The sequence below is a fragment of the Streptoalloteichus hindustanus genome (assembly GCF_900129375.1).
Lineage (GTDB): Bacteria > Actinomycetota > Actinomycetes > Mycobacteriales > Pseudonocardiaceae > Streptoalloteichus > Streptoalloteichus hindustanus.
The window spans coordinates 574364-805049 of the sequence record NZ_FQVN01000003.1; the positions used below are offsets into that span (position 1 = coordinate 574364).

Here is a 230686-nt window from a genome sequence, read left to right on the forward strand (position 1 = left end):
CCACCACCCGCGTGAAGCCGAAGGTGCGGCCGGCGTCGGCCCGCAACATCTCCACCTCACGCCCGGTGAGGTCCGGCCGCACGCCCGCGTTGGTCTCCACGCACACCTCGGCCCACCGGAGCCAGTGCCGCCAGCCGTCCGGGAGCATGTCCGCCCGCCGCACGTCCACCTGCCCGCCGCGCGTCCAGTGCCGCCGCCACCACTCCGGGGAGTGGAAGCACCAGAAGTCGGGCTCGAAGTGCGGTTCGAGCCACTCGGGCACCGTCTCCAGCTCCTCGGTCAGCCCGGGGACGACGATGCCCAGCTGCCCGCCCGGCCGCAGGAACTGGAGCAGGTACCCCAGGTACAGGTCGTCGGTCCCGAAGTACTGGTAGGCGTCCAGGCTGACGATCGCGTCGAAGAACCCGTGCGGGAAGGGCAGATCGTGGGCCTCGACGTGGACCGGGTAGACGCTGTCGGCCAGCCCGGCCTCGCGCACGCGCTCCCAGTTCTCCGTCGGCCGGACCCACAGGTCCGCCGCCCACACCCGCGCGCCGAACTCCCTGGCCAGGAAGACCGAGGACATCGCCCGCCCGCAACCGAGGTCGAGCACCCGCATCCCGGGCGTCCACGTCAGGACCTCGCCCAGCGCCTCGGTGAGCCAGAGGGCGTTCGGCCCCATCATGTTGTCGAGCTGCCACTGCGGGTCGTAGCCCGCCGAGCGCGGATAGGCGGTCAGGCGCAGCCGGTCCGCGATGTCCGGTTCCGTCACGGACGCGACGATTCCAAGCGCCGGACGGGTTTCGCCAACTGATTTCGCCGCGGTGCGGCGGCCTCGGGGAAGTCGTGCCCCGAGGCCGCCGCGCGCGGGGTCAGCAGCGGACGAGCTCCGCCTCGGTCAGGTGGAACTTGGCCCGGGCGTCGAGCAGCAGCGGCACCAGTCGACGGGCCGGCTGGTGCATCGGCACGAACCGCCTGCCGCCGCCGGCCGGGACGCTGCGCACGCCGTGCAGCTCCAGCTCGTCGCCGACCTCGGCGACCTGCTCCCCGGTGAGCCGGTAGCCGCACGGCGGGTTCGTCTCGACCTGGTCCGGGGCGGGCTGCTCGTTGTCCGCGCCGGCGAACGAGATCGGCCCGCGGTTGGTCGCCGCCGACGCGCGGCTCAGCCCGGTCGCCAGCGCGATGCTGGTCCGGCGCTCGTCCACCATCCGCAGGGTGCTGCGCAGGGTGATGAGCTGGGAGTCCACCCGGCGCCGGGCGTTGAGCGCGGGGTCGGCCTCCTCGGCGGCGTCCCTCGGGTCGACCTTGCTCTCCAGCAGCATGCCGACCGCGTGCTTGAGGCCCACGGTGTTGCGCAGGATGCGCTCCTGGCCGTCCCCGGCAACCTGCTTGGTCGGCTCGCCGGTCTCGGGGTCCGTCCAGATCCCGTAGTCACCGACGGTGTAGCCGGCGCGCTCCACGTCGGGCTTGACGAACTCCCGCGACAGCCGGACCGACTCGTCGTGCACGCCGTCCGCCACGTTGCGGTTCCTCGGCCAGAGCGCGGTGACGTCCTTCTCGTAGTAGTGCGGCGTGGCGCTGTACTCGTGCAGGTCGTGGATGACGTCCGGCCGGTGGTCGCGCATGACCGCGGCGAGCGCCCGGGTCTCGGGCGTGGCCAGGGCGAGGTGGTCGCGGTTGAGGTCGACGCCCGAGCCGTTCTCGCGGGTGTTGGCCTCGCGGCCGTCGGGGTTGGCCGTCGGCACGAACAGCACGGTCGTGCGCCGCAGCAGCTGGGTGGTCCGCTGGTCGCGGGCGAAGGCGAGGTCGCGCAGGGTGGACAGGCAGCCCTCGCGGCCGGCGGGCTCGTCGCCGTGCTGGGAGCAGACGAACAGCACCGTGGTCCCCGAGCCGGCCGGGCGGGGCGCGGGAGCGCCGATCCGCACCAGGCGCAGCGGCCGACCCCGGGTCGTGGTCCCGATCCGCTCGACCGCGACCCGGTCGCTGGCGGCGTCGACGCGCCGGAGGAACTCGTCCTCCTCGGCGGCGCTGGTCCAGCGGGTGCCCCGGGACAGCTCGAACCCCGTGCGGAGCGCGGGCGCCGCGGCGGCGGGCTCGGCCGGCTCGGCCGCGGCCGCCGCGGGCGTCACCGCGCCGAGGAGGCCGGCCCCGACCGAGGTGAGCAGGGCGAGCGTGACGAGACGACGTGACGATGTCACTGGTGATCTCCTTTCGGTGATCACCCCGTCGTGCGGATGATCACCAGGTGAACTCACCAGTAGGTCGTTGCACAGTCAACCGCTAACCGGACTAGTGGTCACTCCCGTCCCGCCGCCCGTGCGGCGAGAAAGCCCAGCGAGAACACGACGACGGCCCGCCGAATCCTTCGGCGGGCCGTCGCGATCACGAGGCGGCGGGGAAGCGGGCCTGGCGTCAGCCGCTCACCGGGTCGATCACCGGCCGGCTCGACCGGGCGAGCGCGGCGGTGCGCGTCCAGTGGCTCCAGCCTCGCAGCACCAGGACGGCGAAGACGACGTAGATGGCGGCGCTGAACCACAGGCCCGACGCGAGCTGCAAGGGAACGCCCACCGCGTCGACCGCCAGCCACACCAGCCAGAACTCGACCAGCCCCATGCCCTGCGCGGCGAACGCCACCAGCGTGCCGACGAAGATCCACGCGTCCGGCCACGGCGCCCACGAGGCGTCCAGCGCCGTCAACAGCCACGCCACGGCGGCTGTGCCCAGCACCATGGCCCCGACCAGCACCCCGCGTTCCACCCCGCTGGCCCGGCGCACGACGACGCCGTAGACCGGATCACGCCGCCGGGTCCACGCCCACCAGCCGTAGACGGAGATCACCAGGATGACGACCTGCCTGGTCGCCAGCCCGCCGAGGTGCGCGGAGGAGTAGACCGCGAACAACAGGACGGTCGCCCCCACCTGGACCGGCCAGGTCCACAGCGTGCGCCGGTCGGCGAGGAAGACCACCGCCAGGGCGCAGAGCTGGCCGATCAGCTCGGCCCACGCCACCCGCTGCCCGAACACCACCACCCCGTGCTGGAGCAGAGCCTCCACCGCGTCCTCCCTTCCCGACGACCGGGGCGGGGTAGGACGCGGCCGGCGGAAGGCGCGCAGCACCGACCGCCGGCACGCGTGCGCCACCTACCATCCGGACTTTCACCGTCGGCCCCGGAGTTCCACCGGGTCAGCCGCCAACTGGACGTTGACGGGTCGCGGGCTGTCACCGCCGGTTCGGACTTCCACCGAGCCCCGGAGCGCACGATCACCTGGTTCGCACAACATCCTCCGCCCGGCGCGCATTCCGCTCCCAGCGTCCAGCCCGGTGAACTGCACCACAGCTGACCAGCGGCGTTGCCGACCAGCACCGCGTCCAGCGCGGTCGAGCGAGACGTCAGTCACGAGCCGGCCGCCGTCGAGGGGCAGTCGAGTCAACCGCGACCACGTCTCCAGCCGCCCGCGCGTGATGACCACGCGCGCCCGCAAGATCATTTCCGCTGTGAGCGAGAGCTGGGGGGACCCCCGATTTCATCGTCTCGTTCGGGTCTGACAGAAACGGGCCCTCGCGGCCAACCCGGACGGGTGGTGATCGGAACCCGCCGAGTGGGTGATGGCGCCCGGCGCACAACGCCCGCGCGGTGACAGGAGGCGGCGACAGGAAAGGGCCCGGCGGTTGGAGGTCCGCCGGGCCCGGGGTGATGGTGGCCTGGATGCGTCAGCGTCAGCAGGAGGTCAGTAGTAGCCCTGGGGTGGCGGCCCGCCCAGGGGGCCGGCGCCCGGGGGCGGTGGCCCCGGCGGGCCGGACGGCGGCGGGGGCGGCGCCTGCGGCGGAGCGTGGGGCGGCGCCGGGGGCTGGGCCTGCGGGTACCCCTGCTGCGCCTGGGGGTGCCCCTGGGACGGAGGCGGTGGCGGCGCCGCCCGGTGCGCGCCGCTGCTCTGGGCCTGCTGCCGGGCGTCGCGCGCCTGCTCCTGGATGTTCTCCAGCCAGCGCCCCCACCGCTGCTGCATCGGCTGGATCAGCCCACCGCCGACGCCCACGACGAGGATCCCGCCGACGGTCGCCAGCACGGTGATCAGCACCGGCAGGGTGACCGAGGTGGCGATGCCGAGCTGGTTGAGCGCCGCGATCACGCCGAGCGCGACCAGGAAGACGTAGGTCAGGGTGCCGACCCACCGGCCGAACGGCCGCCCGCCCAGGGCCTGGGTCACCAGGTCGCGCACGGCGCCGGCCACCGCGGCGGCGATCAGCACCAGGATGATCGCGACGACGATCCTCGGCAGGTAGCCGACGATGTCGTTGAGCAGGTCGCTCACCGGGTTGGGCCCGAAGGCGCCGAAGGCGACCTGCAGCGCGATCAGCAGGATGAAGTAGTAGACCAGCTTGACGATCAGCGTCGTGACGTCGAGCCGGGAGCGCGCCAGCACCGTGCCCAGGCCGGACCGCTCGACGAGCCGGGGGAACCCGGTCCTGGTCAGCAGCACGTGGACCGCCTTGGACAGCCCCTTGGCGACCAGCCAGCCGATGAGCAGGACCAGCAGGAAGCCGATCAGCTTCGGGACGAACGTGATCACGGCGGACCACGCGTCGCCGAAGCCCCGGCGCAGTTCCTCGCCCACGGTGCGCTCCTCACCAGGCAGATGTGTCCGTCCTCACGTTTGATCGTTTCTCAGGCCCGGTGAGCCGGCAATTCGAAGTGGGTGCCACAAACGGGCGAAACCTCCGGTGAGTGTCCACAGTGGACCCGCTCCCGGCCCGGAACGGCACAGCTCCCCGTCGCCTGCCCGGTGGGCGGCGACGGGGAGCGGGCCACTCGCTCCGGCGGGCGGTCAGAAGGCGCGTTCGACGATGCGGCCGGCGTCCAGGTAGTTCCGCACCGACTCCTCGATCGACCCCTCCGGCGTCAGCTCGGTGGCGGGCTTGGGCGGCTGCCCGCCCTGCGGCGGGTCCTCCGGCACCTCCGGCCGCGCCCGCCCCGGGCACTCCGACCTCGTCGGCGGGAGCATGCCATCCACCAGGTAGGCGTTGACCTGCTGGTCGACACAGGCGTTGCCGAACCCGTACATGCCGTGCTCGCCCTCGTCGGACACCGTGATCAGGTGGTGGGCCAGGCGCGCGGCCATCGCCGGGCCGCCGGCGTACTGGGTCTGCGTGTCCCCCGCCGCCTGCACGACCAGGCCGACCGGGTAGCCGGCGCGCCGCAGCGGCACCGGGCGCTCCGGCGGGGCGAAGCTGCGGAACGTGCACGGCCACGGCACGGCCCGCATCACGCCGTAGCCGTAGGGGTAGCGCTCGCGGAAGACCCGCATGTCCTCCAGGTAGGCGGCGGTGTCCTGCGGCCAGTCCGCCTCGCAGGTCACGGTGTCGAACACCCCGGCGCGCAGCTCGGCCAGCGCCACGTCGGTCATCAGCTGGCCGGCCCGCACGGCGTCCTGGGTGGCCGCCAGCGAGTTGCCGTCCCGCAGCGACCGGACCACCTTGGCCAGGTCCGCCCACAGCGGGCGGTACCGGGCGCCGACGCCGACGGCGCCGTCCAGCGACGAGCGGTCGTAGCCGGCCACCGGCTGGCCGGACAGCTTCCTGGCGAGCTGCTCCACCGTGCCCAGCACCGCGTCCCTGGAGTCGCCGAGGCCGAGGGTGGCGTTCCGCTTCGCGGCCCACTCGGCCCACAGGTCGACGTTGTCCCGGTAGGCCGTGCCCTGGCGCTTGAACTGCTCGCGCCAGATCCAGTCCGGGTGCACCGAGGAGTCGAGCACGCTGCGGTCCAGCCGCTCCGGGAACAGGCTGCCGTACACCGCCCCCAGGTAGGTGCCGTACGAGTACCCGACGTAGTTGATCTTCTCCTCGCCGAGCACCGACCGGATGAGGTCCATGTCCCTGGCGGTGTTCGGGGTGTTCACGTGCGGGCGCAGGGCGCCGCCCGCCCGCGCGCACGCCTCCTCGGACTCCCTGGCCGAGGCCACCCACCACGGGAAGACGTCGTCGGTGGGCCGGGACTCCGGCTTGTACAGCATCGGCGTCTGCTCGCACGCCAGCGCCGTGGAGCGCCCCACCCCGCGCGGGTCGAACCCGACCAGGTCGTAGACCTGCGCGGTGGGTTGGTCGAGGAGCAGCTTGGGCATCTGCAGCCCGCTGCCGCCGGGGCCGCCCGGGTTGAGCAGCAGCACGCCCCGCCGTCGGGCGGGGTCGGCGGCCCGGCGTCGGCTGACCGCCAGCGTGATCCGCTCCGCCTCCGGGTGCCGGTAGTCCATCGGCGCCATGACCGTCGCGCACTCCAGCGCCCCGTTGAACGAGCACGGCGCCCAGGTCGGCTGCTGCCGGCGGAACTGCGCGAGCGGGTCGTGGGCGGCGTCGCCGTCGGCGGGCGGACGGGCCGGCGGCGGGCTCGTCGTCTCCGACGGGCTCCCGAGGTCGGGGTCGGTGGCGGACGCCCGGGATACGCCGGCGAGCACCGCGTTCGCGCCGGTCGACGAGGGTGAGCCGGCCGGAACCGCCCCGGGCACGAGTGAGAACGTCGCCGCGAACACGGCCAGGCCGGCGGCGCCGAGGGTCAGGGAGCGACGTGGCCTCCGGGACGAGGGGTGGGAACGCACAGCGGACCTCCTTGCCGCCCACGGGGAGGGTGCTCTGCGAACGTATGCCGTGGTGACGGCCGTGGTCAGTCCCGCGATGGCATGGTTGGCGACCACTCGCCGTGATCGGTTCAGCCAGGGGTTCCCGATCGGGGCGGGCGATCGGGGAACTGATCATGCGGACGAGTGGCGAGGCCCGTGACCGGCGCCCCGGCCGGAGCCCCGGAACCCCGCACGGCGTCGCCGCCGCGCCCCGGGGAACGGGAACGCGGCGGCGACGGGGAGGACAGCCTCCCTGAGCGGGTGTCAGGTCAGCCCGCGACCTTCTCCATCAGCCGGTTGGCGGCGATGTACTGCCGGACCGAGTCGGCGAGGGAGCCGCGCTCCGCGCCGACCGCCAGGCCCTGCGTGGTGGCCGCGGTGGCGTCGACGGCCTCCAGCCCGGCCGGCACGTTCGGCCGCGCCTCGCCCGCGCAGGTGACGCGGGTCGGCGGCAGCACACCGTCGATCAGGTACCGCTCGACGTGCCGGTTCACGCAGGCGTTGCCGAAGCCGTAGAAGCCGTGGGTGCCCTCGTCCGCCACGGAGATCAGGTGGCCGCGCAGGCGCTCCGCCATCGCCGGGCCACCGTCGTACTGGGTCTGCGTGTCGCCATCGGCCTGGATCACCAGGCCCGTCTGGTAGCCGTCACGCTTGAGGTCCACCGGGCGCTCCGGCGGCGTGAACGAGCGGAAGGTGCACGTCGTCGGAGCGGCACGCAGCACACCGAAGCCGTACGGGTACTTCTCGCGGAACAGCTTCATGTCGCTGTAGTAGCCGTTCAGGTCGCGCTGCCAGTCGGCCTCGCAGGTGACGGTGTCGAAGACGCCGCTGCGCGTCTCGGCGATGCCCAGCTCGCGGATCAGCCCGGCGGCGGTCAGCGCGTCGGACGGCGTCGGGACCGGCTTGTCGGTCGTCGCGCTGTTCTTGACGTCGAGCAGGATGTACCCGAGGTCGTCCCAGAGCTGCCGGTACCGGGCGCCCGTGCCGACGACCAGGTCCAGCGAGTTGCGGTCGAAGCCCCCGACCGGCTTCTTGGCGAGCTTCGCCGCCAGGTCCTCGACCGTGGCCAGCACCTCGGCCTGGGTCTTGCCGAGGCGGAAGGTGGCGTTGCGCTGGCCGACCCAGCCGGCCCACAGGTCCACGTTCTGGCGCAGGGCGACCGCCTGCTGCTTGAACTGCTCGTGCCAGATCCACTCGGGGTGCACCGCGGAGTCGAGGACGCTGCGGTGCAGGTTCTTCGGGAAGAGGCTGCCGTAGACCGCGCCCAGGTAGGTGCCGTACGAGTAGCCCAGGTAGTTGATCTTCTTCTCGCCCAGGACGCCCCGGATGACGTCCATGTCCCGCGCGGTGTTCGGGGTGTTGACGTGCGGCCGCAGCCCGCCGGCCGACCGCTCGCAGCCGGCCTCGCTGGCCCGCGCGTCGGCCGCCCAGCCCGCCAGCTCCGCGTCGCCGGGGCGGGTGTTGAGCCGGACCAGCGCCGGCGCCACCTCGCACAGCAGCGCGGTCGACTTGCCGACGCCGCGCGGGTCGAAGCCGATCAGGTCGTAGACCTTGCCGACCGGGGTCTTGCCCAGGATGTCCGGCCACTGCAGGCCGGAGCCGCCGGGCCCGCCGGGGTTGAGCAGCAGGACGCCGCGCCGGTTGGCCTGGTCCGCCGCCTTCTTCCTGCTGATCGTGACCGCGATCCGCTCCCCGTCGGGGGCGCGGTAGTCCAGCGGGACCGAGATCGTCGCGCACTCCAGCGTGGCGTAGGGCCGGTCACACGCCGCCCACGACACCTTCTGGCCGTAGAACTCCTCCAACCCGGCCGGCGTCGACGACGGCTCCGCCGCCGCGGTCCCGACCGAGAGCTGTGTCCCCACTAACGCCGCGAGACCCGCGACCACCGCCGCGCCGCGCCTGAACCCGGATGATCCGAAGCCAGTCCGCAAAACGGACCTCCCTCTCTGGCAGGGAATGCACGGGATCCGTGCGGACGCAATCTATGTGCTATTTCGGGGTGCGGTCACTCGGAAAATCAAGCAAATCTGTCGACACCCTCCGCCACGAAACAGAGGCAATTCGACAGGTTTCCGACCATCGGGCTGGGACATGCGGGTAGCGGGGTGACGGCGCGGCTCGCGCGTCGAGCACTACCCGTGTCCAGGGCGCTCGCCGCGGCGGTCGAGCCGCTCCCCCGCCCCGGAACCGAGCCGCCGACCCCGCCACGACCACCGCCGGATCGCCGGAGCACGCGTCGTAGTCCGTTCGGAGCGCGTCCGCGTTGTCCACAATGGCGGACAAATAGCTCGTCCACGCGCGGAACGCCTCGGTGACGCAACCGCGACCCCAACAGGTCCCGTCGAAGACCACGACGGGGAGTCGGCGCCAATCGGTTGCACGACATTCCCAATACCCACTGATCTCCCCCGCGAGCGAGTCCGGTGGGCCCCAGCCATCGCGGGCGGCGGGCGCGTGCGGGCAGGTGGAGCGCGGCGGCCGGCGAGGGGGGCGGATTCTTCCCGAGCCGGCATGTGGCGACAAGTGGAGACAAGCTACAGACAACACCGGACGACTCGGGACGACGCCGACTACCGGCCGGCACCTGCGCGGGACCGCCCCCGCGACGTGCGATGCTGGCCGTCATGAGCAGCGCGGCTGCCCACGAACGGAGCAGCGACCACCCCGACCTGTCCGCCACGACTCTGCGCAAGCTGGAGCGGGCCTCGGGTGGCATGGCCGCGGCCAGCATCACGGCGATGGAGCGGCAGCTCCCGTGGTTCCGCCGGCTGTCGGCCGACCAGCGTTCCGGCGTCCTGCTGGTGACGCAGAACGGCGTCGCCGGCTTCGTGGCGTGGCTGCGCGACCCGCAGCAGGCGCTCCGGCTCACCGCCGAGGCGTTCCGGGGCGCGCCCAGGGACCTGGCCCGGTGGGTGAGCCTGCGGCAGACCGTCGAGCTGGTGCGGATCGCGATCGAGGTGTTCGAGCAGCAGTTGCCGACCCTGGCCGCCGACGACGCCGAGCGCGCGGTGCTCACCGAGGCCGTGCTCCGCTACGGGCGCGAGATCGCCTTCGCCGCCGCGACCTCCTACGCGGCCGCCGCCGAGGCGCGCGGCGCGTGGGACGCGCGGCTGGAGGCGCTGGTCGTGGACGGCATCGTCCGCGGCGACGCCGAGGAGTCCCTGTTGTCCCGCGCGGCGGCGCTCGGCTGGGACCCGGCCGCGGAGGCCACCGTGCTGGTCGGCAACCCGACGTCGGACGACCCGCCGGCGGTCCTCTACGAGGTGCGCAGCCGCGCGGCCAGGGCCGGGCGCCCGGTGCTGATCGGCGTGCAGGGCTCCCGGCTGGTGGTCGTGCTGGCCGGACCGGTCGACGGGCCGGCCGGCGCCGACGTGCTGACCAGGATGGCCGCCGCGTTCGGCGCCGGCCCGGTGGTGGCGGGGCCCACGTTGTCCAGCCTGGCCGAGGCGCACCGCAGCGCCCAGGACGCGTTGTCCGGGCTGCGGGCGGTGGTCGCCTGGCCGGCGGCGCCGCGCCCGGTGCGCTCCACCGACCTGCTGCCGGAGCGCGCGTTGGCCGGCGACCCGGAGGCCGAGCGTCAGCTCGTGGACAACGTGGTGCGGCCGCTGGTGGACGCCGGCGGCTCGCTGCTGGAGACGGTGGACGCCTACCTGGAGGTGGGCGGCGTGCTGGAGAGCTGCGCCCGGCAGCTCTTCGTCCACCCCAACACCGTGCGGTACCGGCTCCGCAGGGTCACCGAGCTGACCGGCCGCAACGCGTCCGACCCCCGGGACGCCCTCGTCCTGCGGGTGGCCCTCGCCGTCGGCCGGCTCGCCCGCTCGCGCGGCTTCTGGTGACCCGTCGGCCGCGCTGGTCCGCCGCGCCGCGCCGCCCGGGAGCCGATCGCGGCGGCTGGTGACAGCCCGCGTCCCGGGGCGGCCGTGGTCGCCCGGGGGTGGGGCTCCTGATCGCCCGCGCGAGTGGGAATCGTCGGCACGGCGCGTGGCGGGGCGGTGGCGTGGTCACGATCGCTGGGTGAGCGTGCACGCCTTCGTCGACGAGTCCCACCGGGGCGCCTACCTGCTGGTGGTGACGCTGCTGAAGCCCACCGAGCTGGAACGCACCCGCAGGTTGCTGCGCAGCATGCGGGTCGGCGGCGAGCGGCGGCTCCACTTCAAGCACGAGAGCGACGCGGTGAAGCGGATGATCGCCGCGCGGCTCGCCCAGAGCGGCGTCCGCACCCGCGTCTACACCGGCCGCGGCGGGACCGAGGGCGTCCGCCGCTCGTGCCTGGCCCACCTGGTGGACGACCTGATCAAGCTGGACGCGCGGCGGCTGGTGCTGGAGGCGCGCGGGCGCGAGGAGGACCGCCGCGACCGCAGGACGATCGGACCGCTGCTGCGCCGCGCCGGCGGGGACGGCCGGCTGGTCTACGAGCACCTGCGCCCGCACGAGGAGCCGTCGCTGTGGATCAGCGACGCGGTGGCGTGGTGCCACGGCGCCGGCGGCGGCTGGCGGCGGCGCGTCGCGCCGATCATCGAGCAGGTGCTCGACGTCGGCGGTTCCGGGCACGACTCCCGGGGTCGGCCGTGGTGGGGCGACCTGCGGCTGTGGGGCGCGCGGCGCGGTTCCCGGTGACCGCGCGGGCCGGGGACGGGACCACCGGACGATCACCCGAGCCGACGGGAGCTGGTCGGAGCCGGGGTCCGGCCAGCGCCACTCGTGGCCCGGTCCGAGATCCCCGGGACCGGCGAGCGCCGGAACCGTGATCAGGTGGAGTCCCGGCGCCTTCCCCGAACGAGCACGGACAACGCCGACCACAGGGAACTACCCGGACAACGCGAAGCCCGGGCGGCCGCCGTCCGACGGCCCCTTCCCGGGCTCACTTCCCCGACCCGAGCGGCCGGAGCACTGTCCAGGTTAACCGCCCCAAGTGACGTGGACCACGGCACAACCGGGTGATCGTCGCGCTCGGAACCCGCCGATGTGACCGGAGCAACAGGACGGAACGGGCGACGGCGCCACAACGATTTCCCCGCCCTGGCCCGGGATTCGGGGCGCGGCTTGTAGACACTCCACAACGTCGCCCGCCGGACTTCGTCCGTGTCGGCATCCCGACCACCACGGGCGACCGTGTTCAGTGAACGGGTGATCGCCCTACTCGCGCCGGGGCAGGGTTCGCAGACCCCCGGCATGCTCGCCCCCTGGCTGGAGTTGGACGGCGCCGCCGAACGGCTCGCCGCCTGGTCCGAGGCGACCGGCCTGGACCTCGTCCGCCTGGGCACCACCGCCGACGCCGAGGAGATCAAGGACACCGCGGTCACCCAGCCCCTCGTGGTGGCCTCGGCGCTGCTGGCGTTCGAGGAGCTGACCCGCCGGGCCGAGCTGCCGGCCGACCTGCCGGTCGCCGGGCACTCCGTCGGCGAGCTCGCCGCCGCCGCCATGGCCGGCGTGCTGACCACCGACGACGCCGTCGCGCTCGCCGCGGTGCGGGGCCGGGAGATGGCCGCCGCCTGCGCGCTGGAGCCGACCGGCATGGCCGCGGTGATGGTGCTGCGCGGCGACGAGGAGCCGGTGCTGACCCGGCTCGCCGAGCTCGACCTGGTCCCGGCCAACCGCAACGGCGCCGGGCAGATCGTGGCCGCCGGCCCGGTCGCCGCGCTGGAGAAGCTGGCCGCCGAGCCGCCGGCGAGCACCAAGGTCATCGCCCTCAAGGTCGCCGGCGCGTTCCACACCCACTTCATGGCCCCGGCCGAGACGGCGATGCGGGAGCGCGCGGCCTCGGTGCGGGTCGCCGACGCGACCCGCCCGCTGCTGTCCAACGCCGACGGCGCCGTGGTCGCCGACGGCGCGGAGGTGCTGCGCCGCCTGGTCGGCCAGGTGACCCGCCCGGTCCGCTGGGACCTGTGCATGGCCGCCATGGCCGAGCGCGGCGTCACCGCGACCGTCGAGCTCACCCCGGCCAAGGCGCTGACCGGCCTGGTCAAGCGCGCGATCAAGGGCACCGCCACGGTGACCGTGAACAGCCCCGCCGACCTGGACCGGGTGGTCGAGCTGGTGGCCGAGGAGGGCGCCGCGTGAGCCGGCCGCGTCTGCGACAGAACAGCGGCCCCGCCGCCACCCGCCTGCTGGGCTTCGGCAGCGCCCAGGGCAACCGGGTCGTCACCAACGACGACCTCGCCCAGCGCGTCGACACCTCCGACGAGTGGATCCGGCAGCGGGTCGGCATCGTCGAGCGCCGGCTGGCCGACCCCGACCAGTCCCTGGTGGACATGGCGGTGGAGGCCGGCTCCAAGGCGCTGGCCAACGCCGGGCTCACCCCGGCCGACGTCGACACCGTGATCGTGGCCACCTGCACGATGCCGGGCCAGATCCCCAACGCCGCGGCCCAGACCGCGGACCGGATCGGCGTCAAGGCCGCCGCGGCCTTCGACCTCAACGCCGCCTGCGCCGGCTTCTCCTACGCGCTGACCGTGGCCTCGGAGCTGATCCGCGGCGGGTCGGCCGGCCGGGTGCTGGTGATCGGCGCGGAGCGGTTCACCGACTGGATCGACTGGGACGACCGGGCCAACTGCATCATCTTCGCGGACGGCGCCGGCGCGGCCGTGGTCGGTCCCGCCGACGAGCCGGGCATCGGCCCGGTGGCCTGGGGCAGCGCCGGCGACCAGGTGGACCTGATCTACCTGCGCGACGGCCGCTACGTCTACCAGGAGGGGCGCACGGTCTTCCGGTGGGCCACCACCCAGATCGCGCCGGTCGCCGAGCAGGCCGTGGAGCTGGCCGGCCTTGAGCTGTCCGACATCGACGTGCTCGTGCCGCACCAGGCGAACCTGCGGATCGTGGAGGCGATCGCCAAGCGGCTGCGCGCCAGGGGCGCCCGCGAGGACCTCGTCGTGGCCAACGACATCGTCCACTCGGGCAACACGTCCTCCGGCTCCATCCCGTTGGCGCTGGACCACATGATCGCCGAGGGGCGCGTCTCCAGCGGCGACGTGATGTTGCTGGTCGGCTTCGGCGCCGGGTTGTCGTACTCGGCCCAGGTCGTGATCTGTCCCTAGGTGAGGACTCGCCGGGCGGGCAGGGGGCCGGTCCGGTCGGAAGCGAAACGAGAAAGGAATCACCGTGCCGAACGAGGACATCCTCAAGGAGCTCAAGGCGATCGTCGAGGAGGTCGCCGGCGTGGACCCCGAGGAGGTCACGGAGGAGAAGTCCTTCGTGGACGACCTGGACGTCGACTCGCTGTCCATGGTCGAGATCGCGGTGCAGGCCGAGGACAAGTTCGGGGTCAAGATCCCGGACGACCAGCTCGCCAACCTCAAGACCGTGGGCGATGCGGTGAGCTACATCGCCACCAACAAGTGAGCACTGCGAACGACGTCGTCGTCACCGGGTTGGGCGCCACCACGCCGCTCGGTGGCGACGTCACCACGACCTGGCAGGCGCTGCTCGACGGCCGCAGCGGCGTGGGGCGGCTCGAAGCCGACTGGCTCGACCGGTTCGACCTCCCGGTGCGGATCGCGGCGCAGCTCGCCGTGGAGCCCACCGAGGTGCTCGCCCGGGTCGAGGCCCGGCGGATGGACCGCTGCGAACAGGTCGCGATGGTCGCCGCGCGGCAGGCCTGGGCCGACGCCGGCCTGGCCGGCGAGGAGCCGCAGGTCGAGCCGGAGCGGCTGGCCGTGGTCGTCGGCACCGGCATCGGCGGCGCGATGACCATGCTCCAGCAGGACGACCTGCTGGAGACCGCCGGCCTGCGCAAGGTCTCGCCGCTGACCGTGCCGATGCTGATGCCCAACGGCCCCGCCGCGTGGGTGGGCCTGGACCTGGGTTCGCGGGGCGGCGTGCACGCCCCCGTCTCGGCGTGCGCCTCCGGCGCCGAGGCCCTGGCCTGGGCGTGGCGGATGCTGCGGGCGGGCGAGGTGGACGTCGTCGTCGCCGGTGGCGCCGAGGCCTGCATCACGGCGTTGCCGCTGGCCGGCTTCGCCCAGGCCCGCACGATGAGCACGCGCAACGACGAGCCGGAGCGCGCGTCGCGGCCGTTCGACGCGGCGCGGGACGGCTTCGTGCTCGGTGAGGGCGCCGGGCTGATGGTGCTGGAACGGGCCGAGTTCGCCAGGGCGCGCGGCGCGCGCGTCCACGGCCGGCTGGCCGGTGTCGGCACCAGCGCCGACGCCTACCACATCACCGGGCCCGAGCCGGAGGGCAAGGGGGCGGCGCGCGCGATCGCGGCGGCCCTGCGCACCGGCGGCATCGACCCGAAGGACGTGGGGCACGTCAACGCCCACGCCACCTCCACCCCGGTCGGCGACGTCGCCGAGGCCGCGGCGATCCGCTCGGCCGTCGGCGATCACCCGGTCGTGACCGCGCCCAAGTCGGCCCTCGGCCACCTGCTGGGCGCGGCCGGCGCGGTGGAGGCCATCGCCACGCTGCTCGCGGTGCGCGACGGCGTGGTGCCGCCCACGCTGAACCTGGAGAACCTCGACCCGGCGGTTCGACTGGACGTCGTGGCCGGCGAGGCACGTCGCGTCGAGCTGACCGCCGCCGTGAACGACTCGTTCGGCTTCGGTGGGCACAACGTGGCGCTCGCCTTCACCTCGGCGTGAGCGGGACGTGCCCGGTGGTCCACCGGGCACGTCCCCTCCCCCACCAGCGCGCCGCCGAGGCCCTGACACCGTCTCGGGAGGAGCCACGATGACCGCCCTTGCCACCCGGCCCGGCACCCAGAACGCCGACGGCGAGCCCGATCCCCGTGATCCCGAGGTGCGGCTGGCCCACCTGCTGGACCCGGACTCGGTGGCGCCGCTGCGGCCCGCGGACTCCAGCGGCGTGTACGCGGTGCGGGGGCGGATCGGCGGCGCGAAGGTGCTCGCCTACTGCACAGACGCCACCAGGATGGGTGGCGCGATGGGCACCGAGGGGTGCCAGCGCATCGTCGAGGCCATCGACACCGCGGTGCGCGAGCGGGTGCCGGTGATCGGTCTGTGGCACTCCGGCGGCGCGCGGCTGGCCGAGGGCGTCGAGGCGCTCGACGCGGTCGGCCAGGTGTTCGCGGCCATGACCAGGGCCTCCGGCCGGGTCCCGCAGATCTCGGTCGTGCTCGGCCCGGCGGCCGGCGGCGCGGCCTACGGCCCGGCGCTGACCGACGTGGTGGTCATGGCTCCGGCCGGCCGGGTGTTCGTGACCGGACCCGACGTGGTGCGCTCGGTCACCGGCGAGCAGATCGACATGGAGGGCCTCGGCGGGCCGGAGGCCCACGGCAGGCGCTCCGGCGTGGTGCACGTCGTGGCCGACGACGAGGCCGACGCCTACGCCCGCGCCCGCCGGCTGACCTCCCTGTTCGCCCGGCCGGGCGTGTTCGACCTGCACGCGGTGCGCGAGGACGTCGAGGACCTCAGGGCGATGCTGCCGGAGTCCCCGCGCCGCGCCTACGACGTGCGCCCGCTGGTCCGGCGCATCGTGGACCACGACGGGGCCGGCTCCAGCTTCGAGGAGCTGCAGCCCCGGTGGGCGGCCAACATCGTGGTCGGCCTGGGCCGGCTGGCCGGCCGGACGGTCGGCGTGATCGCCAACAACCCGCTGCGCATGGGCGGCTGCCTGGACTCGGCGAGCGCGGAGAAGGCGTCCCGGTTCGTGCGGATGTGCGACGCCTTCGGCGTGCCGATGCTGGTCCTCACCGACGTGCCCGGCTACCTGCCCGGCGTGGGCCAGGAGTGGGACGGCGTGGTGCGGCGCGGCGCGAAGCTGCTGCACGCGTTCGCCGAGGCCATCGTGCCGAGGGTGACGCTGGTGACCAGGAAGGCCTACGGCGGCGCCTACATCGCGATGAACGGCCGCTGCCTCGGGGCCACCGCGGTCTTCGCCTGGCCCGACGCGGAGGTGGCGGTCATGGGCGCCAGGGCCGCGGTGGGGATCCTGCACCGCAAGAAGCTGGCCGCCGCGCCGGAGGACGAGCGCGCGGCCCTGCACGACCAGCTCGCCGAGGAGCACGAGCGGATCGCCGGCGGGGTGAACCGCGCGCTGGCGATCGGCGTGGTGGACGAGGTCATCGACCCCGCGCACACCCGCTACCGCCTGGCCGAGGCCCTGGCGGCCGCGCCGGCCGGGCGGGGCGCGCACGGCAACATCCCGCTCTGAGCCCGTCGTTCAGGCGGTCGAACTCACGGGAGCCCGGCGCGACGACTCGCGCCGGGCTCCCGCGTCCCCAGGTCCGAAGTCTCGTCGACCACAGCGGTGATCTCGCCCGGGAGGCTTCGCACTTCCGGGATCAGCAGGGCTCGCGCTGGGTGCTGCCGTTGATCGGGAGGTCCACCCTGGCCCGGCCGTCGTCGAAGGCGACCGGGTAGACGACCCGCCACCGCAGGCAGGACAGCTGGGTGCCGGCCGGGGCGTCGGCGGGGTCCTGGTTGCTGGTGAAGGTCAGCAGCACCCGCACGCCGTCCGCTGGCCCGGTCTCGATGCGCCGGACCACCACCGCGCTGTCGCGGGTGCTGCGGTAGGCCGCCCGCCACTGGTGCTCCGGCTCGGCCCACGCCCGCCGGTCCACGACCGTGTCCCGCCACGCCGGGTAGTTCCGGTCGTTGATCGCCCGGAAGTGGCGGTCGAGGAGATCCCGCACGGCCTGGCCGTCCGGGTGCTGGTACGCGTCCGGGCTGAGCTGGACCAGGGCGTCGCCGGGCCGCCCCGCGGCGTCGCTGTCCGCGACCCGGTGCGGATCGTCGGCGTTCTGGTAGGCGTTCCTGGCGAGCAGGCCCGCGTTGACCGCGAGCACCGCGGCGATGGCGAGCACCGGCACCAACCAGCGCGCGGTCGGTCGAGGGAATCTGCGTGCCCGCACTCCTGGGAGGGTGCCACAACCGACCGTCCGAACCGGACGGAACGCGCCGAGGCCGCGACGACGGCGGCCCGGCGCGGGAGGCGTCCGGCGGGCGAGGCGGGTGCCCCGGCCCATCCCAGCCCAGCCCGGCCGGCCCAACCCGCCCCACTCAGCCCACGCGGTGCAGCCAGGTCACCGGAACTCCGTCGCCGGCCCGGCGGAACGGCTCCAACGCGTCGTCCCACGCCGCGCCGAGCAACTCCTCGACCCGGTGGGCGAACGTCTCACCGCCCCGGCTGCTCGCGGCCAGGGCCCGCAACTGGTCCTCGGTCACCACGATGTCGCCGTTCGCGCTGGTGCGGGCCCGCCACAACCCCATGCCGGGGACGTAGCAGAACCGCTCGCCGTCCACGCCGGGACTCGGGTCCTCGGTGACCTCGAACCGGATCATCGGCCACGCGCGCAGCGCCGCGACCAGCTTGCCGGCGGTGCCGGCGTCACCGGTCCACGCGCACTCCGTGCGCAACTGCCCCGGAGCCGCCGGTTGCGCGGTCCAGCGCAACTCGGCGCGCGTCCCGAGGGTTCCCGAGATCGCCCACTCGACGTGCGGACAGACCGCAGACGGCGACGAGTGGACGTAAACCACGCCACTGGTGCTGCCACGGGTGCTCACTGCTGACCTCCGCTACTCGACGAGGGACGTCTTCCCCTACGCCTCGCCGCCGCGGCCGTCGTGATCGGCGATCACCCGCGGGGCAATTCTGCCCGGCTGCCTGGCGTTGCGCCACAAGAACGAACATCACACGACCGTGGCGGTGACCGCGCGTGATCACCGCGCCGACCGGCGGAGCCGATCACGAGCCGTGATCCCCCACTGCTCTGCCCGGGTGGTCGCGCGCCGTGACCGGCACGCCCCGCGCCTCCGTCGGACCGGTGAGCGGGACGCGCACCGGACGGCCCCGGTCGGGGGAAACCCGGGGTGGGCCGGGGGCTCGCGGACCTCGCGCCCCGCGCCCCGACGCCGCCGGCCGGCTGGTCGACGAACACCGCGCATGCCCTCGTCCCCCCACCTCGCCGCCGGTCGCCCGCTCCGGCGCCCGCACCCCGTCGGCGCGCCCGTGCGGGCCGGACGGACGCCGCTGAACGGCTCTGTCCCCTCCCCCAACGAGCCAGCCGACGTTCGGTGACGTGGGTCACATCGGGTGAGAGGCGCCGACAGCCGCGCACGATCGGGGGACGCGCGCTACCGTTGCCCGCCGACAAGGGCGAACGGCGAGCCGGGAGGTAGGACGGGTGCGGTTGGTCCGGCTGGGTGCCGAGACGTCCGACGTCGGCGCGGACCTCCGCGCGACGCTGGCGGCCTGCGGCCCCGGGAGCGGGGTGCTCGGCGGGGTGGCCCTCCTGGGCGTCACGCCGCCGGACTGCCCCCGGCCGTTGGACGCCGTGCTCGTGCTGCCCCGGGGCGTGCTGGTGGTCTGCGGGGCCGACCTGCCCAACCCCGCGCTGCGCCTGGAGGCGCCGCTGCAGGGCTCGTGGCGGGTGGACGGCTGGGAGCTGGTGCGACCCGACGGCGCGGTGAACCCGGCCAGCGAGGCGCTGACCGCCGCCGCCGCGGTCTCCCAGCGGTTGCAGAAGCTGCGCGCCGAGCCCCTGCCGGTCAGCACGATCGTCGCGGTGGGCCCGTACGTCGAGCGGGTCGTCCAGCCCAGCGCCGACCTCCACCGGGGCGTGCGCGTGCTGTACCCGTCGGCGTCGGCACTGCTGGCCGCCGCCAGGGAGCTGTCCACCGCGGACCGGCCGTGCGGCGTCGACCAGGTCCAGCGGCTGCTGACCGCGCTGGGGATGCCCTTCGACGAGCTGGGCGTGGCCGCGCTCACCGGGGAGGGCTTCGCGGACGCGGTCAGCCCGGACCTGGCCACCAGCAGCACGGTGCTGATCCCGCGGGTCCTCGACACCGCCGACGCTCCCCCGCCGTCCACGACGCCCGCGACGCCGGCGAAGGCCGGGCAGCGCCGGATTCCCCGGTGGCTGCCGATCGCGTCGATCGCCCTGGCCGGCCTGTTGCTGGTGGCGCTGGTGGTGACGGTCGCGACCGGCGACGACGAGCCGGCCCCGAGGGCGACGCCAACCACGAGCGCTCCCGCGTCCACTGTGGACGGTGTCCGGTTCGCGCGGCGGGCCACCGCCGCCGACGCGGACTGCGCCGCCAGGTCCTTCGGCGACGTCCAGGTCTGGCTGACCCAGAACCGCTGCTCCGGACTGCGCAGGGCGCTGTTCGAGGTGGACGGGCCCGGCGGCCGGGCCGCCGTGTCGGTCGCCGTGCTCACCTTCCCGCAGGCGGCGACGGCCGAGCAGTTCCGGGGCGTGGCCGGAGCGCCGGGCACCGGCGGCGTGTCCGACCTGGTCCGGGAGGGCCGGGGATGGGACGGCGGGCCGAAGTCCTTCTCCGGAGCGGCGTTGGCCACCGCCCGCGACGGCGAGCGCGTGCGGCTGGCGCAGGCCGTCTGGCTGGACGAGCGGTCCCGCCCGGACGACGCCCGGCTGCGCGCGCTGGCCGAGCGGGCCCTGCGGGTTCCCCTGCCCGACTGAGCGGCGGCGGGGGCTCAGCCGCGCCGGAACGCGAGGAAGCGGTCGCGGCCGCTGGGGTCGGCGACCGGAACCAGGGTGACGCCGGAGCGCACCGCGGCCACCGGGAGCCGCCACCGTCCCCCGCCCCTGATCTCGCCCGTCCGCTCGTCGACGGCCACCGTGCGCGCGCCCACCGTCCCGTAGGCCACGCCGCCCGCGGCGAAGGTGAAGCGGACCGGCTCCTGCCCGGCCGGGCGCCGCCACAACGTCCGGCGGCTCTCCCCGTCCACCGCCGTGACCAGGGTGTCGGCGGTCGGGCCGAAGAGCAGCGTCACGCCCGTCGTCCGGTCCACCATCGCCCTGGCGGCGGCGCCGCCGTGCGGGACGTCGCCGACCAGGGCGCCCGTGCGCACGTCGTGCGCGCTGTAGCCGAGGGCCCTCGGCGCGCCCGGGGTCCCCACGGTCCACTCCACGAAGAGCACCGCGTCGTCGCCCGGCTCGGCGCGGTAGCGCGGTTCCGCCCCGGTGCCGCCGAGCCGGTCCGGGGCGACCAACGCGGCCGGGCTCCAGCGCTCGACCCCGGTCGCCGCGTCGACCGCGAGCAGCCGGCCGTCCCGTTCCAGCACCACGGTGCCGTCGTGCTCCTGGAGCACGCGTGCGCCCGGCTCCTCGCGGACCGCGACCCGGCCGCTGCCCGCGTCGAGGGCGACCCGGCCGGACGGGCCGGCCAGGACCAGCCCCGGCCCGACCCACGCGCCGGGCACGTCCGTCGGCCCCCAGAGGCGGTCGCCGGACGCGGCCTCGTAGGCGGACGCGCTGGTGCGGTCGGCGGCGGTGTCCAGGACGACGACCACGTCGCGGTCGCCCACCCTGGTCACCGCGAACCGGCTGGGCTCCCGCTGGAGGGGGACGGACCAGCGGCTGTGGCCGGTGTCGTCGACGGCGGCTACCGCCCGCGACCCGTCGGGCGCGGCGACCACGCCGACGAAGACCTGGCCGGCGACCTCCGGCGCGGCGACGAACGGCGCGGTCCACAGCGGCTCGGCGCGCAGCGTCGGGGGCACCACCGGCCCGACGGCGGGCGCCGAGCTCTGCGGGGTGGGCGCGACCAGCGACCCGCCGCGGCGGTCGACGTGGGCGCAGGCGGACACGGCGACGGCGGCGAGGACGCAGGCCAGGACCGTGCGGAACCGGGGCGACATCGTTCTCCAGAGCGGGGTCGTGTCCAGGACGGGGAGTGGGGCGGGGTCAGTCGCGGGGCGCTGACCCGTCCGCCGGCCGGTCTCCCGCCGGTCCGGGCTCGTCGTCGCCGCCGCGCCCCGGGGCCGGCCCGCGCCGCAACCGCCACACCAGCACGATCGCGGCCACCGCGGCGACACCGAGCAGCACGGCCGTCTGCGGCACCGCGTCGGCGACGCGACGGACCCAGACCTGCGCGGCGTACTGCTGGTCGACGTCGAACAGCCCGCCGAGGCCGCCGGTGCCGTCGGTGAGCAGGAACACCAGGCCGATGCCGACGAACAGCAGACCCGAGACCAGGGAGGTGCTGTGCGCCCGGAGCGGGCCGAGGCGCAGCTCGGTCCCGCGCAGCCAGCGCCGCCGGCCGAGCTGGAACCGGTCCCACAGCGCGGCCAGCAGGAACAGCGGGACCGCCATGCCCAGCGCGTAGACGGCCAGCAGCACCGCGCCGTAGAGCGGGTCGCCGCCGGTCGCGGAGAGGGTGAGCACGCTGCCGAGCACGGGGCCGGAGCAGAACCCGGCGAGCCCGTAGACGGCGCCGAGCGCGTACACGGAGGCCGCCGAGGCGACGCGGAACCGGCCGGCCACGCGTTGCGCCAGGCCACCGCCCACGCCGAAACCCCGGCCGAGGATCGTCATCAGTCCGAACAGGACCAGCGCGACGCCGCCGACGAGGACCACGACGTCGCGGTTCCTGGCGAGCAGCCCGCCCACGGCCGAGGCCGCGGCGCCGAGCGGGACGAGGGTGGTCGCCAGGCCCAGGTAGAACATGCCGGTGCGGGCGGCGAGCCGGACCGGGTGGTCGAAGGCGTAGGCGAAGAAGGCCGGCAGGAGCAGCGCCGAGCACGGGCTGACCAGGGCCAGCACGCCCCCGAGGAACGCGCCGAGGTAGCCGATCCCGGTCAACGCCCGCCCCGGGACCGCTCGATGAGCGCGACGAACTCGTCGAGGGGCTGGGCGCCGAGCAGCGGGAAGCCGTTGATCACGAAGGTCGGGGTGCTGCTCGCGCCGATGTCCTGGGCCTCGGCCGCGTCGGCGCGCACGCCGGCCAGCAGGGCCCGGTCGGCGAGGTCGGCCTCGAACCGGGCGAGGTCGGGCACGCCGGAGCGGCGCGCGAGGTCGAGCAGCCGCTCCTTCGGGAAGTCGCCGTGCCCGCTGCGGGGCGCCTCGGCGAAGGCCAGGTTGTGGTAGTCCCAGAACCGGCCCTGCCGGCCGGCCGCCCTCGCGGCGACGGCGGCGGCCTCAGACTCCTCGCCGAAGATCGGCATGTCCCGCCACTCGATGCGCAGCACGCCGCTGTCGACGTAGCGGCGGACCAGCTCCGGCTTGGTGTCGGTGCTGAACTTGGCGCAGAAGGGGCAGCGGTAGTCGGCGTACTCGACGAGGACCACCGGCGCGTCGACCCGGCCCACGGCGTACGGGTCGTCGGCCTTGCGGCGGGCGAGCCCCCTGGCCGGCCCCTCGGTGGCGGAGGCCGACGCGCGCGGCGTCGCGGTGGCCGCGCCCCCGCCGTCGGCGTTCCGGTCGCCGCGGCCCGCGCCCAGGTAGGCCAGCGTCACCGCGACCACCACCACGACGGCCGGCACCAGCCAGCGCAGGGTCTCCTTCCGCCCGCCCCGTGCAGCCATCGCGTCCCATCGTCGTGATCTCGAAGGTCGCCGACCACCGTACCGACGGGTGCGCAGGGCGCAACGGCTGATCGGGTCTCCGGTGATCCCGACCACGCCTACCGGCGAGTAGGCCATCCGGGGCGGAACTACCCGAACGCGCTTCACGTTTTCCGCCGGCCCCGGTTACCGTCGGCGGGGAGGTGGACGCGATGCCCGAACCCGTGGACCGTCCGCCCGCCACCCCGGTCAGACCCCCGCTCCCGGTCGGGCGCGGGTCGCTGACCAGGCGCGACGTTCTGGACGGGCACGGCTTCCTGGTCGGACGCGGCATCGCCGACATCACCGGCGAGCCCGCCGAGGTCGGCATGATGGGGTACGCGAGCCCCGGCCAGCGCACGAGCGGGATCCACCTGCGTCAGCGCTCCCGCGCCTTCGTCTTCGTCGACCGGGAGAGCGGCCAGCGGGTCGCGCTGGTGACGGTCGACCTGGCGATGGTCTTCGCCGGCGTCCGCCACGCGGTCCTCGAAGCGCTCGCGCGGCGCTTCGGCGACCGCTACGACGACGACAGCCTGCTGATCGCCGCCACCCACACGCACGCGGGCCCCGGCGGCTTCGCGCACCACACCCTCTACAACATCACGTCGCTGGGGTTCCGCCCGAGAACCTTCGACGCGATCGTCGCCGGCGTCGTCGAGTCGGTCGCGCTGGCCGACCGGGACCTCGCGCCGGCCACGGTGTCGATCGCCAGGGGCGAGCTGACCGACGCCAGCGTCAACCGCTCGCGGCGGGCCTTCGAGCGCAACCCCGCCGCGGACCGGGCGGCCTTCCCGACCGGGATCGACCCGACCACCACCGTGCTCAGGGTGGACCGGGCAGGGCGGCCGGTCGGGATGATCAACTGGTTCGCCACCCACAACACCAGCATGACGGTGCGCAACACCCTGATCAGCGGGGACAACAAGGGGTACGCGGCCTACCACTGGGAGCGCGAGGTGGCGGGGGTGGACTACCGCGCCGACGCGCCCGGCTTCGTCGCGGCCTTCGCCCAGACCAACGCGGGCGACGCCTCCCCCAACCTCCACCTCCGGCCGGGCAGCGGGCCGACCGAGGACGAGGTCGAGAACACCCGGATCATCGGGCTGCGGCAGTTCGAGGCGGCCCGCCGGCTGTGGGCGGGCCCCCGACGGCCGCTCGCCGGCGGCGTCGCGACCCGGCGGGCGAACGTGGACATGAGCGCGCTCGCGGTGCGCCCCGAGTTCACCGGCTCCGGCCGGGTCGAGCACACCGGCGCCGCCACGCTGGGCGCCAGCTTCGCGGCCGGCAGCACCGAGGACGGCGGCGGCGGGCTGCCGGTCTTCGGCGAGGGGGTGGACGCCAACCCGGCCGTCCGGGCGGTCAGCCGGCTGCTCTACCGGGCCTGCCCGGACCTGCGCCGACGGCAGGCCCCCAAGGACGTGCTGCTCACCCCCGGTCTGCTCGGCTGGACGCCGAAGGTGCTCCCGCTGCACCTGGTCCGGCTCGGGTCGCTGCACCTGGTGGGCGTCCCGCACGAGGTGACGGCCGTCGCCGGGCTCCGGCTGCGCCGGACGGTCGCCGACGCGCTCGGCGTGTCGCCGGAGGACGTGCTGGTCGCCGGCTACGCCAACTCCTACGCCGGGTACCTGACCACGCCCGAGGAGTACGACCAGCAGGACTACGAGGGCGGGCACACGATGTACGGCCGCTGGCAGCTCCCCGCCTACCAGCAGGAGTTCGCGCGGCTCGCGGCCGACCTGCTGGCCGGCCGGCCCAGCGACCGGGGGCCGGCGCTGCCGGACCGCTCCGGCGAGCAGGTCCGGCTGCGGCCGGACGTGGTGCTCGACGCCCCGCCTCCCGGCCGCCGGTTCGGCGAGGTGGTCCGGGAGCCGGCGGCGCGGTACCGCCCAGGGCAACGGGTCCGCGTCGAGTTCGTCGGCGCGCACCCCAACAACGACCTGCACCGGGGCGGCACCTACCTGGAGGTCCAGCGCAGGGAGGGCGACGGCTGGCGCACGGTGGCCGACGACGGCGACTGGTCGACCCGGTTCCGCTGGTCCCGGTGGGGCCTCGCCGCGTCGCGGATCGAGGTGAGCTGGGACGTTCCGCCGCGCGCCCGGCCGGGCGAGTACCGCGTGACCTACCACGGCGACGCGCGGGGCGTGAGCGGTCGGATCACCGCGTTCCACGGCGCCAGCCGGGTGTTCACGGTGGCCTGAGCGGCCTCGCGGCGATCGACCCCCGGACGTGGCGCGAGGGACCCCGGTTCTCGCCGAAGCCCCTCGTTGATCCACAAGGATCCGGATACGCGGGGTGAACGTCTACCGACGAAAGTAGGACATCGAACCGACGCACGTAGGTATTGCCGAGCCCAGATCGTTACTTACCGTCCTCACACCCGGTCCGAGGCCACCGGAACGGCGTATGGGGAACGAGTGAGGGCACGTTCCCGTCCGCCCGTTCCGCTCCGGCGGCGACCGCCCTGCCCGTGGCGACGCGCCGCGTCGTCCACGCCGCCGCCGGACTCGGCCCACCGGCCGCCGCGCCCACCTCTCCCGCCGGGAGCGGCGGGCAGGCGCCGGGGCGCGCCCTAACCGGGCTCGCCCCGGCGCTTGCGGTGCACCACCCAAGCGAAGTCCACGACCCCGATGACCGCCAGCGCCACCAGGACCCACCCCAGCCAGGCCAGGCCGGCGGCGAAGGCCAGCACGGCCGCGCCGACGCAGAACAGGACCCCGAAGGCGGCCAGCCACAACCGCAACGTCAGGGCGCTCAGCGCCGGGGACGCGCCGCCGACCCGGGCCGTCGGGTCGTGGTAGTCGTACAACCCGCGCCGGTAGTCCTCCCGCGTGAGCCTGCGCCTGCCCCTCGCCATGCCAGCGGGATACCCGCTCCGGCCGCGCCGCGCACGCCGAACCGGGCACGCCGAACCGCGAGGTCAGGACCGGGTCGACCACACGGACCACGATCCGCCGACGAACGGGTGACAGCCCGTCGGGGGGCCGGGGCGCGACCCCGTGGCGCCGGAGCGCCCGTCGCTCACGCAGTGGCGAGGGTGGCCGCCATCGCGATCAGGGCGGCGCCGCAGCCCCGCTCGAACAGCCGACGCGGCCGCGGCCGCGACAGCCACCCGGTGAGCAGCCGCACCGACGGCACGACCAGCACCCAGAACAACCCGAACAGGCCGATCACGGTGGCGCTCAGCACCATCGCCTGCGGCACCGGGTCGGCCGCCGGGTCCATGGCCTGCGGCACGACCGTGAGGAACAGCAGCATGACCTTGGGGTTCAGCACGTTGTTGGCCACGCCCCTGACGAAGGCCGCCCAGGGGGAGCGGACCGTCACCGGCGCGGCGGCGGACTCCTCCGGCGCGGCGCCCCTGCCGGCCTTCACGATCGAGCTGATCCCGAGGTAGACCAGGTAGGCCGCGCCCAGAACCTTGACCACGACGAACGCCGCCGGCATCGCCACGAGCACCGCCGACAGCCCGGCGGTCGCCGCGACCGCGTGCACGAGCAGACCGCTGGTGCACCCCGCCGCCGTCCACCACCCGGCGCGGCGGTCCACCACCGCGTTGCTCGTGACCAGCACGAAGTCGGGTCCCGGCACCACCAGGATCACCACGATCGCCACCAGGAACGAGCCCCAGTGGATGTCCCCCCACATCGCTTCCCACGCCTCCGCTCGTGTCGCACGCCGCGCGGGAAGGATGCGAGGGAGAACCGGCGGAACGCCGCTTCCGCCGTATCGTGAACGGATATGAGCGAGTTCGTCGAACTGGATTCGGTCGACTGGCGAATCCTGGAGGAGTTGCAGAACGACGCGTCGGTCCCGAACAAGGAGCTGGCCGCGCGGGTCGGGCTCGCGCCGTCGACCTGCCTGGACCGGGTGCGCCGGCTGCGGGCGACCGGGGTGATCACCGCCTACCGCGCCGAGATCGACCCCAGGGTGGTCGGCCTCGGCCTGGAGGCGATCGTGGCGGTGAACGTCCGCCCGCACTCGCGGGAGGTGGTCGACCCGTTCCGCACCTTCGTGCTGTCGCTGCCGGAGACCCGGGCCCTGTTCCACGTCAGCGGGCAGGCCGACTTCCTCATCCACATCGCGGTGGAGGACAGCCGGCACCTCCAGCGGTTCCTGGTGGACAAGGTCTCCAGCCGGCCCGAGGTGCGGAACCTGACCAGCTCGATCGTGCTGGAACGGGTGCGCACCAGCGCCCTCACCGTCCCGTCGGCCCGCCAGGGCGCCGCCCGCCGGCGCCGCGCCCCCCGCTGATCCCACCCCGGTCGGCAGCAGCCAGCACTGTCCGATGTGGACAGTTGGCCTGAGTCGTGTTCCCAGGAGGCGCCGGGCGGTCCGGGCGGTCAGCGGCCGACAGCGGCGGCCGGGGCCGTCCTGGCGACGACCTCGACGGCGCGGTCGATCTCGGCGGGCGTGAGGTCGGCGCGCGCGGTGAGGCGCAGGCGGGAGAACCGGTCGGGCACCGACGGCGGGCGGAAGCAGCCGACGGCGACCTCCTCGGCCCGGCAGGCCGCCGCCCAGTCCACGGCCTCCCCCGGCGAGGGCGCGCGCACCGAGACGACGGCCGCCGCCGGCTCGCTCGCCGTCAGGCCGGCCGCGCGCAGCCGGGCGGCCAGCTCGCGCGCCACGGCGCGGGCGCGGCCCGGCAGCTCGGGGCGCTCCCGCACCAGCCGGAGCGCGGCCAGCGCCCCGGCCGCGGCGGCGGGGGCCAGGCCGGTGTCGAAGATGAAGCTGCGGGCGGTGTCCACCAGGTGGTCGATCACCCGGCGGGGGCCGAGCACCGCGCCGCCCTGCGCGCCCAGGGACTTCGACAGGGTCGTGGTCACCACCACGTCCGGCGCGCCCGCGAGGCCGGCGGCCGCGACCGAGCCCCGACCGCCCTCCCCCACGACGCCCAGCCCGTGCGCGTCGTCCACCACCAGGCCGGCCCCGTGCTCCCTGGCGGCCCCGGCCAGCTCGGCCAGCGGCGCGAGGTCGCCGTCGACGGAGAACACCGCGTCGGTGACCACGAGGGCGCGGCGCCGGGTGCGGTCGGCCAGCGCCGCCCGCACCGCGGTCGGGTCGGCGTGCGGGACGACCTCGGTCTCCCCCCTGGCGAGCCGGCAGCCGTCGATCAGGGAGGCGTGGTTGGACTCGTCGGCGACCACGAGGGTGCCGGGGCCGCTCAACGCCGCCAGCGCGCCGAGGTTGGCCGCCCAGCCCGAGGAGAAGACCAGCGCGGCCTCCACCCCGCAGAACGCGGCCAGCTCGTCCTCCAGCTCGGCGTGCAGCTCGGTGGAGCCGGTGACGAGCCGGGACCCGGTGGCCCCCGCGCCCCAGCGGTGGGCGGCGTCGGCGGCGGCCGCGCGGACCAGCGGGTGCCGGGCGAGGCCGAGGTAGTCGTTGCTGGCCAGGTCCAGCGCGCCGGTGGTCGCGGCGCGGGGGCGCAGCCGCCGGGTGAGGCCGGCGCGGGCCCTGGCCGCCGACCGCACGTCGAGCCAGTCGAAGACGCCGGCCGGGTCGGCGGGGGGCCTGGTCGCGGTCACGCCCGGCAGTCTCGCACCCCACGAAGTCGCCGTGGCGTGTCGGGTGTCACGGCCGGAGCCGCCGGGGACCGGGTTACCGTCCCTGCCGTGCGGACCACGGAGCTGGCTGTCGATCTCTTCGGCGACGACTACGTCCGCGACCCGCACCCGACCCTGCGCGCGCTGCGGGAGCGGTCTGCGGCGCACCACGACCCGACCACGGGGCTGTGGCTGGTCAGCCGGCACGCGGACGTCCGCGAGGTCCTGCTCGACGCCGAGACCTACCACCCGGACAACGCGCTGACCGCGGTCACGCCGCTGCCGATCCGGGCGCTGCGGGTGCTCGCCCGCGCCGGCTTCGCCCTGCCGCCCACGCTCGCCAACAACGGCACCCCCACCCACCCCGGACTGCGCCGCCTGGTCACGCGGTTCTTCACCGCGCGCCGCGTCGCCGAGGCGGTGCCGCTGGTCGAGCGGCTCGCCGACGAGCACGTCGCGGTCGCCGAGGCCGAGCTCGCCGCGACCGGCCGGACCGACCTCGTCGCCGCCGTCGCCCGCGACCTGCCGTGCCGGCTGCTGCTGGCGATGCTCGGCCTGCCCGACGTGGACGTGCCGACGCTCAAGGGGTGGAGCACCGCCTCGCTGGAGCTGTTCTGGGGCAACCCCGGGCCCGACCGGCAGGAGGAGCTGGCGCGGTCGGCCGGCGAGTTCCACCGCTGGCTCGCCGACCAGGTGCGCGCCGCCCGCCCGGACGGCGAGGACCTGTTCTCCGCGCTGGTGGCGCACCGCCGGCCCGACGGCGAGCCGCTCGACGTCGACGAGGCCGTCGGCGTCTGCTACTTCCTGCTGATCGCCGGGCAGGAGACCACGACCCAACTGCTGTCCACCGCGCTGCGCCGGCTGGTCGCCCGCCCCGAGCTGTGGCGGCGGCTGGCCGACGACGCCGAGCTGACCGCCGCCTGCGTGGAGGAGATCCTGCGGCACGAGCCGCCGCTGCCGACCTGGCGGCGGGTCGCGGCGCGGCCCGCCCGGCTGGGCGGGGTGGACCTGCCGGGCGGCGCGCACCTGCTGCTGATGCTCAACAGCGCCAACACCGACCCGGACGCGTACGCGGAGCCGGAGCGGTTCTGCCCCGGCCGCGCGGAGGGCCGCCGGCACCTGGCCTTCGGCCTCGGCCGGCACCTGTGCCTGGGCGCCGAGCTGGCCAGGACCGAGGCGGCGGTCGTCCTGCGGACCGCCGCCGCCCGGCTGCCCGACGTCCGGCTGGTCGAGGCCGACCCGCCCATGCTCGACCTGCTGTCGTTCCGCGCTCCGCTGCGGGTGCTCGTCGCCAGGGACTGACCGCGCCGGCGGCGAACGGCCGTTGACCACGCCCGACGTGGTCCACACTGGAGCCCGTGGTTGCGCTGCGGCGAGTGCTGGAGTCGGTGGGGCCGCCGCTGGCCACGGTGCTGGTCGAGCCGGCGGACCTGGACGCCCCGGTCGGCGATCTGGTGATCGCCGAACCGGGGGTCGCCCCCGAGGCGCACCCCGGCGACCTCGTGCTCGGCGTCGCGGTCACCGCGGTCGAGCAGGCCACCCGCCTGGTGGAGCAGTGCGCCACCGCCGGCGCGCTCGTGCTCAAGGAGCCGGTCTGCGCCGACGAGTCGGTGCGCAGGGCCGCCGCCGACGCCGGCCTCGGCCTGCTGTCGGTCACCCGGCGGGCGGCGTGGACCCAGGTGCTGTGGCTGCTGCGCTCGGTGCTGGACCTGGAGTCCACGGCCGCGCCCGACCTGTCCGGCGGCGGCGAGTTCAGCGACCTGTTCACGCTGGCCGACGCGATCGCCGCGGTGATCGACGCGCCGGTGACGATCGAGGACGCGGGCTCCCGCGTGCTGGCCTACTCCTCCCGGCAGGACCGGGCCGACCCGGCGCGGGTGGCCACGATCATCGGCCGCCGGGTGCCGGACGCCACGCTCCAGCAGTTCCGGCGGCGGGGCGTGCTGCGCGAGGTGGGCAAGGGGGCCGAGCCGGTGTTCGTGCCCAGCCTGGAGGACGGCACCCTGCCCCGGCTGATCATGCCGGTGAAGGTCGGCGCCGAGCTGCTGGGCTCGATCTGGGCGGTGGTGCCGGGCCCGGTGTCCGCCGAGCGCGCCGCCGCGTTCGCCGACACCGCCGCCGTGGTCGCGCTGCACCTGCTGCGGTTGCGGGCCGGCACCGACGTGGAGCGGCGGCTCCTGCGCGACCTCGTCGCCACCGTCCTGCACGGCTCCGGCGACGTGGCCTCGGCCGCGGCCCGGCTCGGGCTGCGCGCCGTCCCGCACCGCGTCGTCGCGTTCGGCCTGCGCAGGACCGTCGACGGCGAGTCCGCGCCGGAGCGGGCCGAGGCGCTGCGGCTGGCCCTGTGGGAACGGCTGCGCTCGGCCAGCGGCCTGCCGGCGCGGACCCCGCTGGCCGAGGTCGGCGGCGCCGTCTACGCGGTGGTCGAGTGCGACCAGCCCACCGACGTCGTCCCCCGGTGGGAGTGGCTCTCGCGGGCGCTGGCCGAGCTCGCCCCCGGGGTCCAGGTGATCGCCGGGATCAGCGCGCCGGCCGCCGGGTTCGGCGACCTGGCCAGGGCCAGGACCCAGGCCGACGAGGTGCACGCCCTGCTGCACTCGTCGCCGGGGCTGGGGCGGTGGGCCCGGTTCGAGGAGGTCTGGGCCCGGCTCGTGGTGCGCCGCGTCGCCGGCTCGGACGCCCTGGCCGAGCTGCTGGAGTCCGGGCCGGTGCGGCTGCTGCGGGACCACGACGCCGCGCACGGCACCCGGTACGTGGAGACGCTGGCCGTCTGGCTGACCCACGCCGGCGACCAGGCCGCCGTGGCGCGCCGGCTGCACGTGCACCGCAACACCCTGCGCTACCGGATGCGGCGGATCGCCGAGATCGCCCCGGCCCGGCTGGACGACCCGGACGTGCGGCTGGCGCTCCAGCTCCAGCTCGTCGCGCTGGGCGCGGGGCGCTGAACCCGCCGACCCGGCCCGCCCCGGTCCAGGCCGCTGACCGGCGCACCTGTGCACGCTGCACCAACGCCTCCGGGCAGCTTGGTGCGGTCACGCCGATGACACCTGTTCGGAGCAGGACCGACCATCGGCTGCCAACAGCGTTGTCCCCCGAGGAGTCCGTGATGAAGGTCGGCGTCCCCCGCGAAGTCAAGAACCACGAGTACCGGGTGGCCATCACCCCGGCCGGCGTGCTCGAGTTCGTGCGCAACGGCCACGAGGTGTACGTCGAGCAGGGCGCCGGCCTGGGCTCGTCGATCACCGACGCCGAGTACGTCGCCGCCGGCGCGCGGATCCTGCCCACCGCCGACGAGGTGTGGGCGACCGCGGACCTGATCCTCAAGGTCAAGGAGCCGATCGCCGAGGAGTACGGCCGGATGCGCGCCGGCCAGACCCTGTTCACCTACCTCCACCTCGCCGCGTCCCGCGAGTGCACCGACGCGCTGCTGGAGCGCAAGGTCACCGGCATCGCCTACGAGACGGTGCAGCTGCCCAACCGCGCGCTGCCGCTGCTCGCCCCGATGAGCGAGGTCGCCGGCCGGCTGGCGACCCAGGTCGGCGGCGAGACCCTGATGAAGTCCCGCGGCGGCCGGGGCGTGCTGCTCGGCGGCGTGCCCGGCGTGCACCCCGCCAAGGTCACCATCCTCGGCGCCGGCGTCTCCGGCATGAACGCCGCGATGATCGCCGTCGGCATGGGCGCCGACGTGACCGTGCTGGACCTGTCGGTGGACAAGCTGCGCGCCGCCGACGCCCAGTACCAGGGCCGGCTGCGCACCGTCGCGTCCAACTCGTTCGAGGTCGAGCAGGCCGTGCTGGAGGCCGACCTGGTGATCGGCGCCGTGCTGGTGCCGGGCGCCAAGGCGCCGAAGCTGGTGAGCAACGACCTGGTCAAGCGGATGAAGCCGGGCAGCGTGCTCGTCGACATCGCCATCGACCAGGGCGGCTGCTTCGAGGACTCGCGGCCCACCACGCACGCCGAGCCGACCTTCGCCGTGCACGACACCGTGTTCTACTGCGTGGCCAACATGCCGGGCGCGGTGCCCCGCACCTCGACCTTCGCGCTGACCAACGTCACGCTGCCCTACGCCATCGCCCTGGCGAACAAGGGCTGGCGCGACGCCCTGCGCGACGACCAGGCGCTGGCCCTGGGCCTCAACACCCACGACGGCGTGCTCACCAACGCCCCCGTCGCCGAGGCGCACGGCCTGCCGCTGACCACCGTCGAGGACGTCCTCGCCGGCTGAGTCCGCGCCGCCGCACCACCCGAACGGGGCCAGCGCCACGGCGTTGGCCCCGTTCGGCGTTCTGCCCTCCGTCAGCGGCGCTTCACGTCCCGCCGGAGCGGCGCGTCCGCGTCCGCCCTCGGGGCGGGCAGCCGCACCGGGAGACGCCGGGGCGGCCTGGTGAGGTACGGGTGGCACACGGCGGCCACCACGAGTAGCGGGGCCGACAACGGCACCAGCACGGTGAGGGCCGCCGCACGCGCACCGGCGACGAAGACGTCCCTGGGCAACAACCTGGCCCTGCGCACCACCGGCCGCCGGCGCAGCGGCACCGAGAGCGCCAGCAGCACGCCGACCACCACCGCGAAGCCGAGCCCCGCACTGCGCGCGGCGGCCTGGTAGCCGAGGGCGTCGGCCACCGTCAGCAGCAGCACCCAGCCAACGACGGCCGGAAGCACCCGCCGGCGGGCCGTGGCGGCCCACAGGACGCCCGCAGCCCACGCGGCCACTCCCACGACGGTCCGGCGGTGGGGCGCCGCCAACCAGGCCCTGGTCCCGTCGAGCCACGCGCCCGGCAGATCGGCCCAGGTCAGCCCGGCCCGCAGGACACCGAGCGGGCTGCGCGCGTCGCCGGCCTGGTCCACCAGCCAGCACAGCCAGAGCACCGAGAGCAGGCCGGCCACGGCGAGCTGCCACCGGGGCGCGGAGCGGGCGTCGCGGGCGAGCTCGATCCACTCCGCCCAACCCAGTTCAACCCGGCCCGGTTCGACCCGGCCCCGCCGCCCGGACCACCCCACGCGCCACCCCCGACCGCATCGCCGCCGGAACCCCGGCGACCACTCGTCGCAGTCTGCCGGTCACCCAGGGGATCGGCACGGCGGCGACAGAGTGACGAAGGAGCGCCGCGCGACACCAGGTGCCCCGAGGAACCAGAGGAGCCCGAGGAACCACCCTCACGGCGCCGGGGTAGGTGCGGGGTTGCCGCGCCGGTCAGCTCCGGCGGCGCAGCGCCGCGCGAATTCTCGGCGAGGCCAGCAGCGCGCCGCCGCCAAGCAGCAACACCCCGCCGACCGCGACCAGCCAGCCGCCGTCGAACCCGGTCGACGCCAGGTCGCCGGGCTCCTTCGGCGCGGGGTCCTTCGCGGCCGGGGCCGCCTGGGCCGGGGAGGACGGCGGGCCGGGGTCGATCCGGCCCTGGGCGGAGCCGCCGGCGGCGCCGGGGGTGACCGCGGGGGGCGGCGACGTGGTCCGCGCCGGCGCGGGGGTGACCACCCGGCTCCTCGGCGCCGGCGCGACGGGTGTCGGGACGACGGCGCCGGAGGTCGGGGGGACGCCGGTGGGCGGGGCGGTCCGCTGCGCGCAGGCGAACCAGTGGCTGATCTGGGCCGGCTTGCCGCTCGGGTTGACCGGGGCGTGCAGGCCCCGCCACGGCAGCGGGCCCAGCGCCGACGGCAGGTAGCTGTTGTAGGCCGGGCCGCCCTTGACCACGACCCCGGTCACCGTGAGGCCCTCGGGGAGGCTGGTGACGTCGAGGGAGGCGCGGGACTCGTCCACGGTGTGGCCCAGGTCCACCAGCTCGCCGGCGAGGCTCACGTCGGAGCACTTGACGGCGTTGCCGGACGAGGCGACCGCGCGCGGGTCGCCGGAGGCGGGGGGTTCCTCCCGGCCGGCGGCCGCGGCCGTGCCGGCGGGGACCAGCGCGGCGAGCACGAGACCGGCCGCGCCCAGCGCGCGGCCGAGGACGGACAGCACGGGGCGGTGCTGCATGCGACGAACTCCAGGGGTCGGGGGAGGAGATCCGGCGGGATCCCGGGGAAGCTTTCCAACCCGCTAATGAGCGACGTCGCGGAAGGGTGCGGGCGGTGATCTCTTCGTTGCCGCTTCGTTAGTTCGGATGGCGCACTCGCCCGGCCACCGCGGGGTGGCCGGGCGAGGTCGGGCCGGCGGCGGTGGCCCGGGGGGAGGCGCTCCCCCTGGCCACCAACCCGCGTCAGGCGCTCGGCTGCTCCGTCCGCTGCCCCTCCTGCGGTGGGGCCCCGGCCCCGTCCTGCTCCTGCGCGGGGGCGGGCTTGCGGCCCAGGCGCTCGGCGAGCTTGTTCACGATCTCGTCAGCCTGCTTGGCGTTGTCGTCGCCCAGCACCTCCCGGATCACCGCCGCGAGGTCCGGCTTGAGCGCCTCCGCCACGGCCTTCGGGTCCACCGCCCGCAGCTCGGCGACCAGCCGGCCGATGCTCTTGCCGCCGGAGATGGCGTAGGCGTCGCCGAGCACGGCGTTGCTCTCCAGCGTCTTCGCCCTGGTCTCCGCGCTGATCTTCTCGGTCTCCCGCAGGTAGTCCACGATGTTGCGGTTCTGACCGTCCACAAGGGACTCGAAGCGGTTGTTGAAAACGAAGTCGCGGATCGCGTTGTAGGCGTCCTCGTAGCTCACGTCGTCCTCCGAACCCGTGATGTCCTGCAGTGCCCGCATCGCGCGGTTCATGTCCACGTCGCCGGCGACCCCGGCCACCCGCCCGTGCCGCGTGTACTGGTGCATGACCACCCGGGGCGACTTGTAGCCCGGGTCACCGGGGGAGCGGTCGTAGTGCGCCACCCACCACCGGATGTCGGTGGCGTTGGCCCACCCCTCGCCGAGGTGGCCGTTGATGTAGGAGGTCGAGGCGTAGACCAGCACCGGGTGCCGGCCCAACCGCTCCCGGACCCGCGCCACGAACGCCGTGCACCAGTCGGCGACGCGCGGCGCGGCCTCCTCGATGTCCAGGCAGGGCGGCAGCAGCCCGGGACCGCTGGCGCCCAGCCGGAGCACCTCCCTGACGTAGTAGTCGGCCTCGGCCTGCGGCGAGTTGCCGTAGTCCGGACGGCCGTAGTGGTAGACGCCGACCACCAGTCCCGCGTCCCGCGCGCCTCGGAACTGCGCGTCACGGACGGGGTTCAGGTAACCGGTGCCCTCCGTTGTCTTGACGTAGGCGAACTCGACGCCGGCTCTGCGGACCGCACCCCAGTCCGGTTCGCCCTGCCACGAGGACACATCGACGCCCGTGGTCACGGGCCCCACCTCCCCCTGTAAGTCGGGTTGCCCGGCCGCGTGCCGCGAGTCTGCACCCGTATTCGGCGACGCTCGCAACGAATACCGAGAATTCCGTCAGACGGCCCATCGGTGTAGCACGGACAGCCGACCACACCGAGGCGACAGAAAGGTGGCGGCCGAACGAAGAACGGGAGACCGACCGGCGACGGCCCCTTTGTCCACTCAGGACTTCTCGGCCGTTCGGCGGTCACCGGAACGGCCGATCGGCGCACTCAGTTGTTCGCGACGAACTTCCGCGCCAGCTCCCTGCCCAACCGGTCGGCGGCGCCCGAGTCCTCGACAGGTTCGGCCTTCCCGCCGCCGTTGAAGACGATGTAGGTCACCCCGGAGCCGACTCCCCCGGTCCTCGGGTCCGGATTGACGCCCAACTTCTTCGCCAGCGCGTAGGACGCCTCGCCGATGATGCTCTTCGGGCCGACGTCCCCGATGACGCCGTAGACCACCTTGTCCTTGTGGACCACCGCGCCGACGGTGCCGCAACCGATCCCGCTTTCCTTGTAGCTCCACCGACTGCTCACGCCGGGCACGACGATGTAGGGCAGCCTGCTGGCGACCAGCGGTCGGCCGTCGGACCGCACGCAGGCGGTCTGGGGCTGGAACGACGGGTCGGTCCTCCCGTTGCACTCGGCGGTGGCCTGCCCGTCGCAGTCGATGTCCATGTCGGCCTTCCAGAACACCGCGCCCTTCTTGCCGCACACCGGGATGTCGGCCGTGCCGCCGGCATCCTTGGCGTACTTGCCTTGGGAGATCTGCTCGCAGCCGTTCACCTTGGCCAGCAACTCCCGCGCGGTCGGGCCGTTGGCCACCGCACCGCCGGATTCCGTCACCGGACCCACGGCCGCGGCCGGCGTCATCGACAGGACCAGAGCGGACATCGCCACCAGTCCGGACACGAGCACGGAACGCACGCGCATTCGCCACCTCCGTGAAGCCGGAAGGATCTGTTCCGAGCGGGAACGGTGCCGGGCCACCCCGGTGTGGTCAACAACACCGGAGGAAATTCGATGCGAGCACGTCGGCCGCCCGGTTTCCCCGCTCCACGACGAAATCCCGCGCCGAGTTATACGCCCGCGCTCGACCGCCAATACTCCGATTGCCTGCCAGGGGGGCGGCGGAACGCGATCACGGACGCGCGCGGCGGCGAACACGAGCAGTGAAGCCGAAGAAAGCAGCCAACCGGCGGGGCCAGCACATCCGGAAGAACGGAAACCAACCCTCGGACACGGGGCGGCCACCGGGAGAGGTGAGGAGCGAAGGGGCCCACGATCTCGCGAACCCGCGCCCGCCCGACGAGTGGGGCAGGTGGGACTTGAACCCACGACCTGACGGATTATGAGTCCGCTGCTCTGACCGGCTGAGCTACTGCCCCGAAAAACGCGGTGGGGCCGGTCCTCCGGACCGGCCCCACCGCCTCACGCGCTCCTCCGGTTGGACTCGAACCAACAACCCTTCGGTTAACAGCCGAATGCTCTGCCAATTGAGCTACGGAGGACCGTTCTTCGGTTTTCGCCGAGCGCCGCCCGACAGGAAGTAACTCTAGCGCATGCCGAAGGGTGCTCGCGCACACCCCCCTGCGGGGCGGGTCCGCCTGCGGGAGGATGGGCCGGGGAGCACGCAGTCCACCCGAGACCCGAGATCGCCCGAGGAGTGTCGTCATGAAGGGGTTCCTGCTCGGCGTTGCCGCAGGTTACGTGCTTGGCGCGCGGGCCGGACGGGAGCGTTACGAGCAGATCGCCAGCACGTACCGCCGGTTCGTCGACCACCCGACGGTCCAGGGACTGGCCGGCGTCGTCCGAGCGAAGGTGAGTGAGATCACAGGTTCGAGGTGGTCCGCGGCGGGTACGCGGCGTCAGCCGCCACCGCCCCGGTCCGCCCAGCGGCCGCCGGTGCAGCACCTGAGCGGTGTGGACCGGCCGTAGCAGAACGAGCCGGAACGCCGGTGGCCCGCCCCGAGATCGACTGGGGCGGGCCACCGGCGTTTCGCACGTGCCGCAATCGGTCTAGCGGCGCCCAACGGCGTCCAGCGGCGTTCAGCGCTTGTGGGCGACCGCGAAGACCCGTCGGAACGGCACCCAGGTGATCCCGTCGGCCTGACGCGGGTACGCCGCGCGCAACCGGGGCGCCAGTTCGGCGCGGAACCGCTCCCAACGCTCTCCGCCGCCCAGACGGGCGCGCACCGGACGCAGGGCGGTGCCGCTCACCCACTCCAGCACCGGGTCCTCGCCGGCGAGCTGGTGCGCGTAGGTCGTCTCCCACGCGTCGACCTCGCAGCCGGACTCGGCGAACACCTGGGCGTAGCCGGTCGGGTCGAGCACGCAGCCGGGCCGCAGCAGGTGGACCCCGTCCAGCTCACCGCGCCAGTGCTCGGCGTCGGCGAGCTCGACGAGCGCGTGGTGCGAGGGAGCCCGGAAGTTGCCGGGGACCTGCATGGCGAACCAGGCGCCGCTGGGCAGGGCGGCCAGCCACCGCCGGATCAGCTCGACGTGCTCGGGCACCCACTGGAGCACCGCGCTGGTGACCACCACGTCGGTGTCCGGCTCGGGCGTCCAGTCCCGCACGTCCGCGACCCGCGCGTCCACCCCGTGCGCCCTGGCCTTCGCCACCATCTCCGGGGAGGAGTCGAACGCCTCGACGACCGCGGTGGGGAATCGTTCGATCAGCAGTCTGGTCAGGTTCCCCGCGCCGCAGCCAAGGTCCACCACCCGCCGGGGGTCCTTGGCCGCGACCCGCGCGACCAGGTCGTGGAACGGCCGGCCCCGGTAGTCGGCGAAGGTGAGGTAGACGTCGGGATCCCACATGGAGTTGCCTCCCCAGGCTCCTCTAAAACAGTACGACCGTACGGTATGGGAAGCGGGCTTGTCGATCAAGCCACATCACACCAGGGGGCGAGGCCCCTCGACAGTCCCCTGATGCCATACGTAGGCGTGCGGTAGGTCCTCAGGGCCGGATTTCACGCAGTTGGCGGAGCCGCTGCGCCACTTCGGCCGCCGTGTCGACGAGGACCACCCGATCGGCTCCCGGGTCCGGCCGCACCTGGAGCACGACCCCGTCCCGGCCCGGCACGCGCCGCTGCACGAACCACGCGCCCCCGCCGGGGAACTCCTGCCGGTGCCGCGACCTGATCGACCCCGTCACCCTGGTGTGCACGACCTCGGGCAGCCGACCGGGCTCGGGCAGCGCGAACCGCCGCGCCGGCCGGTCGGCCAGCACCACCGCCTCGCCGGCCGGCTCGACCTCGTCCGCCTCGACCAGGGTGAGCGCCCCCTCGCCCCAGGTCGCCTTGCTGACCAGGTGCCAGCCGACCCGCCGCGTCGTCTCCCCCTCCGGCAGCCACAGCCCGAGCGAGGTCGCCACGAGGTGACCGCCGTCGCGGACCCCGGCCACGGCGAGCACGTTCTCCTCCGCGGCCAGCGCGCCGGCGAAGCCCTCGGGCAGCTGTCCCGCGCCGGACAGCCGGGCCCACAACCGACGCAGCCGCCCCATCAGTCCATCCCGCCCATCGCCTGCTCTCGCAGGACCTTGTGGTACTGCTCCAACGCCACCAGGTCGCCGAACTGCGCGTGGTACTCGTCAGCGTGCTCCAGCGGCGACAGGCGCTGCAACCGCGACTTGATCTCCGCGACCTGCCGGGCCACCATCCCGGCCTGCAGGCCGGCGAGCACCCCCGAGACGTAGCGGGTGTCCTCCTCCGACTTGACCTGCAGCGGCTCGACGGCCAGTTCGGTCAGCAGCGAGCGCACCACCGCGGCGTCGCAGTGCTGACCCACGGCGTCGACGAACGAGGAACCGGCGAGCCCCGCGGACGTGCCGCCCGCCGCGAGCACCGCGCGGTGCAGCGCCTGGTAGGCGGGCTGGGTGAACGCCTCCTCCGGGATCGCGTCGTACATCGGCCCGGTCAGCCCCGGGAGCTGCAACGCGACCTTGAGCGCCTCCCGCTCCACCCGCAGCCTCGGCTCCCGGGGGTCCGGCCGCGGCGGACCCCCCACCTCGACCGCCAACGCGCCCTGGTTCGGGTCGGCCGGGGCCGGGCGCCGGGTCCGCCGCGCGGGCGTCCCGGTCGGCGCGCCGGCCTCCTCGCGCACCCGGCGCACCACCGTCGACTCGTCCGGCCACCCGACCCAGTAGGCGAGCTTGGTGGCGTAGCCGTCCCGGCGGGCGCGGTCCTTGATCTGGGCGACCAGCGGGACCGTGCGCTTGAGCGCCGCCACCTGGCCGTCGACCGAGTCCAGGTCGTACTCCTCCAGCAGGCTGCGGATGGCGAACTCGAACAGCGGCTGCCGGCGGGCCACCAGGTCCTGCACGGCCGCGTCGCCCTTGTTCTGCCGCAGCTCGCAGGGGTCCATCCCGTCCGGCGCGACCGCGACGTAGGTCTGCGCGGCGAACTCCTGCTCCCCCTCGAACGCCTTCATGGCCGCCTTCTGCCCGGCCGCGTCCCCGTCGAAGGTGAAGATCACCTCGCCGCGCAGGGCGTCGTCGTCCATGAGCAGCCGGCGCAGCAGCACGACGTGCTCCTCGCCGAAGGCCGTGCCGCAGGAGGCGACCGCGGTGGGCACCCCGGCCAGGTGCATGGCCATGACGTCGGTGTAGCCCTCGACGACGACCGCCTGCCGCCGCTTCGAGATCTCCCGCTTGGCGCGGTCGAGGCCGAACAGCACCTGCGACTTCTTGTAGACCGGGGTCTCCGGCGTGTTGACGTACTTGGCCTCGATCGGGTCGTCCGGGAAGATCCGCCGGGCGCCGAAGCCCACCACGTCGCCGCCCAGGTCCCTGATCGGCCACAGCAGCCGGCGGTGGAACCGGTCGATCGGTCCCTGGCGGCCCGACCGGGACAGCCCGGCCCGCTCCAGCTCCGCGAACTCGAAGCCGCGGCCCTGCAGGTACCTGGTCAGCCGGTCCCACCCGGAGGGGGCGAAGCCGCAGCCGAAGCTGGCCGCGGCCGCCTCGTCGAAGCCGCGCTGGGCCAGGAACTCCCGCGCCGGCAGCGCCTCGGGCGAGCGCAGCTGCTCGGCGTAGAACTCCGCGGCGGCGCGCAGCGCCTCCACCAGGCGGGAGCGGGTGCCCCGGTCCCGCTGCACGCTGGGACCGCCGCCCTCATAGGTCAGCTGGAGCCCGGCCTGCTCGGCGAGCCGCTCGACCGCCTCCCGGAACTCCAGGTGCTCCATCTTCATGACGAAGGCGATGACGTCGCCGCCCTCGCCGCAGCCGAAGCAGTGGAAGGTGCCGTGGCTGGGCCGCACGTTGAACGACGGGGTCTTCTCGTCGTGGAACGGGCACAGGCCCTTGAGCGCGCCGCCGCCGGCCCGCCGCAGGGCGACGTACTCCCCCACCACCTCGTCGATCCGGTTCCGCTCCCGTACCGCGGCGATGTCGCTCTCCCGGATCCTCCCTGCCACGGACCCGAGTCTAGTGACCCGCCGGAGGTGACCTCGCGCTCACCGGCAGGCGGCCGGCCGGGATGTGCTTTGCTGATCGCCATGCCCGTCCCCGACGACCTCCTCGCCACCCGCTTCACCGAGCACCGGTCCCACCTGCTCGGGGTGGCCTACCGGCTCACCGGGCTGCTGGCCGACGCCGAGGACGCGGTGCAGGAGGCGTGGCTGCGGCTGTCCCGGCTGGACGGGGCCAGCCGGGAGGGCATCGAGGACCTGCGCGCGTGGCTGACCACCGTGGTCGGCCGGATCTGCCTGGACCGGCTGCGCTCGGCGGCGTCGCGGCGGGAGCGCTACGTCGGCCCGTGGCTGCCCGAGCCCGTGGTGACGCCGATCGGCGGAGCGCCGGGCGAGGACCCGCTGGACGTGGTCGTCCGCGACGACGGCGTGCGGATGGCGGCGCTGGCCGTGCTGCACCGGCTCACCCCGGAGCAACGGGTGGCGTTCGTGCTGCACGACGGCCTGGGGCTGCCGTTCGCGGAGATCGCCGAGGTGCTGGGCTGCTCGGTGGCGGCCGCCCGGCAGCACGCCTCGCGCGGGCGCAGGGCCGTCGCCGACGGCGACCCGCCGCCCAGGACCGCCCTGGCCGAGCAGCAGCAGGTCGTCGAGACGTTCCTCACCGCGCTGTCCACCGGCGACGTGCCGCTCATGGTGCGGCTGCTGCACCCGGACGTGGTGGTCACCGGCGACGGCGGCGGGCGGATCCGCACGACGCTGCGCACGGTCGCCGGGGCGGAGAAGGTCGCGCGCTTCGCGCTCGGGCTGTGGCGGCGCTACTACAGCGAGGCCGCCTTCGCCGAGGCGCGCCCGGTGCTGGTCAACGGCGACTTCGGGCTGGTCGTCCCGCCCAGCCTCGACGCGGAGGGCCGGGAGACCGCGGCCCGCCGGGTCCTCACCTTCGCGGTGCGGGACGGCCGGTTGGCCGCGGTCTTCGACGTGGCGAACCCGGACAAGCTCACCCGCGTGCCGTGGTAGCCGGCGCGTCGGCCGGCACCGCCGCCGCTCCGGCTCCGCGACCCGCTCGTCGGTGCCGAGGCCGCGCCGGGGTCAACCGGTAGACGAGCCGGGTCGCTCAGTCGGCCTGGCGGGTGGGCACTCCGGGGACGCGCTGCACCACGTCCTCCTCGCGGCGGGCCCGCCGGGCGCGGAGCCTTCACCGGGAGGACAACACGATCCCCGGAGGACGCGGCAGAGCGCGGTGATCAGCCGCCGGCCGGGTCGGTCACCCTGGCCAGGAACAGCACGACGCCGGTGTCCCGGTGCCGGACGAGCAGCAGGAACGGGCGGTCGACCCGCACCACGACCGGCTCCTCCGGCTCCGCCAGCGACAGCGGGGCGAAGGTCACGGCGGTGGCCGCCGCCCCCTCCAGGCCCCGCTCGTCGAGCCGGAGCACGGCCTCGTGCGCCGCCGACCCCACGCGCAACGGCGGCTCGACGCTGATCCCCGACAGGTCGGCCGCCGCACCGAAGGCGGCGCGCACGCCGAGCGCCGCCAGGGCCTGCTCCAGCCGGAACGCCGCGCGCACCCGCGTGACGGGGAGGTGGAGTTCGACCTCGCGTCCCGCGACCGCGGCGAGGAGCGCGCCGAGGTGGCGCGCGTCGAGCCCGCGCTCGGCCTCGGCGAGATCACCGTCCGGGAGCAGGACGTCGACGTCCACTCCGCCGTCGGCCGGCAGGCGCACGACGGTCCAGCCCCGGGTCGCCGTGTGCCCCATCCGGTGGGTCTGGCGCATCGTCGGGACCTCGTGCGTGCCGCGCGGTGTGTGGAACAGCGCAGGCGTGGTGTCGCCCCGGCTGAAGGCGTGCCGCCATCCCGCGCGGAGGTACAGCGCGTTGACCAGCGCCGCGAGGGTGTTGGCGTGGACGGCTCCGGGGCGCAGCAGCTCGGGGACCAGCCCCCGGGTCGTCTCCGCGACGGCACTGTTGATCTTCTGGCGGGCGGGCTCGGGATCGGGGCGGAACGCGGCCGTCCGGACCGCGCCGGCGGGCCAGCGCCGCAGTTCCTCGACGAAGGCCGGCTCGACGTGGACGCTTTCGTCGGTCCAGAGGGTGTTGGCCACCGCGAGCACCGGCCGCTCGTCCGCGAAGCTCTCGGCGAGCGTCGTGGCCGAAGCGAGAAGACGGGCGTGGGCCGCCAGCTCGCCGTCCGGGGCGCCGGTGAGCGCCGTCGCCAGTTCGGCCCTGGTCTGCGCACGGGCGCCGGACGCGAGGAGGCCGAGCGCGCTGGCCAGTGAGAGCGGGGAGAGGCAGCTCTCCCGCGTGGCGTCGGGGTTCAGCGCCCGGTGCGCCGCGAGGGCGAACGCCAGGTGCTCGCCGAGAGCTCGGGAGGTCACCGTGTCGTCGCCGGTGTCAGCGGCGCGCGTCCGGCAACGTGGCGACCCGGGGCGGAGAGGGCGGAGTCGCCGCTCCCGCGCCGCTGACGGGACCGTGCGGTCGGGGGCGTCGGGGTTCCCGCACGCCCGAGCCGCCCTCGCCCAGGCCACCTCGCCGACCGTCGCCGTAGCCCCGCTCGCGTGCGCCGACCCCGGCAGGGACGCGCTTGCGGCCTAACCGTCGTATCCACGCTCGAATGCCCATGGCCCGAGTGTGCCACCGATCACGCGTGGCCCGGTCCGGCATTCACCGTCAGCGGACGCTCGTCGGCGGCCACCCGTCAGCGGACGCCCGTCAGCCGCGCGTGCCATTCCAGCGCCTGCGCGTCCGTCAGGAGGGCGGCCTGGTCGATGACGACGCGCAGCCGGTCGGCGTCCGAGGTCGCCGCGTGCCAGGCGGGGTGGAAGAGCGGGTCCAGCGCGTCCGGCGCGCGGTCGGCCAGCGCCGCGACGAGCTCGGCGAGCTGCTCGCGCTGGGTCCGCTGCATCGCCAACCGGCGCGGGTCGCTCATCACGTACCGCAGGGCCATCGCCTTGAGCACCGCCACCTCGGCGGCGACGCGCGGCAGCACGACGAGGTCGGCGGTGTACCGGCGCAACGGACCGTCGCCGTGGCTGCGCCGGGTCCCGGTCACGGCGGCCGCCGCGAACCGGCCGACCAGCTCGCTGGTGAGGCGCTTCAACGCGACCTGGGCGGCGAACGAGCCGTCGTGGTCGCGCGCGACGAGCTCGGCGACGGCCGGCAGCGCCACCAGCTCGGCCGCGGCCTCGGCCAGCGCGGCCACGGGTTCGGGGCTGAAGTGCGCGGCGGCCAGCTCCGCGATCGCCGCGCGCTCGTCCCGGTCGGTCAGCGAGCGCAGCGAGATCCGGCCGGACAGCACCCCGTCCTCGACGTCGTGCACCGAGTAGGCGACGTCGTCGGCCCAGTCCATGATCTGCGCCTCCAGGCAGCGGCGGTCGCCGGGCGCGCCGGCCCGCAGCCAGGTGAAGGTCGGCAGGTCGTCCGCGTAGACGCCGTACTTGGGCTGGCCGTCCCGGCGCGGCCACGGGTACTTGGTGGCGGCGTCCAGCGAGGCGCGGGTCAGGTTGAGCCCGAGGCTGCCGCCGTCCGGGCCGAGCACCTTGGGCTCCAGGCGGGTCAGGATGCGCAGCGTCTGGGCGTTGCCCTCGAACCCGCCGCAGGGCTGGGCGATCTCGTCCAGGGCCCGTTCGCCGTTGTGCCCGAACGGCGGGTGGCCGATGTCGTGGGCCAGACCGGCGGTGTCGACGACGTCCGGGTCGCAGCCCAGCTCCTCGCCGATGCCCCTGCCGATCTGGGCGACCTCCAACGAGTGGGTGAGCCGGGTGCGCGGCACGTCGCCCTCGCCGGGACCGACGACCTGGGTCTTGCCGGCCAGCCGGCGGAGCGCCGCGCAGTGCAGCACGCGGGCCCGGTCCCTGGCGAACGGGCTGCGCCGCTCGGTGCGCGCGTCCGGCGGAGCGCCGCGCTTGGGCGGTTCGGGCAGCAACCTCGCCGCGTCGTGGTCGGAGTAGCCGGGCCTCACCCTGACGAGGGTATGTGTCCGGCCCATCGGCGGGGGCGGCCGGCGTGTCCGTGTCGTGACCTCCGGCTCGTACCCCGGGGCGGGCTCGCGGCCGACCGGTTTTGCGGCGGCGCGGCGGAGTTGTCCACATCACTCCGGTGAGCCACCGGGTGGGCGATGTGTTTTGCCGGGGTTATCCACAGGGGCGCGCCTGTGGGGTGCGGCGGGGTTGGGGTGGCCGATAGGCTGGAGCAGGGCTCGCCCCCCCCCCAGGGCGGGTGGGGGCTGACCTGGGAGAAGGGGCGCGGGAGCTCAGTCGAGGCTGGTGCTGTTGTCGCCGGCCGGGGCGTGGGTCAGCCGGTAGTAGAGCAGCGCGCCGGTTTCCCGAATGATGTAGCGGCCCTGCGTCTCCCTGGTCTGCACGATCGGGCCGTGGCGGGTCGGCGAGGTCCACGAGTCCAGGCCCGCGTCCCGCGCCATGGTGCGCGCCCGCAGCGAGTGCCACGGATCGCTGACGATCACCGCGGTCCGCCAGCCCCGGTCCCGCGCCACCGCCGCGACCGCCTTCATGCTGCCCAGGGTGTCACCGCCCTCGCCGACGGCGGTGACGTTGGCCGCCGGGACGTCGTGGTCGATCAGCCAGCGCCGGCCGGCCTCGCCCTCGGTGAAGTTGTCGCCGGGCAGCCCGCCGCCCACGGTCACGATCTGCTGGGCCACCCCCCGCCGGTAGAGCGCCCTGGCGTGCTCCAGGCGGGCCTCCAGCACCGGCGTGGGCCGGCCGTTGTACTGCGCGGCGCCGAGCACGACCACGATGTCCGCCTTGCTCCGGTCCTCGGTCCTGGCCACCTGCCACACCCGGAAGGCGGTGCCCCCGACGACGAGCGCCGCCACCAACGCGGCGCCGAAGAGCACGCGCAGCAGCATCCGACGCAAGATCAACGGACGAGAAGGGCCGGTACCGGTCACAGCGCGCATCGTTCCAGACCCGATCCGCGTTCCCCGTCCCCGCCCCGGTGCGTCACCGCCCCGAGGGGGGCCGCCGCCCTCCGGACAGGCGGGGAGGCGAGCCGGGCGCGGACCAGAAGGCCGACACACGGGGGCTTTTCGGGGGTGGGGGGAGGATGGTGGGGTGGCGAACGTGGAGGACACAGCTGTGACCGAGCGCGAGGACGTGACGGACGACGGGGTGACGCCGGCGCCGAGCCGGATCGTGCCGTGGGTGCTGGCCGTGGGCGGGCTCGTCGGGTGGGTCGCCTCGTTCGTGCTCACCCTGGAGCGGCTGGAGCTGCTGCGGAACCCGAACTACATCCCGACCTGCACGATCAACACCGTGCTCAGCTGCGGGTCGGTGATGCAGAGCCCGCAGGCGGCCGCCTTCGGGTTCCCCAACCCGCTCATCGGCATCGCCGCGTTCGCGGTGGTCACGACGATCGGCGTCGCCGCGCTCGGCGGGGTGCGGTTCCCCCGCTGGTTCTGGGCGGGCCTGCTCGCCGGCTCCGCTGCCGGCACGGTGTTCGTGCACTGGCTGATGGTGCAGAGCGTCTACGACATCGGGGCGTTGTGCCCGTACTGCATGGTCGTCTGGGTCGTGACCATCCCGATCTTCTGGTATACCCTGCTGCACGTCGTGGGCACCAGCCGGTCGCGCACCGTGCGGGAGGTCGGGACGGTCCCCGTGCGGCTGCACTGGGCCGTGCTCGGCCTCTGGTACCTGCTGATCGCCTTCGTGGTGCTGGAGCGGTTCTGGCTCAACGCGCCGAGCTAGGGCCGAGCTAGGCGCCGCGCACCCGGCCGGTGGCCAGCAGGTGGTCCAGGATGACCTGGTTCACCGGCGACACGCGATCGCGGTCGGTGTGGTCGAGCCAGGCCAGCTCCGCGATCTCGCCGCTCGGCGTCAGGTCGCCGCGGTAGTCGGCGGTGTAGCAGGTCATCCGCACCACCACGCCGGACCGCTGGCCGTGGGCCTGCGCCTCGAAGGTGCCGAAGGGGGCCGCGGTGGTCGGGTCGATCTCCACCGCCAGCTCCTCGCGGACCTCCCGCACCAGCGTGTCCAGATCGCTCTCCCCCGGCTCGCGCTTGCCGCCGGGGAAGTAGAAGACGTCCTTGCCGTGGGAGCGCGCGGCCAGGACCCGGCCGCCCTCCAGCCGCACCCACGCCACCTTGTCGATCAGCCTGGTCGGGTCCACCCCGCCCGCTCCTTCCCCGTCGGCGCTCCGTCGGGACGACGACGGAGGGGACCCGGTGCCGGGCCCCCTCCGCGGTCGACGGTCGTCAGCAGCCCAGCAGGCGCTCGCCGAGGTAGCGCTCGATCTGGTCCATGGCCACCCGCTCCTGGGTCATCGTGTCGCGCTCCCGCACCGTGACGGCGTGGTCGGTGAGCGAGTCGAAGTCCACGGTGACGCAGAACGGCGTGCCGATCTCGTCCTGGCGGCGGTAGCGGCGGCCGATCGCACCGGCGTCGTCGAACTCGACGTTCCAGTTCCGCCGCAGCCGCTGCGCCAGGTCCCTGGCCTTCGGCGACAGCTCCGCGTTGCGGGACAGCGGCAGCACCGCCGCCTTCACCGGGGCGAGCCGCCGGTCCAGGCGCAGCACGACGCGCTTGTCCACGCCGCCCTTGGCGTTGGGCGCCTCGTCCTCGGCGTAGGCGTCGAGGAGGAACGCCATCATGGCGCGGCCGACGCCGGCCGCCGGCTCGATGACGAAGGGGCGGTAGCGCGAGTTGGTGGCCTGGTCGAAGAACGACAGGTCGACGCCCGAGTGGTTCGAGTGCGTCGTCAGGTCGTAATCGGTGCGGTTGGCGACACCCTCCAGCTCACCCCACTCCTGGCCGCCGAACTGGAAGCGGTACTCCAGGTCGACGGTCCGCTTGGAGTAGTGCGACAGCTTCTCCTTGGGGTGCTCGTAGTGCCGCAGGTTGTCCTTGTTCATGCCCAGGTCCAGGTACCAACGAGTGCGCTCGTCGATCCAGTACTGGTGCCACTCCTCGTCCGTGCCCGGCTCGACGAAGAACTCCATCTCCATCTGCTCGAACTCCCGGGTGCGGAAGATGAAGTTGCCCGGGGTGATCTCGTTGCGGAAGGACTTGCCGACCTGGCCGATGCCGAACGGCGGCTTGCGGCGCGCGGTGGTGAGCACGTTGAGGAAGTTGACGAAGATGCCCTGGGCGGTCTCCGGCCGCAGGTAGTGCAGGCCCTCCTCGGACTCCACCGGGCCGAGGAAGGTCTTCAGCATGCCGTTGAACATCTTCGGCTCGGTGTACTGGCCGCGGTTGCCGCAGTTGGGGCACGGCACGTCGGACAGGTCGCCCTCGGCGATCTCCTTGCCGGTGCGCTCCGCGTACTCCTCGCCCAGGTGGTCGGCGCGGAAGCGCCGGTGGCAGGAGGTGCACTCCACCAGCGGGTCGACGAACGCCTCGACGTGGCCGGAGGCGACCCACACGTCACGGGGCAGGATCACCGAGGAGTCCAGGCCGACGACGTCGTCGCGGCCCTGCACCACGGTCTTCCACCACTGCCGCTTGATGTTGTCCTTCAGCTCGACGCCCAGCGGGCCGTAGTCCCAGGCCGACCTGGTACCGCCGTAGATCTCCCCGCACGGGTAGACGAAGCCACGGCGCTTGCAGAGGCTGACGACTGTCTCGATCCGATCGGCGGGCACGGACGCTCCTGTGGTGATGACTCGACTCGGCGGTGCGGTCAGGTCGCGCGGACGCAGGTCCAGGGGTTGACATACGAGGAGGACAGCCTACCGGGTACGGTCCGGCCCCGACGCGGGCCCGCCCGTCGCCGACACACCGGACGGGCGCGCGCCCACCGGCTCCCCGCTACCACCCGAACGGGTCAGGACGTGGGCGCGGCGACGACCACGCGGTTGTCCCGGTAGCCGTCGGTGCCGCCGACGTAGTCGCCACCGCACGTGACGAGCACCAGCCGGTGCCCGCCGTCCTGGCCGAACAACGCCTCGGCCCGGCCGGGCAGGTCGTTCTTGTGCACGGTCACGATCTCGGTCACCCGGTAGGACCACCGCCCGCCCGCCTGGTCGACCACCTCGACGACCTGCCCCTTCGCGGCGCGCCACAGCTCGTCGAACGGCCCCTTCACGCCCTTCCAGTTGACGTGCCCGGCCAGCACCGAGGCCCCGGCGGGCGCGCCGAGGCCGGCTCCCCACCAGGTGGCCTCGTCCAGTCCCTCGGGGATCGGCAGCGTGCCGTCGGCGGTGAGCTCCCGCCGCACCAGTCGGGCGGTGCCGCCCCCGGGCAGGCGGATGGTGCCCGGGGGCTGCCCCTGCGGGGTGGCGCTCATGGTCGCGGGAGCCGGAACGGCGGTGTCCGCCGGGGGCGCGGGCGCGACCAGCGGCTCGTCCGTCCGACTCACCAGCGCGAACGTCACCGCGCTGCCCACCACCAGCACCGCCACCACGGCGACGCCGATCCAGATCCCACGACGCCTCGGGCGCGCCGGACGGCCACTGCCTAACGAGTCGTCCCCGTTCACACTGCTCACTGCGCTCGTTCCGCCTTTCCCTGGTGGCGCCGCGCGGGGCCGTCCGCCACGTCCCGCTCACCTCTCGCCGTCACATTCAGTGACAGCAGCACGACAGAGCGAACGGTAGTCCGGGCGGGGATCACCCGGGAGTGGTTGCGGGAAGCGCACGGCAACGTAATCCGTTCGGGGCAGTCCGCGAGCAGGCCCGATCCCGGTCCGGCCCCACGGGGCGACACTGCTGTCGACGGCCTCCGACAGCAGGGCCGCTCCGAGACCGTCACCCGACCGGACGCGGCGGCGACGCGCCCGGCGCCATCCCCGCGGTCCCCAGCACAGGAGGGGCCATGCCCAGCATGCTCGACCACCGGCCCGCCGAGAGCCACCACCACACGCACGGACCCGGCTGCGGCCACGACTCCGTGATCCACGGCGACCACGTCGACTACCTGCACGCCGGCCACGTCCACCGCGAGCACCGCACCGACGAGGGCGTGCACTACGACGAGTGCACCGACTGCCAGTGCGAGCACTGCGCCGACGCGTGCGCGGTGTGCAACTGCGCGGACTGCACGTGTCCGACCTGCAACCACGCCAGGTGCCAGTGCGAGTCGTGCTCGGACTCGTGCGCGCACTGCTCCTGCGCCGAGTGCACCTGCGCGACCTGCCAGCACGCCGCCTGACGAGTCGTTCAGCCACCCGTCAGTGTCGGCTTCGGTGTCGGCTTCGGTGTCGGCGCCGACGGGCTCCGGCCGCCGACGCCGTCAGCGCGGCGGCACCTCCGGGCCGGCGGCCTCCCCGACCCGCACCGAGCCGGAGTCGGCGGCCAGCAGGCTGACCCGCTGCTCGACGACGCCGCCGGACGCGCTCGCCAGCACCTCCAGGACGGACGTCTCGTCGGTCAGCGCCTCGGCGAGGAACGGGACGACGTGCTCGCGCACCGGGAAGGGCGACAACGCGCGGCGGTAGGCGACCACCGACTCGAACTCCACCACCAGCACCCAGCGGTCCGGGTCCTCGGCGGCCCGGCCCAGCCGCCCGCCGAGGCAGCCCGGCTGGGCGGTGAGCAGTTCCAGCGCGGTGCGGGCTCGGGCGGCGAACCGCTCGGTCCCCGCCGGGGGCACGGCGAACCGGCAGACCAACAGCACCCTGGCATCCTGCCCGCATGGATCGACGTCGTCCCACGAGGGCCCCGCTGCTGCCGGGCGACGGCCCGCTCTCCCGCGTTCCCCCGGTGGTCGCCTTCCTCGTCGTGTTCGGGCTCTTCGCGCTCGGGGTGTGGCTGCGCGGGGCGGTGGGGGCGGCGCTGCTCGGGCTGCTGACCCTGCTCGTGGTCGTCCTGCTGGTCGCCACCTGGTCGCGACTCCGCCCTGTCGAGCGGGTGGGGCGGATCGTGGTCATCGCGGTGCTGGCGGCCGTGGCCGTGTCAGTCCTCTTCTAGCCCCTCCGGGCCGGTCCGAACGCCGTCTCGACGCTTTGGCCGGGCGACCGCCGAGCCCCCTTACCCCATGTGCCCACCTTGTCAAGTGGCTGTCCACAGGGTCGGGCAGCTGTCCACAGCAACACCATCGTCGGGTGAACAACGGACGGTGGCGGCGGCAGTTGTCCACAGGTCGCGGATTCGCTCTGGTCCGGGCCGGACCTGCGCGGATAGGCTGGAGCGGGGCTCGCCCCCCAGGGCGGGTGGGGGCTGTCCTGAGGGGTTGGGGCCGACGGCGCGGCGCGGTTCGGCGCTCCTTCGTCGGAAGCAGCCGTCGGACGTCCGCGAGCGGTTCGAGATCGCGGTTCGAGGTCCGCGACGCGCCCCACGTCAGTTCAGGCCAGGCAGGCACGGTCCCCGCGCGGTCGGCGCGGTGGGGCGGAGAAGCGTGTTGATCTCGGCTGGTCGGGTGGGTTGACGTCGGCCGGAGCCACCGATCGCCGTGGCGGTGGCGTCCGCGCGCGGCCGGTCCTTGGTCAGGTGGCCCGTAGGATGGCGGGAGAGCCTGGTCGCCCCGGCGGGCGGCCACCACGCCGGAGCGTTGGAGACGAAATGCCGACCGCAAGCCCCGATGCCGCGCGGCAGCGCGCGGACGCGGGCGCCGACGAGCAGGTCCCATCCCACGACCACGCCCGCGGCGCGGCGCGTCCGGTCCCCCCTCGGGACCCGAGGACCCTGGCCGCCGCCGGCGACCTGCTGCGCGCCCTGGCCGCGCCGGTGCGGATCGCGATCGTGCTCCAGCTCCGCGCCTCCGAGCGGTGCGTGCACGAGCTCGTGGACGCGCTCGGCGTCGCCCAACCGCTGATCAGCCAGCACCTGCGGGTGCTGAAGTCGGCCGGAGTGGTGCACGGCGAGCGGCACGGGCGCGAGGTGGTCTACCGCCTGGTCGACGAGCACCTGGCGCACATCGTGGTGGACGCCGTCGCGCACGTGGAGGAGGCGGAGTGAGCACGGAGCACCCGACGACCGGCCAGCGGAGCACGACGGCCGTTCCCGGCCTGCGGGCCACCCGGCAGCGGGCCGCCGTCTCCCGGCTGCTCGACCAGCTCGACGACTTCCGCTCCGCGCAGGAGATCCACGAGGAGCTGCGGCGGCGGGGCGAGGGCATCGGCCTCACCACGGTCTACCGCACGCTGCAGACGCTGGCCGACGCCGGCGAGGTGGACGTGCTGCGCACCGGCACCGGCGAGGCGATCTATCGCCGGTGCTCGGCCCACCACCACCATCACCTGGTGTGCCGCGGCTGTGGGCGCACCGTCGAGGTGGAGGGCCCCGCGGTGGAGAAGTGGGCCGACCGCGTGGCGGCCGAGAACGGGTTCACCCACGTCAGCCACACCGTCGAGATCTTCGGCACCTGCGCGGACTGCGGCAGCGCTCCGGAGCCCAGCGCCTCCTGACCCCAGCGCCATCTGAACACAGCGCCATCTGAACACAGCGCCATCCGAACAAGGTGTCACCTGAGCTCACCGCCACCTGAACGCGGTGCCATGAGCCCAGCCGCGACTGAACGCGGCGCGTCCTGAGCTGCGGGGCGGGCGCGGCCGGTCCTACTCGTAGGGGTCGGCCGGGGCGGCGACCGGGCGGGCCGACTCGACCGTGAGGGTCGGGGTGTGGTCGGCGGAGGTCCGGCCGCTGCCCGGCACGACGCGGCCGACCACCTCCAGCCAGGTGTCCGGCGAGTACGCGGCGAGCTCGGCGTCCCTGCCCGCGAGGACGATGGTGCGGGGCGAGGCGTCGGCCGCGCAGCAGCGGATCACCATCCGGGCCAGCACCCGCCGGCCGTCGTCGCGCCGCACCAGGAAGCCGGTGATCTTGATCGTGCGGTTGTCCAGCGTGCCCGAGTCGTCCCACACGGTGCGCGTGACGACCTCGCCGATCGGCATCGGGATCGCCTCGCCCTCGGGCAGGGGCGGGAACACCGCGCTGCCCCTGGCCTCCTGCCGCGTGCCGGGGTCGTTGCCGGCGCCCGCGCGGTTGACCGCGTCGGCGCCGAGCGCCGGCGGCGCGACGAGGAAGATCGCCAGCACCGGGAGGAGCAGGAGCCACGGGCTGCGCGGCTCCCGGTGCCCGTGGTCATGACCGTGCCCCTGCCCGTGGCCGTCCGCGGTCGGGTGGGGCTCCCCAGCCGTCGCGCGCTCCTCGTGCGCCGCCCCGGCCTCCTGCCCGTGCTCCCCGCCGTCGGCGCAGGCCGGGGCGGGCACGGCGCCGCCGGTCCTGGCCGCGCGCAGGTCCCGCACGATCGCCACGACCGCCAGCGCCACCATGACGACGCCGGTCGCCACCAGCCACGGCAGCAGGCCGGGCTTGACGTAACGCAGGTAGGTGCCGTTCCACGCGATCTTCAGCAGGGCGCCGCCGAGCAGCGCCAGCACCAGGTTCTGCGTCTCCCGCCTCATCGGGCGCCTCCCAGGACGAGCAGGCCGGTGACGACCGCGCACACCACGGCCACCAGGAAGGTCAGGGGGGCGAAGCGCACGGCGAAGGCGCGGCCGAACGTGCCGGCCTGCAACGCCACCAGCTTCACGTCGACGGCCGGCCCGACGACCAGGAACACCAGTCGGGGCAGCAGCGGCAGGGCCGACAGCGAGGCGGCGACGAACGCGTCGGCCTCGCTGCACAGCGCGAGCACGACCGCGAGCAGCGCCATCACGATCACGCCGAGCACGAGCTGCCCGCCCAGCGAGGTCAGCCAGGCCGCCGGCACGGCGACGTTGAGCACGGCGGCGGTGAGGCCGCCCAGGACCAGGAAGCCGCCGGCCTCCACCAGGTCGTGCCGCGCCGTCTCGGCGAAGACCGCCCACCGGGAGGCGCCGGGGCGGGGGGTGATCCGGCGCAACGCCCGCTCGGCGATCCACTCGGCCCGGCCGAGCCTGGCCCACAGCCAGCCGGTCACCACGGCCGTGGCGAGCGAGGCGAGGAACCGGGCGAGCACCATCATCGGCTCGCCGGGGAAGGCGACCGCCGTGGCCACCAGCACGATCGGGTTCACCGCGGGGGCGGCGAGCAGGAACGCCAGCGCCACGGCCGGGGGCACGCCCTGCTGCATCAGCCGGCGGGCCACGGGCACGGAGGCGCACTCGCACCCCGGCAGCGCGAGTCCGGCCACGCCGGCCACGCCGACCGCAGCCGCCGTGTTGCGGGGCAACACCCGCCGCAGCAGGCTGGCCGGCACGAACGCGGCGATCAGCCCGCTGATCAGCACGCCGAGCACGAGGAACGGCATCGCCTGCACGCAGACCGCGACGAACACGGTCGAGCCGGTCCGGACGGCCGGCGCGTCGAACGCGCTGACCAACTGGTCCTGCGCGAGCATCGCGACGAGCAGGAGCACGCAGAGCACGACCAGGGAGTCGATCCGGCCGCGCCGCGCGGGCGCGCTCGTCGGCTCACCGTCCGTCGTCGGGGTGGTCGTCACCCGGACCATGCTGCCAGTTCGCTACCGATAACCGTTACGGGTATCCATCACAGCGACGAACCCGCTGCTCAGCGTGCCGATCGCGCGCGAGCCGGCCTCGGCGGTGGGACCGGCCGCGCCGCGTCGAGCCGGCGCGGCACAGCGCGGCGTGGCCGGTCCCACCGGGGGTCACCGCTACTGGCCGGCCGCCTCGCTCAGCAGCTCCGAGCGGAGCTGGGAGGCGGTCGAGACGACGAGCATCAGCAGCGTGCTCAACGCCGCCGGGCTCAGGCCCTCCGCGGGGAACGCGTACCGCAGCAGCACGTCCATGCCGCGCTCCTCGCGGACCACGCCGAGCGTGCCGAACAGGCCCTGCCCCGCCCGCTCGGCGGCGGACTGCGCCAGCCGGTCGTCGGAGGGCAGGTCCCAGGCCACCACGCAGGTCAGGCTGAGCACGACCAGGCCCTCGGCGAGCTGCATCGCCTGCACGGCGCACGGCACCTCGCCGTGCCGGAAGCTGAGCGCCCCGTCGTCGTCGACGCGCACGTCGTGGTAGAGCTCCAGCGCCTCCCGCGCCGCCGCGAGCAGGCGGGCTGTGGTGCTGGCCTCCTGGCTGGTCGCCGCGCCGCGGGTCGCCCCGCCGTGAGCCGCCTCGCCGCGGGCCGTCTCGCCGCGGGCCGTCTCGTCGTGGGTCATCGCGTTCCTCCCCCGGTCCGTCCGGCGTCCTCGGCCCCGGCGACCGCGTCGACCGCGCCGCCGAACCGGCGGTCCCGCCGGGCGTAGGTCTCACAGGCCTCCCAGAACCTGACCCGGTCGAAGTCCGGGAAGAGCACGTCCTGGAACACCATCTCCGCGTAGGCGGACTGCCAGATCAGGAAGTTCGAGGTGCGCTGCTCGCCGGAGGGCCGGATGAACAGGTCCACGTCCGGCATGTCCGGCTCGTCCAGGTACCTGGCCAGCATCTTCTCGTCGACCCGCTCGGGGTTGATCTTCCCGGCGGCGGCCAGCCTGGCGATCTCCTTGGCCGCGTCCGCGATCTCCGCGCGCCCGCCGTAGTTGACGCACATGGTGAGGGTCAGCACGTCGTTGTTCTTCGTGCGCTCCTCGGCGACCTCGAGCTCCTTCACGACGCTGCGCCACAGCCTGGGGTGCCGGCCGGCCCAGCGCACCCGCACGCCGAGCTCGTCGAACTGGTCGACGCGGCGGTGGATCACGTCCCGGTTGAAGCCCATCAGGAAGCGCACCTCGTCCGGGCTGCGCTTCCAGTTCTCGGTGGAGAACGCGTACAGGGACAGCCACTTCACGCCCAGCTCGATCGCGCCCTGCAGCACGTCGAGGACCACGGCCTCGCCGCGGCGGTGCCCCTCGGTGCGCGGCAGCCCCCGCTGGTTGGCCCACCGCCCGTTGCCGTCCATCACCAGGGCGACGTGCCGGGGTACCAGCTCCGGGGGGATGGCCGGGGGCCTGGCCCCCGAGGGGTGCGGGTCGGGTGGCCGGACGCTCGGATCTCCGCGCCCGCGCAGCCGACGTCGCAACATCTGGTCCTCCTGGCGTCGCTCTCGTGCCGTGGCGGACCTATCAGACCATGTCGGCCGACGGCGTCCGATCACCGGTGGCGACGTGGTCGACGGGCCGTCGCCCGCCCGTCGCGACGGCGCGCCGCTCCACCAGCGGCAACGACCGGAGCTGCCGCTCCATGTGCCACTGGAGGTGCGCGGCCACCAGGCCGCTGCCCTCCCGGCGGGCGGGCTGGCCGGCGGCCTCGGCGGTCTCCCAGTCGCCGTGCAGCAGCGCGTCGAGCAGGCGCAGGGTCTCGTGCGTGGGCTTGGCCGAACCGGCGGGGCGGCACCCCGGGCACACGGACCCGCCGGCCGGCACGCTGAACGACCGGTGCGGTCCGGGCAGGCCGCAGCGGGCGCACTCCGCCAACGCGGGCGCCCACCCGGCGAAGGCCATCGCCCGCAGCAGGAAGGCGTCCAGCACCAGCGAGGGGTCGCGCTCCCGGTCGGCCAACGCCCGCAACGCGCCGACGACGAGCAGGTAGAGCCGCAGCACCGGCTCGCCCTCGTCGAGCGTGAGGCGGTCGGCGGTCTCCAGGACGGCGCAGGCCGCGGTGTAGTGGGAGTAGTCGGCGACCAACCCCGCGCCGAAGGCGTCCAGCGTCTGCACCTGCGTCACGACGTCGAGGGTGCGGCCGGTGTAGAACTGCGCGTCGACGTGCCCGAAGGGCTCCAGGCGCGCCCCGAAGCGCGAGGTGGTGCGCCGCACCCCCTTGGCGACGGCGCGCACCTTCCCGTGCCGGCGGGTCAGCAGGGTGATGATCCGGTCGGCCTCACCGAGCTTCTGCACGCGCAGCACGACGCCGGTGTCCCGGTACAGGCTCACCCGTCCATCCTGTCACCCGTCCCCGCTGGTCAGACGCGCAGGGCCAGGAACGGCGACACCGGGATGTTCCGGATCACCCACCAGACGAGCAGCACGCCGAGCACCGCCATCGGCGCCCACCGGTGGTGCTGCCAGGAGCGCCGGGGCCGCCGGTCCAGCCGGGCCCGCAGCCAGGCGACCCACGTCCAGGCGAGCAGCGGCAGGGCGGCCAGGGCGACCGCGTTGTAGTGCGCGGCGGCCAGGAGGTCGCCGTGCAGCAGGCTGTAGGTCATGCGCAGCGCCCCGCAGCCGGGGCAGACCAGGCCGAGCCACGCCTTGGTGGGGCAGGTGGGCAGGGGGTTGCCGGGGGCGGTCGGGTCGGCCCACAGCACCACCCCGCAGCCGACGGCCGCCAGCGCGGCCACGCCCAGCGGCGGGGCCAGGGCGGTGAGCCGGGAGAGCGGGCCGCCGCGCCGGTCGGCGCGGCGGCCCGCCCCACACCCGGGAGCCGGGCTCGGGGCGCCCGGCGGGGGAATCCCGGTCACGCTCGGTTCCCGCTCAGTAGCGGCTGGAGGAGACCGCGGTCGCGATCACGACGACGTAGAAGATGATGATCGCGACGATCAGGATGCCCTGCACGATCGCCGACCACATGGCGAACTTCTTGGCGTCGTCGGCGGCCTTGCGGGCCTCGTCGTACTGGCCCTGCGCCCACAGGTTGTTGACCTGGTTGGCCTTGACGATCGAGACCACGCCCAGCGGGAGGCAGCACAGGATCGTGGTCAGGATGCCCCACATCAGGTTGTTGTCGGGCGGGGTGGCCGGCGGGTAGCCCGGCTGGGCGCCGTAGGGGGCCTGGCCGTACCCGGGCTGCTGCTGGTAGCCACCGGGCGGCGTGCCGGGGCCGGGCTGGCCGTACTGGCCGGGCTGCTGGCCGTAGGGGCCCGGCTGCTGGCCATAGGGGTTAGTCACACAAACTCCCGGATGACGTGCGGTCGAGGGAATGCCGCCGCCGGCGACGCCGTCGACAAGCGGCGGACAATGTACCGAACGGGTGAACACGCGCGGGTGGAAACCGGGAAATCCCACCGGAACGCACGCCGGGAACCGCCGACGAGCCTCAGAAACCCAGCCGGCGGAGCTGTTTCGGGTCCCGCTGCCAGTCCTTGGCCACCTTCACGTGCAGGTCGAGGTAGATGCGGCAGCCGAGCAGCTTCTCGATGTGCCGGCGCGCGGTGCCCCCGACCTGGCGCAGGCGTTCCCCGCCCCGACCGATGATGATCGGTTTCTGGCTGGGCCGCTCGATGTAGATGTTGGCGTGCACGTCGAGGAGGTCCGCGCGGTCCTCTCTGGGCAGCATCTCCTCGACCACCACCGCGATCGAGTGCGGCAGCTCGTCGCGGACGCCCTCCAGCGCCGCCTCGCGGATCAGCTCGGCCACCAGGGTGGCCTCCGGCTCGTCGGTCAGCTCGCCGTCCGGGTAGAGCGGCTGGCCGTGCGGCAGGCGGTCGACCAGCAGGTCGGCAAGCACGTTGACCTGGAACCCGTCCACGGCGGACACCGGGACCAGGTCGGCGAACGCCATCACCTGCTGCAGCGCCAGGAGCTGCTCGGCGACCCGCTCCCTGGGCACCAGGTCAGTCTTGGTCACGATCCCCACCACCGGGGTGCGCTGGGCGACCTTCTCCAGCTCGGCGGCGATGAACTTGTCGCCGGGGCCGACCTTCTGGTCGGCCGGCACGCAGAACCCGACCACGTCCACCTCGGACCAGGTCTCCCGGACCAGGTCGTTGAGCCGCTGGCCGAGCAGGGTGCGCGGTCGGTGCAGGCCCGGCGTGTCGACGATCACGAGCTGGGCGTCCGGGCGGTGCACGATGCCCCGGATGGTGTGCCGAGTGGTCTGCGGCTTGCTGGAGGTGATCGCCACCTTGGTGCCGACCAGGGCGTTGGTCAGCGTCGACTTGCCGGCGTTGGGCCGGCCGACGAAGCAGGCGAACCCGGACCGGTACCCCTCAGGCGTGCTGGTCATCCGTCCATTGTCGCCGCTGCCGTCACGACCGCTGCGCCGGTGGGGTGACGCGGTGCAGTTCGAGCGCGTCGGGGAGGGGCGCGCGGGCGGGCCCGCCGGCGGCCAGCCACCGCTCCAGGTCGTCCAGCACGGCGTCGTCGAGCACGAACCCGAGCCACACCGGTTTCGCCCCGGCGGCGTGCACGACGAGGAGGTTCGAGTGCTCGCACGCGTCGAGGCAGTCCGAGGTCCGCACCTCGACCCGGGTCCGGACGGACGCGGCCAGCGCCCGCAGCCGCTGGAGCTGCCACTCGTGGTCGACCTCGGGGTGTTTCCGTCGCGTACCGCAACAACAACCACGGCAGACCGTCACCCGAACCGGTTTTTCCGACACGACGCGCCAGCCTAACGACGAGAAACGCCCCCGCACGACACCGCACGTTCCGACAAGAACCCGTCAATCGCGCTGGGTCAGCCCGCCCCGAGAGCACCCCGTGCCTCTGTTTTCGTCCAAAACAGTGTTACTGGGGGGAACCCCTGATTCCAGGGTGGCGCGAAAAAAGTGCGGCGCGCAAGACACCGTCCTGGTGGTTTCCCCGACCTGATCAGGTCGTGACCGGGAAATCCTGCGGCCGCAGCGGACGAGCACGCCGCATCGACCGATCCCGCGAGAACCGGCCGGCCAGGGAGCACGCTCCCCGCGACAGCGACGAACCCGCCGCCACGGGGAGCGCGGAACCAGGTCAGCTGACGACGTCCAGCACCTTGCCGGCGGTGTCGGCCCGCAGCACCGGCGCGTCGCCGGTCAGGTCGCGCACGGCCGCCAGGGACGCGCCGTCCACCTCGTCGGCCTCGGTCACCACCGCCGCGGCCTCCAGGCCCTCCGCGCCGCTGGCCACCGCGGCGGCGACCGCCGCCTGCAACGCGGTCAGCCGCAGCGACGGCAGCGCCACGGTGCACGCGGCGTAGGTGCGGCCGTCGGTGTCCCGCACGGCGGCGCCCTCCGCGGCGCCGGTGCGGGCGCGGGCCGATCGGGCCAGCGTGACGATCTTGGCGTCCTCCGGGTCCACAGCGGTCGGCTCAGCCACGGCTGTCGCCCCCCTCCTCCTGGTCGGTGCGGTCGGGTCGGGTCCCGCCGTCCTGGCGTGCGGCCGGCGCCCCGGCGCGGCGCACCAACACCGTGGTGATCCGCATCCGGCCCCGGCTGTCCTTGCCGCCCTCGGCGCGCAGCCTCAGGCCGGCGATCTCGGCCTCCGCGCCGGGCAGCGGCACCCGCCCGAGGCGCTGGGCGAGCAGGCCGCCCACGGTCTCCACGTCCTGGTGGTCGAGCTCGAGGTCGAACACCGCGCCGAGGTCCTCCACGGCCAGCCGGGCGCTGACCCGCACCGAGCCGTCGTCCAGCCGCTCCACCGGGGGGCGCTCGGCGAGGTCGTACTCGTCGGTGATCTCCCCGACGATCTCCTCCAGGATGTCCTCGATGGTGAGCAGGCCGGCCGTGCCGCCGTACTCGTCGACGACGATGGCCAGGTGGTTGCGGGAGAGCTGCATCTCCCTGAGCAGCTCGTCCAGCCGCTTGGAGTCGGGGACGAAGCTCGCGGGGCGCATCAGCTCGCCCACCGTCGGCCCGCGCTCCCGGAGCTGGTCGAACCCGCCGAACTCGACGGCCACCCGCACGAGGTCCTTGAGGTTGACCACGCCGACGACGTCGTCGACGGTCTCGCCGATCACCGGGATGCGGGAGAACCCGGTGCGCAGGCACAGCGCGAGCGCCTGCCGCACCGACTTGCCCTGCTCGATCCACACCAGCTCGGTCCGCGGGACCATCACCTCGCGGGCGATGGTGTCCCCCAGCTCGAACACCGAGTGGATCATCTCGCGCTCGCCGGCGGCGACCACGCCCCGCTCCTGCGCCATGTCGACCAGCTCGCGCAGCTCGACCTCGGAGGAGAACGGGCCCTCGCGGAAACCGCGGCCCGGGGTGATGGCGTTGCCGACGAGGATCAGCAGCCGGGTGAGCGGACCGAGCAGCCCGGCGAGCACCCGCACCGGCCCGGCCGCGATGAGCCCCACGCCGTAGGGGTGCTGCCGGCCGACCGTGCGCGGGCCGACGCCCACCAGCACGTAGGACACGACGAGCATGGTCAGCCCGGCCACGAGCAGCGCCAGCCAGTCCGGGTCGATCCACCGCAGCGCGACCACGGTGACCAGCACGGTGGCCGCCAGCTCGCAGCCCAGCCGCAGCAGCAGGAGCAGGTTGACGTGCCGGGGCCGGTCGGCCACCACGAGCTGGAGCTGACCGGCGCCGGTGCGGCCCTGCCGGACCAGCTCGTCGACCCGGGCCCGGGAGGTGGCGCCCAGCGCCGCGTCGGCCGCCGCGAAGGCGCCCGCCGCCAGCACGAGCAGCACCGCGAGCACCAGCAACGACGTCGACCCGGTGATCACGGCCCCCGTCCTCAGCCGGTCTGGCCGCCGGGTCGGCCGGCTCCGCCCCCGGCCTCGTCCGCCCCGCCCGGCTCCGCCTCGGCCGGAGCCCCAGTGGCCGGAGCATCAGCGGCAGGGGCCTCGCCAGTCGGTGCCTCGCCGGTCGGTGCCTCGCCGGTCACGGCCTCCGGGGCCGCCGGCTCGGGGGTGAGCCCGACCGCGCCGAGCACCCGGTCGTCGGCGTCGCGCTGCGCGGCCAGGCGCTCGGCCTCGGACCGCGCGGTGCGGAAGTCGGCCAGGATGCGGTTCTGCAGGGAGAACATCTCCCGCTCCTCGGCCGGCTCCGCGTGGTCGTAGCCGAGCAGGTGCAGCACGCCGTGCACGGTGAGCAGGTGCAGCTCGTCCAGCAGCCCGTGGCCGGCCTTGCGGGCCTGCTCCCTGGCGAAGGCCGGGCACAGCACGATGTCGCCCAACAGCGCCGGCCCGAGCCCGGCGGCATCCGGCCGCCGGGCCGAGTCCAGCTCGTCCATGGGGAAGGCCATCACGTCGGTGGGGCCGGGCAGGTCCATCCACCGCTCGTGCAGGTCGGCCATCACGTCCAGGTCGACCAGCAGCACGCTCAGCTCGGCCAGCGGGCTGACGCCCATCCGGTCCAGCGCGTAGCGGGCCGCGGCCACGATCGACGCCTCGTCGACCGACACCCCGGACTCGTTGGCGATCTCGATGCTCACGTTGTCCCGTCGTTCTCGTCGCTTGCTGTGGTGCTCGCGCCCGGCCGGGTCAGCGGCCGGGCGCCGGTGGCGGCGTCCGCCGACGCCTCACGCCTGCCGGCCCCGTCGGCCGGGCGGGTGGGGCCGCCGGGACTGGCCGGCCGCGGCCGGCGTCGGCCGGTCCTGCCGACTGGCGTCCCAGCGGGCGTACGCGTCCACGATGTCCCCGACCAGCCGGTGCCGCACGACGTCCTGGCTGGTGAGCTCGGCGAAGTGGACGTCATCCACCCCGTCGAGGATCTGCTGGACCACCCGCAGCCCGGAGACCTGGCCGCTGGGCAGGTCGATCTGGGTGACGTCGCCGGTGACCACGATCTTGGAGCCGAACCCGAGCCGGGTCAGGAACATCTTCATCTGCTCGGGCGTGGTGTTCTGCGCCTCGTCGAGGATGATGAAGGCGTCGTTGAGGGTGCGCCCGCGCATGTAGGCCAGCGGGGCCACCTCGATCGTGCCGGCCTGCGTCAGCCGGGGGATCGACTCCGGGTCGACCATGTCGTGCAGCGCGTCGTAGAGCGGCCGCAGGTACGGGTCGATCTTCTCGTAGAGGGTGCCCGGCAGGTAGCCCAGCCGCTCCCCCGCCTCGACCGCCGGTCGGGTGAGGATGATCCGGGTCACCTGCTTGGCCTGCAGCGCCTGCACCGCCTTGGCCATGGCCAGGTAGGTCTTGCCGGTGCCGGCGGGTCCGATGCCGAAGACGACGGTGTGCTCGTCGATGGCGTCGACGTAGTGCTTCTGGTTGAGCGTCTTGGGGCGGATGGTGCGCCCGCGCCGGGACAGGATGTCCAGGCTGAGCACCTCCGCCGGCGACTCCTCGGCGCCGGCCGACAGCATCGACACCGTGCGGCGCACGGCGTCCGGGCCGACGTCCTGCCCGCGGTTGGCCAGCGTGACCAGCTCGGCGAACACGCGTTCGGCGAAGGCCACGTCGGCCGGCTGCCCGGTCAGCGTGATCTCGTTCCCCCGCACGTGCACGTCGGCCGCCAGCAGCTCCTCGGCCGTTCGCAGGTTCTCGTCCCGCGAGCCGAGCAGCGCCAGCACCGCGCTGTCGGGAACGGCGATCCTCGACTGCGTCGCCTCCCCCGGGGTCACGCCCCCGGGGCCTGCGTTCTGCGTTCCGTTGCGGCCTGCTCCAGATCGGGCGGCTCCACCCGGCGCGGTCCCCGCCACCAGCTCTCGGGCCTGCTTTCTGCGCGTTCGCGCTGCGATCGGTACTCGGTGCCCCTTGATGCTAGACCGCGACGGGGCGCCCGCCCCAGCGACATTGGCGCGGGCGGGCGCGAGGCCGACCGGGACGGCTCAGCCGACCTGGGCCAGTCCGCCCAGCGGCTCGCCGCCGAGGACGTGCAGGTGGGCGTGGAAGACGGTCTGCCCGGCGTCCCGCCCGGTGTTGAACAGCAGCCGGTAGCCGCTGGCGGCCACGCCCTCGCGCTCGGCCACCGCCGCGCCCGCGCGCATCACCTCGACCAGCAGGTCGGGGTCGGCGGCGGCCAGCGCGGCGGCGTTGGGGTGGTGCGCCCTGGGCACGACGAGGACGTGCGTCGGGGCCTGCGGGTGGATGTCGCGGAAGGAGACCGTGAGCTCGTTGGAGTGCACGATCGTCGCGGGGATCTCACCGGCGACGATCCGGCAGAACAGGCAGTCGGACGCGCTCGCGCTCATGAGCGCAGGCTAGTGCGTCCCGGTGGCGGCCGGGGCTGCGGGATCTTGCTCGGTGAACACCCGGTCGAGGTAGTCGTCGAGGACGGCGACCAGGACGTCGTTGTCGTACTGGTCGGGCCGCAGCAAGGCGTGCACGGCGAGCCCGTCGACCAGCCCCTGCAGGGCCCTGGACTCCCGCTTCGGGTCCAGGCCCGGCCGCAGCACCCCGACCTTCCCGGCCCAGTCGAAGATCCGCTCGTACCCCTCGACCGCCTCGCCGTTGATCCTGCGCTCGACCTCGCGCAGCGAGGCGTCGACCCGGGACCTGTCGACGAACGACAGCCAGACGGCGATCTCGGCCCTGCGCTGCTCGTCCAGCGGGAGCAGCTCCAGTGCGATGGCCCGCATCACCCTCCTGGGACCGTGCTTGACGTCGACCCGCTGCTGGATGCGGGCGACGACCTTGTCGGCCGCCAGCTCCGCCGCGAAGGTGACCAGGGCGTCCTGGGTGGGGAAGTAGTGCCGCAACGACCCGGTGGACCAGCCCGCCTCGGTCGCGACCGTGCGCACGGACGCGTGCTCGACGCCGTCGCGCAGGACGATGCGCCACACGGCCTCCGCGAGTTCCTTGCGGCGTTCATCGTGGTCCACGACCTTCGGCATGGTTTCTTTCTAACACATTCGTGTTGCCAACCACCGGGGCCGCGTGCTATCCAGGACCCGTAAATAACACGACCGTGTTGAAACAGGGGGGGCGTCGTGTTCCTGGCCGTCGTCATCGGCTGCGAGGTCGGCTTCTGGGTGCTGCTGCTCGCCGGACTGCTCACCCGCTACCTGCTCAGGGCGCCGCGGGTCGGCGCGGCCCTGCTGCTGCTCGCCGCCGGCACCCAGGTCGTCCTGCTCGTCACCGGGGCCGTCGACCTGGCCGGCGGCAGCACCGCGTCGATCGCCCACGTCATCGCGGCCGTGGCGGTCGCCATCGCCGCGGTCTCGGGCCGCCACCACCTGCACACCGCCGACCGCTGGGTCCGCCGCAGGCTGGGCCGCGACCAGGAGGCCCCGGCGCCCCCGCTCCCGCCGCGCGCCCACGCCCGCCAGAAGCGCCGCGACTTCGCCCTCCGCGCCGCGGAGTGGGCGGTCGCCATGGCCCTGCTCACCGGCGGCGCGGCCCTCGCCGACTTCGACCAGGCCCGCTCGGCCGCCCTCTTCGGCGGCATGGCCATCTGGACCGTCGTCCTGGTGGTCGACCTCGTCGAGGCCCTCATCCCCACCATCAAGCTCGCCCTCACCCGCTGACCCACGGACCCGTCTCCACCCCGGGAAGCCGCCCCACCCCCTCCGGCCATCGAGGGCAGTCGCCCTCAACTCCAGCGAGAATCACAACGGTCCAGAGGACTCGGAGATCACCGCTACCCCAGCAAAGCGGTCTGTCCGAGCCCAGAACTGTCCGAGCCCAGAGAAGACCGCAACAAACCCCGCCACACCCGCAAGTCAGGACGGCCGTGCAGCACCGCCGATCCCGAAACCGAGTGAAGATCGCTCGCCGCCCGACGAACAGCGACGTACGCGGTAATGGCGACGACACACTGCCCGACACGAAGCGCAACACACCCACGTGCCGGTCCAACTTCTTGTTGTCTCGCAACCTTCTTGACGTCTGGCACCACTGACATCCCAGGATGAGCAAGGATCACGGCACCAACTCGCGTCCACAGTGGACGGAGCCGAGCAACGAGCCCCTCTCAGCTCAGGGTCGCGTACCAGCACGGACACCTCGATGCGCCACGAATCTCCACCAGCAGTCCGACTCTCCTGACGCGTCGAGAAAAGCAGGGACGGCGAGTCGTATCCGCATCGAGCCGCGCGAAGCGCCGGCCCCGCGAGCCATCGGAAATCCCAAAGGGACTGGCGCAGCCGCGAGGGCCGCAGGCCCGAAGCGACCAGAAGAACGAAGAGGCTGGTGAAAACGAGAAGAAGCCCGGTGCCAGGGCGAGGAGCTCGCACCGTGGGGGGTTGGGGGGCTCGGCCCCAAAAAGGAAATGAGGAACACCGGGAAGGCGTGCCCGCCGACATGCCGAGGCGCCGCGACGGGGCCTGGGGGTCACCCCGCCGCGGCGCGGATCCGCCGGACCGAGGGGGGAGGTGTCCAGCGGTCCTTCGGGTGCCCGTCACCCGAGGCTCTGCGCCGGTGGGACCGGGCCGGCGGCCGGGTCACCGGCCGGGTCGACGAGGCGCCGTCGACCGGGTTGGCCGGGAACGCGGGCCGCGCGGGTGATCGGACCTGGTTCCACCGTTGGCAACAGAGCGTAGCCCCTGTTCCGTGACGCGCGCCACGCCGTCCGCCCTGATCAGAGCATCATCAGGCCATCGAGGACCGCGAGGACGCCGCCGGGCGACCGGCCCCGGCGCGGGGGTGGACCGTGGGTCGCCGGACGCCACCCTGCCGCTGCCTCAAGGCCCCCACCTGGGGGTGAGCACACCGAGCGCGCCCAACGCGACGGCGGCCGCGGTGGAGGCGCGGAGCACGGTCGGGCCGAGTCGGACCGGCTGGGCGCCGGCCTCGGCGAGGACGGCGAGCTCGTCGTCGGTGATGCCGCCCTCGGGCCCGACAACGAGAACGAGGTCACCCTGCGTAGGCAGGTCGGCGGTGGTGATGGGCGCGGTGGCGGACTCGTGGAGCACGAGCGCGCCGGCGGCCTCCCGCACCAGGGCGGCGAGCTGCTTCGTGCTCACCGGCTCGGTGACCTCGGGCAGGCGGGCGCGCCGGGCCTGTTTGCCGGCCTCCCTGGCGGTGCTGCGCCAGCGGGCGAGCGCCTTCGCGCCTCGGGGTCCCTCGTCCCAGCGCGCCACGCAGCGCGCGGCCCGCCACGGTCGGACGACGTCCACGCCGGCCTCGGTGGCGAGTTCGACGGCGAGTTCGCCGCGGTCGCCCTTGACCAGGGCCTGGGCGAGCACGACCCGCGGCTGGGGCGCGGGCTCGGTCCAGCTCTCCCGCACGTCCAGCCGCAGCGAGTCGCGGTCGGCCTCGCTCACCACGCAGCGGGTGAGCCCGCCCCGCCCGTCGGAGAGCAGGAGCTCCTCCCCGGGGCGGAGGCGGCGCACCGTGGCCGCGTGCCGGCCCTCCGGGCCGTCCAGCACGGCGTGCGCGCCGGCCGGCAGCGCGTCGACCAGGAAGACCGGCAATGTCGACATATCGACCGGTCCGGGTCAGCGGCCGCGCAGCCGGGAGAACAGCCCGCCGCCCCGCGACTTCCCGTTCGCGGTCACCTCGGGCTGCTCCTCGCCGCGCAGCGCCGCCAGCTCGCGCAGCAGCTCGGTCTGCCGCGCGTCGAGCTTCGTCGGCACCACGACCTCCACGTGGACGTGCAGGTCGCCCCGGCCGTCGACCCGGCCGGAGGAGCGCAGCCGCGGCATGCCCCTGCCGGTCAGCAGCAGCTCGGCGCCGGGCTGCGTGCCCGGGTCGAGCTGGAGCTCCTCGGCGCCGTCCAGCGTCTCCAGCGGCAGCGTCGCGCCCAGGGCGGCCGAGGTCATCGGGACCCGCAGCCGGCAGTGCAGGTCGGCGCCCTCCCTGGTGAACATCTCGTGTGGCAGCTCCTCGACCTCGACGTAGAGGTCGCCGGCCGGGCCGCCGCCCGGGCCGACCTCGCCCTGGCTGGCCAGCCGGACCCGCATCCCGTCGCCGACCCCGGCCGGGATCTTGACGTTGATGGTGCGCCGGGACCGCACCCGGCCGTCGCCCTGGCACTGCCGGCACGGCTCGGGGATGACCTCGCCGTAGCCGCGGCAGACGGGGCAGGGCCGGGCGGTGACCACCTGGCCGAGGAAGGACCGCTGCACCGACTGCACCTCGCCGCGGCCGCCGCAGGTGTCGCAGGAGACCGGGCTGGAGCCCTCCGAGCAGCCGGAGCCGGAGCAGGTGTCGCACAGCACCGCCGTGTCGACGGTGATCTCCTTGCTGACGCCGAAGGCGCACTCCTCCAGGGTCAGCTCCAGCCGGATCAACGCGTCCGCGCCCGGCTGCACCCGGCTGCGCGGGCCGCGCCCGGCGGTGCCGCCGAAGAAGGCGTCCATGATGTCGCCGAGGCCGAAGCCGGAGAACGGGTCGCGCATGCCCGCGCCGCCGCCCATGCCGCCGCCCGGCTCCAGCGGGTCGCCGCCCAGGTCGACGATCTGCCGCTTCTTCGGGTCCGACAGGACCTCGTAGGCGGCCGACACCTCCTTGAACCGGTCCTGGGCGTCCGGCGACGGGTTCACGTCGGGGTGCAGCTCGCGCGCCAGCTTCCGGTAGGCGCGCTTGATCTCCTCGGGCGTGGCGTCGCGCCCCACCCCGAGCGTGCCGTAGTAGTCCCTCGCCACGTTCCAGTCCTCCTGCCGCACCCGACCGCGTGGTGCGGCGCGTCCGAATCCGTCAACCCGCCGGGCGCTACCGCCCGGCGAGGATCTCCCCCACGTACGCGGCGACCGCGTGCACGGCCGCCATGGTTCCCGGATAGTCCATCCGGGTCGGTCCGACGACCCCCATCCCGCCCAGGACGTCGCCGGAACGCCCGTAGCCGATGGAGACCACCGAGGTGCTGCGCAGGTCCTCGGCCTCGTTCTCCCCGCCGATGCGGACGACCACGTGGGCGGCGTCGCGCGCGGCGGCGAGCAGCTTGAGCACCACGACCTGCTCCTCCAACGCCTCCAGCACCTGCCGCAGCGAGTGCGGGAAGTCGGCGGCGTTGCGGGTCAGGTTGGCGGTGCCGCCCAGCACCAGGCGCTCCTCCGGGTGCTCGACGAGCGACTCGATGAGCACGGTGCACACCCTGGTCATGGCGTCCCGCAGCTCGGCCGGCGCCTGGTCGGGTAGCTCGGAGACGCGCGCGGAGGCCTCGGCCAGCCGCTGCCCGACCATGGCGGCGTTGAGCGAGGTGCGCAGCCGGGCCACGTCCTCCTCGCTCACCACGTCCCCGAGGTCGGCGATCTTCTGGTCCACCCGGCCGGTGTCGGTGATCAGCACCAGCATCAGCCGGGCCGGCGTGATCATCACCACCTCCAGGTGGCGGACCGTCGAGCGGGTCAGCGTCGGGTACTGCACGACGGCGACCTGCCGGGTGAGCTGGGCCAGCAGCCGCACGCTGCGCCGCAGCACGTCGTCGAGGTCCAGCGCGCCGTCCAGGAAGGACTGGATCGCGCGGCGCTCCGCCGACGACAGCGGCTTGAGCTGGCTGAGCCGGTCGACGAAGACCCGGTAGCCCTTGTCGGTGGGCACCCGGCCGGCACTGGTGTGCGGCTGGGTGATGTAGCCCTCCTCCTCCAGCGCGGCCATGTCGTTGCGGACGGTGGCGCTGGACACGCCGAGGTTGTGCCGCTCGACGATGGCCTTCGAGCCCACGGGCTCGTGTGAGGAGACGTAGTCGGCGACGATGGCTCGCAGCACCTCGAAGCGCCGCTCCTCGGCGTTCACCCGCGTCACCTCCCCGCGCACCGTAGCCGTTCGGACCTACCGGCCAGTCTAGTGAGCCGCGCGGACCCCGGACCGCGTTCGCGTGGCCGCCGCCACCTGAGCCGCCCGGGGGAACCCCGGGACGGTGGTGACGGTGGGTGTCGGACCCGGACCGCGTCGTGGCCGCCGCGCTGCCTCTACGCTTCACCGGCGACGGGGTCGTTCGGCGGCCCGCCGACGGGGAGGGGTCGCCAGCCAGTGATCTTCAAGGACGTGCGGGACGGCCGCCCCTACCCCGAGCACGGGCTCTCCGCGCGGGACTGGACGCGCATCCCGCCCCGCCAGGTCCGGCTGGACCAGCTGGTCACCACCAAGAAGGTGCTGGAGCTGGACCGGCTGCTCAGCTCCGACTCCACGTTCTTCGGCGACCTGTTCCCGCACGCGGTGGCCTGGCGCGGCGAGCTGTTCCTGGAGGACGGGCTGCACCGGGCGGTCCGCGCCGCGCTCCAGCAACGCCTGGTCATCCACGTGCGCGTCCTGGAGCTCGACGCCCTCCAACCGGGCGGGGCGCCCGCCGCGCCGGTCGAGTGACCGGCCGGCTCCGCCGACGTCCCGCCGCCGCGCGGCAGAACCGGCGCGGCGGCGGGGACGTCATCCCGCTCAGCCCTCCTCGTCGAAGAAGGCGTCGCCCACCTCGTCGATGACCTCGCCGGCGATCATGCCGCCGACGAAGCCCGCCGCCGCACCGGCCACGACGGCCCCGGCGCCCATCCCGCCCCGCCGGTGGCGGTGCTGCTCCGGGTGCCCGTGGTGGCTCCCGTGGCCGTACGGGTCGTGGCCCGGGTGCCCGTGGCCCGCGAACCCGTGGTGGGCCGCCCCGTGCCGGGACGCGACCTGCTCCAGCCAGGCGTGCAGGTGGGCGGACCAGTCCACGGTCAGCGCCTCCTCGTGCGAGGCGTGGAACCGGCCGAAGGCGTCGCCGCCGGAGTGGAACATCCCACCCCGCTTGTCGGCCTCCAGCACGACGTCGAGGCCGCCGGCACCGGTGACGAGGGTGAGCTCCACCTCGTTGATCCGCCCCGCGTACTGGCCGGGCGGGAAGAACTCGATCTCCTGGTAGAACGGCAGCTGCTGGGCGACGCCGTGCAGGTGCCCCATCTCCAGGTCGGCGCGGCGGAACTGGAAGCCGAGCTGCCCGAAGGCGTCCAGCACCCGGTCCTGCGCGGGCAGCGGGTGGACGAACACCGGGTCCATGTCGCCCTTGTCGACGGCCTTGGCCACCGCCAGCTCCGTGCGCAGGCCCACCGTCATCCCGTGCAGGTGGTGGCCGGAGACCGTGGTGATCGGGGTCTCCCACGGCAGCGGGATCTGGAACGGGATCGCCCGCGCCTCGCGCGCGGCCAGCTGGAAGCGGCCGGAGACGACGGCGCGGTGGAACTCGACCACGCCCTCCCGCTCCCGGTCGCCGTGCTCCCGCTCGACGCGGGTGACCAGGCCGAGCGCGATGTGCTCGATGTCGACCTCGTGGTCGCCGCCCTGGACGCGCACCTCCCCGGTGAGCAGCTCGCCGGGCCGGACGTTCGGGTTGGGCAGCACGGTGTCGACGGTCGGCCCGCCCACACCGAACGCGCGCAACATCCGTTTGAAGACCACCGATGTACTCCTCACTCCACTGCGCATCACGCCACGGGGGCCGGCGCCAGCGCCGGAGGGGCTGGCGCGTCGCGCCCTGACCTGTCGGCCCCGGAACGCCGCGACGGGCGCGCCGTTCCGCCAGATCAACTGACGTCGGCGGCGAGGAGTTCCCGGCATCCCGTCAACATCACGACAATCCGCCCACCGGCCGCCGGCCGTCCGGCCCTCCCTGCCCCGCCGGGGGGAGGGCGCGGACCGCCGGCGTCGGGGTCAGGGCAGCAGCCGGCGGACGAGCGCGTCGGCGAGGAGCCGGCCGGGGCGGGTCAGGACGCACCGACCGGCGGCGAGGGCGTCCGGGTCGAGCAGGCCGTCGCGGGCGGCCTGGCCGGCCTCGGCGACGCCCTCCTCGGCCAGGGCCGCGAGCGGCAGGCCCTCGGCCAGCCGCAGCTCCAGCAGGACCCGCTCCTCGTACCGCTCGACGTCACCGAGCACCTCGCGCCCGGCCGCGGGCGAGGTCCCCTCGGCGAGCAGCGCCGCGTAGCGCGCGGGGTGCTTGACGTTCCACCACCGGACGCCGCCCACGTGGCTGTGCGCGCCGGGGCCGGCGCCCCACCAGTCGCCGCCCAGCCAGTAGCCGAGGTTGTGCCGGCAGCGGGCGGCGGTGGAGGCGGCCCAGTTGGACACCTCGTACCACCCCAGTCCGGCGGCGGTCAGGGTGTCGTCGACCAGCTCGTACCGGTCGGCCAGCACGTCGTCGTCCGGGGCGGGCAGCTCGCCGCGGTGGACCCGGCGGGCCAGGGCCGTGCCCTCCTCCAAGATCAGCGAGTACGCCGAGACGTGGTCGACGCCGGCGGCCAGCACCGCGTCGAGCGAGGCCCGCAGGTCGTCCTCGGTCTCCCCGGGCGTCCCGTAGATCAGGTCCAGGTTGAGGTGCTCGAAGCCGGCCGCGGCCGCCTCCCTGGCCGCGGCGGCCGCCCGGCCGGGGGTGTGCTTCCGGTCGAGCACGGCCAGCACGTGCCGCGCGGCCGACTGCATGCCGAGCGAGACCCGGGTGTAGCCGGCGTCGCGGATGCCGGCGAAGAACTCGGGCGAGGTGGACTCGGGGTTGGCCTCGGTGGTCACCTCGGCGTCCGGCGCCAGGCCGAACGCGGACCGGACGGCGTCGAGCACGGCGGCCAGCCCGTCCGCGCCGAGCAGCGACGGGGTGCCGCCGCCGACGAACACGGTGTCGGCGGCCGGCGGGGCGCCGAGCACGCGCGCGGCCAGGTCGAGCTCGCGCCGCAGCCCCTCCATCCAGGACTGCGGTGAGGCCGACGAGCCGAGCTCACCGGGCGTGTACGTGTTGAAGTCGCAATACCCGCATCGGGTAGCGCAGAAGGGTACGTGGACATACACCCCGAACGGCCTGTTTCCGAGGCCGGCGAGGGCGGGGGTCGGCAGTGCGCCGTTCGGCGGAGCCGGGTCGCCCGGCGGGAGTGTAGAGGGCACACGACCAGTGTCCCAGCATCCGAACGGTGCTAGACGACCCCTGGACCCGGTGGCACTCTGACCCCCGTGAACGCTCTCGACACTCGCCTCGTGGCCCGCCGCCACATCGACTACCGGCGGGTGTCCAGCGCAATGTGCCGGCGGACGGGTTAACCCGCCGCCGCGCGTCCACATCACCACCAGCCGGCGCCGGGAGCGTCGGCTGGAGCAAGTCCCATGAGCCATGCGCCCAGGGGAACCACGCCGCCGCCCGGTGCCAGGAGTCTCCGGAGGTCGCCAGATGGTTCCCCCTACGACGGCAGCGCCGGCCCGCGTGAGGCGCCGTCGCGGCGAGGGCCAGTGGGCGCTCGGCTACCGCGAACCGCTCAACCCGAACGAGCGCACGAAGAAGGACGACGACGGGCTCAACGTCCGCGCCCGGATCGAGACGATCTACGCCCAGCAGGGCTTCGACTCGATCGACCCCGCCGACCTGCGGGGACGTTTCCGCTGGTGGGGGCTGTACACGCAGCGCCGCCCCGGGATCGACGGCGGGCGGACCGCCGTGCTGGCCCCCGAGGAGCTGGACGACCGCTACTTCATGCTGCGCGTCCGGGTCGACGGCGGGCAGCTCACCACCGAGCAGCTGCGCGTGGTCGGGGAGCTCTCCCAGACCTACGCGCGGGACACCGCCGACATCACCGACCGGCAGAACATCCAGTACCACTGGATCCGGATCGAGGACGTGCCGGCGATCTGGGAGCGCCTGGAGGCGGTGGGCCTGTCCACCACCGAGGCGTGCGGCGACACCCCCCGCGTGGTGCTGGGCTCCCCGGTGGCCGGCATCGCCGAGGACGAGGTCCTCGACGGCACCCCGGCCATCAGGGAGATCACCCGCCGCTACATCGGTGACCCGGCGTTCTCCAACCTGCCGCGCAAGTTCAAGACCGCGATCTCCGGGCTGCAGGACGTCGCGCACGAGGTGAACGACGTGTCGTTCGTCGGCGTGCGCCACCCCGAGCACGGGCCGGGCTTCGACGTGTGGGTGGGCGGTGGCCTGTCCACCAACCCGATGATCGCCCAGCGGCTGGGCGCGTGGGTGCCGCTGGCCGAGGTGCCCGAGGTGTGGGCCGGGATCATCGGGATCTTCCGGGACTACGGCTACCGCCGGCTGCGGCACCGGGCGCGGATCAAGTTCCTGGTCGGCGACTGGGGCGTCGCGCGGTTCCGCGAGGTGCTGGAGACCGAGTACCTGGGCCGGCCGCTGCTGGACGGGCCGGCGCCGGAGGTCCCGGCCTCGCCGCCGGACCACGTGGGCGTGCACCGGCAGAAGGACGGGCGCTACTTCGTCGGCGTGGCCCCGGTCGCCGGGCGGGTCTCCGGCTCGACCCTGGTCGCGGTGGCCAAGGCGGTGGAGCGGGTCGGCTCCCGCCGGGTCCGGTTCACCGCGCAGCAGAAGCTGGTGGTGCTCGACGTCAACAAGTCCGATGTGGACGGTCTGACCGAGGAGCTGGCGACCCTGGGCCTGGTCGCCGAGCCCTCGCCGTGGCGGCGCGCGACCATGGCCTGCACCGGCATCGAGTTCTGCAAGCTCGCGATCGTCGAGACCAAGGCGCGCGCGGCCACCCTCGTCGAGGAGCTGGAGCGCCGGCTGGCCGACGTCAACGCCACCCTGGACCCGCCGGTGAGCGTGCACCTCAACGGCTGCCCGAACTCCTGCGCCCGGGTGCAGGTCGCCGACATCGGGCTGAAGGGCCAGATCGTCACCGACGCCGGGGGCGACCAGGTGGAGGGCTTCCAGGTGCACCTGGGCGGCGGGCTCGGCCTGGACGCCGGGTTCGGCCGCAAGCTGCGCGGCCTGAAGGTCACCGCCGACGAGCTGCCCGACTACGTGGAGCGGGTCGTGCGCCGGTTCGCGGCGCAGCGCGCCGAGGACGAGCGGTTCGCCCAGTGGGTCGCCAGGGCCGAGGAGGACGACCTGCGATGAGCGAGCGCGCCACCCCCTACTACTGCCCCTACTGCGGCGACGAGGACCTGCGGCCGGAACCGGAACCCCACGGCGCGTGGCGGTGCGCCGCCTGCCGCCGCGTGTTCGCCGTGAAGCTGGTCGGCCTGGTCACGACGGAGGTGTCCGGATGATCACCCCACCCGAGAGCGACCTGCGGCGGCTGGCCGAGCGCGCCGGCCACGAGCTGGCCGACGCCTCCGCCGAGGAGGTGCTGGCCTGGACCGCGGCCACGTTCGGCGACCGCTGGATCGTGGCCTCCAACTTCCAGGACGCGGTGCTGGTCGACCTGGCCGTGCGCGCGCGGCCCGGCGTCCCGGTGCTGTTCCTGGAGACCGGCTACCACTTCGCCGAGACCGTCGGCACCCGGGACGCGGTGGCCACCGTGTACGACGTGCCGATCGTCAACGCGCTGCCGGACCGGACGGTGGCCGAGCAGGACGCGGCCGAGGGGCCGCGCCTGTACGAGCGCGACCCGGACCGCTGTTGCTTCCTGCGCAAGGTGATCCCGTTGCGGCGGACGCTGGCCGGCTACGACGCCTGGGTCACCGGCGTGCGCAGGGTCGACGCGCCGACCAGGGCGAACACCCCGGTCGTCACGTGGGACGAGCGCAACGGGCTGGTGAAGGTCAACCCGTTGGCCGCGTGGAGCGACGAGGACCTGGACGCCTACGTCGAGCGGCACAACGTGCTGGTCAACCCGCTGGTGTCCGCCGGATACCCGTCGATCGGCTGCGCCCCGTGCACCGCGAAGCCGGCGCCGGGCGCCGACCCGCGCAGCGGGCGCTGGGCGGGCCGGGCCAAGACCGAGTGCGGCCTGCACGGCTGAGAGTGAGAGGGGCACCCATGAGCACAGAGACGTTGCCGGACACTCCACCGGACCTGCCGGGGGGCGGTCGCCCGGCGGAGGCCGCCCTCGACGCGCTGGAGTCCGAGGCCGTCCACATCTTCCGCGAGGTGGCCGGCGAGTTCGACCGACCGGTGATCCTGTTCTCCGGCGGCAAGGACTCCACCGTGCTGGTCCACCTGGCGCGCAAGGCGTTCTGGCCGGCGCCCGTCCCGTTCCCCCTGCTGCACGTGGACACCGGGCACAACTTCCCCGAGGTGCTGGAGTTCCGCGACGCCCTGGTCGCCGAGCTCGGCGTCCGGCTGGTGGTGGCCAGGGTGCAGGACTGGATCGACGACGGCCGGCTGACCGAGCGGCCCGACGGCACCCGCAACCCGCTGCAGACCGTGCCGCTGCTGGACAGCATCACCGAGCACCGGTTCGACGCGGTGTTCGGCGGCGGCCGCCGCGACGAGGAGCGGGCGCGCGCCAAGGAGCGCGTCTTCAGCCTGCGCAACGCCTTCGGCCAGTGGGACCCGCGCCGGCAGCGGCCGGAGCTGTGGAACCTCTACAACGGCCGGCACCGGCCCGGCGAGCACGTGCGGGTGTTCCCGCTGTCGAACTGGACCGAGCTGGACGTGTGGCGCTACATCGCGCGCGAGAACATCCAGCTCCCGTCGATCTACTACGCGCACCGGCGCGAGGTGTACCGCCGCGACGGCATGTTGCTGACCTCCGGCCCGTGGGGCGGGCCGCGCGAGGGCGAGGCGGTCGCGGAGCGGACGGTCCGCTACCGCACGGTGGGCGACGGCTCCTGCACCGGGGCCGTGGAGTCCGAGGCGCGGACCATCGCCGACGTGATCGCCGAGGTGCAGGCCAGCCGGCTCACCGAGCGGGGCGCGACGCGCGCCGACGACCGGCTGTCCGAGGCCGCCATGGAGGACCGGAAGCGAGAGGGCTACTTCTGATGACGCGGGAGCGATCACACAGCACCGTCGACCTGCTGCGGCTGGCGACGGCCGGCAGCGTGGACGACGGGAAGTCGACCCTGGTCGGCCGGCTGCTGTACGACACCAAGTCGGTGCTCGCCGACCAGCTCGACGCGGTCCACCGGGCCAGCGTGGACAGGGGCCTGGCGACCCCGGACCTGTCGCTGCTGGTCGACGGCCTGCGCTCGGAGCGCGAGCAGGGCATCACCATCGATGTCGCCTACCGCTACTTCGCCACGCCCCGCAGGTCCTTCGTGCTCGCGGACACGCCGGGGCACGTGCAGTACACCCGCAACACCGTCACCGGCGCCTCGACGGCGCAGCTCGCGATCCTGCTCGTGGACGCGCGCAAGGGCGTGGTGGAGCAGACCCGGCGGCACGCCGCGGTGCTCGCGCTGCTCGGCGTGCCCCGGCTGGTGCTCGCCGTCAACAAGATCGACCTCACCGGCTACGACGAGACCACGTTCGCGTTGATCGCCAAGGAGTTCACCGCGCACGTCACGGCGCTGGGCTACGAGGAGAGCGCGGTGCTGGCGGTGCCGGTGTCGGCCCTGCTCGGCGACAACGTGGTGGAGCGCTCCGGGCACACGCCCTGGTACGACGGCCCGACCCTGTTGGAGCACCTGGAGACCGTGCCGGTGCGGGAGGACCCGGACGACGCGCCGTTCCGGTTCCCCGTGCAGTACGTGATCCGGCCCCGCACCGCCGAGCACCCGGACTACCGCGGCTACGCGGGCCAGGTCGCCTCCGGCGTCGTGCGACCGGGACAGGAGATCACCCTCTACCCGTCCGGCCTGCGCAGCCGGGTCACGCGGATCGACACCCCGGACGGCCCGCTCGCCGAGGCACGCGCCGGCCAGTCGGTCACCCTGCTGCTTGCGGACGACCTGGACATCGCGCGCGGGGACCTGGTCGGCGCCGGGGAGGCGCCCCAGGTGACCGACGAGCTCGACGCGACGCTGTGCTGGCTCAGCGAGAAGCCGTTGCGCGCCGGCGCGCGGGTGCTCGTCAAGCACGGCACCCGCACGGTCCCGGCGATCGTCACCGAGCTGTCCGCGCTGTTCGACGAGCAGAGCCTGTCGGTGTCGGAGACCCCGCAGGCGTTGTCCCTCAACGAGATCGGCCGCGTCCAGCTCCGGACCGCCGAGCCGCTGCCCGTGGACCCCTACACCGCGTTGCCCCGCACCGGAGCGTTCCTGGTGGTCGACCAGGCCGACGGCGGCACGGTCGCCGCCGGCCTCGTCGGCGCGCCGCTGCCGGTGCTGGAGACCCGTCGCGCCCTCGTCTCCCCTGGCCCGTAACCCCGCGAAGGAGATCGCAGTGCGTCTCGCCGCCGCTGCCCGTCACCCCCGTCACGGTCGCGTCCTGACCCTGCTCGTCGTCGTTCCCCTGCTCGTGGCGCTCGGCGCGTGCACCCGCGCCGACCGGGGGGCCGACGCCGACGCCGCCACGGACAAGGGCCCCGCCGCCGAACTGCGGCTGGGCTACTTCCCGAACGTCACGCACGCGTCCGCGCTCATCGGCGTGGACAAGGGGTTCCTGGCCAAGGAACTGGGCTCGACCAAGCTGACCACGCAGTCCTTCAACGCGGGTCCGGACGAGGTCAGCGCGCTGCTCGGCGGCTCGCTGGACGCCGGCTTCATCGGCTCCGGCCCGGCCATCAACGCCTTCGCGAAGTCGCAGGGCGAGACGGTGCGGCTGGTCGCCGGGGCCACCTCCGGCGGCGCCCAGCTCGTGGTGCGGCCGGGCATCACCGCGCCGGACGGGCTCCGGGGCCGGGTGATCGCCACGCCGCAGCTCGGCAACACGCAGGACGTCGCGTTGAAGAAGTGGTTGGCGGAGAAGGGGTTGGCCATCGGCGACGGGTCGGACAAGGTCCGGGTCACCAACGCCGACAACCCCCGCACGCTGGAGGCGTTCCGGGGCGGCGAGGTCGACGCCGCCTGGCTGCCCGAGCCGTGGGCGTCCCGGCTGGTGCTGGAGGCCGGCGCCCAGGTGCTGGTGGACGAGCGCCACCTGTGGGAGGGCGGCCAGTTCCCGTCCACCGTGCTGATCGTCCGCACGCGGTTCCTGCGCGAGCACCCGAGGACGGTCGAGGCGTTGCTGCGCGGGCAGCTCGCCGCGACCGACTGGGCCGCCGCGAACGGGGCCGAGGCGCGGGCCGTGGTCAACCGGCAGCTGGAGAAGCTCACCGGCAAGGCGCTGAGCCAGCCCGTGCTCGACCGCGCGTTCGCCGGGATCCAGCTCACCACCGACCCGCTGGCCCGCACCTTCCCCCGGCTGGCGAAGGACGCGGTGACCGCGGGCGTGGTCAGGAGCGCGCCCGACCTGGCCGGGTTCGTCGACCTCCGGCCGCTCAACACGGTGTTGGCCGCGGGTGGGAGGCCGCTCGCCGACGCCGCCGGACTCCAGAAGTAGCCGCAGGGACCAGCAACACTGCAGGAAGGCAGGCCGAGATGACCGCCACACTGGAGATAGCACCACCGCAGTCCCCCGCGAGCGTGGCCGTGCGGCTGACCGACGTCCACAAGTCCTTCGGGCACGGCCCGCAGGCCGTCACCGCCCTGGAGGGAGTCGACCTGCGGGTCGGTCTGGGGGAGTTCGTCTGCCTGCTCGGGGCGTCGGGCTGCGGCAAGACCACCCTGCTCAACCTGGTCGCCGGGCTCGACGAGCCCAGCGCGGGCGACGTCGTGACGCACACGGCGCGTCCGGCCGTGATGTTCCAGGAGGCCGCGCTGCTGCCCTGGCTCACCGCGGCCCGCAACGTGGAGCTGCCGCTGCGGCTCGCCGGCGTCAGGAGGGACCGCCGGCGCGCCAAGGCGAGCGAGCTGCTGGAGCTCGTGCGGCTGCGCGAGGTCGGCGACAAGCGGCCGCACGAGCTGTCCGGCGGCATGCGGCAGCGGGTGGCGCTGGCCCGCGCGCTGGCCTCGACGCTCGGCGCGGCGGACGAGGACGCGCCGGGTCTGCTGCTGATGGACGAGCCGTTCGCGGCCCTCGACGCGATCACCCGCGACGTGCTCCAGGCGGAGCTGCTGCGGATCTGGCGCGCCACCGGCACCGCCGTGCTGTTCGTGACGCACGACGTGCGGGAGGCGGTCCGGCTGGGGCAGCGGGTGGTGCTGCTGTCCTCGCGGCCGGGCCGCGTGGTGCAGGAGTGGCCCGTCGACGGGCTGCGCGGCGCGGAGGAGCTGGCGGCGGTCGAGGAGATCAACGCCCGGCTCCGGGAGGTGATCAGCACCCATGCCGCGGCCTGACCTGGTGAACGAGCCCGGCGCCCCGACGGGCGGCGGGCGGGACCCCGGACTGGCCGCCGTCGAGGCCGGGCTGGACGCGCTGGACGCGCCGGCACCCGCCTCGCAGGGGCGGCGGGGGTGGCGCCGGACGCTCTCGGCGGCGCTACCCCCGCTGCTGGCCCTGGTCGCCTTCGTCGCCGTGTGGCAGGCGCTGTGGGCCTCGGCGCTGTGGCCGGAGTACAAGCTGCCGGCGCCGCTGGCGGTGTGGAACGTCGTGTGGGAGGCCTTCCGCGAGGGCGAGGCCCTGGGCATCCTGTGGACATCGGTGCACCGCGCGGTGATCGGCTTCCTGGTGGCGGTGGTCGTGGCCACGCCGTTCGGGTTGCTGGTGGCCAGGGTCCGGCCGGTGCGCTCGGCGATCGGCCCGCTGGTCACCGGGCTGCAGAGCCTGCCGTCGGTGGCCTGGGTCCCGGCTGCCGTGCTGTGGTTCGGCCTGAACGACGCGGCGATCTACTTCGTGGTGCTGCTCGGCGCGGTGCCCTCGATCACCAACGGGCTGGTCGCCGGGATCGAGCAGATCCCGCCGATCCTGCCGAGGGTGGGCGCCGCGCTGGGCGCGAACCGGTGGGAGTCCGCCCGGCACATCCTGCTGCCGGCGGCGCTGCCGGGCTACCTCGCGGGGCTCAAGCAGGGGTGGGCGTTCTCCTGGCGGTCGCTGATGGCCGCCGAGCTGATCGCCGTCTCCCCCCAGCTCGGCCTCGGCCTGGGCGCGTTCCTGCAGCACGGGCAGGCGCTCAGCGACATGACGCAGGTGATCGCGGCGATCCTGCTCATCCTGCTGGTGGGGATCGGGGTCGAGCTGCTGGCCTTCCGGCCGGTGGAGCGGCGGGTCCTGCGGGCCCGCGGCCTGGTGGGGGTGCTGTGACGACGGTGTCAGCTCCGGGGACGTCCCCGGGGTCGTTCGGGGAGTCGCTCGCGGGGGCGTCCCCGCCGCCGTGCGCGGCTCCCCTCGTCGCGGTGGCCCACGGCAGCCGCGACCCGCGCTCGGCGGCCAGCGTCGCGGCGCTGCTGGAGGTGGTCCGGGCGCTGCGGCCGGGGCTGGACGTGCGGCTGTCGTTCCTCGACCTGTCCGCGCCCCGGCTGACCGACGTGCTCGCGGGCGTCGCCGGCGAGGGGCACCGGCGGGCCGTCGTCGTGCCTCTGCTGCTGGGCGACGCCTACCACGCCCGGGTCGACGTGCCCGGCGCGGTGGCCGAGGCGACCGGCCGCCACCCCCGGCTGGAGGTGCTGGTCTCCGACGTGCTCGGGCCGGACCCCCGGCTGGAGTCGGCGGCGCTGCGCCGGCTGGCCGCGGCCGGCGCCCACCCCGGAGACCCGGGGATCGGCGTCGTGCTCGCCGCGGCGGGCTCGTCGCACCCGCCGGCCAACGCCGCCGTCGCCGACGTGGCGCGGCGGTGGGCGGCGGGCGCGGGCTGGGCGGGCGTCGAGGTCGCCTTCGCGGCGGCCGAGCCGGACGTCGCCAGCGCGGTCGCCCGGCTGCGGGCCCGCGGCGCCCGGCGCGTCGCGCTCGGCTCGTGGTTCCTGGCGCCGGGGCTGCTCCCGGACCGGGTCCGCGCGCAGGCGCGGGCCGTGGCGCCGGGGGCGCTGCTCGCGGACCCGCTCGGTCCTGACCCGGAGGTCGCCGAACTGGTGGTGCAGCGCTACCTGACGGCCGAGCCGGCCTCGACCGCGCGCTACGCCTGACCACCGGTCCGACCGCTGATCCGCTGATCCGCTGATCCGCTAGTTCGCCGTACGCGGGCGCGGGCTCACCCCAGCCCGAATCCCGCGCCCGCGTACGGCATCTCCCTCCGTCGACACGCGGTTCGCTCCCCGCTGTGGTTCGCTCCCGCTGTGGTTCCGTCGACGCCGCGGTTCTTCGACACTGCCCCGCTTGGCGGACCCGGGGTTGGGCCGACCGCGCACCCCGCACTGTCCGCTTTGCGGACAACGGACGATTGTTCAGGGGTTACCTGCTGGTAACACTCGGGGTCGCCGCCGCGCTCGTTGGGGACACCACGGAGCGGAACCATGAACCGAACCACCACGGCCGCCCTGCGCGGCCTTCTCACCACCGCGCTCACCCTCGTCCCGGTCGCCGCGCTGGCCGTGCCGGCCACCGCGGCCGCGCCCGGGACGACCGTGACCTACCAGTGCCGGGGCAGCGCCGCCGGCCAGACCGCCGACTTCGAGCTCAACCAGCCGCTGGAGACCAGCGCGCCGGCCACCGTCGCCCCGGGCGGCGCGCTGACCGTCGTGCTGGACCCCGCGCCCATCAGGATCCCGGGCGTCGTCGGCGGCCACAAGGTCAAGGAGGTCAGGAACGTCAAGCTCCAGGTCGCCGTGCCGGCGAACGCGAGCTACGCCTCGGCCAGCCTCTCCGGCGGCTCCGGGCTGAACAGCACGCCGTCGGTCGACCACGAGGACGGCGACGTCGTGGTCACCATTCCCGGGCCGATCAAGGGCGGGGCGGACATCGAGCTGCCCACCCTGAGCCTCGACCTCACCGCCGGCGACCGGGGCGTCATCGAGACCCGGCTCACCGGCAGCGACCACGACAACCCCGGGCTGACCTTCACCGCGACCATCCAGGTCGGGGTCTTCCCGGTCAACGCCCCGACGACGTGCTACCCCAACCCCAGCCCCACCCTCACGTCGACGACCATCGGCTGAGCCGCACCGGCGCGGGCCACCACCCCTGTGTGGCCCGCGCCGCCCGCCCACGGCGCCCTCGCCGCCGGCGCGGGCCACGGCTCACCGGAACTCCTTCTGCCCCACGCGAAACAGCTCGACCGCCGCCTGATCACGGCGCCGTCGCACCCCTTCCGCCATATCTGTCCACTATGGACACTCTTTCTCGCGCTCCGCGTGTGGTCGAGCAGCCGACGAGGAAGCACCCGGGGCACGCGGATCAGCCCGACGGAAACGAGGAGGCGGCGTCGATCCCGCTCCGCACTGTCCTACCCGGACAGCACTCGGGGGGCGGGTCGTCACCCCGGCGACCGCCACCCCGAGGTCTCCGGACCCCGCCGGGAACGCCGTCGACCAGTCCGCGCGGAACCGCAACGTCACAAGCAGAAGACGATCATCGACAGTGGACTGTCCCGAGCCCGATCATGGGGTTTCCCGACGTGCCACCGGAACCCGCCGACCGGCGGGCCGGCGCGTCGGGCGGAGCGGCCCCGGGGCTGGGCACCACACGTCGACCGCCGGGTCGGCAGTGCCTAGTGTTTGGTGGCCAGGCCGGTCGGCGCAGGGGAAGTGGAGATGCGGCAGCACGGAAAGCCGGAGATCACTCCGGAGATGCGACGGCGCGCCCGCGCCGTGCCCAACAACTGGCTGCTCGTCACCGACCCCGGCTACGACACCACGCGCGGCGTCCCGGCGGAGGCGGTGATCGGCCGCTACCGGGTCGACGCGCGCGGCGAGATCACCGGCGAGTACGTCGCCAACCCCCGCTACCAGCCGCTCCCGGACACCCGGGCCGAACGCCCGTCGTCGACCCCGCCGCCCAGGATGTCGCCGACCAACGACCTGGAGCGGGTCATCCAGGCGGTCGCCACCGGGGCGAGCCCGGAGTCGGCGTTGGTCGAGGCGCTGCTCGACCACGAGATCCTGGTGCTCATCAGGGGGCAGAGCCAGCGGGGCGGCCTGGTCGCGGCGGTGGTGACGGAGAACCCGGCCGAACCGCCGGTGGTCCAGGCGTACACGTCGTACCTCCGCCCACCCGCCGGCGCCGGGGTCTACCGGTGCCAGGTCACCGAGTTCGTCGACCTGTTCCGCCGCGCCGACCTCCGGCTCAACCCCGGCTACGAGCCCTCGGTCGTGGTCCGCGGCGCCCAGGTCGTCGCGGCGGTGGAGGCGCGGTCGTCGGCCGCCGGGCCCGAGCTCAGCGACGAGGCCAGGGAGCAGGCCCGCCAGGCGCCGAACGGCTGGCTGTACGTCGCCGACCCGTTCTTCGACGGCTACACCGAGGAGATCCCCACCTGGGGCTACGTCGGCGGCTACCGGGTCGACGAGCACGGCGAGGTCACGAGGGACTTCCACCCCAACCCGGACTACCGCCCCTCGCCGCGGAGCCTGGGCTGGCCGCCGGCCGAGAACGAGCTGGAGGAGGCGCTCCAGCTCGTCGCCACCGCCTACCTCCACCCGTCGGCGCTCGTCAACGCCCTGCTGCGGCACCGTTTCCTCCTGCTGGCGGAGCGCACGTCCGAGACCACGCGCCGGTTCTTCGCCGGGCAGGAGGAGGGCACCGACCTGCCCGTCATGTCCGCGTTCACCTCGGCGGGCCTCCTGCCCCCTGACGCGCCCGGTTCCCAGGAGGTCTCGGTCGGCGAGATCCGCGACCTGCTCCAGGGCGTGGACCTGCGGCTCAACCCGGACCACCCGGCGACGTACCGGGTGTCCGGCCCGGAGCTCGTCGCCGCCCACGACCAGGCGGTGGCCGAGCACCGGCCGCAACCACCCGCCCGCCCCGACCACCCCGGGCAGGCCGACCACCCCGGGCAGCCCGGGCCCGCCCCGACTCCGGCCGGCGACGCCACCGAACGCGTTCCGCACCCCGCCGCGCGGTCGTCGGAGTCGTCGGAGTCGTCAGAGCCGTCGGGGTCGTCGGAGCCGGCCGGCGACGGCCCCCCACCCCGGGACGCGCCGACGGAGATCATCGAGAAGCTGCCCCCCGAAGCCGCGCCCCCGCCCCCGGACTCCCCCGCGCCCCGCCCCGCCCTCGACCGGGACGAGCGGTTCCTCGGGAGCGTCCTGGCCGGGGCGGTCGGCGACGCGCTGGGTTTCGGCGTGGAGTTCCTCGACATCGGCCAGATCCGGCAGCGCTACGGCGACGCGGGCATCACGGCGTTCGACCTGTCGCACGGCCGGGGCGGGGAGATCTCCGACGACACCCAGATGACGTTGTTCACGCTGGAGGGCCTGATCCGGGCACACGTCCGGCGACGCCGGGGGGAACCCGCCGACGACGTCCGCGTGCTCCAGCACGCCTACCAGCGGTGGCTGCACACCCAGGGCGCCGACTGGCCCACCGCCGGCGGGTCCTTCGCCCGGCACGCCGAGCAGCCGGACGGCTGGCTCGTCCACCAGCGGGGGCTGTTCGCGGTCCGCGCGCCGGGCAGCACCTGCCTCGCCGCGTTGAACCTGTTCACCCGCACCGACGAGCCGGGCACCTTCGAGCACCGGCTCAACGACTCCAAGGGCTGCGGCGGCGTCATGCGCGTCGCCCCGGTCGCGCTGTGGTCGGAGGACCCCGCCGAGGTGTTCGACCTCGCCGCGCGGGCGGCGGCGCTGACCCACAGCCACCCGAGCGGCTACCTGTCCGCCGGGGTCCTCGCCGCGATCGTGCACCAGCTCGTGCGCGGCGCGGAGCTGCCCCCGGCGGTCGAGCTGGCCCGCTCGCTGCTCGTGACCAGGGAGGGGCACGACGAGCAGCTCCAGCTGCTGGACCGGGCGGTGGAGCTCGCCGGCCGGGGCCGGCCGACCCCCGAGCTGCTCGCCGAGCGGCTCGGCGGCGGCTGGGTCGGGGAGGAGGCGCTGGCGATCGGCCTGTGCGCGGCGCTGGCCACCGACTCCGCCGCCGACGCCCTCGTGGTCGCGGTGAACCACTCCGGCGACAGCGACTCCACCGGCGCGATCTGCGGCAACATCGTCGGGGCCGTGCACGGGACGGCGGGAGTTCCGCCCGCCATGCTGGAGAACCTGGAGCTGCGGGACGTGATCGAGACCCTGGCCCAGGACGCCCTGCGCGAGTTCGGCCCGCAGCCCCCCACGACCGACGACTGGTTCCACCGCTACCCGGGTTGGTGATGACGACGAACTGGGCGGACAGGGTTCTCGGCTGCCTGTTGGGCGGCGCGCTCGGCGACGCCCTCGGCGCGCCGGTCGAGTTCGCCGCGCTCGACGAGATCCGGGCGCGGTTCGGCCCGCACGGCCCCGACGCGCCCGCCGAGGCGTTCGGCCGGCGGGGCGCGATCACCGACGACACCCAGATGACACTGTTCACAGTGGACGGTCTCGTCCGCGCGGGCGTCGCCCGCCGGTTCCGCGGCGAGCGCGACCCCCTGCTCCCGGTCCAGCACGCCTACCAGCGGTGGCTGCACACCCAGGGTGTGCCGTGGGAGGAGGCGGCGGGGCCGTTCCTCGCCGACTGCCCCGAGCCCGACGGCTGGCTGGTGCGCGTCCCCGAGCTGTTCGACCGCCGCGCGCCGGGCAAGACCTGCCTGCGGTCCCTGGACACCTTCGCCCGCACCGGAACGCCGGCCACCTTCGCCCACCGGATCAACGACTCCAAGGGCTGCGGCGGGGTCATGCGGGCCGCGCCGGCCGCGCTGTGGAGCACCGACCTCAGCGAGGTCTTCCGCGTCGGCGCGACCATCGCCGCCCTGACCCACAGCCACCCCAGCGGTTTCCTGCCGGCGGGCGCGCTCGCCGTCATCGTCCGCCAGTTGCTGTGGGACCAACCGCTGGAGCGCGCGCTGTGGTCGGCCATGGCCGAGCTGCGCCGCTGGCCCCGGCACGAGGAGACCGAGACCGCCCTCCACCGCGCCTTCCAGCTCGCCCAACGCGGTGCGCCCGCGCCGGAGGAGGTCGAGCGGCACCTCGGCGGGGGCTGGGTCGGCGAGGAGGCGCTCGCCATCGCGCTGTGCGCCGCGCTGGTCGCCGACGACGACGTCGAACTGGCCCTGCGGATCGCGGTCAACCACAGCGGCGACAGCGACTCCACCGGCGCGATCTGCGGCAACATCGTCGGGGCGACGCTCGGCGCGAGCCGGTTGCCGGCCCGTTGGCTCGCCGGGTTGGAGCTGCGGTCGGTCATCGAGGAGCTGGCCGGGGACGCCGCCGCCGAGTTCGGCAGCACCCCGCCCCGCGACGAGGAGTGGCTGCGCCGCTATCCCGCCTGGTACGACGGGTTCACGCCGGCTCCCGACACCGAGGCGCCCACGCACATTCTGTCCACTGTGGACGGATCGGGCGCCGGAGACGCGCCGGGGCGGGCAGAGCGCGTGCTCGGCTGCGTCCTCGGCGGCGCGGTCGGGGACGCCCTCGGCTACGCGGTCGAGTTCGACCCCCTGCCCAAGATCCGGCAGAAGCACGGCGACCAGGGCCTGACGGACTTCGTGGACGCCTACCGCCCGGCGGGGTCGATCAGCGACGACACCCAGATGTCGTTGTTCACGCTGGAAGGTCTGATCCGGGCGCACCTGCGGAAGCGACTGACCGGCGAGGACCGCACGACGCACGAGATCCAGCACGCCTACCAGCGGTGGTTGCACACCCAGGGACAGGAGTGGGCCGAGGTCGCCGGACCGTTCCTGGCCACACATCCGGAACCGGACGGGTGGCTTGTCGCCACCAGGGCGTTGTTCCAGCGGCGCGCGCCCGGCCACACCTGCGTCAACGCGTTGCAGCGCTTCGCCGCGGGCAACGAACCGGGCTCGGTCACGAACAAAATCAACGACTCCAAGGGTTGCGGCGGTGTCATGCGCGCGGCGCCGGCCGCGTTCGTGGCCACCGACCGGAGCTCCGCGTTCCGCCTCGGGGCCGACCTCGCGGCGCTCACCCACACCCATCCCAGCGGCTACCTGTCCGCCGGCGCGCTCGCGGTCATCGTGTGGGAGCTGCTCCGGGGCGTCCCCCTGACCGACTCCGTCCACAGTGCACTGTCCGAACTGGAGGATTGGGACGGTCACGAGGAAACGACGCGCGCGCTGGGGAACGCGCTGCGCGTGGCGGCCGGCGGAGTGCCGACGCCGGAGGAGGTGGAGGCCCGCCTCGGTCTGGGCTGGGTGGGCGAGGAGACCCTGGCGATGGCGGTGTGCGCCGCGCTGGTCGCCGGCGACGACGTCGAACTGGCCCTGCGGATCGCGGTCAACCACAGCGGCGACAGCGACTCCGTCGGGGCCGTCTGCGGCAACATCCTGGGCGCGGCGCTCGGCGTGCGCCGGCTCCCCCGCCGCTGGCTCGACCGCCTGGAGCTGCGCGAGGTCATCGAGCGCCTGACCCTGGACGCCCTGGCCGAGTTCGGCCCCACCCCGCCCACCGACGAGGAGCACCTGCGCCGCTACCCCGTCGGCGTCAGCCACGTGCCCCAGCCCGCCCAGGAGCCGCACGCCGCGCCGCACCCCGCGCCGGACCCGGCCAGCTCGGCACCAGAGCTCGCCAACGACTCGTCAGGCGAGGACACACCAGCCGAGGAGGAACGGCTGCTCGCGCTGTGGCGAACCTTCCGACAAGGTTCCGGCGATCTGCCGAAGACCGTCGAGCTGGCCCTCCACGTCCTCGCCGACGCGATCGACACCAATGCCGAACTCCGCGCAGCGGCCAGGAAAACCCCGTCGGACCAGCCCTGACGTCGAGGCCGGCGCCGGGAGCCGGCCGCTCACGACCAACGACCGGGTGCCGGTGGGGCGGGAGAACCGTTAGGGTCCCGGCACATGGCCGAGGAGCTGGTGCACTACGCCGTGGAGCGCGGCGTCGCGACGATCACGTTGGACTCGCCGCACAACCGCAACGCCCTGTCGAGCGCCCTGCGCGGGCAGCTGCGGGACCACCTGACCCACGCGGTCGACGACCCCGCGGTGCGCGTCGTCGTGCTGACCCACACCGGCCCGGTCTTCTGCTCCGGCATGGACCTCAAGGAGTCGCGCGGCGCCAACGCGCAGCAGCAGGGGGTCAACGAGTTCCCGGCGATCCTGGAGCAGATCTGGACCAGCCCGAAGCCGGTGGTGGCCCGGCTGGCCGGCCCGGCCCGCGCCGGCGGCGTCGGCATCGTCGCCGCCTGCGACATCGCGGTGGCCGTCGCCGACGCCACGTTCGCCTTCACCGAGGTCCGCCTGGGCGTGGTCCCGGCGGTGATCTCGGTGACGGTGCTGCCCCGCCTGCTGCCGCGCGCGGCGCACGAGCTGTTCCTCACCGGCGAGAAGTTCGACGCGCGCCGGGCCGTGGAGATCGGCCTGGTCAACGCGGCCGTGGCCGCCGACGCGCTGGACGCCGAGGTGCGCCGGTACACCGACATGCTCGCGCTGGGCGGCCCGCGGGCGCTGGCCGCGACCAAGGCGATGCTGCGCCGCGAGCGGGCCACCGGCCTGGCCGAGGACTTCGCCGACATGCTGGAGCTGTCCGCCCGGCACTTCGCCAGCGAGGAGGGACAGGAGGGCATCCGCGCGTTCGCGGAGAAGCGCTCCCCGTCCTGGGTGCCGAAGGGCTGACCGGACGGCGCGCCCGCCGGCGACCCGGCGGGCGCGCCCCCGCAGCCGAACCGGACGGTCTCAGGCGTCGGTGAGCACGACCGAGAGCCGGGGGTTGGTCTCCACGGCGTCGGACAGCACCGTCCGGATCCCGTCGTAGGCGGTCCGGTCCTTCGCGGCCAGCGCGCGGTGCCCCGGCCAGACCAGGACGTGGTCCCCGGCCGGCAGCCAGGACAGGTCGGTCAGGCAGTCGAAGAGGGCGTCGAGGTTCCGGCCGTACCAGGACGGGAAGGACAACGCGCTGCCGAACGCGCCGAGCGCGCCCGCCTTGCTCTCCGCCGCCGCCGCGTCGACCACGTGGGGAACGGCGCCGCGCTGCCGCGCCTCGCGCTCCACCTCGCGCGCGGTCGTCCCTCGCGGCGCCTCCACGAAAGCACCGTCAGCACTCACCGCAAGCCCCCCTAGTGCTTGGTGTCGACCACGACGAAGGAGCCGTAGTGGTCACCCGTGTAGTAGACCTCGCCGCCACCACCGGCCACCAGCCGACGCGCGCCCCGGTCGCGTTCCCCGGGCGTGGGCACCGTGTACTCCTTGTAGTACCCGGAGTTCCTGCTCGGCAGGCGCCGCTCGAAGTTGCCGAAGACGCTGCCGTCCTTCTCCGGGTACGGGAAGGGGCCACCGCGCTCGATCAGGTGCCAGGTCTGCCCGGCCTCCTTCGGCAGCTGCGTCAGCGGCTTGACCGGCAGCCCGGAGTCCGCGCCGGGCACCCGCCCGCCGGCGGCCGATGTGCCCGTGCCGACGACGGCGCCGCTGGTGGGGGCCGGCTTCGGGTCGCCGCCCTGGCCCCGCACCAGCCACACCACGAGGACCAGCGCGATCAGCCCGAGCAGGCCGGCCAGGATCCGTTTGTGGGGTGTCACGAGCCGAGCCTACGGACGCGCCTCGGGCGCGACCGCCCCGCCCCGGGGGGTCGTCGCCGGCGGCTCGTCGTACCGCCCGCCCAGCGGCGGCTCCACGTCCCGCACCGGGGTCAGGCGCGCCGACGCCCGGTCGACCACGCGGTCGATCAGCCAGGCCACCGCCCAGCAGGCCGGCAGCAACACCGCCAGGACCACGGTGATCTGGAACGGGTACCAGAGCTGGGCGAGCCACAGCTCGACGTCGTCCCACCACTCGGTCAACCAGGCCAGCACGACGGAGAGGGTACGCGCCACCGCGCCGCGTGACCGGCGTCACGCGCCACCCCGGAGGTCGGCCGGTAGGTTGCCGGCATGTTCGCCGTCTACGCCGCTGAGCCCAAGCCCGACGACCCGTTGGCCGCGCTGGTGGTCGGCGAGCGCCCCGAGCCGAGCGCCCCGGAGGGCTGGGTGCCGGTCCGGGTCCGCGCCGCCAGCCTCAACATGCACGACCTGTGGACGCTGCGCGGCGTGGGCATCAAGCCCGAGCGCTTCCCGATGACCCTCGGCTGCGACGGCGCGGGCACGCTGCCGGACGGCACCGAGGTGGTGATCCACTCGGTGGTGGGCGACCCGGACTGGACCGGTGAGGAGACCCTCGACCCGAAGCGCACGCTGCTCACCGAGCTGCACCAGGGCACGTTCGCGGACGTGGTCGTGGTGCCGCGCCGCAACGCGCTGCCCAAGCCCGCGTCGCTGTCGTTCGCCGAGGCCGCGTGCACCGGCACCGCCTGGCTGACCGCCTACCGGATGCTGTTCGTGAACTCGGGCCTCCGGCCGGGGCAGACCATGCTGGTGCAGGGCGCCTCCGGCGGGGTGGCGACCGCGCTGGTCCAGCTCGGCCGGTCCGCCGGGTTCCGGGTGTGGGCCACCGGACGCAGCGAGGCCAAGCGGGCGCTGGCCGAGGAGTTGGGCGCGCACCGGACGTTCGAGCCGGGCGCGCGGCTGCCCGAGCGGGTGGACGCGGTGTTCGAGACGGTCGGCCGGGCCACCTGGTCGCACTCGGTGAAGTGCCTCCGCCCCGGCGGCACCATCGTGGTGTCCGGGGCCACCACGGGGGACGCCACCGCGGCGGAGCTGCAGCGCGTCTTCTTCCTCCAGCTCCGCGTGGTCGGCTCGACGATGGGCACCCGGCAGGAGCTCGCCGACCTGCTGTCCTTCCTGGACCTGACGGGGCTGCGGCCGCGGATCGGCAGCGAACTGCCGATGGAGCGGGCGGCCGAGGGCGTGCGGGCGATGCTCGACGGCGAGACCGCCGGCAAGATCGTCTTCACCCGGGACTGATCCGGGACTGCTCCAGGACTGACCTGGGGCTCCCGGGGGCTCCGGCCTCCCCTCTCCCGCGACCCGCGGAGGATCTCCCCGTCCGTGAAGGGTCGTCTTTCGTATACGAAGGACCATGTCGGTCGTATACGAAAGACGATGACGTTCGTATACGAAGGACCACGGTGTTCGTATACGAAAGTCGACGTCCGCTCCTCACGGGGAAGGCCGAAGATCGCGGGACCTCGGGCAGGCATCAGACCCCCGTGACGGCGCAGGAGCGGAAGACCGCGCCGAACACCTCCTCCGACACACCGCCGCCGATCGCCGTGAACCGCGCTGCCCCGCGCGTTGCCCCTGTTCCCCCGTCGAGTTCGACAACACCTCGGTGACGGTTCACGTGACGCGCCTCACGCGCTGGTCTACTACGAGGCGCACCGGATCGACGGCGAGCGCGGTCGGAGGGAGTGCCATGCACCGACGGCTGGGAGGCGGCTCCGGGATCTTCCGGCGCAAGCCCGTGGAGCAGATCGCGAGCGAACACGAGGGCGAGCTGACCCGGACGCTGGGGTTGTGGCAGCTCACCGCGATCGGCGTCGGCGGCATCATCGGCGCCGGCATCTTCTCCCTGGCCGGGGCCGTGGCCAACAGGACCGCCGGTCCGGCCGTGCTGATCTCGTTCCTGGTCGCCGGCGTGGCCAGCGCCGCCGCCGCGTTCGCCTACGCGGAGTTCGCCGGCCTGATCCCCAAGGCCGGCTCCGCCTACACCTACGGCTACGCGGTCCTCGGCGAGATCGTCGGCTGGTTCATCGGCTGGGACCTGCTCCTGGAGTACATCGCCATCGTCGCCGTGGTCGCGATCGGCATCTCCGGGTACTTCGCCTTCTTCGTGAACAAGATCGGCGTGACGTTGCCGGCGTGGATGCTGGGCGCGCCCGGCACTGGCGAGGGCCACAAGGTCGACCTGTTCGCCGCGCTGCTGTGCCTGCTGATCGCCTACCTGCTCAACCTCGGCATCAGGAACGCGGCGCGGTTCGAGACCTTCCTGGTGTGGCTCAAGGTCGGCCTGGTGCTGCTGGTGATCGTCGTCGGCGCGGCGCACATCAACGCGGACAACTACACGCCGTTCTTCCCGTTCGGCTTCGGCGGGGCGATCACCGGCGCGGCCACCGTGTTCTTCGCCGTCTTCGGCTACGACGCGATGAGCACCGCGGCCGAGGAGTCCAAGGACGCCCAGAAGCACATGCCGAAGGCCATCCTGTACTCGCTGGCCATCTCGATGGTGCTCTACGTGCTCGCCTGCCTGGTCCTCACCGGCATGCAGGACTACCGCGCCATCGACAGCGAGAGCGCGTTCGCCAACGCCTTCGCCGACGTGGGCCTGCCGGCGTTGGCCACGGTGATCGCGGTGGGCGCCATCGTCGGCATCGTCACCGTGCTGTTCACGTTCATGCTCGGCGTGACCCGCGTGTGGTTCTCCATGAGCCGCGACGGCCTGCTGCCCAAATGGTTCGCCAGGACCCACCCCGTGCGCAAGGTGCCCAGCCGGGTCACCTGGATCGCCGGCGCCGCCTCCGCCCTGATCGCCGGCTTCCTGCCCATCCGGGAGGCGGCGGAGCTGACCAACATCGGCATCCTGCTGGCGTTCGTCGTGGTGTCCGTCGCCGTCGTCGTGCTGCGCTAACGGCGGCCGGACCTGCCCCGCACCTTCCGCTGCCCGGGCGTGCCCGTGGTGCCGCTCGTCGGCATCGTCTTCTCGTTGTGGCTGATCACCGAGCTGACCGCGACGACCTGGCTCCGGTTCGGCGTCTGGTTCCTCCTGGGCCTGGTCGTCTACTTCGCCTACTCCTACCGGCACTCCGAGCTGGCCTGGACCGGACGGTCCAAACGGCGGTGAGGGGCCGCCGGACGCCACGGTGGTGTCCGGCCGGACCCGCGCCCAGACCCCGTGCTCAGTCCCTGCCAAGACGGTCGGCGGCAGCGGCCAGCGCCCGCCGCGCGTCCTGGTGCAGCCGGGCCACCAGCTCCCCGGCCGGCAACGCCTCGGTCAGCGAGTAGGTCTGCCCCGCCCACAGCGACATCGCCTCGGGGTCGTCGGCCCGGCCCGCCGCCGCGCGCAACGGCTTGGTCATGTGGTGCACCTGCGGGTAGGCCGCCGGAGCGCGGCCGCTGTGCTCCAACAACACCCGGTTCACCAGGCCACGCGCGGGACGCCCGGTGAACGCCCTGGTCAGGGCGGTTCCCCTGGCGGCGTCGCCGAGGGCGGCGCGGTGCGTGGGCTGGGTGCCCGCCTCCGGGCAGCGCAGGAACGCCGTGCCGAGCTGGGCGGCGGTGGCGCCGGCGGCCAGCACCGCCGCCACGTCCGCGCCGGTGGCCAGCCCGCCGGCCGCGATCACGGGCACGTCCACGGCGGCGAGCACCAGGCGCAGCGCCGCGACCGTGCCGAGCAGCTCGCCACCGCCGGGCGAGACGCCGTCGTCCCGGAACACCGCCCGGTGCCCACCGGCCTCCGAGCCCTGCACGCAGACCACGTTTGCCCCGGCCCGCACGGCCGTCCTGGCCTCGGCCGGCGTGGTCACCGTGACCACGACCTGGCCGCCCGCCCCGCGCACCCGCCGAACCACGTCGGCGTCCGGACAGCCGAAGGTGAACGACACCACCGGGATCCGCTCGGCCACGACCAGCTCCAGCTTCGCCGGGTAGTCGTCGTCCTCCCACCGGGGCTCGCCCAGCTCCACCCCGTACCTGCGGGCCTCGGCGCCGAGCCGCTCCCGGTACCCGTCGAGCCTGGGGTGGGTGTCGGCCCCCGGCACGAAAAGGTTCACCCCGAACGGCGCCGGCCGGCCGCTCCCGCCGGCGCCCAGCAGCGCGCGGGTGCGGGCGATCTGGTCGGCGAGCGCGTCGGCGCCGAGGTAGCCCGCGGCGAGGAAGCCGAACGCGCCGGCCTCGGTCACCGCGGCCACCAGTTCGGGGGTGGACACGCCGCCCGCCATGGGGGCGGCGATGACCGGGATGCGCAGGTCACTGATCACATCCGGACCCTAGTGAGCGCCGTCGGGGGCCGCCGGGGCAATGCAGCCAAGGCCACAGCGGCGCCCGCACCCTCGTCCAGATCACCCCGTTCGGGTGATCTCCCAACGCCCACCCCCGGAGCGTCCGACCGTCGGACGTCCCACTGCTCAGATCGGGTGACCACCCTTGGCGATCCGGGCCTCCCGATCGAGACTGGCCGAATGCGCTCCGTGTTGTTGGCCTCACTGGTGAGCCTGGTCCTGCCCCTCGCCGCCGTGGCACCGGCCGCGGCGGGCGCCGGGGAGGACACCTCGTTGCCGCCCTACTTCGCGGTCGCCCGTCCGGTCACGGCCGAGCAGCTCGGCACCACCTGGCGGCCGGAGTGCCCGGTGCGCCCGGACGAGCTGCGGCTGGTCACGCTCCGGCACGTCGGCATGGACGGCCGGGCGCACACCGGCCGCCTGGTGGTCAACCAGGACCGGGTGACCGAGACGATCACGCTCTTCGGCGAGCTGTACCGGATGCGGTTCCCCATCGAGAAGATGCGGACTCCCGACAACTACCCGAACGCCGACGACGAGCTGTCCATGCGGGACAACAACACCTCGGCCTACAACTGCCGGGGCATCGGGGGCAGCGGTCGCTGGTCCTACCACGCCTACGGCCGGGCGATCGACATCAACCCGAAGATCAACCCGTACCTGGACGACAAGGGCGTGCAGCCGGCCAACGGCGGCCCGTGGCTGGACCGCACCCGCCGGGACCCGGGCATGCTGCACGACGGCGACCCGGCGGTGCTGGCCTTCACCCAGCGCGGCTGGACCTGGGGCGGTCACTGGACCACGCCGCTGGACTACCAGCACTTCGAGAAGCCCTGAGCCGGACGTGCGGTGGGGAGGGCCCGCGACGCCGGTCCTCCCCACCCCCGTCACACGGCCACCGGCTCCGGCGCCCGCCGCGCTCCCGCCCACCACACGAGGCCACCGGCCGCGAAGCAGCACGCCGCCACGGCGCAGGACGCGCTCCATCCGGCGGCGGAGTAGGCCGCGGAACCACCGGCGGCGCCCACCGCGCCGCCCAGGAACGTCCCCACCATGTACACCGCGTTGCGCCGGCTCCGCGTCTCCGCCGCGCCCGCCATGACCCGCGCCTGGTGGGCCACCTGGCTCACCTGCATGCCGACCGCGAGCAGCAGCACGCCGGGCACCAGCGCGGGCAACCAGCTCCCGCCGAGGAACAGCAGCGGTGACGCGACGAGCAGCGCCAGCAGGCCGCTGCCCGCCACGACCCGAGCGCCCACGCGGTCGACCGCCCGGCCCGCGGCCGGCGCGGCCACCGCTCCGGCCAGACCGAGCAGGCCGACCAGACCGGCCGTGGACGCGCTCAGGCCGTGCGGCGCGCTGGTGAGCGCCAGGGCGAGCGTCGTCCAGACGGCGTTGAAGCCGGCGAACACCGCCGCCTGCGCGAGGCTCGGCCCCCGCACGTCGGGCCGTCGCGCCAGTCCGGGCAGCACCGCGAGGAGGTCGCGGTAGTGCTGACTCGGCCGCGGCCCGTCGACGGGCAGGACCCGCACGGTGAGGGCGCACACGATCGCGGTCAGCGCCGCCGCGACGAGGTAGACCACGCGCCAGCCGAGGGCGTCCCCGAGAGCGCCGCTCAGGACGCGCGAGCCCATCATCCCGGTGACCAGGCCGGCCTGGACCCAGGCCAGCGCGACCCCGCGCCGCTCCGGCGCGCTCACCTCGCTCACGAGCGGGACGAGCACCTGCGGGATGACCGTCGTCGCGGCGGCCAGCCCGACGAACGCCGACAGCACCGGCAGGGACGGCGCGGCGGCCGCCCCCGCCAGCAGCGCCACGGTCGCCGCGCCGAGCCAGGTGACGAGCCGACGCCGGGAGACCAGGTCGCCCAGCGGCACGAGCGACAGGATGCCGACGGCGTAGCCGAACAGCGCCGTGGTGGCCACCCCGCCGGCCGCGCCGGCCGGCACGCCGAGGTCGGCGGCGACGACGCCGAGCACCGGCTGGGCCAGGTAGACGTTGCCGACCGTGACACCGGCGCACAGCGCCGACGCGACGACCAGCCCGCGACCGCCGCGCGGGACGGGTGGCGTCGCGCCCGTCACGCCGTCTCCCCGGCGAGCTGCCGGCCCAGGCTGTCCAGGTCCCCGTAGACCACCGCCTCGCCGACCAGGCCCTCGGCGTCGAGGGTGAAGACCGTGATGCCGGACCAGCGGACCTCGGCGCCGGCGGGGTTGGCCCCGTTGCCCCGCCACACGACCGCGATCCGCTTCCCGGTCCGGTGCGCCTCGACCGGGGTGAGGCCGTCGAACCGCCCGAAGCCGGCGAGGGCCCCGCTGATCAGCGCGTGGATCGCGGCGCGCCCCCTGACCGGCGGGGTGTCGACGGGGTGGTGGAACGCCGCGTCCGGCGCGAAGGCGGCCGCCCAGGCGTCGACGTCCGCGACGCGGGAGGCGGTGAAGAAGCGCTCGACGGCGGAGGGGAGCAGCATGACGTATCCCTTCTTCTAACCAACCGGTTGGTTAGAAGCTAGATCGCGAGCGCGCCCAATGTCAACCAGACGGTTGGTTACTTCTCGGCTAGCATCGCCGGCGTGCCCAGGGACGCCGAAGCCACCAAGGCGCGGATCTTCGCCGCGGCCTCAGCCGAGTTCGCCGCGCACGGCGTCGCCGGCGCCCGCGTCGAGCGGATCGCCCGCGCCGCGAACGCCAACAAGCAGCTCATCTACGCCTACTTCGGCGACAAGGAGGGGCTGTTCAACGCGGTCCTGCAGCACGCGCTGCGGGAGCTCGCCGACGCGGTGCCCGCCAGCGGCGGCGACGTCGAGGACTACGTGGACCGGCTGTTCGACTACCACGCCGAGCACCCCGAGGTGTGCCGCCTGCTGCTGTGGGAGGCGCTGGAGTACGGCGACCGCCCGGTCCCCTCCGAGCCCGAGCGCACCGCCCACTACCAGGACAAGGTCGACGCGATGGCCACGGCCGACCGAACCGGCGACGCGCTCGCGCCCGACGTGCTCACCCTGCTCCTGCTCGGCCTGGTCGGCTGGCCGAACGCGGTCCCCCAGGTCCGCCGCATGCTGCTCGGCCCGGACGGCCCCGACCAGCGGGACCGCCTCCGCGCCGCCGTCCGCGTCGCCGCCCGTCGTCTCACCACCCGCCCCTGACTTCCCCGGGGCACAAGGGAACCCAACCCGTCGGCCACCTCAAAGCGTCCACAATGGACAGTCAGGGAAAGCCCACGGCGCGGGGGCGCCGTCATCCAGGCGCCCCCGCGGTCAGCGAGATCGGCGTAGCGAGAACGCGGGCAACGACGCTCCGCGTGCTCGTCAGCGGACATTTCCTTTGCCAGCTCGGCGTATCCCCGTTCCCAGGCCCGCTCGTAGCGCGCACGTGCACCAGCCCGCAGGAGGGTACGGTTCACGCTCGCCCCGGAGTTCGGCTCGCGGCCCCCCTGCCCAGCGGCCCATGCCACCAAGGCGACGTGCTCCGCCCGCCCGGGATCAGCGAACGACGCCAGGAGCGCTTCGTCCACGTCCTTGAACGTCGTCCGCCTGCTCGTGCCGCTCAAGGTACTGCGCACGGCGCATCCCGTTGTCGTGCTCATACCGATGCGGCCGAAGCCCGCCGAACCGCCCGGAAACGCCGGCGGCGGGCCGCTCCTGGGAGGGAGCGACCCGCCGCCGGGGTGGTCTCGGGCCTACTTCTTGCCGCCCTTGGCCTTGTCACCGGCCTCGTCGGTGGACAGGGCGGCGACGAACGCCTCCTGCGGCACCTCGACGCGGCCGATGGTCTTCATCCGCTTCTTGCCTTCCTTCTGCTTCTCCAGCAGCTTGCGCTTCCGCGAGATGTCACCGCCGTAGCACTTGGCGAGGACGTCCTTGCGCAGCGCGCGGATGGTCTCCCTGGCGATGACCCGGGAGCCGATGGCGGCCTGGATCGGCACCTCGAACTGCTGCCTCGGGATCAGCTCGCGCAGCTTGCTGGCCATCCGGGTGCCGTAGGCGTAGGCGCTGTCCCGGTGCACGATCGCGCTGAACGCGTCCACCGCCTCGCCCTGGAGCAGGATGTCGACCTTGACCAGGTTCGCGGTCTGGGTGCCGGCCTCCTCGTAGTCCAGCGAGGCGTAGCCGCGGGTCCGCGACTTCAACGCGTCGAAGAAGTCGAAGATGATCTCGGCGAGCGGCATGGTGTACCGCAGCTCGACCCGGTCCTCGGACAGGTAGTCCATGCCGCCGAGCTGGCCGCGCCGGCTCTGGCACAGCTCCATGATCGCGCCGACGAAGTCCGACGGGGCGATGATCGTGCACTTGACGATCGGCTCGTGCACCTCGCCGATCTTGCCCTCCGGCCAGTCCGAGGGGTTGGTGACGACCAGCTCGGCGCCGTCGTCCATCACCACCCGGTAGACCACGTTGGGGGCGGTGGAGATCAGGTCCAGGCCGAACTCGCGCTCCAGCCGGTCCCGGGTGATCTCCAGGTGCAGCAGGCCGAGGAAGCCGCAGCGGAAGCCGAAGCCCAGCGCCGCCGAGGTCTCCGGCTCGTAGGTCAGCGCCGCGTCGTTGAGCCGCAGCTTGTCCAGCGCCTCGCGCAGCTCGGGGTACTCCGAGCCGTCGACCGGGTAGAGACCGGCGTAGACCATCGGCTTGGGGTCGCGGTAGCCGCCGAGCGCCTCGGTGGCGCCCTTGCGCTCCGCGGTGACGGTGTCGCCCACCCGGGACTGGCGGACGTCCTTCACCCCGGTGATCAGGTAGCCCACCTCGCCGACCCCGAGGCCGACGCACGGCTTCGGCTCCGGCGAGATGATGCCCACCTCCAGCAGCTCGTGCGTGGCGCCGGTGGACATCATCTTGATCCGCTCCCGCGGCGTGATCTTCCCGTCGACCACCCGGATGTAGGTGATGACGCCGCGGTAGGTGTCGTACACCGAGTCGAAGATCATCGCCCGCGCCGGCGCGTCGGCCTGGCCGGTCGGCGGCGGCACCTGGCGCACGACCTCGTCGAGCAGCTCCCGCACGCCCACGCCGGTCTTGGCCGAGACGCGCAGCACGTCACCGGGGTCGCAGCCGATGATGTGCGCGAGCTCGGCGGCGTACTTGTCCGGGTCGGCGGCCGGCAGGTCGATCTTGTTCAGCACCGGGACGATGGTCAGGTCGTTCTCCATCGCCAGGTACAGGTTGGCCAGGGTCTGCGCCTCGATGCCCTGCGCGGCGTCGACCAGCAGGATCGCGCCCTCGCACGCGGCCAGCGAGCGGGACACCTCGTAGGTGAAGTCGACGTGACCGGGCGTGTCGATCAGGTGCAGCACGTACTCGACGTCACTGCCCGTGTCGTCCTTGGCCACCCACGGCAGCCGGACGTTCTGGGCCTTGATCGTGATCCCGCGCTCCCGCTCGATGTCCATCCGGTCGAGGTACTGGGCGCGCATGGCGCGCTCATCCACCACGCCGGTGAGCTGCAGCATCCGGTCGGCCAACGTCGACTTGCCGTGGTCGATGTGCGCGATGATGCAGAAGTTCCGGATGCGCTCCGGCGGCGTGAACGTGGTGTCGGCGAACGTGCTCACTCAGGGTCCCTCGCAAGCGAATGGGTGACGTCTCATCGTCCCACGAGACCGGGGGTGCCACGCACACGTATCCGGGCAGTCCCCGATGCGCCCGTCCCCGGGGGCCGCTGGAATGGGCGTATGCGTGATGTGCTGCTGCGGATCCTCGACCCCTTCTTCGGCCGCCCGACGGGGTTGCGCGGGCGGTTGGGCGGGGCGGTGATGGCCCGGTCCAACGCGGCGAGCGAACGGCACCTGGTCGCGCTGGCCGCCCCGCGCCCGACCGACTCCGTGCTGGTCGTGGGCCCGGGACCGGGCGTGGGACTGGCCGAGGTCGCCCGCGTGACCAACCGCGGCCACGTGGTCGGCGTGGACCCCTCGCCGGAGATGCTGCGGCGCTGCCGGGAGCTGTGCGCCGACCTGGTCCGGGCCGGCCGGGTGGAGCTGCGCCAGGGGACGGCGCAGGACACCGGGGCGCCGGCCGCCTCGTTCGACGTCGTGCTCAGCGTGAACAACGTCGTGTTCTGGCCGGACCGGCCCGCCGGGTTCGCCGAGCTGCGCCGGGTGCTGCGACCGGGCGGCCTGCTGGTGCTGTCCATGCACCGGACCGCGATGGACGCCGAGGGCTACTCGGCGGAGGACCTGCGGGCCGACGCCGAGGGCGCCGGGCTGACCGAGGTCGTGGTCCGCGAGCGGGCCGGGGCCAGCGCGTGGGGCGCGGCGGTCGACATGACCGCCCGCCACCCCTGACCGCCCCTCACGCGACGGCCAGGGCGGCGACGCCGAGCAGCACCACCAGCGCGCCGCCCAGCCGCCGACCGGGTCGCGGCTCGCCCAGCACCCGCCAGGCGACGACCGCGCTCACCACGATGCTCAGCTCCCGCGCGGGGGCGACCAGGCTCACCGGGGCGAGCCGCATCGCGAACAGCACCAGGCCGTAGGCCAGCGAGGACAGCGCCGCGACGGCGACGACCGCGGTCCGGTGCTGTCGCCACACGTCGATCACCACGGCCCGGTCCCCGGCCACCCACGGCGCGAGCAACAGCACCCGCACCACGTTGTTGCCCCAGTTGAACAGCAACGGGGAGATCGCGAGCGCGGTGACGGCGTGCGCGTCCCAGAGGGTGTAGCCGGCGATCATGACCCCGGTCAGCACGCCATAGCCGACGCCCAGCGGGCGGCGCGGACCGGCGGCGCGCGCGACAGCGCTGTCACCGGCACTGCCGCCGGAACCGCTGTCGCCACCGGCGACCGCCGGCGCGCGACCCGAGCCGATGACGAGGACGCCGAGGACCACCGCCCCCGCGCCGAGCAGCCCCAGGAGACCGGGCCGTTCGTCGAACACGAGCACGCTGGCCGTCACCGCGACGAGCGGCCCGATGCCCCGCGCGAGCGGGTAGACCACCGACAGGTCCCCCACCGCGTAGCCGCGTTGCAACAGCAGCGAGTAGCCGGTGTGGAGGGCGCCGCTCGCCGCGGTCGCGAGCAGCCCCGCCCAGCCGAACCGGACGGCGTCCTGCCCACCCACCACGACGCCGACCACCGCGAACGGGAGCAACAGGACCGCGCTGACCGCGGAGTTGAGCCAGGTGAAAGGCAGCCCGGCCGCGGTGGCGGCGCGTTTGGCGAAGAAGTTCCAGCCGGCGTGCGCCACGGCGGCGGCCAGCACCAGCAGGACGGTCACGGGACCCATCGCGAAACCCCTCTGGCCCGCGCGTGGGCGCGCGGGAGCCGGGTTCCTCCAGGCTTTTCGTCCCGTCAGATGGCCGGCCGCCGTCCGGGCGGGCCGGTGGCGCCGCTCGGTCCAGTCCTCCCGGCCCTGGTTGTGGGGTGGTCGTGGCGGGTGGGAGCGGAACCCTAGGCGCTGTCGATCTCGACCCTAACGCCAGCGGCGGGTGCGACGACCGTGGAGTTCGTCGCACCCGCCGCGCCCCCGGGGTTGGCCAAGAGCCCGACTTCGGGTTCGTTCAGCGGGGGCGCACTGCCGCCAGCAGCTCGGGCCCCCGCTCCTCAAGGCGTCGGACCGCGATCCGGCCGAACGCCCACGCGCTCAGCAGGCCGACCCCGACTCCCACCGGCGTCGCCAGCCAGCGCAGCGCGGCGGAGTCGACGACCGACCCGGCGGCCACGAGCGCGACCTCCGGCAACGCCACGACGAGCATCAGCAGGCTGATCGCGACCTGGAGCAACGCCTTGGAGCAGCCCGGCATGCCGCCGGCGGCGAACGGGTTGGACCGCTGGACGGGCACCGGGTAGGCGGCGAAGACCGACATCACCGCGAGCACGCCGGAACCGCCGCCGAGCAGCGCCGGGACCAGGGACAGCAACCAGGGGTAGGCCCCGGTCTGCCCGGACAGCGCCGGCAGCGCGAACGCGGCCACCACCGCCACCGGCGCGACGTAGACCAGCCAGGCGAGTTGGCGGCCCCGCACGTCCGCCCCCGCGGCCGCGGGCTGCACGAGCGTGTGCCACAGGGCGGTGCCGTCGAAGCCGTAGAGGTTGCCGGTGTTCATGGTGGAGATGAAGATCACGAACAGCGGGGCGTAGGCGAGCACCCCGACGCCGAGGTGGCCCCGGTCGTCCTCCAGCACCGCCGGCAGGGCCGGCAGCGCCAGGCCGAGCACCAGCCCCGGCACCAGGACCGACCGGCGACGGGCGTCCCGCCACCACGTCCGCACCTCCTTGGCGGCGACCGCGCCGACCGGGGTGGCCGGCACGAGCGCCCACAGGCCGCCGCCGGCGGCGGCGCCCTTCCGGCCCGCCCGCGTCGGCCCGGTCGCCGACGGCGGCGTGGTCATCCGGCGCACCAGCAGCGCCGACCAGGCCCAGGCCAACACCGCGACGAGCGCGGCCAGCCCGCCCACCGCGCCGACGACCCGCCACCAGTCGGCCCGCGCCGCCGCCTCCACCGCGACCGGGGCCCAGCCCGAGGGCAGCGCCCGCAGGACCGCCACGAAACCCGGTGAGCGCCGCTCGACCAGGATCGGCGCGATCGCCTTGACCGCGTACTGGGCGGGCACGATCAGCAGGGCGGTGCCCGCGGCCAGCAGCACGCCGAGATCACGGCCCCGGCGCGAGCGCAGGACCGCGCCCAGGGCGCCGACGACCACCCGGGACAACGCCAGCACCAGCGCGAGCTGCAACGGCACGACCACCAGGGCGACGACCAGCGGGCCGACGCCCAGGGTCGCCCCGCGGACCACCAGCCCGGCGAAGGCGACCAGGCTCACCAGCGGCGGCACGCCGACGACGGCGGAGACCAGCAGCCCGCCGGCGAGGCGGCGGGGGCCGATCGGCAGCAGGCGGAAGTGCTCGGGCTGCAGGGTCTCGTCGCTGCCGGAGAGCAGCACCGGGCCCACGACCCAGCCGAGCGTCCACGCGGCCAGCAGGGCGGCGGCGACGTCGGTGCCGATCGCCAGCGACTCCCCCGCCGCGCCGCCGGGCCCGCCCACCGCCAGCACGACCGCCGTGAACAGCCCGCCGACCAGGCCGAACACCGACCCGACCAGGAACGGCGCCGCCCTGGCCGACCCGCGCAGCCCGTGCCGCAGCACCCGCAGGCGCATCCGGATCAGGACGCCAACCACGACAACCCCTCCGCCCCACCGGTGCGGCCGCCGACGAGGTGCACGAACGCCGCCTCCAGGCTCTGCCCGCCCCGCACCAGCTCCACCGGCCCGCTGGCCACCACGCGCCCGCCCGCGATCACCGCCACGTGGTCGCAGAGCTGCTCGACCAGCGTCATGACGTGGCTGGACAGCACGACCGCCCCGCCGGAGTCCACGAACCGGCGCAGGATCGTGCGGATCGTGGCGGCGGAAACCGGGTCGACCGCCTCGAAGGGCTCGTCGAGCACCAGCAGCTTCGGCGCGTGCAGCAGCGCCGTGGCCAGCCCGATCTTCTTGCGCATGCCGGCCGAGTAGTCGACCACCAGGGTGCGGTCGGCCTCGGCCAGCTCCAGCACCGCGAGCAGCTCCTCGGTCCGGCGCGCCACCGTGTCGGGCGGCAGGCCCCGCAACAGGCCGGTGTAGGTGAGCAGCTCACGCCCGGTCAACCGTTCGGGCAACGTCAGGCCGTCCGGGAGGACGCCGACGAGCTCCTTGGCGCGGGCCGGGTCGGCCCAGACGTCGGCCCCGAGGATGTGCGCCCGCCCCGCGTCGGGGCGCAGCAGGCCGACCGCCATGGACAACGTCGTGGTCTTGCCGGCCCCGTTCGGGCCGACCAGGCCGAAGAACGACCCCCGGGGCACGGCGAGCGACACCCGGTCCACCGCCGTCCTGCCGTCGAACGCCTTGACCAGGCCGGACAGCCGCAGGGCCGGGACGCCCCCCGCGTCCTCGGCCCCCTCGGCGCGGACGCCCTCCTGCGCTCCGGCCGCTTCCCGCGTCACGTCCACGCGTCCTCCCCTCGCCGTCGGCCGGCGCCCTCGCCGCCCGACGAAAAAAGTGATATCACTTTGCTAGATGGGCGGCAACGGGCCCGCCCGGGACGGGGAGGTCGAGGGGCGATGCCGAAAACGCCGTCAGCGCCGATGCCGGAGGTCGCGCGCGGTCACGGTTCGGTGCGGGAGCAACGGGCGTTCGCGCCGAACGGCCTGGCGGGAGGCGGCGTCGGGCTCGCCCTGCTCCTGGGCGGCGTGGCCATGGGCGTGGCGCTGGGAGAGCGGAACGCCGCGGTCGGGGTGCCGATCGCGGTGGTCCTCGGCCTCGCCGGCCTCCTCACCCTCGCCGGCCTGGTGACCGTGTCACCCGGCGAGGCCAAGGTGCTCCAGTTCCTCGGCCGCTACGTCGGCACTCTGCGCGACTCCGGCCTCTACTGGGTGAACCCGCTGACCACCAAGAAGATGGTCTCCACTCGCATCCGCAACCACGAGAGCGCGGTGCTGAAGGTCAACGACGGCGACGGCAACCCGATCGAGATCGCCGCGGTGGTGGTCTGGCAGGTGGCCGACACCGCCCAGGCGGTCTTCGACGTGGACGACTTCGTCACCTTCGTCGAGGTGCAGACCGAGACGGCCGTGCGGCACATCGCCAACAGCTACCCGTACGACGCGCACGGGGAGACCGGCCTGTCGCTGCGGGAGAACGCCGAGGAGATCACCGAGCGGCTCTCCGCCGAGATCGCGGACCGGGTCGCCGCCGCCGGCGTCCGGGTGATCGAGTCCCGGTTCACGCACCTGGCCTACGCTCCCGAGATCGCGCACGCGATGTTGCAGCGCCAGCAGGCCAGCGCGGTCGTCTCGGCCAGGGCGCGGATCGTCGAGGGCGCGGTGGGCATGGTCGAGATGGCGCTCGACCGGCTGGCCGAGCACGACGTCGTGGAGCTGGACGAGGAGCGGAAGGCGGCGATGGTGAGCAACCTGCTCGTGGTCCTGTGCGGCGACCGGTCGACGCAACCGGTGGTCAACACGGGGTCCCTCTACCACTGACGCCCCGTGGTCGAGCGCAAGAGCTTCCTGCTCCGTCTGGACCCGGTGGTCCACGACGCGCTGGCGCGGTGGGCGGCCGACGAGCTGCGGAGCACGAACGCGCAGGTCGAGTTCGTGCTCCGCAAGGCGCTGGCCGAGGCGGGCCGCCTGCCGGCCGACGCCGGCCGCCCCGCCCGCCGGGGACGCCCCCGCAAGCGCCCCGAGAGCCCGGACCCGCCGGCGGCCGACCGGAAGAACGGGTCCCCCGAATGACCCCGGCGACCAGACGGGTGGGTGGCACGTCCGCTGTCGGACGTGCCACCCACCCGTTTCTCTTATGGCGATGCCGATGCCAGCGCCGCCGCAGGTCAGCGGGCGAGGCGACCACCGCGGCCGGGCAGTGGCCGGTCAGCGGCCGGTCAGTTCGGGGGCGAAGCGGCCTCGGCCGAAGCCCCGGCGACGGACAACGCGCGCGCCACCCGGCGCACCACCCGGATCGCACCGAGCGTGACCAACGCGAAGAGGACGAGGCCAGCAGCGGCCACCAGCGGCGCTCCGTAGGCGACATCCCAGTCGCCCAGGCGCAGGCTCAGCCGTCGAAGGTCGGCGTGCCCCAGCGCCGCAGCGAGCCGGCCGACGAGAGCGTGCCTGATCAGCATCTCCAGCAGCCCCGCGACCAGGGCTCCCAGGGACGCGCCCACCAACAGCTCGCCCACACCGCGCCCCGTCGCCCGCCCGGACCCGTCCGCCGCACCCGTCACCACGTCTCCCACAGCTCATCACGAGAAGTAATCGATGGTCACTGTGAGTATGTGATCATCGGGCGGCGCGCCGACAGCCCGCGCGGCGTCGTTCCCGCCACCGACCCCCGCAATCCGCCGTCCGGATGACACCGGAGACCACCAGCGCTGGGTGACGAGGGCGCGGTCGTGACACACCCGGCGTCGCCGGGTCCCCGCCGCCGCTGGCCGCTGGCCCCGTCGGCGTCCCCACGCCGGGCGCGCCGGACCCCCGGGGTCAGGCCCCGACCGCGAACTTCCAGCCGATGGTGACCACCAGCGCGGCCACCACCCCGAGGAACACCCGGCGGACGAACGCCGAACCGCGGTTCACCGCCACCGAGGCGCCGATCACCGCGCCCGCGACGTTGCAGACGGCCATGGTCAACCCCAGCCCCCACAGCACCTTGCCGGCGGGCACGAAGTAGACCAGCGCGCCCAGGTTCGTGGCGATGTTGACGAGCTTGGCCGTGGCCGAGGCGCGCAGGAACGCGAACCCGAGCAGACCCACCATCAGGAACACCAGGAACGACCCGGTGCCGGGACCGGTCATGCCGTCGTAGAAGCCGAGGACGGCGCCGCCCACCGCCATCAGGGCGGTCTCCTGGACCCGGCCGAACCGGCCGTTCTCGCTCGCGCCCAGTTCCCGGCGGCGCCAGGTGTAGTACCCGACGCCGACCATGGCGACCAGCACGATCCCGTTGAGCGCGCCCGGCGAGAGCCGGTCGGCCACCTTCGCGCCCCCGAGGGCGCCGGCGAACGCGGCCCCGGCCATCAGCAGGGCGGGCCGCCACTCGACGCGGGTGCGGCGGGCGTAGGTGCGCATGGCCGCCGTCGTGCCGACCACCGACGAGACCTTGTTCGTCGCCAGCGAGTAGATCGGGTGACCACCCGGCGCGAGCAGCATCAACGCCGGGAGCTGGATGAGACCGCCGCCACCGACGACGGCGTCGACCGCGCCGGCCGCGAAGGCCGCGGCGCAGAGGAACAACAACCCCACCAGCGAGACGTCGGCGAACCCAGGCCAGCCCAGTGAGGTCAACACGCCGATCACCCTATGGGGCGTGCGTCACTCCCCAGGCGCGCACATGACCCAGGTCACGCCGCCGGGCCTGCGGCGCGGCCCGACTGGTCCGGGCGGCGGCGAGTTGGGTGCCCCGATCGGCGCTGCTACGATGGTCAGCCGTGCCGTGCGGCATTCCGCCGTGGAGGAAACCCCCCGGGGCGCAGCCGCCGACTCCCGTCGACGTCAGTTCTCCCGAGGGCGCCGAACCAGCGCGGCACGACCACTGTCGACCGAGACCGAGGGGCTTCGCGTGGCCAACATCAAGTCGCAGATGAAGCGCAACCGCCAGAACGAGGAGCGGCGTCTGCGCAACAAGTCCGTCAAGTCGGCGGTGAAGACCGCCATCCGCAAGTTCCGCGAGGCCGCCGAGGCCGGGGACAAGGACAAGGCCCTGGAGCTGCTGCGCGACGCGGGCAAGAAGCTGGACAAGGCCGCCAGCAAGGGTGTCATCCACCCGAACCAGGCCGCCAACAAGAAGTCGGCGCTGGCCCAGCGCGCGAACAAGCTCTGAGCGTTCGCACCCGAACGCCGCGAAGGCGCCGCCCCCGGGTCGGGGGCGGCGCCTTCGTCGTCTGGCGCAGGGGAGGGAACTGGGCGTCCTCGCGCGGGGCCCGTCCGCGCGCGGCCGCCGGGGTCGTCAGCCGGTGTGTCGGACGCGTCGTCGGGCACGGCAGCGGGCCCGGCTCGCCGCCGACTCGCTGGCCCTGGTGGTGATCCCCAGTTCCCTGGCGATCTCCCGGTGACCGCGCCCGCTGGCCAGGGAGAGCAGGATCCGCCGCTCCCTGCTGCTCATCGGACCGCAGCGGTGCAGCAGCCACCGGGCCTCGGCCCGGTCGCTGACCAGCTCCGCGGGGTCCTCGACCGCGCACGGCAGCAGCCGCGGGTGCTCGCCCAACTGGCGGGCGACGCTGCGCCGCCGGAAGCGGTCCACGCACAACCGGCGCACCACGGCCACGAGGAACTGCCGCATCCGGGTCCGGTCCAGTCTCGGAAATTCCGCCGCCCGCACCAACGCGTCGTGGACGACGTCCTCAGCCTCATACCCACTCCCGCAGTAGTGCGTCGCCATTTGGACCAAGAGCGGACGCAGTTCCACACATGCCTGCCAAAAACTGGCTTCCGCACTCCGTGCCGAAGCACCCTCACGCATGTCCATCCCCTGTTTCAGTGAAGTTAAACGCGACGCAACCCGCTGGCCCGGGTCCCGCGCGCGCCCATGGCCTACCCGGCCACGAACAGCCCACATTGCCCCTTCATTGCACAGAGTGCAACTCGCGGACGGCAAGTGTTGGTTGCGACCGAAAGCAATTTTCACAATCAGGTGATTGAGATCCGAACTGGTTGACCGAGACCGGAACGGCTCCGTAGACCTCGCTATGAGAATGCTCACCGCGAGTGGGGCGCCGACTGGCCCGTATTACGGGTGGAGGCGCTCACGAGGCGCCTCGGCTCCCGGTAGGTCAAACCGTTTCCGGAAAGGAACCATGATGGTGAGAAACCGGCTTGTCGGATTCGCGCTCGTCGCCGGTGGCGCCCTGCTGTTCGGCCTGGCGTCCCCCGCCAGCGCCGCGGCGCCGGACCCCACCGCCCAACCCGGAGTGGCGGCCTCCACCCTGGTGCTCAGCGCGAACCCCGGCGAGCGGCCCTCGCCCTCCGCCCGGCACGTGGTGCTCACCTGCGAGCCGACCGGAGGCAGCCACCCGGACCCCGAGCAGGCCTGCACCCAGCTCGCCCAGGTCAACGGTGACTTCCGCGACCTGAACACGCGGCAGGACCAGGCGTGCACGTTGATCTACGCGCCGGTCACGGTGACCGCGCACGGCTTCTGGCGGGGTCGCCCGGTCTCCTACCAGGAGACCTTCCCGAACGAGTGCGTGCTCAACGTCATGACCGGATCGGTCTTCCGCTTCTGATCGGACCCGGTCACGACCACTATCCGGTGGCGCTGCCCCGATTCGCCGCCCGGGGCAGCGCCACCTCCCGGTGGCCACGCCTTTCTCCCCGCTTTCACACATCGCGCGCACACCTCCCGGCAACGCTCTGTCACTGTTCCGCCGCCGTGCCACCCAAGGCGGCCATTCGGGCTATCACCCGAACGGCGGTGGACATACTTCCCGTGGCACCGGCTTTCCCAGGCTTCCCCCGGCACGACGTCGAAACACCCGCGAGTCAACACCTCGACAGGTGGTTATCCGAGGGAAAACACGCGCGCCATCCCTGATTCGGCCGCGCCCGCACCCCCGACCCGAAGATCCACCGGGTCGGGGCCTTGCCCGCCCGACTTCCCCCAGCGCACCATGAAATTTGGGGGTTCCCCCGACATAACACCGTTTTGGACGAATCCGACGTCGACCCACGCCCAATTTGCGACCACACCTCGCGAATTCGGCGCCTTCCGGTCCCGCGCGGACCGAAGTTCCCCCGAACGGCGGGTACGAGGCTGTCAGCGAACCACGGACCCGGAGCCCTTCCAGCCGGCCCACCCGGGTGTGACGGAGTGAAAGCCGTCGATCCGACGCGTCAGGACCGCTGGCGGGCGTCGATGACGCGCATCACAGCCCGCTCCAGCGCGTAGTCGGCGTCGGCGGCCGCGCCCTTGACGTCGGCGTTGAGGTCGGCCACCAACCCCATCGCGATCGCCAGGCCCTCCGGCGTCCAGCCCCGGGACTGCGCCTGCGCCTTCTTCACCTTCCACGGCGGCATGCCCAGCTCCCCCGCCAACCGGACCGGGTCCGCCCGGCCCACCGCCGCCACCCTGGCGACGGTGCGGACCGCGTCGGCCAACGCGTCAGCGACCAGGACGTGCGCGACCCCGAGGTGCATCGCCCAGCGCAGCGCCTCCAACGCGCCCGCGCGGTCGCCCGTGACGGCCTTCTCCGCGACCGCGAACCCGGTCACCTCGGCGCGCCCCCGGTGGTAGCGCCGCACCGCCGCCTCGTCGATCCGGCCGTCGGTGTCGGCCACGAGCTGGCTGGCCGCCGCCGCCAACTCCCGCAGGTCCGAGCCGACCGCCTCCACCAGGGCGGCCACGCCGGCGGCGTCGATCCGACCACCCGCCCGGCGCACCTCCTCCTTGACGAAGGCGTCCCGCTCCGCCGGCCTGGTGATCTTCGAGCACTGGGTGACCCGCGCCCCCGCCCTGCGCAGCGCCTCGACGAGGTCCTTGCCCGGCTTGCGGCCACCCCCGTTGTGCAGCACCACCAGGCTCACGCCCTCGGCGGGCTGCTTCGCGTAGGCCGCGACCGCCTCGGCGATGTCCTTGCCCGCCTCCTGCACGGCCTCCAGCACGATCACCCGGCCCTCGGCGAACAGCGACGGGCTGAGCATCTCGACGAGCTCGGGCGGAGCCAGCTCGGTGATCCGCACCCGGCGCAGCTCCGCCGAGGGGTCGGCCAGGCGGGCCGCCTCCAACGCGGCGCGCACCGCGCGTTCGGCGAGGAGCTCCTCCTCGCCGAGCACCAGGTGCAGCGGGTCGGGCGTGACGGAGGGCGAACTCACCCCCGCATCCTGCCACGCGACCCCGACCACGCTGGGTGCTCCCGCCATGTGGACGAGTCCCTGGCCGGTGATCGGGAGCTGTCGTAGCGTGAGCGCCACAACCGAACATGGCAGCTCATCCAGAGGGGCAGAGGGATCGGCCCGAAGAAGCCCCGGCAACCAGCGCCGGCCAGTCGCGACCACCGCGAGGCCGACCGGCGCCCACGGTGCCAATTCCGGCCCGCCACCGCGCGGGGAAGATGAGGGAGAGACCTCGCGATGACGACCTCCGTCGGTACGCCCACCACCCTGGACCTCGGCCCGGCCACCGGCCTGTCCTGTCGTGAGTGCGGCCACCGCGTCCCGCTCGCCGCCGAGTTCGCGTGTGGCGAGTGCTTCGGCCCGCTCGAGGTGTCCTACGACTTCGGCGCCGTGCGGCGCGAGGACATCGAGGCCGGCCCCCGCTCGATCTGGCGCTACCGCCGCCTCCTGCCCGTTCCGTCCGACGTGGACAGCCACCCGAACACCGACCCGGGCTGCACCCGGCTGGTGCGCGCCGACCGGCTGGCCGCCGAGCTCGGCGTGCGGCGCCTGTGGGTCAAGGACGACACCGGCAACCCCACCCACTCCTTCAAGGACCGCGTGGTCGCCGTGGCCCTCGCCGCGGCCCGCACGCTCGGCTTCACCGTGCTGGCCTGCCCGTCCACCGGGAACCTGGCCAACGCCGTGGCCGCCGCCGCCGCGCGCGCCGGGTGGGAGTCGGTCGTGCTCATCCCGTCCAGCCTGGAGCGGGCCAAGGTGCTCACCACCGCCGTCTACGAGGGCGCGTTGATCGCCGTCGACGGCAACTACGACGACGTCAACCGGCTCGCGACCGAGCTGGCCGCCGAGCACGAGGACTGGGCGTTCGTCAACGTCAACGTGCGCCCGTACTACGCCGAGGGCTCCAAGACGCTCGGCTACGAGATCGCCGAGCAGCTGGGCTGGCGGCTGCCGAGCCAGGTCGTGGTGCCGGTCGCGTCCGGCTCCCAGCTCACCAAGGTCGACAAGGCGTTCCGCGAACTCGGCGAGCTGGGCCTGGTCGAGCCCACCCCCTACCGCGTGTTCGGCGCCCAGGCCACCGGCTGCGCGCCGGTCTCGGCCGCCTTCAAGGCGGGCCAGGACGTCGTGGCGCCGGTGCGGCCGAGCACGATCGCCCGCTCGCTCGCGATCGGCGCGCCGGCGGACGGGCCGTACGTGCTCGACGCGGTGCGCCGCACCAACGGCGCCGTCGAGGACGTGACCGACGAGGAGGTCGTCGAGGGCATCCGGCTGCTGGCCCGCACCGAGGGCATCTTCGCCGAGACCGCCGGCGGGGTCACCGTCGCGACCGCGAAGAAGCTGATCGAGACCGGCCAGCTCGACCCGGACGCCGAGACCGTCCTGCTCATCACCGGCGACGGCCTCAAGACCCTGGACGCGGTCGCCGACCGGGTCGGCCCCCGCGCCACCGTCGCGCCGTCCGCGGCGGCCGTGCGCGCCGCCCTCGGCTTCTGAGCTTCTCCAGCCCTCCCGGGCCCGCGCCGGCCGTCGACGTGGTCGACGGCCGGCGCGGGTGTTCTCCGCCCGACGTCCCTCCCGCGGCGGAAACCTCCGTCACACCACGCGCGCCGGCCGGTCCAGACCACCGGCACTAGGATCTTCGAGCGCTTCCCCTCACTCGGATCCGGGAGTTCGTCATGGTCTGCGCCCTCTGCGGAAGACCCCTGTCTCCGCAGTCCACCACCTGCGAGGGCTGCGGCACCGCCAGCGCGGGCACACCGCCGACGCCCGCTCCCACACCGGCCCCGGTCTCGCCCGCGCCGATCTCCCCCGCTCCCGCCATCTACCCGACCATCACGGGAATGGCGCCCCCGCTCCGCGCCGTGGAGAGCGCCCCGTCGGTGCGAATGCTCCCGCTCCGCGGCCTCACCGTCGCCGTGATCTCCCTGCTCGGCGTCTGGGCTTTCGTCGCCCTGGCCCGCATGGTCGTCAACATCCAGCGGATCTCCCTCGTCGGCAAGGTGTTCGACGAGAACGCCGCGGTCGACTCCCTCGCGGTCGACCGCAACGACACGCTGCACGCCCTGACCTCGCTACTGCAGTTCGCCACGTTGATCGCCACCGGGGTGGTGCTCGTCGTGTGGTTGTTCCGGGCGCGGGCCAACGCGGAGGCCATGGTCCCCGCACCGCACCACCTGGGACGGACCTGGCTCGTGATCGGCTGGCTGGTGCCGGTGGTGAGCCTCTGGTTCCCCAAGCGGATCATGGACGACATCTGGCGCGCCAGCCACCCGAACACCCCGTCGACCTGCTACGACCTCAACCTCACCAACCGCCCCGGCCTGGGCTACGCCTGGTGGGCCGCCTGGCTCCTCCACCTGGCCCTGGACCGCGTGGTCAGCCGGCTCCTCCGCTCGGAGTCGCTGGAGTCCCTCCGCCTCGCGGCGATCATCGAAGCCAACGCCACCCCCATCGGCCTCGTCGCCGCCACCTCGCTCGCGCTCCTCGTCTGGCGCGTCAAGGGCTTCCAGGAACAACGCCAAATCCACGCCCTGAACCTCTGACCCCGCCCCTCTCGGCTTGCGGAGCGCCCGAAGCCCAGGCCCCAGAGAGCGGGTGTGGGCGCAGTGAACAACACCAGGACACCCACCCCGGCCCGCGGCGCAAGTCATCCCCCACACCAATCCCCTTTCCCCACAGATCTCCCCACTCCGCCACCCGCCCAGCACCATCGTGAGCACAGCCTGGGGGCTCCCCCCCCCCCCCCCCCCCCCCCCCCCCCCCCCCCCCCCCCCCCCCCCCCCCCCCGGGGGGCCCCCCCCCCCCCCCGCCCACCCCGCCCCTCCCCGCCGCCTCGTGGATGTTGGTTTGTGGGCGCGTGGCCGCCGCCGCTGCGCGACGGCGGCCACGCGTCGCGTGGGTGCTCAGCGCGGCGGAGCGCGTGGGTCGCCACGCCAGGCTGTGGCCGGGCCTTCCTGGCCGGCCAGCACCGCGATGTCGCCGTCCTGATCCGTGCGGAGCACGCGGGTTCCTGATGAAGTCAACGCGTCGACGACCAGGCGACTGGGGTGGCCGTAGCGGTTGCCGGCTCCGACGCTGATCAGCGCCACGCGTGGGCGGACCGCGGCCAGGAACACCGGCAGTGTCGACCGGGACCCGTGGTGTGGGACCTTGAGCACCTCCGCTGCGAGATCGGATCCGTTCGAGAGCAACGCGCTCTGACCGGCCAGTTCGACGTCTCCGGTCAACAGGACGCGCCCGGCCGGGGTGCTGGCCCGCAGCACCAGGGACGCGTCGTTGACCGGCGTGCCCGCGTCCGCGTCCGGTGGCGGCCCGGTGGGTGCTCGCGGCGGACCGAGTACTTCCAGCCGCAGGCCCGGCCACTCCAGTCGGTCGCCGGCGGTGAGCGCCAGGAGCGGGACGTTGGCGCGTGCCGCCGTCTGCCGAACCTCGCGCGCCGCCCACTCCGGGTAGTGGAGCGGGCCGAGCGCGATCGCGCCCACCTCCCGGCCGTCGAGCACCGCGGACAGACCACCCACGTGGTCCGCGTGCAGGTGGGAGAGCACGACGAGCGGGATGCGCCGCACTCCGAGACGACGGAGACACCCGTCGACCGCGCCTGGCTCGGGGCCGCTGTCCACGACGACCGCGCGACCCGCGTCGGCCGTCGCCAACACGAGCGCGTCGCCCTGACCCACGTCACACGCCACCACCACCCACCCCGACACGGGCCAACCCCGCCGGATCACGCCGGTCGGCACCACAGCGAGCACGACACCAACCAGCAACACACCCAACAGCGCGCGAGTGCGCGGGAACCGCAGCGCGACCAGGACCGCGACCGCGACCACTGCCAGTGCCAGCCCGCCGAGCGCTCCGGACGGCCAGTCGAACTCCGCTCCCGGCACCGCCGCCGCCCGCCGACCAACCAGGACCAACCAGTCGGCTGGTGGGCCGGCGACCATCACGATCAACTCCGCCGTGGGCCGGTGCGCCGGTGCCACCACCGCCGCCAACACCCCGAGGAGCGTCACCGGTGGCACCGCCGGAGCCGCCAGCAGATTGGCCACGACGGCGACCAGGCTGACCTTCCCGGACAGCGCGACCACCAGTGGCGCAGTGACCAGGTGCGCCGCGGCCGGAACCGCGAGCGCCTCCGCCAGTCCGGCTGGCACGCCCCGCCGGTGGAGCGCTGCCACCCACCACGGAGCGACCAGGACGAGCGCCCCGGTCGCGAGCACCGACAGGGCGAACCCCGGAGCCGCCGCCAGACCCGAGTCGACCAACAGCAGGACCAGCACCGACCCGGCCAGGGCCGGCAACGCGGACCTGGGCCGCCCGACAGTCAGAGCCAGCAGGGCGACGCCCGCCATGACCGCCGCACGCAGCACGCTCGGCTCCGGGCGGGCGAGCACGACGAACCCGACCACTGCCAGTCCCGCCAGCACGCCGCGGGCGCGCGGGCCGAGGTGGAGCAGCCGACACACCAGGAGCACCGCGCCGCAGACGATCGCGAGGTTCGCCCCGCTCACCGCCAACAGGTGGGTGAGCCCGGCCGCGCGGAACTCTCCGACCACCCGCTCCGGCAGTCCCGTGGTGTCCCCGACCACCAGGGCCGGCACCAGTCCCGCCGGCTCCGGATCGAGGCGCCGCGCCGCGTGTCGCAGGCCGTCCCGCAACGTCCCCGCCGCGTTCTGCCACCAGGGTGGCGAGGTCACTTCCAGAGGTGGTCCCCGGACCCGCAGGACCGTGACGGTCAGGTCCCCGTGTGTCGCCGGCGCCAACTGCCCCTGTGCCACCGCTTGTTGGCCGGGCAGCAGCCCTCCCCAGTCACCTGGGGCCAGGAGCAGAACTCGCTCTCCATTGCCGGCGATGGACGCTGTTCGCCCGCTTCGGCTGGTGATCTCGGCCGCGCGTAACCCCACCGCCACCGCCACCCGGTCAGTTCCTGCCGGCCGCTCGCCGTACCCCGGCACGCGCAGCGCGGTCGGATCGTCGTCGAGTTCGACTCTCAGCACCGCCGTGAGGCCCTCGTGCGCGGCCGAGCGCAACGGGTGTTCGGCCACATGCCTGACCCGGACGGACACCACCGCCGCGAAGGCGGCCGACACCCCACACACCACCAACACTCCCCTCACTCCCCGGCGACCTCGTCGGCGTGCCCACAGCCCCATCGCGACCATCAGGGCGACGACGCCACACCACGCCGCAGCACGCCAGTCGACGCGGAGTCCCACCAGGGTCACCGCCCACGCGGCCGCGGCGGCAGGTACCAGGCGCAGGTCGAGAACCTGCGGTGTCTCGTCGTTCTCCTTCGCCCAGAACAGGATTGGCCCGACGCGAGGCGGATCGCGCGGTGTCGCTCCGGTCATCACAACGTCACCAGTTCCCTGAGCCGCGTGAACCGGGTCTCGCCGATTCCCTCGACCTGTCGCAACTGCTCGACTGTCCGAAAAGGACCGTGCTTCGCACGCCAGTCCACGATGCGTTGGGCGGTCACGAGACCGACTCCGGGCAGCGCGTCGAGTTGTTGTGCGCCGGCGGTGTTGAGATTGACCTTGCCACCGCCGCCGAGACCACCGGAGGCTCCCGTCCCGGGTCCGATCACCCCACCGTCCGCCATCGGTACCGGGGGCGGTGGTACGCCGACGTGGACCTGTTCGCCGTCGGCAAGACGGCGGGCGAGGTTCAACCCACTGACGTCGGTCTCCGGCAACACCCCGCCCGCCGCTGCCACGGCGTCGGCCACCCGCGCGCCCTCCCGCAACGTGAGCAACCCGGGGTGGTTCACCTCCCCCACCACGCTCACGACGATGGATTGGTCCGAAGTGGACGGTGGAGGTGATGACGACCGCGGAGGGGTGCTCGCGGCCGACGGCAACGCGGGAGCGGCCTCGACGACCGGGCGGCGCGTCCACAGGGCCACGCCGACCACGATCGCGACCACTCCCAGGGCGGCGCAGAGCACCAGCGCGGAGCGCCGCCCCGGCGCCCATCGGGCCGTGCGCAGCCCGACCGGGATCCAGTGCTCGATCCAGCGGCCAACCCGGTCCCGTCGCACGCGTGGTGGCTCGGTGGGGGCGGTCGTCGCGGGCGGGTCGGGTCCTCGGCTTGGTTCGTCGTCCGCGACGGGCATCCGTCGCGCGTCCAGTCCTGTGCGACCGGTCAGGGTGGCCAGCCGGGCGCGGGTGGTGTCCGCGTCGTCGCCGCGGGAGCGGAGCGTGTCCAACATGGCGCCGACGTTAGGGAGGGGCGGCGGCGCTGGCACTCAGTGAAGATCAAGATGTGGATGCCGGGGGCACCTGTGGACAACTCGCGTCTCGGACGGGTGATGGCGCCGGGAAGTGTCAGTCCGGTTCGCGAGTATGGAGGGTTCGGGGAGGGGGCCGCTCACGGGAGGGCGCGGCACGCGTGGTGGTCACAGCCCGCCGGGCAGGACGACGACGCCCAACGCGCCCGGGCCGGTGTGCGCGCCGACGACCGCGCCCACCTCCGAGACGTAGCAGTCCCGCAACCCCGGCAGTCGGCCCCGCAGCTGGCTCGCGATCCGCTCGGCCCGCTCCGGCGCGCCGAGGTGGTGCACGGCCACCGTCACCGGTCCGTCCCCCGCGGCCGCCGCCGCGCGGTCGACCAGCCGGGCCTCCGCCCTGCTGGACGTGCGGACCTTCTCCAGCGGCACGATCCGGCCGTCCTGCACGTGCAGCAACGGCTTGATCGACAGGGCGGTGCCGAGCAACGCCTGGGCCGCCCCGATCCGGCCGCCCCGCCGCAGCCACTCCAGGGTCTCCAGGCAGAACAGCGTGCGGGTCCTGGCCGCGACGTCGGCCGCCACCCCGGCCGCCCGCCGGGGGTCGGCGCCCGCGCCGGCCGCGATCGCGGCGGCCACGACGGCGAACCCGAGCCCCATCGCGGTGGACCGGGAGTCAACGACGCGCACCCGGTCCGGGGACACCTGTTCGGCGGCGGCCCGGGCGGACTCGCAGGTGCCGGAGAGCGCGCCGGAGAGGTGGACCGAGACGACGCCGTCCGCGCCCTCCGCCAGCACCCGGCGGTAGGTCGCGGCGAACTCGGCGGGGGTGGCCATGGACGTGCTCACGGGACGGCGGCGGGCCATCGCCTCCGCCAGCTCGACGGGCCCGAGGTCCACCCCCTCCAACCGGGCCCGGTCGTCCACGGTCACGTGCAGGGGCACCACCCGGACGTGGTAGCGCTGGGCCAGGCCCTCGGGCAGGTACGCGGTCGAGTCGGTGACGACGGCTACAGGCATGGTCACCGAGCCTACGACCGGGTACCAACCCTCCGGGCTAACGGCCCGGCGGCACCCGGGTGATCGTCTCGGCCAACGCGCGCCCGACGACGCGGTGTGCCGGCCATCCCCAGTGCAACCCGTCCGGGTTGGCCTCCGTTCCCCCGAGGTGGGGACGGACCAGGGTCGGCAGGTCGAGCAGGGGGACGGCGCGGCGGGCGGACCAGGCGCGAACAGCGGCGACGGCGGCCGCGTGCCCGGTGTGGACGTAGGCGTAGGCGGCGGAGCGGTGCACCGAGGGAACGATGCCGACAACTGGCAGGTCGGGTCGGAGGGCGCGCACCGCGCGCCAACAACGGTCCAGGTAACGCACAGTCAGGGCGGGCGGCAACGCGACCGGCCTCCCGCGCAGCACGCGCGCCAGGTGCGGTTGGGCGGTGACGTAGGCACGCCGCACCCACCGGCGGAGCCGGTCGGGCCGCAGGTAGCGGATGCCCTCGCGCAACGCGGTGGGCAACGGCGAGGGCAGGGTGTCCATGCTGCCGACCGCCAGGACGAACACGTCGATCGACGGCAGCAGCGCCCACACCCGGGGGTCCCTGGTGAGGGACCACCAGGCGTCCCTGGCGGTCCAACCGATCCCGGCGACCAGTTCGGCCCGGCCGTCCAGGGCCGCCGCCGCGACGTTCGGCCACAGCCGGGTGTCGTCGGCGGGCAGCGGCCCGCCGGGGCCGTGGAAGGCCAACGAGTCGCCCATGACCAACAGGCGGGGACCCGTCGGCCGCCCAGCTCCGGTCAACCGCCCACCCTCAACCGCCCAGCCCTCAACCGCCCAACCCCGCGTTGTACGCGGTCAGTCGCCACCGGGCATCGCCATCACCCCGACGGCTGAGCACGGTCCAGTGACAGTTGGTGATGCCACCGAGCAGCGGCCACGCCTCCAGCGGAAGGCCCAGCAGCCGCCCGGTCACCGCGCTGATCAGACCGCCGTGCGCGCACAGCAACGCGGTGCCGTCCACCTCGGTGTCCAGCTCGGCCACGACCTCCGCGCCGCGGGTGGCCACCTCGACCCTGGCCTCGCCGCCCGGCGGCGCCCAGCGCGGGTCGTTCCGCCAGGTCCGCAGCGCGCCCGGCCAGCCGGCCTCCACCTGCGCCTGGGTCAGCCCCTGCCACTCACCGAGGTGGGTCTCCCGCAGGCGCTTGTCCAGCCGGACCCGGACACCCGCCTCCTCGGCGTACACCCCGGCCGTGTCCACCGCGCGGGTCAGGTCGGAGCTCACCACGATGCTCGGGGCGAAGCCGACGAGCACCGGGACGGCCCGCCTCGCCTGGGCCAGGCCCACGTCGGTCAGGTGCGAGTCGAAGTGCCCCTGGAGCCGGCCGGTCGCGTTGTAGTCGGTCTCCCCGTGGCGCCAGAGCACCAACCGCGTGAGCGTCACGCCGTCGTGTCCTCGTCCGCCGGCTCGTCCGACCGCGCGGCCAGCGCCGCGTCGGTGAACTCCACCCGCGGGCAGTCCTTCCACAGCCGCTCAAGGCCGTAGAAGGTGCGTTCCTCGGCGTGCTGCACGTGCACGACGACGTCGACGAAGTCGAGCAGCACCCAGCGCCCCTCCTGGGCGCCCTCGCGCCGCACCGGCTTGGTGCCGGCGCCGCGCATCTTCTCCTCGACGTTGTCCACGATCGCCTGGACCTGCCGCTCGTTCGGCGCCGAGGCGATCACGAAGCAGTCGGTGATCACGAGCTGGTCGGACACGTCGAGCACGACGATGTCGCTGGCCTTCTTGTCCGCTGCCGCCTGCGCGGCGACCAGCGCGAGCCGACGCGCCTCCTCGGTCGCTGCCACGTCTCTCCTCCCCGTCCGGACCTCGGCGCGGGTGCCCGCGGGGTTGACTGGTCCGGACGAGTTACCCAGGGTACCCGCTCACCTGGACTCGCCGGTTAGCACGACCGGTAGAGGCGCCGCTTCGAGATGTACTGCACCACCCCGTCGGGGACCAGGTACCACACGGGCAGGCCGGCGGCGACCCGCGCCCGGCAGTCGGTGGAGGAGATCGCCATCGCGGGGACCTCGATCAGGCTCACGGCGCCGCGCGGCAGGTGGTGGTCGTTCAGGTCGTAGCCGGGTCGGGTGACCCCGATGAAGTGCGCGAGGTCGAACAGCTCGTCCGCCCGGCGCCAGGACAGGATCTGCTCCAGGGCGTCCGCGCCGGTGATGAAGAACAGCTCGTCGTTCGGGTGCTGGGCGCGGAGGTCAGCCAGGGTGTCGACCGTGTAGGTGTCACCCTTCCGGTCGATGTCCACCCGACTGACGGAGAAGCGCGGGTTGGAGGCGGTCGCGATGACCGTCATGAGGTAGCGGTCCTCGGGGGCGCTGACCACGAGCTCGGCCTTCTGCCACGGCTGCCCGGACGGCACGAAGATCACTTCGTCGAGGTGGAAACGCGCCTGCACCTCGCTGGCCGCCACCAGGTGCCCGTGGTGGACCGGGTCGAAGGTGCCGCCCATCACACCGAGCCGCCGCGGGGCGTCGCCGCAGGGGCGGACCGACTCGGTCGTTGGCTCCGACATGACCGGTCAGCCTACGAGACGCCCGCGCGCGCACCCGACATCCGGACCCGCGCCCGCCCGGCCCGACCCGGCGTCCGCCCCCGGCACGTGGTCCAGACCTCACTCTTTCGGATGTGATGCCGCAGTGTGACCACGACCATACTCACCGCCATGAGGACCTGGACGCCGATGCACGGTCAGCCCTACCAGCCCGTCCCCTACCGACCCTCCCGCATGTCGGCCGACGAGTCGTTGGTTCGGGCGCGCGAGCTGCGCGAGCGCATGGACGAACGCCGCACGGTCCGCATGTTCGCGCCCGACCCCGTGCCCGAGCAGGTGGTGCTCGACGCGATCGCCGTGGCCAACACCGCCCCCTCCGGCGCGCACCAGCAGCCCTGGACGTTCGTGCTCGTGCAGGACCCCGAGGTGCGCCGGCGCATCCGCGAGGCCGCCGAGGAGGAGGAACGCCTGTCCTACTCCGGCCGGCTGGGCGAGGAGTGGCTGTCGGCGCTGAGGCCACTGGGCACCGACGAGAACAAGCCACACATCACCGACGCGCCCCACCTCGTCGTGGTGTTCCAGCAGCGGTTCGCGCTCCGCCCGGACGGCAGCAGCTACAAGCACTACTACGTCGACGAGTCGGTGGGCATCGCCGTCGGCATGCTGATCACCGCGCTGCACCTGTCCGGACTGGCCGCGCTGGTGCACACGCCCAGCCCCATGCGGTTCCTGTCCGAGGTGCTCGGCCGGCCGCGCAACGAGAAGGCCTTCGCGGTCATCCCCGTCGGCTACCCGGCGCCCGACGCCGTCGTCCCCGACCTCGTGCGCAAGACCCTCGACCAGGTCGTCGTCCGGGTGTGAGAGCGGCACGGCGCCTTCGCCGGGCCGTCGCCCGCGGCGAAGGCGCCGCCCCGCTCACGCCCCCGCGCGGCTCACTCCTCCGGAGCGAGCTGGGCGCCGGTCGCCACGTCGCGCACCAGGATGGCCTCCACCGGGCAGGACTCGGCAACGCCCAGCACCTCGTCGTCCGCGTCGACCTCGGCCCGCAGCGGCCGCGACCGCCCGTCGACCAGCTCGAAGAACGCCGGGGCCGAGCCCGCGCACATCCCGCTGCCGATGCAGGCCTCCCGGTCCACCTCGACCGACCACCGCTGTCCGCTCATGGGCGGCCCTCCTCACCACGTCACCGGCAGCTCGCGGAACCCCCGCACGAACATGCCGCTCTTCCAGTCCAGCTCGTCGTCGGCCACCGCGACCCGCAGGTCCGGCAACCGGGTGACCAACGCGCGGAGCCCCTCCTGCAGCTCCATCCGCGCCAACTGCGCGCCGAGGCAGTGGTGCGGGCCGTGGCCGAACCCGATGTGCGGGTTGCTCTCGCGGAGGACGTCGACCCGGTCGGCGTCCGGGAAGACGCGTTCGTCCCGGTTGGCCGACCCGATGGCCGCGAGCACCGGCTCCCCCGCGCGCACCAGCACGCCGCCGACCTCCACGTCCTCCTTCGCGTAGCGCGGGAACGCGGAGGACACGCCGAGCGGAACCCACCGCACGAGCTCCTCCACCGCGCGCGGCACCAGGTCGGGCCGCTCGCGGAGCAGGTCCCACTGGTCGCGCTCGCGGTCGAGGACGTAGACGAAGTTCGGCAGCTGGGTCGCGGTGGTCTCGTGACCGGCGACGAGGATCCCGATCGCGAGGGTCACCAGCTCGTCCCGCGTGATCCGGCCCTGCTCGTCGCTGGCGCGCAGCATGGCGCTGATCAGGTCGTCGGCGGGCTCCGCGCGCCGCTGCTCCACCAGCTCGGACATGTAGTCGCGCAGCGCGCCGCCGTACTCGACGACCGTCTCCGGCGGCAGCAGGGTGGTGGACAGGAACGCGCTCGACCAGCGCTGGAAGTCGTCCCGGTCGGCGAAGGGCACGCCGAGCATCTCGCAGATCACCAACACCGGCAGCGGCAGCGCGACGTGCGCGACGAGGTCGGCGGGCGCGCCGTGCCCGACCATCTCGTCCACCAGCCGCTCGACGAGGGCCCTGGTGCGCTCCCGCATCTCCTCCACGCGCCGCGCGGTGAAGGCCCGGCTGGCCACGCCCCGGATGCGGGTGTGCTCGGGCGGGTCGAGCATGAGGATGCCGCCGTCGCCGGGCTGCTCCGGGTTGGGGCGGGGGACGTCCGGGCCGACGGCGGCGGCCCGGCTGAACCGCGGATCGCCGAGCACCGTCCTGGCGTCCTCGTAGCGCGTGGCCAGCCAGCAGTCCCTGCCGTACGGGAGCTGCACCTTCACCAGCCCGGGGGTGTCCCGGAGCTCGGCGTACCGCTGCTCCAGGTCGATCTGCCGCCCGTCCCCGAAGGGATAGGGCAGGGGTTGTCCGTCGGTGGTGGCCTCGGTCATCGCCAGTCCCCCTCGTCGGCCGCACAGGATGTAAGCAAGCGCTTACTAACGGGCAACGTAGGGCGGCGCACGATGGCCTTCAATCGCCCGAACCGGTGGCGGGCCGCTCCTCCAGGAGGTGGCGAGCCGTCCGCAGCACGAGCGCGCTCACCTCGGCGGGATCGGCTCCGGCGAGGGGCTGCTTGCCCACCACCGACCGGAGCAGACCGATGCCCAGCAGCCAGGCGACCAGCAGGTCGGCCCGCAGCTCGGCGTCCGGCGCGTCGCTGAGGGTGGCCAGCCGGCGCACGTACGCGGTCCCCAGCCGGTCCCGCAACAGCTCCGCGGCCCCGGCGTGCCCCACGGACCGCAACAACGCCCGCAGCGACTGCCGCACCCGATCCGCGTCGGCGTCCCACAACAGGTCAGCGAGCACCCGCTCCAACAGCGTCTCGACCGGGCCGGCCAGCAGCTCGTCGCTCTGGACCGCCAGCACCTCGGCGAACAGCTCCTCCTTGGAGCCGAAGTAGCGGAACAGCAGCGCCTGGTTCACGCCGGCCCGCGCCGCCACCTCCCGCACGGTCGTGCGCTCGTAGCCCTGCTCGGCGAACAGGCCGGCCGCCGCCTCCAGCAGGGCCGCCCTGGTCGCTCCGGCGTCCCTGCGCCGTGTCGGCCCGCTCACCGCCGGCCCCCGTCCGCCCGCGGTCTCACGAGCCGGGGCGGACGTGCCCCTCCCCCCACACCAACCACTTCGTGGAGGTCAGCTCCTGGAGCCCCATCGGCCCCCTGGCGTGCAGCTTCTGGGTGGAGATGCCGATCTCGGCGCCCATGCCGAACTCGAACCCGTCGGTGAAGGCGGTGGAGGCGTTGACCATCACGGCGGCGGCGTCCACCCGGGTCGTGAACTCCCGCGCGGCCCGGACGTCGCCGGTCACGATCGCCTCGGTGTGGCCGGTGCCGTGCGCCGCGATGTGCCGGACCGCCTCGTCGAGCGAGTCGACCACGCGGGCGGCGATGTCCAGCGACAGGTACTCCGCGTCCCAGTCGCCCGCCTCGGCCGGCACCACCGCGCCGGCGTCGCCCGCGAGGGCCGCGAACCGCTCGTCGGCGTGCACGGTGACGCCCGCCCCGGCGAGCGCCCGCACGATCCGCGGCACGAACTCCGGGGCCAGGTCGGCGTGCACGAGCAACGTCTCGGCGGCGTTGCAGACACTCGGCCGGCGGGCCTTGGCGTTGACCACGACGCGCTCGGCGATCTCGGGGTCGGCGCCGGCGTCCACGTAGACGTGGCAGTTGCCCACGCCGGTCTCCACTGTGGGGACGGTCGCGCCGCGCACCACCGCGTCGATCAGCCCGGCGCCGCCGCGCGGGATGACCAGGTCCACCAGCCCCCTGGCGGTGATCAGGTGCCGCACGCTCGCCCGGTCGTGGCATGGCAGCAGCTGCACGGCGTCGGCCGGCAGCCCCACCTGGGACAACGCGTCGCGCAGCACCCGAACCAACGCGGTGTTGGACCGCTCCGCCGACGACGAGCCGCGCAGCAGCACCGCGTTGCCCGCCTTCAGCGCGAGCCCGGCGGCGTCCACGGTGACGTTGGGCCGCGCCTCGTAGACGATGCCGATGACCCCCATCGGCACCCGCACCTGGCGCAGCTCCAGCCCGTTGGGCAGCACGCCGCCGCGCACGACGTCGCCGACCGGGTCCGGCAGCCCGGCGACCAGCCGCAACCCCTCGGCGATTCCTGCGACCCGGCCCTCGTCCAGCGCGAGCCGGTCCAGCAGCGCGTCGGTCAGCCCCGCAGCGCGACCGAGGTCGAGGTCCTCGGCGTTGGCCGCCAGCACCTCGGCCGCGCGCGCGTCCAACGCGTCGGCCATCGCCCGCAGGGCCTCGTCCTTACGCTGCCGGGTGAGCGGGGCCAGCCCCGCGGCTGCGGCCCTGGCCCTGCCGGCCGCGGCGTGCACCTGTTCCCGCAGGTCGTCGTGGTCCACGGTGGAGTCGGCGGTGGTGAGCGTGGTCACGCCGGCCAGCCTAGTCCGACGGACCGCCCGGTTTGCGGAGGTGTCGGGGGGATGCGGTAGGCAGTGCGCGTGGACGAGCACGCTCTGCGGGAACTCGCCGAGGAACGGCTGCGCGCGCTGGCCGGCGAGACGGCCCGGCTGCGCGAGGACCAGTGGACGGCGATCCGGGCGCTGGTGGTCGAGCGCCGGCGGGCGCTGGTCGTGCAGCGGACCGGCTGGGGCAAGTCCGCGGTCTACTTCGTGGCGACCGCGCTGCTGCGCGAGCTGGGCGAGGGGCCGACGGTCATCGTGTCGCCGCTGCTCGCGCTGATGCGCAACCAGGTCGACGCCGCCGCCAGGGCCGGCGTGCGCGCCGCCACGATCAACTCGGCGAACCAGGAGGAGTGGGACGAGGTCGAGGCCCAGGTCGCGGCCGGCGAGGTCGACGTCCTGCTGGTCAGCCCCGAACGGCTGAACAACCCCGACTTCCGCGACGCGGTGCTCCCCCAGCTCAGCGCGGCGGCCGGGCTGCTGGTCGTCGACGAGGCGCACTGCATCTCCGACTGGGGCCACGACTTCCGCCCCGACTACCGTCGGCTGCGCACGCTCATCGCGGAGCTGCCCGCCGACGTCCCAGTGCTGGCCACCACCGCGACCGCCAACGACCGCGTGGTGCGCGACGTCGCCGAGCAGCTCGACCTGGGCGACCAGGCCGCGCTGGTGCTGCGGGGCGCGCTGGACCGGGAGAGCCTGCACCTGGGCGTGGTGCGCCGCGACGACGGCACGCCGATGCCGGCCGAACAGCGACTCGCGTGGCTGGCCGAGAAGCTGCCAGAGCTGCCCGGCTCGGGGATCATCTACACCCTCACCGTGGCCTCGGCCGACGACGTGTCCTCCTACCTGCGGGAACGCGGCCACGCGGTGGTCCCCTACTCCGGGCGCAGCGACCCGGCGGAGCGCCAGCAGGCCGAGGCGGACCTGCTCGCGAACCGGGTCAAGGCCCTGGTGGCGACCTCGGCGCTCGGCATGGGCTTCGACAAGCCCGACCTGGGGTTCGTGGTGCACCTGGGCGCTCCGGCCTCCCCGATCGCCTACTACCAGCAGATCGGCCGCGCCGGGCGCGGTGTGCGGCGCGCCGAGGTGCTGCTGCTCCCCGGCCGCGAGGACCGGGACATCTGGAACTACTTCGCGTCGCTGGCCTTCCCGCCGGAGCCGGTCGTGCGCCACCTGCTCGCGGCGCTGGCCGAGGCCCCGGGGCCGCTGTCGACGGCGGCGCTCGAACCCCGGGTGGAGCTCAGCCGCACCCGGCTGGAGGTCGTGCTCAAGGTCCTCGACGTCGACGGGGCGGTGCGCCGCGTGCGCGGGGGCTGGGAGGCCACCGGCCAGCCGTGGGAATACGACGCGGACCGGTACGCGCGGGTGGCGGAGGCCCGGAGCCGGGAGCAGCGGGCCATGCTCGACTACCAGGCCACCGAGGGATGCCGCATGGAGTTCCTGCTGCGGCAGCTGGACGACCCGCACGCCGGCCCCTGCGGGCGGTGTGACAACTGCACGGGTCAGCACCGCTCGGCACGGGTGGGCGACGCGGAGGTCGGGGCCGCGCGGGAACGGCTGCGCCGGCCGGGCGTGGAGCTGGCGCCCCGCAAGCAGTGGCCGACGGGCATGGCCGCGCTGGGTGTCAGCCTGTCGGGACGCATCGCCGCGGCGGAGTCGGCGGCGGTCGGGCGCGCGTTGGGTCGGCTGACCGACATCGGCTGGGGCAACCGCCTCCGGGAGCTGCTGGGAACCCACAGCGACGACCAGCCGGTGCCGGACGACGTCTTCCAGGCGTGCGTGCAGGTGTTGGCGGCGTGGAACTGGGACCAGCGTCCGGCCGGTGTGGTCGTGATCGAGTCGCACCGCCGGCCGCGGTTGGTGGGCAGCCTCGCCCAACGCCTGGCCAGCATCGGGCGCCTGCCGTTCCTGGGGCGGATCGCCAGCCAGGGTGGCGCCCGGTCGAACGCCAACAGCGCGCAGCGGCTCGCGTCCCTGCACGCGACCCTGTCGTTGCCGGAGGACGTCGCCGAGGCCGTGCGGGAGGTGGGCGGGCCGGTGTTGCTGGTGGACGACCGCGTGGACACCGGGTGGACGATGACCGTGGCCGCCCGTCTGCTGCGGGGTGCGGGCGCACCCGCCGTGCTGCCCTTCGCCCTCGCCACCACGAGCTGATTCCCACTTCTGGGTGATTCAGGCTGGCCCAGGGTCGCCGTCCCTGAGGCGCCCGGGTCGGCCGGTGGCCTCGCGGTCACGCGCCCAGGTCCGACTCCCACGAAAGTGGTTAGAAATCACCCGTTAGGGGATGACGGTCTCCCTTATCCCCAGGATTGGCCTTGTTTTCGCCGTGTTTATCCGTGTTTATCCACAGTCACCCGTTTTCCTCCACAGGCAAACGGTGACGGTGTGACTCGCGTCATGATCGGCGATAGGCTGGAGCGGGGCTCGCCCCCCGGGACGGGTGGGGGCTGTCCTCCAGGGTGGTCAGGGGTTGGCTGTGCCGCGACGGCCCTGGGAAGAGCCGGGCAGGTCACGCTCAGGGATCCCCAGGGCGCCGGCAGGCGAGACGACCACGGATGACCTGCGGAGACTCTGGCCCGGTCGAGGACTAGCGAGCCATGAGGGGCACCAGGTCGTCGGCGTGGACCACCTCACGCCGCTGCTCGGCCGGGAGCTGGTGGCTGGAGCGGCCGATCAGGTCGGGCAGCTCGGCCGCGTCGAAGGCGACGACCCCCCGCCCCACGACCCGGCCCGCCGGGTCCAGCAGCTCCACGACGTCGCCGGCGTCGAAGTCGCCCGCGACCCCGGTGATGCCGGCGGCCAGCAGCGAGCGCCGACGGCCGACCACCGCGGCCACCGCCCCGGCGTCCAGGTGCAGCCGCCCGGACGCGCCGGCGGCGTGCCCGAGCCAGAACTTGCGGGCCGACAGCCGGGAGCCGGTCGCGGCGAAGGCGGTGCCCACGTCAGCCGGGCCGAGCGCCCGCGCCGCGTCGGCGGCCGAGGCCAGCAGGACGGGGATGCCGGCGGAGGCGGCGAGCCGGGCCGCGGCGAGCTTGGAGGCCATCCCCCCGGTGCCCACCCCCGAGGCGCCGGCGGCGCCCGCGTCGACGCCGTCCACGTCGGCCTCGCCGTTGACCTCGCTGATCCGCCGCGCGCCGCCCCGTCTCGGGTCCCCGTCGTAGAGGGCGTCCACGTCGGACAGCAGCACGAGCGCGTCGGCGCCGACCAGGTGCGCCACCAGCGCGGCGAGCCGGTCGTTGTCGCCGAACCGGATCTCCTCGGTGGCGACCGTGTCGTTCTCGTTCACCACGGGCACCGCGCCGAGCGCGAGCAGCCGTGAGAACGTGCGTTGCGCGTTGCGGTAGTGCGCCCGGCGCCAGACGTCGTCGGCGGTCAGCAACACCTGACCGACTGTGAGCTGGTGCCGGGCGAACGAGGCGGCGTAGGCGTGGGCGAGCTGGAGCTGGCCGACGCTGGCGGCGGCCTGCTGGGTGGCGAGGTCGCGTGGTCGACGCCGCACGCCCAGCGGGGCCAGGCCGGCGGCGATGGCGCCCGAGGACACCAACACCACCTGGCTGCCCGCCGACCGCCGACCGGCGACGGCGTCGACCAGCGCGGCCAGCCGGGCCGGGTCGAGGCCGCCGGCCGCGGTCGTCAGCGAGGAGGACCCGACCTTGACCACGACCCGGCCGGCCGAGGCCACCGCGCGCCTGGTCGCCGAGGGCGCTGCCAGCGTCGCCACGCCGCCGATCACTACTCCTCGTCGTCGAACTCGTCCGAGTCCGCCAGCGGCGACAGGCCGCGACGGGCCCGCTTGGCCGCCTTCCGCTCGCCGGCGCTCACCCGGTCGGTGCGCTCCAACCGCGGGTCGGTGCCCCGGCCGGTCATGACCGTGGCGATGCCGGCCGGTGTCGACGGCTCCCAGTCGAAGGTCATCCGACCGATGGTGACCGGGCAGCCGGGCACCGCGCCCATCTTGGCCAACGCGTCCTCGACGCCGAGCCGGGCCAACCGGTCGCCCAGGTAGCCGACGGCCTCGTCGTTGTCGAAGTTGGTCTGCCGCACCCACCGCTCGGGGCGCTCGCCGCGCACGACGAAGCCACCGGCCCGCTCGGGGTCCGGCTCGACGGTGAACCCGGCGTCGTCGACGGCCTGGGGCCGCAGCACGACCCTGGTGGGCTCGGGCGCGGGCAGCGCCGCCCGGTACTCCTCGACGACCCGGCCGAGGGCGTAGGTCAGCTCGCGCAGGCCCTCGCGGGTCGCGGTCGAGACCTCGAACACCGGCAGGCCCCTGGCCTCGATCTCCGGGCGCACGATCTCGGCGAGGTCGCGCCCCTCGGGCACGTCGACCTTGTTGAGCACGACCACCCGCGGCCGGTCGGCCAGCTCGCCGCCCAGCGACGGCGTGTACTGGGCGAGCTCGGCCTCCAGCGCGTCGATGTCGGACAGCGGGTCGCGGCCCGGCTCGTAGGTCGCGCAGTCCACGACGTGCACGAGCACCGCGCACCGCTCGATGTGGCGCAGGAAGTCCAGGCCGAGGCCGCGGCCCTGGCTCGCGCCGGGGATCAGGCCGGGCACGTCGGCCACGGTGAACACCGTCTCACCCGCGGTCACCACGCCGAGGTTGGGCACCAGGGTGGTGAACGGGTAGTCGGCGATCTTGGGGCGGGCCGCGGACAGCACCGCGATGAGCGAGGACTTGCCCGCCGAGGGGAAGCCGAGCAGGCCGACGTCGGCCACCGACTTCAGCTCCAGCACGAGGTCCCGCTGCTCGCCGGGCTCCCCGAGCAGCGCGAAGCCCGGCGCCCTGCGGGCCTTGGAGGCCAGCGAGGCGTTGCCCAGGCCGCCCCGGCCGCCCTGCGCGGCCACCAGGCGGGTGCCGTGCCCGACCAGGTCGGCCACCACCTCGCCGTCCTCGGTGAGCACCACCGTGCCGTCGGGGACCTTCAGCTCCAGGTCCTCGCCGGCCGCCCCGTCCCGGTTGCCGCCCTGGCCCTGACGACCGTTGCCGGCGCTGGCGTGCGGCCGGTAGTGGAAGTCGAGCAGGGTGTGGACGTTGGCGTCGACGACCAGGACGACGTCGCCGCCCTTGCCACCGTTGCCCCCGTCCGGCCCGCCCAGGGGCTTGAACTTCTCCCGGTGCACGGAGGCGCAGCCGTTCCCGCCGTCACCGGCCGCCACGTGGATGACCACGCGGTCGACGAACCGCGACACGGCGGTCCTCCCTTCTCACGGCGTCCGGACCCGCTGATCCCGATGCCAGAAACGCGGCGAGGGGCGGGCCGGAATCCGGACCCGCCCCTCGCCGGGGTTGCTCGTTGACCGTCTCGGGCGGGCTCTCAGGCCTGCGCCGGGACGATGTTCACGGTCTTGCGACCCCGCTTGATGCCGAACTGGACCGCACCCGCGGCCAGTGCGAACAGCGTGTCGTCGCCGCCGCGGCCGACGTTGTCGCCCGGGTGGAACTTGGTGCCCCGCTGCCGGACGAGGATCTCGCCGGCGCTGACGACCTGACCGCCGAAGCGCTTCACACCCAGACGCTTGGCGTTGGAGTCACGGCCGTTGCGGGAGCTGGACGCGCCCTTCTTGTGTGCCATGGCTGGTCAGATCCTCACTTGGTGATGCCGGTGACCTCGACGCGGGTCAGGGGCTGACGGTGACCCTGCCGCTTGTGGTAGCCGGTCTTGTTCTTGAACTTGTGGATGCGGATCTTCGGGCCCTTGGTGTGCTCGACGACCTTGCCGGTCACCGAGACCTTCCCGAGGGCGGCGGCGTCCGCGATGACGTCGGAGCCGTCGACGACGAGCAGCGCGGGGAAGGTGACCTCCGTGCCCGGCTCGCCGTCGAGCTTCTCGACCTGGACGACGTCTCCGACAGCAACCTTGTACTGCTTGCCGCCCGTCTTGACGATGGCGTACATCGGTCCGGAAGTCTCCTGCTGCTCGGCGTTGCGATGATCGTTGCGATCGACGCGCGCGCTGACCCACTGGCTGCCTCACCGGGCTGGCCCGCGGACGGCCGGTGCGTCGCACGGCGCACAACGCGGCCCGCCGAACAGCGGGCCGAACTACAGGTTACGGGGCCGCGTCGAACGGGGTCAAACCGGGGTCCCCGCGCGCTCGGCACGACGGGAGCCGTCAGGTGAGGCAGGCAGCGCAGCGCGTGCGGCGCTCCCGTCCAGATCGTAGCCGGCGTGCCCGTCTGATCGTCTTCCGGGCGAGGACACCGCTCCCGGCCACCGCGCTGACCAGCAGGAACGCCGAGTTCCGGCCGCCGGGCGACGACAACGACGGGCGTTTGCCCAGTCCCGGGAGGAGAAACCCCGAGCGCGCCGCGCGAAAGATCAGGATGACCTGCGGCGAAGAGCGTCGCGCTGTCCGATGCGCGGGAAACGTGAGCGGCGTCAAGGCAGGCATCAAGGCGCCAGGGCATCAAGGCCACCGGGAGGACGACGGCCCTCGGAGGGCATGGGAGGTCCTCCCCACACCGAGCCTGAGCCCGCGCGGCTTCGCGTCCCAAAACCCAGCCCGACGAGCCCTGAGCCGCCACGAGCCGCCCGGAACACCCAATAGGGCCGCCCTACCAACGAAAAGTGGCTCTCGGGGCGTGTGGACGCCCCGAGAGCCACTCTCGGTCGTTGTCGACGTCAGGCGCGACGCCGGCGAGGGCTCAGCCCTCCTGGATGGCGCTGGTCGGCGGGCCGGCGGGACGCGCGGCGGCCCGCCGCCGGCGGGTCCGGGTGGTCACCGCTCCCACCGGAGCCGCCTCCCGCCGCTCCTGCGGCTGGGCCGCGGCCGCCGGCGCGGCGCCCGTGGTCTGCCCGGTCCCGGACTGGACGGGAACGACCGGCTCCGCCTCGCGGACGGTCTCCTCCGACCGCGTCACCGACGCCACCGCCGCCGGCTTCTCCGCCGCTGGCTTCTCCGCCGCCGGCTCGGCCTCGACCCGCCCGTCGACCTCGGTCCGCCTGGTGGCGGCCCGCCTGGCCTGGCGACGCCCGCCGTCACCGCCGGCGCTGACGACCTGGGCCTTCGGCTCCTCGGCCACCACCTCGACGACGGGTTCGGCGCTGGGCTCGGCCTCGACACGCGCCACCGGCTCCTCCGGGCGCACCGCCGGCTCCGGCTGCGTCGCCGGCTCCGGCTGCGCGGCCTGCTCCTGGCCCCGGCCCTTGCCCCGGCGACGGCCGCCCTCGGCCGCGCCGTTCTTGGCGTTCCCGTTGTGCTGGTGCACCGGCTCGGTCGAGACGACCAGACCGCGCCCGCGGCAGTGCTCACAGGTGCTGCTGAACGCCTCCAGCAGCCCGGTGCCGACCCGCTTGCGGGTCATCTGCACCAGGCCGAGCGAGGTCACCTCGGCCACCTGGTGCCGGGTGCGGTCCCGGCCGAGGCACTCGGTGAGCCGACGCAGCACCAGGTCCCGGTTGGACTCCAGCACCATGTCGATGAAGTCGATGACGATGATGCCGCCTACGTCCCGCAGCCGGAGCTGGCGGACGATCTCCTCCGCCGCCTCCAGGTTGTTGCGGGTGACGGTCTCCTCCAGGTTGCCGCCCGAACCGGTGAACTTGCCGGTGTTGACGTCGATGACCGTCATCGCCTCGGTGCGGTCGATCACCAGGTACCCGCCCGAGGGCAGCCAGACCTTGCGGTCCAGCGCCTTGGTGATCTGCTCGTCGACGCGGTGCTCGGTGAACGCGTCGGTGTTCGCGACGTGCCGCCGCAGCCGCGACACCAGGTCGGGCGCCACGTGCCGCACGTACGCCTCGATGGTGTCCCACGCGTCGCCGCCCTGGACGACCAGGCCGGAGAAGTCCTCGGTGAACAGGTCGCGGATGACCTTGACCAGCAGGTCCGGCTCCTCGTAGAGGAGCTGCGGGGCCGCGGCGTTGGGCTGGTCGGCCCGCTCCTTGATGACCTCCCACTGCGCCTGCAGCCGCCGCACGTCGCGGGCCAGCTCGTCCTCGCTGATGCCCTCCGAGGCGGTGCGGATGATCACGCCCGCGTTGTCGGGGACGATCCGCTTGAGGATCTCCTTGAGCCGCTTGCGCTCGGTGTCCGGCAGCTTCCGGCTGATGCCGGTGGCGCCGCCGCCCGGCACGTAGACGAGGAACCGGCCGGGCAGGCTGATCTGGGTGGTCAGCCGCGCGCCCTTGTGGCCGATCGGGTCCTTGGTGACCTGCACGAGCACGCTGTCGCCGGTCCTGAGCGCCTGCTCGATCCGGCGGGCCTTGCCCTCCAGGCCGGCGGCGTCCCAGTCCACCTCGCCGGCGTAGAGCACGGCGTTGCGGCCGCGACCGATGTCGACGAACGCCGCCTCCATGCTGGGCAGCACGTTCTGCACCCGGCCGAGGTAGACGTTGCCGACCATCGACCCGGCGCCGGAGGAGGTCACGAAGTGCTCGACGAGCACGCCGTCCTCCAAAACCGCGATCTGGGTCATCTCGCCGCGCTCGCGGATCACCATCTTGCGGTCCACGGCCTCGCGGCGGGCGAGGAACTCCGCCTCGGACAGCACCGGCACGCGCCGGCGGCCGGCCTCCCGGCCGTCCCTGCGGCGCTGGCGCTTGGCCTCCAGCCGCGTCGAGCCCTTGACCGCGCGCACCTCGTCGTCCGAGCTGGTGGGCTCGGGGCGAGCCTCGCGGACGTGCACCACGGTGTTGACCGGGTCGTCCTCGCGCGGAGTCACCTCGTCGTCGGCCGCGCCCTTGCGCCGCCGGCGACGACGACGGCGGCGGGTGGCCGCCTCCTCGCCCTCGGCCTCCTCCTCCGCGGGCTCGGCCCGCTCCTCGCCGGCCTCGACGTCCTCGACGGGCTGCTCGGCCTCGGCGTCCGCGGTCTCCTCGCCGGCCTCGCCCTCGGCCTCGTCAGCGGCGAACTCGTCGCCCTGGCCACCGCGTCCGCGACCACGGCCGCGACGCCCGCGACGGCGGCGACGACGACCGCCGGCGTCGCCCTCGTCGGTCTCCTCGCCGGCCACGACCGCCGTGTCGGCGGCGGTCTCCTCCGCCTCCTCGCGAGACTCGGGCCGGGACGGCTCCACGACCCGTTCGGCCGGCTCGGCGCGCTCGGCCGGAGTCGGCGGCAGGAACACCGCGGGCGGCGGGGCGAACACCGGACTCAGCGGCGCCACGGGCTGCGGCGCCGGCTCCTGGGCCGACGGCTCGGCCGGCTCGTACACCGCCCCCGGCTCCTCGCCGGGCTCCTCGGGCTCGGGCAGCAGGACCTCGGCGACGCGCAGCGCCACGTCCCTGGTGATGCTCGACTGCGGGCTGCGCACCTCCGCGCCCAGCTCGGTCAGCGCGGCGAGCACCTCGCGACTGCTCGTGCCGAGCAGTTTCGCCAGGGCGTGGACCCGCAGCTTCGGCGGCAGCTCGGGGACGCTGACACGGTCCCCTGCCGACTCCGTCGGCACGGCCGCCGTGGCCGCTGTGACCCGGTCACCGCCGGTGGATGTGGTCGAATGCCCGCCGACGTTCGCGGCGGGCACGTCGTTGTTCGACATGCAGCTCCTCCGCCCCCGGGCGCGTCCGGTGCGGACGCGGCCGCGCGGGGGCCTTCTTCCTTCGTCCAGTCTCCGCCGCGCGGACGCGGCGGGAATCCTTCGAGCCGCCCGGTCCCCGGGCACTGGATGGTGTCCGGGCGCGCAGACGGCGGTCCCTCAACGACGTGCTGACCCGTTCCCCGCTCCCCGCCTACGGGTAGGGCCTCCCATCCCTACCGAACCGCCGGGTCGTCCACCCCGGACGGGGTGGTCGTCGGCGACGCCGCGCGGTCCGCGGCGAGCGGGTCGACGAGGGTTCCGAGAACCCCACTGTCGTCGAGCCGGCCCTGGGCCATCCGGGTCGCCTTCGCGGGTACTGGCGGCACCAGGTCGGCGACGACGCGGAGCGCGCTCAGCACGTCGTCGGGTCGCACCGCAGGTGTGGTCTGCCGTACGACCGCAACGAGTATCCCACACGGCCGCGCCCGCTCCGGCCAATCGGCCACCTGGGCGGTTGCCTCCCCACTCTCTTGATCACTGTCGGTGACCAGCCCGTTCGCGTCGGCCAAGGCGGCGGGCTCCACCTGGTCCGACGTGTCCAAAATGTGCGCGGTGCGCGAAGTGCCCCCGGTGCCCCTCGACGTGTCCCCGGTGCTCTCCGTCACCACCTCGGCGCTCACCACGGCCGCCCTGGCGTCCAACGTCCGCCGGCCGTCCTTGGTGAGCCGCTCCACATCGACCCGCTCCGCGGCCAACAGCCGGCGCACCGCCTCGGCCAGTTCCGCCGGTTCGACGCCGGGGAGCTCGACGCGCCACAGGCTCGCCTCGATGCGCTCCGCCAGCGACCCGGGGCCGCCGGTGACCGCCTCCAGCACGTCCAGACCGGGAGGCAGCGCCGCGTCCAGCTCCCGACGCAGCGCCTCGGGATCCAGCTCCCGCACGACCTGGATCTCGACGTACTCGGCCTCGCTGGCCACGCCGGTCGGGGCGGCGCCCACCCACGACACCTTCGGGTGAGGACTGAAGCCCTGCGAGTACGCCATCGGCACGCCGGCGCGCCGCAAGGCGCGCTCGAACGTCCTGGCCACGTCTCGGTGCGAGGTGAAGCGCAGCCGCCCGCGTTTGGCGTAGCGGATGCGGATCCGCTGGACCGCCGGGGCGGACGGGTTCGGCTGGTGCTGACGGCTCAGGGCTTGCTCCTCATGGACGTCTCCACGTGTCCACCAGGACGGTACCTCCCGGTGCGCTCACGGCGGAGTGGCTTGTCTGCGGGTGGCCCTCTGGTTACCGTCCGGCGCAGCGGTCCCGCCGGTCCGCCCGAACGCGCCCGCCCGAGCTGCCCGATCAGGGAGGTCCCCGTGCCACTGGCCCACCACGCGCGGGGCGCCGTGGCCGGCGCCGCCCTGCTGGCCGTCGGCTGGCTGGTCCCGACCCCCGTGGCCACGGCCCGACCCGTCCCGACGTCCGAGCAGCAGGCCACGAACTGCGTCCAACCGGGACCGGTGCTGCGCTACGTCGTGCTCTTCCCCCGCGGCACCGCGCCGGAGACCGCCGAGGCGGAGATCACGGCCAAGTGCGGCACGACCACGGTGTACTACCCGCAGGTGGCGGTGGCGGTGGCCACGTCGCCCGACCCCGCCTTCGGCGAGCGGTTCGGCCCGGCCAGGGCCTTCAGCGCCCAGGGCACGGTGCTCGCCCGCCGGGAGCGCACCCGACGCCAGGACGAGACCGCGCCCCGCGGTGACAGCCGGTCGCGCGGCGGCGGGCAGAGCGCGGCCGACCGCACGGCCGAGCAGTGGGACATGGCGATGATCAGGGCGGACCGCGCCCGGCGCGTGAACCCCGGCAGCCGGGACGTGGTGGTCGGCGTGCTCGACTCGGGGATCGACGCCACGCACCCGGACCTCGCGCGGGCCGTGGATCCGTCGTTGTCGGTCGGCTGCCTGACCGGTCGCCCCAACCCGGCCCCGAAGGCGTGGGCGCCGACCACCTCCGTGCACGGCACCCACGTGGCCGGCACGATCGCGGCGGCCGACGACGGCCGCGGCATCACCGGGGTCGCTCCAGGTGTGCGACTGGCGTCGGTGAAGGTCGTCGACGACCAGGGATACATCTTCCCCGAGTACGCGGTGTGCGGGCTCCTGTGGGCCGCGGAGTCCGGGATGCGCGTGGTGAACAACAGCTACTACGTCGACCCGTGGATGTTGACCTGCCGCAACCGCGACGGCGAGCGCGTGGTCCACGAGGCCGTGCGCCGGGCGGTGGAGTACGCGAACGAGCGTGGAGTGCTGGTCGTGGCGGCCACCGGCAACGCGGGCGTCGATCTCAGCCGGCCCGGCCGCGGAGGTAGCGTCGACGAGGACGGCCACCGGGTGGACAGCAGCTGTGACGTGCTGCCGGCCAGGGTGCGTGGCGTGGTCGCCGTGTCGTCGGTGGGCGCGAAGCGGCTCAAGGCCGGGTACAGCTCGTACGGGCTGGGCGTGGTTCAGGTGACCGCCCCGGGCGGCGACTACCGGCAGGAGCCCGGACCGGGCAGGGAGGGCTGCGTGCTCTCCACGGTGCCCGGCGGCTATGACTACTCCTGCGGCACGTCGATGGCCACGCCCCACGTGAGCGGTGTCGCCGCGCTGCTGGCGTCGACCCACCCGTCGGCCACCGCCCCCCAGCTCGCGCGGCTCCTGAACGCCCAGGCCCGGTCGGTGGCCTGCCCTGCCGACTACGACCTGAACGGCGACGGGGCCCAGGACGCGGTGTGCCACGGCGCCACCTCGTACAACGGCTTCTACGGGCACGGGATGGTCGACGCCCTGGCGGCAGTGACGAACGGCCGGGACTGACAATCCTGGCTTCGACCGCACGCCTCCGGCTGGTCGATGCCCCGAGCAGTCGCCCCACACCCACTCGACTACCACATTTCGTGGGGGACCCCCCATTTCCAGAGTTCCACGAGGGTCTGACATTTTCACCGAGACAAAACCGGTCGATCACCCTTTTGTGTCCTCTTATGTGCCAACACGCACGTTTCCCTGCTATGAAACACGTAGATCAACATGTCTACTAACTGCAACGATGACTAGCGACCAGGGAATCCACAGCGCGCCGGGTTCATCCGATCGAACCACTCCCCAACCACTCGCAATGTCAGCCCCACCCGCGATAATAAAAACAGGGGTTCCCCCCGATAACACCGTTTTGGACGAAATGAGGGTCGAGGGTAGCCCGATCTGACGGGTCACGGCGCTCTGCGGGCGGTGGGGTGTCAAAACGTGCGGGTGCGTGCGGGGCCGACCACCGCGGCCGTCGGGTCAGAAAGCGACGGGCGGCGGGAGCAGACGCTCCCACCGCCCGTCGCGGATCAAGAGGACCGGTCAGTCGCCGGCGGTCAGGGCCGGGTTGCGCACCGGGGAGCCCTGGCCGACCGGGGAGATCGGCAGGAGCTTGCGGCCGGTCGGGCCGACCTGGATGTCGGTGCCCATCGCCGGGCACACACCGCAGTCGAAGCACGGCGTCCAGCGGCAGTCGTCCTGCTCGCGCTCGTCGAGGGCGTCCTGCCAGTCCGCCCAGAGCCACTCCTTGTCCAGACCGGAGTCGAGGTGGTCCCAGGGCAGGACCTCGGTCTCCTCGCGCTCGCGGGTGGTGAACCAGTCCAGGCTCACCCCCAGCGGCTCCAGCTCGGCGGCGCAGGCGTCCACCCAGCGCTGGTAGGAGAAGTGCTCGCTCCAGCCGTCGAACCGGCCGCCCTCGCGCCACACGCGCTCGATGACCCGGCCGACGCGCCGGTCGCCCCGGGAGAGCAGTCCCTCGATCAGGCTGGGCTTGCCGTCGTGGTACCGCATGCCGATGTTGCGGCCGAGGTTGCGGTCGGAGTTGACGGCCTCGCGCAGCTTGCGCAGCCGGGCGTCGACGGTGTCGGGATCGCACTGCGAGGCCCACTGGAACGGCGTGTGCGGCTTGGGCACGAAACCGCCAATGGAGATCGTGCAGCGGATGTCCTTGCGACCCGACGCCTCGCGGCCGGCGCGGATGACCTCCTTGGCCATCTCGGCGATCTGCAGCACGTCCTCGTCGGTCTCCGTGGGCAGACCGCACATGAAGTAGAGCTTCACCTGCCGCCAGCCGTTGGCGTAGGCGGTGGTGACGGTGCGGATGAGGTCCTCCTCCGACACCATCTTGTTGATCACGCGGCGGATGCGCTCGCTGCCGCCCTCGGGGGCGAAGGTCAGGCCGGAGCGGCGGCCGTTGCGGGACAGCTCGTTGGCCAGGTCGACGTTGAACGCGTCCACCCGGGTGCTGGGCAGGCTGAGGCTGGTGTTGGTGCCCTGGTAGCGGTCGGCCAGGCCCTTGGTGATGTCGCCGATCTCGGAGTGGTCGGCCGAGCTGAGCGAGAGCAGGCCGACCTCCTCGAAGCCGGTGGCCGCGAGACCGCGCTGCACCATCGCGCCGATGCCCTCGATCGAGCGCTCCCGCACCGGCCGGGTGATCATGCCGGCCTGGCAGAACCGGCAGCCCCGGGTGCAGCCGCGGAAGATCTCCACGCTCATCCGCTCGTGGACGCTCTCGGCCAGCGGCACCAGCGGCTGCTTCGGGTACGGCCACGCGTCGAGGTCCATCGTGGTGCGCTTGAACACGCGGTAGGGCACGCGGTCCCGGTTCGGCACGACCCGCTGGATGCGGCCGTCGGGCAGGTACTCCACGTCGTGGAACCGCGGCACGTAGATGCCACCGGTCTCGGCGAGCCGCAGCAGCAGCTCGTCGCGCCCGCCGGGGCTGCCCTCGGCCTTCCAGCGCCGGGTGATGTCGGTGATCTCCAGCACCGCCTCCTCGCCGTCGCCGAGCACGGCGGCGTCGAGGAAGTCGGCGATGGGCTCCGGGTTGAACGCCGCGTGCCCGCCGGCGACGACGACCGGGTGGTCCTCGGTCCGGTCCGCGGCGTGCAGTGGGATGCCCGCCAGGTCCAGCGCCGTGAGCATGTTGGTGTAGCCCAGCTCGGTGGCGAAGCTCACGCCGAACAGGTCGAACGCGCCGACCGGGCGGTGGGCGTCGACGGTGAACTGGGGCACGTCGTGCTCGCGCATGAGCCGTTCGAGATCGGGCCACACCGCGTAGGTGCGCTCGGCGAGCACGTCCGGCTGCTCGTTCAGGATCTCGTACAGGATCATGACGCCCTGGTTGGGCAGGCCGACCTCGTACGCGTCCGGGTACATGAGGCACCAGCGCACGGTGGTGGCGTCCCAGTCCTTGACGGTCGCGTTGAGCTCCCCGCCGACGTACTGGACCGGCTTGGACACGAGCGGCAGCAGCGGCTCAAGCCTGGGGAACACGGACTCGACACTCACAACACCCCAGGGTACCGACCGGGGAGGCGCCGCCCCTCAGCGCAGCAGCAACCGGCCGAGCCGCCGGGCGGCCACCGCGACGCCCAGCACCGCGAGGACCACGAAGTACGCGGCGTGCCCGAGCACGCCCCAGTGCACGGCGCCCGTGGTCAGGCCCCGCATCAGCTCGATCGCGTGGTAGAGCGGGAACGCCTCGACGGCCACCCGGAGCGGGCCCGGGTAGACGCTCAGCGGGTAGAAGGTCGTGGAGAACAGGAACATCGGCAGGAGCACGAGCTGGACGTACTCGAAGTCCTGCCAGGAGCGCAGCCAGGTGGTCGCGGCCATCCCGACGGCGGCGAAGGCGAAGGCGACGAGCAGCGCCGCCGGTAACGCGAGCAGCGCCCAGGCAGAGCCGACCAGACCCATCCCGAGCATGATCGCGAGGAAGCCGGCCGAGTACAGGCCGCCGCGCAACAACGCCCAGGTCACCTCGCCGATCGCCACGTCCATCGGACCGAGCGGGGTGGCCAGCACCGCGTCGTAGAGCTTGGCGTAGCGGAGCTTGAAGAAGATGTTGAAGGTGGCGTCGTAGACCGCGCCGTTCATGGCCGAGGCGGCCAGCAGCCCGGGGGCCACGAACTCGGCGTAGGTCAGCGACTCGCCGCCGGGGCCGGTGACGCCCCCGACGAGCGCGCCCAGTCCCTGGCCCAGCGCGAGCAGGAAGAACAGCGGCTCGAAGAACCCGGTGAACACCACCAGCCACATGCGGCGGTTCACCAGCAGCGACCGTTCCACGAGCATCCGGGCCCGGCCCGCGTACAGGCCCGGGGGCAGCACGCGCAGCAGCAGGCCGGTCCGCGCCGGCGGGGCCGGTTCCCCGGCCGGTCTGGTCAGCAGGTCCTGGGTCACCGGCTCCCCCTCACGTCGTCAGCCGGACGCGGAACCGCCATCGGGTCACCACCACTCCGACGGCCAGCCAGACCACCAGGTAGCCGACGTGGCCGAGGGCGGCCAGGGGCGGGACCCCGGTCAGGGACAGCCCCCGCGCCAGCTCGGTGCCGTGCCACAGCGGCGTGACCCAGGCCAGGGGCCGCACCAGCGCCGGGAGCTGCTCCACCGGGAAGAACGTGCCGGCGAACAGGGTCATCGGCAGCACGACGAACCGGATGATGACGTTGAACCCCTCGCCCCCGGAGCGCGTCGTCGCGGCGAACGCGGCGAGCGGCGCGGCGAAGGCCATCGCGGTGAGCACGGCGACCGGCAGGGCCAGGAGCGCCCCGGGTCCGGCGACCGCGCCGAGCAGCGCGGCGACGAGCAGGTAGGCCGCGCCGGAGACGGCCACCCGGATCGCGATCCACAGGAGCGAGCCGTGCGCGAGCTGGTGCGGGGTGATCGGGGTGGCGGTCACCGCCCAGTAGTTCTTCTGCCACTTGAACCCGGACAGCACCGGGTAGGTGGCCTCGCCCGCCGCGTTCTGCAGCGCGGCGGCGACGAGCAGCGCCGGGGCGATGTACTGCAGGTACGACGCGCCCGCCAGCTCGGGCACCGTCCGCGCGCCCCGGCCGCCGGCGTCCACGAAGGTGCCGAGGCCGACGCCCATCGCGACGAGGTAGAGCAGCGGCTGGAGGACACTGGAGACCAGGGTGCTGCGCCAGTGCCGGCGGTACCAGGTCCACAGGCCTTCGACCACGAGCAGGGTCGCGCGGACCGGTCCGGGAACCTGGCCGGTGGACTGCGCGGGGGCGCGGACGGTGGCGGTCATCGTCAGTCCACCAGGCTGCGGCCGGTGAGGTGGAGGAAGACGTCCTCCAGCGTGCTGCGGCGGACCAGGGTGGCCACCGGCTGGACGCCCCGCCGCTGGACGGCGGCGAGCGCGGCCTCCCCGTCCCCGGTGTAGAGCAGCAGCCGGTCGGGCAGCACCTCCACGCGGTCGGCGAGTTCCCTGGCCAGGGGCACCGCGGCGTCCTGGCCGCCCGGGGCGAAGCGCAGTTCGAGGACCTCACGGGTGGCGTGGGACCGGATCAGCTCGGCCGGCGACCCCTCCGCGACGACTCGACCGCCGTCCATCACGACCAGCCGGTCGCAGAGCTGCTCCGCCTCGTCCATGTAGTGGGTCGTCACGAGCAGCGTGACGCCGCTCTGCTTGAGCCGGAACAGCCGGTCCCACAGCAGGTGCCTGGCCTGCGGGTCCAGGCCGGTCGTCGGCTCGTCGAGCAGCAGCAGCTCGGGGTCGTTGACCAGGGAGCGGGCGATGGTCAGCCGCCGCTTCATCCCGCCGGACAGCGGCTCGACCTCGTCGTCGGCGCGGTCGGTGAGCTGGGCGAACTCCAGCAGCTCCTCCGCCTTCGCGCGGACCCTGGCGCGGGGCAGGCCGAAGTAGCGGCCGTAGACGTGCAGGTTCTGCCGGACGGTGAGCTCGTTGTCCAGGTTGTCCTGCTGCGGGACCACGCCGAGCCGGGCCCGGATGCGGGGGCCGTGGCGGTCCGGGTCCTCGCCCAGGACCCGCAGCTCGCCGGCGGAGCGCGGGGACACGCAGGCGATCATCCGCATCGTGGAGGACTTGCCGGCGCCGTTGGGGCCGAGGAAGCCGAACGCCTCGCCCCGCCGCACCTCGACGTCGATCCCGCGGACGGCCTCGAAGTCGCCGAAGCGCTTCACCAGCCCGCGTGCGCGCACCAGAGCGGTGTCCTCGATCACATGATCGAAGGTAGCCCTCTCCCCCGACAATCCCGAACGAGTTTCCGCCCCGGCGACTCGGCGGGGCCGTCGCCGGAACGACCGCGAGGGCCCGGGTAACGAGGAGCTCCTCGTCGCCGGGCCCTCGCGGGTCCGATCGAGATCCGCGGGTCGCGGCCCTCAGCGGCTCACAGGTCGGGGAACCACAGCTTGATCTCGCGCGCGGCGGACTCGGTCGAGTCCGAGCCGTGCACCAGGTTGAACTGGGTCTCCAGGGCGAAGTCGCCGCGGATGGTGCCCGGGGTGGCCTTCTCCACCGGGTCGGTGCCGCCGGCGAGCTGCCGGAACGCGGCGATGGCCCGCGGCCCCTCCACCACGGCCGCGACCAGCGGGCCGGAGGTGATGAACTCCAGCAGCGACTCGAAGAACGGCCTGCCGTCGTGCTCCGCGTAGTGCTGCTCGGCCAGCGCGCGGTCGACGGTGCGGAGTTCGAGCGCGACCAGCTTCAGGCCCTTCCGCTCGATCCGGGAGATGACCTCGCCGGTCAGACCGCGGCTGACGCCGTCCGGCTTGACCAGGACCAGGGTGCGCTCGGTCACGGGGTCCTAACTCCTTCGTGAGGGGTCGTACGAAAACAGTGTGCGCAGCGTAGCTGGCGGAGGCGTGCGCCAGGTCACCGGACCATGGCCGCCGTGCTCCGCGCCGGCACGCCAGTGTTGTGCGCCTTCACGCACGAGTGTGCCGGACTTCCGGCACGAACCCCCGTGCCTGTGTCAGGGGCAACGCCCTTGCCGTCACAACACCCACTCCACCCGCGATAACGAGGTGCGTCGTGACGGCCGTGGCGAGTGGCACAGCCGGAGAACTGTCCACTTTGGACTACTCGGGGTCGTCCCCGGGTGCGCCCGGGGCGGACGCGCCCGGGGCCAGCGCTCAGCGCCGGGGCCGCAGGGTCTTCGACCAGAGCGACGCGCCCCGGGCGTCCCGCAGGTGCACAGTCAGGTCCCCGCTCCACCCGTCCACCTCGATCTCGCCGAAGTGCTGGAAGTTGTCCAGCGGCGAGGTGTTGGCCGCCGGCGGCGCGTGCACGAAGACCGCCTCCGGCCCGAACGTGGGGTCCAGCTTGTTCGGCCCGAACGCCCCCGCGTGCAGCGGACCCGACACGAACTCCCAGAACGGGTCGAAGTCCCGCACGGCGGCGCGGTCCGGCGAGTAGTGGTGCGCGGCGGTGTAGTGGACGTCGGCGGTCAGCCAGACGACGTCGCGCACGCGGCGCCGGGCGATCTCCCGCAGCACCCACGCGATCTCCGCCTCCCGGCCGGCGGGCACGCCGGGCCGGCCGTTGGCCACGCCCTCGTTGGCCGTGCCGTCCGGCACCACCAACCCCAGGGGCAGGTCCGCCGCGATCACCTTCCAGGTGGCGCGGCTGCGGGCCAACGCGTCCACCAGCCAACGCGCCTGCGCCTCGCCGAGGATGCGCTCGAACGGGGCGGTGCCGGGCGAGTTGGCGTCCCGGTAGGTGCGCATGTCGAGGACGAAGACCTCCACGTGCCGGCCGAACGTGAAGTTGCGGTACACCCGGCGGTCGACCGCGCGCTTCGGGTCCAGCGGCACCCACTCGTGGAACGCCTGGAACGCGCGGGCGGCGAGCACGTCAACGCGCTTCTCGGTGTACCGGTCGTCGGTCAGCACCTCGCCCGGGTACCAGTTGTTGGTCACCTCGTGGTCGTCCCACTGGTTGATCTGCGGCACGGCGGCGGCGAACCGGCGGTAGTGCTCGTCGAGGAGGTTGTAGGCGAACTGGCCGCGGAACTCGGTGAGCGTCTCGGCCACCTTGGACTTCTCCGGGGTGACCAGGTTCCGCCAGCGCCGCCCGTCGGGCAGGGTGACGGTCTCGGCGAGCGGCCCGTCCGCGTAGACGGTGTCCCCGCTGCACAGGAAGAAGTCGGGCCGGCGGGCCGCCATCGCGGAGAAGATCGTCATGCCGCCGACGTCCGGGTTGATGCCCCAGCCCTGGCCCACGATGTCGCCCGACCAGACGAACCGCACCCCCTCCCTGCCGATCGGGGCGGTGCGGAACGTGCCGACCACCGGCTCGCCGCAGGTCCGGCCGTCGAGGTCCTCGGCCCGCACCCGGTAGTGCACGCGGTGGCCGGGCGGCAGGTGGCCGACCCGGAGCTTGCCCGTGCCGTCGGTGTCCGGGGTCAGCAGCGGGCCGCGGTAGGTGCGCGCCACCCGGAAGGACGGGTCGAACGAGACGTCGACGAGCATGCGCGACGGGCGGTCGGCGCGCGCCCACACCAGCGCGCCGTCGGTGGTGACGTCGCCGGACTGCACGCCGTGGGTGAGCCGGGGGCGGTCCCCCCGCACCAGGGCGGGTCCGGACGGGTTGGCCGGACCGGCGAGCGCGGCGGCCGGGACGGCCAGGCCGGAGGCCAGCACGCCGGCGCCGACGGCGCTGGCGCGCAGCAGCGACCGGCGGTCGAGGGAACGCATGTTCTCCATAGCCGGCGTTCCTAGCCGGGCCGGGCGACCGGGAGGCGACGCCGAGGTGAACGCGTATCACCCGTTCGCGTGGAGCCGGACCGCCGGCCATGCGTGTCGGTTGGCGCGTCGCCCGAGGTCGCCCACTATCCGGGCAACGGGAGGAGGCGCCGGTGACGGAGCTCAACGAGACGGCCGTGACACCCGGGGTGTCGGCGCGGCTGCGGGACGCGGTCACCCTGCGCGCCGTCCTGCTCGTGATCGGCGTCCTCCTGCTGCAACTGTCGTTCATCGTGTCCTACGTGGGCGCGCTGCATCACCCGCAGCCGCACCACATCCCGCTCGCCATCGTCGCGCCCGGGCAGAACTCGGTCGACGTCGTCGGCCGGTTCAACGGGCTGCCCGACGAGCCGCTCGACGCGCGCAGCGTGCTCGACGAGAGCGCGGCCCGCCGACAGATCAACCGCAGGGAGGTCGACGCGGCGCTGATCGTCGAGCCGGACAGGGACGCCGACCGGCTGCTGGTCGCCGGGGCCGGCGGCCCGGCGCTCGCGGACGTGGTCGGCGCGATCGTCGGCCGCGTCTACACCGAGCAGGGGCGGCGGCTCGCGGTCACCGACGTGAAGCCGGTCGCCTCGGGAGACGGCCGAGGCCTGTCCGCGTTCTACCTGGTCGTGGGCTGGATCGTCGGCGGCTACCTGGTCGCGGCGATCCTCGGGCTCAGCAGCGGCACCCGCCCGGCCAACACCAGTCGGGCCGTCATCCGGCTGTCCGCGCTGGCGCTCTACGCGATCATCTCCGGACTGGGTGGGGCGCTGATCGTCGGTCCGATGCTCGACGCGCTGCCGGACGGCTTCTTCGGCCTGTGGGCGTTGGGCGCGCTCATCGTCTTCGCCACGGCGGCGGCGACGATGGCGCTGCAGGTCCTCGCCGGGCTGGTCGGGATCGGCGTCGCGATCCTGTTCTTCGTGGTGCTGGGCAACCCCAGCTCCGGCGGCCCCTTCCCGCAGGCGCTCCTGCCCACCTTCTGGCGGGTCATCGGGCCGTACCTGCCGACCGGGGCGGGCACCAGCGCCACCCGCAACGTCGCCTACTTCGACGGCGCCGCGCTGGCCCTGCCGCTGTGGGTGCTCGCCATCTACGCGGCCGTCGGCGTGATGATCACGCTCGTCGTCTCCTCCCGCTACCGCGAGCACCCACCGTCGCACCTGCGGGCCTGACGGACCTCGTCCGCGAGCCCGCCGAGCCGCCGGTCACCCCGGTGCTCGTCGCCCCAGGGCTCATTGCCCCGGTGCTCAATCGCCCCAGGGCTCGTCGCGTCAGCGCTGGTCCGGTGACGACAGCTGGGCCAGCCGCCGCGCGACGTCCCGGCGCAGCCACAGGATGCACGCCCACACCAGCGCGAACAGCACGCCGAGCGCGCCCAGCGCCGGGGCGATGAAGAACGTGAGCACCATCAGCGCCTGCAGCGCCAGCGCGAGGCCCAGTCCCCACGAGCGACCGACGAACCCGCTGGCCAGCACCATCGCCACCGCCAGCCCGCCGACGAGCAGACCGTTCGTGGAGGACAGCCCGCCACCGAAGCGGTGCACCACCGGCAACGCCAGCCCCACGACGATGGCCTCCATGACCAGGGTGCCGGCCATAACGCCGCGCAGCCCCTTCCACGGGTCCTTCACCGGCGGATGGGGGGCGGACTGCTCGCTCACCTCGGGGCCTCCCCGCTCACGCCGGTTCCTTGCCGAACAACGCGCGCGCCTCGCCCGCGGTGACCACCGACCCGGTCACCACGACCCCCGCGCCGGAGATCGGCTCGTCCGGGTCGTCGGTCTCCTCGGCCAACCGCACCGCGGTCTCGATCGCGTCGTCGAGCCGGGTCTCCACCACGATCCGGTCGTCGGCGTAGATCTCCCGCGCCAGCACCGCGAGGTCGTCGGGGTCCATCGCGCGGGGTGAGGAGTTCCTGGTGAGCACCACCTCGGTGACCACCGGCTCCAGCGCCTCCAGGATGCCGCGCGCGTCCTTGTCGGCCATCACGCCGACAACGGCCACGAGGCGGCGGAAGGCGAACTCGTCGCTCAGCGCCGCGGCCAGCGCGCGGGCGCCGTGCGGGTTGTGCGCGGCGTCCACCAGCACGGTCGGCGCGGCCCGGACCCGCTCCATCCGGCCGGGCGAGAGCACCGAGGAGAACGCGTCGCGCACCGCCCCGACGTCGAGCTGCCGCCCCTCCCCCGCGCCGAAGAACGCCTCCACCGCGGCCAACGCGAGCGCGGCGTTGCGGCCCTGGTGCTCGCCGTGCAGCGGCAGGAAGATCTCGTCGTAGACACCGCCGAGACCCTGCAGCCGCACCATCTGGCCGCCGACGGCCAGCCGGCGGTCCAGCACGCCGAACTCCATGCCCTCCCGGGCGACGGTGGCGCCGACCTCGACGCAGCGCTCCAGCAGCACCTGGGCCACCTCGGGCTCCTGGGCCGCCAGCACCGCGACGGAGCCGGGCTTGATGATCCCGGCCTTCTCCCTGGCGATGCCGGTGATCTCCGGGCCGAGGTACTCGACGTGGTCGACGCCGATCGGGCAGATCACCGCGATCTTGCCATCGGCGACGTTGGTGGCGTCCCACGAGCCGCCGAGGCCGACCTCCACCACCGCCGCCTCCACCGGGGCGTCGGCGAACGCGGCGAACGCCATGCCGGTGAGCACCTCGAACTTGCTCATCCGGACGTCGCTGCGCTCGTCCACCATCCCGATGTAGGGCTCGACGTCGCGGTAGACCTCGACGTAGCGCCCCGGGCTGATCGGCTGGTTGTCGATGTTGATCCGCTCGGTGGCGAGCTGCAGGTGCGGGCTGGTGTACCGCCCGGTGCGCAACCCGATCCTGGTGAGCAGGGCGTCGATCATCCGCGAGGTCGAGGTCTTGCCGTTGGTGCCGGCGACGTGCAGCACGGGGTAGCTGCGCTGCGGGTCGCCGAGCACCTCGGTGAGCAGGCGGATGCGGTCCAGCGACGGCGCGATCCTCGTCTCCGGCCACCGCTGGTCCAGCTCGGCCTCGACGGAGCGCAGCTCCGCGAGGTCCTCGGGGTCCACCTTCGCCATGGGGCTCAGCCCTCCGGGAGCGCGGCCAGCCGCGCCCTGAGACGGTCGATGTCGGCCGCGGCGGCGTCCCGCCGGTCCCTGATCTTGGCGACCACGTCCGCCGGCGCCTTGTCGGTGAACTTCGGGTTACCCAGCTTGGCCTCGCAGCCGGCCAGCTCCTTCTCGGCCGCGGCGAGGTCCTTGGCCAGCCGCTTGCGCTCGGCGACGACGTCGACCGCGCCGGACAGGTCCAGCTCGACCACGACCGTGCCGCCGGGCAGGCCGACCTCCAGCGAGGCCGACGCGGTGAAGCCGTCGGCCGGGGCGTCCAGCCGGGCCAGGGAGCGGACCGCGGCCTCGTGCCCGCCCTGCTCGGCCTCGGCCAGGCCGACGAGCCGGGCGGCGACCCGCTGACCGGGCTTGAGGCCCTGGTCGGAGCGGAACCGGCGGATCTCGGTGATCAGCTTCTGCGCGCCAATGACCCGGCGCTCGGCGTCGGCGTCGGCCGGCGCGCCGGCGCGGGCCGGCCACTCGGCGACGACCAGCGACTCGCCGCCGGTCAGCGCCGTCCACAGCACCTCGGTGACGAACGGGATCACCGGGTGCAGCAGCCGCAGCAGCACGTCGAGCACCCGGCCGAGCACGGCCCTGGTGGCCTCGGCCCGCTCGCCGCCCTCGGCGATCTGGACCTTCGCCAGCTCCAGGTACCAGTCGCAGAACTCGTCCCACGTGAAGTGGTAGAGCGCGTCGCACAGCTTGGCGAACTGGAAGCCCTCGAACAGGGCGTCCACCTCGCCGACCGTGGCGTCGAGCCGGTCCAGGATCCACCGGTCGGCGTCGGTGAGCCGGTCGCGCTCGGGCACCGCGCGCTCGACCGTCGCGCCGTTCATCATCGCGAACCGGCTGGCGTTCCACAGCTTCGTGCAGAAGTTGCGGGAGCCGGCCGCCCACTCCTCGGCCAGCGCCATGTCCGAGCCGGGGTTGGCGCCGCGGGCCAGGGTGAACCGCAGCGCGTCCGCGCCGTAGCGGTCCAGCCAGTCCAGCGGGTCGATGACGTTGCCCCGCGACTTGGACATCTTCTTGCCCTGCGCGTCGCGGATCAGGCCGTGCAGGAAGACGTTGTCGAACGGCTGCCGGCCGTCCATGGCGTACAGCCCGAACAACATCATCCGGGCGACCCAGAAGAACAGGATGTCGTAGCCGGTGACCAGCACGCTGGTCGGGTAGAACCGGGCCAGGTCCTCGGTGCGGTCCGGCCAGCCGAGCGTGGAGAACGGCCACAGCCCGGAGGAGAACCAGGTGTCCAGGACGTCCGGGTCCTGCCGCCAGCCCTCGCCGGTCGGCGGCTGCTCGTCGGGGCCGACGCAGACGACCTCGCCGTCCGGGCCGTACCAGACCGGGATGCGGTGCCCCCACCACAGCTGCCGCGAGATGCACCAGTCGTGCATGTCGTCGACCCAGTCGAAGTACCGCTTGGCCAGCTCCGGCGGGTGGATGGTGGTGCGACCGTCGCGCACCGCGTCCCCGGCCGCCTTCGCCAGCGGCTCGACCTTGACCCACCACTGCATGGACAGCCGGGGCTCGACCACCGTGTCGCACCGCGAGCAGTGGCCGACCGAGTGCACGTAGGGGCGCTTCTCGGCGACGATCCGCCCCTGCTGCCGCAGGGCGGCGACGATCGCCGGGCGGGCCTCGAACCGGTCCAGTCCCTCGAACGGGCCGTGCACGGTGATGTTGCCGCGCTCGTCCATCACGGTGAGCGACGGCAGGTCGTGCCGCTGGCCGATCTCGAAGTCGTTCGGGTCGTGCGCCGGGGTCACCTTGACCGCGCCGGTACCGAACTCCGGGTCGACGTGCGCGTCGGCCACGACCGGGATGCGCCGGCCGGTCAGCGGCAGCTCCACCTCGGTGCCGACCAGGTGCCGGTAGCGCTCGTCGTCCGGGTGCACCGCGACGGCGGTGTCGCCGAGCATGGTCTCCGCGCGGGTGGTGGCCACGACGATCGCGTTCTCGCCGTCGCCGTAGCGGATCGAGACGAGCTCGCCCTCGTCCTCGCTGTGCTCCACCTCGATGTCCGACAGCGCCGTCCGGCAGCGCGGGCACCAGTTGATGATGCGCTCGGCGCGGTAGATCAGGCCGTCGTCGAACAGCCGCTTGAAGATCGTCTGGACGGCGCGGGACAGGCCCTCGTCCATCGTGAAGCGCTCGCGGCTCCAGTCGACGCCGTCGCCGAGCCGGCGCATCTGGCCGAGGATGCGGCCGCCGTACTCGGCCTTCCAGTCCCACACGCGCTCGACGAAGGCCTCCCGGCCCAGGTCGTGCCGGGACCGGCCCTCCTTGGCCAGCTCCCGCTCGACCACGTTCTGCGTGGCGATGCCGGCGTGGTCCATGCCGGGCAGCCAGAGGACCTCGTAGCCCTGCATGCGCCGACGCCGGGTCAGCGAGTCCATCAGGGTGTGGTCCAGCGCGTGGCCCATGTGCAGGGTGCCGGTGACGTTCGGCGGCGGGATCACGATCGTGTAGGGCGGCTTGTCGCTGCTCGCGTCGGCGGTGAAGTAGCCGCGCTCGACCCACCGCTCGTAGAGCTCGCCCTCTACCTCCGCCGGGTTCCACTGGGGCGGGAGGTCGGCACGGGCCTGGTGCGGGAGGGTCTCGGTCACGCGGAGAGTTTACGAACCCCCGATTGTGGCCCGCACGGCAGTTCCGGCACCAGAGCCGCGACCCCTTCCGATCTTCGTCGGCGCCGCCGCTTATGGTTTGCCGGCTCTTCGCCTCATCTGGGGGACAAGTGGATATCGAGCAGCACCCCGACCTGCGCGACGAACGGTGGCAACGCGCGGCCACTCGGCGCGCCCACCGCGACGCGCGCCGGCTCCGCCGCCGTGCGCGGTTCCGCCGTCACCTTCCCAAGACCATCGCCATCCTGTCCGCCGTGGCCCTCGCCGGCGGGCTGGCACTCCACCAGTCCGGTCGGCTCGACAGCCTCCTCGCCGACAGCGCTCCGAGCACCTCGACGGCACACACCTCAACGACCGCCCCGTCCACTGTCGAGGCGATGCGCAAGGTCGACCTCGCCCGCCCCTTCGCCGGCACCCCGGCCGAGGGATGGGCCGACGGCACCGCCGGCTTCGTCGCCCCGCCGCCCGCACCCGTCGCCGGCTACTCACCGGAGCAGGTCGCCGAGGCGACGGAGAAGGTGCGGCGGTTCCTCACCGCCGCGCGCCTGGACCGCCAGGTCCTGGAGAACCACACACCCGACCCCGTCCTCGCGCAGCTCGATCCGGAGAGCCTGACCACAATCCGCGCGAAGCTCGCCGGGGGCGACGTGGCCGGGACCTCCTGGATCCTCACCCGGGTCAGCAAGGGCCAGCGGCTCCTCCCGGTCGAGCCGAAGGTCAACGGCCGGATGTGGGTCGAGTCGGGCGAGCACGGCACACTCGCCGTCCACACGAACTACGTCATCGCCTACGCCTTCGACCCCGGCGACAAGAAGCCGATCGGGCCGATGGACATCGTGGCCCTCGAACGGTGGGAGGCGACCTACCTCGTCGGGAACGACATCAAGGGCCTCTGGCCCGGCAAGGCCCAGGGCTTCACCTACTCGATCGCCTGCGGGGAGGCCAAGAAGGGCTTCCTCGCCCCGTCGATCTCCGAGCGCCGCCTCGACGGCAAGCCGGCCAAACACGACTCGGCCTACTACTTCGACCCCGCCAACCCCATGGGCGACGAGAACGCCTGCGGCAACTAACTCCTGTCACGCTCCGCCCGAGACACACAAGGGGGGCGGTTGTCTCGACAGTTTCCCGTCGAGACAACCGCCCCTCGGCCTGCCCTCACCCCATATCAGGGCGACTCCCTTTTCCGCGCTCTCGCCGGTAGTTCCAACACAGCATCGATCGCCGACACAGCACCCTGACGCAGGGTTCCTCCTTCAGTCTCGGGGAGTACCACGCGGATGGGCAGGTCGACCTTCTCGTCGAAGAATCAAAGACGTTTGTGCTCTTCGACGCGTCGGCAACGACGAGAACTCCTTTGAACTCCTGGACCAACATGCCCGTCCGCAATGGGCGGGCGCTCCAGTCACGAGAAACGACACGAACAGCAACGGCAATCCACTCCCCCTTGGCCGACAGTGACACGACAGAGCCGCAAGTTGCAGCAGCCACGCTCTACTGAAGTAGCTTCCAAGGGCTGCACTAACACCGAGGGGGCGGCCACCGCGACGTTTTTGTCGAGGTGGCCGCCCCTAGTGCTTCATCTCCCGCTCGAGCTCAAATCACGTCGCACGGCGAGAGTGAACCGCTCACTTGCGAATGTCGGTCGTCCTGCCGGTCCTCGGATCGTGCTCGATCCGACCGTTCTGGAACTCCTGGACGACCAGGTCGCCGACCTTCTTCTCCTCGCCGGTCGGGTAGCCCAGGTACGACCGCTCCCAGCCGAGTGAAGCCCACCTCTCCCGGATGGTCCCGTAGACCGCGCGAGCACCGGTCTCAGGTGACCAGTAGATCGAGGCGCCGTCGTGCCGGTTCAGGTGATTGAAGCGCCCGATGCCGTCCGGGGTGGTCAGCTCGTCCGTGATCGGTACTCCGAGCCCCGATTTGTGGGCGCCCAGCGCGTCGTACCTCTCCCTGATCGCGCCCCGGATCTCCTGCGCACCAGTGGCACCGGTCCAGTAGAGCCGCGCCTGCTGGTAGTTGCGCCACCGCACGTCGCCGTCCGCCTTCTCCTCCTCAACCGGGTTGCCCACGCGACCCCGCAGGGACTCGTCGTTCAACCAACGAAGGAGGATGCCGGTGGACACCGGGTTGGAACCATGCATGCGCCAGGAAGCGTCCGGCTCGAACACGTTCGGATTGTCGAACCAGTTCTCCCCGCTCTTGTTCGCCGCCCACAGCTCGGAATTGATGTGGCGCAGGAAACGGCCCTTGGCGCTCAGGGACTCCAACGAGACACCCGCACCCTGCAGCCCCGGGTGCGAACACCAGGTGGCATCGCGACGGAACTGCTCGCTACCGTCGCTCTGCGCCACCAGGACGCGCAGGTTCTCCTGGCGGAGGTAGACACCCGGCCGGTCGGCCGCCTCCAGCGAGTGGCAGTTCGTGTCGGCGAGGCCGGGCACGACCCGCCAGTTCGCGTCCGCTCCCACACCGGGGCCGGGCACCGGTTTGCCCGGCTCGATGCGAGCATGCCCATCAGAGCCATTGCGGATATACCAGCCTCGAACACCCAGCGTGTCCGACTGCAGAGACTGAATGAGCGCCGCCCCGTACTGCCCGATACGCAGGAACCAGGAGACGCCCTCCGGGCCAGCGGCCAGAGCCGCCTTGGCGGCGTCCACCAACTCGGGGTGGACCAGGCTCTTCTCCGCCTTGGTCTGGATCTCCAGCAGACGGCGCTTGTCCGCCTCCTCCTGCTTGCGCAGCTCGTTGGCCTTGTCCCGGTTGTTGGCCTCGTAGATGCCGGTGTCGATGAACCGCTTCCACACCGCGGGGTCGGAACTGCGCAGTGCGGCCACGGACGCGGTCTGCACCTCGGTGTCCGGCTTGGCCCGGTTCCACACCTCACGGATGAAGTTGTCGTCCGACAACTCCAGCATGCCCTCGGTGGGCTCGACCCCGAGCACCTGGCGCATCGCCCGCTGCTTGGCGGCACGCGCCTTCTGCCGGGCCTTCTCCGCCTCGGTGGCCTGCTGGTTCTTCTCGATGGCGTCGAGCTGGTCCTGCTCGTGCGCCTTGCGGATGCCCTCGGCGAGGAACGCCTTCTGCGCGGCCTCGTCCTTGCCGAACGCCTCCAGCGCCGCAGCCTTCACCTTCGGCCCCGACACCCGCTTCCACAGGTCGTAGACGAAGTCCTTGTAGCCCAGGACCAGCATCTCCGCCGTGGGCTCGATGCCGACCATCATGGCGGCGTTGCGCTTCAGCTCGCGCGCGATGCGCGCCGCCTCCGCGTCCCGCTGCTCCTTGGCCTGGTCCCGCTTCACCGCGTCGTGGATGCCCAGCTTGATCCACGTCGTGCAGTCCGCGTCCGTGCCTCCGAGCGCCAGCTCCGCCGAGGCACGCACCTCCGCGCCCTTGGCCTGCCGCCACAATGCGAACACGAAGTTCCGGTCGCTCAGCACCAGCAGTTCGTTGCTGGCGACAATGCCTAACGCCGAGGCAGCCCGGAGCTTGTCATCCAGCGTCGCCCCAGCCGCCGCCTTCGGCTGCTCCGCCTTCACCATCACACCGGGAACTGGTGCCGCCATGGCAACCGGTGCCAGCACTCCAGCAGCCACCGCCAGAGTCACGAGGCACAGCGCACGGGGCGCCGCATGTCCCAGCCGTCGAGCACTCCCGAATGTCCTTCGAATCGACACCCCACTTGTCCTTTCAGGTGAAATCATTCTGATTTCCCGTTCTTCAGCCGAAGCCGATCAAGCGTGGCCTGGGAGGCACCAGACGCGCCAACCACTCCTGTCTCAGGTGAGGTGCTGGATCGACCGCCCCACAGAGGACCACGTCACAACAGCCAAGAGAAAGACGCAGACAGGCAACGGAAAACAATTATTGCCCCAAGCGGCCCACCCCCAGCATCTCCGCCACGAATTTCGTGACCTTGACCTCCAGCGAGCGCGCTTCTTCATCCGAAAGCCCCAGACCACCGAAGGGCGGCCAACTGCAAATAAAAAACCCCTTGTGCCACGTTGACACCAGACCACTGCCATAATCCAGTGTCAGAGCGTCGAGAAAATCCTTCCTCACCCCTACGAGTCGCTTGGAAAGATAGAACTCGCCGCGAACACGGTCGCACACTTCCCGGAACCCGGACGGAGAGGGCAGAGTCTCCTCCACCCCCAGGTGCCCGTATAGCGGATCCAACCTGTCACAGATGGATTGGAGCGTCTTCCGCGCCCACTCTCCGAGCAGAAAGGCTCGATAGCCACCCTCCCTTTCCCACAAAAACTCGGGGAAGCCGAGAACGTCCGCCGAAAGTGCCACCGAGACAGGATGTATCTCGCCCGGCTCCGCGCGGGAGAGCTCCGCCACCACAACGCCCAGGGTTTTTTCCAGAAGTTGTACACGGACCGCGCGAAAACCCTCGCCCTCCTTCTCCTCAAAAAGTCGCGAGACATTCGCGCCAGAGACATCGATCACATGGAGCGAATCCGCAAGGTCGGACACCGACTCGAACCTCGCCTCGACAGGAACCAATGAAATACGTGAATGCAGAACCTCGTTCGCCTCACAGAGTGTCGCGTACACCTCTCGCAGCGCCTGATCCTCTCCTATCGAAGGGTATACCGCGATCGAGAGATGAGGTGCCTCCGGAGACAAGTTTTCCATTTTATTTCCCAAGTATTCTCAGCATCGCAGCCACTTGACCTTGCTTGGGAACGATCGCGGTGACAAGTTCCCCCGTGACACGGTCGATCTGCACAGCGAACCACTTCCCATCAAACCTGCTTAAATAGGCAAACGTTTTCGTTTCACCCGATTTCCAGGGAACCACATCCTTACTCTTCAAGCCGCGCTCGAGCAAATCCCGCCACTCCTTCAGGTGCGTCGACTTCGGCACATCTCTGCCGAACCACTGAGCGGCGTGCCTGTCGAAGGAGTGAGCCAGTTTTCGCTCACTGATCCACGCCGCCGGTGGAACCAAACAGTTGTGAACGAGAAGCTGAGCTTCCGTGATGTAATAGTTGTGGTCACCAGCAACCTCAAAGCTGTAGACGATCGTCTGAATATTTTGTCTGGAGATGTCAACGATCGCCAGCTCTTCACCTTGGAGGGTGGACAGAGAATCTCCAACCCTGAGGTCGGCGGCCTCAACCCATCCACGCCCTCCCACCCAGAACGGGTGTTGGGGAGTCACGCGGACCTCTACCCGGGCAGTTCTGACCGTAAGGATCTCCACAGCCGATTTGCTGAAGAGCCCCGTTACCGGGCGGAGGTGAGAACGACCGGTGTCGAGATCGCGCGCCCACACCTGGTCGCCGACGGCAATGTTCTCGATTGGCTTAGGTCCGACAGCGGTCGCGACCATCGTGCCAGCCGGGAAGCAGTTGCACGCCTTCTGAAACTTCTTGATCAGATCGCGAGCCTTGTCCAAGGACTTTGCGGCGACATCTACGCCTTCAAGGAATTTTCGAGCTCCTGTGACGACCCGGTAAATCGCCTTGCCGACCGCAGGGATTTTTCCTACAGCGACAGCAAGCGATCCAATGTCGAGAAGGCTCCACAGGCAGCTCTCAACATTGCCCGAACCGAGGCAACGCCGGATGTTGTCGACACCCAGGAGCTCCAGGAGGATGTCAGCACCGTTCTCCTTGACGAAGTCGACGATGCCCTTGTTGGCGTTCTCGCGCGCCTTGCGGAACTCCTCAACGAGTTCGGGCCCACCCTCCGCGAGGAGCTTTGCTTCCTCCTCGGCCGTCAGGTCCGGATGGCCGCCGCCAGCTTGTGAAGCCGTGCCTTCGCGGCGTTTGCGTTCTTCTTCGCGGGCGGCGGCTTCGGCGCGTTCAGCGGACTTGACGGCCTCGGCGGCGTGTTCCCGGGCTTTCTCCGCGGATTTGGCGGCTTCTTCGGCGTGTTTCTGGGCGTTGTCGGCGGCGGTGCGGGCCGCGGCGGCGTCCTGTTCGGCCTTGGCCGCTGCTGCTCTGGCCGCTGCCGCGTCCCGCTCGGCAGCGCTGGCCGCGGCTCGGGCGGTGGCCGCCTCCTTCTCGGCGGCTGAGGCGGCCTTGCCGGCGAGAGTGGCTGAGCGGGCGGCATCGTTGGCCGCGGCGCGCGCCTTGCGGGCGTCCTCCTGGGCTTGCGCGTCGGCCTGGTTGGCACGACCGGCCGCCTCCTGGGCCTTCACCCGCTCCGCAGCGGCGTCGGCGGCCCCCCGCTGGGCCTCAGCGGCGGCCTGCGCGGCTTCAGCTGCGGAGTGAGCAGCCCGGCTGGCCGCCTCGAAGGCAGGCTTGACCTCGGCAGCTGCACGGTCGGCGGCCTCCTGTGCCTTCTTGGCGGCGGCCACGGCTTCGGTCGCCCGGTCCTGGGCCGCCTTGGCCTGCTCCGCGCCGACGGTCTTGGCCTGTTCGGCGACCTCCTTGGCGAAGTCGGCGTCGAGGTCCTTGCCCTCGAACGGGGCCACGACCTTGATCGCGGTGTTGGCCGGCTCGGCAATGCCCTGCGACGACGTTCTGGCCGCCAGGGAGGCGCGCACCGCGATCCCGGCCTGGGTCGCCGCCGAGACCGCCTCGTTCGCGGCGGCCTCTGACTCGGCCTTGGTTCGCTGCGCCGACCACAGCGCGTGCATCGCTTCGTCGGCGGCCTGACGGGCGAGTTCCCCGGCGTTGCGGGCGTGCTCAGCCGCCTGCGCTTCGGCCATGATCGCCTCAGCGGCCTTGGCGTCGGCCTCGACAGCCGCAGCGTGCGTGGTGGCGGCTTCGGCTTCCGCCTTGTTCGCCGCCGCGTCCGCCCGCGCGGCCGCGGCCTCGGCCTCACGGGCCGCCGCTCGCGCTCGCGCGGCCGCTCGGGTCGCCTCGTTCGCGGCAGCACGAGCATTCGCCGCCGCACCAGAGGCGACTTGAGCCGCATGTCCCGCCGCGCGAGCAGCACCAGTTGCGGTGTTCGCTTCGTTACGCGCTTGCCCTGCGGCCTCCCGGGCGACGCCTTCATGCTCAGTGCCCCGCGCGGCCGCGAGAGTGGCTTCCAAGGCTTCCGCCTTCGCCACAGCGGCCTGCCGGTCCTGCTCGGCGGTGTAGGCGCGTTCCCGCGCGGCCTTGGCGTTGGTTTCCTCGGTGCGGGCCTTGTCCGCCGCCCCGCCCGCGATGCGTTCCTGCTCCTCGGCGCGGGAGCGGGCGCCGGCGGCGATGCTGGCCTGGTACTGGGCCTGAGCCCGGGCGCTCGCGGCGACCGCAGCCTGCTGCTGCGCACGCTGCCGCGCCGCAGCCGCGTTGGCGCGTTCCTTCTCGGCCCGCGCCCGGGCCTCGGCGGCCTTGCGCTGCTCGGCCTCCGCCGTCAACCGGGCCTGACGCGTGCGCTCCGCGGCGGCCCAGGCGCGACGCTCGGCGTCCTCGGCCTGTTCCCGGGCCTGCTTGGCCCGGTTCGCCGCGTCACGAGCAGCGGCCGCCTGCGTCTTCGCCGCCTCGGCCAGGTTCGCCGCGGACCGTGCGTGCTCCTCGGCCTGAACCCGCCACCGGCGGGCCTGCTCCGCGTGCGCCTCGGCCTTCTGCTGGCCCTCCTGCGCTTTGTCGGTGGCCTCGGTGGCGTCGATGGCGTGCTGGGAGGTCTCCACCGCGCCCACCGCCGACCGCGCGGCCCCAGCCATGCCCCGCGCGATCTTGGCCCAGTCGGCGCCGTAGGTCAGGCCGGTCTCGACGAGGATCTTCGCCTCGCCCTCGGCCCGCACCGCCGCTTTCTCCGCGCCCTCAGCGGCCTGCCGCGCCGAGTCGAGCTGGCGGGCGACCTCCCGCTTGACCTCGGCGAAGGAACCGTTGTGGTGCCCACCCGCGGTGTTGGAGGCCAGGATCTCCGCGGCCTTCCGGGCCTCGTTCGACCCCGACACCAGCGCGTTGGCCGCGCGCTGCAGGGAACGCACACCCTCGCCGTGCGCGTTGAGCAGGTTCTTGCGTGCCTCCGCGGCCCGGGCCGCCTTCTTGGCCAGCTCGCTGAGCTCCTCGGCGGCCTTGTCCCGCTCCCGCTGCTGACGCAGGTGCTCCTCGAACGCCGCGGCGTCCTTCTCGGCGGCGGCGAGGTAGCCCTTCTGCAGGTACTCCACGATCGCCGCGTCAGTGCCGGCGTCCAGCGCCGCCTGGGCCGTCTTCTTGACCTCGGGCCCACCCGCGCCCGCCAGCATCTGCACCCGCGAGCGGAGCACGTCCATGCGCTCGCGCTCAGCCTTGGTGTTCTGCTCATCCCGCGCCCGAGCCAGCGCGGCGCCGTAGTCGAGGAACGCGGCCCGGTCGTAGTCCGAACCGGCCAGCACCCGCTGGACCTCGGCGTTGAAGATCGGGCCGCCGGTGCCGGCCATCTTCTCGATGGCCTCCCGGTTGCGCCGGGCCGTCTCCTCCTTCCGGGCCTTGGCCCTCTTCTGCGCCTCCGGCTCACCGGTGGCCAGGAAGGCCATCACGGCTTCGTCGGTCTGGGCGTCCAATGCAGCCCGCGCGGCGTCGCGGACCTCGACGTCCTCGGCCAACTCGGCGATGTCGGCCACCAACTGCCGAAGACGCGGATCGAAGTTCGGAATCCCCGTCTTGCCGTCCCAGTCCTGGTACTCGGAGGGTGGCATCGGCCGTGCCGGCGAGGACTGCCGGGGTTCCTCCGCCGCGGCCGCAGCGGGAAGGAACGGAGACGACGGCCGACCCAGCGGATCCAGCAGACCCGCGAAGAGCGCGAATCCCAGAAGTAATACCGTTAATCTTCGGGCGCGTTGAAGTAAGCGCACCAGAACCTCCTCTTCTTCGCGAGAAGAAAGGGAACACCCCACTCCGTATGTGAGGTGTTCCCGTGAATGCCCGAAAGCGGTGCCCGGTCAGCTCTTGCCGGACTGCACGCGCTGCTCACCGGCCAGCGCCTGCTGCAGCAGGGCGTTCCAGAACCGGGCCTGCTCGGCGACGACTTCCTGCTCGGACTTCCACTGCGCCTCAGTGCTGGTGGAGAAGTTGGCGACCGCGGCCCAGTTCGGTCCGGTGGCCGCCTGGGCGGCCGCCGCCACCTGCCGCCAGTTCGCCGCCTGTCGAGCAGAGACCTCCTGCGCCTCCGCCCATGCCGAACGCGGAGCGGCGGTTCGCTCCGCGGCCGCCCGCCACGCCCGTGCCGCAGCGGCGCGGGCCTGCTCCTTGGCCTCCTCCGCCGCCTCCGCGGCCGCCTTCTCCGCCGCCTGGGCGTCGGCGACCAAGCGGTTCACCGCGGCTCGCCACGCGACCTCGTTGTCCAGCAACCGCAGCCGATACGACTCCAGGTCGAGTTTCGCGGCGCTGGCCCAGTCGTGGGCGAAGAACTCCACGATGTCGTTGTCCGTGGCTGCCGGCCGCACCGCGTACGCCGCGGCCGCCCGCACCTGGGTTCCCGGGTCGTGTGTGGCGAGTGTGCGCACGTAGTTCCGGTCGGCCTCCACCAGGGCACGGGCCTGCTCACCGGAGCTTTCCCTGGCCCGCCGGTCCCGCTCCTTCGCCTCCGCGAAACCCGTTCGGGCGAACCACTCCCGGTCAGCGTCGGTCCCGTTCACCGCACGCCGGGCCGCGGCGTGAACCTCTGGGGAGAACTCCGCGGTGTGCGTCTCCAACACCCGCCGGGCGAAGTCGGCGTTCATCGCCTTCCGCTCCTCGGCGTACCGCTTCGCCGCCGGGTAGTCGGTCTCCAGGAACGCGAGCAGCCCTGCGTCACCGTCGGACGTCGCCAGAGCGTGCTGCGCCGCCGCCCGCACCACCGAGCGCGGGTCCCGAAGAGCGACCCACCACACGAACTTCCGCGTCGCCGACTCCTCGTCCGCAGCGAACGACCGCGCGACCCCACCAACGGGCCCCGCGGCGAGCGCGACTCCGAAAGGCGGCATCACGAGAGCGCCATTCGCCGAAATCACCAGAAGAAGGGCGGCAACAGTCAGACCCCTGCGCACAGAAATCCCCCGTAACGTCGAAAGGAACCCTGACCCACAACTCAGGGCACACCTTCCCCGACCCCCGGCGTCCCCAATTGCCGACCCTAACCCACCCAACAGACCGAGTCCAGAGCAGAAAGGCGACAGGGACAAAGTGCGGGACGTCCCCGACTTGATGCTCTGTCCGGAGCAACCACACCGTGACCTCGACGACAATCCTTTCGTTGTGGGCCATCAGTGTGAAGAAGTCGGTAACCGCCTTCTTCCATGAATGGCGAATAGCGGTCGCGCCTCACCTTCCAGAACGCACCCGTCCGGCCCTCGGCAATTATGAGAGCGGTCACACCGGATCCCGACGACGTGCTCACCCCGGACGCGGGAGGTGGAGCGGCGGGCTTGCTGGTGTTGGGGGTGGGGGCGGGCGGAGGATGGCGGTATGAGCCGCAAGCCACCGGAACGGGACATCGACGAGGCCGAGCTGGAGATCAGCGAGCCCAAGGACTGGGCGGCCGGGGTCACCGGCGTGGTGGTCTCGGCGCAGCGCGGGTTCGAGCAGATGGGCGCCACGCGCACCGTGCGCACCCTGCGGCTGCTCAACCAGCGCGAGGGGTTCGACTGCCCCGGTTGCGCGTGGCCGGAGCGGCCGGGGCACCGCAAGGCCATCGAGTTCTGCGAGAACGGGGTCAAGGCGGTCGCCGAGGAGGCCACGCTGCGCCGGGTCGGCCCGGAGTTCTTCGCCGAGCACCCGGTGGCCGAGCTCGCCGAGCGCACCGACTACTGGCTGGGCCAGCAGGGCCGGCTCACGCACCCGATGGTGCTGCGCCCCGGGGCGACCCACTACCAGCCCATCGCCTGGTCGGAGGCGTTCGGGCTGATCGCCGACGAGCTGCGCGGCCTGGCCAGCCCGCACGAGGCGGTCTTCTACACCTCGGGTCGGACCAGCAACGAGGCCGCGTTCCTCTACCAGCTCCTCGTCCGCGCTTTCGGGACGAACAACCTGCCGGACTGCTCGAACATGTGCCACGAGTCGTCCGGCGCCGCGCTGTCGGAGACGATCGGCGTCGGCAAGGGGTCGGTCAGCCTGGACGACCTGCTGGCGGCGGACCTGATCCTGGTCGTCGGCCAGAACCCCGGCACCAACCACCCGCGCATGCTGTCGGCGTTGGAGGAGGCCAAGCGCAACGGCGCGCGCATCGTGGCGGTCAACCCGCTGCCCGAGGCGGGGCTCATGCGGTTCAAGAACCCGCAGCGCCCCTCCGGCGTCGTCGGCGGGGGCACGCCGCTGGCCGACGAGTTCTGCCAGATCCGCCTGGGTGGCGACCAGGCGTTCTTCCAGGCGCTGGGCCACCTCCTGCTGGCGGCGGAGGACGCGGCGCCCGGCACGGTGATGGACCGGGAGTTCGTCGAGCGGCACACGCACGGCTACCAGGAGTGGGCCGAGCACGTGCGGTCGGTGGACTGGGCCGAGGTGGACGCGGCGACCGGGCTGGCGCGGGAGCAGGTGGCCAGGGTCGGCCGGATGCTCGCCGAGTCGAAGCGGACGATCGTGTGCTGGGCGATGGGTCTGACGCAGCACCGGCACGCGGTGCCCACCATCCGAGAGGTCGTGAACCTGCTGCTGTTCCGGGGCATGATCGGCAAGCCGGGTGCCGGGGTGTGCCCGGTGCGGGGCCACTCCAACGTGCAGGGCGACCGCACCATGGGCATCTGGGAGAAGATGCCGGAGTCGTTCCTGGCCGCGTTGGAGGCCGAGTTCGACATCGCAGTCCCCCGCGAGCACGGGTTCGACACCGTCGAGGCGCTCCGCGCGATGCGCGACGGGCGGGCGCGCGTGTTCTTCGCGGTCGGCGGCAACTTCGTCTCCGCGACCCCGGACACCGAGGTCGTGGAGGAGGCCCTGCGGTCCTGCTCGTTGACCGTCCACGTGTCGACGAAGCTCAACCGCTCCCACGTCGTGCACGGCCGCACCGCGTTGATCCTGCCGACGCTGGGTCGCACCGACCGCGACGAGCAGGCCACCGGCGAGCAGTTCGTCACGGTCGAGGACTCGATGTCGATCGTGCACGCGTCGCGGGGTCGGCTGCGGCCGGCGAGCCCGCACCTGCTGTCCGAGGTCGCGATCATCAGCCGGCTGGCGCGGGCCCTGTTCGGCGACGACCACCCGGTGCCGTGGGAGGACTTCGAACGCGACTACGACCTGATCCGGGAGAGCATCGCGCGCGTGGTCCCGGGCTGCGAGGGCTACAACCGGAAGGTTCGGCAGCCGGACGGCTTCGTCCTCCCCCACCCGCCCCGGGACGAGCGGCGGTTCCCGACCGCCACGGGGAAGGCGAACTTCACGGCCAACGCGCTCTACGCGCCGAAGGTCCCGCCGGGCCGGCTGCTGTTGCAGTCCCTGCGCAGCCACGACCAGTACAACACCACGATCTACGGGCTGGACGACCGCTACCGGGGCGTCTCCGGCGGCCGCCGGGTCGTGTTCGTGCACCCGGACGACCTCGCGGAACTCGGCGTCGCCGACGGCGCTCTGGTGGACCTGGTGAGCGAGTGGCCCGCTGACGGCGCCGGCGGAACGGACGGCGCGGCGGGCGGTGCGATCTCCGAGCGGCGGGCGGAGCGGTTCCGGGCCGTCGCCTACCCCACCGCGCGGGGGTGCGCGGCCACCTACTTCCCCGAGGCGAACCCCCTGGTGCCGCTGGACTCCACGGCGGAGGTGTCGAACACCCCGACGTCGAAGTCGGTCGTGGTCCGGTTGGAGCCCGCTACCGCACCGTAGCGGGCTCCACCCGACTGCTGGCGGCGGCCGGGTAGTACCGGTTCTGTGTTGGGGAGCGCGTCGGGGGGCCTGCGCGCTCCCCACCCCCTAAACGATCACAACAGAGGTTGGCAAGAGGTTGGTGCCCGTGGCCGAGGCCCCGGGCAGCGTCCAGCGCACCGTGATCGTCCGTAGCGCCCGGCCCCGTCCGGGTGACGAACCACCGAAGGAGAACGCCATGGGTCGGGTCACGACGCACCGTCCGGTGCTCCGCCTCGACGGGGGCCGCGTCGCGCGCCGGTCCGACACGTTGACCGTGGAGGAGCCCCTGGAGCTGCGGGTGGACGGCCGGGCGCTGGCGGTGACCATGCGCACGCCCGGCCACGACGTCGAGCTGGCGCACGGGTTCCTGCTCACCGAAGGGGTGATCCAGGCGGCGGCGGACGTCGCGGTGGCGCGCTACTGCGACGGCAAGGGGCCGGACGGGCGCAACACCTACAACGTCCTCGACGTCGCGTTGGCGGCCGGCGTTCCGCCGCCCGACCCCGGCGTGGAGCGCAACTTCTACACGACGTCCTCCTGCGGGGTGTGCGGCAAGGCCGCGCTCGACGCCGTCCGGCTGCGCACCCGGTTCTCCCCCTCGGGCGACCCCGCGCGGGTGAGCGCGGCGACGCTGTCCGGCCTGCCCGCGGCCCTGCGGGAGGCGCAGCGCGTGTTCGCCAGCACCGGCGGCCTGCACGCCGCCGGGCTCTTCCGCGCCGACGGCTCGCCGCTCGCCGTCCGGGAGGACGTCGGTCGGCACAACGCGGTGGACAAGGTGCTCGGCTGGGCGTTGCTCCACGGGCTGACGCCGTTGGCCGGCTGCGTCCTGCTGGTGTCCGGCCGGGCCTCGTTCGAGCTGGTGCAGAAGGCCGCGATGGCCGGCGTGCCGGTGCTGGCCGCCGTGTCGGCACCGTCCTCGCTGGCCGTGGAGCTGGCCGAGGAGCAGGGCATGACCCTGGTCGGCTTCCTGCGCGGCGAGACCATGAACGTCTACACCGGCGCGGAGCGGATCGAGCTCGACGCCGGGGTCGGCGCGGAGCGCGAGTCGGAGGTGGTCGGGTGAGGCCCCTGGCCGGGATCGTGGTCGTCGGGTTGGAGCACGCGGTGGCGGTGCCGTACGCCTCCCGCCTGCTGGCCGACCTGGGCGCGCGGGTGATCAAGGTCGAGCGGCGCGGGACGGGGGACTTCGCCCGGGACTACGACCGCGCGTGCGGCACGGTGTCGTCCTACTTCGCCTGGACGAACGCGGGCAAGGAGTCGATCGCGCTCGACGTGCGGCACCCCGCCGGCCGGCGGGTGCTGGACCGCCTCCTGGCCAGGGCCGACGTGGTGCTGTGCAACTACTCGCCGGCGGCGGCCCGACGGCTGGGCGTGGACGCGGGGACGCTGCGGGCCGCCCGCCCGGAGCTCGTCGTCGGCGAGCTGTCCGGCTACGGCGAGGGCGGGCCGTACGACGCCAGGAAGGCGTTCGACGCCCTGGTGCAGTCCGAGGCCGGGCTCATCGAGCTGACCGGCGCGGGCGAGGTGACCGCGCGGACGGGCATCTCGGTGGCGGACATCGCGGCCGGGGTCCAGATGCACTCCGCCGTCCTCGCCGCGCTCTTACACCGGGAACGCACCGGCGAGGGCGCGACACTGCGGCTCTCCCTGCTGGAGGCGTTGGCGGAGTGGATGCACCAACCCCTGCTCTACGCGTTGGGAACGGGGGCTCCGGCCCCGCGCAGCGGCGCCCACCACGCGAGCATCGCCCCGTACGGTCCGTTCCGCTGCGCCGACGGCGGGACGGTGCACCTCGCCGTCCAGAACGAGCCGCAGTGGCGCAGGTTGTGCGTCGACGTGCTGGGTCGGCCGGAGCTGGCCGACGACCCCCGCTTCCGCGCGGTGACCGACCGGGTCGCCAACCGACCCGCCCTCCACGCCGAGCTCCAGCCGGTGTTCGACCGGATGACCGCCGAGGCGCTGCTCGCGGCGCTGGACGCCGCCGACGTGCCGGCCTCCCGCACCCGCGACGTCCTCGGTCTGGCCGAGCACCCCCAGCTCGCCGCCAGGGACCGCTGGCGGCGGGTCCCGGTGCCCGGGGCGGAGCCGGTCCCGATGTTGACGCCCCCGGTCTCGGCCGAGGCGTGGGAGTGGGACCCCGCCGCCGTCCCGGCGCTCGGTGAGCACACCGACGCGATCCTCACCTGGCTGGGCTACACCGCCGAGGAGATCCGGGAACTGCGCGCCACATCGGCCGGTTAGCCGGTTTTTCGGCTCACCCCTCCGCGGTTCTTCCCGCCCTTTGGTCATAACTGGGCGCCACGGGCGACCACGGCTGGATTCGTGCCCTGCCGGTGTCGCACGATGTGCCGGACAACAGCTCGGAGGTGCGGATGCGGGAGCGAGGCGACGCCACCCGGCGCCGCGTCAGCCGACGCGTGCTGCTCGGCGCCTCCGCCGCCGCGGGAACCACCGCGCTCGCCGGCCTGGTCCTCACCAGCGCCACCCGGCAGGGCGACCCGCCCGCCGTGGCCCGCCGCGCCGCCACCACCGGCCCCGACGCCGGCCGGGGCCAGGTCGTGGTGGACCGCGTGTACTCGGCGGCCCGACGCCGGGATATCGACATCGTCACCGTCTCCCCGGAGAACGCGGCCCGGGCCAACCTGCCCGTCTGCCTGATGCTGCACGGCCGGTTCGGCAACGCGCGCGCCGTCGGCACGCTGCCCGCCCTGCTCTCCGCCGCGGTGGCCGGCGGCGAGATCCCGCCCTACGCCTTCGTCACCGTGGACGGCGGGAACGGGTACTGGCACCGCAACCGGGACGACGACCCGATGACCATGCTGCTGGAGGAGATCCCCCAGTGGCTGGCCCGGCGGAACCTCGGCGGCCGCCGGCACCAGCCGTTCGCGGTCGCCGGGATCTCGATGGGCGGTTTCGGCGCCCTGCTCTACGCCCGGCGCCGCCGGGAGCGCCGGGACCCCGTCCGGGCCGTCGCGGCGGTCTCCCCCGCGCTGCTGCTGTCCTGGCGCGAGATGCGCAAGCGCGACGCGTTCCCGGACGCCTCCGACTGGGCCGCCTCGGACCCGCTGCGCAACGTCGACAAACTCGGGGACGTTCCCGTCGCCGTGTGGTGCGGAACCGAGGACCAGTTCATTCACGGGACCCGGCGATTCATCAGGGACGCCAAACCCGTCATCGCCTCGACCGGCCCCGGCGGCCACAACGACGACTACTACCGACGCGTTCTTCCCGAAGCCGTGCGATTCCTCGGACGCCATCTCTGACGGCCGGAAGCCGGCGGTCGCGAAAACGACCGCCGGCGCCGGGAAACGACGGCGTCAGCGCGTGGAGCGCAGCAGCTCGATCACGTCGAAGAGGACCCGCGGCGCGGTGGCGCCGTCCATGGTCTCGACCTTCTTGCGCTTCCCGTCGGCGTAGGTCACCTCAAGGACGTAGTTGAACCGGTCGCAACAGGTGTGCACGGGCATGTACCTGTCGCCGAGCGCGCGGAAGTCGGCCCGCGTGACCAGGGAGAACAGCTGGTCCTTCTTCGGGAAGGACGTCGTCGGCGTCACGGTGACGGTCTCGTGCACGCCGGCGTAGCCGCCGGTCGTCGTCAGCGTCACCGAGCTCACCCCACCCCGGCCCTCGGCGGTCCCGACCGGGGCCGCCTGCGCGGCCGCCACACCGGTGACGCCCAGCAGCAGGGCGAACGCCAACACGAAACGGTAGATGGTCTTCACGAAAGGATCCCTTCCGTCGCTCGTCGGGCGGGTTCCGCCCAACAAGATCCTCTTTGCGCCGCCGCCGTTCCGGACACCTCCGTTCGGGGCACCACCCGGTGGGGATGATCACCGCGAGAATTCGCCGGCCGGAATGTCAATCCACCATTCACCGAAAAGAGCCGGGTGATTCGTCCGGCGGGAGCGGTGCCCGTTCGGCGCATCGCGTTCCCCGAAACGCCGGAGGCCCCCGAGGATCTCCTCGGGGGCCTCCGCCGCGTTGTTCGTGGTCGGCTCAGGCCGACTTCTCCCGCCGCTCCCTGCGGGCCGCCTGCCGGGCGACGATGGTCGGGTTCACGTTCTCCCGCACCGTCTGCTCCGTGATCACGACCTTGGCGACGTCGGTGCGGCTGGGGATGTCGTACATCACCGGCAGCAGCACCTCCTCCATGATGGCCCGCAGACCGCGGGCGCCGGTGCCGCGCAGGATGGCCTGGTCGGCCACCGCCTCCATGGCGCTGTGCGTGAACTCCAGCTCGACGCCGTCCATCTCGAACAGCTTCTGGTACTGCTTCACCAGCGCGTTGCGCGGCTCGGTGAGGATCTGCACCAGCGACGGCTTGTCCAGGTTGGTCACGGTGGCGACCATCGGGAGCCGGCCGATGAACTCCGGGATGAGCCCGAACTTGATCAGGTCCTCCGGCATGACGTCCGCGAAGATGTCGGCGTTGTCGAGCTCCTGCTTGGACCGGATGTCCGCGCCGAAGCCGAGGCTGCGCTTGCCCACCCGGTCCTGCACGATCCGCTCCAGACCCGCGAACGCGCCGGCCACGATGAACAGCACGTTCGTCGTGTCGATCTGGATGAACTCCTGGTGCGGGTGCTTGCGCCCGCCCTGCGGCGGCACGCTCGCGGTCGTGCCCTCCAGGATCTTCAGCAACGCCTGCTGCACGCCCTCGCCGGAGACGTCCCTGGTGATCGACGGGTTCTCGCTCTTGCGGGCGATCTTGTCGACCTCGTCGATGTAGATGATGCCGGTCTCGGCCCGCTTGACGTCGTAGTCCGCGGCCTGGATCAGCTTCAGCAGGATGTTCTCGACGTCCTCGCCGACGTAGCCGGCCTCGGTGAGGGCGGTGGCGTCGGCGATGGCGAACGGGACGTTGAGCATCTTCGCCAGCGTCTGCGCCAGGTAGGTCTTGCCGCAGCCGGTCGGGCCGAGCATCAGGATGTTCGACTTGGCCAGCTCGACGCCGTCGTCGCCGCGGTTCTTCTCCCCGGCCTGCGTGCGCTTGTAGTGGTTGTAGACCGCCACCGACAGGATGCGCTTGGCGTCGTCCTGGCCGATCACGTACTGGTCGAGGAACTCGTGGATCTCGGCCGGCTTGGGCAGCTCGTCGAGCTTGACGTCGCCCGCCTCGGCCAGCTCCTCCTCGATGATCTCGTTGCAGAGGTCGATGCACTCGTCGCAGATGTACACACCGGGGCCGGCGATGAGCTTCTTGACCTGCTTCTGGCTCTTCCCGCAGAAGGAGCACTTCAGCAGGTCGCCGCCGTCACCGATACGCGCCATGGCCGCTGACCTCTGTCCCCTCCGGCGCACCCCCACCGGTGCGCCTGGCTTCCTTGCTCGACGGTACCCGCCCACCCCGTGTGAGCGGGAGCACCAGCCTGCCCCGACACGCGCGGACAACCCGGGAAGGGCAGGTCACGACGGCGTGTCGCGCCGGCCGGCCCCTCCCCCGGCCCCTGGCCGGGGGAGGGGCCGGCCACCGCGTCAGTGCTTCGACGGAACCGGCTTCTTGCTGGTCAGGACGTCGTCGATGATCCCGTACTCCTTGGCCTCGTCGGCCGTCAGGATCTTGTCCCGCTCGATGTCGAGCCGGACCTGCTCGACGCCCTTGTTCGTGTGCCTGGCCAGGGTGGTCTCCAGCAGGGTGCGCACCCGCTGGATCTCGGCGGCCTGGATCTCCAGGTCGGACACCTGGCCGTAGGCGCCCTCGGTGGACGGCTGGTGGATCATCACCCGGGCGTTGGGCAGCGCGAAGCGCTTGCCGGGGGTGCCGGCCGCCAGCAGCACGGCGGCCGCGGAGGCGGCCTGGCCGAGGCAGAACGTGGTGATGTCCGGCCGGACATGCTGCATGGTGTCGTAGATGGCCATCAGCGCCGTGAACGAGCCGCCCGGCGAGTTGATGTACATCGTGATCTCGCGGTCGGGGTCGTCGCCCTCGAGGTAGAGCAGCTGCGCCATCACGTCGTTGGCCGACGCGTCGTCGATCTGCACCCCGAGGAAGATGATCCGCTCCTCGAAGAGCTTGTTGTACGGGTTCGACTCCTTGATCCCGTAGCTGGTCCGCTCGACGAAGGAGGGCAGCACGTACCGCGACTGCGGCGTCACGAGCCGGGAGTTGGGGGTGAGGAAGAGGCTCACTGGTGTCTCCTCGTGGTGCGGGTCAGTTGCCGTCGGCGATCTGCGTCGCCCGGGTGACGACGTGGTCGATGAAGCCGTACTCCAGGGCCTCGTGGGCGGTGAACCAGCGGTCCCGGTCGGAGTCCTCGACGATCTTGTCAACGGGCTGCCCGGTGTGCTGGGCGATGAGCTCGGCCATCTCCCGCTTGTGCTTGGCGAAGACCTCGGCCTGGATCTTGATGTCCGAGGCGGTGCCCCCGACGCCAGCCGACGGCTGGTGCATCATGATCCGCGCGTGCGGCAGGGCGTACCGCTTGCCGGGGGTGCCGGCGCAGAGGAGGAACTGCCCCATCGAGGCCGCCAGGCCCATCCCCACCGTCTTGATGTCGCACTCGACGTACTGCATGGTGTCGTAGATCGCCATGCCCGCGGTGACCGAGCCACCCGGCGAGTTGATGTGGAGCGTGATGTCCCGCTCCGGGTCCTCCGCGGCCAGCAGCAGGAGCTGCGCGCAGATCTGGTTCGCGATCGAGTCGTCGACCTGCTGGCCGAGGAAGATGATCCGCTCACGGAGCAGCCGCTCGAACACCGAGTCGTTCAGCGACATGCCCCCGCCGGCCCGCATCTGCGGAAGCGCGGGACCGCCCCCGGGGACGGTGAGGTGCTGCGTCACGTCTGCCTGCTTTCTCCCAGGTGGTCGGCGGACGAGCGAGGCGGCCACGCCGCCCTCCGCTCCGCCGGTGATCCTTCGTTGGTCTTGCGGTGAAGCCGTGGGGTCCGCTGCCGCGGACCGTCCCAACCGACCCTAACGAAGGCGGGCGGCGCCGACTTCCCGACACCGCCCGCGTTCGCTGAGAGCGTGTCGGAAGGCGGTTCCGACACGCCGCGTGATCACTCCTGCTCGGTCCGCGCCTCGGCCTCGGCCGCCGGCTCGCCCTGCTCGTCGCCGAACAGGTCGGACAGGTCCACGGTCGCGCCCGAGCCGTCGGTCACGGTCGCCTGCCGGACCACGACGCCCAGCGCCTTGCCGCGCCGCACGTCGGCGAAGATCACGCCGAGCTGGCCGGCCTGCTGGGCCCGCTGCACGTACTCGTCCGGGCTGATGCCGAACCGCTGCGCCTGGTAGACGATGCGCTCGGTCAGCTCCTGGTCGGTGACCCCGAGCTCCTCGGCGTCGGCGATGGCGTCGAGCAGCAGCTGGGTCTTCACCGCGCGCTCGGCGTCCTCGCGCGCCTCCTTCTCGAAGTCCTCCAGGGTCTGGCCCTGCGACTCCAGCCACTGGGCGAAGCGCGCCTCGTCGTGGTCGAACGGGTGCACGGCGTCGTGCTTGCGCACGCCCACCTCGGACTCGACGACCTTCTCCGGCAGCGGCACCTCGGCCGCCTCCAGCAGGGCCTCCAGCACCTTGTCGCGGGCCTGCATGGCCTGCTGCATGCGCTTCACGCGGCCCAGCCGCTCGCGCAGGTCGGCCTTCAGCTCGTCCAGGGTGTCGAACTCGCTGGCGAGCTGGGCGAACTCGTCGTCGGCCTCGGGGAGCTGCCGCTCCTTCACCGAGGTGACCACGACGCTGACCTCGGCCTCCTTGCCGGCGTGCTCGCCGGCCACCAGGGTGGTGGTGAAGGCGCGGGTCTCGCCGGCTGCGGCACCGACCAGGGCGTCGTCGATGCCCTCGACGAGCTGGCCGGAGCCGACCTCGTAGGACAGGCCGGTGGTGCGGGCGTCCGCGACGTCCTCGCCGCCCACGGTGGCGGACAGGTCGACGACGACGAAGTCGCCCTGCTGGACCGGGCGCTCGACGCCGACCAGGGTGCCGAACCGGGCGCGCAGCTCGTCGAGCTGCTTCGCCACGTCCTCGTCGGTCACCTCGACGTCGTCGACGGCCACGGTGATGCCGTCGAAGGCGGGCAGCTCGATCGCCGGCCGGACGTCGACCTCGGCGGTGAAGGCGAGCAGCTCGCCGTCCTCCAGCTTGGTCACCTCGATGTCCGGCTGGCCGAGCGGGCGCACCTCACCGGCGGTCACGGCCTCGCCGTACTTGGCCGGGATGGCCTCGTTGACCACCTCGTCGAGCACCGGGGCGCGGCCGATCCGGCTCTCCAGCACGCGGGCCGGCGCCTTGCCCGGGCGGAAGCCGGGGATGCGGACCTGCTGGGCGAGCTTCCGGTAGGCGCGGTCGAAGCTCGGCTTGAGCTCGTCGAACGGCACCTCGACGTTGATCCGGACGCGCGTCGGGCTGAGCTGCTCGACGGTGCTCTTCACGTGGTCTCCTCGTGGAACAGGGCGTGCAGTGTGGGTCCCGCGCCTCGCCCGACGGCGGCGCGTGGACGTCCGGCCAAGTCTAGGCCGTCAGGGGGTACACCCGAAGCTGACCCTCGCGGCCCTAGCCGCGCGCGGCCTCCGCCACCCCGCCCGCCGCGCCGGGCTCGGAGCCGGCGGGGGCGTGCGGCCACACCAGGGCCTGGGCGGCGACGACCCGCTCGCCGCCGAACGCGACGGCGGGGGAGCCGTGCGGGCGGTACCCCTCGTCGAGCAGGGCGCTGATCCGGCGGCAGGACGCGGCGTCATCCGGTCCGGTGATCAACCGGTACCGGAGCCGGTCCGTCAGCGCGCCCTCCGCTCCTGCTCGACACCGTCGGGGTGGCGGGATTCGAACCCACGGCCCCTCGCACCCAAAGCGAGTGCGCTACCAAGCTGCGCCACACCCCGTCGCACCTCCGGCCGTCCGCCGCCGCCAACGCTGTCCGACGTGCCGTCCGACCTCGCCGTCCGGGCTTTCCGACCGGTGGTGCACAAGCAGCCTAGCGTGACGCGCTAGGCTGTTGAACGCGCCCGGTGATCCGGGAGCCCAGCGGGTGTAGCTCAATGGCAGAGCCCCAGCCTTCCAAGCTGGTTGTGCGGGTTCGATTCCCGTCACCCGCTCCACAGGAGAAGAGCACGTCAGAGGGGGTGGACCCGGCAGCCGGGTCCACCCCCTCTGACGTATCTGGACGTGTCTGGGAGCCTCGTGTGACGAGCGTGCTGTCAGCCCGCTGGCACCAGGCACCCCCGCTCCGTCGTCGCCCGTCGCGTCCGCTGATGCCGGAGCGGAGGCCCGCATTCACTATGGGGCCTCGTGTAGGACGCTGGTACTCGGAGGAGGTGAGCGCTGATGGCCGTGCCCCTGCCGGGGCATCACGGTCCACGGCCGTGGTTCGTCGCCGACGTGATGGCGCTCCCCGCCGACGGTTACCGCCACGAAGTGATCGAGGGCGCCCTCATCGCGAACCCGCCTCCTGGTGTCGGTCACCAGCGCTTGTCCCGCCGGCTCTCACGCCGCCTGGAAGACGCGGCTCCCCCGGAGCTGGAAGTGCTGGAAGCAGTCGGCATCAAGATCAGCCGACACCAACCTCCTGCGGCCCGAGCAGGTGGTTCTCGCCGTGGAGATCGTTTCCCCTGGTTCCAGGAAGCAGGATCGCACCCTCAAGCCGATGGTGTTGGCCGAGGCCGGTGTCCCGCACTTCTGGCGCGTGGAACTGATCGGTTTCCGAGAGCAGCTTCCGGGAGAGCGTCCTCCGGTCGTGTTCGCCCACATGTTGTCCGACGCTGCCTATGCGCTGGTCATGCGCGCCGGTGCCGGAACGGTTGTCACCCTTCCAGGGCCTATCCCTCTTTCAGTCGATCCCGGTGGCCTGCTGCTCCGTTGAGTTGAGGCCGACACGGGCGTTCACGCGGCCCAAGCCGCCCCTTCCCCGGTGAAGCCGCAGGATCGGCGAGCAGGCGGGGCTACGCTGCGAGCGGATCTCGAACCTGCACCGGGTTTCGGAGGCGCACGTGGACTTCGTGCTCGTGCACGGCACCACGCAGGCGCCCAGCGGCTGGGACCGGTTGGTCGAGGCACTGGCCCGGCGCGGCCACCGGGCCCACTGCCTCGACCTGGCCGGAGTGCCGCCGGCCGCCCCGGCCACCGCGTACGCGGAACACGCCCTGCGCTGGTGGGCTGACCGCGCCCCGACTCCCGTGGTGGTCGCGCACTCCGGCGGCGGCGCGCTGCTCCCAGCGCTCGCCCAGGCCCTCCACGCCAGCCACCAGGTGTGGCTGGCGGCCTACGTGCCGGACTTCGACGGCGGCGCGTGCCTCGTGGAGGACGTCGGCGTCGAGCCGGAGGCCGTGGTCAACCCCGAGTGGGTCGGCCAGGACCCGTTCGCCGACCCGGTGATCGCCGCGCACTTCCTGTTCCACGACTGCGATCTGGCCACCCTGCGCTGGGCGCTGGGGACGTTGCGCCCGTTCCCCGCCGAGGCGGTCCACCGGCACCGCCCCTCCGCCGACCCGAGGGCGGTCCCGTCGACCTACCTGCTCCCGGTCGACGACCGCGTCCTGCGCCCGGACTGGATGCGCCGGGCGGCGCACGAACGGCTGGGCGCGGCGTGCGTGGAGCTGCTCGGCGGGCACTGCCCGCACGTCGCGCGCCCGGAAAGCGTCGCCGACGTCCTCGTCGGCGTCGGCCGGCGGACCGACCGCACACCGTGATTCCCCGCACGGCGGCCGAAATTGGCTGGATCGGGCAGCCGGGGCGGAGTACCAAGCGGACTATGCCGGAGCACGCGCCGATCGTTCGGCCGTTAGCCAGGGATGAGATCAAGGACTACGTCCGCCTCGACCACAACGCCTTCCTGGTCGACACGTCACCGGAGGCGGTCCGGCGGGAGGCCGGCCGGATCGAGGTCTCCCGCTCACTGGGGGCCTTCGACCCCGACGGCACCATGCTGGGTGGCGCTTTCATCCTGACCCGTGACATGACACTGCCCGGTACGGGGCCGAGCCCCGTGGCCGGCGTCACCGGTGTCGTGGTCGCCGTCGACCAGCGCCGCCGCGGGGTGCTCGCCGCGTTGATGCGCACGCAGCTGCACGGCCTGTACGAGTCCGGCGCGGAGCCCCTCGCGGCGCTGTGGGCCTCGGAGGGCGGCATCTACGGCCGCTTCGGCTACGGGCCGGCCGCGTGGCGGGCGCAGCTGACCGTGCCCAGGGGCGCCGAGTTCCACCCGAGCGTGGACGTGGGCGACGCGCGGATCAGGGAGCTGCCCAGGGAGCGGGCGATGCCGCTGTTCCGCGACCTGCACGCCAGGGTGGCGGCGACCAGCGTCGGCTGGGTCACCCGCCCCCCGGCGTCCTGGCGCTGGTGGTACGACGACAGCGAGTCGGGGGACGAGGACTACTCCAAGCTGCGGTTCGCCATCCACCCGGACGGCTACGCCGCCTACGACGTGCGGGAGAACTGGACCGACCGCGGCCCCCGCCACTTCCTGCGGGTGCGCGAGATCGCGGCCACGACGCCCACCGCCCACGCGGCGCTGTGGCGACACCTGTTGGACCTCGACCTCGTCGGCGAAGTCCACTACTCCTTCGCCAGGGCCGACGACCCGTTGCCGCTCCTGCTGGCCAACCCCCGGCTGGCCGAGCGCAGCCTCGTCGACTCGGTCTGGATGCGGGTGGTGGACGTCGAGCGCGGCCTGGCGGCCCGGCGCTACCCGGCGCCCGTGAACGTCGTGATGGAGCTCACCGACACCCTGTGCCCGTGGAACGCGGGCCGGTGGCGGTTGCGGGTCGACGGGAGCGGTGCCGCCGAGGTGCTGCGGACCGACGACGACCCCGACATCGCGCTGGACGTGGCGATGCTCGGCTCCGTGTTCCTGGGCGGACCCACGTTGACGAGCCTCGCCGCCGCGGGTCGGGTGCGCGAGCTGCGGCCGGGGACGCTCACGCCGGTCAGCCGCGCCTTCGCCGGAGACCGCGCCCCGCACTGCCCGGAAACCTTCTGACCGAGAGCCTTCTGCCCGGGGGCGTTCTGCCTCGGGAGCATCTGTCCGGGTCGGACCAGCCCCCGGGGGCTGGTCCGACCCGGGCGCCGGAACTCCGGCTCCTGGTCGTACGTTGGAGGCGGTGGATCGGGGTCGGAACGGCGGCGACGTCGACGCGGCCCACTTCGTCGTCCCGCGGCGCGGCCGCGGACGCGGCTCGTGGAGGACTTCGTGATCGTCGTGCTGGTCGTGCTCGTGCTCGTGGCGGTCGGCGGGTTCCTGTGGTTCCGGCAGCAGGCCGCCGCGAAGCGGCGGGCGCTGGACGACGCCAAGGCCGAGGCCCGGCGGTGGGTGGAGCGGCTCGGCGGTCAGGTGATGAACCTCGTCGGCACCAACGAGGCCGCCAAGCAGGCCCTGGCCGACGCGTCCGAGCGCTACACGGCGGCCGGGTCGCAGATGGAGCAGGCCCAGACCGCGCAGCAGTGCCAGCTGGTGACCCAGACGGCGTTGGAGGGCCTGTACTACGTGCGCGCGGCGCGCGTCGCGATGGACCTCGACCCGGGCCCGGAGCTGCCGGACCTGTCGGGTCAGCGCAACGCCGGCAAGGTCACCGAGGAGCGCAAGGTCTCGGTCCAGGGGCACGACTACTCGGCCTCGCCGCAGCCGACCTCCGGCACGCCGCACTACTACCCGGGCGGCATGGTCGCCGGCCGGCCGGTGCCGCAGGGCTGGTACAGCGAGCCGTGGTGGAAGCCGGCGCTGGTGGCCGGCGCCTGGGGTGTGGGGTCGTTCCTGCTGTTCGACGCGATGTTCTCCGGCATGCACGGCGTGAGCGCGGACGCGATCGCGTCGGCCGCCTACGCCGAGGGCCTGGCCGACGGGCACGCGCTGGACGCGGGCGGCGACCAGGGCTTCGACTTCGGCGGGTTCGGCCTCGGCGGCGACAGCGGCGGTGGCGGCGACTTCGACTTCTGACCGAAGGAATCGTCAACGACATGTGGAAAAGGGCCGGCGCCTCGGGAGAGGCGCCGGCCCTTTTCCGCGTGGTTCTCCCGCGTGGTTCTCCCGCGAGGTCACTCGGGTTGGCAGGTGGAGCACCAGTAGAGCTTGCGGCCGGACAGCTCGGACCAGGACACCGGCGTGCCGCAGACCAGGCACGGCAGCCCGGCCCGCCGGTACACGTAGACCTCGCCGCCGTGCCGGTCGCGGCGGGGCTCCCGCCCGGTGACCTCGGGGTCGTGCTCGGGCCGCACGGTGTCGATGCGCCCGGTCCGCACGCCCTCCCGCATCAGCACGACGAGGTCGGCCCAGATCGCCTCCCACCGCCCCCGGTCGAGGGCGCGGCCGGGCAGCAGGGGGTGCACGCCGTGCCGGAACAGCACCTCCGCCCGGTACACGTTGCCCGCGCCGGCGATCACCGACTGGTCCAGCAGCGACACGGCGACCGGCGTGCGGGAGCGGGAGATCCGCGCCCACGCCAGGTCCGGGTCCGCGTCGGCGCGCAGCGGGTCCGGACCCAGCCGGTCCCGCAGGGCGTCGACCTCGGCGTCGTTGAGCAGCCGGCAGGCGTTGGGCCCGCGCAGGTCGGTCCAGTGCGTGGGGCCGACGAGGCGCATCCGCACCTGTCCGCGCGGCTCGGCCACCGGCAGCGGCTCCTCGGTGAACGTGCCGTAGAGCCCGAGGTGCACGTGCACGACGAGATCCGGGCCGTAGACGTGGAACAGGTGCTTCCCGTACGCCTCCGCGCGTTCCAGCACCCGACCGTCCACGAGGGACGCGTCCTTGGCGAACCGCCCCTGCGGGCTGGAGACCGCCACCGGCGTTCCCTCGTAACGCCGCTGGTGGAGCAGGGCGAGCCGGTGCAGCGTGTGGCCTTCGGGCACGGGTGTCCTCCTACACCTTGGGCCACCAGGCGATAACGGACAGCGCCGCGTACGCCACCAGGCACCACCCGGCGACCCACGCGCCGCGCCACACCGCCCGGCGGTTGTCCTGGTCCTCGCGGCACCGCAACGCCACGACGCAGCCGGCCGTCATCGCCAGGCAGACCGCGAGGAACCCGAAGAGGACCAGCAGGACGCCGACGCCGAGTCCGCAGTCGACGGTGCCGCAGACCTGCTCGACCCCGCCGGCCAACCGGGGCACCAACCGGGCCTGGCCGTAGAACAGCGCCAGCACGCCGAGCAGCGTGCCGAACACCGCCACCAGCGGGGTGAGCAGCCAGGCGAGCGCGGCCTGCCGCGTCATGGCGGTCGGGGGTCAGCCCCGCGGCAGTGCCGGCGGCTGGCCCGTCCGCTCGTACTCGCTGAGCATGTCGATCCGCCGGACGTGCCGCTCGTCGCCGGAGAACGGGGTGGCGAGGAAGGACTCCACGATGGCCGTGGCCTCCTCGACCGAGTGCATGCGGGAGCCGAGGCCGATCACCTGGGCGTTGTTGTGCTCGCGCGCCAGGGCGGCCGTCTGCGGGCTCCAGGCCAGGGCGGCCCGGCAGCCGGGAACCTTGTTGGCGGCGATCTGCTCGCCGTTGCCGGAGCCGCCGATGACGACCCCGAGGCTGCCCTCGTCGGCGACGACGCGCCGCGCGGTCTCGACGCAGAACGGCGGGTAGTCGTCGAGCGGGTCGAAGGCCGCCGGTCCCACGTCGATCACCTCGTGGCCCTGGCCGGTGAGGTGCTCGACGAGGTGGGCCTTGAGCTCGAAGCCCGCGTGGTCAGCTCCCAGGTAGACGCGCACGGCGGGGAGTCTGCCAAACGACGCGGGGCCCCACCGCCAGCGGGTTCCCCCGTTCGGGGACACCTACCCTCTGACCTGCGGTTTCCCGCCATCCCGCTCCGGCTACAGCCCCCACCCTCCCTGGGGGGCGAGCCCTGCTCCAGCCTACCGAGCCCCACCCGCCGGCCCCACCCCACGAGCCCGCGCTGGGGACAACTCCGTCACCTGTGGACAACCCTGTCGCCCGCACGAGGGAACGACTTGACCCGGCGCTCCCGATCTGCTTGCACGGCCGTTGCCACCCCGGAGGCTCCAGGAGGCTCCCGATCGGAACGCCCCTCGGACAGCTCGATCACCTGAGCAGACGCGCCAGCCGGTCAGCGTGGTCCGCCCAGCGCCACCGGGTCGACACCCACTCCCGACCGGCGGCCCCCATGCCGCGCGCCCGTTCGGGGTCGGACAGCAGGCCGCCCACCGCCTCGGCCACCTCCACCACCGAACACCCGTCGACCACGTGACCGGTCACCCCGTCGCGCACCGTCTCGGGCGCTCCGCCGGAGCGCCCGGCGACCACCGGCAGACCCGTCGCCGACGCCTCCAGGAAGACGATCCCGAGCCCCTCGACGTCCAGTCCCCCGCCCCGCGTGCGGCACGGCATGGCGAACACGTCCCCCGTCGCGTAGTGCGCGGGGAGCTCGGACCACGGGACGGGGCCGGTGAACACGACAGCATCGTCCACATTGGACTGTTCCGCCATCCGCTCCAACCGGTTCCGGTACCGCCCGCCGCCGACGAGCAGCAGAACGGCGCCCGGCACCTCCCGCCGGATGAGCGGCAGCGCCCGCACCAACGCGTCCTGCCCCTTCCTGGGCACCAGACGGGAAACGCACACGACCACCGGCCGGTCCGCGAGCCCGTACCGGCGCCGCAGCTCCGCCCGCGCGGCGTCGTCGGGCCGGAACACGTCGGTGTCCACACCGGACGGCAGGTGCTCCAACGCCGTCATCGGGCCGAAGGCGGCGGCGAACCGGGACCGCGTGTACCGGCTGACGAAGGTCACGACGTCCGAGGTCTCGCCGATGTGGCGCAGGGCCCGCCGCGCGCCCGGCACCATGGACCACCCGACCTCGTGGCCGTGGGTGCACGACACGACGTGCGCCGCGCCCGCCCGACGCAACGGCGCGGCGAGCAACGCCAACGGGGCCGCCGCGCCGAACCACACCGTCGTGCACCGCTCGCTCCGCAGCACCTCACGCGCACGCCGCAACACCTCGGTCGTGGGCAACATCAGCGGCCCTGGATGCCGCACCACGGGGAACGGCTGCTCGGCGTCGAACTCCGGGTGCGCGCCGGACACGCCCTCCCACGACGGCGCGTACACCACCAGGTCGTCCGCCGGGAGTCGACGGGCCAACGCGTGCAGATACGCCTGAATCCCACCAGGACGCGGCGGAAAGTCGTTGGTCACGAGCAGCGTGCGGCCCATCTGGGCGAGCGTAACGCCCGGGTCGTTGGGCCGGTCAGCGGAAGGCGGCCACCAGGTGCCGGCGCCAGCTGTCGAGCAGGTCGGCGCGCCGGACGCCGAGTTCCTCCGTCAAGATACTGTCCATTGTGGACGTACCAGTCGGGCCGGCGGCGGCGATCCTCCGGTACAGCCGCACCAACTGCTGCTCCCCGAACCGCGTGGTCAGGTGGACCGCGAACGACCAGGCCCGCTGGTAGGCCAGGTCGAGCTGGTCGCCGCCGGCCTGGAAGTCCCGGTTGGCCGGCAGGTCGTCGGGCAGGGCGCCGGCCCGGACGCCGCGGGCCAGCGCGGGCGCGGCCTGCGCCGGCGAGAGCCCGCTGTCGCGGTACCCGACGTAGTCGGCGAATCCCTCCGTCAACCACATCGGCGCGCCGTCGACGGTGACGCCGCGTGCGGCGACGTGCGTGATCTCGTGCCGGAGCACGACCCGGAGCGGGGTCGGGGACAGCCTCGCGGCCGTGCGCGGGTTGATGACCACGCGGGCGCCCTCCACCGTTCCGGCGCGGGTGTCCACCCGGTCGGCCACCGCGACCGCCGCGATGCCGTCGAGCGAGAAGTCCGGCCCCACCATGGCCTGCAGCTCCGCCGGCGACTCCGGCAGCAGCACGACCACCTGCTCCGGCCAGGCGGCGCCCCACACCTCGCTCACCGCGGCGACGGCTCCGTCGAGCTCCCTGCCCACGGCCGCGGCCAACGCCTCGTTGCCCGGATGCCCGACCACCAGCCCGTGCCGCGTCCGCAGCCAGCGGCAGGGACCGAAGTCCCACGGCCCACGCCAGGTGCGCCGGCCCTGCGGCTCCAGGGCGGTGTCGGAGACGAGGAACCAGTCGGAGCCCCGCCGCGCGAACAGGTACCCCAGGGACCGGGTCGTCGGGGTGGTGTCCACACCCTCGAAGGCGTAGCGCAACTCCACCTTCGGCGCCCACAACTCGTCGGCGGCGGGAACACCGGCCGGCAACGCGGGCGGCGGCAGCGACTGCCCCGCGTCGAGGGTGTAGCGCCACTCGCCGAACACCAGATCGCCGAGGTTGTCGAACATGGCGCGTTGCGCGGCGCGGAAACCGGCCTCCCCCACGGGGTCCACCGTGTTGAGGAACGCCGCCTCGTCGCGGCGCAGCACCGCGCTGGACCGCCGTTCCAACAGCTCGCGGACGGCGTCGGCGCGTTCGTCGCGCCCGATCGAGGGCGCGTGGGAGGCTCCGCCGAGAGCTTCCCAGGGGGCCGGACGCCCACTCGTCAGCGCGGTGTCCCCGGGGCCGGGGGTGGACGTGCCCGCCGAGGGCACCGAGACCAGGACGAGGCCGGCCAGCAGCGTCAGCGCGACGAGCGCCACCAGCCATCCCCGGAACCGGCCCATGTCGGCCATTGCCGCATCGTAAAGGTCCACGGGCACCCCATGGGGTCACCCGCCCCCCACCGGCATCGCGACCCAGGGCTCGATGACACGACGGGCCGGCATCCCGGGGAGGGATGCCGGCCCGGTCGCGAGCGATCGGCGTGGCGTTCCGCTGGTCGTCAGACGCGCCGCGCGGCGTAGAACTGCTGGGTGTCCAGCGAGGAGACCTTGACCACGTCGCCCTCGGTGGGCGCGTGGACGAACTTGTTGTCGCCCACATAGATGCCCATGTGGTTGTTGTTGTTCGTGAACACCATGTCGCCCGGCTGCAGCTGGCTGCGGGAGACCGGCGAGCCCTCGTTGATCAGGCCGTAGGTGGCGCGGTTCTTGAGCTGCACGCCCACCTGGCGGAAGGCGTAGACGACCAGGCCGGAGCAGTCGAAGGTGTCCGGACCGGTGGCACCCCACACGTAGGACTTGCCGCGCTGCCTCAGGGCGACCTGGAGGGCCTCGTAACCCTTGCCGCTGCCCGGGCCGACGTTGACCTCTTCGCCGGTGCTCCTCCGCGCGGCCTTCTCGGCGGAGGTGAGCCGGTTGGCCTGCTCCTTGGCCTGGTTGACCTTGGCGTCCAGCTCCTGCTTGCGCTTGGCCAGGTCGGCCTCGATCTTGGCGGCGTCCTCGGCGGCCTTGGTCGCCTTGGTCTGCGCCTCCTTGGCCTTCCGCTCGGCCTCCTCGCTCTGCGCCTTCACGCCGGCGAGCTTGTCCAACGCCTGCTTGTTGTCGTTGGCCAACAGCTCCAGCGCGGACATCTGGTCGAGGAAGTCCTGCGGCGAGTCGCTGACCAGCAGCGCCGACAGCTGGTTGAACCGGGCGCCCTGGAACGAGGCGTTGGTCAGCTTGTCGACCTGGACGCGGAACTCCGCCTCCTTGGCCTTGGCCTGCTCGACGTCCTTGCCGAGCTGCTGGACGTCGGCGGTCGCCTTCTCCTGCTCGGCCTTCCTGGCGCCGAGGTCGTCCTTGGCCTTGTGCCACTGCTCCGCGGCGGCCTCGGCCTCCTTGCTCAGCTCGTTGAGCTTCTTGACCGCCTCCGAGGCGTTGTTGTTCGGGGTCGGCTGGGGGTCGGCATGGGCCACGGGTGCCACGAGACTCGCGGCGGCCGCCACCGCCGTGGCCGTCAGTGCCCCGCGCAGAGTGCGCTTCAGTCGTTGCGACGCCACGTCGCGCGTAACTCCTTCGTCCTCCGCGACCGCCTACCGGGTTAGCTGACGGGTTCGGGCCGGACACGCCCTACCAGCAGGACGTGGTCGACACGCCCGGACCGGATTCACCCCTGGGGGTTTGGGTCCCCGGTTCGGCTCCCCGACTAGCCGATTCGGCGGTGACTCGCGTCGTCGACCACCATGATCGACTGCTCGCCGCGAGGTCTCGGCTAGGTTACGAAACGTGAGCCTCCCCGTCCACCACCGGGGGTCGAAAAATCGCGAAAACGTGGCCGAGACATCGTTCGGGGTACTGGCGACTCCGGACTGTGTCTGGTTTTGGGACTCAGCTCACCTGCTGTTGTGACCGCTCGGCGCTTCCGGCCGACCGTTCGGCGCTTGGCCGGTGACCGTCCGACGATGCCCCGATCTCGCCCTCCGACCGGGCGATCAACCGGAGGTGGGGCGCCTTCGCCTGCGGCGTCGGAACACCACCGGCCCGACCCGGGTCGTCGGCCGCGACCGCACCGACGGGTGGCGCGCCGAGCAGCAGGGTGATCACGCAGCCCCGGCAGGCGTCCCCCCGCACCACACACGTGTCGCAGTCGACGATCACCGCTGACTCCTCTCCACGGGCGGGCGATCCGGGTGGCGCCGGCACGGACGCGGCCAACCTATCGCACACCTGTTCGAACCGCGAGCGCCACCGACCGGGCGCCGGAATGGGTTTACCCACGTCAAAGGGGGGATGCCGACCCATTCGCGCAGGGAGATCCGCCGGAAAGCCAGACCGGCTGGCCGCCATTCAGGTGCCAGTCGAAGCCAACGCCGATCACCGGGCCGCCGCACTTCCTCCGTTCGGCGCCCTTCCGGGTCTCGGCGCCCCGTTTCCGGTGCGACCACAGTGCTCGCGTCACCGATGGAGTGGTTGCGCCCACCCGTTTTCGGGTGACTCTCCCCAACTGCCCGTGTCTGTCCGCGGGTATCCGCGTCTATCTGCGACTGCGTGTGACTATCCACAGTCACCCGTTTTCCTCCACAGGGAACGGGTGACGGCGTGATCCCGCGCAAGATCGGCAGTAGGCTGGAGCGGGGCTCGCCCCCCAGGGCGGGTGGGGGCTCCGAGAGAGGACCGGCGGACCGGGCGGGGCGTTGAGCTGGTCGCGGAACCGGGGCCGGCGCAGTCGCGTCCAGGTTGGACACACGCCCCCAAGGCCACAGTGGACAGTCAGAAGTGGACGATCGGGAACCCGGTGCGGGGCGCCGATCCACGGCCGCCGGAGTCAGACGCGGCCCAGGCGAGCGAGCAGCACCGAGGACGGAACCGGGTGGGCGCCCCGGCGGCGCACCGAGTCCGCCACGGCGCGGTCCGAGGTCACCACCACGACCGGCCGGCCCTCCGGCTCCGCCGTCACCAACGCGCGGATCACGTCGTCGGCCAGCACACCCGGGTCGCTGAACAACACCCGCACCCCCCGCGGCCCCGCGGCCGGCACGGCCACCACGCCGGCGCCGTCGAACACGACGGTCACCTCGGCCCCGGTGCGCGCGGCCAACGCCGCGAGCTGGTTCGCCAGCCGCTCCCGCTGGTCCGCCAGCGTCAGCTCCGGATAACCCGTCTTGGTCACGTTGTAGCCGTCGACCACCACGTGCACCGACGGCAACGCGAGCAACCGGTCGAGCGCGGCCGGGTCCTCGACGCGCCCCACCGTGCCCTGGGCCGCCGTGGCCCCCCGCACCAGGTCCGCCGGCCGCGGCCCACTGCCGCCGAGCGCCAGTTCCCGCCGCAGCCCGGTGACCGCGCCGGCCAACGTGTCCACCAGCAACGCCAACCGCACCTCGTCGGCCTGGCGCGCCTCCCGGGCCGACTGGCGGGCCACCTCGGCGTCCACCTCGGCCCTGGCCGCCCTGGCCCGCTCGACCTCGGCGCGTTCCCGCTCCCGATCCCGCTCGGCGGCCAACGCCCGCTCGGTGGCCGCCGCCGCGGCCTGCGCCCGGTCCAGCTCCGCGCGGGCCGCCTCGGCGTCGTCCCTGGCCTGCCGCAGCCGCACGCCCTGCTCCCGCAGCCGCCGGCGCAGCCGCTCCAGCTCGGTCTCCCCCTCCGCGCGCACCCGCTCCGCGGCGCCCCGCGCCTCGGCGAGCTCGGCCCGCAGCCGGTCCACCTCCGCCGCGAGCTTGTCCGCCCGCGCCACGGCGGAGTCCCGCTCGGCCCGCAGCTGGGCGTCCTCGGCGCGCCGGGCGACCACCTCGACGTGGTTCAGGGCCGCGCGGTCGCCCGACAACACGCCGGCGGCGGCCGCGGCCACCGGATCGGGCGCGGCGGCGTCCAACGCCTCGGGGCGGTGCTCCCTGGCCCACTCCGTCACGGCGACGCGGAACGCGGAGGACTCCCGCAACGCGTTCAGCAGCGGCCCGGCGCCCAGCCGGGCCCGCTTGGCCGGCGCGAACCGGGCCACCGGTCGCACCGACGCGGGCACGTCCGCACGCGCCATGCCACCGACGGCGGCCGCGGCGATCTCGGCCAGCCGGGCCCGCACCTGCTCCGGCAGCGCGGCCCAGTCCAGGCCGTGCCCCTCCGCCTGCCCCTCCGCCGTCTCCCCCACCGGCTCCCGTGCGGTCCGTCCGCCCGGCGCCGCCGACCGGTCCCCAGCGTCCTCCACCGCACCGGCCACAGGGGAGGCCGGGGCGGGCGCACTGTCCTCGCTGGACGGACCCGCGCTCTCCGACGGCCGTGCCGAGCCGGGTTCCGGTGACTGGGGTATCACCCTCCCAGGCTAGTGCGCGCTGACCTGGCCGAGCGATCCGGCGAGCGTCGTGGTGTCGGTGCCCCGGCCTAGGGTGTGGCCGCCATGGACCCGTCCCCGACCACCGCCGCCCAGCTCTCCTTCGACGAACTCGGCTCGCCGCTGCGCGAGACGACCTTCGTCGTGGTCGACCTGGAAACCACCGGTGGGCGCGCCGACGAGGACGCGATCACCGAGATCGGCGCGGTGAAGGTGCGGGGCGGCGAGGTGGTCGGCGAGTTCGCCACCCTGGTCGACCCCGGGCGCGGCATCCCGCCGACGATCGTGGCGCTGACCGGGATCACCCAGGCGATGGTCGCCGACGCGCCGACGATGGACACGGTCCTGCCGGCCTTCCTGGAGTTCGCCGCCGGCGCGGTGCTGGTCGCGCACAACGCGGGCTTCGACGTGACCTTCCTGCGCGCGGCCTGCGAACGGCTCGGCTACCCGTGGCCGAAGCCCCCGGTGCTGTGCACGGTCCGGCTGGCCCGTCGCGTGTTGACCAGGGACGAGGCCCCGAGTTGCAAGCTCTCCGCCCTGGCCCGGCTGTTCCGCGCGGGGACCGAGCCCGTGCACCGGGCGTTGGCCGACGCCCGTGCCACGGTGGACGTCCTGCACGGCCTGCTGGAACGCGTGGGGCCGCTCGGCGTGCACTCCCTGGAGGAGTTGCTCGCCTTCCTGCCCGAGGTCACCCCGGCCCAGCGCCGCAAGCGGGAACTGGCCGCCCACCTCCCGAACTCCCCCGGCGTCTACCTCTTCCGTGGGCCGCGCGAGGAGGTCCTGTACGTCGGGACCGCGTCCGACCTGCGGCGGCGGGTGCGCCAGTACTTCACGGCGAGCGAGGGCCGGCGGCGCGTGCGGGAGATGGTCGGCATCGCCGAACGGGTCGACGCGGTGGAGTGCGCGCACGCGCTGGAGGCCGAGGTCCGGGAACTCCGCCTGCTCGCCGCGCACCAGCCCCGGTACAACCGGCGGTCGAAGTTCCCGCACCGGGCCTGGTGGGTCGTGTTGACCGACGAGGCGTTCCCCCGGCTGTCCGTGGTGCGCGCGCCCCGGCCGACCGCGCTCGGCCCGTTCTCCTCCCGCAACGCCGCGACCGAGGCCGTGGAGGCGTTGCAGGACGTGGTCCCGGTCCGGCGCTGCACGACGCGGATCTCCGCGCGGCGGCCCGACGGCCGGCCCTGCGCGCTGGCCGAACTCGGCCGTTGCGGCGCACCGTGCGCGGGGAGGCAGAGCGTCGAGGAGTACTCGCCGGCCGTGCGACTGCTGGCCGACCTGCTCGCCGGCCGGTCCGACGAACCCCTGGTCCGGTTGCGGCGGCAGGTCGAACACCTCGCCGAGGCCGAACGATTCGAGGACGCCAGCGCCCGGCGGGACCGCCTGGTGGGCCTGCTCCGGGCGCTGACCCGGGGCCAGCGGCTCGCCGCGGTGGCCGCCGTGCCCGAGTTGGTCGCGGCCCGCCCGGACGGCGAGGGCGGGTGGGAGCTGGCGGTGGTGCGCCACGGGCGGCTCGCCGCGGCCGGCGTGGCCCGGCGGGGTGTTCCCCCGATGCCCGTCGTCGACGCCCTCCAGGCCGGCGCCGAGACCGTCCTGCCCGGCGACGGGCCGCTGCGGGGCGCGCCGGCCGACGAGGTCGCGGTGGTCCGCCGCTGGCTGGTCCGCCCGGGGACGCGGCTGGTGCGGTGCGGCGAGCCGTGGCGGGAGCCGGCCAGGGGCGCGGCGGCCTGGCAGGACTGGCTGGATCGGGCGACGGCGGGCGCCGCCGGTTACGCCGCCGCCGACTGAGCGGGCGCCGCTGCGCAGGCGCCGCTGCGCTGCGTCGATGCGCTGCGTCGATGCGGCACCGAGTCGGCGCGGTCTAGGATCACCGCACCGCAGGTCCCACCGACCGGACACCGCCGTCCCAGGAGGTCCCAGGTGATCAACGCGATCGTGCTGATCCACGCCGCCGCCGACCGCATCCCGGAGACGGCGCAGGCGATCGCCGACATCGAGGGCGTGACCGAGGTCTACTCGTGCGCGGGCGACGTCGACCTCATCGCCCTGGTCCGGGTGGCCGAGCACGAGGACCTCGCCGCGCTGGTCCCCGGTCGGATCAGCAAGGTGCCCGGTGTCCTGGGCACCGACACCCACATCGCCTTCCGCTCCTACTCCCGCCGCGACACCGAGGCCACCTTCGCGATCGGCCTCGACGACGCCGACTGAGGCGCGCTCCGCCCGTTCCCGACGGCCCGCCCCGAACTCGCGGCGGGCGTTGTGGCGTCTGTCCTCAGAAGACGGGCGCGCCCGCGGAACCTTCGAGCTGTCGCGCCCGCACTGGGATCACGGCCACGGCGTGCTTCCTGGCCACCGGCACTCCTTGTCAGCGACGTGAGCAAGCGCCCGCCCGCGCGGAGATCACCGCGGGTTCGTCTTCCCGATCACTGCGGGTTCGTCTTCCCAGTCCCGGATCTGCCAGGGCGTGGACGGCTCCCGCGTCGCTCAGCACCGCACGTTGTCTACTCCCCCGTTGTCTAGGGGTGGAACCCCCCACTTCAAACGTCGCATCCGGGGCTGACAGAACAGGGCCTCGCCGCGTCACCCACAGGGGCAGAGGTTCGAGAAACCCCCGCCCGGGTGGCCGGAGGGCGCTTCTCCCCGCCCGAGGCCGGCACTCCCGGCCTGTCGGTCCCGCGTCCTCGTCACCACACGGGAAGCGGACGCTGGGCGCGCCGCACGCACAGGGGCCCGGAACCGCATGGTGCGGCTCCGGGCCCCTGAGGTGACGTGACGGCAGCGCCGGATCAGTGCTGGGTCTCGGTCAGCTCCTTGTGCCCGACCGGGGGCTCCACGCCCTCGGCGCCAAGGCGCTCCTTGCCGGCCTCCTGCTCGTGCCGGGCCCGCTCCAGGGCCGTGGTCTCCTCGGCCGGGTCGGGCCGCAGGAAGCTGCCCCGGACCGGGTGGCCCGCGGAGCCGAGCTTGTTCATCTTCTTCGGCACCGAGGCGCCCTGGTACTCCAGCGGCACCGCGTGGCCGTGCGCGTCCACGCCGCCCAGCGGCTGGTGCACCTCGATGAACTCACCGTGCGGCAGGCGCTTGATGATGCCGGTCTCGACGCCGTGCTCCAGCACCTCGCGGTCCGACCGCTGCAGGCCGATGCAGATCCGGTAGGTGAAGTAGTACGCGATCGGCGGCAGCAGGAGCAGGCCGATGCGGCCGGCCCAGGTCATCGCGTTCAGCGAGATGTTGAACTTGTCCGCGACGATGTCGTTGAACGCCGACACCATGCCGACACCGATGAAGGTGATCGCCATCATGCCCAGGCCGGTGCGGACCGGAACGTCGCGCGGCCGCTGGAGCAGGTTGTGGTGCGCGGTGTCCTTGGTGAGCTTCCGCTCGATCGCCGGGTAGGCCAACGCCATCACGAAGACGAACGTCATGCCGCCGACGGCCGGGAAGAAGGTCGCCGGGATCATCCAGTTGCCGAGGTAGACCTCCCACGCGGGCCACAGCCGCAGGAAGCCGTCCGACCAGGCCACGTACCAGTCGGGCTGGGTCGCCGCGGACACCTGCGCCGCGTTGTACGGGCCGATGTTCCAGATCGGGTTGATCTGGAACAGACCCGCCATCAGCACCAGCACGCCGAGGGTGACGAAGAAGAACGCGCCCGCCTTGGCGGCGAACACCGGCATGATCCGGACGCCGACGACGTTGGTCTCCTTGCGGCCCACGCCGGGGAACTGGGTGTGCTTCTGGTACCAGACGATCGCCAGGTGTGCGGCCACCAGCGCCAGGATGATGCCCGGCAGCAGCAGGATGTGCACCGTGTAGAGCCGCGGGATGATCTCGGTGCCCGGGAACTCGCCGCCGAACAGCGCCCAGTGCACCCAGGTGCCCAGGATCGGGACCGACAGCACGATGCCGGACATGATCCGCAGACCGGTGCCGGAGAGCAGGTCGTCCGGCAGCGAGTAGCCGGTGAAGCCCTCGAACATGCCGACGATGAACAGCAGCACGCCGATCAGCCAGTTGATCTCACGCGGCTTGCGGAACGCGCCGGTGAAGAACACGCGGAACATGTGCGCGACGAGCGAGGCCATGAACAGCAGCGCCGCCCAGTGGTGGAGCTGCCGCGCGAACAGGCCGCCCCGCACCTCGAAGGTGATGTGCAGCGAGGACTCGAACGCCCGCGACATGTGCACGCCGCGCAGGTTGTCGAACGGGCCCTGGTACTGCACCTCGGCCATCGACGGGTCGAAGAACAGCGTCAGGTAGATGCCCGACAGCAGCAGGACGACGAAGCTGTACAGGGCGATCTCGCCCAGCATGAACGACCAGTGCGTCGGGAACACCTTGTTGAACTGCCGACGCAGCCCCGCCGCCATGCGGAAGCGCTCGTCGGCCTCCCTCGCGGCGTTGACCACACGGCCGCCCGACGCCTTGGCAGGCGTGGTGATGGCACTCATGACTTGCGCTCCCAGAAGCCAGGACCGATCGGCTCGATGAAGTCGCCGCGGGCGACGAAGTACCCGTCCTCGTCCACCGTGATCGGAAGCTGCGGCAGCGCGCGCGTCGCCGGGCCGAACATCGGCTTGCCGTAGGTGAACACGTCGAACTGCGACTGGTGGCACGGGCACAGCAGGCGGCCCGTCTGCTGCTCGTACAGCGAGGTCGGGCAGCCCAGGTGCGTGCAGATCTTCGAGTAGGCGTAGTAGTCGCCGTAGTTGAAGTCCTCCTGGCCCTTGCGCTTGACCACGTGCTGGTTGGACCGCAACCGGATCAGCATGACCGGGTTGTCCGACCGGCGGAGGGCCTTGACCAGCTTCTCCGGGTCGTGGCGCTCGGACTCGCGGAACGGGAAGACCGTCTCGAAGCCGCCGGCGTCGAGGTCCTCCGGCCGCACCAGCACGACCTCGTGCGGGTCACCGGTGTCGCGCCGCAGGTAGATCTTCTCGCCGCTCTCCGGCTTCCAGCCGGTGTGCCACAGCGAGTCCTTGTCGTCGCTCTTGGCCCACGGGTCGCGGACCAGGCCGCCCAGGGTGAACAGGCCGGCGCCCACGGCGAACATGCCGCCGGCGAAGCCCAGCGAGCGCTTGATCACCGACCGCCGGCCGAGGCCGGAGGTCGCGGCCGCGTCGCCGAGCAGCGCGCCGATGGTCTTCTGGTCGACCGCCTCGGACGGGCCGTCGTGCCGCTGCTGGACCGCGATCTCCTCGTTGAAGAAGCGCTTCGCGTGCGCCAGCACGCCGATGCCCAGCGCGAGGATGCACACGCCCAGGGTCAGGCCCAGCATCGGGGTGTAGAGCGAGTAGAGCAGCTCGCCGTCGGTGAACGGACCCTTGTACCGCCAGGGCCAGAAGAGGTAGACGGCGACGAAGGCCAGGCCGGCCAGGCCGGAGAGGACGAACCAGGCGGCGACGCCGCGCTCCGCGCGCCGCTCGGCCCTGGTGCCCTTGACCGGCCACCGGTCGGCGTAGTGCACGAGCTCCACGCCGTCCAGGTTGGTGCCGAGCTTGACCAGGTCGTCGCGGCTCATGTCGGCGAGCTCTGCCTCGCCGGGCAGGTCCTTGCGCTGCTCGCTCATGCCTTGCTCCCGATCCACAGGGTCACGCCGACCAGCGCGGCGATGCCCACGATCCACGCGATCAGGCCCTCGGGGCCAGGACCGTAGCCGCCCAGGGCGTTGCCGCCCGGGTTGTTGCGGCCGTCGGTGACCGACTTGACGTAGGCGATGATGTCCTTCTTCTCCTCCGGCGAGAGCTGCCGGTCGGAGAACTTCGGCATGTTCTGCGGGCCGGTGAGCATGGCCGTGTAGAGCTGGTCCTCGGTCACGCCGTCCAGCGTCGGGGCGAACTTGCCGGAGGACAGCGCGCCGCCGCGGCCGGTGAAGTTGTGGCAGGAGGCGCAGTTCAGCCGGAACAGCTCGCCGCCGCGGGCCGCGTTGGCGCCGCGCAGCGCCTCGCCGCGCTCCTCGGGCCGGTTGGGGCCGCCGCCGCGGGACTGGACGAACGCGACGAGCGCGTCGATCTCCTCGGGGCTGAACTTGGCCGGCTTGCGCTCGGCCTGGGCCTCCTGGCGGACCATGGGCATGCGGCCGGAGGAGACCTGGAAGTAGACGGCGGCGCCGCCGACACCGATCAGGCTGGTGCCCCGGTCCTTCTCGCCCTGCAGGTTCGCGCCGTGGCAGCTGATGCAGGAGGTGTTGTAGATCTGCTCACCCTGCCGGATCAGCGCGGGGTCCTCGGCGGCGTTGGCCATCTGCGGCTTCGGGGTGAACACGGCGTACAGCGCGCCCGCGCTGAGCAACGCGATGCCCAGCGCGAGCAGGCCGGCGACCCGCCGCCGCAGCTTTGAGCGCGGGCGGGTCCGTTGCTTGTTGGTGGTCATGGTGTGCGGCAACCCTTGCTGGTCGAGTTCGGGCTCGGACGCGCCGAGGGCTCAGGGAACCAGGTAGATGGTGGCGAACAGGCCGATCCACACGATGTCGACGAAGTGCCAGTAGTACGACACGACGATCGCGGCGGTGGCCTGGGCCGGCGTGAACTTGCTCAGCTTCGTCCGGACGAGCAGGTACACGAACGCGATGAGGCCGCCGACGACGTGCAGGCCGTGGAAACCAGTGGTCAGGTAGAACACCGTGCCGTAGGCCGACGAGGAGATCGTCGTCCCGTGGTGGGTGACCATCTGGTAGTACTCGCCAGCCTGGCCGGCCACGAAGATGAGGCCGAGCACCAGCGTGATCGTGTACCAGAGCCGCAGCCCGAAGACGTCACCCTGCTCCGCCTTGAACACGCCCCACTGGCAGGTGAACGAGGACGCCACCAGGATGATCGTGAACGGGAGGGCGTACGCCAGGTTCAGCTCGGTCGGCTCCGGCGGCCAGTGGCCCTCGTTCTGGGCCTTCACCGTGAAGAACATGGCGAACAGCCCGGCGAAGAACATCAGCTCGCTGGACAGCCAGACGATGGTGCCGACGCTGACCATGTTGGGCCGGTTCAGCGAGTGCACGCGCTGGCCGATGGAGGGCGCTGCCGTTGTCACGCGACGCATTATGGCTTGCGGATATCCAGGCCGCCCGGTCGGGTCCGGCCGTTGCGGGTGATCGTGCGGGGTATCACAGAGGGTGAGGAGCACTGGTGGGACTACTGGGCCGGTTGCGGGACCGCTGGCGGGCCGGGCGATCGCCGGGGCTCGACGTCGACGATCCCGCGCTGGTGGTCGTGGCGACGGCGTTCGACGACACCGAGGCGGCCTCGGCGGCGCTGGCCCGCGCCGAGCGGTGGCGGGCCGACGAGCCGGCGGTGTTGCGGCACCACCTCGTGCTGCCGCAGGAGGCGGTGGAGCGGGCCCGCGAGTTGCTCGCGCAGGACGACTGGCGGCTGGACGAGTTCGACGAGGCCCACGATCCCGTTGCCGGCAACGACATCCCGGGCGCGGAGGTCGCGCCGAGGTCGGACGCCGACCACGAACCCGGACCCGGGCCCCGTCCGGAGACCACCCGGGAGACCACCGGCGGGAACATCCGGGAGAACACCGGGGACAGCGCGCCGGGGACGGCCCGGTTGGTCGCGGTTCGCGTGCAGAAGCTGGACGCCCTGCACTGCGCGCAGGAGCGCTCGCGCATGGCCAGCCTCGCCCAGCGGCTGGGCGGGGACGCGCTGGGTTGGGACGCACTACAGCTACCCCGGTGACGCCCGATAGCATCCAACGGCCCGACAGCGCAGAGCGGGAGGCGCCCATGAGCACGCAGATGCTGACGATCCTGGTGTTCAGCCACCGGCCGGAGGTGCGTGAGGCGATCATCACCGCCGTGGGTCGGCGGCCGGCGGCCGACCTCGGCCGCGTGCACTACGTCGAGGCCGCGACGATCGCCGAGGTGCTGGGGGTCGTCGACGCCGGCGGCGTCGACCTGGCGATCCTCGACGGCGAGGCCCAGCCCACCGGTGGCATGGGGCTGTCCCGGCAGCTGAAGAACGAGCTGGCGGACTGCCCCCCGATCGTGGTGGCGGTGCGCCGCAGGGACGACCGGTGGCTGGCCACCTGGTCGCAGGCCGACGCCGTGATCGTGCACCCGCTGGACCCGCTGGCCGCCGCCGAGACCGTGGCCGAGGTGCTGCGGTCGCACCGGTCGCCAGCGCTGCGCGGCTGAGGCGGTGGCGATGGCTGACCGGACCCCGCCGCCCCCCCGTTCCGCTCCCGCGCCGGCCCGCGGCTGGTCAGCGTTGCTGAACCGCCTGGTCGGCGGGGAGGACCTCTCGGCAGAGGACACCGCGTGGGCGATGGACCAGGTGATGTCCGGTGTGGCCACCCCGGCGCAGGTCGCCGGGTTCGCGGTGGCGTTGCGCGCCAAGGGCGAGACCCCCGGGGAGATCGGCGGCATGGCCGCCGCGATGCTGCGGCACGCCCGTCGGGTGGAGCTGGACGTCCGCGCCGTGGACGTGGTCGGCACCGGCGGCGACCGCGCCGGCACCGTGAACATCTCCACGATGGCCGCCCTGGTGACGGCCGCCGCCGGAGCGCCGGTCGTCAAGCACGGCAACCGCGCGGCCTCGTCGAAGTGCGGCACCGCCGACGTGCTGGAGGCGCTCGGCGTGGCGATCGACCTGCCACCGGAGGGCGTGCGCCGGTGCGTCACCGAGCTGGGTGTCGGTTTCTGCTTCGCGCCGGTCTTCCACCCGACGATGCGGTACGCGGCGGGTCCGCGCCGCGAGCTGGGCATCCCCACCGCGTTCAACTTCCTCGGTCCGCTGACCAACCCGGCGGGGGCCGAGGTGGGGCTGATCGGGTGCGCCGACCCGCGGATGGCGCCGGTGATGGCCGAGGTGTTCGCCGCGCGCGGCGCCAGCGTGCTGCTGGTGCGGGGCGACGACGGGCTGGACGAGATCACCACGACCAGCACGACCACCGCCTGGGTGGTGCGGGACGGCGCGGTGCGGCGGACCGTCGTGGACGCGGCCGACCTCGGGGTGGCCCCGGCCCGGCCGGAGGACCTGCTGGGCGGGGACGCGCTGGTGAACGCCGAGGCCGTGCGGGAGCTCGTGGCGGGCAAGCCCGGGCCGGTGCGGGACGCGGTGCTGCTCAACGCCGCGGGCGCGCTGGCCGCGCACCGGGGCTTCGGCGCCGACCTGACCGAGGACCTGCGGGCCGGTCTGGGCCGGGCGGCGGAGGCGGTGGACAGCGGTGCCGCCGCGGACCTGCTCGACCGGTGGGCGGAGCTGTCCACGGCGCTGCGCTCCGAACTCGCCTGAGCGACACGAACTCGTCTGAGCGATACGGGCTCGGGCGGCGACGCCGGGCACCAAGCCGCGACGCCGCTGCCCACGGCAGGGCGCTCCCGCGCTCTCCCGGCTTCTCAGCGCGCTTCTGCGCGCCCTGACCAGCCCCGGGGCATCCCTGAACTGTCCTGTGTGGCCAGGCGTCTCAGGACGCGCTCTGGAAGGTCCTGCGACACGCGCTGGGGCCGGTGCCCCGGCCGACGCGCGAACCGGCGACGCGGGAACGCCCGAAGCCGTGGCCGCAGGCCACCGCGACCTCATTCAGGGACAGCGAGATCTCGTCCAGGGACAGCGAGATCCGCTCCAGCAACCACCGACGGGGCACGAGCTTCCGCCCGGCAGAGATGTCGGGACGCGTGCCGGAGATCACCATCGATCCGCGGGGCCGACGACAGGAAGCGGAAAGGGCGGCACCCGTGCGGGTGCCGCCCTTTCACACGACTCGGGGTCGTCGACTCACTCGTGGCCGGGGCCCACGTGGTACTCGAACACCAGGCCGGCGACCATGATCAGGATGATCGGCACCGCGATCACGAGCATCCACACGTGGAAGAAGGCGACCGCGACACCGCCCAGCGCCGCCGCGGCGGCCAGGCCCACCGGCCAGTAGCTGCCGGGGCTGAAGAAGCCCAGCTCGCCCGCGCCGTCGCTGATCTCGGCGTCCGGGTTGTCCTCCGGCCGCGTCTCCACGCGGCGGGCGACGAACCGGAAGTACGTGCCGATGATCAGCGACAGGCCGCCGGTGAGGGTGATCGCGGTGATGCCCACCGGCTCCTTGGCCAGGAACCCGTAGACGATCGCCGCCCCGAAGAAGAAGATCGTGATGACCTCGAAGAGCCGCGCTTCGACCTTCATGGTTGCTGTCCTCGCTCTCGCCGTCCGTCGCCGCTTCGTTCGGGGGTCCGTCAGCGTCCGTTACCGGACGCCTCGCGGACGGTGCGGTTGGTGTCGAACGGCTTGGTGGTGACCGCCTGCCCCGCGCACAGCTCGCCGCAGTTCATCGCGGTCAGCGCCTCGGCGGCGGTGTAGGCCCTGCCCGTCTGCGGGTTGTTCCTGGTCCGCAGGTCCATGTAGTTCCTGAACTTGTCGGGGGACAGCGCCCGCACCTCGAAGTTCATCATCGAGTGGTACGTGCCGCAGAGCTCGGCGCACCGGCCCACGAAGGAGCCCTCGCGGTCGATGGTGTTCTGGAAGACGTTGTCCTGGCTGTTCTTCTCCGGCCGGGGCAGCGTGTCCCGCTTGAAGTGCCACTGCGGCACGAAGAAGGAGTGGATGACGTCCTTCGACGAGAGCTGGTACCGCACGACCTCGTTGGCCGGCACGACCAGCAACGGGATCTCCTGGCTGGTGCCGACGGTGCGGACCGGGTTGCCGTCCGGGGTCTTGTAGCCCGGGTAGCTGAACTCCCAGTTCCACTTGAACGACACCACGTCGACCGTGGTGCTCGGCTCCTTCTCCTTGTCCAGGACGAAGGTCTGCGTCGTCGCCGTGAAGTAGAAGAGCACGACCACGATGACCAGGGGGAGCGCGGTGTAGATGAACTCCAGCGGCACGTTGTACTGCGTCTGCCGCGGCATCTCCTCCGACTTCTTGCGGTGGAAGACCACCGGCCAGAGGATCAACGCCCACACGATCACGCCGACCACGAGCGCGGCGACGACCGACCAGGTCCACAGATCGCGCATCCGCTCGGCCTGCGGAGTGACGCTCTGCGGCCATCCGAAGCGCAGGACCTCCTCCGCGGAGCAGCCGGTGGCCGCCACGCCAACCAGGCCCACCAGGCCGGAGATCTTGGCCAGCCGCGCTGCCCGGGTGCCCACCTTCAGGCCCACTGCTCGACGCCTCCTCGCTGACTGATCCGCACTCCTCGCGGCGGTCGTCTGTCGATCGCCGCCGGCCCCCGTTCCGCAGGGGCCGACGTGCGGTGACGGCACACCGCCGGAGTCGCGGGGAAGCGTAGCCCAGCAACAGCGGTGCTACCGCTCGGGGGTGATTCACAAAGGGTGCCGCGTACATCACTCCTTCGAGTGGTCAGCGACACCGCGGCCGGCCGTCGGCGTCGCCGGGGGCGGACCGGGTCCGACGGGCATACTGGGCAACCAGGAGACTGCCGGGGAGCCTGACGGCCGGAAGCCGGTTTCAGGAAGACGGAACGGAAGGTGCGCGAGACGCGTGTGCGGCCTGCTTGGGCTGGTGAGCCCCTCCACGACCGAAGCCGCTGCGGCCAGGGCGGCCGTCGCCGGAGCTCTGCGGTGCCAACGGCACCGGGGGCCCGACGAGAGTGACACCTGGCACCAGAACGAGGTGGTGTTCGGGTTCAACCGGCTCGCGTTCATCGACCTGGAGCACTCGCACCAGCCGCTGCACTACGCCGACGGCCGGTACACGATCATCTTCAACGGCGAGATCTACAACTACCTGGAGCTGCGCGCCGAGCTGATCGAGAAGCACGGCGCGGAGTTCGCCACCGACGGCGACACCGAGGCGATCGTCGCGGCGTACCACTACCTGGGCCCGTCCATGGTGGGCCGGCTGCGCGGCATGTTCGCGTTCCTGATCTGGGACGCCGAGAAGCGTGTGATCTTCGGCGCGCGGGACCCGTTCGGCATCAAGCCGCTGTACTACGCGGCCGGCCCGCACGGCGTGGCGTTCTCCAGCGAGAAGAAGAGCCTGCTGGAGCTGGGCGACGCGCTGGGGCTGAACCCGGAGCTGGACCGCACCGCGCTGCAGCACTACCTGATCCTGCAGTACGTGCCGGAGCCGGAGACCCTGCACACGGGCGTCCGGCGGATCGAGTCGGGCACCTCGTTCACCGTCTCGCCGGGCGGCCACGTGGTGACCGAGCGGTACTTCTCCCCCACCTTCCGGCCGCGCGCGGTGCACGGCGAGGCCGACGCCTCGCGGCTGTACCACGAGATCGCCGAGGTGCTGCGCGACTCGGTGGCCAAGCACATGCGCTCCGACGTCACCGTCGGCGCGTTCCTGTCCGGCGGGATCGACTCCAGCGCCACGGCGTGCCTGGCCAAGGAGCACAACCCGGACCTGATCGCGTTCACCACCGGGTTCGAGCGGCAGGGCTACTCCGAGGTCGACGTCGCCGCCGAGACCGCCGCCGCGATCGGCGTGAAGCACGTGGTGAAGACCGTGTCGCCGCAGGAGATGATGGACGCGCTGCCGCTCATCGTCTGGTACCTGGACGACCCGGTGGCCGACCCGTCGCTGGTCCCGCTGTACTACGTCGCGCGCGAGGCGCGGCAGTACTGCAAGGCGGTGCTGTCCGGCGAGGGCGCCGACGAGCTGTTCGGCGGCTACACGATCTACCGCGAGCCGTTGTCGCTGGCGCCGTTCGAGAAGGTGCCCGGCGCGCTGCGCCAGGTGATGGGCAAGGTCTCGGAGCGCATCCCGCACGGCGTGCGCGGCAAGGACCTGCTGCGCCGGGGCGCGCTGACGTTGGAGCAGCGCTACTACGGCAACGCCCGGATCTTCATGGACGACGAGCTGCGCCGGGTGCTGCGCACCCACGACCCGCGGGTCACGCACGCCGACGTCACCGCCCGCCCCTACCGGGAGTCGCGCGGCTGGGACCCGGTGGCCCGCATGCAGCACGTCGACCTGTTCACCTGGCTGCGCGGCGACATCCTGGTCAAGGCCGACAAGATGACCATGGCGAACTCGCTGGAGCTGCGGGTCCCGTTCCTGGACCCGGAGGTGTTCCGGGTGGCGGCGCAGCTGCCGTACCACCTGAAGATCACCAAGGAGACCACGAAGTTCGCGCTGCGCAGGGCGTTGCGCGAGATCGTGCCGCCGCACGTGCTGAACCGGAAGAAGCTCGGCTTCCCGGTGCCCATCCGGCACTGGCTCAAGGACGAGCTGCACGACTGGGCTCGGGACATCGTGATCCAGTCGCAGACCGACCACCTGATCGACAAGAACGCCGTGCTCCAGGTGCTGGAGGAGCACCGGACCGACGTGCGCGACCACAGCCGGCGCATCTGGGCGCTGCTGGTCTTCATGCTGTGGCACGGCATCTTCGTCGAGCGCCGGCTGCGGCCCGAGATCCCCGAGCCGCAGTACCCGGTCAAGCTCTGACCGCGCGCGGGCGGGTGCTCTCCGCCCGCCGCTGGTGACCACGAGGCCCGGGAAACACCGCTGTCGGCGGAGGTTTCCCGGGCCTCGTCGTGTTCGGCTCCCGCGTCGGGGTCGCCGTCAAGTGGTCAGACCATCAGACCATCAGGCGTCAGGGCAGCAGGGGCGCGATCTCGGCCGCGGCCGCGTCGCCGTAGGCCCCGGCGAGCCGGCGGAGGGCGACCTCCCGGTCGAAGGTCCACTCCTGCGGGCCGACGGTCTCCAGGACCAGCACGGCGATCAACGAGCCGAGCTGCGCCGCGCGCTCCAGCGACAGGCCGCCGGACAGCCCGGCCAGGAAACCGGCCCGGAAGCCGTCGCCGACGCCGGTGGGGTCGACCTTGGCGACCTCGGGCACCGCCGAGACGTGCAGCGGGGCCACCTCTCGGCCGACGATCTCGACGCCCTTCTCGCCGAGCGTGGTGACCCGCATGCCCACCCGCTCCAGCACCTGCGCCTCGGACCAGCCGGTCTTGCGCAGCAACAACTCCCACTCGTAGTCGTTGCTGAACAGGTAGGCGGCGCCCTCGACGAAGCGCCGCACCTGCCCGCCGTCCATCCTGGCGAGCTGCTGCGACGGGTCGACGGCGAAGGTGTAGCCGCGCTGCCGCGACTCCTCGGCGTGGCGCAGCATGGCCTCGGGGTCGTTCGGGCTGACCAGCACCAGGTCGAGGCCGCCGAACCGGTCGGCGAGCGGCCGCAGCTCGATCTGCCGCGCCTCGGCCATCGCGCCCGCGTAGAACGAGGCGATCTGGCACATCTCGTCGTCGGTGGTGCACACGAAGCGCGCGGTGTGCGCGATCTCGGAGACGTGCACGCCCGAGCAGTCCACGCCGTGCCGCTCCAGCCAGGACCGGTAGTCGGCGAAGTCGGCGCCAACCGCGCCGACCAGCACGGGCCGGGCGCCCAGCACGCCCATGCCGAAGGCGATGTTGGCGCCGATGCCGCCGCGCCGGACGACGAGGTCGTCGACCAGGAAGCTCAGCGACACGCGGTCGAGCCGCTCGGCGACGAGCTGCTCGGCGAACCGCCCCGGGAAGTGCATGAGGTGGTCGGTGGCGATGCTGCCGGTGACGGCGACAGGCACGGTGTTCTCCCTCGTGGCGGCTCGGTGTCCCTGGAGTGCGGGGTCGCTGGAGTGCGGTGTCCCCGGGGCGCGGTGTCCCCGGGGCGCGGGGCGTCCTCGATGCGGGCCGGCCCCTGTCCTCCGGCGCGGTCGCCCCGGTGTCCTCGTGCGGGTCTCCCACATTCACTGGCAGCGCCGCAGATTACCCGCTGGTACCCGTGGTGTGCCCCGCCGCCGGGGCATAACGTCAACTCGTGCGCGTTGCGGAGCCTGGGTGCCTGGCCGAACTCATCGCCGACTGCGCCGAGCTGCCGACCACGCTGCTCGCCGACCACGACGGGAGCGCGGGCGCCGCGACACCGTGGGTTCCGGCGAGCTGGCTGGTGGACGACTCGTGCGCGGCCAGGGTCGCCGGACTCGACGACTACGGGAGTTGACCGGGGCGCCGGGGGCGCGGGGGCGCGAGCCACGCCAACAGGCGAAGCCGCGACGGAGCCGCCGTCGCTGGGACACGGCCTCCGGGACACCACCACCGACATCGCCACGGCGGCATCGCCACCGCTGACACGTCGGCGCCCGCGAGCCGGTGGCTCGCGGGCGCCGCACGTGGTCCCGAACGGTCAGGTCCGACCGGTGTCGATCAGTGGAACGAGTCGCCGCAGGCGCAGGAGCCCGTGGCGTTCGGGTTCTCGATGGTGAACCCCTGCTTCTCGATCGTGTCGACGAAGTCGATCACGGCGCCCTGCACGTACGGCGCGCTCATCCGGTCCACGACGACCTTCAGGCCGCCGAAGTCGCGGAAGGCGTCGCCGTCCAGCGTGCGCTCGTCGAAGAAGAGCTGGTAACGCAGGCCCGCGCAGCCGCCGGGCTGGACGGCGATGCGCAGGTACATGTCGTCCCGGCCCTCCTGGTCGAGCAGGGCCTTGGCCTTGCCCGCGGCGGCCTCGCTCAGCTCGACACCGTGGGTCGGCGCCTCGGTCGTGGTCGCCGTGGTGTTCTCCACGCTCATGGCTCTCCCTCGAAGGTGTGCGCCCGTTCTCCTCGCGGCAACACCGCCGGCGGTCGGGCTTATTCCCGGGTTCTCCCGGACTGCGAGTCCCACCTCCCATGGTGGCACATCGCCCGCCGGGACCCGACCGCTGTGACAGTCGTCCCGCCGGCCGGACTGCCGTCCCGGCGGCGCACGCGCGGGCGGGCGCTGGCCCTCGTCCCACGCTGGCCCGAGCTCTCCGTTCGGCGCGTGTCCGGTCTGTGGTCAGCGGCTCCACTGGGCGGCGACGTCGGCCGCCAACGCGGTGAGCGTTCCCGTGGGGTCGGCGAGGGACGCGGCGACCGAGCCCACGTGCTCGGCCACCGAGTAGGCGGTGGCCACGCCCGCGGCGGCGGCCTCCCGCCGGCCCACGCTGACCTGGCCGGCGAGCACCAGGCACGGCACGCCGCGCTCGGCGGCGCCGCGCGCGACGGCGGTGACGAGCTTGCCGCGCAGCGACTGCCAGTCGAAGCTGCCCTCGCCCGTGACCACCAGGTCGGCGCGGTCCATGGCGGCGTCCAGGCCGGTGAGCCGGCGGACCAGGTCGGCGCCGGACTCCCGCCGGGCGCCGAGGGCGAGCAGGGCCGCCCCCAGGCCGCCGGCGGCGCCCGCGCCCGGCTCGTCCCGGACCTCGCGGCCGGTCGCCGCCGCGAGGACCTCGGCCCAGTGGGCCATGCCGGCCTCCAGCCGGCGCACGGCCGCGTCGTCGGCGCCCTTCTGCGGCCCGAACACGTGCGCGGCGCCGTGCCGGCCCAGCAAGGGGTTCTCCACGTCGGCGGCGGCCACGAGCTGGAGCCCGCCGAGGTCGGGCCGGCCGGCGAGCCCGGCGCACCGGGCCAGCGAGCCGCCGCCGGCGGGCAGGGGCCGGCCGGCGGCGTCGACCGGGGTGGCGCCCAGCGCGGCCAGCGCGCCGGCGCCCCCGTCGGTGGTCGCCGAGCCGCCGAGGCCGACCACGGCCGTCCGCGCGCCCGCGTCCCGCGCTGCGGCGAGCAGCTCGCCGACGCCCCGGCTGGTCGCCTCCTCGGGCCGACGGCGGTCGGCCGGCGCGAGGTGCAGGCCGCACGCCTGCGCGGACTCGACGTACGCGGTGCCCTCGTGCTCCAGCCAGACCGCCCGGACCGGCTCGCCGAGCGGGCCGGTGACGGTCCGCTCGCGGAGGGTTCCGCCCAGCGCCGAGTGGAGCACGTCGACGAAACCCGGCCCGCCGTCGGCGAGCGGGCGGAGCAGGAGTTCGTCGGCTGGAGCGGCGGCGCGCCAGCCCTCGGCCACGGCGTGGGCGGCGGCGCGCGCGGTGAGGGTTCCGCCGAAGCAGTCGGGGGCGACGAGGACACGCACCCGCCGGACGGTACCGAGCCGGTGGAGGAGGGCAACAGGGCACGAAACGCCCTTGTCCTACTCTGTTGTGCGTGAGGTTCCTTCGCCGCAGCCAGACCGACGACGCCGAGGCCACCCAGAGCAGTGCCGAGGTGGCGCCGGGGCTCGATGACGCGAAGGAGCACGGCCGGGGCCGCACTCCGGGCAAGGGCCGGCCGACGCCGAAGCGCCGCGAGGCCGAGGGCCGGCGTCGCGGCCCGGTTCCCCCGCCGCCGCGCAGCCAGCGCGAGGCGTTGCGCCGCACGCGGGGCAACAAGGAGGAGCGCCGCAAGGCCGCCGCGGAGCGCCGCGAGCGGATGATGGCCGGCGACGACCGCTACCTGCTGCCGCGCGACCGGGGCCCGGTGCGGGCCTACGTCCGCGACCTGGTGGACTCCCGGCGCAACCTGGTCGGCCTGTTCATGCCGATGGCGGTGCTGGTCTTCGTCGCGCTGCTGGTGCCCTCGGTGCAGGTGCAGCAGTACGCCAGCATCGTGGTGATGTTCATGATGCTCGCGATGATCTTCGAGGGCATCCTGCTCGGCCGGCAGGTGACCAAGAAGGTGCGGCAGCGGTTCCCGGACGCCACCGACCGCGGCCTCGGGCTCGGCTGGTACGCCTTCACCAGGGCCACCCAGCTCCGCAAGCTGCGGGTGCCCCGGCCCAGGGTCACCTACGGCGACCAGCCCTGATCCCGGAACTCCGCTCCGAGCCAGGTCCTTTGTCCAGCTAAGGACCTAGGATCGGCGACATGGAATTCCGTCGTCTCGGCCGCAGCGGCCTGTCCGTCAGCGCCATCTCCTACGGCAACTGGCTCACCCACGGCTCCCAGGTCGAGGAGGAGCAGGCCACCGCGTGCGTGAACGCCGCGCTGGACGCCGGCATCACGACCTTCGACACCGCCGACGTCTACGCGCAGACCAAGGCCGAGTCCGTCCTCGGCAGGGCGCTGCACGGCCAGCGCCGCGAGGGCCTGGAGATCTTCACCAAGGTCTTCTGGCCGACCGGGCCCGGGGAGAACGACCGGGGGCTGGGCCGCAAGCACATCTTGGAGTCCTGCAACGCCTCGCTGCGGCGGCTTCAGACCGACTACGTCGACCTCTACCAGGCGCACCGGTTCGACCGCACGGTGCCGCTGGAGGAGACGATGCTCGCCTTCGCCGACCTCGTGCGGCAGGGCAAGGTGCTCTACGTCGGCGTCTCCGAGTGGACCGCCGAGGAGATCACCCGGGGCGCGGCGCTGGCTCGCGAGCTGAAGATCCCGTTCGTCTCCAACCAGCCGCAGTACTCGATGCTGTGGCGGGTCATCGAGTCCCAGGTCGTGCCCGCGGCCGAGCGCGAGGGCATGAGCCAGATCGTGTGGTCGCCGATCGCGCAGGGCGTGCTCACCGGCAAGTACCAGCCGGGGCAGCCGGCGCCCGAGGGCTCGCGGGCCACCGACGAGTCCGGGAAGAACTTCATCGGCCGGTTCCTCGACGACGAGGTGCTCACCCGGGTGCAGAAGCTCCGGCCGATCGCCGAGGAGTGCGGGCTGTCCATGGCCCAGCTCGCGGTGGCCTGGGTGCTGCAGAACCCCAACGTCGCCTCGGCGATCATCGGCGCGTCCCGCCCCGAGCAGGTCGCGGAGAACGTCAAGGCGGCCGGCGTGAAGCTGGACGACGAGGTGCTGCGGCGGATCGACGAGACGCTTGAAGGCGTCATCACCTACGACCCCCGGCTCACCGTCTCCCCCTGACGCCGGAGGTCCGACCCCTTCCAGCGGCCCGATCCCTTCCAGCGGTCCGGGATCCGGCCTCTTCCAGAGGCCTGACGCGTCCGGGGGTGGCCGCCGACCGCGGTGGCCGCCCCCGGAGCCCGGCCCGCCCCTACTCCCCCGGCGGGTTCAGGCTCATCGGCCCGTAGACCTCGGCGTCGTCGTGCAGCAGCGTCACCTGCTCGACGCCGCCGTCGAGGAGGTCGGGCCAGTTCTCCTCCAGCCAGAGCTCGGCCGAGCCCTGGTCGTCGAACCGCTCGTCCGGCCCGACGACCTCGCCACCCGCCGAGTCCTGGTACCGCCACCGGTAGACCACCTCGGGCTCCCTTCCGCCGGTTGGCCAAACGGTAGCGTTGTGCCGCCGGCGGGCAGCCCGGAAGGTCGATCAAGGAGGTCGGAGTGGCGCAGCGCACTCTCGTTCTCGGTGGGGCGCGCTCCGGCAAGTCCGCGCACGCCGAGGGCCTGGTCGCGGCGGAGGAGTCGGTGGTCTACGTGGCGACGGCGCGCGTCGACCGGGACGACGCCGAGTGGCGCGCCCGCGTCGAGGAGCACGTGCGACGTCGGCCGCCGGGCTGGCGCACGGTGGAGACGCCGGAGGTGGCCGAGCTGCTGCGCTCCGCCGCGCCGGACGACGGCCCGTTCCTCGTCGACGACGTCGCCACCTGGCTGACCGGCGAGCTGGACGACGCCGGCGCGTGGGAGGGCGACGGGCTCGACCGGGTGCGCGGGCGCTGGGCCGAGCTGGTCGCGGCGGTGCGCGACTGCCCGGCGCGGGTGGTGCTGGTCTCCGCCGAGGTCGGACTCGGCGTGGTGCCGGCGACCCGCTCTGGCAGGCTCTTCCGGGACGAGCTGGGCGCGCTCAACGCCGCGCTGGCCACCGAGTGCGACGAGGTCCTGTTGCTCGTCGCGGGGATCCCGCTGACGTTGCGCAGCGGTGGAGCACGGAGGTACGCGATGCCCTCTCCTGGGACGACCAACGGCTCGGGCGACGCCGGGGCCGCGCTGCCGGCCGGGCAGCCCGCGGGCGCCCCGGGCAGCCTGGTCGGGCAGCCCGCGGGCGCCCCGGGCAGCCTGGTCGGGTCTGGCAGCCTGGTTGGGCCGGAGCTGGTCACGTTCCCGCCGGTGGCCCCGCCGGACGAGCAGGCCCGCCAGGCGGCGCTGGCCCGCCACGCGCGGCTCACCAAGCCCTCCGGCTCGCTGGGCCGGATCGAGGAGCTGGGCGTGTGGCTGGCGGCCTGCCAGGGCGTCTGCCCGCCCCGCCCCCTGACGTCGCGGGTCGTGGTGTTCGCCGGCGACCACGGGATCGCCCGGCACGGCGTGTCCGCCTACCCGACCGAGGTCACCGGGCAGATGGTGGCCAACTTCCTCGCCGGTGGCGCCGCGGTGAACGTGCTGGCCAACGCGGCCGGCGCGGGCGTGCGCGTGGTGGACCTCGCCGTCGACGCCGACACCCCCGAGCACGTGCGCACCCACAAGGTGCGGCGCGGCTCCGGCGTGATCGACCGCGAGGACGCGCTCAGCGAGGCCGAGGTGCGCGCCGCGGTGGCGGCCGGCAGGGCCGTCGCCGACGAGGAGATCGACGGCGGTGCGGACCTGCTCGTCGCCGGGGACATGGGCATCGGCAACACCACGCCGTCGGCCGTGCTGGTCGCCGCGCTGACCGGCGCGGAGCCGGTGGCGGTGATCGGCAGGGGCACCGGCGTCGACGACGCGGGCTGGATGCGCAAGTGCGCCGCGATCCGCGACGCGCTGCGGCGGGCCCGCAAGGTCGTCCACGACCCGGTGGCGTTGCTGCGGACCTCCTCGGGCGCGGACATCGCCGCGATGGCCGGTTTCCTGGCGCAGGCCGCCGTGCGGCGCACGCCGGTGGTGCTGGACGGTGTCGTGGTCGGCGCGGCGGCGCTGGTCGCCGAGGAGCTGGCGCCGGGCGCGCGGGAGTGGTGGGTCGCCGGACACCGCTCGGCGGAGCCGGCGCACACGATGGTGCTCGACCACCTGGAACTGCGGCCGCTGCTGGAGATGGACATGCGGCTGGGCGAGGGCTCCGGCGCCGTGGCCGCGCTGCCGCTGCTCGCCATGGCCGTGCGGGTGCTCGGCGAGATGGCCACCTTCGAGGACGCCGGGGTGTCCGATCGGCCGGCCGGGCTGACCGCCAACGCCGAAGGCTGAGCGGGCGGGCGCGCGTGTACGGGCTGCGGCTGGCGCTGACCTGGCTCACCGTGCTCCCCGTGCCGGCGGGCCGGTTCGACCCGCCCACCTGTCGGCGGGCGATCGCGTGGGCGCCGCTGGTCGGGGTGTTGCTCGGCGGCGTCGGCGCCGCGGTCCTGGCCGGGCTGGCCGCTGCGGGCGCGCCGGGGCTGCTCGCCGGGGTCGCCGTGGTGGGGCTGCTGGTGCTGCTCACCCGGGGGATGCACGTCGACGGTTTGGCCGACGTGGTGGACGGGCTGGGCTGCTACGGCCCGCCGGAGCGGGCGCTCGCCGTGATGAAGGACGGGGGCGCCGGGCCGTTCGCGGTGGTGGCGCTGGTCCTGGTGCTGGTGGGGCAGGCCAGCGCGCTGGCCTCGCTGGCCGGGGACGGGCGGTGGGCCGCGGTGGTGCTGGCGGTGGCCGCCGGTCGCGCCGCGTTCGCGTGGTCGTGCCGGCGCGGGGTGCCGGCGGCGCGGCCCGAGGGCATGGGGGCGTTGGTCGCCGGTTCACAACCCCCGCTGGTGCCGGCGCTGTGGTGGCTGGCGCTGGGGGCGTTCGCCGTGGTCGCCGTGCCCGGTCGCCCGTGGCAGGGTCCGCTGGCGGTGCTGGTGGCGGCCGGACTGGTCACCCTGCTCACGCGGCACGCGGTGCGCCGGTTCGGCGGGATCACCGGGGACGTGCTGGGCGCGGGCTGCGAGGTAGCCACGACAGCCGTGCTGGTGACCACCTGCCTGGGCTGATCACCCCTCAGTCCTGAGTGCAGCCCCCACCCTCTCCGGGGGGCGAGCCCTGCTCCAGCCTATCGGCGCCCACCCCACGGCCCAACCCCCGACGAGTCCTCTGTGGACAACTCCCGCACCTGTGCACAACTCCGTCCCCCGCCCGGGCGAAACCCTTGACAGGACAGCAGAACGGCCCTCCTCCCCGAAACCGGGGAGAAGGGCCGTCCGGTCCGCTCGGACCCGGCGTCAGCCGAGCTGGTGCATCCAGCCGTGCGGGTCCGGCGTCACGCCGCGCTGGAGGTCGGTGAGCTGCCGCCGCAGCGCCATCGTCACCTCGCCGGCCTCGCCCCCGTTGACCAGGAACTCGCCGCGCGCGTGCTTGACCCGGCCCACCGGGGTGATCACGGCCGCGGTGCCGCAGGCGAACACCTCGCTGATCTCGCCGGAGGCCGCGCCCTTCTCCCACTCCTCGGTGGAGATCTTCCGCTCCTCCACCGCCATCCCGCGGTCGCGGCCGAGCTGGAGCAGCGAGTCCCTCGTGACGCCAGGCAGCAGCGCGCCGCTCAGCTCCGGGGTGACCAGGCGGGCGTCGGAGCCCGAGCCGAGGACGAAGAACAGGTTCATCCCGCCCATCTCCTCGACGAACCGGCGCTCGGTCGCGTCCAGCCAGACGACCTGGTCGCAGCCCTGCTCCGCGGCCTGCGCCTGCGCCAGCAGCGACGCCGCGTAGTTGCCGGCGAACTTCGCCGCGCCGGTGCCGCCCGGGCACGCCCGCACGTACTCGGTCGACAGCCACACGCTCACCGGCCGCACGCCGCCGGCGAAGTACGACCCGGCCGGCGAGGCGATGAGCACGTACAGGTACTCCCTGGCCGGCCGCACGCCGAGGCTCGCCTCGGTGGAGATCATGTACGGCCGCAGGTACAGCGACTCCTCGCCGCCGGCCGCCGGGACCCACTCGCGGTCGACGTCGAGCAGCTCCCGCAGCGAGCCCAGGAACAGCTCGTCCGGCAGCTCCGGCATGGCCAGCCGGTGGGCCGACGCGCGGAACCGCGCCGCGTTGGCCTCCGGGCGGAACGTGGCCACGGAGCCGTCGGGCTGCCGGTACGCCTTGAGCCCCTCGAAGATCGCCTGGCCGTAGTGCAGCACCATGGCGGCGGGGTCGAGGGCGAAGCCGCCGTAGGGCCGCACCTGCGCGTCGTGCCAGCCCTGCTGCGGATTCCAGCGGATGGTGACCATGTGGTCGGTGAAGTGCTGGCCGAAGCTCGGCCTGGCCAGGATCTCCGCCCGCCGCTCCGGCGTGGCCGGCTGCGGGTTCGGCGTCCGGGAGAACGGCAACGCAGTCGTCATGGATGCACCGTAGTCCACCATCAGGATTCCGAAAGTCTTGTTCCCGCCTGTCGGCCTTCCGATCATTCCGGTCGGAACGCCCCCCTCGGCGGCGGGCGCGACCTACGATGCGGGCCGTGAGCCGTCAGACCGGTCCCGAGCGCACCCCTGAGCCCACGCTGCTGTCGCAGGACCTGCGCGCGGCCGCCCTGGCCGCGTTGACGCCGCTGGCGGTCGGCCTCCTCGTCCTGGACGGCTACCTCGCGCTGGACGTGTTCGGCGTGGTCCTGGCGGTGCTCGTCTCCGCCGGCGCCCTGGTCTGGTGGCGGCGCCGGCGCGGGCGGTGGTTCCCGCGCGAGCTGTCGACGGGCGGGCTGGTCGGTCTCGTGTTGCTCGTCGGCCTGCTCGCCATCCTCGCCTCGGCGATGCTGTAGGCCGCCGCTCTCCTGCCGCCGGGCTCTCCTGCCGCCAGTTCTCCTACCGCCGGGTCGCCTCACCCGGTCGTCCACCGCTGGCACGAGTCACTGACGGGCTGGCCACCGTTCAGGTCGGCTGACAACGCTGCCGTCGGCAACGCCTCCTCCGGCGACGGTGCCGTCGCGGGAGGCACGGCCGGTCCGTCCCCGGTCGGCGCGGCTACCGGTCTTCCTCGGCGACGCGATCGGTGGCCGCGGCATCGAAGTCGGCTGCGCCGTCCAAGGCAGCTGCGCCGTCCAAGGCAGCTACGCCCGCCAAGGCGGCCGCAGCGTCGAAGGCGGCGACGAGCCGCTTGGGCGCGGTGCGCCGCCACGCCTCGGTGAGCAGGTCCAGCAGCTCACCGGCGTCCGCCGCCCGGACGTCGACGGCGACCCAGCCGAACCGACCGACGTAGGCCGCGACCGAGTACACGTCCGGCTGGGCGCCGGTGAGCGCGGCCTGCTCGTCGAACCCGGTCTTCACACTGGCCGAGGTCAGGTCGGGGGCGGCCATCGCGAAGATTTTGCCGCGCACCCGGAACGTGGGTTTCCCCCACGTCTCGACCTCCTCGGCCCCTGGCAGCGACCGGGCATGGCCGCGGAACGCCTCGGGGTCCATCACCGCACCTCGGCGAGGTCGGGCAGGCTGGGCGTCGGCCACGTCGGATCGGGTCGGAAGTCGCACCAGGTCCCGTCGAACGGGAACCGCGCGGCCTCGGCCAGCGCGATCATCCGCTCACCCTCCGCGCGCAGGCGGTCGAGCTGGTCCGCGCTGAGCCGGCCCGCGGCGAGCGCCTCGGCGGCCTCGTCCTCGTCCTTCCACGTCCACCGCCGGTCCGGGCCCACGACCAGGTCCAGGACGCCGTCCATCCGGTCCACCCCGCCCCGCCAGCGGCCGAGCGGGATCTCCAGGTTCACGTACCAGTTCCGGAACGTCCCGTCCGGCTCGAAGAACCACCACACCGACGACCAGCACTCCTCGAAGACCAGGCGCAGGGTGGAGACGCGGCGCCACTGGTCGCGCACGTGGACGCGGCGGGTGGCGAACCGCTCGGCCAGCGGCACGTCGCGGATGCGCCGGCCGTCGGGCAGCCGGGTGCCCACGATCGCCGTCCCGGCGGGGACCCAGCAGACCAGTCCCCTGCCGTCGTCGACGACCACCCGGGCCGGGTGGATCTGCCCGGTGCTGCCGTCGGCCCGGCGGAACCGGTAGAGCAGCTCGTCGCCGGGCCGCCACCCCGGGCGGGAGTCAGCCGGTGCGGACATCGGGCACCAGCCCCTCCGGCAGCGTGGGCACCGGCCACGCGGGATCGGGTCGGAAGTCGCACCAGGTCCCGTCGAACGGGTACCGCGCGGCCTCGGCCAGCGCGATCATCCGCTCGCCCTCCGCGCGCAGCAGGCCCATCTGGGCCCGGCTCACCAGGCCCGCGTCGACGATCGCCTCGGCCTCGTCCTCGTCCTTCCACTCCCAGCGGCCGTCCGGCGCGACGGCGACGTCCAGTGCGCCGTCCACGCGCCGCACCCCGGTGGCGTCCCTGCCGAGCGGGATCTCCAGGTTCACGTACCAGTTCCGGAACGTCCCGTCCGGCTCGAAGAACCACCACACCGACGACCAGCGCTCCTCGAAGACCAGGCGCAGGGTGCCGCCGCCGAACCACTGGGAGCGCACCGCCCTGCGGGGCGTGGTGAACCGCTCGTGCAGCGGGACGTCCCGCTGCTGCTTGCCGTCGGGCAGGCGCATCGCCACGACCTCGGTCCCGCCCGGCACCCAGCACACGAGCTCCCGGCCGTCGTCGGCGACCACCCGGGCCGGGTGGATCGGGCCGAGCGGGTCGTCTAGCCGGGGCAGGCGGTAGAGCACCTCGTCCCCCGGCCGCCAGGTCGGGCCGCCGGCCGGCGTCGTCGTCTCCCGGCTCATCGCACGTGCGCCTGGACGAACGGCGGCTTCACGACCTCGCAGCGCAGGCGCCGGCCCCGCACGTCAAGGAGCACCTCGGCGCCGGGTTCGACGCCGGCACCGGCGTCGACGAGCGCGAGCGCGACGCCGGCGCCGAGGGTCGGGGAGAACGTCCCGGACGTGGTCACCCCGATCCGCTCGCCCTCCGCGTCGAGCACCGCCATGCCCGGGCGCGGCACGCCCCGCTCCAGCGCGCGCAGCCCGCGCAGGCGCCGCGCCGGCCCCTGCGCCTTCTCCGCTCGCAGGGCGTCCCGGCCCCAGAACACGGGCTTCTTCCAGCCCACGGCCCAGGTGGCGCCGGCCTGCACCGGGCTGATCTCCGGCGAGAGGTCCTGGCCGTGCAGGGGGTAGCCCATCTCGGTGCGCAGGGTGTCCCTCGCGCCGAGCCCGCAGGCCCGGCCGCCGTGGTCCCGCGCCGCCTGGAGCAGGGCCGCCCACAGCGCCGCCGCGTCCGCCCAGCGGGGCAGCAGCTCGTAGCCGTGCTCGCCGGTGTAGCCGGTGCGGCAGACCCGGACGGGCCGGCCGGCCCACTCGGCGTCGGCGAACGCCATGTAGTCCAGGTCCGCGGGTAGGCCCAGCGCCGCGAGCACGTCGGCGGAGCGCGGCCCCTGCACCGCGAGGACGCCGTACTCGGTGTGCAGGTTCGCCACGGTGATCCCGCTCGGCGCGGCCGCGGCGAGCAACTCGCACACCGCGGCGGTGTTGGCGGCGTTGGGCACGAGGAAGACCTCGTCGTCACCCACCAGGTAGGCGATCAGGTCGTCCACCACCCCGCCGGTCTCGGTGCAGCACAGCGTGTACTGCGCCTGCCCCTGCGAGATCCGGCGCAGGTCGTTGGTGAGACAGGCGTTGACGAACTCCGCGGCACCCGGCCCCGAGACCACGGCCTTGCCCAGGTGCGAGACGTCGAAGACGCCGACCGCCTCCCGGACAGCGGTGTGCTCGGCGACCACCCCGCCCCCGGCGTACTGGATCGGCATCTCCCAACCGCCGAACGGGGCGAAGGTGGCGCCCAGGTCCGCGTGGGAGGCGTGCAGGGGACTGTGCCGCAGGGCTGTCTCGCTCACGTCCGCCGACGCTACCGCCACCAACGGGTCATCAGGGCGCCGAGGGCGACACCGGAGGCCGCGATCGCCAACGTGGCCACGAGGTAGGGCGCGGGCGAGCTCATCGCGAGGATCACCGCCAGCCCCATGCCCAGGCAGGCCGAGCGCATCGGCCACGAGGGGCCGTCCAGCAGCACGAGCCGGGCGCCCGCGCTGGCGAAGGCGTAGTAGAAGAGCAGGCAGCACGCCGCGAGCTGGAGGGCGTGGGTGGGGCCGAGGGCGACGGCGAGCGCGGCCGCGACGCCGCCGCCCACCACGTCCAGCCGCCAGGGGCCGCCCGGCCCGGTGACGAGGCTGATCCGCAGCGGCACGTCGCGGCCCCTGATCACCGAGGACGCGCTGGCCCGGACCCCGGCGAGGGCCACGACGAGCATCGGCGCCATCGCCGCGACCGCGGCCAGCACGACCAGCGGCTCCAGCGCGGTGGCGTCGGCGGCGACCAGCAGGTCGCGCAGCGGCGCCGGGGAGATCGCCAGCCGGGCGGGCCCGAGCTGGCGCAGCAGGGCGGCGCCCACCACGAGTTGGGCCGCCAACGCGACCAGCACCACGAGCGGCAACGCGATCCGCAGCACCCGCTGCGGGAACCGGCCGGCCAGCGCCAGGGGCGAGGTCAGCCGCTCGAAGCCGGCGAAGTGGAAGAAGGCGACGGCCGCCGCAGCGGCCATCCCCCGCACGTCGTCCGCGCCGGGCTCGCCGGGCGGGGCCACCGGCGTCATGGCGGGGGGATCGATCGCGAAGGCGGTCACGACGACGAGGCCGAGCACCACCACCACGAGGAGCACGGGGAGCCGGCTCCACCGGCCCAGTCGCCGGCCGCTGGCGTTGAACGCGGTGCCCAGCGCGACCAACGCGACGGCCGCGACCGTGGGCTGGGCGGGCAGCAGGTAGTTGGCCAGCGCCCCCGCGATCGCGGCCGCCGCCGCGCACCGGCCGGCGAGCACCAGCGCGGCGGCCATGCGTCCCGGGACGGGGCCGAGCTGGTCGCGGATGTAGGCGTAGCTGCCGGCGGGCTCCGCGTGCCAGGCCGACGCGCCGGCGCTGCCGACGACGAAGCAGGTGGTGGCCAACGCGGTCAGCAGCAGCGCGGGCAGGTACCAGCGGCCGGCCAGCGCGGCGGCCGGGGCCGGTCCGAGGAACACGCCGGCGCCGAGCATCCCGGCCACGCCCAGCAGGACCGCGGTCGGCACGGTCCTCGGCGCGCGGGGCCGGTCGCCCCGGTTCGGGGTCCGGGGCGTGCCGCGGTCGCCGGCGGGGCTGCCCGGCCGGTCGGCGCCCCGGGCGGAAGCGATGCCCCGGACGGAAGCGGCACCGTGGCCGGGAGCGGAGCCGTGGCCGTCGGCGGAGGGCGGTGGCCCGTCCTCCCCCTCGGCGTGCTGGAGGTCGACGGAGTCCTGCTCTCTCACCCGCGGTCTCCCGGCGTGCGAACGGTCTGGGACGGGTGGCGGGGCGGGCACGCGTCCGCCGGCGGCGGGAACGCTCCCCCGCTCGTCGGACGCCCCGGGCGCCGCGCACCCGCGCGCCCGCTGTCCCCGGAAACCGCGATCAACGCGCCCCGGCCAACGACACGGTGACAGACACGAGTCCGCTTCGGAAACGCCCTGACGGCTGATATCGCCCACACGAGCATTAGCATGCGGCACATTCCTCACCGTCCGTAGCGCACCCTTGGCAACGGGCGGTGTCGTCCCGGATGGCGGTCCGCGTTCCCGAGGAGGCGACCCTGAGCGACATCCCGTTCCGCCGCTCGCTGCCGCCGGCCCGGCAGGCGGGCCCGGCACAACCAGAGGAGCAACCGTGACCTTGCCCAAGCTCGCCCTCACCGACAGCGACCCGGCCGGACTCGCCGTCGACGCCGTCGTCATCGGCACCGTCCAGGGAGCGGACGGGCTCGAGCTGGCGCCGGGTGCGGAGCCGATCGACGCCGCCTTCGACGGCGGCCTGCTGGAGCTGCTGCGGCTGGTCGGCGCCAGCGGTCGGGCCGACGAGGTCGTCAAGGTCCCCACCAGGGGCGCCGTGGCCGCCGACCTGCTCGTCGCGGTCGGCCTCGGCCGCGTGGCGGACGGCCAGCCCACCGCCGAGCAGGTCCGCCGGGCCTCGGGCGCGGCCGCGCGGGCGCTGACCGGCACCGCCAAGGCCGTCAGCACGCTGTCCGCGATCGACCTGTCCGCGGCCGCCGAGGGCAGCCTGCTCGGCGCCTACTCCTTCACCAGCTACAAGTCGGAGAAGGGCGAGGCCGCGCTCGGCCGGGTCGAGCTGGTGACACCGGCCGAGGGCGCCGGGCGGGCGCACAAGGCCGCGGTCAAGACCGCCACCCTGGTGGCCGAGGCGGTGTGCGTCGCCCGCGACTTCATCAACACCGCGCCGAACGACCTGTACCCGGCCTCGTTCGCCGAGCGCGCCGCCGAGCTGGGCCGCGACGCCGGCCTGGAGGTGGAGGTGCTCGACGAGAAGGCCCTGCGCAAGGGCGGCTTCGGCGGCGTCCTCGGCGTCGGCGTCGGCTCCGCCCGCCCGCCGCGCCTGGTCCGGATGACCTACCGGTCGGCCAAGGCGAAGAAGAAGGTCGCCCTGGTGGGCAAGGGCATCACCTTCGACACCGGCGGCATCTCGATCAAGCCGGCCGCCAACATGGACGAGATGACCTCGGACATGTCCGGCGCGGCCGTCATGGTCGCGGCCGTGGTGCTCGCGGCGAAGCTGAAGCTGCCGCTGGAGGTCGTGGCCACGGTCCCGATGGCGGAGAACATGCCCTCCGGCACCGCCTACCGTCCGGGCGACGTGCTGACGATGTACGGCGGCAAGACCGTCGAGGTGCTCAACACCGACGCCGAGGGCCGGCTCATCCTGTCCGACGCGATCGTGCGGGCCTGCGAGGACGGGCCCGACTACCTGATCGAGACCTCCACGCTGACCGGCGCCGCGCTGGTCGCGCTGGGCAAGCGGACCGCCGGCGTCATGGGCTCGGACGAGTTCCGGGACCGCGTGGCCCGGCTGGGCACCGAGACCGGTGAGAGCGCATGGGCCATGCCGCTGCCGGAGGAGCTGCGGGCCGACCTGGACTCGAAGCTGGCCGACATCGCCAACGTCACCGGGCACCGCTGGGGCGGCATGCTCTCGGCGGGCCTGTTCCTGCGCGAGTTCGTGGCCGAGGGCGTCCAGTGGGCGCACATCGACGTCGCCGGCCCCGCCTACAACGCCGGCGGCCCCTACGGCTACACGCCGAAGGGCGGCACCGGCGCGCCGGTGCGCACCGTCGCCGCGGTGCTCGCGGACATCGCCGCGAACGGCTGACCACCAGTGACGCCTTGGTCCCCGCGCCCCGGTGCGGGGACCAAGGCGTTTCCCGATCGCTTTCCGCTCCGCCATCCCATCCCGACGAGAGGCACATCGCGGCATGGAGACGTCCGCCCTGGCCAACCTTCCCCGGCCGCCCTACTACGCGGTGATCTTCAGCTCCCGGCGCACCGCCGTCGACGACGGGTACCAGGAGACGGCGCGACGCATGCTGGAGCTGGCCGCGCGGCAGCCGGGCTACCTCGGGGTGGAGCACGCCCGCGACGCCGAGCTCGGGATCACCGTGTCGTACTGGCGGGACGAGGAGTCCATCCGGAACTGGCGCCGCGACGTGGAGCACATCGCCGCGCAGGACCGCGGGCGCTCGCAGTGGTACGAGGCGTACGAGGTGCGCGTCGCGAAGGTCGAGCGCTCCTACGGCTTCCAGAGCTGAGCCGCTGAGTCGACCGCGTCGCGTGCCGGGTGCGTCGCGGGACGCGCCCGGCACGGGATCACCAGGCGGCGCAACGGCCCTCGGGTCCCTCAGCCGGACGCGTGACATCAGAAGCGGGCGAATCCGGTTGGCACAGCGGCGTTTTCGCGATGGGCGAACATCACGCCGTGGTGATCATCCGTGACTGTTCGCGATGACCGGTTGAATCGGGGCCACTCGGCCGTCCGGCCGTCGAGTCGATCCGACATCCGTCCTGCGGCCCGAACCAACCAGCGGAGCGGGCGCTAGTCCGTCCGCCGCGCCCGCTGCCGCGCGGTGTAGTCGCGCATCCGTTGCGGATAGCCGACTTTCTGCACGTCGTAGAGCGGAATCGCCAACTTGCGCGCCCACTTGGCCGCCGCCTCCGGCCCGGCGACCCGCCGACGGGTCCACTCGCCGTCGTGTGCGATCAACACCACGGTGGTCTCCGTCACGGTCGTGCGCGGCTCCACGTACGCCTCCACGCCGCGCCGCGACCTCGCCCACTCGGTGAGGTGGGTGATGTCCGCGTCAGTGGCGCCACGCGCCGGAGCGGATCCACGACTCCGGCGGAACCGGTCGAACAAGCCCATCTCGCCCCCTACACCCCTGCCGGTCCTCACGCGATCGTGCCAGTTCACCCGGTTCGGTGGGGGTGATATCCCGACATACGCGACAGCGCGTCGGGTGATCTTGCCAGGGGGCGCGCCGAGCGCACGGAGGAGGTCACCCCGACGCCCCGTCAACCGTCCGTCAACCGACGGTCAACCGTCCGTCGAACAGTGGCCGGAGCGCGCCGGCGATCCGCCCGACATGCGCCAACCCGCGTCGCCGACGCTGCCGAACAGGTGACAAGATGGCGGGTGCCGCGCGCCCACCCGCGCGAAGGCACGCCAGACCTGAATAGCCAATGTTGCCTGTCGAGGAGATCCCGTGACCGACACCTCCGCCGACCTCGTGATCCTCGGCGGCGGCTCGGGCGGCTACGCCTGCGCCCTTCGCGCGGCACAGCTCGGCCTGTCCGTCGTCCTGGTGGAGAAGGACAAGCTCGGGGGCACCTGCCTGCACCGCGGGTGCATCCCGACCAAGGCTCTGCTGCACGCGGCGGAGGTCGCCGACTCGGCCCGCGAGGGCGACCAGTTCGGTGTGAAGTCCTCCCTGGAGGGCATCGACATCGCCGGGGTGAACTCCTACAAGGACGGCGTCGTCGGCCGGCTCCACAAGGGCCTGCAGGGCCTGGTGAAGTCCAGGGGCATCACCTACGTCGAGGGCACCGGCCGGTTCGTCGGGCCGAACGCCGTCGAGGTCAACGGGCAGCGCTACACCGGCCGCAACGTCGTGCTGGCCACCGGCTCCTACTCGCGCAGCCTGCCGGGTCTGGAGATCGGCGGCCGGATCGTCACCAGCGACCAGGCCCTGAACCTGGACTTCGTCCCGGAGCGGGTCGTGGTGCTGGGCGGCGGCGTGATCGGCGTCGAGTTCGCCAGCGTGTGGCGTTCCTTCGGCGCCGACGTGACCATCGTCGAGGCCCTGCCCCGCCTGGTCCCCGCGGAGGACGAGTTCAGCTCCAAGCAGCTGGAGCGGGCCTTCCGCAAGCGCGGCATCAAGTTCAAGACCGGCGTCCGGTTCACCGGCGCCACCCAGTCCGGCGCGGGCGTCACGGTCAGCCTGGAGTCGGGCGAGCAGCTGGAGGCCGACCTGCTGCTGGTCGCCGTCGGCCGCGGCCCGAACAGCGCCGGTCACGGCTACGAGGAGGCCGGCGTCCGCATGGAGCGCGGCTTCGTCCTCACCGACGAGCGGCTGCGCACCAACCTGCCGAACGTCTTCGCGGTCGGCGACCTGGTCCCCGGCCTGCAGCTCGCGCACCGCGGCTTCCAGCAGGGCATCTTCCTCGCCGAGGAGATCGCCGGGCTGAACCCGAGGCCGGTCGACGAGAGCGGCATCCCGCGGGTGACCTACTGCGAGCCGGAGGTCGCCTCCGTCGGGCTGACCGAGGCCCAGGCCAAGGAGCGGTACGGCGAGGTCCAGACCGTCACCTACGACCTGGCCGGCAACGGCAAGAGCCAGATCCTCAAGACCGCCGGCGCGATCAAGCTGGTGAAGGCCGCTGACGGCCCGGTGGTCGGCGTGCACATGGTCGGCGCCCGGGTCGGCGAGCTGATCGGCGAGGCCCAGCTGATCTACAACTGGGAGGCCACCGCCGACGACGTCGCCCCGCTGGTGCACGCGCACCCCACCCAGAACGAAGCCCTCGGCGAGGCCCACCTCGCCCTGGCCGGCAAGCCGCTGCACGCGCACGGCTGAGCCAGGCCAGCGCGAGACCAGCCAAGCCAGCACGAAGCACGAGGAGTCAGCGAAAGATGGCCTTCTCCGTCCAGATGCCGGCGCTCGGTGAGAGCGTCACGGAGGGCACGGTCACCCGGTGGCTGAAGCAGGTCGGCGACCGGGTCGAGGTGGACGAGCCGTTGCTCGAAGTCTCGACCGACAAGGTGGACACCGAGATCCCGTCCCCGGCCGCCGGTGTGCTGCAGCGCATCGTCGTCAACGAGGACGAGACCGTCGAGGTCGGCGCCGAGCTCGCGGTGATCGGTGAGGAGGGCGAGGCGGCCGCCGAGCCCGCCCCCTCGGCCCCCGCGGCCCCGGCGGCCCCCGCCCCGGCCGAGCAGCCCGCCGCCCCGGCGGCGCCCGCCCAGTCCGCCCCCGCCGAGCAGCCGGCCGCCCCGGCCGCCGCGCCCGCCGGCGCGGCCCAGGGCTCCCCGGTGACCATGCCCGCGCTCGGTGAGAGCGTCACCGAGGGCACCGTGACCCGGTGGCTCAAGCAGGTCGGCGACACCGTCGAGGTGGACGAGCCGCTGCTGGAGGTCTCCACCGACAAGGTGGACACCGAGATCCCGTCGCCGGTCGCCGGCACCCTGCTGGAGATCAAGGTCGGCGAGGACCAGACCGTCGAGGTCGGCGCCGAGCTGGCCATCGTGGGTCAGCCGGGCGCCGCGGCGTCCGCTCCGGCCGCTCCGGCTCCGGCTCCGGCCCAGCAGCCCGCCGCCCCGGCGGCTGCGGCTCCGGCGCCCGCGCCGGCCCCGCAGCCCGCTCCGGCTCCCGCCCCGCAGCCGGCGGCGCCGGCCGCCCCTGCCCAGCCCGCTCCGGCCGCCCCGGCTCCCGCCGCGCCGGCCGAGCCCCAGGGCGAGGGTGGCGCCCCGTACGTGACGCCGCTGGTGCGCAAGCTGGCCGCCGAGCACGGGGTCGACCTCAACGCGATCACCGGCACCGGTGTGGGCGGCCGCATCCGCAAGCAGGACGTGCTGGCCGCGGTCGAGGCCGCGAAGGCCAAGGCCGCCGCTCCGGCGGCGGCGCCGGCTCCGGCCGCCGCTCCGCGCGCCGCCGCCCCGGCCCAGCCGTCGGCCGAGGCCCAGCCGTCGGCCGAGGCCCAGCCGTCGGCCGAGGCCCAGGCGCTGCGGGGCCGCACCGAGAAGCTGCCCCGACTGCGGCAGATCGTCGCCCAGCGCACCCGTGAGTCGCTGGCGGTGTCGGCCCAGCTCACCCAGGTGTTCGAGGTCGACGTCACCAGGATCGCCCGGCTGCGGGCGCGGGCGAAGGCCGCGTTCGAGGCCCGCGAGGGCGTGAAGCTGACCTTCCTGCCGTTCTTCGCGAAGGCGGCCGTCGAGGCGCTCAAGCAGCACCCGAAGCTGAACGCCTCGATCAACGAGGAGGCCAAGGAGGTCACGTACCACGGCGCCGAGCACCTGGGCATCGCGATCGACACCGAGCGCGGCCTGCTCAACGCGGTGATCCACAACGCCGGTGACCTCAACCTGGCCGGCCTGGCGCACAAGATCGCCGACCTGGCCGCCCGCACCAGGGCGAACAAGGTGACCCCGGACGAGCTGGCCGGCGGCACCTTCTCGCTGACCAACCTCGGCAGCAACGGCGCGCTGTTCGACACCCCGATCATCGTCCAGCCGCAGGTCGGCATCCTGGGCGTCGGCGTGGTGAAGAAGCGCCCGGTCGTGGTGACCGACGAGAACGGCGACGACACCATCGCGGTCCGCTCGATGATGTACCTGGCGCTGACCTACGACCACCGCCTGGTCGACGGCGCCGACGCCGGCCGGTTCCTCACCACCATCAAGAACCGCCTGGAGGAGGGCGCGTTCGAGGCCGACCTCGGTCTCTGACGCCGATCCGACACCGGAAGGCCCCCGCCGCGCACCGCGGCGGGGGCCTTCGGGCTTCTGTCGACCTTCCGTCGGCGCCGTTCCGCAGTCCCCGCTTTCGCGGCGCTCACGGTGGCGCAGAACCCCTCAGGATCGCACCGTTGTCCCACCCTCGCCGGGGCGTGCACCTGCCGGGTGACCAGGTTGTCCACAACCCCCGTCGTTGTCCACAGCCTGCGGTGATCGGCTTGGGGGCGGTGTCCGGCGGCGATAGGCTGGAGCAGGGCTCGCCCCCCAGGGCGGGTGGGGGCTGTCCGGCGATGCGGACGGTGAACGGCGACCGAGGGTGCCGGAGCGGCCGGCTCGGGATGGTGATCACACCCCGATGGGGTCGCGCTCGGTGCCGCCCTCGGCCACGATCGGCGTCATGCGCGTCGTGGTCGCCGGCTCATCCGGCCTGATCGGCACCGCCCTGGTCCCCGCCCTGCGCGCGGCCGGGCACGAGGTGGTGCGGCTGGTGCGCCGACGGGCGACCGCGCCGGACGAGCGGAGCTGGGACCCGCCGGCCGGGGAGCTCCAGCCCGGCGCGCTCGACGGCGTCGACGCCGTGGTCAACCTCTGCGGCGCGCGCCTCGGCGACGAGCGCTGGTCGGCGGCCCGCAAGCAGCTCCTGGTCGACACCCGGATCGTGCCCACCGAGGTGCTCGCCGGCGCTGTGGTCGAGCACGGGGTTCCGGTGCTGGTCAACGCCTCGGCCGCCGGCTACTACGGCGACACCCGGGACGAGGTCGTCACCGAGGCCGCCGCCGGGGGCCTCGGGTTCCTGGCCGAGCTGTGCCAGCGCTGGGAGGACGCGACCTCCCCGGCGGTCGAGGCCGGGGTCCGGGTCGCCCGGCTGCGCACCGGCGTCGTGCTGTCGCCCTCGGGCGGTCTGCTCGGGCGGCTGCGCCCCCTGTTCTCCGCGTTCCTCGGCGCCCGGCTCGGCGACGGCCGGCAGTACCTGTCGTGGATCTCGCTGGACGACGCGCTCGGCGCGGTCCAGCACGTGCTGGGCCACGACTCCCTGGCCGGGCCGGTGAACCTCACGGCCCCGGCGCCCGTCACCAACGCCGAGTTCACCCACGCGCTGGGCGACGCGCTCGGCCGTCCCGCGCCGTGGGTGGTTCCGGGGTTCGCGCTGCGCGCCGCGCTCGGCGAGGTGGCGGAGACCCTGCTCACCGGGCAGCGCGTGGTCCCCGCCGCCCTGGAGCGCCACGGCTACGCGTTCCTGCACCCCTCGGTGGGCGCGGCGCTGCGCGCCTGCCTCCCCCGGGAGTGAACCCGCGGCCCCCGCGGCGTCCCATCCGGCGGTCTGTCCTGGTCACGTCCCTTGGCAGGGGCCGTCGACGGCGGCGTAGTGTCGGCGTCCGTGAGCCGTCCTGACATCTCCTGCCGCCTGTCGACCGACCCGGTCGAGGTGCGGCATCTCGGCACGATCGACTACGTGGCGGCCTGGGACCTGCAGCGCGAGCTCAACCAGGCCCGCGCCGAGTCCCGGGGCCCGGACACGCTGCTGCTGCTGGAGCACTTCTCGGTCTACACGGCGGGCAAGCGCACCCGCCCGGAGGACCGGCCCGACGACGGCACGCCGGTGGTCGACGTCGACCGCGGCGGCAGGATCACCTGGCACGGTCCGGGGCAGCTCGTCGGCTACCCGATCGTCGGGCTGGCCGAGCCGGTCGACGTCGTGGACTACGTCCGCCGGCTGGAGCAGGGGCTGATCGCCGCCTGCGACGAGCTGGGCGTGGTCGGCGCCGGTCGGGTCGAGGGCCGCAGCGGCGTCTGGCTGCCCGCCGACGACCGCCGGCCGGAGCGCAAGGTGGCCGCCATCGGGGTGCGCGTGCAGCGCGGCGTGACGATGCACGGCTTCGCGATCAACTGCGACCCCGACATGGCGGCGTGGGGCCACATCGTCCCGTGCGGCATCCGGGACGCGGGTGTGGCGTCGCTGTCGGACGAGCTCGGGCGGGACGTGACCGTCGCCGAGGTGCTGCCGGTCGCGGAGCGCGCCGTCCTCGCCGCGCTGGAGGGCGAGCTGCCGGTCACCGACCGGGACCTGCGGCGCGACCAGCCGGCGGCCCCGGGCGTCACCTTCGCCCTCGCCCAATGAGCCGAGCCCGCTGACAGCCCGAACCCGCTGACAGCCGAACTCGGCCCCTCCGGGCTCCCGCGGGCGGGACCACGGACGGGAACACCGGTCAGAACACCGAAAGGCGCGTTCGGAGAACCCGAACGCGCCTTTCGCGTTCCGCCGGCGGTCGACGCCGGACGTCCCGTCTCAGCCGAGCTGGGGGGCGACCTCGGCGGCGATCAGCTCGACGTGGTCCAGGTCGGACAGGTCGAGCACCTGGAGGTACACCCGCTGGAGGCCGGTGCGCTCCCGGTAGGAGCCGAGCTTGTCGGCCACCTCGGCCGGAGTGCCGCACAACCCGTTGAGGCGCAACTCCTCCACCTCCCGCCCGATGGCCCCGGCGCGCCGCGCCACCTCGGCCTCGTCCCTGCCGACGCAGACGACCAGCGCGGCGGACCGGGTGATCTCGGTGGCGTCCCTGCCGATCTCGGCGCAGGCCGCCGTCACCCGGTCGAACTGGGTCACCGCGGTCTCGACGTCCACGAACGGCAGGTTGAACTCGTCGGCGAACCGCGCGGCCAGGGCGGGGGTCCGCTTCGCCCCGAGCCCGCCGACGAGCACCGGGGGCCGCGGCCGCTGCGCGGGCTTGGGCAGCGCGGGCGCGTCCACCAGCTCGTAGTGCCGGCCGCGGAAGGTGTAGGTCTGCCCGACCGGGGTCGCCCACAGGCCGGTGATGATCTCCAGCTGCTCCGCGTAGCGGTCGAACCGCTCCCGCGTCGCGGGGAACGGGATGCCGTAGGCGGTGTGCTCCTCGGTGTACCAGCCGGCGCCGAGGCCGAACTCGACGCGGCCGCCGGACATCTGGTCCACCTGGGCGACGGTGACGGCCAGCGGGCCGGGGTACCGGAAGGTCGCGGCGGTCATCAGGGTGCCCAGCCGCAGCCGGGTGGTCTCCCTGGCGAGGCCGGCGAGGGTGGTCCAGGCGTCGGTGGGGCCTGGCTCCCCGGTCACCGAGCCCATCTTCAGGTAGTGGTCCGACCGGAAGAAGGCGTCGTACCCGGCGTCCTCGGCGCACCGCGCCACACGCAGCAGGTCCTCGTACGTCGCCCCCTGCTGGGGCTCGGTGAAGATCCGGAACTTCAACGCTTCAGTCACGTGGGCCAAGGCTATGTGCCCGTCCGGCCCGCCGCCGTCCGGACCCGCTTCCCGGGTGTCGACCTGTCGGGGCGCGGGTGTCGTGGGCGGTCTCCGGGAAGCGGCGGGAGACAGCGGGGAACCGGGAGGCAGGGAGGGCGCCGGGAGAGACCGGGAGACGCCGGCGCGCCGCGCTCAGCGTCGGCGCAGCCCCTCCAGGACGTACTCCACGCAGCGCTCGACGTCGATCTTGGCGGAGTGCGGCTCCGGCGAGTCGGCGATCGTCGTGGCGCCGGCGGAGAGCGCGCCGAACACCACCCTGGCCAGGGCGTCGACCGGCAGGTCGGCGAGCTCGCCGGTCTCGACGAGGCCGGCGATCGCCTGCCGCACGACGCCGAAGGTGAACCGCTCGTCGGCCTCGCGGGAGCGGTTCCTGCCCATCACCGCGGGCGCCTCGTGGACCACGATCCGCTGGTAGGCGGGTTCGAGGCAGACCTCCAGGAAGGCGCGCAGCCCGGCCTTCGCCGTCTCCCACGGGCTGCCGGCCTCGCCCATGGCCCGGCCGAGCCGGGCGACGACGTCGGTCTCCACCGCCTCGAAGGCGGCCTCGAACAACGCCTGCTTGCCGCCGAAGTGGTGGTACAGCGCGCCCTTGGTGACCCGCGCCCTGCGCGCGACCTCGTCCAGCGCGGCGCCGGCGTAACCCCGCTCGGTGAACAGCTCGACCGCGCTGTCGACCAGGGCTCTTCGGGTCGGCTCCGCGTGGTCGAGCCGCCGCGACCGCACTGTCACCACGATCACAACAGTACGACATACCGCCGGTACGTACCGCTGGTACGTTCACGGCATCGGTCCGTACCGGCGGTATGTCCCGATCTCGGGCGCCACCCGCCGGTCGGGAGGAGGCAGCGATGAGCTGGAGCGACTTCTACCGCCGGCGCAACGCCACGCTGGCCGCCCTCGACTGGTCGGCCCGGCACCCCGGCCAGCCCCTCCCCCTCGCCGACCTGCCCGAGGTCGCCGCCGGCTTCCCCACCCGCGCGGAGGTGGTGCGCGCCCTGCACTGCCGGTGGCTGCTGCTCCTCGCGCCCCGGGTGGAGCTCGCGCTGGACGAGGCCGCCCGCCACCCGGACGCCGACCGGGTGAGCGTCGTCGCCACCGCCTGGCGGCGCCTGGCCCGCCGGGAACGGGCCCTGCGCCAGGCGCTGGACGTCCACGAGCCCCTGGAGGGCGAGGCGCTGCGCACGGCCTTCGCCGCCGAGCACCGGTTGCTCGCCCTGGCCGCCGGCCTCGCCGAGCCGGACGAGCCGGACGAGGAGATCGCGCGGATCGGCGCGCGGTTCCTGACCCTCCTCAGAGCGGCGCCCGCCGAGCAGCCCCGACGTCGCACCACCGTGGGTGCGTTGCTCCGCCGGCTCGTCTCCATCGACTGAACCTCACCCGACGAAGGGCTGGCCACGCTCCCCTACCGGACGGTAGGTGTTGGTCATGGCCTCATGGACCGCCCAGGACATCCCCGACCTGTCCGGCCGCGCCGCGCTCGTCACCGGCGCCAACTCGGGCCTCGGCCTGGAGACCGCGGCCCGGCTGGCCGAGCACGGCGCCCTGGTCCTCATGGCCTGCCGGTCGCCGGAACGCGGCCGCGCCGCGCTGGAGCGGGTGGGCCGGCACGGGGACGCCGAGCTCGTCACGCTGGACCTGGCCGACCTCGCCTCGGTCCGGCGGGCCGCCGACGAGGTGCGGGACCGCACCGACGGCGTCCTGGACCTGCTCGTCAACAACGCCGGCGTGATGGCCACGCCGCGTCGCGTCACCGCCGACGGCCACGAACTCCAGTTCGGCACCAACCACCTCGGCCACGCGGCGCTGACCTGGCTGCTCGGCCCGGCGCTCGCGGCCGCCGCCGCGCCGCGCGTCGTCACCGTGTCGAGCCTGGCGCACCGCCTGGGCGGCCTCGACGTGACCGACCCGGACTTCCAGCGCCGCCCCTACCTGTCCCCGCGCGCCTACGGCCAGTCGAAGCTGGCCAACCTGCTGTTCGCCCTCGAACTCGACCGCAGGGCGCGCGCCGCCGGCCTCCCCCTGCTCAGCGTCGCCGCGCACCCCGGGATCAGCGACACCGAACTGGCGCCGAACATGGCCCGCTCGCGCCGCAGCAGCGTGGTCGCGGCCTCCGGCCGGGTGGTCAACCGGCTGTTCTCCCAGACCGCGGACCAGGGCGCGCTCCCCCAGCTCTACGCCGCCACCGCGCCCGACGTGCGCGGCGGCGAGTACTACGGACCCGACGGGTTCGCCGAGTTCCGGGGCGCGCCGACCCGCGTTCGCCCCAGTCGCGCGGCCCGCGACGCCGCCCTCGCCGCCCGCCTGTGGACGCGGACGGCGGAGCTGACCGGCGTCGAGCCGTTCCCCGCGTGACGCGGATCTCCCCCTGGCCGACCTCGCCGCAGGTCGCGGGGGTCGAAGGGGTGCCGGCCGGGGCGTAGGGTGAACCGGTGACCGTCGCACCCGAGGGGCGCAAGCTGCTGCGGCTGGAGGTTCGCAACAGCCAGACGCCGATCGAGAAGAAGCCGCCGTGGATCAAGACCCGGGCCAAGATGGGGCCGGAGTACCGCGAGCTGAAGGGCTTGGTGCGCCGGGAGGGCCTGCACACCGTCTGCGAGGAGGCCGGCTGCCCCAACATCTACGAGTGTTGGGAGGACCGGGAGGCCACCTTCCTCATCGGCGGCGAGCAGTGCACCCGACGCTGTGACTTCTGCCAGATCGACACCGGCAAGCCGGCCGACTTCGACCGGGACGAGCCCCGGCGCGTCGCCGAGTCCGTGCAGGCCATGGGCCTGCGCTACTCCACCGTCACCGGGGTGGCGCGCGACGACCTGCCCGACGGCGGCGCCTGGCTGTACGCCGAGACCGTCCGCCAGATCCACGCGCTCAACCCGGGCACCGGCGTGGAGCTGCTGATCCCCGACTTCAACGCCGAGCCCGACCAGCTCGCCGAGGTCTTCGGCTCGCGGCCCGAGGTGCTGGCGCACAACCTGGAGACGGTGCCGCGGATCTTCAAGCGGATCCGGCCGGCGTTCCGCTACGAGCGGTCGCTGGAGGTCATCACGAAGGCCCGCGAGGCCGGCCTGGTGACCAAGTCGAACCTCATCCTCGGCATGGGCGAGACGCCCGAGGAGGTCACGACCGCGCTCCAGGACCTCTTCGACGCCGGCTGCGAGATCATCACGATCACCCAGTACCTGCGGCCCAGCCTGCGGCACCACCCGATCGACCGGTGGGTCAAGCCGGAGGAGTTCCTGGAGCACAAGGCGACTGCCGAGCGCATCGGCTTCCCCGGCGTGATGGCCGGCCCGCTGGTGCGGTCCTCCTACCGCGCCGGCCGGCTCTACGCCCAGACGGTGCAGGCCCGCGGCGAGGAGCTGCCGGAGAACCTGCGGCACCTGGCCGAGGCCGGCCCGTCGTCCCAGGAGATCGGCGCCCTGCTGGCCCGCTGACTCCCCAACGCGAAGAACGAGAGGTGGGGCCGTTCCGTCCGGAACGGCCCCACCTCTCTGTTTCCGGGTTCAGGAGCAGGCGCTCTCGGACGTCATGCCTTTCAGGCCGAGCCCCATCTCGAAAACGAGCGGGCCGTCCGGAAAAGTGAAGTCATACTCTGCCTTCGGATTGCCCGGCACCCCAGCCGTGTAGATGTAGTCGAACTGGGGGTGTCGGGTGAGGTCAGGGTAGGCGTCCTGGACGTCGGAGAACCGGGAACCTTGCCAGATCTCCTGGGGAGTGCGCATTTTGGACGTGGCCGGAATGGACCAGACACCGAACTTCGGCGAGATGATCACGCCCGAGCGGTTCGGGTGCGTCCCCTCACTCCGAACGATGCTGTAGATGACGCAGGTGTCGCCGAACGGCCTCTTGTTCTCGAGCAGGCCGGTGGCAACCGCGTCCTGCTCGGACATGCCCAGCTTCAACGTCTTGTACCCGTCCGGGCCGAGGATGCGGGGCTGCGCGGCCGGCGCGGCGGACGGCCCCGCCGCGAGCGCGGGAGCGCCCGCCAACGCGACCCCCAGAACCGCAGCGAGCAGCGGGACCAGAGCTCTCGACACAATCCTTCCCACAGAAATCCCCCTCGTAGTGGAAGCAGGCGTCGTACCTCCACAGGTGACGCCGGGTGTTGCACGGGGAAAGCCGGAAGCGGGTTGTCACCGCGATCCTGTTTCACTCTTTCGGAGCAGCTCAGAGGACAATCAGAACGCGCGGGACAGAGCACGCAGCAAGGACATATGCGCACCACAAAGGCTCTTTGCCCGTTCAGGACGACGCACTGGTGATCGTCATCCGGTCGCGCCGGGGGGCGGCGCCCCGACCCGGGCCGCACGGCGTCGACGGACACCGTGCGTCGGGGGAGTTACCTGGTCGGGGGCGAAGCGGCCACCCGGTCGCCGTATCCTGACAACCATGGCCCCCAAGCAGGACAAGGCGGCGGCGAAGGAAGCGGCGCGCGCCCGCAAGCAGGCGTCCCGTGAGCGTCGCCAGCAGATCTTCGAGGCGTTCCGGATGCAGCGCCGCGAGGACAAGGCGCTCGTGCCGTGGATGCTCGTCGCGCTCCTCGGTGTCGCGGCCGTAGTGTTCGGGCTGGGCTGGATCTGGGGCCTGCAGTGGGTCTTCCTGCCGGTCGGCCTGGCCTTCGGCGCGCTGGCCGCGGTGATCGTGTTCGGCCGGCGCGTGCAGCGCAACGTCTACGCCAAGGCGGAGGGCCAGCCCGGGGCCGCCGCGTGGGCGTTGGAGAACATGAAGGGCCGCTGGCGGGTGACCACCGCGGTGGCGGCCACCACGCAGCTCGACACCGTGCACCGCGTGATCGGCCGCCCGGGTGTCGTGCTGGTCGCCGAGGGGTCGGCCCACCGCACCAAGGCGTTGCTGGCACAGGAGAAGAAGCGCATCTCCCGGCTGGTCGGCGACACCCCGATCTACGACGTGATGGTCGGCAACGAGCAGGGCCAGGTGCCGCTGAGCAAGCTCCAGTCGCACCTGGCGAGGCTGCCGCGCAACATCACCGGCGCGCAGATGGACAGCCTGGAGAACCGGCTCGCCGCGCTGCGCAGCAAGGGCGTCGGGATGCCAAAGGGCCCGCTGCCGCAGGGCGCGAAGATGCGCAGCGTCCAGCGGGCGATCCGCCGGCGCTGACCGTGACCGCCGTCGACAGCGCGTTAGCGGCGCGCGTGGCCGTCGCCAACCTGGCGAGCGCGGCCCGCTCTCGACGGCGGGTTCCCGCCGGGCCGCTCGTCGGACTGCTGCACGAGGAGCCGGTCGAGTACCTCTCCTACGTGACCGCCGCCCGTCCGGGCGTCCCGGTCCCGACCGAGGCCGTCCCAGGCGCGCTGCGCGTGCTCAGGGCGGCCTTCGCCGTGGAGGGGAGACGGCCGCGGGCCGAGCTGGTCGACGAGGCCAACCCCGGGCTCGTCGCCGCGGTGCGCGCGGCCGGGTTCGCCGAGGACGACCGCTTCCCGCTCCTCGTCCTCGACCCCGCCGACCTCGGCGTGCCCGCCGTCCCGCCCGGGGTCGAGGTGGCCCAGGTCGGCACCCTGGACGAGGCGCGGCGGGCGAAGAAGATCTCCGACGCCGCGTTCGGGCTGCCCGGGTCCGCGGCGAAGCCGCCGGGCGACCCGTACGACGGCGGCGCGGTCGTGGCCCTCCTGGGCGGCGTGCCGGTCGCGACGGCGGAGTGGACCGCCATCGCCGGGGGCGTCACCGAGATCGCGGGAGTGGCCACGGTGGCCGAGCACCGACGCCAGGGCCTGGGCTCGGTGGTGACGGCACACGCCGTCCTGGCGGCCGCACGCGCGGGCGCGGACCTGTGCTGGCTCACCGCCGCCGACGACGCGGCGAGCCGCGTCTACCAGCGCATCGGCTTCCGGCGGGCCGCCACCGCCGTGCACCTGACCGACGCGACGGCCTAACGCGTGCGCAGCACCACGGTCCGCAGCGCCTTGTCGTGCAGGCCGCGGCCGTCCTTGTCGTAGACCACGGGTGGGATGACCAGGCACGTCAGCACGGCGCGGAGCACGGCCGCCCCGATCGGGGGGCGAGCGCGGTTGTCCAGCCGGGCCACACGCAGGCCCACGATCGCCTTGCCGACGGTGCGGCCGGTGAGCGCCACCGCCAGCGCCACGTAGACGGCGAACAACGCCAGCGCCGACGTGGCCGGGTTCTGGGTGAGGAACTCGGCGACCAGCGCGCACGGCACCCAGTCGATGACCAGCGCGGCCGCGCGCCGTCCCCACCCGGCCACCGCGTCCGGCCCGTCCTGCGGCAGTCCCAGCCGCTCGCCGCGCCAGCGCTGCTGCTCGTCCGCCTCGGGCTCCCGCGCGGCGCCCGGTCCGGACAGCCAGCTCCCCGTCCACCTGTTCGCCACGGCACCAGGGTAGGCGGCCGGCGTCGCCAGCCCCCGAGCAGGTGATACAGCCCGCCCGGGTGGGCGACCGTTAACACCGGTGAAACATCGGGGTGATGGTCGGGCAACACCCCTTCCCTAGCGTCACCCCTGAGCCGGTCGCGAGCCCGCACCGGCCTGGCGACCGAGTGCGTGAGGAGCCAACGAGGGTGTTCACCAATCCCGACGAGGTCGTGCGCTTCATCACCGACGAGGGTGTGAAGTTCGTCGACGTCCGGTTCAGTGACCTGCCGGGCATCATGCAGCACTTCACGGTGCCGGCCGAAACGTTCGACGCGGACATGATCGCCGAGGGCCTGGCCTTCGACGGCTCGTCGGTGCGTGGCTTCCAGTCGATCCACGAGTCGGACATGCTGCTGCTGCCCGACCTGGCGACCGCGCGGATCGACCCCTTCCGCGTCGAGAAGACGCTCATCGTCAACTTCTTCGTGCACGACCCGTTCACCCGCGAGCCGTACAGCCGGGACCCGCGCAACATCGCGCGCAAGGCGGAGCAGTACATCGCCGAGTCCGGCATCGCCGACCTGGCCTACTTCGCCCCCGAGGCGGAGTTCTACCTCTTCGACTCGGTGCGCTTCGACAGCACCGAGAACGCCTCCTTCCACGAGATCGACTCGATCGCCGGCTGGTGGAACACCGGCGCCGACGAGGAGGGCGGCAACAAGGGCTACAAGGTCCGGTTCAAGGGCGGCTACTTCCCGGTCTCGCCCACCGACCACTTCGCCGACCTGCGCGACAGGATCACGCTCAACCTGATGAAGACCGGTTTCCAGGTGGAGCGCGCGCACCACGAGGTGGGCACCGCCGGCCAGACCGAGATCAACTACCGGTTCAACACGCTGCTGCACTCCGCCGACGACCTGCAGCTGTTCAAGTACATCGTGAAGAACACGGCGTGGCAGGCCGGCAAGACCGCCACCTTCATGCCGAAGCCGCTGTTCGGCGACAACGGTTCGGGCATGCACACCCACCAGTCGCTGTGGAAGGACGGCGCGCCGCTGTTCCACGACGAGACCGGCTACGCCGGCCTGTCGGACACCGCGCGGCACTACATCGGCGGCATCCTGCACCACGCGCCGAGCCTGCTGGCCTTCACCAACCCGACGGTGAACTCCTACCACCGCCTGGTGCCGGGCTACGAGGCCCCGGTGAGCCTGGTCTACTCGCAGCGGAACCGCTCCGCCTGCGTCCGGATCCCGATCACCGGCGACAACCCCAAGGCCAAGCGCATCGAGTTCCGCTGCCCGGACGCCTCCGGCAACCCGTACCTGGCCTTCTCCGCCATGCTCATGGCCGGCCTCGACGGCATCCGCAACAAGATCGAGCCGGCGGACCCGATCGACAAGGACCTCTACGAGCTGCCGCCCGAGGAGGCCAGGGACGTCAAGCAGGTTCCCGGCTCGCTGCCCGAGGTGCTCGACAACCTGGAGCGCGACCACGACTACCTGCTGGAGGGTGGCGTGTTCACCCCGGACGTGATCGAGACCTGGATCGCGCTCAAGCGCGAGCAGGAGATCGACCCGATCCGGCTCCGCCCGCACCCCTACGAGTTCGCCCTGTACTACGACGTGTGATCCGGTCGCGGCCCTGACCCGCGGTCGAGCGGGAAGGAACGCCGCCCAGGCCGTCTCCGGGCCGCGTGAACTGGAGAGGCCGCCGGATCCTCCACAGGTCGAGGGCCGGACGACTGAGTCAGTCGTCCGGCCCTCGACCGTTCCGGCGTTCATGCCGCTTCCGCCGTCTTCCCCCTGAACACCTTGTTCACCGCCGCCCGCGTTCACTCGTGACTGGCTGGCATCAGGTGCGTGTACCCCCGAAGGGTGACCGCGGGTCCGCGTGCCTCCGCGCATGGAACCCCTTGGCGCGCCCAGTGCAGTGGTCTTGACCCCCGCCGCCCGCAGGGCCGGCTTCCACGCGTGGTGGTTGAACGAGTGCCGGTAGAGCTGCTTCGACTCCCGCGTCTAGATCATCAGTGGCAGAAGCGTGACCGGCGGTTCGTACTTCTCCAGATGCGCCTTGATGGCACCCGCCACGCTTGCAGCGAGTGACATGTCGTGAGTCTTGCCGTGCTTCGACGGAGCGGAGATCATCTCCGCACGAACAATCCCGATCTGGCGTAGACGTTCATAAATGAAATGCGTTACCCGGCCCCGATAAACGATTGATCGAACGACACTCTCACACCCTAGTCGTGATCACCGTTATCATCAATTACGATCGACAGTTTAGGCTGCATCGGCGGGAAAGCGCGCTCGAAAAGCTCTTCGAACTCTAACTTCGTTTTTGAGATTCTCATTAGTGTGGTTACCGTTGAAATCTGCTTGTCGAGATGGGGGTGACCAGTATCAGCGGACAGGAACTGAAAGTGACGGTACCGGCGGTAACCTTTTTCCGTTCGAGGGTTCTTCCTCTGCAACTCTTCGAGAACACCCTCGGGAAGAGCTTCGTAGATATACTTGTTAATAAGTTTGCCAACGTAAGGGGTACGCTTGGAAGTGCCAGGCTTGTACTCCCAGCCCTGCAAGCGGTAGATTTCTTTGAAAAACTCGTCTGGAAAAGTTTTCAGCCAGCTTCGAAGTTCGGCTTGAACGTAAGCTTCGAGAATTTTCTGAAGTTCTTGACGAGCTCGTACCTCTTGATATCCGGTAGCCTCGTCGACAAGCGCGACGATACCTACCCTGGCGAGCCCTCGAACAAGGACCTCGGCAGCTTGAGCTGCAGTGAGCTGGTTCGGCGTGAGCTTACCGTCAGCCCGGGCACGCAGGTAAGCCTCACAGATTTCCGGCAGAAGAAGAGCTCGATAACCAGACGCCTTCCGCCCTTGTGGCGACCGATATTGAATCGGCTCACTCA

At 73.4% G+C, this 230686-nt stretch carries 211 protein-coding genes, 4 tRNA genes, 3 pseudogenes and 3 riboswitches (2 of these 221 cut by a window edge); of the genes and pseudogenes, 86 read left to right on the forward strand and 132 right to left on the reverse strand.

The features are described from left to right. From BUE43_RS11790 to BUE43_RS11815, 6 genes are all read right to left on the reverse strand, one after another. Window positions 1-751, reverse strand: the 5' portion of a protein-coding gene (locus BUE43_RS11790; RefSeq protein ID WP_200797465.1) for an SAM-dependent methyltransferase. The gene continues 14 nt to the left of window position 1, outside the view; the window shows 751 of its 765 coding nt (coding positions 1-751); its start codon is at window positions 749-751; the stop codon falls past the left edge of the window. A 100-nt stretch (window positions 752-851) separates the two neighbouring features. Continuing rightward, window positions 852-2177 carry a M14 family metallopeptidase gene (locus tag BUE43_RS11795; RefSeq protein ID WP_234995667.1) on the reverse strand — a complete coding sequence of 442 codons (1326 nt, stop codon included), beginning with the start codon at window positions 2175-2177 and terminating at the stop codon, window positions 852-854. 214 nt (window positions 2178-2391) lie between these two features. Continuing rightward, on the reverse strand, window positions 2392-3033 hold the full coding sequence (locus BUE43_RS11800; RefSeq protein WP_073482096.1) for a nicotinamide mononucleotide transporter family protein: 642 nt from the start codon (window positions 3031-3033) through the stop codon (window positions 2392-2394). A 78-nt stretch (window positions 3034-3111) separates the two neighbouring features. Continuing rightward, a riboswitch (FMN riboswitch) is annotated at window positions 3112-3239 on the reverse strand. A gap of 469 nt (window positions 3240-3708) precedes the next feature. Next, window positions 3709-4593: a mechanosensitive ion channel family protein gene (locus tag BUE43_RS35590; RefSeq protein WP_073482099.1), complete on the reverse strand. Its 885-nt coding sequence runs from the start codon at window positions 4591-4593 to the stop codon at window positions 3709-3711. A gap of 210 nt (window positions 4594-4803) precedes the next feature. Continuing rightward, a complete protein-coding gene (locus BUE43_RS11810) occupies window positions 4804-6567 on the reverse strand; it encodes an alpha/beta fold hydrolase (RefSeq protein WP_143174097.1) in 1764 nt (587 codons plus the stop codon). A gap of 290 nt (window positions 6568-6857) precedes the next feature. Beyond that, the gene (locus BUE43_RS11815; protein ID WP_073482102.1) at window positions 6858-8450 is read right to left on the reverse strand and encodes an alpha/beta fold hydrolase; all 1593 of its coding nucleotides are present in this window, start codon (window positions 8448-8450) and stop codon (window positions 6858-6860) included. Between the two features lie 762 nt (window positions 8451-9212). Between BUE43_RS11815 and BUE43_RS11820 the strand changes: the two genes are divergently transcribed. The 7 genes from BUE43_RS11820 (at window position 9213) to BUE43_RS11850 (ending at window position 16698) form a co-directional block, all read left to right on the forward strand. After that, window positions 9213-10424 carry a PucR family transcriptional regulator gene (locus tag BUE43_RS11820; protein WP_143174098.1) on the forward strand — a complete coding sequence of 404 codons (1212 nt, stop codon included), beginning with the start codon at window positions 9213-9215 and terminating at the stop codon, window positions 10422-10424. Window positions 10425-10602: 178 nt separating this feature from the next. After that, on the forward strand, window positions 10603-11205 hold the full coding sequence (locus tag BUE43_RS11825; RefSeq protein ID WP_073482104.1) for a hypothetical protein: 603 nt from the start codon (window positions 10603-10605) through the stop codon (window positions 11203-11205). 510 nt (window positions 11206-11715) lie between these two features. Beyond that, window positions 11716-12648 (forward strand): ACP S-malonyltransferase, encoded by a 933-nt coding sequence (locus tag BUE43_RS11830; RefSeq protein WP_073482693.1) that lies wholly within the window; start codon window positions 11716-11718, stop codon window positions 12646-12648. Beyond that, the gene (locus BUE43_RS11835) at window positions 12645-13625 is read left to right on the forward strand and encodes a beta-ketoacyl-ACP synthase III (RefSeq protein WP_073482105.1); all 981 of its coding nucleotides are present in this window, start codon (window positions 12645-12647) and stop codon (window positions 13623-13625) included. Before BUE43_RS11830 ends, BUE43_RS11835 begins: the two co-directional genes overlap by 4 nt. 64 nt (window positions 13626-13689) lie before the next feature. After that, window positions 13690-13929 carry an acyl carrier protein gene (locus BUE43_RS11840; RefSeq protein ID WP_073482106.1) on the forward strand — a complete coding sequence of 80 codons (240 nt, stop codon included), beginning with the start codon at window positions 13690-13692 and terminating at the stop codon, window positions 13927-13929. Continuing rightward, window positions 13926-15167 carry a beta-ketoacyl-ACP synthase II gene (gene fabF, locus BUE43_RS11845; protein WP_073482107.1) on the forward strand — a complete coding sequence of 414 codons (1242 nt, stop codon included), beginning with the start codon at window positions 13926-13928 and terminating at the stop codon, window positions 15165-15167. The genes BUE43_RS11840 and fabF overlap by 4 nt, the downstream gene beginning before the upstream one ends. Window positions 15168-15255: 88 nt before the next feature. Continuing rightward, window positions 15256-16698 carry an acyl-CoA carboxylase subunit beta gene (locus tag BUE43_RS11850; protein ID WP_073482108.1) on the forward strand — a complete coding sequence of 481 codons (1443 nt, stop codon included), beginning with the start codon at window positions 15256-15258 and terminating at the stop codon, window positions 16696-16698. A gap of 130 nt (window positions 16699-16828) precedes the next feature. Here BUE43_RS11850 and BUE43_RS11855 read toward each other — a convergent pair whose 3' ends face one another. Together BUE43_RS11855 and BUE43_RS11860 are read right to left on the reverse strand one after the other, a co-directional pair. Beyond that, window positions 16829-17398, reverse strand: a complete 570-nt coding sequence (locus tag BUE43_RS11855) for a hypothetical protein (RefSeq protein WP_143174099.1) — start codon at window positions 17396-17398, stop codon at window positions 16829-16831. A gap of 148 nt (window positions 17399-17546) precedes the next feature. After that, the gene (locus BUE43_RS11860) at window positions 17547-18050 is read right to left on the reverse strand and encodes a DUF3145 domain-containing protein (protein ID WP_143174100.1); all 504 of its coding nucleotides are present in this window, start codon (window positions 18048-18050) and stop codon (window positions 17547-17549) included. 620 nt (window positions 18051-18670) lie between these two features. Here BUE43_RS11860 and BUE43_RS11865 point away from each other — a divergent pair. Next, window positions 18671-19966, forward strand: a complete 1296-nt coding sequence (locus tag BUE43_RS11865; RefSeq protein WP_073482109.1) for a hypothetical protein — start codon at window positions 18671-18673, stop codon at window positions 19964-19966. Between the two features lie 14 nt (window positions 19967-19980). On the opposite strand, the gene BUE43_RS11870 is transcribed toward BUE43_RS11865, so the two are convergent. Genes BUE43_RS11870 through BUE43_RS11880 form a run of 3 tightly spaced genes read right to left on the reverse strand, consistent with a single transcriptional unit; the run spans window position 19981 to window position 22812 of the window. After that, on the reverse strand, window positions 19981-21147 hold the full coding sequence (locus BUE43_RS11870) for an outer membrane protein assembly factor BamB family protein (RefSeq protein ID WP_073482110.1): 1167 nt from the start codon (window positions 21145-21147) through the stop codon (window positions 19981-19983). A 46-nt stretch (window positions 21148-21193) separates the two neighbouring features. After that, entirely contained in the window at window positions 21194-22090 is an 897-nt protein-coding gene (locus BUE43_RS11875; RefSeq protein WP_073482111.1) for a cytochrome c biogenesis CcdA family protein, read from the reverse strand. Next, window positions 22087-22812: a DsbA family protein gene (locus BUE43_RS11880; protein WP_073482112.1), complete on the reverse strand. Its 726-nt coding sequence runs from the start codon at window positions 22810-22812 to the stop codon at window positions 22087-22089. The genes BUE43_RS11875 and BUE43_RS11880 overlap by 4 nt, the downstream gene beginning before the upstream one ends. Window positions 22813-23003: 191 nt before the next feature. On the opposite strand from BUE43_RS11880, the gene BUE43_RS11885 reads away from it, so the two are divergent. Beyond that, complete coding sequence (locus BUE43_RS11885) at window positions 23004-25028, forward strand: neutral/alkaline ceramidase (protein ID WP_083959631.1); 2025 nt, start codon at window positions 23004-23006, stop codon at window positions 25026-25028. Between the two features lie 371 nt (window positions 25029-25399). Here BUE43_RS11885 and BUE43_RS11890 read toward each other — a convergent pair whose 3' ends face one another. Next, window positions 25400-25684, reverse strand: a complete 285-nt coding sequence (locus BUE43_RS11890; protein ID WP_073482115.1) for a DUF6343 family protein — start codon at window positions 25682-25684, stop codon at window positions 25400-25402. Window positions 25685-25848: 164 nt separating this feature from the next. Continuing rightward, window positions 25849-26475, reverse strand: coding sequence for a LysE family translocator (locus tag BUE43_RS11895; RefSeq protein ID WP_073482117.1), 627 nt, complete (start codon window positions 26473-26475; stop codon window positions 25849-25851). A gap of 93 nt (window positions 26476-26568) precedes the next feature. On the opposite strand from BUE43_RS11895, the gene BUE43_RS11900 reads away from it, so the two are divergent. Beyond that, window positions 26569-27081: an Lrp/AsnC family transcriptional regulator gene (locus tag BUE43_RS11900; protein WP_073482119.1), complete on the forward strand. Its 513-nt coding sequence runs from the start codon at window positions 26569-26571 to the stop codon at window positions 27079-27081. A gap of 89 nt (window positions 27082-27170) precedes the next feature. On the opposite strand, the gene BUE43_RS11905 is transcribed toward BUE43_RS11900, so the two are convergent. After that, window positions 27171-28361: an 8-amino-7-oxononanoate synthase gene (locus tag BUE43_RS11905; protein ID WP_200797486.1), complete on the reverse strand. Its 1191-nt coding sequence runs from the start codon at window positions 28359-28361 to the stop codon at window positions 27171-27173. 78 nt (window positions 28362-28439) lie between these two features. Between BUE43_RS11905 and BUE43_RS11910 the strand changes: the two genes are divergently transcribed. The 3 genes from BUE43_RS11910 (at window position 28440) to ald (ending at window position 32595) form a co-directional block, all read left to right on the forward strand. Next, window positions 28440-29672, forward strand: coding sequence for a cytochrome P450 (locus BUE43_RS11910; protein WP_073482123.1), 1233 nt, complete (start codon window positions 28440-28442; stop codon window positions 29670-29672). Between the two features lie 56 nt (window positions 29673-29728). After that, window positions 29729-31315: a PucR family transcriptional regulator gene (locus BUE43_RS11915; RefSeq protein ID WP_073482125.1), complete on the forward strand. Its 1587-nt coding sequence runs from the start codon at window positions 29729-29731 to the stop codon at window positions 31313-31315. Between the two features lie 161 nt (window positions 31316-31476). Then, on the forward strand, window positions 31477-32595 hold the full coding sequence (gene ald / locus BUE43_RS11920; protein WP_073482127.1) for an alanine dehydrogenase: 1119 nt from the start codon (window positions 31477-31479) through the stop codon (window positions 32593-32595). Window positions 32596-32666: 71 nt separating this feature from the next. On the opposite strand, the gene BUE43_RS11925 is transcribed toward ald, so the two are convergent. The 6 genes from BUE43_RS11925 to BUE43_RS11950 all read right to left on the reverse strand — a co-directional run bounded on the left by BUE43_RS11925 (window position 32667) and on the right by BUE43_RS11950 (window position 37151). Continuing rightward, the gene (locus BUE43_RS11925) at window positions 32667-33371 is read right to left on the reverse strand and encodes a hypothetical protein (RefSeq protein ID WP_073482129.1); all 705 of its coding nucleotides are present in this window, start codon (window positions 33369-33371) and stop codon (window positions 32667-32669) included. Window positions 33372-33564: 193 nt separating this feature from the next. Beyond that, window positions 33565-34341, reverse strand: a complete 777-nt coding sequence (locus BUE43_RS11930) for a hypothetical protein (protein WP_073482131.1) — start codon at window positions 34339-34341, stop codon at window positions 33565-33567. A 223-nt stretch (window positions 34342-34564) separates the two neighbouring features. Then, window positions 34565-35617 carry a glycoside hydrolase family 25 protein gene (locus tag BUE43_RS11935; RefSeq protein ID WP_073482133.1) on the reverse strand — a complete coding sequence of 351 codons (1053 nt, stop codon included), beginning with the start codon at window positions 35615-35617 and terminating at the stop codon, window positions 34565-34567. Window positions 35618-35871: 254 nt separating this feature from the next. Continuing rightward, window positions 35872-36573, reverse strand: a complete 702-nt coding sequence (locus tag BUE43_RS11940) for a glycoside hydrolase family 75 protein (protein WP_073482135.1) — start codon at window positions 36571-36573, stop codon at window positions 35872-35874. A gap of 380 nt (window positions 36574-36953) precedes the next feature. Beyond that, a tRNA-Ile gene (locus BUE43_RS11945) sits at window positions 36954-37028 on the reverse strand. 50 nt (window positions 37029-37078) lie between these two features. Continuing rightward, window positions 37079-37151, reverse strand: a tRNA-Asn gene (locus BUE43_RS11950). 163 nt (window positions 37152-37314) lie between these two features. On the opposite strand from BUE43_RS11950, the gene BUE43_RS11955 reads away from it, so the two are divergent. Next, a complete protein-coding gene (locus BUE43_RS11955) occupies window positions 37315-37578 on the forward strand; it encodes a hypothetical protein (RefSeq protein ID WP_073482137.1) in 264 nt (87 codons plus the stop codon). Window positions 37579-37689: 111 nt separating this feature from the next. On the opposite strand, the gene BUE43_RS11960 is transcribed toward BUE43_RS11955, so the two are convergent. From BUE43_RS11960 to dnaG, 3 genes are all read right to left on the reverse strand, one after another. Continuing rightward, window positions 37690-38457 carry a trans-aconitate 2-methyltransferase gene (locus tag BUE43_RS11960; protein ID WP_073482139.1) on the reverse strand — a complete coding sequence of 256 codons (768 nt, stop codon included), beginning with the start codon at window positions 38455-38457 and terminating at the stop codon, window positions 37690-37692. Between the two features lie 139 nt (window positions 38458-38596). Then, window positions 38597-39142, reverse strand: a complete 546-nt coding sequence (locus BUE43_RS11965) for a hypothetical protein (protein ID WP_073482141.1) — start codon at window positions 39140-39142, stop codon at window positions 38597-38599. After that, the gene (dnaG, locus tag BUE43_RS11970; protein WP_073482143.1) at window positions 39142-41052 is read right to left on the reverse strand and encodes a DNA primase; all 1911 of its coding nucleotides are present in this window, start codon (window positions 41050-41052) and stop codon (window positions 39142-39144) included. The genes BUE43_RS11965 and dnaG overlap by 1 nt, the downstream gene beginning before the upstream one ends. A gap of 81 nt (window positions 41053-41133) precedes the next feature. Between dnaG and sigJ the strand changes: the two genes are divergently transcribed. Further along, window positions 41134-42063, forward strand: a complete 930-nt coding sequence (gene sigJ, locus BUE43_RS11975) for an RNA polymerase sigma factor SigJ (RefSeq protein ID WP_073482702.1) — start codon at window positions 41134-41136, stop codon at window positions 42061-42063. A 227-nt stretch (window positions 42064-42290) separates the two neighbouring features. On the opposite strand, the gene BUE43_RS11980 is transcribed toward sigJ, so the two are convergent. The 3 genes from BUE43_RS11980 to BUE43_RS11990 all read right to left on the reverse strand — a co-directional run bounded on the left by BUE43_RS11980 (window position 42291) and on the right by BUE43_RS11990 (window position 45907). Continuing rightward, complete coding sequence (locus BUE43_RS11980; RefSeq protein WP_073482145.1) at window positions 42291-43421, reverse strand: serpin family protein; 1131 nt, start codon at window positions 43419-43421, stop codon at window positions 42291-42293. Between the two features lie 320 nt (window positions 43422-43741). Continuing rightward, entirely contained in the window at window positions 43742-45004 is a 1263-nt protein-coding gene (locus tag BUE43_RS11985; protein ID WP_234995668.1) for a deoxyguanosinetriphosphate triphosphohydrolase, read from the reverse strand. A 291-nt stretch (window positions 45005-45295) separates the two neighbouring features. Continuing rightward, window positions 45296-45907: a YdcF family protein gene (locus tag BUE43_RS11990; protein WP_073482149.1), complete on the reverse strand. Its 612-nt coding sequence runs from the start codon at window positions 45905-45907 to the stop codon at window positions 45296-45298. Between the two features lie 214 nt (window positions 45908-46121). Between BUE43_RS11990 and BUE43_RS11995 the strand changes: the two genes are divergently transcribed. After that, window positions 46122-46748 (forward strand): vitamin K epoxide reductase family protein, encoded by a 627-nt coding sequence (locus BUE43_RS11995; RefSeq protein ID WP_234995669.1) that lies wholly within the window; start codon window positions 46122-46124, stop codon window positions 46746-46748. A 7-nt stretch (window positions 46749-46755) separates the two neighbouring features. Here BUE43_RS11995 and BUE43_RS12000 read toward each other — a convergent pair whose 3' ends face one another. From BUE43_RS12000 to BUE43_RS12010, 3 genes are all read right to left on the reverse strand, one after another. Beyond that, window positions 46756-47154, reverse strand: coding sequence for an NUDIX hydrolase (locus BUE43_RS12000; RefSeq protein WP_073482707.1), 399 nt, complete (start codon window positions 47152-47154; stop codon window positions 46756-46758). A 100-nt stretch (window positions 47155-47254) separates the two neighbouring features. Next, entirely contained in the window at window positions 47255-48640 is a 1386-nt protein-coding gene (locus BUE43_RS12005; RefSeq protein ID WP_073482151.1) for a glycine--tRNA ligase, read from the reverse strand. 182 nt (window positions 48641-48822) lie between these two features. Continuing rightward, window positions 48823-49476 (reverse strand): class F sortase, encoded by a 654-nt coding sequence (locus tag BUE43_RS12010; protein ID WP_073482153.1) that lies wholly within the window; start codon window positions 49474-49476, stop codon window positions 48823-48825. Window positions 49477-49811: 335 nt separating this feature from the next. Between BUE43_RS12010 and BUE43_RS12015 the strand changes: the two genes are divergently transcribed. Further along, complete coding sequence (locus tag BUE43_RS12015; protein ID WP_073482155.1) at window positions 49812-50147, forward strand: hypothetical protein; 336 nt, start codon at window positions 49812-49814, stop codon at window positions 50145-50147. A gap of 81 nt (window positions 50148-50228) precedes the next feature. Here the strand turns inward: BUE43_RS12015 and BUE43_RS12020 are convergent, their stop codons facing one another. After that, window positions 50229-50612: an antibiotic biosynthesis monooxygenase family protein gene (locus BUE43_RS12020; RefSeq protein WP_073482157.1), complete on the reverse strand. Its 384-nt coding sequence runs from the start codon at window positions 50610-50612 to the stop codon at window positions 50229-50231. A 17-nt stretch (window positions 50613-50629) separates the two neighbouring features. Here BUE43_RS12020 and BUE43_RS12025 point away from each other — a divergent pair, with 17 nt between their 5' ends. From BUE43_RS12025 to BUE43_RS12035, 3 genes are all read left to right on the forward strand, one after another. Further along, on the forward strand, window positions 50630-50905 hold the full coding sequence (locus tag BUE43_RS12025; protein WP_234995671.1) for a hypothetical protein: 276 nt from the start codon (window positions 50630-50632) through the stop codon (window positions 50903-50905). 591 nt (window positions 50906-51496) lie between these two features. Further along, the gene (locus BUE43_RS12030) at window positions 51497-51892 is read left to right on the forward strand and encodes an ArsR/SmtB family transcription factor (protein ID WP_073482161.1); all 396 of its coding nucleotides are present in this window, start codon (window positions 51497-51499) and stop codon (window positions 51890-51892) included. Then, window positions 51889-52341, forward strand: a complete 453-nt coding sequence (locus tag BUE43_RS12035; protein WP_073482163.1) for a Fur family transcriptional regulator — start codon at window positions 51889-51891, stop codon at window positions 52339-52341. Before BUE43_RS12030 ends, BUE43_RS12035 begins: the two co-directional genes overlap by 4 nt. Window positions 52342-52491: 150 nt before the next feature. On the opposite strand, the gene BUE43_RS12040 is transcribed toward BUE43_RS12035, so the two are convergent. From BUE43_RS12040 to BUE43_RS12110, 15 genes and pseudogenes are all read right to left on the reverse strand, one after another. Continuing rightward, a complete protein-coding gene (locus tag BUE43_RS12040; protein ID WP_073482165.1) occupies window positions 52492-53340 on the reverse strand; it encodes a TIGR03943 family putative permease subunit in 849 nt (282 codons plus the stop codon). After that, entirely contained in the window at window positions 53337-54359 is a 1023-nt protein-coding gene (locus BUE43_RS12045; protein WP_234995672.1) for a permease, read from the reverse strand. The genes BUE43_RS12040 and BUE43_RS12045 overlap by 4 nt, the downstream gene beginning before the upstream one ends. A gap of 174 nt (window positions 54360-54533) precedes the next feature. Then, window positions 54534-55034, reverse strand: coding sequence for a YbjN domain-containing protein (locus tag BUE43_RS12050; protein ID WP_234995673.1), 501 nt, complete (start codon window positions 55032-55034; stop codon window positions 54534-54536). Next, entirely contained in the window at window positions 55031-55876 is an 846-nt protein-coding gene (locus tag BUE43_RS12055; RefSeq protein WP_073482169.1) for an isoprenyl transferase, read from the reverse strand. The genes BUE43_RS12050 and BUE43_RS12055 overlap by 4 nt, the downstream gene beginning before the upstream one ends. 40 nt (window positions 55877-55916) lie before the next feature. Continuing rightward, window positions 55917-56723, reverse strand: a complete 807-nt coding sequence (gene recO / locus BUE43_RS12060; RefSeq protein WP_073482171.1) for a DNA repair protein RecO — start codon at window positions 56721-56723, stop codon at window positions 55917-55919. 29 nt (window positions 56724-56752) lie between these two features. After that, the gene (locus BUE43_RS12065; protein WP_234995674.1) at window positions 56753-57247 is read right to left on the reverse strand and encodes a DUF2752 domain-containing protein; all 495 of its coding nucleotides are present in this window, start codon (window positions 57245-57247) and stop codon (window positions 56753-56755) included. A 13-nt stretch (window positions 57248-57260) separates the two neighbouring features. Beyond that, window positions 57261-57674, reverse strand: coding sequence for a CD225/dispanin family protein (locus BUE43_RS35105; protein ID WP_073482173.1), 414 nt, complete (start codon window positions 57672-57674; stop codon window positions 57261-57263). A 148-nt stretch (window positions 57675-57822) separates the two neighbouring features. Beyond that, entirely contained in the window at window positions 57823-58731 is a 909-nt protein-coding gene (gene era, locus BUE43_RS12075) for a GTPase Era (protein ID WP_073482175.1), read from the reverse strand. A 22-nt stretch (window positions 58732-58753) separates the two neighbouring features. Beyond that, entirely contained in the window at window positions 58754-59104 is a 351-nt protein-coding gene (locus BUE43_RS12080) for a (2Fe-2S) ferredoxin domain-containing protein (protein ID WP_143174102.1), read from the reverse strand. 349 nt (window positions 59105-59453) lie between these two features. Further along, window positions 59454-59798, reverse strand: a complete 345-nt coding sequence (locus tag BUE43_RS12085) for a cytidine deaminase (protein ID WP_073482179.1) — start codon at window positions 59796-59798, stop codon at window positions 59454-59456. After that, a complete protein-coding gene (locus BUE43_RS12090; RefSeq protein ID WP_073482714.1) occupies window positions 59791-61149 on the reverse strand; it encodes a hemolysin family protein in 1359 nt (452 codons plus the stop codon). Before BUE43_RS12090 ends, BUE43_RS12085 begins: the two co-directional genes overlap by 8 nt. Before the next feature lie 191 nt (window positions 61150-61340). Next, a pseudogene (gene ybeY, locus BUE43_RS12095) lies at window positions 61341-61862 on the reverse strand (rRNA maturation RNase YbeY); the annotation flags it as partial. Between the two features lie 87 nt (window positions 61863-61949). Continuing rightward, window positions 61950-63068: a PhoH family protein gene (locus tag BUE43_RS12100; protein WP_083959583.1), complete on the reverse strand. Its 1119-nt coding sequence runs from the start codon at window positions 63066-63068 to the stop codon at window positions 61950-61952. Window positions 63069-63197: 129 nt separating this feature from the next. Further along, the gene (locus tag BUE43_RS12105) at window positions 63198-63560 is read right to left on the reverse strand and encodes a histidine triad nucleotide-binding protein (protein WP_073482183.1); all 363 of its coding nucleotides are present in this window, start codon (window positions 63558-63560) and stop codon (window positions 63198-63200) included. 9 nt (window positions 63561-63569) lie between these two features. Further along, a complete protein-coding gene (locus BUE43_RS12110; RefSeq protein WP_073482185.1) occupies window positions 63570-64202 on the reverse strand; it encodes a TetR/AcrR family transcriptional regulator in 633 nt (210 codons plus the stop codon). Window positions 64203-64298: 96 nt separating this feature from the next. On the opposite strand from BUE43_RS12110, the gene BUE43_RS12115 reads away from it, so the two are divergent. Then, entirely contained in the window at window positions 64299-64835 is a 537-nt protein-coding gene (locus BUE43_RS12115) for a hypothetical protein (RefSeq protein ID WP_083959584.1), read from the forward strand. A 1155-nt stretch (window positions 64836-65990) separates the two neighbouring features. Here BUE43_RS12115 and BUE43_RS12120 read toward each other — a convergent pair. From BUE43_RS12120 to hrcA, 3 genes are all read right to left on the reverse strand, one after another. Further along, a complete protein-coding gene (locus BUE43_RS12120) occupies window positions 65991-66731 on the reverse strand; it encodes a 16S rRNA (uracil(1498)-N(3))-methyltransferase (protein ID WP_073482187.1) in 741 nt (246 codons plus the stop codon). Window positions 66732-66746: 15 nt separating this feature from the next. Then, a complete protein-coding gene (gene dnaJ, locus BUE43_RS12125; protein ID WP_073482717.1) occupies window positions 66747-67895 on the reverse strand; it encodes a molecular chaperone DnaJ in 1149 nt (382 codons plus the stop codon). Window positions 67896-67962: 67 nt separating this feature from the next. Further along, a complete protein-coding gene (hrcA, locus tag BUE43_RS12130) occupies window positions 67963-68985 on the reverse strand; it encodes a heat-inducible transcriptional repressor HrcA (RefSeq protein ID WP_073482189.1) in 1023 nt (340 codons plus the stop codon). Window positions 68986-69222: 237 nt separating this feature from the next. On the opposite strand from hrcA, the gene BUE43_RS12135 reads away from it, so the two are divergent. Further along, on the forward strand, window positions 69223-69555 hold the full coding sequence (locus BUE43_RS12135) for a type II toxin-antitoxin system VapB family antitoxin (RefSeq protein ID WP_073482191.1): 333 nt from the start codon (window positions 69223-69225) through the stop codon (window positions 69553-69555). Window positions 69556-69624: 69 nt separating this feature from the next. Here BUE43_RS12135 and BUE43_RS12140 read toward each other — a convergent pair whose 3' ends face one another. Further along, window positions 69625-70617, reverse strand: coding sequence for a sporulation protein (locus BUE43_RS12140; RefSeq protein ID WP_073482193.1), 993 nt, complete (start codon window positions 70615-70617; stop codon window positions 69625-69627). 252 nt (window positions 70618-70869) lie between these two features. Further along, window positions 70870-72087: a radical SAM family heme chaperone HemW gene (gene hemW, locus BUE43_RS12145; RefSeq protein ID WP_073482195.1), complete on the reverse strand. Its 1218-nt coding sequence runs from the start codon at window positions 72085-72087 to the stop codon at window positions 70870-70872. 66 nt (window positions 72088-72153) lie between these two features. On the opposite strand from hemW, the gene BUE43_RS35960 reads away from it, so the two are divergent. The 14 genes from BUE43_RS35960 (at window position 72154) to BUE43_RS12210 (ending at window position 88373) form a co-directional block, all read left to right on the forward strand. Next, window positions 72154-72240, forward strand: coding sequence for a putative leader peptide (locus tag BUE43_RS35960; protein ID WP_407697118.1), 87 nt, complete (start codon window positions 72154-72156; stop codon window positions 72238-72240). 127 nt (window positions 72241-72367) lie between these two features. Then, entirely contained in the window at window positions 72368-74053 is a 1686-nt protein-coding gene (locus tag BUE43_RS12150; protein WP_073482198.1) for a nitrite/sulfite reductase, read from the forward strand. Next, window positions 74050-74205 carry an Insertion element protein gene (locus BUE43_RS12155; protein WP_073482200.1) on the forward strand — a complete coding sequence of 52 codons (156 nt, stop codon included), beginning with the start codon at window positions 74050-74052 and terminating at the stop codon, window positions 74203-74205. Before BUE43_RS12150 ends, BUE43_RS12155 begins: the two co-directional genes overlap by 4 nt. After that, window positions 74202-74900 carry a phosphoadenylyl-sulfate reductase gene (locus tag BUE43_RS12160; RefSeq protein ID WP_073482201.1) on the forward strand — a complete coding sequence of 233 codons (699 nt, stop codon included), beginning with the start codon at window positions 74202-74204 and terminating at the stop codon, window positions 74898-74900. The genes BUE43_RS12155 and BUE43_RS12160 overlap by 4 nt, the downstream gene beginning before the upstream one ends. Window positions 74901-74917: 17 nt before the next feature. Further along, on the forward strand, window positions 74918-75865 hold the full coding sequence (gene cysD / locus BUE43_RS12165; RefSeq protein ID WP_083959585.1) for a sulfate adenylyltransferase subunit CysD: 948 nt from the start codon (window positions 74918-74920) through the stop codon (window positions 75863-75865). Continuing rightward, the gene (locus tag BUE43_RS12170; protein WP_073482203.1) at window positions 75865-77187 is read left to right on the forward strand and encodes a sulfate adenylyltransferase subunit 1; all 1323 of its coding nucleotides are present in this window, start codon (window positions 75865-75867) and stop codon (window positions 77185-77187) included. The genes cysD and BUE43_RS12170 overlap by 1 nt, the downstream gene beginning before the upstream one ends. 19 nt (window positions 77188-77206) lie before the next feature. Then, window positions 77207-78304 carry an ABC transporter substrate-binding protein gene (locus BUE43_RS12175; RefSeq protein ID WP_083959586.1) on the forward strand — a complete coding sequence of 366 codons (1098 nt, stop codon included), beginning with the start codon at window positions 77207-77209 and terminating at the stop codon, window positions 78302-78304. 38 nt (window positions 78305-78342) lie between these two features. Further along, on the forward strand, window positions 78343-79140 hold the full coding sequence (locus BUE43_RS12180) for an ABC transporter ATP-binding protein (RefSeq protein ID WP_073482205.1): 798 nt from the start codon (window positions 78343-78345) through the stop codon (window positions 79138-79140). After that, a complete protein-coding gene (locus BUE43_RS12185) occupies window positions 79127-80044 on the forward strand; it encodes an ABC transporter permease (RefSeq protein WP_073482207.1) in 918 nt (305 codons plus the stop codon). Before BUE43_RS12180 ends, BUE43_RS12185 begins: the two co-directional genes overlap by 14 nt. Window positions 80045-80136: 92 nt before the next feature. Further along, complete coding sequence (locus tag BUE43_RS12190) at window positions 80137-80862, forward strand: sirohydrochlorin chelatase (RefSeq protein ID WP_073482210.1); 726 nt, start codon at window positions 80137-80139, stop codon at window positions 80860-80862. A gap of 327 nt (window positions 80863-81189) precedes the next feature. After that, the gene (locus BUE43_RS12195) at window positions 81190-81831 is read left to right on the forward strand and encodes a hypothetical protein (RefSeq protein WP_073482212.1); all 642 of its coding nucleotides are present in this window, start codon (window positions 81190-81192) and stop codon (window positions 81829-81831) included. Window positions 81832-82425: 594 nt separating this feature from the next. Beyond that, the gene (locus tag BUE43_RS33410; protein ID WP_143174103.1) at window positions 82426-84972 is read left to right on the forward strand and encodes a type VII secretion system-associated protein; all 2547 of its coding nucleotides are present in this window, start codon (window positions 82426-82428) and stop codon (window positions 84970-84972) included. Next, entirely contained in the window at window positions 84972-87515 is a 2544-nt protein-coding gene (locus tag BUE43_RS35110) for an ADP-ribosylglycohydrolase family protein (protein WP_073482216.1), read from the forward strand. Before BUE43_RS33410 ends, BUE43_RS35110 begins: the two co-directional genes overlap by 1 nt. A gap of 84 nt (window positions 87516-87599) precedes the next feature. Beyond that, entirely contained in the window at window positions 87600-88373 is a 774-nt protein-coding gene (locus BUE43_RS12210; RefSeq protein WP_073482218.1) for an enoyl-CoA hydratase family protein, read from the forward strand. A 60-nt stretch (window positions 88374-88433) separates the two neighbouring features. Here BUE43_RS12210 and BUE43_RS12215 read toward each other — a convergent pair whose 3' ends face one another. From BUE43_RS12215 to BUE43_RS12225, 3 genes are read right to left on the reverse strand one after another with little or no spacing between them, the layout of a single operon-like run. Then, window positions 88434-88781: a barstar family protein gene (locus BUE43_RS12215; RefSeq protein WP_073482221.1), complete on the reverse strand. Its 348-nt coding sequence runs from the start codon at window positions 88779-88781 to the stop codon at window positions 88434-88436. 32 nt (window positions 88782-88813) lie between these two features. After that, window positions 88814-89272 carry a guanyl-specific ribonuclease gene (locus BUE43_RS12220; protein WP_073482223.1) on the reverse strand — a complete coding sequence of 153 codons (459 nt, stop codon included), beginning with the start codon at window positions 89270-89272 and terminating at the stop codon, window positions 88814-88816. A gap of 9 nt (window positions 89273-89281) precedes the next feature. Continuing rightward, window positions 89282-89545 (reverse strand): hypothetical protein, encoded by a 264-nt coding sequence (locus BUE43_RS12225; RefSeq protein ID WP_073482225.1) that lies wholly within the window; start codon window positions 89543-89545, stop codon window positions 89282-89284. A 78-nt stretch (window positions 89546-89623) separates the two neighbouring features. Between BUE43_RS12225 and BUE43_RS12230 the strand changes: the two genes are divergently transcribed. Continuing rightward, a complete protein-coding gene (locus tag BUE43_RS12230) occupies window positions 89624-90592 on the forward strand; it encodes a zinc-binding dehydrogenase (protein WP_073482227.1) in 969 nt (322 codons plus the stop codon). A gap of 451 nt (window positions 90593-91043) precedes the next feature. Continuing rightward, a pseudogene (locus BUE43_RS12235) lies at window positions 91044-92468 on the forward strand (amino acid permease). Window positions 92469-92523: 55 nt separating this feature from the next. On the opposite strand, the gene BUE43_RS12240 reads toward BUE43_RS12235, so the two are convergent. Beyond that, on the reverse strand, window positions 92524-93603 hold the full coding sequence (locus tag BUE43_RS12240; protein ID WP_073482229.1) for an NAD(P)H-dependent flavin oxidoreductase: 1080 nt from the start codon (window positions 93601-93603) through the stop codon (window positions 92524-92526). Between the two features lie 201 nt (window positions 93604-93804). Here BUE43_RS12240 and BUE43_RS12245 point away from each other — a divergent pair, with 201 nt between their 5' ends. Continuing rightward, window positions 93805-94461, forward strand: a complete 657-nt coding sequence (locus BUE43_RS12245) for a M15 family metallopeptidase (protein WP_083959588.1) — start codon at window positions 93805-93807, stop codon at window positions 94459-94461. Between the two features lie 50 nt (window positions 94462-94511). Here the strand turns inward: BUE43_RS12245 and BUE43_RS12250 are convergent, their stop codons facing one another. Together BUE43_RS12250 and BUE43_RS12255 are read right to left on the reverse strand one after the other, a co-directional pair. Then, complete coding sequence (locus BUE43_RS12250) at window positions 94512-95708, reverse strand: MFS transporter (protein WP_073482231.1); 1197 nt, start codon at window positions 95706-95708, stop codon at window positions 94512-94514. Next, window positions 95705-96094: a nuclear transport factor 2 family protein gene (locus tag BUE43_RS12255; RefSeq protein ID WP_073482233.1), complete on the reverse strand. Its 390-nt coding sequence runs from the start codon at window positions 96092-96094 to the stop codon at window positions 95705-95707. Before BUE43_RS12255 ends, BUE43_RS12250 begins: the two co-directional genes overlap by 4 nt. A 102-nt stretch (window positions 96095-96196) precedes the next feature. On the opposite strand from BUE43_RS12255, the gene BUE43_RS12260 reads away from it, so the two are divergent. Next, entirely contained in the window at window positions 96197-96769 is a 573-nt protein-coding gene (locus BUE43_RS12260) for a TetR/AcrR family transcriptional regulator (RefSeq protein WP_200797467.1), read from the forward strand. A gap of 533 nt (window positions 96770-97302) precedes the next feature. On the opposite strand, the gene lepA is transcribed toward BUE43_RS12260, so the two are convergent. Next, window positions 97303-99168, reverse strand: coding sequence for a translation elongation factor 4 (gene lepA, locus BUE43_RS12265; RefSeq protein WP_073482238.1), 1866 nt, complete (start codon window positions 99166-99168; stop codon window positions 97303-97305). Window positions 99169-99288: 120 nt separating this feature from the next. Between lepA and BUE43_RS12270 the strand changes: the two genes are divergently transcribed. Then, on the forward strand, window positions 99289-99897 hold the full coding sequence (locus BUE43_RS12270) for a class I SAM-dependent methyltransferase (RefSeq protein WP_073482241.1): 609 nt from the start codon (window positions 99289-99291) through the stop codon (window positions 99895-99897). 7 nt (window positions 99898-99904) lie between these two features. Here BUE43_RS12270 and BUE43_RS12275 read toward each other — a convergent pair whose 3' ends face one another. From BUE43_RS12275 to BUE43_RS12285, 3 genes are all read right to left on the reverse strand, one after another. Beyond that, window positions 99905-100840, reverse strand: coding sequence for an EamA family transporter (locus BUE43_RS12275; protein ID WP_073482243.1), 936 nt, complete (start codon window positions 100838-100840; stop codon window positions 99905-99907). 274 nt (window positions 100841-101114) lie between these two features. Next, window positions 101115-102734: a hypothetical protein gene (locus BUE43_RS34155; RefSeq protein ID WP_073482245.1), complete on the reverse strand. Its 1620-nt coding sequence runs from the start codon at window positions 102732-102734 to the stop codon at window positions 101115-101117. Then, window positions 102719-103543 carry an ABC transporter ATP-binding protein gene (locus BUE43_RS12285; RefSeq protein WP_234995675.1) on the reverse strand — a complete coding sequence of 275 codons (825 nt, stop codon included), beginning with the start codon at window positions 103541-103543 and terminating at the stop codon, window positions 102719-102721. Before BUE43_RS12285 ends, BUE43_RS34155 begins: the two co-directional genes overlap by 16 nt. A 111-nt stretch (window positions 103544-103654) precedes the next feature. Here BUE43_RS12285 and BUE43_RS12290 point away from each other — a divergent pair, with 111 nt between their 5' ends. Further along, window positions 103655-104575 (forward strand): SPFH domain-containing protein, encoded by a 921-nt coding sequence (locus BUE43_RS12290; protein WP_073482247.1) that lies wholly within the window; start codon window positions 103655-103657, stop codon window positions 104573-104575. Window positions 104576-104581: 6 nt separating this feature from the next. After that, window positions 104582-104827, forward strand: a complete 246-nt coding sequence (locus BUE43_RS12295) for a type II toxin-antitoxin system antitoxin (RefSeq protein ID WP_073482250.1) — start codon at window positions 104582-104584, stop codon at window positions 104825-104827. 146 nt (window positions 104828-104973) lie between these two features. Here BUE43_RS12295 and BUE43_RS12300 read toward each other — a convergent pair whose 3' ends face one another. Then, window positions 104974-105315 (reverse strand): hypothetical protein, encoded by a 342-nt coding sequence (locus BUE43_RS12300; protein WP_143174104.1) that lies wholly within the window; start codon window positions 105313-105315, stop codon window positions 104974-104976. Window positions 105316-105571: 256 nt separating this feature from the next. After that, complete coding sequence (locus tag BUE43_RS12305) at window positions 105572-106378, reverse strand: sulfite exporter TauE/SafE family protein (protein ID WP_073482725.1); 807 nt, start codon at window positions 106376-106378, stop codon at window positions 105572-105574. A gap of 271 nt (window positions 106379-106649) precedes the next feature. Here BUE43_RS12305 and rpsT point away from each other — a divergent pair, with 271 nt between their 5' ends. Continuing rightward, on the forward strand, window positions 106650-106910 hold the full coding sequence (gene rpsT / locus BUE43_RS12310; RefSeq protein WP_073482254.1) for a 30S ribosomal protein S20: 261 nt from the start codon (window positions 106650-106652) through the stop codon (window positions 106908-106910). A gap of 126 nt (window positions 106911-107036) precedes the next feature. Here rpsT and BUE43_RS12315 read toward each other — a convergent pair whose 3' ends face one another. Then, window positions 107037-107645 (reverse strand): RNA polymerase sigma factor, encoded by a 609-nt coding sequence (locus BUE43_RS12315; RefSeq protein ID WP_083959590.1) that lies wholly within the window; start codon window positions 107643-107645, stop codon window positions 107037-107039. Between the two features lie 241 nt (window positions 107646-107886). Here BUE43_RS12315 and BUE43_RS12320 point away from each other — a divergent pair, with 241 nt between their 5' ends. Beyond that, window positions 107887-108312 carry a subtilase-type protease inhibitor gene (locus BUE43_RS12320; RefSeq protein WP_073482727.1) on the forward strand — a complete coding sequence of 142 codons (426 nt, stop codon included), beginning with the start codon at window positions 107887-107889 and terminating at the stop codon, window positions 108310-108312. A gap of 607 nt (window positions 108313-108919) precedes the next feature. On the opposite strand, the gene holA is transcribed toward BUE43_RS12320, so the two are convergent. After that, a complete protein-coding gene (holA, locus tag BUE43_RS12325) occupies window positions 108920-109897 on the reverse strand; it encodes a DNA polymerase III subunit delta (RefSeq protein WP_073482258.1) in 978 nt (325 codons plus the stop codon). Between the two features lie 112 nt (window positions 109898-110009). Further along, window positions 110010-110143, forward strand: a riboswitch (SAM riboswitch). Window positions 110144-110155: 12 nt separating this feature from the next. Between holA and thrC the strand changes: the two genes are divergently transcribed. Both thrC and BUE43_RS12335 read left to right on the forward strand, forming a co-directional pair. After that, window positions 110156-111412: a threonine synthase gene (thrC, locus tag BUE43_RS12330; RefSeq protein ID WP_073482260.1), complete on the forward strand. Its 1257-nt coding sequence runs from the start codon at window positions 110156-110158 to the stop codon at window positions 111410-111412. Between the two features lie 347 nt (window positions 111413-111759). Then, window positions 111760-112461, forward strand: coding sequence for a DUF4328 domain-containing protein (locus BUE43_RS12335; RefSeq protein ID WP_159447727.1), 702 nt, complete (start codon window positions 111760-111762; stop codon window positions 112459-112461). Between the two features lie 360 nt (window positions 112462-112821). Here BUE43_RS12335 and BUE43_RS12340 read toward each other — a convergent pair whose 3' ends face one another. From BUE43_RS12340 to nadD, 7 genes are all read right to left on the reverse strand, one after another. Next, a complete protein-coding gene (locus tag BUE43_RS12340; RefSeq protein ID WP_083959594.1) occupies window positions 112822-115269 on the reverse strand; it encodes a ComEC/Rec2 family competence protein in 2448 nt (815 codons plus the stop codon). Next, the gene (locus tag BUE43_RS12345; RefSeq protein ID WP_083959595.1) at window positions 115269-116129 is read right to left on the reverse strand and encodes a ComEA family DNA-binding protein; all 861 of its coding nucleotides are present in this window, start codon (window positions 116127-116129) and stop codon (window positions 115269-115271) included. The genes BUE43_RS12340 and BUE43_RS12345 overlap by 1 nt, the downstream gene beginning before the upstream one ends. 186 nt (window positions 116130-116315) lie before the next feature. Beyond that, window positions 116316-117164 carry a DegV family protein gene (locus BUE43_RS12350; protein WP_073482733.1) on the reverse strand — a complete coding sequence of 283 codons (849 nt, stop codon included), beginning with the start codon at window positions 117162-117164 and terminating at the stop codon, window positions 116316-116318. 37 nt (window positions 117165-117201) lie between these two features. Then, window positions 117202-117900: a diglucosylglycerate octanoyltransferase gene (gene octT / locus BUE43_RS12355; RefSeq protein WP_073482265.1), complete on the reverse strand. Its 699-nt coding sequence runs from the start codon at window positions 117898-117900 to the stop codon at window positions 117202-117204. Between the two features lie 67 nt (window positions 117901-117967). Then, the gene (locus BUE43_RS12360) at window positions 117968-118582 is read right to left on the reverse strand and encodes a histidine phosphatase family protein (RefSeq protein ID WP_073482267.1); all 615 of its coding nucleotides are present in this window, start codon (window positions 118580-118582) and stop codon (window positions 117968-117970) included. Then, the gene (gene rsfS, locus BUE43_RS12365) at window positions 118579-118986 is read right to left on the reverse strand and encodes a ribosome silencing factor (protein WP_073482269.1); all 408 of its coding nucleotides are present in this window, start codon (window positions 118984-118986) and stop codon (window positions 118579-118581) included. The genes BUE43_RS12360 and rsfS overlap by 4 nt, the downstream gene beginning before the upstream one ends. A gap of 95 nt (window positions 118987-119081) precedes the next feature. Continuing rightward, window positions 119082-119711 (reverse strand): nicotinate-nucleotide adenylyltransferase, encoded by a 630-nt coding sequence (gene nadD, locus BUE43_RS12370; RefSeq protein WP_073482271.1) that lies wholly within the window; start codon window positions 119709-119711, stop codon window positions 119082-119084. A gap of 150 nt (window positions 119712-119861) precedes the next feature. On the opposite strand from nadD, the gene BUE43_RS12375 reads away from it, so the two are divergent. Continuing rightward, complete coding sequence (locus BUE43_RS12375; RefSeq protein ID WP_073482273.1) at window positions 119862-120551, forward strand: nitroreductase family protein; 690 nt, start codon at window positions 119862-119864, stop codon at window positions 120549-120551. A gap of 71 nt (window positions 120552-120622) precedes the next feature. Here the strand turns inward: BUE43_RS12375 and BUE43_RS12380 are convergent, their stop codons facing one another. The 4 genes from BUE43_RS12380 to BUE43_RS12395 form a co-directional block, all read right to left on the reverse strand. After that, window positions 120623-120853, reverse strand: coding sequence for a ferredoxin (locus tag BUE43_RS12380; protein WP_073482275.1), 231 nt, complete (start codon window positions 120851-120853; stop codon window positions 120623-120625). A gap of 12 nt (window positions 120854-120865) precedes the next feature. Next, the gene (locus BUE43_RS12385; RefSeq protein WP_073482277.1) at window positions 120866-122074 is read right to left on the reverse strand and encodes a cytochrome P450; all 1209 of its coding nucleotides are present in this window, start codon (window positions 122072-122074) and stop codon (window positions 120866-120868) included. A gap of 79 nt (window positions 122075-122153) precedes the next feature. Beyond that, a complete protein-coding gene (locus BUE43_RS12390; protein WP_073482279.1) occupies window positions 122154-122735 on the reverse strand; it encodes a TetR/AcrR family transcriptional regulator in 582 nt (193 codons plus the stop codon). A gap of 25 nt (window positions 122736-122760) precedes the next feature. Beyond that, window positions 122761-124071 carry a glutamate-5-semialdehyde dehydrogenase gene (locus BUE43_RS12395; protein ID WP_073482281.1) on the reverse strand — a complete coding sequence of 437 codons (1311 nt, stop codon included), beginning with the start codon at window positions 124069-124071 and terminating at the stop codon, window positions 122761-122763. Window positions 124072-124140: 69 nt separating this feature from the next. Between BUE43_RS12395 and BUE43_RS12400 the strand changes: the two genes are divergently transcribed. Beyond that, the gene (locus BUE43_RS12400) at window positions 124141-126258 is read left to right on the forward strand and encodes a RecQ family ATP-dependent DNA helicase (protein WP_073482736.1); all 2118 of its coding nucleotides are present in this window, start codon (window positions 124141-124143) and stop codon (window positions 126256-126258) included. Between the two features lie 433 nt (window positions 126259-126691). Here the strand turns inward: BUE43_RS12400 and proB are convergent, their stop codons facing one another. The 6 genes from proB to BUE43_RS12430 form a co-directional block, all read right to left on the reverse strand. Next, window positions 126692-127825, reverse strand: a complete 1134-nt coding sequence (gene proB / locus BUE43_RS12405) for a glutamate 5-kinase (RefSeq protein WP_327083440.1) — start codon at window positions 127823-127825, stop codon at window positions 126692-126694. Window positions 127826-127836: 11 nt separating this feature from the next. Then, on the reverse strand, window positions 127837-129297 hold the full coding sequence (obgE, locus tag BUE43_RS12410; protein ID WP_073482283.1) for a GTPase ObgE: 1461 nt from the start codon (window positions 129295-129297) through the stop codon (window positions 127837-127839). A 125-nt stretch (window positions 129298-129422) separates the two neighbouring features. Next, window positions 129423-129680, reverse strand: coding sequence for a 50S ribosomal protein L27 (gene rpmA / locus BUE43_RS12415; protein WP_073482285.1), 258 nt, complete (start codon window positions 129678-129680; stop codon window positions 129423-129425). A gap of 14 nt (window positions 129681-129694) precedes the next feature. Next, window positions 129695-130003 carry a 50S ribosomal protein L21 gene (rplU, locus tag BUE43_RS12420; RefSeq protein ID WP_073482288.1) on the reverse strand — a complete coding sequence of 103 codons (309 nt, stop codon included), beginning with the start codon at window positions 130001-130003 and terminating at the stop codon, window positions 129695-129697. Between the two features lie 749 nt (window positions 130004-130752). Beyond that, window positions 130753-133587 (reverse strand): translation initiation factor IF-2 N-terminal domain-containing protein, encoded by a 2835-nt coding sequence (locus BUE43_RS12425; protein WP_073482290.1) that lies wholly within the window; start codon window positions 133585-133587, stop codon window positions 130753-130755. Between the two features lie 212 nt (window positions 133588-133799). Beyond that, window positions 133800-134702, reverse strand: a complete 903-nt coding sequence (locus tag BUE43_RS12430) for a TIGR03936 family radical SAM-associated protein (RefSeq protein WP_083959596.1) — start codon at window positions 134700-134702, stop codon at window positions 133800-133802. Window positions 134703-134924: 222 nt separating this feature from the next. On the opposite strand from BUE43_RS12430, the gene BUE43_RS12435 reads away from it, so the two are divergent. After that, entirely contained in the window at window positions 134925-136403 is a 1479-nt protein-coding gene (locus BUE43_RS12435) for a S8 family peptidase (RefSeq protein ID WP_073482294.1), read from the forward strand. A 531-nt stretch (window positions 136404-136934) separates the two neighbouring features. Here BUE43_RS12435 and BUE43_RS12440 read toward each other — a convergent pair. From BUE43_RS12440 to BUE43_RS12465, 6 genes are all read right to left on the reverse strand, one after another. Then, complete coding sequence (locus BUE43_RS12440) at window positions 136935-138902, reverse strand: TIGR03960 family B12-binding radical SAM protein (protein ID WP_073482296.1); 1968 nt, start codon at window positions 138900-138902, stop codon at window positions 136935-136937. 36 nt (window positions 138903-138938) lie between these two features. Further along, complete coding sequence (locus tag BUE43_RS12445) at window positions 138939-139793, reverse strand: ABC transporter permease (RefSeq protein WP_234995676.1); 855 nt, start codon at window positions 139791-139793, stop codon at window positions 138939-138941. A 10-nt stretch (window positions 139794-139803) separates the two neighbouring features. Next, on the reverse strand, window positions 139804-140646 hold the full coding sequence (locus tag BUE43_RS12450) for an ABC transporter permease (protein WP_073482298.1): 843 nt from the start codon (window positions 140644-140646) through the stop codon (window positions 139804-139806). Between the two features lie 2 nt (window positions 140647-140648). Then, on the reverse strand, window positions 140649-141578 hold the full coding sequence (locus BUE43_RS12455) for an ABC transporter ATP-binding protein (RefSeq protein WP_407697119.1): 930 nt from the start codon (window positions 141576-141578) through the stop codon (window positions 140649-140651). 170 nt (window positions 141579-141748) lie between these two features. Further along, complete coding sequence (gene ndk / locus BUE43_RS12460; protein ID WP_073482302.1) at window positions 141749-142159, reverse strand: nucleoside-diphosphate kinase; 411 nt, start codon at window positions 142157-142159, stop codon at window positions 141749-141751. Window positions 142160-142493: 334 nt separating this feature from the next. Beyond that, window positions 142494-144056 carry an alkaline phosphatase D family protein gene (locus BUE43_RS12465; protein ID WP_073482743.1) on the reverse strand — a complete coding sequence of 521 codons (1563 nt, stop codon included), beginning with the start codon at window positions 144054-144056 and terminating at the stop codon, window positions 142494-142496. Window positions 144057-144217: 161 nt separating this feature from the next. On the opposite strand from BUE43_RS12465, the gene BUE43_RS12470 reads away from it, so the two are divergent. Continuing rightward, window positions 144218-145264, forward strand: a complete 1047-nt coding sequence (locus tag BUE43_RS12470) for an ABC-2 transporter permease (RefSeq protein WP_073482304.1) — start codon at window positions 144218-144220, stop codon at window positions 145262-145264. Window positions 145265-145363: 99 nt separating this feature from the next. Here BUE43_RS12470 and BUE43_RS12475 read toward each other — a convergent pair whose 3' ends face one another. The 3 genes from BUE43_RS12475 to BUE43_RS12485 are packed head-to-tail and all read right to left on the reverse strand — an operon-like array spanning window position 145364 to window position 149776. Then, on the reverse strand, window positions 145364-145753 hold the full coding sequence (locus tag BUE43_RS12475) for a DUF4233 domain-containing protein (protein ID WP_073482306.1): 390 nt from the start codon (window positions 145751-145753) through the stop codon (window positions 145364-145366). 16 nt (window positions 145754-145769) lie between these two features. Further along, complete coding sequence (gene folC / locus BUE43_RS12480; protein WP_073482309.1) at window positions 145770-147137, reverse strand: bifunctional tetrahydrofolate synthase/dihydrofolate synthase; 1368 nt, start codon at window positions 147135-147137, stop codon at window positions 145770-145772. A gap of 5 nt (window positions 147138-147142) precedes the next feature. Further along, complete coding sequence (locus BUE43_RS12485; protein WP_073482311.1) at window positions 147143-149776, reverse strand: valine--tRNA ligase; 2634 nt, start codon at window positions 149774-149776, stop codon at window positions 147143-147145. 128 nt (window positions 149777-149904) lie between these two features. Between BUE43_RS12485 and BUE43_RS12490 the strand changes: the two genes are divergently transcribed. After that, window positions 149905-150864 carry a hypothetical protein gene (locus BUE43_RS12490; protein ID WP_073482313.1) on the forward strand — a complete coding sequence of 320 codons (960 nt, stop codon included), beginning with the start codon at window positions 149905-149907 and terminating at the stop codon, window positions 150862-150864. A 555-nt stretch (window positions 150865-151419) separates the two neighbouring features. Here the strand turns inward: BUE43_RS12490 and BUE43_RS12495 are convergent. The 4 genes from BUE43_RS12495 to BUE43_RS12510 all read right to left on the reverse strand — a co-directional run bounded on the left by BUE43_RS12495 (window position 151420) and on the right by BUE43_RS12510 (window position 159632). Next, complete coding sequence (locus BUE43_RS12495) at window positions 151420-153378, reverse strand: AbfB domain-containing protein (protein ID WP_234995677.1); 1959 nt, start codon at window positions 153376-153378, stop codon at window positions 151420-151422. A gap of 280 nt (window positions 153379-153658) precedes the next feature. Then, on the reverse strand, window positions 153659-154276 hold the full coding sequence (locus BUE43_RS12500) for a hypothetical protein (RefSeq protein WP_143174105.1): 618 nt from the start codon (window positions 154274-154276) through the stop codon (window positions 153659-153661). Window positions 154277-154439: 163 nt separating this feature from the next. Continuing rightward, entirely contained in the window at window positions 154440-158522 is a 4083-nt protein-coding gene (locus tag BUE43_RS35595; RefSeq protein WP_143174106.1) for a Hint domain-containing protein, read from the reverse strand. 87 nt (window positions 158523-158609) lie between these two features. Continuing rightward, complete coding sequence (locus tag BUE43_RS12510) at window positions 158610-159632, reverse strand: hypothetical protein (protein ID WP_073482745.1); 1023 nt, start codon at window positions 159630-159632, stop codon at window positions 158610-158612. Between the two features lie 481 nt (window positions 159633-160113). Between BUE43_RS12510 and BUE43_RS12515 the strand changes: the two genes are divergently transcribed. The 4 genes from BUE43_RS12515 (at window position 160114) to BUE43_RS12530 (ending at window position 165737) form a co-directional block, all read left to right on the forward strand. Continuing rightward, on the forward strand, window positions 160114-162453 hold the full coding sequence (locus BUE43_RS12515; RefSeq protein ID WP_073482321.1) for an FdhF/YdeP family oxidoreductase: 2340 nt from the start codon (window positions 160114-160116) through the stop codon (window positions 162451-162453). Window positions 162454-162670: 217 nt separating this feature from the next. Beyond that, complete coding sequence (gene fdhD / locus BUE43_RS12520) at window positions 162671-163537, forward strand: formate dehydrogenase accessory sulfurtransferase FdhD (protein ID WP_073482746.1); 867 nt, start codon at window positions 162671-162673, stop codon at window positions 163535-163537. Continuing rightward, window positions 163534-164715, forward strand: a complete 1182-nt coding sequence (locus tag BUE43_RS12525) for a CaiB/BaiF CoA transferase family protein (protein ID WP_073482323.1) — start codon at window positions 163534-163536, stop codon at window positions 164713-164715. Before fdhD ends, BUE43_RS12525 begins: the two co-directional genes overlap by 4 nt. A 131-nt stretch (window positions 164716-164846) precedes the next feature. Continuing rightward, on the forward strand, window positions 164847-165737 hold the full coding sequence (locus BUE43_RS12530) for an alpha/beta hydrolase (RefSeq protein ID WP_073482748.1): 891 nt from the start codon (window positions 164847-164849) through the stop codon (window positions 165735-165737). Window positions 165738-165791: 54 nt separating this feature from the next. Here BUE43_RS12530 and BUE43_RS12535 read toward each other — a convergent pair whose 3' ends face one another. The 7 genes from BUE43_RS12535 to BUE43_RS12565 all read right to left on the reverse strand — a co-directional run bounded on the left by BUE43_RS12535 (window position 165792) and on the right by BUE43_RS12565 (window position 171288). After that, window positions 165792-166196, reverse strand: coding sequence for a protealysin inhibitor emfourin (locus tag BUE43_RS12535; RefSeq protein WP_073482325.1), 405 nt, complete (start codon window positions 166194-166196; stop codon window positions 165792-165794). Between the two features lie 274 nt (window positions 166197-166470). Further along, window positions 166471-167745 (reverse strand): ATP-dependent Clp protease ATP-binding subunit ClpX, encoded by a 1275-nt coding sequence (clpX, locus tag BUE43_RS12540; RefSeq protein ID WP_073482327.1) that lies wholly within the window; start codon window positions 167743-167745, stop codon window positions 166471-166473. A 204-nt stretch (window positions 167746-167949) separates the two neighbouring features. After that, window positions 167950-168603: an ATP-dependent Clp protease proteolytic subunit gene (locus BUE43_RS12545; RefSeq protein ID WP_327083441.1), complete on the reverse strand. Its 654-nt coding sequence runs from the start codon at window positions 168601-168603 to the stop codon at window positions 167950-167952. Between the two features lie 22 nt (window positions 168604-168625). Beyond that, window positions 168626-169207 (reverse strand): ATP-dependent Clp protease proteolytic subunit, encoded by a 582-nt coding sequence (locus BUE43_RS12550; RefSeq protein WP_073482751.1) that lies wholly within the window; start codon window positions 169205-169207, stop codon window positions 168626-168628. 266 nt (window positions 169208-169473) lie between these two features. Next, the gene (tig, locus tag BUE43_RS12555) at window positions 169474-170841 is read right to left on the reverse strand and encodes a trigger factor (protein ID WP_073482329.1); all 1368 of its coding nucleotides are present in this window, start codon (window positions 170839-170841) and stop codon (window positions 169474-169476) included. A gap of 121 nt (window positions 170842-170962) precedes the next feature. Then, window positions 170963-171163 (reverse strand): DUF1737 domain-containing protein, encoded by a 201-nt coding sequence (locus tag BUE43_RS12560; RefSeq protein WP_234995678.1) that lies wholly within the window; start codon window positions 171161-171163, stop codon window positions 170963-170965. Between the two features lie 51 nt (window positions 171164-171214). Then, a tRNA-Pro gene (locus BUE43_RS12565) sits at window positions 171215-171288 on the reverse strand. Window positions 171289-171430: 142 nt separating this feature from the next. On the opposite strand from BUE43_RS12565, the gene BUE43_RS12570 reads away from it, so the two are divergent. The 5 genes from BUE43_RS12570 (at window position 171431) to BUE43_RS12590 (ending at window position 175334) form a co-directional block, all read left to right on the forward strand. Continuing rightward, window positions 171431-171504: transfer RNA gene (locus BUE43_RS12570), tRNA-Gly, on the forward strand. A 494-nt stretch (window positions 171505-171998) separates the two neighbouring features. Beyond that, complete coding sequence (locus tag BUE43_RS12575) at window positions 171999-172265, forward strand: Uma2 family endonuclease (RefSeq protein ID WP_234995679.1); 267 nt, start codon at window positions 171999-172001, stop codon at window positions 172263-172265. A 127-nt stretch (window positions 172266-172392) separates the two neighbouring features. Further along, window positions 172393-173091, forward strand: a complete 699-nt coding sequence (locus BUE43_RS12580) for an alpha/beta fold hydrolase (RefSeq protein ID WP_073482335.1) — start codon at window positions 172393-172395, stop codon at window positions 173089-173091. 62 nt (window positions 173092-173153) lie between these two features. After that, window positions 173154-174380 (forward strand): GNAT family N-acetyltransferase, encoded by a 1227-nt coding sequence (locus BUE43_RS12585; protein WP_073482337.1) that lies wholly within the window; start codon window positions 173154-173156, stop codon window positions 174378-174380. 198 nt (window positions 174381-174578) lie between these two features. After that, the gene (locus tag BUE43_RS12590) at window positions 174579-175334 is read left to right on the forward strand and encodes a hypothetical protein (protein ID WP_143174108.1); all 756 of its coding nucleotides are present in this window, start codon (window positions 174579-174581) and stop codon (window positions 175332-175334) included. A gap of 98 nt (window positions 175335-175432) precedes the next feature. Here the strand turns inward: BUE43_RS12590 and BUE43_RS12595 are convergent, their stop codons facing one another. The 8 genes from BUE43_RS12595 to BUE43_RS12630 all read right to left on the reverse strand — a co-directional run bounded on the left by BUE43_RS12595 (window position 175433) and on the right by BUE43_RS12630 (window position 183734). Next, entirely contained in the window at window positions 175433-176242 is an 810-nt protein-coding gene (locus tag BUE43_RS12595) for an Fpg/Nei family DNA glycosylase (protein WP_073482339.1), read from the reverse strand. 10 nt (window positions 176243-176252) lie between these two features. Next, entirely contained in the window at window positions 176253-176606 is a 354-nt protein-coding gene (locus BUE43_RS12600; protein ID WP_073482341.1) for a hypothetical protein, read from the reverse strand. Window positions 176607-176618: 12 nt separating this feature from the next. Then, window positions 176619-177092, reverse strand: coding sequence for a ribose-5-phosphate isomerase (locus BUE43_RS12605; RefSeq protein WP_073482344.1), 474 nt, complete (start codon window positions 177090-177092; stop codon window positions 176619-176621). A gap of 331 nt (window positions 177093-177423) precedes the next feature. Next, window positions 177424-178557 carry a glycosyltransferase family 4 protein gene (locus tag BUE43_RS12610; protein WP_073482346.1) on the reverse strand — a complete coding sequence of 378 codons (1134 nt, stop codon included), beginning with the start codon at window positions 178555-178557 and terminating at the stop codon, window positions 177424-177426. A 34-nt stretch (window positions 178558-178591) separates the two neighbouring features. Next, window positions 178592-179962, reverse strand: a complete 1371-nt coding sequence (locus tag BUE43_RS12615; protein WP_073482349.1) for a hypothetical protein — start codon at window positions 179960-179962, stop codon at window positions 178592-178594. A 149-nt stretch (window positions 179963-180111) separates the two neighbouring features. After that, window positions 180112-181149 (reverse strand): C40 family peptidase, encoded by a 1038-nt coding sequence (locus BUE43_RS12620; protein WP_073482351.1) that lies wholly within the window; start codon window positions 181147-181149, stop codon window positions 180112-180114. A 15-nt stretch (window positions 181150-181164) separates the two neighbouring features. Beyond that, window positions 181165-181320: riboswitch (cyclic di-AMP (ydaO/yuaA leader) on the reverse strand. Between the two features lie 157 nt (window positions 181321-181477). Next, the gene (locus BUE43_RS12625) at window positions 181478-181747 is read right to left on the reverse strand and encodes a hypothetical protein (protein WP_073482353.1); all 270 of its coding nucleotides are present in this window, start codon (window positions 181745-181747) and stop codon (window positions 181478-181480) included. A 667-nt stretch (window positions 181748-182414) separates the two neighbouring features. After that, window positions 182415-183734 (reverse strand): NYN domain-containing protein, encoded by a 1320-nt coding sequence (locus BUE43_RS12630; protein ID WP_234995680.1) that lies wholly within the window; start codon window positions 183732-183734, stop codon window positions 182415-182417. 246 nt (window positions 183735-183980) lie between these two features. Between BUE43_RS12630 and BUE43_RS12635 the strand changes: the two genes are divergently transcribed. Both BUE43_RS12635 and BUE43_RS12640 read left to right on the forward strand, forming a co-directional pair. Next, the gene (locus BUE43_RS12635) at window positions 183981-185699 is read left to right on the forward strand and encodes a DEDD exonuclease domain-containing protein (RefSeq protein ID WP_073482756.1); all 1719 of its coding nucleotides are present in this window, start codon (window positions 183981-183983) and stop codon (window positions 185697-185699) included. A gap of 132 nt (window positions 185700-185831) precedes the next feature. After that, window positions 185832-186119, forward strand: a complete 288-nt coding sequence (locus BUE43_RS12640) for an Lrp/AsnC family transcriptional regulator (RefSeq protein WP_073482355.1) — start codon at window positions 185832-185834, stop codon at window positions 186117-186119. Window positions 186120-186697: 578 nt separating this feature from the next. Here the strand turns inward: BUE43_RS12640 and qcrB are convergent. From qcrB to ctaE, 4 genes are read right to left on the reverse strand one after another with little or no spacing between them, the layout of a single operon-like run. Continuing rightward, window positions 186698-188359: a cytochrome bc1 complex cytochrome b subunit gene (gene qcrB / locus BUE43_RS12645; protein ID WP_073482357.1), complete on the reverse strand. Its 1662-nt coding sequence runs from the start codon at window positions 188357-188359 to the stop codon at window positions 186698-186700. Next, complete coding sequence (gene qcrA, locus BUE43_RS12650) at window positions 188356-189477, reverse strand: cytochrome bc1 complex Rieske iron-sulfur subunit (RefSeq protein WP_073482359.1); 1122 nt, start codon at window positions 189475-189477, stop codon at window positions 188356-188358. The genes qcrB and qcrA overlap by 4 nt, the downstream gene beginning before the upstream one ends. Continuing rightward, entirely contained in the window at window positions 189474-190280 is an 807-nt protein-coding gene (gene qcrC / locus BUE43_RS12655; RefSeq protein WP_073482361.1) for a cytochrome bc1 complex diheme cytochrome c subunit, read from the reverse strand. The genes qcrA and qcrC overlap by 4 nt, the downstream gene beginning before the upstream one ends. Window positions 190281-190331: 51 nt before the next feature. Continuing rightward, window positions 190332-190943 carry an aa3-type cytochrome oxidase subunit III gene (gene ctaE, locus BUE43_RS12660; RefSeq protein WP_073482363.1) on the reverse strand — a complete coding sequence of 204 codons (612 nt, stop codon included), beginning with the start codon at window positions 190941-190943 and terminating at the stop codon, window positions 190332-190334. Between the two features lie 86 nt (window positions 190944-191029). Here ctaE and BUE43_RS12665 point away from each other — a divergent pair, with 86 nt between their 5' ends. Genes BUE43_RS12665 through trpD form a run of 3 tightly spaced genes read left to right on the forward strand, consistent with a single transcriptional unit; the run spans window position 191030 to window position 193141 of the window. Next, entirely contained in the window at window positions 191030-191584 is a 555-nt protein-coding gene (locus BUE43_RS12665) for a hypothetical protein (RefSeq protein WP_073482365.1), read from the forward strand. A 47-nt stretch (window positions 191585-191631) separates the two neighbouring features. Beyond that, on the forward strand, window positions 191632-192042 hold the full coding sequence (locus BUE43_RS12670) for a response regulator (RefSeq protein ID WP_073482367.1): 411 nt from the start codon (window positions 191632-191634) through the stop codon (window positions 192040-192042). A 10-nt stretch (window positions 192043-192052) separates the two neighbouring features. Then, entirely contained in the window at window positions 192053-193141 is a 1089-nt protein-coding gene (gene trpD, locus BUE43_RS12675) for an anthranilate phosphoribosyltransferase (RefSeq protein ID WP_073482758.1), read from the forward strand. 172 nt (window positions 193142-193313) lie between these two features. Here the strand turns inward: trpD and BUE43_RS12680 are convergent, their stop codons facing one another. The 3 genes from BUE43_RS12680 to ctaC all read right to left on the reverse strand — a co-directional run bounded on the left by BUE43_RS12680 (window position 193314) and on the right by ctaC (window position 195000). Continuing rightward, window positions 193314-193538: a hypothetical protein gene (locus tag BUE43_RS12680; RefSeq protein WP_143174109.1), complete on the reverse strand. Its 225-nt coding sequence runs from the start codon at window positions 193536-193538 to the stop codon at window positions 193314-193316. 86 nt (window positions 193539-193624) lie between these two features. After that, window positions 193625-194023, reverse strand: coding sequence for a cytochrome c oxidase subunit 4 (locus BUE43_RS12685; protein WP_073482372.1), 399 nt, complete (start codon window positions 194021-194023; stop codon window positions 193625-193627). Between the two features lie 50 nt (window positions 194024-194073). Beyond that, window positions 194074-195000 carry an aa3-type cytochrome oxidase subunit II gene (ctaC, locus tag BUE43_RS12690; RefSeq protein ID WP_073482374.1) on the reverse strand — a complete coding sequence of 309 codons (927 nt, stop codon included), beginning with the start codon at window positions 194998-195000 and terminating at the stop codon, window positions 194074-194076. 340 nt (window positions 195001-195340) lie between these two features. Between ctaC and asnB the strand changes: the two genes are divergently transcribed. After that, entirely contained in the window at window positions 195341-197257 is a 1917-nt protein-coding gene (asnB, locus tag BUE43_RS12695; RefSeq protein ID WP_073482376.1) for an asparagine synthase (glutamine-hydrolyzing), read from the forward strand. A gap of 148 nt (window positions 197258-197405) precedes the next feature. Here the strand turns inward: asnB and BUE43_RS12700 are convergent, their stop codons facing one another. Then, a complete protein-coding gene (locus BUE43_RS12700) occupies window positions 197406-198338 on the reverse strand; it encodes a carbohydrate kinase family protein (protein WP_073482760.1) in 933 nt (310 codons plus the stop codon). A gap of 275 nt (window positions 198339-198613) precedes the next feature. Between BUE43_RS12700 and BUE43_RS12705 the strand changes: the two genes are divergently transcribed. Next, on the forward strand, window positions 198614-198796 hold the full coding sequence (locus tag BUE43_RS12705) for a hypothetical protein (protein ID WP_073482379.1): 183 nt from the start codon (window positions 198614-198616) through the stop codon (window positions 198794-198796). A gap of 203 nt (window positions 198797-198999) precedes the next feature. On the opposite strand, the gene BUE43_RS12710 is transcribed toward BUE43_RS12705, so the two are convergent. Further along, window positions 199000-199368 carry a HesB/IscA family protein gene (locus tag BUE43_RS12710; protein WP_073482381.1) on the reverse strand — a complete coding sequence of 123 codons (369 nt, stop codon included), beginning with the start codon at window positions 199366-199368 and terminating at the stop codon, window positions 199000-199002. Window positions 199369-199614: 246 nt separating this feature from the next. Further along, a complete protein-coding gene (locus tag BUE43_RS12715) occupies window positions 199615-200724 on the reverse strand; it encodes a glycerate kinase family protein (protein ID WP_073482384.1) in 1110 nt (369 codons plus the stop codon). A gap of 71 nt (window positions 200725-200795) precedes the next feature. Between BUE43_RS12715 and BUE43_RS12720 the strand changes: the two genes are divergently transcribed. Both BUE43_RS12720 and BUE43_RS12725 read left to right on the forward strand, forming a co-directional pair. Next, window positions 200796-201434, forward strand: coding sequence for a DUF3043 domain-containing protein (locus BUE43_RS12720; RefSeq protein ID WP_073482386.1), 639 nt, complete (start codon window positions 200796-200798; stop codon window positions 201432-201434). A 59-nt stretch (window positions 201435-201493) separates the two neighbouring features. Continuing rightward, window positions 201494-202477, forward strand: coding sequence for an aldo/keto reductase family protein (locus BUE43_RS12725; protein WP_073482388.1), 984 nt, complete (start codon window positions 201494-201496; stop codon window positions 202475-202477). A 130-nt stretch (window positions 202478-202607) separates the two neighbouring features. On the opposite strand, the gene BUE43_RS12730 is transcribed toward BUE43_RS12725, so the two are convergent. Beyond that, complete coding sequence (locus BUE43_RS12730; RefSeq protein WP_073482390.1) at window positions 202608-202811, reverse strand: hypothetical protein; 204 nt, start codon at window positions 202809-202811, stop codon at window positions 202608-202610. Between the two features lie 83 nt (window positions 202812-202894). On the opposite strand from BUE43_RS12730, the pseudogene cobU reads away from it, so the two are divergent. The 3 genes and pseudogenes from cobU to BUE43_RS12740 all read left to right on the forward strand — a co-directional run. Continuing rightward, window positions 202895-203413 (forward strand): annotated as a pseudogene (cobU, locus tag BUE43_RS34690) (bifunctional adenosylcobinamide kinase/adenosylcobinamide-phosphate guanylyltransferase); the annotation flags it as partial. A 171-nt stretch (window positions 203414-203584) separates the two neighbouring features. Beyond that, window positions 203585-204664 (forward strand): nicotinate-nucleotide--dimethylbenzimidazole phosphoribosyltransferase, encoded by a 1080-nt coding sequence (cobT, locus tag BUE43_RS12735; RefSeq protein ID WP_234995701.1) that lies wholly within the window; start codon window positions 203585-203587, stop codon window positions 204662-204664. A 14-nt stretch (window positions 204665-204678) separates the two neighbouring features. Further along, window positions 204679-205422 (forward strand): adenosylcobinamide-GDP ribazoletransferase, encoded by a 744-nt coding sequence (locus BUE43_RS12740; RefSeq protein WP_073482395.1) that lies wholly within the window; start codon window positions 204679-204681, stop codon window positions 205420-205422. A gap of 228 nt (window positions 205423-205650) precedes the next feature. Here the strand turns inward: BUE43_RS12740 and BUE43_RS12745 are convergent, their stop codons facing one another. Further along, window positions 205651-206754: a branched-chain amino acid aminotransferase gene (locus BUE43_RS12745; RefSeq protein ID WP_073482397.1), complete on the reverse strand. Its 1104-nt coding sequence runs from the start codon at window positions 206752-206754 to the stop codon at window positions 205651-205653. A 116-nt stretch (window positions 206755-206870) separates the two neighbouring features. Here BUE43_RS12745 and BUE43_RS12750 point away from each other — a divergent pair, with 116 nt between their 5' ends. Further along, window positions 206871-207167 (forward strand): hypothetical protein, encoded by a 297-nt coding sequence (locus BUE43_RS12750; protein ID WP_143174110.1) that lies wholly within the window; start codon window positions 206871-206873, stop codon window positions 207165-207167. Window positions 207168-207369: 202 nt separating this feature from the next. On the opposite strand, the gene BUE43_RS12755 is transcribed toward BUE43_RS12750, so the two are convergent. From BUE43_RS12755 to BUE43_RS12775, 5 genes are read right to left on the reverse strand one after another with little or no spacing between them, the layout of a single operon-like run. Continuing rightward, the gene (locus BUE43_RS12755; RefSeq protein ID WP_073482402.1) at window positions 207370-207807 is read right to left on the reverse strand and encodes an MmcQ/YjbR family DNA-binding protein; all 438 of its coding nucleotides are present in this window, start codon (window positions 207805-207807) and stop codon (window positions 207370-207372) included. Beyond that, window positions 207807-208454: a ribonuclease FAU-1 family protein gene (locus BUE43_RS12760; protein ID WP_073482405.1), complete on the reverse strand. Its 648-nt coding sequence runs from the start codon at window positions 208452-208454 to the stop codon at window positions 207807-207809. The genes BUE43_RS12755 and BUE43_RS12760 overlap by 1 nt, the downstream gene beginning before the upstream one ends. Continuing rightward, complete coding sequence (locus BUE43_RS12765; protein WP_073482407.1) at window positions 208438-209106, reverse strand: ribonuclease FAU-1 family protein; 669 nt, start codon at window positions 209104-209106, stop codon at window positions 208438-208440. Before BUE43_RS12765 ends, BUE43_RS12760 begins: the two co-directional genes overlap by 17 nt. Beyond that, complete coding sequence (gene gcvT / locus BUE43_RS12770; protein ID WP_073482763.1) at window positions 209103-210212, reverse strand: glycine cleavage system aminomethyltransferase GcvT; 1110 nt, start codon at window positions 210210-210212, stop codon at window positions 209103-209105. The genes BUE43_RS12765 and gcvT overlap by 4 nt, the downstream gene beginning before the upstream one ends. Before the next feature lie 11 nt (window positions 210213-210223). After that, window positions 210224-211654, reverse strand: a complete 1431-nt coding sequence (locus BUE43_RS12775; protein WP_083959601.1) for a hypothetical protein — start codon at window positions 211652-211654, stop codon at window positions 210224-210226. Between the two features lie 391 nt (window positions 211655-212045). Here BUE43_RS12775 and BUE43_RS12780 point away from each other — a divergent pair, with 391 nt between their 5' ends. Beyond that, complete coding sequence (locus tag BUE43_RS12780; protein WP_073482410.1) at window positions 212046-213539, forward strand: leucyl aminopeptidase; 1494 nt, start codon at window positions 212046-212048, stop codon at window positions 213537-213539. Window positions 213540-213642: 103 nt separating this feature from the next. Then, the gene (locus BUE43_RS12785; RefSeq protein WP_073482412.1) at window positions 213643-213975 is read left to right on the forward strand and encodes an antibiotic biosynthesis monooxygenase family protein; all 333 of its coding nucleotides are present in this window, start codon (window positions 213643-213645) and stop codon (window positions 213973-213975) included. A 284-nt stretch (window positions 213976-214259) separates the two neighbouring features. Here BUE43_RS12785 and BUE43_RS12790 read toward each other — a convergent pair whose 3' ends face one another. Continuing rightward, window positions 214260-214586: an oxidoreductase gene (locus BUE43_RS12790; protein ID WP_073482414.1), complete on the reverse strand. Its 327-nt coding sequence runs from the start codon at window positions 214584-214586 to the stop codon at window positions 214260-214262. Between the two features lie 340 nt (window positions 214587-214926). Here BUE43_RS12790 and lpdA point away from each other — a divergent pair, with 340 nt between their 5' ends. From lpdA to lipB, 4 genes are all read left to right on the forward strand, one after another. Then, window positions 214927-216297 carry a dihydrolipoyl dehydrogenase gene (gene lpdA, locus BUE43_RS12795; RefSeq protein ID WP_073482416.1) on the forward strand — a complete coding sequence of 457 codons (1371 nt, stop codon included), beginning with the start codon at window positions 214927-214929 and terminating at the stop codon, window positions 216295-216297. A 56-nt stretch (window positions 216298-216353) separates the two neighbouring features. Then, entirely contained in the window at window positions 216354-218165 is a 1812-nt protein-coding gene (gene sucB / locus BUE43_RS12800) for a 2-oxoglutarate dehydrogenase, E2 component, dihydrolipoamide succinyltransferase (protein ID WP_073482418.1), read from the forward strand. Window positions 218166-218571: 406 nt separating this feature from the next. Further along, complete coding sequence (locus BUE43_RS12805) at window positions 218572-219462, forward strand: TIGR01777 family oxidoreductase (RefSeq protein WP_073482768.1); 891 nt, start codon at window positions 218572-218574, stop codon at window positions 219460-219462. 90 nt (window positions 219463-219552) lie between these two features. After that, window positions 219553-220293, forward strand: coding sequence for a lipoyl(octanoyl) transferase LipB (lipB, locus tag BUE43_RS12810; RefSeq protein WP_200797469.1), 741 nt, complete (start codon window positions 219553-219555; stop codon window positions 220291-220293). Window positions 220294-220461: 168 nt separating this feature from the next. Here lipB and BUE43_RS12815 read toward each other — a convergent pair whose 3' ends face one another. After that, window positions 220462-221397 carry an LLM class F420-dependent oxidoreductase gene (locus BUE43_RS12815; RefSeq protein ID WP_200797496.1) on the reverse strand — a complete coding sequence of 312 codons (936 nt, stop codon included), beginning with the start codon at window positions 221395-221397 and terminating at the stop codon, window positions 220462-220464. A 186-nt stretch (window positions 221398-221583) separates the two neighbouring features. Then, window positions 221584-222174, reverse strand: coding sequence for a TetR/AcrR family transcriptional regulator (locus tag BUE43_RS12820; RefSeq protein WP_073482771.1), 591 nt, complete (start codon window positions 222172-222174; stop codon window positions 221584-221586). A gap of 125 nt (window positions 222175-222299) precedes the next feature. Between BUE43_RS12820 and BUE43_RS12825 the strand changes: the two genes are divergently transcribed. The 3 genes from BUE43_RS12825 (at window position 222300) to lipA (ending at window position 224882) form a co-directional block, all read left to right on the forward strand. Continuing rightward, entirely contained in the window at window positions 222300-222821 is a 522-nt protein-coding gene (locus BUE43_RS12825; RefSeq protein WP_073482424.1) for a hypothetical protein, read from the forward strand. A gap of 55 nt (window positions 222822-222876) precedes the next feature. Further along, a complete protein-coding gene (locus BUE43_RS12830; RefSeq protein WP_073482773.1) occupies window positions 222877-223803 on the forward strand; it encodes an oxidoreductase in 927 nt (308 codons plus the stop codon). 77 nt (window positions 223804-223880) lie between these two features. Then, the gene (gene lipA / locus BUE43_RS12835) at window positions 223881-224882 is read left to right on the forward strand and encodes a lipoyl synthase (protein WP_073482427.1); all 1002 of its coding nucleotides are present in this window, start codon (window positions 223881-223883) and stop codon (window positions 224880-224882) included. 69 nt (window positions 224883-224951) lie between these two features. On the opposite strand, the gene BUE43_RS12840 is transcribed toward lipA, so the two are convergent. Beyond that, window positions 224952-225485: a hypothetical protein gene (locus tag BUE43_RS12840; protein ID WP_073482429.1), complete on the reverse strand. Its 534-nt coding sequence runs from the start codon at window positions 225483-225485 to the stop codon at window positions 224952-224954. A 352-nt stretch (window positions 225486-225837) separates the two neighbouring features. Here BUE43_RS12840 and BUE43_RS12845 point away from each other — a divergent pair, with 352 nt between their 5' ends. Beyond that, a complete protein-coding gene (locus BUE43_RS12845; protein WP_073482431.1) occupies window positions 225838-226566 on the forward strand; it encodes a DUF4191 domain-containing protein in 729 nt (242 codons plus the stop codon). Window positions 226567-226568: 2 nt separating this feature from the next. Next, complete coding sequence (locus BUE43_RS12850) at window positions 226569-227339, forward strand: GNAT family N-acetyltransferase (protein WP_073482434.1); 771 nt, start codon at window positions 226569-226571, stop codon at window positions 227337-227339. Here the strand turns inward: BUE43_RS12850 and BUE43_RS12855 are convergent. Further along, window positions 227336-227794 carry an RDD family protein gene (locus BUE43_RS12855; RefSeq protein ID WP_073482436.1) on the reverse strand — a complete coding sequence of 153 codons (459 nt, stop codon included), beginning with the start codon at window positions 227792-227794 and terminating at the stop codon, window positions 227336-227338. The two genes, BUE43_RS12850 and BUE43_RS12855, sit on opposite strands and share 4 nt — an antisense overlap. Window positions 227795-227982: 188 nt before the next feature. Here BUE43_RS12855 and glnA point away from each other — a divergent pair, with 188 nt between their 5' ends. Further along, entirely contained in the window at window positions 227983-229407 is a 1425-nt protein-coding gene (glnA, locus tag BUE43_RS12860) for a type I glutamate--ammonia ligase (RefSeq protein ID WP_073482438.1), read from the forward strand. A gap of 611 nt (window positions 229408-230018) precedes the next feature. Here the strand turns inward: glnA and BUE43_RS12865 are convergent. Beyond that, window positions 230019-230686, reverse strand: the 3' portion of a protein-coding gene (locus BUE43_RS12865; RefSeq protein ID WP_083959602.1) for a P63C domain-containing protein. It continues 286 nt past the right edge of the window; the window shows 668 of its 954 coding nt (coding positions 287-954); the start codon falls outside the window, past its right edge — the gene reads right to left on this strand; its stop codon occupies window positions 230019-230021.

Excerpts from the sequence above, each read along its gene's own strand:
- BUE43_RS11820 (WP_143174098.1), top strand. The coding sequence starts at position 9,213 with ATGAGCAGCGCGGCTGCCCACGAACGGAGCAGCGACCACCCCGACCTG.
- BUE43_RS11850 (WP_073482108.1), top strand. The coding sequence starts at position 15,256 with ATGACCGCCCTTGCCACCCGGCCCGGCACCCAGAACGCCGACGGCGAG.
- BUE43_RS11870 (WP_073482110.1), bottom strand. The coding sequence starts at position 21,147 with ATGTCGCCCCGGTTCCGCACGGTCCTGGCCTGCGTCCTCGCCGCCGTC.
- BUE43_RS11880 (WP_073482112.1), bottom strand. The coding sequence starts at position 22,812 with ATGGCTGCACGGGGCGGGCGGAAGGAGACCCTGCGCTGGCTGGTGCCG.
- BUE43_RS11885 (WP_083959631.1), top strand. The coding sequence starts at position 23,004 with ATGCCCGAACCCGTGGACCGTCCGCCCGCCACCCCGGTCAGACCCCCG.
- BUE43_RS11890 (WP_073482115.1), bottom strand. The coding sequence starts at position 25,684 with ATGGCGAGGGGCAGGCGCAGGCTCACGCGGGAGGACTACCGGCGCGGG.
- BUE43_RS11895 (WP_073482117.1), bottom strand. The coding sequence starts at position 26,475 with ATGTGGGGGGACATCCACTGGGGCTCGTTCCTGGTGGCGATCGTGGTG.
- BUE43_RS11900 (WP_073482119.1), top strand. The coding sequence starts at position 26,569 with ATGAGCGAGTTCGTCGAACTGGATTCGGTCGACTGGCGAATCCTGGAG.
- ald (WP_073482127.1), top strand. The coding sequence starts at position 31,477 with ATGAAGGTCGGCGTCCCCCGCGAAGTCAAGAACCACGAGTACCGGGTG.
- BUE43_RS11930 (WP_073482131.1), bottom strand. The coding sequence starts at position 34,341 with ATGCAGCACCGCCCCGTGCTGTCCGTCCTCGGCCGCGCGCTGGGCGCG.
- BUE43_RS11940 (WP_073482135.1), bottom strand. The coding sequence starts at position 36,573 with ATGCGCGTGCGTTCCGTGCTCGTGTCCGGACTGGTGGCGATGTCCGCT.
- BUE43_RS11955 (WP_073482137.1), top strand. The coding sequence starts at position 37,315 with ATGAAGGGGTTCCTGCTCGGCGTTGCCGCAGGTTACGTGCTTGGCGCG.
- BUE43_RS11960 (WP_073482139.1), bottom strand. The coding sequence starts at position 38,457 with ATGTGGGATCCCGACGTCTACCTCACCTTCGCCGACTACCGGGGCCGG.
- BUE43_RS11965 (WP_073482141.1), bottom strand. The coding sequence starts at position 39,142 with ATGGGGCGGCTGCGTCGGTTGTGGGCCCGGCTGTCCGGCGCGGGACAG.
- sigJ (WP_073482702.1), top strand. The coding sequence starts at position 41,134 with ATGCCCGTCCCCGACGACCTCCTCGCCACCCGCTTCACCGAGCACCGG.
- BUE43_RS11990 (WP_073482149.1), bottom strand. The coding sequence starts at position 45,907 with ATGCTGCTGCGCGTGCTCTTCGGCGCCGCGTTGGTGGCGGCGCTCGTC.
- BUE43_RS12015 (WP_073482155.1), top strand. The coding sequence starts at position 49,812 with ATGCCCAGCATGCTCGACCACCGGCCCGCCGAGAGCCACCACCACACG.
- BUE43_RS12025 (WP_234995671.1), top strand. The coding sequence starts at position 50,630 with ATGGATCGACGTCGTCCCACGAGGGCCCCGCTGCTGCCGGGCGACGGC.
- BUE43_RS12030 (WP_073482161.1), top strand. The coding sequence starts at position 51,497 with ATGCCGACCGCAAGCCCCGATGCCGCGCGGCAGCGCGCGGACGCGGGC.
- BUE43_RS12040 (WP_073482165.1), bottom strand. The coding sequence starts at position 53,340 with ATGAGGCGGGAGACGCAGAACCTGGTGCTGGCGCTGCTCGGCGGCGCC.
- BUE43_RS12050 (WP_234995673.1), bottom strand. The coding sequence starts at position 55,034 with ATGACCCACGACGAGACGGCCCGCGGCGAGACGGCCCGCGGCGAGGCG.
- BUE43_RS12055 (WP_073482169.1), bottom strand. The coding sequence starts at position 55,876 with ATGTTGCGACGTCGGCTGCGCGGGCGCGGAGATCCGAGCGTCCGGCCA.
- era (WP_073482175.1), bottom strand. The coding sequence starts at position 58,731 with ATGACCAGCACGCCTGAGGGGTACCGGTCCGGGTTCGCCTGCTTCGTC.
- BUE43_RS12105 (WP_073482183.1), bottom strand. The coding sequence starts at position 63,560 with ATGAGCGCGAGCGCGTCCGACTGCCTGTTCTGCCGGATCGTCGCCGGT.
- BUE43_RS12110 (WP_073482185.1), bottom strand. The coding sequence starts at position 64,202 with ATGCCGAAGGTCGTGGACCACGATGAACGCCGCAAGGAACTCGCGGAG.
- BUE43_RS12120 (WP_073482187.1), bottom strand. The coding sequence starts at position 66,731 with ATGTCGACATTGCCGGTCTTCCTGGTCGACGCGCTGCCGGCCGGCGCG.
- BUE43_RS12150 (WP_073482198.1), top strand. The coding sequence starts at position 72,368 with ATGGTTCCCCCTACGACGGCAGCGCCGGCCCGCGTGAGGCGCCGTCGC.
- BUE43_RS12155 (WP_073482200.1), top strand. The coding sequence starts at position 74,050 with ATGAGCGAGCGCGCCACCCCCTACTACTGCCCCTACTGCGGCGACGAG.
- BUE43_RS12160 (WP_073482201.1), top strand. The coding sequence starts at position 74,202 with ATGATCACCCCACCCGAGAGCGACCTGCGGCGGCTGGCCGAGCGCGCC.
- cysD (WP_083959585.1), top strand. The coding sequence starts at position 74,918 with ATGAGCACAGAGACGTTGCCGGACACTCCACCGGACCTGCCGGGGGGC.
- BUE43_RS12170 (WP_073482203.1), top strand. The coding sequence starts at position 75,865 with ATGACGCGGGAGCGATCACACAGCACCGTCGACCTGCTGCGGCTGGCG.
- BUE43_RS12180 (WP_073482205.1), top strand. The coding sequence starts at position 78,343 with ATGACCGCCACACTGGAGATAGCACCACCGCAGTCCCCCGCGAGCGTG.
- BUE43_RS12185 (WP_073482207.1), top strand. The coding sequence starts at position 79,127 with ATGCCGCGGCCTGACCTGGTGAACGAGCCCGGCGCCCCGACGGGCGGC.
- BUE43_RS12195 (WP_073482212.1), top strand. The coding sequence starts at position 81,190 with ATGAACCGAACCACCACGGCCGCCCTGCGCGGCCTTCTCACCACCGCG.
- BUE43_RS33410 (WP_143174103.1), top strand. The coding sequence starts at position 82,426 with ATGCGGCAGCACGGAAAGCCGGAGATCACTCCGGAGATGCGACGGCGC.
- BUE43_RS35110 (WP_073482216.1), top strand. The coding sequence starts at position 84,972 with ATGACGACGAACTGGGCGGACAGGGTTCTCGGCTGCCTGTTGGGCGGC.
- BUE43_RS12210 (WP_073482218.1), top strand. The coding sequence starts at position 87,600 with ATGGCCGAGGAGCTGGTGCACTACGCCGTGGAGCGCGGCGTCGCGACG.
- BUE43_RS12230 (WP_073482227.1), top strand. The coding sequence starts at position 89,624 with ATGTTCGCCGTCTACGCCGCTGAGCCCAAGCCCGACGACCCGTTGGCC.
- BUE43_RS12245 (WP_083959588.1), top strand. The coding sequence starts at position 93,805 with ATGCGCTCCGTGTTGTTGGCCTCACTGGTGAGCCTGGTCCTGCCCCTC.
- BUE43_RS12255 (WP_073482233.1), bottom strand. The coding sequence starts at position 96,094 with ATGCTGCTCCCCTCCGCCGTCGAGCGCTTCTTCACCGCCTCCCGCGTC.
- BUE43_RS12270 (WP_073482241.1), top strand. The coding sequence starts at position 99,289 with ATGCGTGATGTGCTGCTGCGGATCCTCGACCCCTTCTTCGGCCGCCCG.
- BUE43_RS12275 (WP_073482243.1), bottom strand. The coding sequence starts at position 100,840 with ATGGGTCCCGTGACCGTCCTGCTGGTGCTGGCCGCCGCCGTGGCGCAC.
- BUE43_RS12290 (WP_073482247.1), top strand. The coding sequence starts at position 103,655 with ATGCCGAAAACGCCGTCAGCGCCGATGCCGGAGGTCGCGCGCGGTCAC.
- BUE43_RS12315 (WP_083959590.1), bottom strand. The coding sequence starts at position 107,645 with ATGTGGGCTGTTCGTGGCCGGGTAGGCCATGGGCGCGCGCGGGACCCG.
- BUE43_RS12320 (WP_073482727.1), top strand. The coding sequence starts at position 107,887 with ATGGTGAGAAACCGGCTTGTCGGATTCGCGCTCGTCGCCGGTGGCGCC.
- thrC (WP_073482260.1), top strand. The coding sequence starts at position 110,156 with ATGACGACCTCCGTCGGTACGCCCACCACCCTGGACCTCGGCCCGGCC.
- BUE43_RS12335 (WP_159447727.1), top strand. The coding sequence starts at position 111,760 with ATGGCGCCCCCGCTCCGCGCCGTGGAGAGCGCCCCGTCGGTGCGAATG.
- BUE43_RS12340 (WP_083959594.1), bottom strand. The coding sequence starts at position 115,269 with ATGACCGGAGCGACACCGCGCGATCCGCCTCGCGTCGGGCCAATCCTG.
- BUE43_RS12345 (WP_083959595.1), bottom strand. The coding sequence starts at position 116,129 with ATGTTGGACACGCTCCGCTCCCGCGGCGACGACGCGGACACCACCCGC.
- BUE43_RS12350 (WP_073482733.1), bottom strand. The coding sequence starts at position 117,164 with ATGCCTGTAGCCGTCGTCACCGACTCGACCGCGTACCTGCCCGAGGGC.
- octT (WP_073482265.1), bottom strand. The coding sequence starts at position 117,900 with ATGGGCGACTCGTTGGCCTTCCACGGCCCCGGCGGGCCGCTGCCCGCC.
- nadD (WP_073482271.1), bottom strand. The coding sequence starts at position 119,711 with ATGTCGGAGCCAACGACCGAGTCGGTCCGCCCCTGCGGCGACGCCCCG.
- BUE43_RS12375 (WP_073482273.1), top strand. The coding sequence starts at position 119,862 with ATGAGGACCTGGACGCCGATGCACGGTCAGCCCTACCAGCCCGTCCCC.
- BUE43_RS12380 (WP_073482275.1), bottom strand. The coding sequence starts at position 120,853 with ATGAGCGGACAGCGGTGGTCGGTCGAGGTGGACCGGGAGGCCTGCATC.
- BUE43_RS12385 (WP_073482277.1), bottom strand. The coding sequence starts at position 122,074 with ATGACCGAGGCCACCACCGACGGACAACCCCTGCCCTATCCCTTCGGG.
- rpmA (WP_073482285.1), bottom strand. The coding sequence starts at position 129,680 with ATGGCACACAAGAAGGGCGCGTCCAGCTCCCGCAACGGCCGTGACTCC.
- rplU (WP_073482288.1), bottom strand. The coding sequence starts at position 130,003 with ATGTACGCCATCGTCAAGACGGGCGGCAAGCAGTACAAGGTTGCTGTC.
- BUE43_RS12425 (WP_073482290.1), bottom strand. The coding sequence starts at position 133,587 with ATGTCGAACAACGACGTGCCCGCCGCGAACGTCGGCGGGCATTCGACC.
- BUE43_RS12450 (WP_073482298.1), bottom strand. The coding sequence starts at position 140,646 with ATGACCGCCACCGTCCGCGCCCCCGCGCAGTCCACCGGCCAGGTTCCC.
- BUE43_RS12465 (WP_073482743.1), bottom strand. The coding sequence starts at position 144,056 with ATGCGTTCCCTCGACCGCCGGTCGCTGCTGCGCGCCAGCGCCGTCGGC.
- folC (WP_073482309.1), bottom strand. The coding sequence starts at position 147,137 with ATGGCGAAGGTGGACCCCGAGGACCTCGCGGAGCTGCGCTCCGTCGAG.
- BUE43_RS12510 (WP_073482745.1), bottom strand. The coding sequence starts at position 159,632 with ATGCCGCCTTTCGGAGTCGCGCTCGCCGCGGGGCCCGTTGGTGGGGTC.
- BUE43_RS12515 (WP_073482321.1), top strand. The coding sequence starts at position 160,114 with ATGAGCCGCAAGCCACCGGAACGGGACATCGACGAGGCCGAGCTGGAG.
- fdhD (WP_073482746.1), top strand. The coding sequence starts at position 162,671 with ATGGGTCGGGTCACGACGCACCGTCCGGTGCTCCGCCTCGACGGGGGC.
- BUE43_RS12530 (WP_073482748.1), top strand. The coding sequence starts at position 164,847 with ATGCGGGAGCGAGGCGACGCCACCCGGCGCCGCGTCAGCCGACGCGTG.
- clpX (WP_073482327.1), bottom strand. The coding sequence starts at position 167,745 with ATGGCGCGTATCGGTGACGGCGGCGACCTGCTGAAGTGCTCCTTCTGC.
- BUE43_RS12550 (WP_073482751.1), bottom strand. The coding sequence starts at position 169,207 with ATGCGGGCCGGCGGGGGCATGTCGCTGAACGACTCGGTGTTCGAGCGG.
- BUE43_RS12585 (WP_073482337.1), top strand. The coding sequence starts at position 173,154 with ATGCCGGAGCACGCGCCGATCGTTCGGCCGTTAGCCAGGGATGAGATC.
- BUE43_RS12600 (WP_073482341.1), bottom strand. The coding sequence starts at position 176,606 with ATGACGCGGCAGGCCGCGCTCGCCTGGCTGCTCACCCCGCTGGTGGCG.
- BUE43_RS12610 (WP_073482346.1), bottom strand. The coding sequence starts at position 178,557 with ATGGGCCGCACGCTGCTCGTGACCAACGACTTTCCGCCGCGTCCTGGT.
- BUE43_RS12615 (WP_073482349.1), bottom strand. The coding sequence starts at position 179,962 with ATGGCCGACATGGGCCGGTTCCGGGGATGGCTGGTGGCGCTCGTCGCG.
- BUE43_RS12635 (WP_073482756.1), top strand. The coding sequence starts at position 183,981 with ATGGACCCGTCCCCGACCACCGCCGCCCAGCTCTCCTTCGACGAACTC.
- qcrB (WP_073482357.1), bottom strand. The coding sequence starts at position 188,359 with ATGAGTGCCATCACCACGCCTGCCAAGGCGTCGGGCGGCCGTGTGGTC.
- qcrA (WP_073482359.1), bottom strand. The coding sequence starts at position 189,477 with ATGAGCGAGCAGCGCAAGGACCTGCCCGGCGAGGCAGAGCTCGCCGAC.
- qcrC (WP_073482361.1), bottom strand. The coding sequence starts at position 190,280 with ATGACCACCAACAAGCAACGGACCCGCCCGCGCTCAAAGCTGCGGCGG.
- ctaE (WP_073482363.1), bottom strand. The coding sequence starts at position 190,943 with ATGCGTCGCGTGACAACGGCAGCGCCCTCCATCGGCCAGCGCGTGCAC.
- BUE43_RS12670 (WP_073482367.1), top strand. The coding sequence starts at position 191,632 with ATGAGCACGCAGATGCTGACGATCCTGGTGTTCAGCCACCGGCCGGAG.
- trpD (WP_073482758.1), top strand. The coding sequence starts at position 192,053 with ATGGCTGACCGGACCCCGCCGCCCCCCCGTTCCGCTCCCGCGCCGGCC.
- BUE43_RS12685 (WP_073482372.1), bottom strand. The coding sequence starts at position 194,023 with ATGAAGGTCGAAGCGCGGCTCTTCGAGGTCATCACGATCTTCTTCTTC.
- BUE43_RS12700 (WP_073482760.1), bottom strand. The coding sequence starts at position 198,338 with ATGCACTTCCCGGGGCGGTTCGCCGAGCAGCTCGTCGCCGAGCGGCTC.
- BUE43_RS12710 (WP_073482381.1), bottom strand. The coding sequence starts at position 199,368 with ATGAGCGTGGAGAACACCACGGCGACCACGACCGAGGCGCCGACCCAC.
- BUE43_RS12725 (WP_073482388.1), top strand. The coding sequence starts at position 201,494 with ATGGAATTCCGTCGTCTCGGCCGCAGCGGCCTGTCCGTCAGCGCCATC.
- BUE43_RS12745 (WP_073482397.1), bottom strand. The coding sequence starts at position 206,754 with ATGACGACTGCGTTGCCGTTCTCCCGGACGCCGAACCCGCAGCCGGCC.
- BUE43_RS12755 (WP_073482402.1), bottom strand. The coding sequence starts at position 207,807 with ATGGACCCCGAGGCGTTCCGCGGCCATGCCCGGTCGCTGCCAGGGGCC.
- BUE43_RS12760 (WP_073482405.1), bottom strand. The coding sequence starts at position 208,454 with ATGTCCGCACCGGCTGACTCCCGCCCGGGGTGGCGGCCCGGCGACGAG.
- BUE43_RS12765 (WP_073482407.1), bottom strand. The coding sequence starts at position 209,106 with ATGAGCCGGGAGACGACGACGCCGGCCGGCGGCCCGACCTGGCGGCCG.
- BUE43_RS12785 (WP_073482412.1), top strand. The coding sequence starts at position 213,643 with ATGGAGACGTCCGCCCTGGCCAACCTTCCCCGGCCGCCCTACTACGCG.
- BUE43_RS12790 (WP_073482414.1), bottom strand. The coding sequence starts at position 214,586 with ATGGGCTTGTTCGACCGGTTCCGCCGGAGTCGTGGATCCGCTCCGGCG.
- sucB (WP_073482418.1), top strand. The coding sequence starts at position 216,354 with ATGGCCTTCTCCGTCCAGATGCCGGCGCTCGGTGAGAGCGTCACGGAG.
- BUE43_RS12805 (WP_073482768.1), top strand. The coding sequence starts at position 218,572 with ATGCGCGTCGTGGTCGCCGGCTCATCCGGCCTGATCGGCACCGCCCTG.
- BUE43_RS12825 (WP_073482424.1), top strand. The coding sequence starts at position 222,300 with ATGAGCTGGAGCGACTTCTACCGCCGGCGCAACGCCACGCTGGCCGCC.
- BUE43_RS12830 (WP_073482773.1), top strand. The coding sequence starts at position 222,877 with ATGGCCTCATGGACCGCCCAGGACATCCCCGACCTGTCCGGCCGCGCC.
- BUE43_RS12845 (WP_073482431.1), top strand. The coding sequence starts at position 225,838 with ATGGCCCCCAAGCAGGACAAGGCGGCGGCGAAGGAAGCGGCGCGCGCC.